This is a genomic window from Streptomyces sp. NPDC030991 (assembly GCF_055571235.1).
This window is the reverse complement of sequence record NZ_JBVIFR010000005.1, coordinates 57,160-287,845: the sequence shown is the minus strand read 5'-3', so window position 1 is coordinate 287,845 and position 230,686 is coordinate 57,160. Positions and strand designations below refer to the sequence as shown.

The window sequence follows — 230,686 nt, the reverse complement described above, 5'->3', positions numbered from 1 at the left end:
GCCGACGTCGCGAAGATCGCGCCCCGCCCCCTGCTCATGATCGCCGGCACCGAGGCCGTCACCCGCGGCTTCTCCGAGAAGGCGGTCGCCGACAGCCCCGGCAACGCCGAGTTGTTCCTCGTCGAGGGCGCCACCCACGTCGACCTGTACGACCGCGACGAGTACGTCACGCCCGCCGCCGCCAAGCTCGTCGAGTTCTTCACGAAGCACCTCTCCTGACACCGGTGCGGGGCGCGGGCCGCGCGCCTTGTCCGCGTGGCGTCTCCCTGGGTGGGGCGTCATCCGCTGAGCGTTTGTCAGATCTCCCCGGGCCACGAGAGTTGACCGCAGGGCCTCGGGCCGGCGAGACCCGGGCTCTCCCCGAAGCGGCGCATTACGTACCGCCAGGCGGCTCCTCCAGTGGCGGGGCGAGAGAAGCGTGCATACAACGGGATGACGCTCATGTGCGGGCCGAGGACACCCGCTGAAATGGAGAAGTGAAGATGACGGCTGAGTCATTCTCTGCCGAGCCCGAGACTTCCGCGGCCGGCGAGCCCAGGGTCTCGGCGCCTGCCCACTGGGGCACCGCGCAGCTCGACGTCCCACCCCCGCCTTCTGTCCGGCCTGCGGCATGGCCGCAGGCGGCGGACGCCGGCACGGTCGATGCCCCAACGGGCCAGGCGCCGCACCACACCCCCGACATCGACTCCGGCGTCGCCCAGGAGCGGACGGCCTCCGCCCCTGCGACGGAGCCCGTCCTCGCCCCTCCGACGGAGCCCCCCTTCGCCTCTCAGGCCCCTCCGGTGGAGCCCCCATCCGCGCCTCCCGTGGAGGCGGCTTCCGACGCCGACGGCGAGGCGGTGGAGGAGCTCATTCGCATCGCCGTGGTGGCCCGCCCCGTGGACGACATCGCCGAGTTGGTGACCCGTCTGGAGCAGACACCTGACGGGGCGTCGACCGCCGCGTGCGTCCTGCGCCTGGCCTCCGTCGCCCGTTCCGTGGACGACGTCGGCCGGCTGGTGGAGCTGCTCGGCCCGCCCGAGCACCCCACGGGCTACATGGACGAGGCGATCCAGCACGCCGCGAAGGAGCGGCCGGTCCCGGAGGTCACCCGCCTGGTCCAGCTGCTCTCCGTCTCCTCGGGCGACCCGCACAGCGGCGCCGAAGCGGTGCACGCCGCCGCCACGAACAGGTCCGTCGAGGACCTGATGCAGCTCATTGTGGGCCTGGCCGGGAACAGGCGCGGCGACGCTCCCCTGGTGAGGTCCGCACAGGTCGCGCCGCCCGCGACGACCGGACCGGGGTCGTCGCCGGCCGGGCAGCCGGAGTACGCGTCCCCCGGGTTCGCGCCTCACCCGGCGGCGGACGCCCCGCGTCCGTCGAAGGAGCGGAACGCCGCCACGCCGCAGGTGTGGATGCGGCGCGCCGCAGGGGTGCTGATGCTGCTCTGCGCGGTCGCCCATCTCCCGATGGACTGGTCGCAGGGGTCCGCGCTCGGTCTCGCCGCGGCGGTCGGCGTCTGCGCCCTCTGCGCCGTGGTGGGCTTCGCTCTCTGTCTGACCCGCTCGCTGGCCGCGGCTGTGGCGAGCATCCTGGTCGCCGGGGCGCTGGCCGTCGGACATCTCGTCGACGACCGGATCGACTCCGACCTGCTCGCTCAGGTGCTGCGGCCCGAGGGCATTCCCGCGGCGCTTCCCGCGCTCGCGGCGGTGCTCGCCGCGCTGGCCGCCCTGCTGACCGTGGCACTCACGGTGGCCGGCCCGCGCACCCCGGCCGCCGATCGCGACCCGGAGCCGGACCCGGGCGTCTGATCGCCCACTGAAGCTGCCCCGACCACGGACGACGGTGTCACCACACCGTCTTCGTGGCGGGGCAGCGGCGTGTCCCGGCCCGCACGGTCGCGTCATCCGTACGGCGCGTGCGGGCCGCGTCGACCAGGTCCTCGATACGGGCGATGTCCCCGGAGGCACTTCGGCCGCTTCACCCGGCCCGGCCCTTCCGGCGAGGGGAGCAACTGTCGCGGAAGCCGGTGGCGCGACGCCTGTCACGTCATGACGACGGCGACCGCGTCCTTCACCAGGAACGCCGCGATGGCGGCGAAGGTGACTCCGGCGACCATGTTCACCGTCACGGCGGTACGGCGCCCCCGTACCAGCCCCTGGCCGAGCCGGCCGGCGAAGAGGCCGATCGTGCTGTCCCAGACGAGCCCCATGACGAGGAAGATCAGCCCGAGGACCAGCAACTGGAGCCAGAGCGGCCCCTGCTCCGGGTTGGTGAAGCGCGGCAGGAACGCGGCGAAGAACAGCACGGTCTTGGGGTTGAGCAGGTTGGTGAGGACGGCACGGCGCAGGACCTGGCGTTCGGGCGGCGTCTCGGGGGCCTCGGCCGGCGCCTTCCTGGCGGTGCGGATCGTGGTCACCGCCAGCCAGCCCAGATAGAGGCCACCGACCAGCTCCACCAGCATCAGGGCCATGGGGGTGGAGCGCAGCAGGACGGCGAGACCGAGCGCGGCGGCCGTGACGTGCACGACCATGCCCAGGGCCATGCCCGTGGCGGAGACCAGACCGGCCCGCGGACCGCGTTCCAGGGCCACGGCCACGATGTACGCGGCGTCGGGCCCGGGAGCGACGGTGATGATCGCGACCGCCGCCAGATAGGCAGGCAGAAGAGTGGGGTCCAACATGCCAACCTCCCGTAACGCGTATGTTCCACTCATCACGTTACCGGGTCAGTGCGGTCGCTGCAACGCGAGAATGCGCCTCAACGCGTTACACTGGGAGGTATGGCAGTCACTCTCACGGAGATCCCGCTCCAGGCACTGACGGATCTGGTCAACGGCTGGGGCACGCTGCCGCGCCAGGATGACGGCCGGGGTGACGATCCGCTCCGGCCCGTCGCCGATATCGCGGAGCGGCTCGGCCTGCCCGCGCGTGTGAGCACCGCGCTGACCCCGGAGGCGCTCGCCGACGCCGCGGACCGCCTCCACGTGGTCTTCGCCGCTCCGGACGGCGCGGCGTGCGCGCCGGCCCTGACGCGCCTGTTGCGCGACAGCGGCGTCCGTCCCGTCCTGGACACGAGGGCCGATGGCGCGCCGCGCGCCGCGTGGAGCGTCGAGGACACCGAGGAAGCCCTGCTCGCGGCGGCGGCGATCACCCTGCGTCAGTACCTCGCCGACCACGGGTTCGCGCGTATCGGCATCTGCACCGGAGGTCACTGCGCGGACGTCTACGTCGACCAGTCACCGGGCGGGCGGCGCCGCTTCTGCTCGGTGACCTGCCAGAACCGGACGCGCGTGGCGGCGTTCCGCAGCCGCAGGGCGGCCGCCGCCGGATGAGCGCCCGGCCCTGACGGGCGCGTCAGGGCCGGGCGGGGGATCAGTCGCCGCTCAGCTCCTCGACGTGGGCCAAGGTGTCGCTGCCGAGCAACTGGCCGGCCGTGACCTCCACGCCGTGTTCGCGGGAGAGCCGGAGCCGGAGCTTGCCGGCCATCAGCGAGTCGAGGCCGTAGTCGCGCAACGGTCGCCGGTCGTCCAGCTCGGCCGGTTCCATCCCCAGGGCCGCGCCCGCGAGGTCGCGGATCGGACGGCTGTGCCGGGCGGTCGCCGGCTCGGCGCGGGCGGACTCCGCGACGGCCGGCGCCGGGCTCGGGCGGGGCGCCGACGTGGGGGGCGCCGGTGTGTGGGCGGGCGGCCGCTGGGCGATCCGGTCGGCGACGCGGGCCGCCGCGGCCCGGAGCCGCGAACGGCGCACACCCGTGGCGGCGCGCGCGGACGGGGCCGGCACCTTGCGCAGCCGGATCCCGGCGAAGGAGGCGAGTACGCGGCCGTCCGGCGCGATGACGGTCACCTCCGCGACCGGGTCCGCCCCGGTGATACGGCACGTGCTCCAGAACTCGTCCGGCAGATCCTCGAAGAGCTGTACCGAGCCGAACGCCTCGGGCACATAGGAGACGGCGGTCCGTGAGGCGGGCGCCGCGGCCAGCAGCGGTTGCAGGGCGACCTCCCAGGCGGCGGGCGCCGGGGCCTTGGGGTGGCGCATGCGGGCGACGGCCTCCCCGTCCCGGCGCCACAACTGCTGTACGGAGCGCAGCGCCTCCCCGACGTGCAGCCCTCGGCCTTTCGCGACCTCGTAGAAGGCGTCGGCGGTGACGTACCCGTGGCAGCGGCCCAGAGCGGCGTCCAGCGCCTGTGTGGCGTCGGCGCACTCCACCCCCTCGACCGGGCGGGCCAGCGCCGTCGCACACAGGGTCGAGGAGCCGGAGTCGCCGCTGACCGCGTCCACCGTGGCGTGGCGCGAGCCGTCGGACGACGGCACGCCGACCGTGGTCCGCAGCGAGATCCGGCGGTCGGGCGTCATCTCGACCGGCTCGGTGCCCAGTTCGACATGGTCCAGGGCGAAGAGCTGTCCAGGCGCCGCGTCGCGGGCGGCCTCCAGCGCGGTGGCCACGAACACGGCCGGGGGCACCGGCGTCATGCCGTGGAACGACACGCCTTCGTCCGGTCCCGGCAGTCCGAGATCGTCCAGCTCGTCCTGGCGTACGTGCGGCGCGGCGGGCTGCGGGGCGGCGGGCTGCCGGAACTGCGTCAGATCCCACGAGTAGTGGGGGAGCGGAACGGGCCGGGAAGGCCGCGGGTACCAGCGGCTCCAGTCCACATCGGCGCCACACGCGTACAACTGTCCGACGGCGCACAGGAGGTGTCGCCGCTCGTCCTGGTCCCGGCGCAGTGAAGGAACGGCGGAGCTCTCGGAGTCGGCGAGGATCTCGTCGAGGGCGCCCTTCAGTACCGGATGCGGACTGATCTCGACGAATACGCTGCCCTGCGCCCGGGCCAGGCCCTCGACGCTCCCGGCGAACCGGACGCGGCTGCGCAGGTTGTCCGCCCAGTAGCCGGCCGCGAGTTCGGGGCCGCGCAGGGTCCCACCGGTGACCGTCGAGATCAGCGGGGTCATGGTGGGGGCCGGCGTGAGATGGCCGAGCTCGGTGAGCAGATCGTCGTGCAGCGCGTCCATCAGGGGTGAGTGGGAGGCCACGTCGACCTTGACCGGATGGCACGGCACACCGCGCTCGTCCAGGGACCGGCACAGTTCGGCCAGGGCCTCCCGTTCTCCGGCGAGCACGCTGGCCGTGGGCGCGTTCTCCGCCGCCACGCAGACGGCTCCTTCGTAGGGGGCCACGGCCGACGCCGCGTCCGCGGCGCTCAGTTCGACACAGACCATCGCGCCCCGGCCTGCGGTGCGCTGCATGAGGCGGCTGCGGCGGCAGATGACCGAGGCCGCGTCCTGCAAGGACAGCGCTCCCGCCACGTGCGCCGCGGCCACTTCGCCCATGCTGTGCCCCACGCACGCGTCGGGGGTGACACCGAGGGCGCGCCAGGCGGCGGTCAGCGCCACTTCGACGGCCCACAGCACCGGCTGGACGCGCTCGACCTCGGTGGGCAGCTCGTCCGCGTGCAGAGCCTCGACCACGGACCAGCCGAGTTCCCGGCCCACAGCCGCGTCGCAGGCCAGCATCTGTGTGCGGAAGGAGAGTGAGGACGCGTACAGCTCGCGCCCCATGCCCAGCCACTGGGAGCCCTGGCCAGGGAAGACGAACACGGTCCTGCGCGCCGCCCCGAACCCCGCCTCGCCGAGGCCCCCTTGGGCGGTCCGCTCGCCCGCGGCGAGCGCCCGCAGCTGCCCGGCCATGTCCGCGTGCGTCGCGGCGACCGCCCAGAGCCGGTGGGGGAGCGGGTCGCGGCGGGTGGCGGCGGTCGCGCAGATCTCCCGCAGCGACTGCCCGTGTCCCGCGCCGCCGCGCTCCAGGTGCGCCGCGTGCGCGTCGGCCAGGCGCAGGAGCGCGGCGCGGGACTTGGCCGTGAGCACCAGCAGTTGGGGGTGCGGGATGCCGGTGTCCGAGACGGAGGTGCCGATGTCGGCGATCGGAGTGGTGGCGTCCGCGGCCGCGTCCATGACCGGAGTGTCGGCGCCTCCGGTCGGTGCTTGCATGTCTGTGCTCGTCGGCGTCGCGTGCTGCCCGGCCGGGGGAGCGGCGGCAGAGGGCGCGGTCCGCGGGCCGGGGGCGTAGGCACCGACCACCACATGCGCGTTGGTGCCGGAGAGTCCGAAGGAGCTGACGCCGAGAAGCGCGGTGGGCCCGGCCGGTCGTACGGGAATCGTCTCGCGCACGACCTCCACCGGCAGCCGGCCGTCGGCCAGGAGGGGGTGCGGGTCGCCGCAGTGCAGGGATGCCGGGATCTCGCCGTGCCGTGCGATGAGCACCGACTTGATGAGGCCCGCGATCCCCGCCGCGGCCTCGGCGTGCCCGATGTTGGACTTCACGGACCCGGTCAGCAGCGGCCGCCCGCCGGATCCCTCGGGGGCGAACGCGGCGGCCAGCGCCCGCAGTTCGACCGAGTCGCCGACCGAGGTGCCCGTGCCGTGCGCCTCGACGTAGTCGAGCTGGTGGGCGGAGACGCCCGCGCTGCGGCAGGCCTCCTCGATCATGTGGACCTGCCCGTCCACCGAGGGCTGGAGCAACAGGCCGCTGGCCCGGCCGTCGTTGGTGACGGCGGAGCCCAGCAGCAGGGCGAGCACCGGGTCGCCGTCGCGCTCGGCGTCACGGAGCCGCTTGAGCACCACGGTGCCGACACCGTCGCTGCGCACGAATCCGTCACCGCCCGCCGCCCCGAACCGGCAGCGGCCGCCCGGCGAGAGCATGCCGCCCTGGGAGTAGGCGATGGCGTCGTCGGGGGCGAGGACGAGGTTCACGCCGGCGGCGATGGCGAGGTCGCACTCCCCGGTGAGCAGGCTCTGCCGCGCCGCGTGCACGGCGACGAGCGACGACGAACAGGCGGTGTCCATGACGAGGCTGGGACCGCGCAGGTCCAGGGCGTAGGAGACGCGCCCCGACGTGACGGCCCGCAGGCGGTTGCCGACCACTCCGTGCACGTCGCGCCGCAGGGGAGGGGCGCCGGTGTCCCCGTACTCGGCCGTGGCCTGTCCGACGAAGACCCCGCCGTGGGTGCCGGCCAGGCTCGACGGCCGGATGCCGGCGGATTCCAGGGACTCCCACGTGACCTGGAGCAGTAATCGTTGCTGCGGGTCCATGCCGGTCGCCTCCGCCGGTGAGATCCCGAAGAAGGCGGCGTCGAAGCCGAAGGCGTCGGTCAGGAATCCGCCGTGGCGGGAGACCGTGCGGCCCGGATCGCCGGTGTGCTCGCTCACGTACGGGGTGACGTCGAACCGTTCGCGGGGGACCGGTGACACGGCGTCCACACCGGCCAGCAGGTTCGCCCAGAAGGCGTTCACGTCGTCGGCGCCGGGAAAGCGGCAGGCCATGCCCACCACTGCTATCGGCGATCGGTCGTCGGCCGGGGCGTGCTCCATCTCCAGGTCCGCCTTCTGTGTGAGGGCTGTGCCCGGCGGTCGACGCGGGACACGAGGACTAGCTGAGACTTGCGCGGTGCAAAAATATACTAAGGGTCAACTTTGGCCCGGAGTCAATGGTGCGTGACGGTGGTGGTTCTGGTGTCGCTCCGGGGGTTGCCGCACCGCGTGGTGCAGGGACTTCCGACTCCCCAGCCCAGGGGGAGCCAAACCGGCGTACGGAGATGAAGATGGATCGTGCCTGCTCGTGGCGGTGCGATCAGTCCCTGGCGGGGGACGTCGACTCGTGGCCGCCGGGTGAGACCCAGCCGCGCCGCGCGTAGGAGAGCGAGCCGGCGAGGATGATGCGCACGATCTCGCGCAGCTCCATGCGGAGCGGGGCGTGCGCCTCAGGGGCCTGGGACCAGCGGTAGAGGTGGCCCAGATAGGCGTCGCGCAGGAGATTGCCCACGCGCGCGGGGTCCACGTCGGGAGCGATGTCCCCCCGCTTGCGGCCGGTCTCGATGATGTCGGCGAAGAACTGGGCGGTGTACGGCTCCTCGAAGATGGGCCGGCCCGACTTGACCCATGCGGTGAGCATGGCGGGGACCACGTCCCGCTCCGACTCGTTGAACTCCGCCAGGACCGACATGCAGCGCTCGAGGTGGACCGCGACGTCGTCGTGGGGGCCCTGCGGTGTCTGGTCCATGGTGGCGACCAGGTGCTGCCTGCGCTTGTCCGCCCAGGCCAGGACGATGTCTTCCTTGCGCTGGAAGTAGTTGAAGAAGGTGCCCCTGGCCACGTCCGCGCGCTCGGCGATCTGGTCGATGGTCGTGCGCTCGTACCCCTGCTCGGCGAAGAGCCCGAGCGCGGACGCGTACAAGCCGTCACGGACGCGCTGCTTGCTGCGCTCCCGGCGCCCCATGGGGGCCGGCCCTGCGGCTGTCATGAGGGTTGCCCCTTTCGTCCCGATCCGCATTCGTGAACCATAGTACAACATTGCGTGCGGACGTGTGTCGAGCCGTCTGCACGCCGTTGGAAGAATCGTCCTGTACGCATCGAGGTTGCGCCACAATTTCGGCCACCGAGTGGGCAGTTGACTCCGGCATAAAAATAGATGCGAGTCCAAATATCCTCTGAAACTCCGCTCTCAACTGCGGAGTTGACGCTCCGTGGCGATCAACCAGGCGTGGAACATGCCGACTTGTCCGTAATCCCGGTGTTGAGATGGGCTTGAGTGATCTTGGGATGGCGTCTATAAATGGACTTCAGTTCATTGAAATGGACTCACCAGGGGAGCGGCTCCGATGCACGCGTTACTTCGTACGGAACGAACGACCATCGGCCGGGACGACGCCTGGCGCTGTGTGGTCTCCACCGTGGAGCAGGCCGAAGCGGGAGCGACCGCCGTGCTGCTCGTGCAGGGAGGGCCCGGTATCGGTAAGTCGCTGCTCCTGCGCGACGCCGCCGCATGGGCCGGCGCGCGGGGGCTTCCGGTCGCGACACATACGGCGGACTTCGGCCACCGCGGCGCAAGTTCCGTCGGCGAAGGCTCCGTCGGGCCGCCCCGCTTCGTCGCCGTCGACGACGTCCAGTCGCTCTCGGCCTCCGCGGAGCGGGCACTGCGCAGGGCGATCCGCCGCGGCGACGACGCGCCCGTGGTCTGGATACTGGCGGCTCGTCCCGGACGCACCGCCGAGCGGTTGCTGCGCGAGTGCCCGGGCACCGTGACACGCACCGTGCTGCGGCCGCTGCCCGCACCGCAAGCGACCGCGCTGGCCGCCAAGTTGATGGGCTTTCGGGCACTGCCCGGTCAGGTCGCGCGACAGGTGGCCGAGGCGAACGGGGATCCGCAGCTCATCACCGATCTCGTACAGGGGCTGACCGAGGAGATACCCGGCCCCGAGGCCGAGGTGCCCGACGGCCGGGAGGCCCGCTACCCACTGCCCACCCGCGTGCACATCGCGGTCGAACAGCGCCTGGCGCGACTCTCGCCGCGCACCCGGCAGGCGGTGTGCAGGGCCGCCGTGGGCACCCCCGCACCGGGGCCCGGCGCGCAGGCCACCGGCACGTCCCTGGAGCGCCACGAGTCCACCGCGCTGGCGCCCTTCCTGGACGAGGCGGTCGCGGCCGGACTCCTGCGGACCTACGACGACGGACGCGTGGCCTTCGCCAGCCCGTTGCTCCGCAGCGAAGTGGCGCGCTCCGAGCGCCTCTCGCCCTCCACGGCGCCCGCCGTCCGCCCGGGACCCGCGCAGGACGTGGCCGCCCACCCGGCCCCCGAGCCGTACGCGGCCCAGGAGCGGACACCGGAACCGGCCGCCCGCGTGGAGGAACTGTGGCGGGCGGGCGACGCCGTCGCCTCGCTGCGCCTCGGACGCCGTGTCGTCTCCGAGGACATCGGGGCGCACGGGACGTCGGCCGCCGCGGCGACGGTCTCCGAGAAGCTCGCCGCGATGGGCCGCGCCGGCGAGGCGTGGCAGCTGCTCGACCGGGCGCCCGACGAGCCGCTCACCGAGAGCGGCCGGTCCTGCGAGACGACGCTGGCACGCGCCCGCCTGCTGCTGCGGGCGGGCAGGATCGAGGAGGCCCGCCGCGCGGCGCACCGTGTCACGCGGTTCGACGACACGGCGGGCGCGGCGGCCTACCGTCCCATGGGCCAGGCGGTGGCGGCGATGGTCGCGCTGCGGTGCGGGGACCTCTCCGAGGCCGTCGACCACATGGACCACTGCCTCGTCTCGTTGCAGGACAGCGACGAACCCCTCGACTCCCCTATGTACGGGTGGGTGCGGGCGCAGCTGGTCGCCGCTCGGCACGGCGCGCGCCCCGCGATCCGGCTCCTGTCCGCGACGGACGGCGAACCCGGCGCGCACCTGTGGCGTGAACCGTCCCTGTATCTGGAGGAGCCCGGCGCCGCCGCCTGGCTGGTGCGGCTGGCGCTGAGCGTCGGCGACACGGAACTCGCCGAGGACGTCGTGGAGAGGACGGCGGAACTCGCCGAACTCAACGGTGGGCTCCCGGAGATCGTCGCCGTCCACGACCACGCGCGCGGCCTCGTGCGCGGCGACCTGGACGCCTTGCGGGCCGCCGCCGCCGGGCACTGCGGCGCATGGGCGCGCGGCTGCGCCCGGGAGGACCTGGCCGTCGTCTCGCTGCGCACCAGGGCGCTGGGCCGGCCCGAGTGGGCGCACACCCTGGAGTCCGCGCTGGAGGATTTCCGGGCCTGCGGTGCGAGCCGTGACGCGGCGCGCGTGGGGCAGCGGCTGCGGACGGTCGGCCGGCACACCGCCCCCCAGCGGTTCCGGCGCGAGAGCGGGACCGGCTGGGAGACGCTGAGCGAGGTCGAGCGCACCATCGCGCATCTCGCTGGCTCCGGACTGACGAACCGTCAGATCGCCCAGCGGGTCTATCTCTCGCCGCACACGGTCAACTACCACCTGCGGAAGATCTACCCGCGCCTCGGCGTCGGTTCGCGGGTCGAACTCAGCGGCGCGATGCAGCTGTCACGGGCGTAGAGCTCCGCCCGGCACGGCGGCCCCCCACAGTCCACCACCCCCAGCACACGTGCCTCCCACTCGTCGAGCGGGAGGCACCAGGAGTGACACAACATGACCCGGAACCCACGCGTACCCCGCGTCGCGGTCGTCGGCGCCGGTGCCGCCGGCGCGCTGACCACCGTCCAGCTGCTGAACCGCGCGGCGGAGCACGGTGTCGCGCTCGACCTGACCCTGATCGATCCGTCCGAGCGGTCCGGTCCAGGACTCGCCTACGGCACCGGCGAGCGCCGCCATCTGCTCAACGTGCCGGCGAGCAGGATGAGCGCGCTGCCCGACGACGCCGGACACTTCGTGCGCTGGCTCGGCGCCCACCGTCCCGCAGCCGCACCGGACGACTTCGTCGCCCGCCAGGACTACGGCCAGTACCTCGCCGACGTACTGGAGCACGCTGTCCGGACGAGCGGCTCCGGACGGCCGCGCCGCCTGCACACACGGGTCGTCGGCGTGCACCGGCAGGACCGCTCCATGACCCTGGCCCACGCCGACGGCGCCCGGCTGACGGCGGACGCCGCCGTACTGGCCCTGGGGAACTTCGCCCCCGCCGCCGAGTGGGCCGGGGACGCGCTGCGGGCCGACCCCCGCTTCGTGGCCGACCCATGGGCGCCGGGCGCCCTGGACGCCGTCGACGGCACGGGCGACGTCCTGCTCGTGGGCACCGGACTGACCATGGCCGACGTGGCGATCACACTCGCCGGGCCCGGCCGGGTGCTGCACGCCGTCTCCCGGCACGGACTCGTCCCGCACACCCACCTCGCCTCCCCGGCCCCGCCCGCCGCGCCGTGCCCGCTGGACGGCGCCCGCGGCCTGGACGCGCTGCGCCGTGACATCCGTCGCCACCTGGCTGCGTGCCGCCGCGAACGCGGCGACTGGCGGCCGGGCATGGACGGACTGCGCCCGTTGACCGCGGGCCTGTGGCAGCAGCTCACCGCCGCGGACCGCTCGCGGTTCCTCCAGGAGGACCTGCGCAGTTGGGAGGTGCACCGGCACCGTCTCGCGCCCCCGACGGCGGCCCGGCTGCGCGTGCTGCGCGGGCGGGGACGGCTGCGGGTGTCGGCCGCCGAGATCGTCGGGGCCACCGCGGAGCGCGACGCCGTGCGTGTACGGCTCGGCGACGGCAGGGAGTTGCGGGTGGCCGCGGTGATCAACTGCACCGGCGCGCGCACCGACCTGCACCGCGCGGGGGACCCGCTGGTGGACGGCCTCCTGCGGGACGGGACCGCCCGGCCGGGCCCCGCGGGCCAGGGGCTCGACACGGCGGGCGACGGCCGGCTGGTCCCCGCCGCCGGTCCTGCCGCGCCGCTGTGGACGATCGGGGCGCCCCGCCGAGGCAATCTCCTGGAGACGACGGCGATGCCCGAGATCCGCGGCCAGGCCGCGCAGGTGGCCGACAGCGTCCTGCGAGCCGTCGCCCCCTCGGCCGTGCCCGTAGCGCCGGAGTACCGGGGCGAGCCCGTCGCTACGCCCACCTGAACACCGGGGACCGACGCCACGGCCCCTGATACGCCAGGGCAACCCGGTCAGGACAACCGGGTACTTGAACGCCGGGGGCCGACGCCACGGCCCCCCGCGACATGCCAGGGCCACCCGGTCAGGACGGCCGGGTGGCCCTTGGCGTGCCGGTGTGCGGCCTATCGCGGCGCGACGAGTCGCAGCGCCCGCGTCAGGACGGCTTCGGCGGTGATGCCGTTACGCTCCAGCAGGTGTTCGTGGCCACCGCTGCCCGCCGCGAAGGCATCGGGCACCCCCACCCGCAGCACCGGCGCGCAGGGCCGGGCCGCGGACGTGACCTCGGCGACGGCCGACCCCAGACCGCCCTGGACCCAGTGCTCCTCCACGGTGACGATGCCGGCCGTCGTGCGCGCGGCGTCCAGCAGAGCCGCCTCGTCCAGGGGCTTGACGGTGTGCATGTTGAGCACCCGCGCCGAGACGCCCCGCGCGGCCAGGAGATCGGCGGCCTCCAGCGCCCTGAGGACCGGGTACGGGCCGGTGGCGACGAGGGTGACGTCCGAGCCGCGGCGCAGCGTCTGCGCCTTTCCCAGCCTGACCGGCTCCGCGTCCGCCGGCAGCGCCGGGGTCGCGCCGCGGCCCAGACGCAGATAGACGGGCCCGGGGAGCGCGGCCGCGGCCCGCACCATGGTCCCCGCCTGCTCCGCGTCGGCGGGCACGAGGACGGTCATGTGCGGCAGCAGCCGCATGACGGCGAGGTCTTCGAGGCAGTGGTGCGTGGCTCCCAGATGGCCGGCGGCCAGGCCGCTGTGCGTGGCGGCGATCCGGACCGGGACATCGTTGCGCGCGATGTCGAGCTTCACGGACTCCAGGGCCCGGGTGGTCGCGAACGTGGCCATGGTGTTGACGAAGGGCCGGAACCCCACGGCGGCGAGGCCCGCCGCCGTGCTCAGCAGATTCTGCTCAGCTATCCCCAGATTGACGTAATGGGCGGACAGGTCGCCCCAGTCGACCGGGTTGAAAAGGCCCGTGTCGCTGTCGAGGCACACCACGCGCGCGTCGGACCGCATGAGCTCCACGAGCTGGTCGCGGTAGACCTCACGGTTGGGCCGCGGCGGATCCGGGGCGATGGCGGGTGCGTCGAGCAAGGTCGTCTGCGTCACGATCGGCTCCCCCTCGGGTCACGGGCGGTCAGCGCGGCCTGGGCCCGCCGCCGCTGTCGGTCGGTCAACTTGGCGTAATGGCTGCGCACTTGCCCTTCCACCTGCGGCATGCCCTTGCCCTTGACGGTCCGGGCGATGACGACACGCGGCTTGCCCGTGGGGACCTCGGGCGGGCGCAGGGCCTCGGCGAGGCGGTCCGGATCATGGCCGTCGATGTCGTGGACGTCCCAGCCGAAGGCGGCCCAGCGGTCCGCCAGCGGTTCCAGCGCCGCGTTCTCCTCGGTGGAGCCGGTGATCTGCAGACGGTTGCGGTCGACCACCGCCACCAGGCGGTCCAGGCCGTGGGTGCTCGCCGCCATGGCCGCCTCCCACACCGATCCCTCCTGCAACTCGCCGTCACCCATCACCACGTAGCACCACCGGTCGGCCTCCGCGAGCCGGAAGCCGAGCGCGTGCCCGACGCCCACGGACAGGCCGTGCCCCAGCGCTCCGGTGGGCCACTCCACCCCGGGGATCTCGGCGTGCGGATGAGCGGTCAGCGGCCCGTCGGGCCGGCCGTAGCGTTCGATGTGGTCCTCGGGGACGAACCCGTACTCGGCGAGCGCCGCGTACAGGCCGATCGCGCCGTGCCCCTTGCTCAGGATCAGGACGTCGCGGTCGGGGGCTTCGGGGTGCTCCGGGTCGATCCGGAGCACCGAGGAGTAGAGGGTCACGAGGATCTCCGTCAGGGACAGGGATCCGCCCAGGTGGCCGCCTTCGGGGTTGGCACACATGTCGACGACACGTTGGCGTACGCGGCGGGCGCGTTCGGCCGTACTGGTCTCGTTCATGGGGAGTCGGGCCCGGTCGGGCCGCTGCTCCTTTCCGCGGTCAGCAGGGACAGGGCGGGGCGGACGGCCGGATCGGCGCCGAGCGCGTCCAGGGTCCGGACGAGGACGTCGATGCCGCGCAGGTAGTCCTCGATGAGGATGTGCTCGTTGTCGGCGTGGTCCAGGGCGCTGTCACCGGGGCCGTACGTGGCCATGGGGACGTCCCACACCTCGGCCAGCGTGTTCATGTCGGAGGTGCCGCTCTTGACCTTCCAGGTGGGCCGGCGGTGCTGGGCGCGGATGGCCCCCGACAGGGCGCGCACCACCGGGTCGGAGCGGTCGGTGCGACAGGCGGCGACCGAGTTGATCAGCTCCAGGCGCCCCTTGGGGACCTTCGCGGCGAGCTGGTCCACGAGGCGTCCCACGTCGTACAGGGGTGGCGTGCGGACGCTGAACTCCGCCTCGGCCACCGCCATGTCACCGCTGAGCGACACCAGGGTCGGGCCCGGGGTCGCGAAGCTGTGGTTCCCGATGTCGGGACCCAGGACGTCGAGCAGCGTGGCCCAGGCACGGCAGACCAGCTCGGTCGCCTTGGGCTCCGGGTTGGAGGGATGCGTCGGGTCGCAGCGCACCTGGTAGGACAGGTCCGTCTTGCCCTTGTAGCCGACGACGACGGTGTCCCAGCCGCTCGGTTCGCCCACGATCAGGGCGTCGGGCCGGTCGTGGTGCGCGCGGATGTGCATGGCCCCGCGCGAGGAAGGTGTCTCCTCCTCCACGGCGCCGACCACGGTCACCGAGCCGGGGAAGCCGCGCGCGGCGGCCGTGGCGGCGGCGCAGATCATGGCGGCGAGCGGCCCTTTCGCGTCCACCGAACCACGCCCGTACAGCCGGTCGCCCTCCACCCGGACCGGTATGTGACCGGGGATCGTGTCCATGTGCCCCAGCAGCATCACCGAGGGGCCGTCGCCGCGGCCGATGGTGCCGACGGCGTTCCCGGCCGCGTCGATCTCGGCCGTGAACCCCAGGTCGCGCATCAACGACACGATGTGGGCCGCCACTTCGCCCTCGTCGCAGGAGGGCGAGTCCACCTGCAGCATGCCGTGCAGCACTCCCACGGCGTACGGCTGCGACGAGGAACCGATGTCGTGCACAGTGTGTGTGGTCATCCCGCCATCTCCCATGCGTCGGAACCGGCTTTCGAGCGGGCCACCGCCACGTCCGTGCCCCGGCCGGCGAGCGCCGCCTCGACCGGCGATGAGGCGCGGCCGTCGGCGATCACCACCCGCTCGCAGCCCTGTTGCAGCGCCTCACGGGCCGCGATCAGCTTGAGCCCCATGCCGCCGCCCCGGTACGGGGGCGGCCCGCTCGCCGGGACCTCGCACACGTCGAGCGTCGAGGAGTCGTCGGCGGGGTCGGCCAGGACGCCGGGGGCCCCGGTGAGCAGTACCAGCGCACTGGCCCCGAGCGCGCCGGCGACGGCGGCCGCGGCCCGGTCGGCGTCCGTGTTCACCGGGCGTCCGTCCTCGGCGACGGCGGGCGGCGAGATCACCGGCAGGCAGCCCGCGTCGAGCAGGCCCTCCACCAGCTCCGTGTCGACGGAGGTGATCTTCCCGGTGTGGTTGTCGCGCACGATGGTCGGGCGGCCCGCCACGATGGCGCGCAGCGCCGACTTGCGCCGGGCCCGCAACAGCCCGCCGTCGAGCCCGGTCAGCCCCACCGCGCGGGTGCCCCGCAGGTTCAGCAGGGAGACAAGGCGGGGCTTGGCCAGCCCCGCGAGGGCGAGTTGTACGACCTCCAGCATGTCGCTGTCGGTGTGGCGCGTGCTGATGCCGTCGGGCGCGGTGAGCCTGCGGGACTCCACGCCGAGACGGGAGGCCAGCTGCTCGATGTCGGCGGAGCCGCCGTGCACCAGCACCAGGCGTCGCCCCCGCCTCGCGAGGCGGGCGACATCGGTGCAGACGGCCTCGGCATTCACGGCGGCATTGCCGCCGCACTTGACCACGATGGTCTCGGTCATACGGCGATTCCCCTCGAACGGATTTCGGATGGTCGGAATCGGGAGTCCGGCGAACGCGTACGGGACCTGGCCACGGCCCGGCCCGGGCTCAGTTGGGGTGCAACCCCGGGAATTCGAGTCCGCTGCGCTCGGCACAGCCGAAGCGGATGTTCATGCACTGCACCGCGTTTCCGGCGCCGCCCTTGACCAGGTTGTCCAGCGCGCCGACCGCCACCGCGTGCGTACCGTCGCGGGAGAGGGCGAATCCGACGTCGCAGTAGTTGGAACCGGAAAGGATCTTCGGCTCCGGCAGGCGGTGGTCCCCGCGCTTGCGGGCGACGACCCGCACGAACGGCTCCGCCGCGTACGCCTTGGTGTAGGCACGGCGCAGTTGCGCCTCGTCGACACCTTCGTGCAGCGACAGACGGCAGACCACCTGCACCCCGCGCACGGCTTCCACGCCGGTCGCGTTCATCCGGACCGGCAGGCCGGTCGCCTGGGCGATCTCCGCCTCGTGCCGGTGCTCGGTGGGTGCGAACAGCCGCATGGCGCCGCTGCGTTCGGCGTGCAGGTTGGACGGCCCGGCGGTGACACCCGAGCCGCTCGACCCGGTGCGCGCGTCGACCAGTACCTGGCCGCCGGCCAGCCCCGCCTCGACGGCGGGCACGGTCGCCAGCATCCCCGCGGTCGCCATGCAACCGGGTACGGAGATGAGGTCGGCGTCGCGCAGCCGCTCCCGGTGGTACTCCGGCAGCCCGGTCACGAAGTGCGGGAGCAGGTCGCTCGCCTCGTGCCGCACCCCGTAGTAGCGCTGGTACACCTCCGTCGAGCCGAGCCGGAAGTCACCGGAGAGGTCGATGACCGTACCGGCCACCCGCTGGTAGTCACGCATGCGCGCCATGGTCTTCGTGTGCGGCATGGCCAGGAACAGCACGTCGAGCGGGGCGGCGCTGTCGAGGGCGTCGTGCGGGGCGAACACGAGGTCGGTGCGGCCCCGCAGATTGGGATGCGCCCCGTCCACCCGTTTCCCGGCGAGCGAGTCCGACGTGGCCAGCACCACGTCCGCCTCGGGGTGCCCCAGAAGGATGCGGAGCAGTTCTCCGCCGATGTAGCCGGACGCACCGGCCACGGCCACGGTCAGCACGGCAGCCTCGCCTCCAGATGGTCGATCATCAGATCCGCGAGGGAGAGGTCGCTGCCGTGTGCCCGCTGGAACCCGGAGAACTCGACCCCGTGGTTCACCTCCAGGACGCACAGCTCCCCGTCGGGGCCTTCCAGGAGGTCCACGCCGGCGACGTCGGCGCCCGTGCTCTGCGCGGCCGACACCGCCAGCTTGGCCACCTCGTCGGTCAGTTCGCAGCGGTGGCTGACCGCGCCGCGCGCCACGTTGGTGCGCCAGTCCTCGCCGCTGCGGTAGATGGCGCCGACCGCCTCGTCGCCGATGACGACGACGCGGATGTCGCGCTCGGGCTTGAAGACGTACTCCTGGACGTAGGTGATGTGCGCGTTCGTCCCGGGCAGCGCGGCCACGTAGTCGAGCACCGTACGGGCGGTGTCCGCGTCCGGCAGGTAACTGACCAGCCGGCCCCAGGAGCCGACCAGCGGCTTGATCACCGCGGGATAGCCGAGGGCGTCCAGGGCCGGCAGCGCGGCTTCCGGTGTGAGGGCGAGGGCGGTGCGCGGGGTCGGTATCCCCGCGTCGTGCAGGGCCACCGAGGTGCGGTACTTGTCGCCACAGACCTCGGTGGCCCGCGCGGAGTTGAGGACCACGCAGCCGGCGGCCTCCAGCGCGCGGGCGCCGTACAGCGCCCGCGCGTACCCGATCTCCCGGTTGAGGACCACAGGTGCCGGCCCGGCGTCGCCGTCCAGGGACTGCCACATCGTGCGCGAGTCCAGGAACGCGTAGGGGAGTTTGCGGCGGTCGAGCGCCTCCAGGATGCGCTTCTCATCCGTGCGCACCCGGGAGGCGAGCACCGCGCACACCGCTTCGGCGGACGTGTGCGGAGTGATAGTCACTCTCCCCAGTCCTCCTCGACCTCGGGCGCGAGACCGACCTGCACGGGGTCCACGGTGAGTACTTCGAGCTCCACCGCGCAACTGTCGCACTCGACGATCTCGTTGGTCTTCGGCTGGTCGGCCAGCGACAGGTCCGACTCGCATTCGGGGCAGGCAAGCATGGGATTCCTCCTGAGTCGTGCTGCTTTCCCTTTACGTCTTCTTACGTCTTCGAGTACAGCCCATTCGGGGGCGATCCGGTATCGATCGTGGAATGAACCGGGTGTACGTTCCGCGTGGAATTCCGGCGGCTCCTGTCATCACGGTGATGACCTCACGGGCGGGCTGTGTGAGGCGGAAAAGAAGGGGAATGCGGAAGGCCCTTTCCAGCGGATCGCCGGAAAGGGCCTGGGTACGGCTCCGTGTTCTCTAGGTGGCCAGAGGCCGGGGGACCGGGGCGAGCCGCTCCACCAGACCCGTGCGGTAGGCGTAGGCGACGAGTTGGGCACGGTCCTTGAGACTGAGCTTGTGCCGGATCCGGTAGATGTGGGTGCGCACGGTGGTCAGTCCGATGAACAGCGACCGGGCGATGTCCTCCGGTGAACTGCCCCCGCCGATGAGCACGAGGATCTCCCGCTCGCGCTGCGTCAGCGCGTCGGTCGCCGCGCTCGTCTCCTCGGCGGCGATGGTCCCCTTGCGCAGGAACCAGGTGCGCAGCCGGTCGACGATCTCCGGGCTGAACGCCGTCTGGCCGCGCACGACACGGTGGATGGCGTCGATCACCTCGCAGCGGGTGGCGTCACGCCGGATCAGCCCGCGCACGTCCGCCGCGATGAACTGGGCCATGTCCTGGCCGCTGCACTCGTTGTAGAGCACGACGAACGAGGGCGGGGTGCGGTCCTTGCGGCGTGCCGCGCCGAGCACCCGGTGCACCAGGTCGACCGACTCGGCCGGCTCGGGCAGACCGACGAGGACGACGTCGGGTCCGGTGCGGTCCACCGCGTCGAGCGTCGCGCCGCGGTCGTCGGCGGTGCCGGTGACGGCGATGTCCGAGGTCGCGGAGAGCATGGTGCGCAAGCCGTCCCGCATGAGGGGGAGCTGGTCGCAGATGAGGACACGGAACGTCTGCGGACGCCGCGCGCCGGGGGCCGTCGTCTCGGCGGAGTCGTACGTGGGCCCGGCCTCGGTCCACGCGGCCGCCTCGCCCGCCGTCACGTCCGGTTCCGCGACGGCTCGGCGGTGGCCATCCGGACCCGCGTGCCCTCCGGCGCGGGCGCCGGTGGCGCGGCGCGCCGCGTGCGCAGTCCGACGAGGGTCCACACCACGGCCCCGCCGGCTCCCACGAGAACGGCCACGGTGAGGAGGATGGCCTGGATCCCGACGACGGCCGCGATCAGGCCGGACGCCGCCGGAGCCACCAGCGAGCCGGTCGCCTGCATCGCCCGCCACAGCGCCATGGCCCGGCCGTGGTGCTCGGAGGCGACACCGCGCAGCAGGGCAACGCGGCACGCCGGACCGAAGAGACCGACCGCGACGCCCCACACGAAGACTCCGGCGAAGGCGACGGACACCTGGTCGGTGCCGATGTAGACCGCTTCGCCGCAGGCGATCAGCACCACCGAGACCGGCAGGAAGTAGGCGTGGTCCAGCAGATGTTTCCAGCGCAGCATGAAGACCGTCGCCCCGAGCAGCCCGATCCCGAAGATCACCTCGATGGTGGCGAAGGTGCTCGCGGGACGGTCCAGGACCTCGCGCACGTACAGGGGCTCCAGGGGACGGAACGCCCCGTTCGCGAGCGACGTGACCAGCGTCAGCACCAGGGCGGCCGCGACGGCGAAGGACGTCATGAGGGCGCGCATCCCGATCCTGCTCCCCGTGCCCTCGGACGCGGGGCGGACGGTGGCGCCCAGGGTGACGAAGACGAGGCCGCCGAGGAGGGAGATCCCCGCGATCACGCCGAACGCGCTGACGGTGCCCCACAAAGCGATGCACACCGCTGCCGTCGTGGGCCCCGCGATGAACGGCAGGCTCGTCGCGAACCCCATCCAGATGCTGGAGGTGACGTGCTCGACGCGCCCGGGCAGCCAGCTCGGCATGGCGTCGGCGGCCGGCTGGGCGAACGCGCGGGCCACACCGGAGGCGAGCGTGACCGCCCACAGCAGCGGCGCCGTGTCCGTCACGATCATGGCAAGCGTGGTCAGGACGGCCGCGCCGCTCGCGACGACCCCGACCGTGCGGGGCCCGACGGCGTCGATGATCCGGCCGACCGGATGGCTCAGCAGGACCGAGGGGCCGCCCCACGCCACCGCGATCGCCGCCATGTACGCGGCGTCCTCGCGCAGCGTGAAGGTCGCCTTGGACTCGATGACGATGAGCAGCGCCCAGTAGGCGATGCCGATGAGGCTCTGCCCGAAGACCAGTTTGTGCAGCGGGGTCAGCCGCCGCGTGCCGGAGTCGCTCATCGCACGGACCGCCCGTCGGTCGCGGGCCGGTACAGGCCCTCCTGTTCGAGGCGGCGGATCGTCGCGTAGTCGCGTTCGACCGCGGCCGGGTCGGCGTCCAGCAGGGCGAGGTGGTCGGGCGAGGAGAACAGGTCGACCGTCTTGCGCACCGGGGTCCCCGCGTGCAGCCCGCGCACCGAGCCGACCAGCGTCGGCAGCGAGGCCACCTCGTCGAGGGCCGGTCCTGCCGCCAGTTCGCCGTCGTACGGGGCGATCAGCGACACCACGCGCAGTCGCCGGTCGAAGCGGTAGACCTGCCCGGGCAGCCGGTCGAAGGAGTCCGGGTCGACGCAGGCCCGCACCGTGAGATCGACCTGGCTCGTCCCGGTCGCCGTACGGTGCAGCTCGGGGTCGTCGGCGCCCTGGATACGGGCGCCGCACTCGATGAGGACCGGGCCGCGCGCGGTGAACATGACCTCGCTGTGCGCGGGGCCGTTGCGGATGCCGAGGGCGTCGAGAACCTGTGTCAAGTACTCCCGCAGCGCCTGCTGTTCGGGGCCCTCGCCGGGGACGAGCTCCTCCCAGTCGTAGACCAGGGCGCCGTCGACGTGGGTGCGCACGTCCTTCCAGATCTCGTTGATGTAGTGCCGGCCCGCCCGGCTGACACTGTTCACGAAGTACTGCTGGCCGGTGAGGAGTTCCTGCGCGAGGACCACCTCGTTGCGCAGGCCCAGGTGGTTGACCGCCCCGTGGATGCGGGTGAACGCGGCGCGGGCCTCGGCGGCGTCGGCGCAGAAGGTCACGCTGTCGGAACCGACGCTGTCGACCGGCTTGACGACCAGCGGCCAGTGGCCGCCCCGCTCGGCCCAGGCCACCAGTTCGCCGGCGTCGGCGGTGACGAGGCTCGCCGCGTGGTCGAGCCCGGCCCGGCGGATCCGCTCGACCATCGCGTACTTGTCGCGGCGCGCGGGCGACGTGGCGACCCCGTTCCCCGACAGGCCGAGCCGCTCCGCGAGCGCGTCCGTGAGCTCCACCCCGGGCTCGGCGCCGGCGACGACGAACCGGGGCCCGTACGAGGCCACTTGACGTGTCGTCTCGGCCACGTCGCCGTGGTGCACGACGACTTCCGTGAAGTCCTCGGGGCGGAAGTTCTTGGCGTACACCGGGGGGAGGGGATCGCTGCTGTGGACCGCTACGGTCCGCCAGCCCTGCGCATGGAAGACGGGGGCGAGATGAGCGCCGGTCGAGACGGGGTCGACGATGACGACAGTCGTGGGGACGGGTGCGCCCCCGCGGGACGGCGCGGGGGCGGCACGGTCGGGGGTGTGCTTCTCGTCGAGCGACAGTGAGCTGCTTATCGGCTGTGTTTCGATGGCATCATCCATACGTCCACGCTAGATTCGGCCACCGACCGGATCGACTACTCGTTCGAGTAGCCACGTGCGAGGCGTAGGACGTCGTCCAGGTTGTTCCACACCTTCTCGAAACCGTCGGCGTACGCGTCGAGCGCCGCGCCCGCGCCGGGGTTCAGATGGCGCTTCTGCAAGGTCAGCGAGTCGTCGATCACCTGCCGCGTGACCGGGGCCGGCACCGCTCGCGCCGGGCCGTCGTCGCCCGCCGCGGCCCACGGCTGGCCGCGGCCGAAGCCCACGCGGTCGGCGAAGACCTTCTGATCGCTGAGCGGCATCAGCTGGTACCGGGACATGGGCACGCCCTCCGCGCGCAGCAGCCGGTGCAGCGCGGCCCGCAGCGCCCCGGCGGTGATGCCGTCCAGGCCCGCCGCGGCGGGGTCGAGGCGGAAGCGCAGGATGTGCCAGGCGTGCGTGCTGCCCTCGGCCACCGTCGGCACCGTGAGCCCGGGCAGTCCGGCCAGCCGCCCCAGGAAGCGCGTCACCTGCTCCTCGCGGGACGCCTCGTAAGCGTCGAACCGGTCGAGCTGGGAGAGGGTGAACGCGGCCTGCACCGAGCTGAGTTTGCTGTTCCAGCCCAGCCGGTAGGAGACGTAGTCACGCTCCTTCCCCGCGTCGATCACCTCGCCGAACTGCCGGATCAGCCGCGCCTTGCGGGCCAGTTCGGCGTCGCCGGTGACCAGCAGACCGCCCTCGCCGCACGTCGGCAGGTTCTTGGTGACCTGGAGACTGAAGGCTCCCGCGTCGCCCAGGGAGCCCACGGGGCGCCCCCGGTACAGCGCGCCGTGCGCCTGGGCGGCGTCCTCGACGACCGCGAGCCGGTGCCGGCGGGCCAGCGCCATCAGGTCGTCCATGGGCGCGGGGTGTCCGTGCAGGTGGACCGGGAGGATCGCCGCCGTCCGCGGGCCGATCAGGGAGCGCACCGACTCCGGGTCGAGCGTGAAGGTGACGGGGTCGATGTCGGCGAAGACCGGGACCGCCATCTGGTGCAGGGGGGCCAGTCCGCTGGCGATGAAGCTCAGCGCGGGGACGATGACCTCGTCGCCCGGCCCGATGTCGAGGGCGGCGAGGGCGGTGGTCAGTGCGGTGGTCCCGTTCGACGTGCCCACGCAGTGGTCGACGCCGCAGCGCGCGGCCCAGCTCTGCTCCAGGCGGCTCACCGGGCTCTCGCCGTTCACGTTCGACACCAACGGCCCGCCGTCCAGGGTGGACAGCACCGCCTGACGGTCGGCGTCGGTGATGACGGGCCACTCGAGAGAGCGCAACCGCCGGGGCACGGCCGGGGCACCGCCGAACACCGCGAGGGCGTCCCGGGACCGCTTCGTAGGGGCGACGTTCACTGTCACAGCGTCTCCTTCGCCTGCGTGAGGGCCTCGACCGCCGTCGTGTACGCGGCTTCGAGGGCGTGGGCGTGGCCGCCCAGATCGGCGGCGACCGCCGGGGCGTCGTACGGGGCATGGGCGGTGGCGTGGGCGGCGGTGACGCGGACGCCGGACCAGGCGTGGGCGACGGCCTCCATCCGGCGGCCCGCCTCCGCCAGGGCGGGCCGCCCGGTGGCGCGGTCCCAGGTGCGCAGCAGCTCTCCGTGCAGGCCGGCCTGCGCCTGCATGCCCCAACCGAACGGGTACGCGTGCTGGAGCGCCCCGGCGCGTCCGGTACGGGCACGCTCGACCAGGTCGCCGAGGAAGTGGCGCAGCCCGCGCAGACCGACGTGATCGCCGTGCGCGTCGGGCGACGGCGCCCGGAACAGGTCGAGGCTGTGGTCGATGGCCGACCTCAGGAGTTCCGGGCCCAGTTCGGGGAAGGGCGCGCCGACCTCGACGGTGAGGTAGCGCCGCTCGATGCGGGTGGAGCTGAAGAACGCGTCCTGCTCGTCGCTAGGGTTGCCGGACGTCCAGGCGTTTAGGAACGCGGTCAGCGGGATCGCCCCGTGGAACTCCGGCGGCATGGCGTCCGCGACGGTCACCGTGCCGTTCTCCCGGTCGATACCGGACACGACCAGCAGATGCGCGGCGTGCACATCCTGATAGGCGGGCCGGAACGGCAGGTGGAAGTTGTCGACGGCGGCGATCACCGTACGGTCCTGGGACAGCTCCGCGAGCAGCTCCTCCACCCCGTCCCCCGCGTCGGACGCCCGGTGCCACCGCGAGCGGACCGGATGGTGCGGCATCAGGGCCGTGGCCAGATCGGCGCCGGGCGGGCACGGGAAGGAGAACTCCTCGCTCGTGACCCGCTCCGGCTGGTACCGGAACTCCCAGTGCAGCCCCAGCGCCTGGAGCGGATCGTGGCCGGCGCGCAGGAGCGCCGTCGCGAACGTGCCTTGCAGGCAGCTGATGGTGTCCCGGTACCAGAGACGGATGTCGCCGCTCAGCCGCGCCGCCGCGGTCACCGTGGTCATGAGGTGCTCCTCCTCGTCAGGTCGTCCGGGGTGTGCTGCAACGTCAGCGCGAACACGTGGACGCCCACGTGCCGCGGCAGCCGCAGGGCGTGCACGGGTGCCTGGCGGGAGACCGGCACACGGGTGCTGAAGACCCCGGCGTGCACCCGCTCCTGCACGTGGTGGGGGTAGTGCATGACAGGCGTGCGGTACGCGACGCTCTCGCCGAACCGGGGCGGAGCGTGCCAGAAGTCGGAGACCCGCAGCGCCTCGAAGTCGATCTGGCCGTCGGCGAAGTGGACGGCGATCTCGGTCTCCGCCCGCCGCTCGCCGGTGACCAGCAGCCGGATCCAGTCGTACCGGCCTTCGGGAACCGTCACGAGCTGTCCCGCGCAGCGCACGTTGTCGTACGCGGATTCCGCTGCCGTTCGGTAGGGAATTCCGTCGACCTCCACCTGTGATCCGGCTTCGGGAAAATGCTGCGACGGAATGGTGTTGCGCCAGACGTTGAGCCTTCCGTCCCCCTTCTGGGATTCCGTGGTGACGGCCCTGTTGTTCAGATGCTCGGTGAGGTCCACCGCCCGGAAACGCGGTGAGCCGAGAGCGCCGGTGTCCGCTTCTCGCTGCTTCGCTGCATGCTTCATCTCCCTGACGTTAGGCGCCGTGACCGCCTCGCGTACATCGGCACAGGACGGATATCGGGCATCGCGTTCACGTTGATTCGAGGCGCGTCCATCGCACTGAGGATGACGGCGGCAAACCGCGTGTAATCACCTTGATGAGATGGCCGGCCGCTCATTTTCCGGCCCTCGACAATGGGTATCTTTCAAGGCGTTGACCCGTTTTCCGATTCCAGTGAATGGAGATCCCGTGTCATCTACTCCGCACATTCTGGCTCTGTGGAGCGCACCGCGTTCGAGGTCGACCGCGTTCCTGAAAATGATGTCGCAGCGCGGCGACCACACGATCCTGCACGAGCCCTTCTCGCACGTGATGAACTTCGGCGAGACGTCGGTGGACGGCCGCACCGTGCGCAGCGAGACGGAGCTGATCGAAGCCATCCGCGAACGCGCCGAGAAGGGCCCGGTGTTCTTCAAGGACACCACCGACTTCGCCTACCCGGGCCTGCTCGCGGACACCGCCTTCCTGAAGGAGGCGACCCACACCTTCATCATTCGCCACCCCAGCGAGGCCATCGCGTCGCACTGCGCGATCAACCCGGAGGTGACGCGGGAGGAGATCGGCTTCTCCCGGCTCGCCGAGATCTACGACGCGGTGCGGCAGGCGACGGGCGGGCGCCCGGTCGTCGTCGACTCCGACGATCTCGTGGCCGACCCGGAGGCGACCGTGCGCGCCTACTGCGACCGCGCCGGCATCCCCTTCGTCGAATCCGCGCTCACCTGGCGCCCGGAGATGCGCAGCGAGTGGGTCGGCACGAAGGTGTGGCACGAGTCGACGAGCCGCTCCCAGGGCTTCGCCGACACGGGCTCCGCCTACACCCGCGGCCCCGACAACGACCCGCGGCTCGCGGAGTTCCTCGCCTTCCACCTTCCCTACTACGAGGAACTGCGGGCGCACCGGCTGAACGTACCCACCCGGGCCGCCTGACCGGCCGGGAACAGTGACCGTCCTGCCCCAGCGAGACAAGGAGCCGACTCCCATGCCCATGAGCCCGGCACGACCGAGGACCAGGGTGAACAGAGCGGGCGGCGCCACGGTGTGGCTCACCGGGCTGCCGAGCGCAGGCAAGACGACGATCGCGCGCGCCCTCGCCCGGCGACTGCGCGAGGACCACCACGCGGTGGAGGTCCTGGACGGCGACGAGATCCGCGCCTTCCTCTCGGCGGGCCTCGGCTTCAGCCGCGAGGACCGGCACACGAACGTGCAGCGCATCGGATACGTGGCCGAACTCCTCGCCCGCAACGGCGTGCTGGCGCTGGTACCGGCGATCGCCCCGTACGCGGAGAGCCGCGCGGCGGTGCGCGACCGCCACGAGGCCGAGGGAACACCGTTCCTGGAGGTACATGTCGCGACACCGGTCGACGTCTGTTCCGTACGGGACGTGAAGGGCCTGTACGCCCGGCAGTCGGCGGGGGAGATATCCGGCCTCACGGGCGTCGACGCCCCGTACGAGGTGCCCGACGCGCCCGACCTGCGCATCGAAGCGAACACACAGACCGTCCACGAGTCCGTCTCCGCGGTGCACCGCATGCTGCGGGACCAGGGCCTGGCGCGGCGGTCGACGACGGAAGGAGAGGCGGCATGACAGCGGTCGCTCTGCACAGCGGGACCACCGAGAGTCCCTATGCCCTGAGCCATCTGGACGCGCTGGAGTCGGAGGCGGTGCACATCTTCCGCGAGGTGGCGGGCGAGTTCGAGCGGCCGGTGATCCTCTTCTCCGGCGGCAAGGACTCGATCGTGATGCTGCACCTGGCGCGGAAGGCGTTCGCCCCGGCCGCGATCCCCTTCTCGCTGCTGCACGTCGACACCGGGCACAACTTCCCCGAGGTCCTGGAGTACCGCGACCGCGTCGTGGCCGAGCACGGCCTGCGGCTGCATGTCGCGTCCGTGCAGGAGTACATCGACCGCGGGGTGCTGCGCGAACGCCCCGACGGCACCCGCAACCCGCTCCAGACAGTGCCGCTCACGGAGAAGATCCAGAGCGAGAAATTTGACGCGGTGTTCGGCGGCGGGCGCCGCGACGAGGAGAAGGCCCGCGCCAAGGAGCGGGTGTTCTCGCTGCGCGACGAGTTCTCCCAGTGGGACCCGCGGCGTCAGCGCCCCGAGCTGTGGCAGCTCTACAACGGCCGCCACGCACCCGGCGAACACGTCCGGGTCTTCCCGCTCTCCAACTGGACCGAGCTGGACGTGTGGCAGTACATCGCCCGCGAGAACATCGACCTGCCGCAGATCTACTACGCCCACGAGCGACCGGTGTTCAGCCGCAACGGCATGTGGCTGACGGCCGGCGAGTGGGGCGGCCCCACGGAGAGCGAGGCGGTCGAGACGCGCCTGATCCGCTACCGCACGGTCGGTGACATGTCCTGCACCGGCGCCGTCGACTCGGACGCGACGACCATCGAGAAGGTCATCACCGAGATCGCCGCGTCCCGCCTCACCGAGCGCGGGGCGACCCGCGCCGACGACAAGATGTCCGAGGCCGCGATGGAAGACCGCAAACGCGAAGGGTACTTCTAACCATGACAACCTTTGCCGACCAGAGCGTGCACACCCCGACCACGACCCTGCTGCGGTTCGCCACGGCCGGCTCGGTCGACGACGGCAAGTCCACCCTCGTGGGCCGCCTCCTGCACGACTCCAAGTCCGTCCTCTCCGACCAGCTGGAGTCGATCTCCCGCACCGGCACCCCGGACCTGGCCCTCCTCACCGACGGCCTGCGCGCCGAGCGCGAGCAGGGCATCACCATCGACGTCGCCTACCGCTACTTCGCCACGCACCGGCGCCGCTTCATCCTCGCGGACACCCCGGGCCACGTGCAGTACACCCGCAACATGGTCACCGGCGCCTCCACCGCCGAACTCACCGTCATCCTCGTCGACGCCCGCAACGGTGTCGTCGAGCAGACCCGCAGGCATGCCGCCATCGCCGCGCTCCTGCGCGTCCCGCACGTCGTCCTCGCGGTCAACAAGATGGACCTCGTCGACTACGAGGAAGAGGTGTTCGCACGCATCGCCAAGGAGTTCACCGCCTACGCGGGCGAGTTGGGCCTTTCGGAGATCACGGCGATCCCCATTTCCGCACTCGCCGGCGACAACGTCGTGGAACCCTCCGCCCACATGGACTGGTACGCCGGGCCCACCGTCCTGGAACACCTGGAGACGGTGCCGACCGCCCCGGACCCGGAGGGCGACGTGGCCCGGCTCCCGGTCCAGTACGTCATCCGGCCGCAGACCGGCGCGCACCGCGACCACCGGGCGTACGCGGGCAAGATCGCCTCCGGCGTCCTGCGGGTCGGCGATCCGGTGACCGTGCTGCCGGCCGGACGCACCAGCACCGTCGCGGGCATCGACCTGCTGGGCACACCGGTCGACGCGGCGTGGGCACCGCAGTCGGTGTCGGTGAGTCTGGCCGACGACGTGGACGTGGCGCGCGGGGACGTCATCGCGCCGAGCGACGATGTGCCGTCCCTGGTAAGGGAGTTCGAGGCGACGGTCTGCCATGTGGCGGACCGGCCGCTGCGGGCGGGCGACCGGGTCCTGATCAGGCACACGACCCGCACGGTGCGCGCCGTGGTCCGCGAGATCCGCTCCCGCCTGACGCTGCACGATCTGGCGCAGCACCGGGTCGAGGACGAACTGGTCGCGAACGACATCGGCTCCCTGGTGGTCCGCACGGCGGAGCCGCTGCCCCTCGACGGCTACGCCGACTGCCCCGGGACGGGCTCCTTCCTGCTGATCGACCCCGCCGACGGCAACACGCTCGCCGCCGGCATCGCGGGAGGTATCGGCGCCTGACCGAAAACCTTGGGACTCCGCCGGGTATGCCCCGCGGTCCGCCCCGACTCGGCCCGTGACACCGGCCGTTCGGGTGGGGCCCGCGGGGCTTTCCCGTGGGGGAGCGGCCGGGACCGAGCAGCTGGATGGCCGAGGATGTCCCGGTCGGGGCCCGGCCGGAGAATGGACTTGAGTCTCCAGTGACTGGAGACAGCAGAGTGGGGGACATGGACGTGACGACCCTCTACTCGATCGGGGAGCTCTCCCGGCGGACCGGCTTGTCCGTGAGGAACATCCGGTTCTACTCCGATGCGGGGGTGGTAGCGCCGACCACCCGTAGTCCCGCCGGCTACCGGCTCTACGACCTCGACGCACTGCTTCGTCTGGAACTCCTGCGCACACTGCGGGAGTTGGGCATGGATCTGCCCACGATCCAGCGGGTACTGGACCGTGAGCTCTCGGTGGCGGAAGTCGCCGCCAAGCACGCCGATGCCCTGGACGTCCAGATCCGGACGCTGCTGCTGCGCCGGAGCGTTCTGCGAGTCGTGGCCAGCCGCGGGTCCAGTTCCGAGGAGACCACACTCATGCACAGGCTCACGCAGTTGTCCGGCGAGGAACGTCGACGTCTGATCGACGAGTTCGTGGAGGGCACCTTCGGCACAGTGGACGCCGACCCGGCCGCAGTGGCCATGGTTCGCGCTGCCACCCCCGACCTCCCCGATGCCCCGACCGGCGAGCAGGTCGCCGCCTGGGTGGAGCTCGCCGAGCTGGTCGGCGACGAGGAATTCCGCGCCCGGATGCGCCGGGCGGCCGTACGCCAGGCCGCCGGGCGCCCGCTCGACATCGAGCGCGACGCCGGCGAGGAGCTGATGGAGTTCACCCGCCAGAAAGTGGCCGAGGCCAGGCAGTCGGGCATCGACCCGCACAGCGACAGGGCCGCACCCGTCATCGACGACCTCGTGCACCGCTTCGCCGAGGTGTTCGCGCGCACCCCTGACACAGAATTCCGGGAGTGGATGGCGCGGCAGTTCGAGGAGGCGCACGACCCCGGGGTGGACCGGTACTGGCGGCTGGTGTGGATCGTCAACGGCTGGCAGCCGGTACCGAACCTGATCCCGGTCTACCCCTGGCTCATCCAGGCCCTGCGAAATGACCGCGCCGCCCAGTGTCCTGACTCAGGACACTAGGCACCGCAGTGGGCACCGCCCCGGAACCCCGGCCGGACGCGACTGTGCGTCCGCCCGGCCGGGCTGCGTACCTGTGCTTACAGGTAGGGGCGGGTGATGAGTTCGATGGCGTGACCGGCGGGGTCCTTGAAGTAGACGCCGCGGCCGCCGTGTTCGGTGTTCGTCTCGCCGGGCCGCTTCATCTGCGGATCCGCCCAGTGGTCGACGCCGCCCTCGACGAGCCGTTGGTAGGCGCGTTCGAACAGGTCGTCGTCGAGCAGCAACGCGTAGTGCTGCATCTGGATGTGGTCCACGGGGGGTTCGGCGAACTGCAGCAGGGTGCCGTCATGGAGCTGGATGTTGGTGAACGGCCCCCAGGAGGGCGCTGCGTCCAGTTCCAGCAGGTCGCGGAAGAACCGGGCGGAGACCTCGCGGTCCCTGGCGGCGATGATGGTGTGATTGAACGAAACGGGCATGTGGTTGACCTCGCGGTGGCTCGACACTCGGTGGGAATGCACGGGGTGCGAGGGCGAGGGGAGGGCCGCGCGCCGGAGGGACGGGGTGCCGGAGCCCCCGGGGGGCCGTCAGCCCACCACCGGATAGCCGTTCCGTGTGTGGCTTCGCGCCGGTCCGGTGATCACGTCGACGACCCTACGCGAACGAGCGGGCGGCCGGAAGAGGTCGCTCACCGGCAGCGGTAGTGCCGCCGCGGGCGGAACCGCTCATCAGGGGCGGGCGTGGACGCCGGTGCCCCCGGCGACGGTGAGGTCGTCGCCGGTGATGTAGCCGGCGGCGTCCGAGGCGAGGAAGGCCACGGCTTCGGCGACGTCGGTGGGGGTGCCGACTCGGCCGAGCGGGACGTCCCGGGCCCAGGAGTCGAGCATGTCCCGGGAGACACCCAGCTTGCTGTAGGCCGGTGTGTCGATCAGCCCTGGGCTGACGGCATTGACGCGGATGCGGCGGGGGGCGAGTTCGAGGGCGAGGGAGCGCATGAGGGGCAACAGGGCGCCCTTGGCGGCTGTCATGGCGGCTCCGACCCCTTCGGCGGCACCCACGGTGATCACGACCGAGGCGCCGTCGCCGAGGAGAGGAAGCGCCTTTTGCAGGGTGAAGAAGGTGCCCTTCACGTTGATGTCGAACAAGGCGTCGAAGCCGGCTTCGTCGGTCGACTCGATCGGGCCGGGACGGGAGACGCCCGCATTGAGGAAGAGCAGGTCGAGGGAGCCGAGGTGTCCGCGTGCCTGGTCGATCATGTGGTCGAGGTCGGGCAGGGACCGTGCGTCGGCCCGGATGGCCATGACGTCCTCGGGCAGCCCGGCATCGGCGGCGTTCTCCAGGCCGGTGACCATCACGCGATAGCCACGGGAGTGGAGCAGCACGGCGGTCGCCTTCCCGATGCCGCTGGTGCCGCCGGTGATCAGAGCTGTGGGTACGGACACGGTGTCCTCCTTGATGTGTGCCTGGGTGAGGCACGGGATGGCAGCGTATGCCTACTTGGCAGTGACTGCCAAGGTGCGTGTAACTGTCGACCTGACATCGCCGGGCTACCCTGAGGGCATGAAGCAGGGAAACAGGGCAGCGGAAGGCGCACCGGCCACGCTGTGGGACCGGACGCGGCGGCTGGCCTCCCGGGAGATCCTCGATACGGCCCTGCGTCTGTTCACCGAGCAGGGTTACGACGAGACGACCATCGCCCAGATCGCCCGGGAGTCCGGCGTCTCCCAGCGCACCCTCTTCCGCTATTTCGGCACCAAGGAAGAGCTTCTCGGGGGCGACCAGGCCCAGTTCGGGCACGTCCTGAGGGAGACGGTCGGGGGACAGCCCGCCGAGGCCGGTGTCTGGGAGGCCCTGCGCGCGGGAGTCGCCGCCGTACTGGCCCTGCACGACAGCCAGGAGCAGGCCCTGGCGCGGTTCCGGCTCCTGCACAACACCGCCTCGCTGCGTGCCGGTTGGCTCGAAAAGCGGCTGCGGTTCCAGGAGGACCTGCTGCCGCTCATCACGGCGCGTATGGAGGATGCGTCTGCTGACGGAGCTCCGGACCCGAGGGCCCGCGCGGTGGTCGCGACGGCGCTCGCCTGCCTGGATGCCGCATCGATGACATGGGTCGACAACGACGGCAAGGGCGACATCCTGGACTTGTACGACGCGTGCCTGGCTGCAGTGCGCGGCTGATCACCCGTACCGGCCGCCTTCAGTGCGGGCAACCGTGGTGACGACACACCACCGGCCCCAGCGACGGGAATTGGCCATCCTCACCGACCGCGGGGTCGGCATCGGTTCCGCCGGGTTCACAGGTCGACGGCTCGGCCGCGCACGGGCACCCCCGGAGGCCGACCAATAACACGTCCGACCCGTCGCCGCTCGAACCACATGGGTCCCTCGAACCCCACCAGCCCCGCCAGTCGGGTCGAAAACCGTCCCGCACCCGAGGGTGACCGCGGACGCCGCCCGCCGCGCCCGCTCCACCGCGCTCCACCGCACTTTTCGGCCAGGCGCACTGCCACCTTGTAGCCCGCTCGGCGCTCTGGCTACGATCCCGCTCGTTTCACGTTCTACACAGGTCTTCACAGCTACTTCATCTATGTGAGGAAAGTGCGTGGAGTCATTTACGCAGGCGGAGACGCCGGACCACGGCGGTGAGTTATCGCGGCCCCGGCTGTTCCGGGGCCGTCGCATTCATTCCGGTTCGACTTCCTCCGGGGGCGTTCCCACCCCTCCGGGGCAGGTGTCGACCCGCGATTTCCGCCTCTTCTGGTGGGCCAACGCCGCTGACGCGCTCGGGACCCAGGCATCCGGAGCCGTCCTCCCGCTGCTGCTCCTCGGTCTCGGTCACTCCCCGCAGACCGCCGGGCTCGTCGCGGGGGTCTCGCTCGCCGCCGGTCTGCTGCTCGGTACGGTCGCCGCGGTCCCCGCCGACCGTGGCGCCCGCAAGACGATCATGTTCTGGTCCGCGGTCGTCGCGGCGCTCGCCACGGGATCCATCGTCCTGGCGCTCGTCCTCGGGCGGCTCACGCTCCCGCATCTCCTCGGTGCCGTCCTGGTCGAGCGGTTCGCCACCGCCTGCCACGACGCCGCGTCGCGGGGCACGGTCGCCCTGGTCTGCCCGCCCGTCGAACAGCCCCGCGCCATCGGCCGGCTCGCCGCCGCCGACCAGGGCGCGCTCATCCTGGGCCCCGCGCTCGGCGGCGCCGCCTACCAGCTCAGCCGCGCACTGCCGTTCGCGGCCGACGCCCTCTCCTATGCCGTCTCCGCCCTCTGCGTACGGGCGATGCGCACCGACCTGAAGGCGTCCGCGGCCTCTCCCGGCGACGGGCTGCTGCGCGAGGCCGCGGCCGGGCTGCGACTGGTACGACGGGTGCCACTGCTGCGCCTGGTACTGGTGTGGATCGCGCTGGTCAACGGCGTGGCCGTGGCGCTCTACTACGCCGTCCTGTTCGCGCTGGAACGTTCCGGCACCGGAGCGCTGCCGCTCGGCCTCGTCCTCGCCGTCTGCGGCGCCGCGGGGCTGACCGGGTCGCTCGCCGCGCCCAAGATCGCGGCCCGGCTCGGCGCCGCCCGGATCCTCGTCACGGTGACCTGGCTGCTGGTCCCGCTCACCGCCGCTCTCGCCACCGCCGACGGACCGTGGACGTATGGCGCACTGCTCGGCCTGATCAGCCTCCTTGTGCCCCTGCCCGCGGTCGTCCTTCAGGCCCGCGTCCTGCTCGTGACGGAACCGGCGTTGCAGGCCCGGGTCGGCGCGGTCCTCGCCGCGGCCTCGGGCGGCGCCGCCGCACTCGCCCCGGTCCTGGCCGGCCTCTCCGCGGAGCGGCTGAACGCCGCCGCACCCGCCCTGGGCTGCGCCGCCCTGCTCGCTCTGCTCGCCGTGCACACCGCCCGGCGCGCCACCGCCCTCACGGCGGCCGCCGCGTGAGCCGCTTCCAGGTCTACCGCGCCGCACTCCCCGACGTGTGCGCCACCGATCCGCGCCGGATGGTCTTCACCGCCGACGCCGACGGCCGCTGCGAGGTCTTCACCTGGGACGCCGCCACCCGCTCCGCCCGCCGGGTCACCGACCGGCCCAGCGGCACCCTGCACGGCGCGATCGACGCGGACGCGCAGGTGTGGTGGTTCGCCGAGGACGCCCGGGGTGTGGGGCACTGGCGCTTCCAGTCCTTCACCGGCGGTCCCGACCGGCCCGGCCTGACCGGCGTGCCCGACGGGACCGCCCGCGGCCTCGCCGTCACCACCACCGCCACCGCGGCCCTCGGCATCGGACGCGGTGACCACACCACGTTCCGCATCGGTCCGCGCGGCGGCCCCGGCCGCGAGGTGACGCGCGTGGCCGGCCCCGCGTCCCTCGCCGGGCTCAGCCCCTCCGGCGACCTGCTGGCCCTCGCCCGTACCGCGGACGCCGCTGACGCCGTCACCCTCCTCACCCCCGACGGCACCCACATCGCGACCCTGCCCGGCGACGGACCGCACGGCAGGCTGTGGGCCCTCGGTTTCAGCCCCGCCGCACCACACGCCACCCTGCTGCTCGCCCGCCGGCGCGAGGACCGCTACCTGCTTGCCACCTGGAGCGCGGCCGACGGCACCGTCACCCACGGCTGGTCCGCCCTGGACACCCAGTTCACCGCCCGCTGGTACCCCGACGGCCGCTCCGCACTGATCCGCCAGGACCGCCACGGCCGCTCCCTGCTCCACCGGGCCGACTTCGCCCGCCGCACCCTCGAACACGTACCCACCCCGCCCGGCGCCCTGCTCGACGCGGCGCCCCGCCCGGACGGCGACCTGCACACCCTCTGGACCGACACCACCCACCCGCCGCGCATGACCTCCACGGCCGGCACACCGCTGCCCCCGCTCGGCACCGTCGACGACAAGGTCCCCGGCACCCTGCACGACATCCACACACCCGGCCCCGACGGCCCGATCCACACGTTGCTCAGCCTCCCCGACGGCGGACGTGGCCCCCACCCCGCGGTGTTCCTGGTGCACGGCGGCCCCGCCGACCACGACCGGGACGCCTACGACGGCACGGTGCACTCCCTGGTCGCCTCCGGCTTCGCCGTGGCCCGCGTCAACTACCGCGGCTCCACCGGCTACGGCCCCCACTGGCAGGACGCCTACCGGGACGGCGTCGGCCACACCCAGGTCGGCGACCTGGCCGCCGTGCACGCCGACCTCACCGGGCGACGCCTGATCCGCCCGGACGCCACCGGCCTGTGGGGCACCTCCTGGGGCGGTTACCTCGTCCTGCTCGCCCTCGGCACCCGGCCAGGGCTCTGGCGGGCCGGAGTCGCCGTGAAACCCGTCGCCGACTACGCCGCCGCGCACACCTCCACGACGCCCGCCCTGCGCGCCCTGGACGAGCGACTGTTCGGCGGCACCCCCGACCAGGTCCCCGCGGCCTACGCGCACAGCTCCCCGATCCGGTACGCCGACCGCGTACGCGACCCGCTCCTGGTGGTCGCCGCCGCGCACGACGCCAAATGCCCCCCGGCACAGGTCCGTTCCTACCTCGCCGCCCTGCACGAGGCCGGCGCCCGGCACGAGTCCCTGTGGCTCGACTCCGGGCACGACGGCTACGACGGCGGCGACCACGTGACCGTACTGCGCCGCGCGGTGCTCTTCCTCGCAAGAGAGCTCCGCGGCACCGCCCGCACCACCCCACACAGACCCCCCTCACCGACCGGAGAGGGGCCGGCGCACGACACCGTCACACGGTGAAACCGAGAGAGGAACGCCCATGCAGAAGGACGTCATACACAACGACCCGCTGGCGGAGGACGAGACGAACCGGAAGCCGAGCGTCGGCATCACCGTCACCGTCCCGTTCCGTAACGCCGAGGACGGCGACGACACCGTCGAGGACTGATCCCACCCGGCCGGCCTCGGGGCGCCCCGGGGCCGGCCGGCCCTCCCCACCACCGTCAGGAGAGAGCGCCCATGCGCGTACTGCTGGTCAACATGCCCTGGTCGCCCATCGACCTGCCGTCCCTTGCCCTCGGCATCCTCAAACGGAGCGTGGACGAGCACGTCCCCGGAGCCACCGCCGAAGTGCTGCACGCCAACCTCATGTTCACCGACTGGATCACCGAGCGCACCGAGTTCACCGGTGACGACTACGAGTACTACGCCCTGTCCTCGTACTTCATGGGCTGCGGCGACTGGGTCTTCTCCTCCGCCCTGTACGACGATCCGGCCTGGCGCGACGAGGAGTTCACCCGCACGATGAGCGGCAAGCTCAAGTCCGCGCGCATGAAGATGACACGCGAACTGCACCGCGTCGTACCCGAGTTCGTCGAGGAGATCGCCCAGCAGATCGTGGCGAGCGCCCCCGACGTCGTCGGCTTCACCTCCACCTTCCAGCAGAACACCGCCGCGCTCGCCGCGGCCCGCCGTGTGAAGGAACTCGCCCCGCACGTCGTGACCGTCCTGGGCGGTGCCAACTGCGACGGCGAACAAGGCGTCACTGTGCACCGCAACTTCGCCTTCGTCGATCACGTCGTCCGCGGTGAGGGCGAGGCCGCGTTCCCCGCCCTGCTCACCGCGCTCACGGAGAGGACCCCGCTGGACGACGTCCCCGGTCTCTGCCACCGCGACGCCGCCGGAAAGAGCATCGCCAACGCCATGGCCACCCGGCCACTGCCGCCCGCCGCGATCCTTCCCCCCGACTACAGCGGCTACTTCGAGCGCCTCGCCGCCTCGGTGGCCCGCAACTGGGTGGAGCCGAAACTGGTGGTCGAGGGCGCGCGCGGCTGCTGGTGGGGCGAGAAGCACCACTGCACGTTCTGCGGGCTCAACGGCTCGTTCATGGAGTTCCGTTCGAAGAGCCCGGACACCTTCTACGAAGAGATCATGGAACTGGCCCGCCGCCACCGGGTCCTCGACATGTATGTCGTCGACAACATCCTCGACATGCGCTACCTCACCACAGTGCTGCCCCGCATCATCGAAAGCGGCTACGACCTGCGCCTGCACATCGAGATCAAGGCCAACATGAAGCGCAGCCAGCTGCGGACCCTCGCCGAAGCCGGACTGATCTACGTCCAGCCCGGCATAGAGAGCCTCAACAGCCGGGTCCTGGACCTGATGGACAAGGGCGTCAGCGGCTGCCAGAACGTACGGATGCTGCGTGACGGCGCCGAGACCGGCCTCTCCGTCGCCTGGAACTACCTGCACGGCTTCCCCGGCGAGAGCGCCGAGGACTACGACCCGGTCATCGCCCAGATCCCCGCCCTGGAACACCTCGACCCGCCGGTCGACCTGTCCGCCCGCATCGCCATCGAACGCTTCAGCCCCTACTTCGAGCGCCCCGAACTCGGCTTCACCGGCCTGCGGCCCGAGACCCACTACCGCTTCACCTACGACCTGCCCGAGGAAGAGCTGTACGGCATGGCGTACGTCTTCGAGGCGCCCGCCCGCGGCATCGGCGAACCGACCGTCGGCGCCCTCAACGCGGCCCTCGCCGACTGGAAGAAGCACCACACCGACGCCCGCCTCACCCACGACGACCACGGTGACCGCATCGTCCTGGTCAGCCGCCGCCGCGCCTTCGCCTGGCGCGCCATGGTGCTGACCGACCCCTTCGAGCTGACCGTCTTCCGCCTCCTGGACCAGCCCCACAGCGTCCAGGCACTCACCCGCAAGGCCGCCGCCGACGACTCCGCCGCCGCCCGCGACGAAGACGCGGTCCAACAACTCCTCGACTCCTGGCTCGCTCTGGGCATCGTCTTCGCCGACGCGGGCCAGTACGTCCACATCGCCCCGGCAGCGGTCAACGAAGACCTGCTGCGCCTGGACTTCATGCGCCACATCCACGCCGCGGACACCGACGCCGCGACCGTCCCGCAGGACGTCGCCGCCGTACCCGAGCCAGCCTGACCCCGAACGTCCCGCCGCCCCGCATGCTCGACCCGGAGGAGCCCCCTCGATGACCGCCACTCTCGCCGCGCCGACGCTCCTCGCCTGGCGCGACTACGATCCCGCCGCGTGCGAACTCCCCGGCATGTCGCTGGGCGAGGTACCGCTGCCCGGACCGGCCCGCGGCCAGGCCGCGCGCCTGTGGGAGCTGGGCGTGCGCCGGGTACGCCTGCCCGCCCCCGTCGACCTCACCGTCGCCGCGGACCCGGCCGCCGCCCTGCACGGCCTCTCCCTCGTACGGGACCTGACCGCGCGGGCGATCATGGTGGAGTGGGAGCTACGGCTGGCCCCGGACGCGGAGGAGACCCGGCGCATGCTCAGCCACCTCCAGCCGCCCACCGCGCTCTTCGGCCCCGCCGACGCGGAGACGGCGCTGCGCACCTGGCAGCGCGGCCACTACCTGTGCAAGTGCCTGTGGCGCAAAGGCCCCGGTTTCATCCAGATCCGCGACCGGCGCTGGGGAGAACTGCGCCGCTTCACCGCCGACGAACCCGAGTACGCCACGGCGATCGACCTCCTGGATTACGGGACCCCCTCCACCACGGTCCCGCAAGCGATCCTCGACGACTTCCGCACCGAACAACTCGTCCTGGAAGTGGGCTCGTACGCGTGGTGGCTGCCGTATCGCGTCAGCCGGTGGCTTCAGCAGTCGATCGCGATCTAGCTACCGGATGAGCCGGTGGGCTGATGAGCCGTCAGCAGATGGTCGCATGAACTCCCGCAACTGCGCGTTCATATGTATCTCCACCTCCAGTCAGGTGCACCAGGTGTGCCGGACGCCCGCGCGGGGCGTGATCACGTGCTCCCGCCCCGCGACGACCGGCGGTAGGAGGCGGGGATGCCGCGCTCGGACATCGCCCCCTGACGCGGCCTGGGCGCGACCCGGCGGATCGGGTCCAGGGTTGCATTCCGGCCACTCACCGTTCAGCATGGTTACGTGAATCATGCCTTTCCCTGTGGGACGCTCCCTCTCGACTTCGTGGGCACGCTGCGTGCGCGGCGCAACGAGCTGCCGACGGAGAAGCTCGCCACCCCCGAGCTGCTCGACGACTGGTTCGTCGAATCCGGCGTGCTCGACCTGGCGCCCGGCGCGAGCGAGGTGGACCTCGCCATCGCCGTGGACCTGCGGGAAGCCGTCTACACCCTCGTCGCGGCACGCCTGGACGGCGATCGGCTGCCCACGGAAGCGGTCGCCGAGCTGAACCTGCACGCGTCCGGCATGCCCGTGACGCTGCGGCTCGGACCCGACGGCACGACCCGCACCGGCTCGGTCGCGCAAGGACTCGCCGCCCTCGCCCGTGAGGCGGTCGAGATCCTCGGCGGCGAGGACGGGGACCTGCTGCGCGAGTGCGCCCGCCCCGAATGCACCCAGACCTACCTCGACCGCTCGCGCGGCCACCGCCGTGAGTGGTGCGCCATGAGGACCTGCGGCAACCGGGTCAAGGCCGCCACCTACCGGGCCCGCCAGCACAGCGGCCAGAGCTGATCCCGGTCCTGACGGCCGGTTTCCGGGGCGGCGACAGCGGCCGCAGGGGCGAACTGGCTGACGGTAGACGATCCGTCGCAGTAGATCCGGCATCGATTCCGGCCTGGGTCATACCCCCGGGTCCTCCGTCACGGGCAGGCACTCGGCGAGCAGGTCGACGACGTCGCGCCAGGCGCGCTGCGCGTGCTGTGGGTGGTAGCCGACACCAGGAACCGTGGGGTGGTCGACCGGTGGGTGATGGAAGGCGTGCAGGGCGCCGCCGTAGACCGTGAGGCGCCAGTCGATGCCCGCGGCCTGCATCTCAGCGGTGAACGCGTTCCGTTGCGCGGGCGCCATGATCGGGTCTTCCGATCCGACCCCGGCCCACACCGGGCAACGGATGTGCGCCGCCTCACCCGGTCGGCCCGTGGTAGTCGCGTTGACTGTCCCGATCGCGCGCAGGTCGACGCCATCGCGCCCGAGTTCCAGCGCGATGGCGCCCCCGGTGCCGTAGCCGATGGCGGCGATCCGGTCGGGGTCGGTCCGTGGCTCGGTACGCAACACGTCGAGCGCCGCGTGGCCGATACCGCGCATCCGGTCGGGGTCGGCGAGCAGCGGCAGGCAACGGGCCAGCATCTCCTCGGGGTCGCCCACATAGCGCCCGCCGTGAAGGTCGAAGGCCAGCGCTACGTAACCCAGTTCGGCGAGCGCATCGGCCCTGCGGCGCTCGACGTCGCTGAGCCCCATGCCCTCCGGTCCGAGCAGCACCGCGGGTCGGCGGGCCACACCGGCCGGGAGAGCGAGGTGCCCGCTCATCGTCAGACCATCGGCCGGATACTCGACCGTACGCGTCGTGATCGTCGCAATCGTTGTCATGAGTCTGGACCGTAGTGACCGTCGAGCCCGGCCCGGCCGCTGTTCTGCTGCTGGCAGAGCAGCGCGGGGCCCCTATGGACAGCGAGGCTCACAAGAACCGTCACAAACCCCGGTCCCCGCGCCCACCGTCACCCTGCACTCTCGCGCACGCGCGAATCACCGCCTTGACAGGTTACGTATGAATGGGAAGACTGAAAGCGGTCCGGGCGGCGGACGGACGCGATCCACGAAGTGGAGGACGGACATGAACCAGGAAGTCACCATCGACCCCGCGGCGGCAGCACGGCACGAGCGCTTCGGGAAGCTCCCCGAGCGCATCCGTGTCGAGGACACCACCCAGGGCGTGGACAGCCGGCAGGATGCCGAGGTCAACGCCGCGTACACCCCTGAGGGGCAGTGGCAGTACTACTCCTGCCTGGCCCTCGATCTGGGCCTGTAGCGCCGGCCGGCACACCCCAGTGGGCCCACGATCGCGCCCCGCCCTGCTTCACTTCACCAGGGTGTACATGACGGAACGCTGCTGCTTGTGCCGCTGGACACGTCCCTTGGCGACGAGCGACTCAAGGGTGTTCCGCACCACCTGCGGTGTGGGACTGCGGTCGGGGTGCTTCTTCAACAGCTCGTCCCGCAGCTCCTTCGCCAGCCGCGGCTCGTCGTGCTTGCCCAGCAGCTTCATGAGCAGGTCGCCGAGTAGGGCCTGACGCGGCTTCCCACCCGCGCCGGCCTTCGCCGGAGCAGCTGCGGATGTGTGCTTCTTGGGTGCCGCACGTCGCGAAGCGGCCCCGGCCGCGGTCCGCTTCGACTTCGCGGCGACGGGCTCGTCCTGTGACTGCTCGGGCAGGCGGGACGCGTCGGTCAAACCCTCGTACCGCTCGGCGAGGCTGATGATGTCGTTCAGGAGGGCCTCCTCCTGCTTCAACATCGAGATCCTCTCCGTCAGCTCCTGCTGCAGGCGGCGGTTCTCCTCCAAGTCCGATGCGGCTTGCTCTACGTACCGCGACCGGAGCGCGGCGGCTGACTGACTGGGCACAACCGTTCACCTCCTTGTATGGATGACGTTGCGCATCGTACCCACGTCAGAGGCCCGGCGCAGATAAGTGTCGACGCCGGGCGGCGCGTCCGGCATGTGTGCCCTGCACCATAAATGACAACGTCATTGCTCAAGGAGCTCGTAGCAGGTGGCACAGCATGCCGGGGGAGCGCGTGTGACCACGACACATCAAGGAAGGTGCGCGGCCGGGCCTTCACCCTGACCCGTCACCTGGCCGTCGGCCACGTGAACGTCAGGACCGGCTGCGGCCGGGGCGGCCAGCACTGCCGCGAGGCCCTCTTGTAGATCCCTGACGAAGTACTCGGGAACCTCCAGCGACGGGAAGTGGCCGCCGGTCTCGGGCGACCTCCATCGGACGATCCGGCGGTACCGCTCCTGCGCCCAGGCACGTGGATACTTCTCGATGTCGCGGGGATACATGGTGATCGCCGACGGAACGTCGACCCGGAGCTCGGGGTCGAGCGCGGCGTGGCTCTCGTAGTAGATACGGGCCGACGAGGCGCCGGTCCGTGTCAGCCAGTACAGGGTGATGTTGTCGAGAATCCTGTCCCTGGAGATCGTCTCGAACGGGCTGTCCTCGGTATCCGTCCACTCGGCGAACTTGTCGAGGATCCAGGCGAGAAGCCCGACCGGTGAGTCGACGAGCGAGTAACCGATGGTCTGCGGTCGGGTCGCCTGCTGCTTCGCGTATCCCGCGCGGCGGAGCCAGAAATCGCGGGTCTCCTCGGTCCACGCGCGCTCGGTCGCCGTCAGCCCGTCCGTCGACAACCCGGGCGGTGCCTGCGCGAACGTTGTGTGGATGCCGAGCACGTGCTCGGGGAACCTGCCGCCGAGGATCGTGGTGATCACACCTCCCCAGTCACCGCCGTGGGCCACGAACTTGTCGTAGCCGAGCCGCACCATCAGCTTCACCCAGGCGGCCGCGATCTTCTCGATCCCCCACCCGGTGGTGGCCGGCTTGTCGCTGTAGCCGAAACCTGGCAGGGAGGGGACCACGACGTGGAACGCCGGCGCGTCCGCGTTCGTCGGCTCCGCCAGTTCGTCGACCACATCGATGAACTCGGCAATGCTGCCGGGCCAGCCGTGCGTCAGGACCAGAGGAGTGGCATCCGCGCGCGAGGACCGGCGGTGCAGGAAGTGGATCCCCAGACCGTCAATGGTCGTGCGGAACTGGCCGATCTGGTGGAGGCGCGCTTCGAACGACCGCCAGTCGTAGCCGGTGCGCCAGTAGTTCACGATATCGACGAGGTCGGCGAGGGGAACGCCCTGATCCCATCGGCGCGGGTCGGGCGCGGCGCACTGGACCGTCTCGGCCTCCGGCAGCCTTGCCGCGGCCAGCCGCGCGCGCAGGTCGTCGAGGTCGGCGTCGGTCGCGTGTGCTTCGAATGCTTGTACGTCGCTGGTGTGCCGGTTCACGCGATGCCCCCGCCGGGTCGAGCTGACGTCGTGACAGCGCCACGATCGACGGCGGCCGCAGTGTCGTTGACGCGCCGATGTGTGGACATGAGACCTCCTGGTCGTCGAGGCGACCGGCCCGGGGTCTGTCGGAACCGGCTAAGACGGTTCTAGCAGACTCGATGTCGGCGTACAACCGGCTAAGCTGGTTCCATGCGCGCTCAGTTCCCTGATTTCCGCCTCGGCAAGGTGCTGGCGACCAGCTTCACGGCGACCCTGACGGAGCGCTGCGGCGACCCCGTGGAACGTATTCCGACGCCGCACCGCCTCGTCGACTGGCTGGCGGTGAGTGACCTTGCCGTGGAGTCCTGCACCGCCGCCCAGCTCGAACGTGCCCGGGAACTGAGGGAGGCGATTCACGCCGCCGCGACCGCGGCCGCCCGCCGAGACCCCCTCCCCGCGTCTGCCGTCCAGGTCATCAATGACCGCAGCATCCAAGGAAGGGGCGCGGCTGTCCTCACACCCGAGGGCAATCGGCAATGGCGACTTGGCTCGGCTTCCTCCGTGGAGGACGCCCTGGGCGTCATCGCCGCCGACGCGATCAGCATCGTCGCGGGTGAGCGCGACGGAAAGTTGGCCCTGTGCGCTTCGCCGACCTGCCAGGCGGCCTTCTTCGACACCAGCCAGAGTCGCACTCGAAAGTGGTGCGACATGAATACGTGCGGGAATCGTCAGAAGAAGGCCCGCTTCAACGCCCACAAGCGCGAAAGTCCCGGCTCAGCCCAGTAGATGGTGGGGGAGCACGCGCCCGTTCCGTGTATTCGCCAGGCGCGCGCGCCTGGCGACCCGCGCCCCGCCGCCCGCCCGCCCGCCGGGCGCGGGTCCCAGGCCCGCGTTTAGCCCCATGCCGGTGGCTCACACGGCCGGGGCCCCCGTCTCCTTGAGCGTTCCGTCGGCCAGTCGCAGCCATCGGTTCACACCGATCTCGGCGAGGAACCGCTCGTCGTGGCTGACCACCATGAAGGCGCCCTGGTAGGAGTTGAGCGCGCTCTCCAGCTGGGCCGCGCTGACCAGGTCGAGGTTGTTCGTGGGCTCGTCGAGCAGCAGCAGGTGCGGGGCGGGTTCGGCGCACAGTACGCAGGCCAGGGTGGCGCGCAGCCGCTCGCCGCCGGAGAGCACGGCGACCGGCAGATGCGCTCGCGGGCCCCGGAAGAGGAAGCGGGCGAGCAGGTTCATCCGCTCCGACTCGGGCCGTTCGGGGGCGAACGCGGCGAAGTTCTCCGCGACGGTGCGGTCCAGGTCCAAGAGGTCCAGCCGCTGCGAGAGATAGGCGATGCGGCCGTCGTTGCGCTTGATCTTGCCGCCGTCCGGGGCGAGTTCACCAGTGATCAGACGCATGAGGGTGGTCTTGCCGGCGCCGTTCGGCCCGACCAGTGCGATGCGCTCGGGGCCGCGGACGGTCAGGCCGATGCCGCCCGCGGCGAACACATCCTTGCCTCCGAGTCGGACCTGCATGCCCTCGCCGAGGAAGAGGTTGCGTCCGGCGGGCACCTGGGTGTCCGGCAGCTCCAGGGTCAGCCGCAGGTCGTCGCGGAGGGCACGTTCTGCCTCGTCGAGACGGGCCTTGGCCTCGTTGACCCGGGAGGTGTGCATCGTGCCGGACCTGCCGGCGGCCTCCTGGGCGCCGCGCTTCATGGTGCCGGCGAAGATCTTGGGCAGGCCGGCGTTCTTGAGGTTCTTGGCGGCGTTGCTCGCGCGGCGCTCGGCGCGTTCGCGGGCCTGTTGCAGCTCCCGCTTCTCGCGTTTGAAGTCCTGCTCGGCGTTGCGGATGTTCTTCTCGGCGACCTCCTGCTCGGCGCGCACGACCTCTTCGTACTCGGTGAAGTTGCCGCCGTACAGGCGCAGTTGGTCACTGCTGAGCTCGGCGATGCGGTCCATCCGGTCGAGCAGCGCGCGGTCGTGGCTGACCAGCAGCAGGCAGCCGGAGAAGTCGGAGAGCACGTCGTGGAGCCGGTGCCGGGCTTCGAGGTCGAGATTGTTGGTGGGCTCGTCGAGCAGCAGGACGTCGGGGCGCCTGAGGAGCTGGGCGGCGAGGCCGAGGGAGACGACCTGGCCGCCGCTGAGCGTGCCGAGGCCGCGGTCCAGGGTGAGGTCGGCCAGGCCCAGGCGGTCGAGTTGGGCGCGGGTGCGTTCCTCGATGTCCCAGTCGTCGCCGATGGTGGTGAAGTGCTCCTCGGCGACGTCGCCGGACTCCACGGCGTCGATGGCGCGGATCACCGCGTCGACGCCGAGCACCTCGGCGACCGTGAGGTTTCCGGTGAGCGGAAGGCTCTGCGGGAGGTAACCGAGGGTGCCGCTGACGGAGACCGAGCCGGTAGTCGGCTCGACCTCGCCGGCGATCAGCCTGAGCAGGGTGGTCTTGCCGGCGCCGTTCGGCGCGACGAGCCCCGTGCGGCCCGGGGCCACGTTGAAGGACAGCTCGTGGAAGACCGGGGTGTCGTCCGGCCAGCTGAAGGAGACGTTCGAGCAGACGACGGAGGCGTGGGACATGGAATGACCTCGAGCGATGCGAGGGCAGGGGAGCAGACCTCTGCCCTGGGAAGACATGGGGAAAGGGGCACGACGAGACGGACCACGTCAGCGGCGCTTCTGTACGCCGACCGGTGGTCGTCACTACCGGATCTCATCCGGAGATGTCGTCTTCACCCGCCATGTCAGCGACTCCTCGATAGACGGTCGATGTCCTTCCGAGCGTAACAGCCACGAAGGACGCGCCTCAATCTGTTTTGTCGGTCAGGACCAAGGTCCCATACGTGATCTATCGTCACCTGGTTGAGCGGTGACAAGGTGTGAGCTGGCTCTCCGCGTGACGTGCGGCGTGCATATGTGTTGCCGGTGTCGGCGCCCACCTGCCTCTTGGCGGAGAGCAATGAAAAGGCCCTGACGGTACTCGCGGCCGGCCGCACCGAGCGCGGCGCAGGAACTCCTCCACCGCACCGGGCAGCAGTCCGTGCAGCCCGGCGAGCGCCGCGCGGTGCTCCGGCGAGGCCACCTGGAGCGCCAGAGCAGCCCAGCGACGGAAGTCCAGGTGGTGTTCCTCGGGGATACCGAGGAGTTCGGCGATCCGTGGCCGGCAGCCAGGCGGCGCAGCCGGGTGCGCACCCTCGTACGCTCCGTGCAGGCATATGTTTGTCTCCGTCGCTGCCGTCTTCTTCATCCGCGAGCGGTGACGCCGGGAGAGCTGCCCCGGTACTTCCCTCCAGCGTTTAAGGAACACCACCTTGCACAAGCGAAAGAGGCCCGGCCGCGTAGGCGTCGCGCTCGCGGTGGGCGCACTCACCGCGGGATGCCTGGCCGCCATGCCGATCGCGGCGCTGGCCGACACGGCGAACGACGCACCGGTATCGCGGGAACAGACGATCCAGGCCGCCGCCGACGAGTACCGCGTCCCGGCGAATGTGCTGCTCGCGGTCGCCTACGAGGAGTCGGCCTGGAACACCCACGGCACGCAGGCCAGCACCGGCGGCGGCTACGGAGTCATGCACCTCACGGACGTGACACCCGACCTGCTCGCGACCGGTGCGGCGGGCGCCGCGGGCCGCACCGACCTCAAGTCCCTCGCCGGCGATCCCGCCCTGCACACCCTCCAGGCGGCGGCGAAACTGACCGGCCTGTCCACGCGGGAACTGCGCGGGGACGAGACCGCGAACATCCGCGGTGGCGCGGCGCTCCTTGCCTCCTACGAGAAGGAGCTGGTCGGTGGCACCCCCGCCGACGCCTCCCGGTGGTACGGAGCCGTGGCCCGCTACAGCCAGTCGAAGCAGCGGCAGGGCGCGGTGCGTTTCGCCGACCGTGTCTACGACAGGATCCGCGGTGGCAAGACCGCCGTGACGCGGGACGGCCAGAAGATCCGGCTGTCCTCCGATCCCTCGGTGGAACCCGCGACGTCACAGGTCGCGGCCCTGCGTCTGAAGCCGTCGGCGACCACCGCCACCGAGTGCCCGCCGACGGTGCGCTGCACGTTCGTCGCCGGCTCGCCCGTCGGCGGCCAGGTGTCCGACCGGCCCGCCAACGGCATCAAGATCGACACCATCGTGCTGCACGACCTGGAGTCCACCTACGAGTCCGGCGTCGCGGGTCTGGCCAACCCCACGAACCCGTCCTCGGCCCACTACGTCATGTCCTCGGACGGTTCCGTCACGCAGATGGTGCCCACGAAGAACATCGCCTTCCACGCCGGTAACTACTCCACCAACCTGCACTCGATCGGCATCGAGCACGAGGGCTTCGCCGCGCACGGCGCCGACTGGTACACCGAGGCGCAGTACGAGGCCACGGCGGACCTGGTGAAGTATCTGGCCGCACGGCTCGACATCCCCCTCGACCGGCAGCACGTCATCGGCCACGACAACGTCGCCGGACCGAAGTCCTCGCTGGTCTCCGGCATGCACTGGGACATGGGACCCGACCTCGACCTCGCACATCTGATGGAGCTGGTGGGTGCGCCGGCGACCGGCCCGCGCGGTGTTCCGCAGGCCGGGGAGGTCGTGACGATCGACCTGCCCTTCGCCCAGAACGAGCAGACCGTACGGATCTGCCCGGAGGACGACCCCACCGGCCGGACGACGGTCTGCACCGAGGACCGGCGCCCGGTGAACTTCGTCCACCTGCGTACGGCCCCGAGCAGCACCGCGCCGCTCTTCGGCGACCAGGCGATCCATGGCACCGCCGCCGGCACCGACCGGATCAACGACTGGGGCAGCACGGCACAGTCCGGGCAGCAGTTCGTCGTGGCGGGTTCGCAGAGCGGCTGGACCGCGATCTGGTTCAGCGGTGCCAAGGTGTGGTTCGACAACCCCCAGGGAAACAACACGAGGATCAGCCACGGCGTGCAGGTGATCCGCCCCGCGGGGGCCACCGCCGTGCCGGTCCACGGGACCAACTACCCGGACCCGTCCGAGTATCCGACGGGCCTGAGCCCTTCCACGCAGGCGCCGCTCAGCATGTACTCCGTCCCCGCGGGTCAGGCATACGTGGCCACCACGGCGCCCATCGCCACCGACGACTTCTTCGCCTCCAGCGGCAAGGTCGTCACCGGCGGCAAGAAGATGTACACCATCCAGTACAACCACCGCGTCGCCCTGGTCTACGCCGACGCCGTGACCGCGACCCAGGCGGTCGTCCGCTGAGGAACGGGCCGTCGTCCGGTGGTGAACGGCCGGATCCGACCAGGACAGAGACCTCCGGTGCGGCGCGTACTCCTACGGGAGACGTGGCGCACGGAGGTCTCTGCGCCTCCTCCACAAACCACTCACGGACCCGGACGACCGGGTTCTGATGGAACTGCAACGTCCGTACACGTTTGCCTGGTTGGCGAGTAATCCGCGCGACGCAGTGTCATATGGGCCGCACCGATCGTGAGTTGTGCGCAAATAATGCAGATGTGGTCGAGATTTTTCACGTCAGGCTTTGAAATGGTCACAGGAAGGTCACTAAGGTCGGAGCTCGAACCTCCGCTCGGGTGATCACTTGCAACAGGTGGGTGACGGTGGAGGGGCACCGCCCTGCGTGCTCTGTGGGCGGCAGGAAGAAGGAGCCCGTCTTCGTGGCGTCCCACCGTCGGCCCAAACAATCGAACCGCACACGCGTGACCGTCTTCACCACGACGGCCGTCGCTGCCGTGGCGCTTACTTCGCAGGCCGCCAACGCGGCCCCCAAGCCCACGAAGAGCGAGGTCAAGGCAGAGGTCGACAAGCTCTACGAAGAGGCGGAACGGGCCACCAACCACTACGACGCGGCCAAGGAGAAGCAGCAGAAACTGGAGACGGAGATCAGCCGGCTCCAGGACAAGGTCGCCCGCGAGCAGGGTGAGCTCAATGAACTGCGTACGGGCATCGGTGTGATGGCCAGCCAGCAGTACCGCTCCGGCGGCATTGATCCCTCCGTCCAGCTCTTCCTCTCCGCCGACCCGGACAACTACCTCGACAAGGCGTCCACGCTCGACTCACTCTCCGCGCAGCAACTGGAGTCGCTCAAGACAGTCCAGACGAAGCAGCGCGAGCTGGCCCAGGAGCGCGCGCAGGCCACAGAGAAGCTCAAGGACCTCACCGAGACCCGCACCGAACTCGGCAAGAAGAAGAAAGAGATCCAGGACAAGCTCAGCAAGGCGCAGAAACTGCTGAACACCCTGACCACCGCCGAACGACAGCAGCTGACCGAGGACGACGCCCGCGCCAGCCGCTCCTCCGCCGGCCGCGTCGACCTCGGCAGCGAGGTGGCCGCCTCCAAGTTCGGTGCCGCCGCCCTGAGCGCGGCCGCCACCCAGATAGGCAAGCCGTACGTCCGCGGCACCACCGGGCCCAACTCCTACGACTGCTCGGGCCTCACGCAGTGGGCGTACGCGCAGGCCGACATCCACATATCCCGCGTCACGTACACGCAGGTCAACGACGGAGCCCGGGTGGGCATGAGCGCTCTCAAACCCGGTGACCTGGTCTTCTTCAACAACACCGAACATGTCGGCCTGTACGCGGGCAACGGCCAGGTGCTGCACGCGCCGCACCCGGGAGCCTCGGTGCGCTACGAGTCGATGAGTACGATCGGCAGCTTCCAGTTCGGCGTCCGCGTCGGAGGCTGATCGCGCCCCCATTCGGTCCGTGTACCAACTCCGTGTACCAACGGCGCCCGGAACAGCGCCGCTCGGGCACAGACCGAGGGACCCGGGGCGGACCCGATGGCTGCCCAGATGCCCCTTGGCGGCTAGGAAGGCCCCGGAACATCTCTCGGCTCGGCCGTCAGCGGAACGTACGCGCGCGCCATGCCCCGGCTGTCGATCAGCCGGCCCATGCGTTTGGGCGCGCAGACGGGCCAGCCCGCCAGGTACTGGTTGAGGCCGCAGCGGAAGTACAGCTCGCCGTTGCCCGTCATCCGGTGCAGCCGACGACGCACGGTCGTCTCGCTCAGCCCGCTGGAACGGGCCAGCTCGGCGTGGGTGCGGCGGGCGTCGATGCCCAAGGCCGCCAGCAGCGGTGACGCCGTCTACCGCGTCTGCCAACCGAAGGACGATCGACCTGCGAAGGGTCACCTTCCGGCCGTGCTGACACCGGGTGCGCCCCGCGCGAGCCTGGGGGCGCTGGCGGACGTGCTGTTCAGTTGCTCGTGCGCCTCAGGTTTCCTCAGGTGAACTTGTACCCGGCGAAGTCGGCGACGTGGACGTACCCGATGCGCTGGTAGAGGGCATTGCTCGTGGGGTTGTCCGGATCCGTGAAGAGGACGACGTCGGTCGCGCCCGCGGTCAGCGCCGCCCGGCTCACCTCGGTCGTCACGGCGCCCGCGTAGCCGTGGCCCCGTAGGCGGGCCGGGGTGTAGACGGGGTCCACCCGGACCATGCCGCCGACGACCGAGGTCACGGCTGCCATGGAGACGGGGGTGCCGTCCAAGGTCTCCCAGAACGTGAAGTGCCGGTCGCCGAAGCGCGAGTCGTCCCAGGAGCCCGCGTCGATCAGGTCGATGGAGCGCTGCTCTTTGACATCGACGCAGAACTCACGGCACCAGCCCACGACTTGCTCGCGGTCCTGTTCGCCTGCGAGACGGCCCCGACCATCCGCGCGCGCCACCGGTGGGGTGAGCGTGCCGAGACGGTAGAGGTGTGTCCGCCAGAAAGGTACCGGTACAGCGCTCGTGTGCCGCTGCCATGACTCGGCGAAAGCGCCGGCGGTGTCGTGGTCGGCGATGACGGTGGAGGGCGAGTGGTCGAGGCCGGCCAGGTGAGCGGCGAGGGCGTCCGTCTGCTCGGCAGAAAGGGGAGTGAGGCCGAGACGGCCGCGCGGAGTGAGGTAGAAGATCGCGCGAACTTCGCCGCCTGTCTCCAGTCGCCCGAAGACGGGGGCTTCGGCGTCGTGCGCGCCCACCCCAGGTATCCGCAGCTTCTCGATGTCCGTGAGCGGCGTGTTGTGCAGGGCGGGATGCGAGCGCAGGAAGTCCCCGGCTCGGGCGAGGAAATCGTCGACGTCTTGGGTGAGGTGCCAGTCATCCGGGATCATGCTTCATGATCCCGGATGACCTCGTCGAGCGGCTACCTGCTCAGGTCTTGCTCAACTCGCTCGCCCAGCGACGGGTTTGCGACGATGATCAAGCCAAGTCCGGTCACGCGCGGCGCAGTGCCGCCACGGTACTCGGGGAACGCAAGGAGGAGTGCTGTGGCAAAAGCGGTACAAGCGTCGCTGGGCGAGATGTGGATCACCTGTCAGGTGTGTAAGAGCGATCGCTTCCGCGAACGCGGGGTGAAGCTCAACAGCACGGGCGGGGAGTTCTTCAACCTGGCCTGGGCGGACGAGACCGCCACCGGCTTGATCTGCTGGCGATGCGGATTCGTGCACCTCTTCGTCAACCGGGAGCTCCAACTGCACCGCGTCAAGGACTGAACCCGGTCGCCGCCACCGCGACGGCGACCCGGGGGCATCAGCGACGCCTACGCGGACGGGCAGGAGAGCCCGCACCGTAGGTCTTCATCGGCGCACCCTTCCGTTCGTGGCCGGCCCCGTCAGGTGCGGGACCAGCGTTGGTTGCTGCCGTTCGAGCAGGAGTAGAGCTGGATCAGGGTGCCATTGGTGGTGGCGGCCGCGACGGCGTCGAGGCAGAGGCCGGACTGGACGCCGACGATGGAACCGTCGGAGGCGAGACGCCACTTCTGGTTGTCGCCGCCCCAGCAGCTGTAGATCTGGACCTTGGTGCCGTTGCCGGTGCCTGCGGCGTCCAGGCACTTGTTGCCGTAGACCCTGAGTTCGCCGGCGGCGGTGTACGTCCACTGCTGGTTGGCGTTGTTGCCGCAGTCCCACAGCTGGAGCTGGGTGCCGTCAGCCGTGCTGCTGCTGGGCACGTCAAGGCAGCGACCCGACCCGACGCCCTTGATGATCTGCCCGGAACCCGAAGGGGGCGTGGTGGAGCCGCCGTTGAGAGCGTTGAGGACAGCGGTGTAGGCGGGCTTCTTGCTACCGTCGCCGTTGAACAGCAGGGGCGTGTCCTGCGAGCGCCAGGAGTCGCTGTCGCGCACACCCCAGACGGTGATGCCGAGGCAGCGGGAGACGGCCAGGCAGTCGTTGGTCACGTTGGCGTAGGTCGTGGCCGGGGCGCCCTGGATGTCGAGTTCGGTGATGGCCACGTCGACACCGAGCGCGGCGAAGTTCTGCAGCGTGGTGCGGAAGTTGCTGTTGTAGGGGCTGCCGCTGTTGAAGTGCGACTGGAAGCCGACGCAGTCGATCGGCACGCCGCGCTGCTTGAAGTCCTTGACCATGGCGTACATGGCCTGGGTCTTGGCCCAGGTCCAGTCCTCGACGTTGTAGTCGTTGTAGCAGAGCTTGGCGGCCGGGTCGGCGGCGCGCGCGGTGCGGAAAGCGACCTCGATCCAGTCGTTGCCGGTGCGCTGCAGGTTGGAGTCGCGCCGGGCTCCCGTGCTGCCGTCGGCGAAGGCCTCGTTCACGACGTCCCACTGGGCGATCTTGCCTTTGTAGTGGCCCATCACGCCGTTGATGTGGTCGATCATCGCCTGGCGCAGCGTGGACCCGCTGAGGCTCTGCATCCAGCCGGGTTGCTGGGAGTGCCAGGCCAGTGTGTGGCCGCGCACCTGCTTGCCGTTCTGTACCGCCCAGTTGTAGACGCGGTCACCGGCGGTGAAGTTGAACTGGCCCCGCTGCGGTTCGGTGGCGTCGATCTTCATCTCGTTCTCGGCCGTCACCGAGTTGAACTCACGGCCCGCGATCGCCGTGTACGCCGAGTCGCCCAGCTTGCCGGAGGCGACGGCGGTGCCGAAGTAGCGGCCGCTCTGCGCCGCCGCCGCGCCGAGCGTGCTCTCCGCGGCGTGGGCGGTCGGCGAAGCGGCCAGCGTGGCGACCGCGCCGAGGACGCAGACGACCAGCGCCAGCAGCAGACTGCGGATCTTGCGGCGGACAACGGGTCCGGGGAGGGCATACAAGCCCATGACGGTGCCTCCAAGGTAGAAATCACGGAAGGACTGAAGCGCAGCGGAATGCGTCGAGACAGGCATGGGCGTGCTCCCTCGCGGCTCGGCCGGGGACAGCGCCGCGCGGCGTCGCGTACCTCTTCGAGTTCGGGGGTGCTCTGGTGCGCGGATCTGTCATGCGGCTGCGCGTGCATCGGTCGTGCCGTACAGATGGCCCGGGGCCGGATCGGTGTGGTTCGGAGTATCGGACTATGGCCGGTGTCTCAGACAGGGATGATCGAGGTGTTGACGAGGGGTCGTCAAGACGCGCCGCAGAATAAGTTTCCGTTTCTTTCTCGAAACTTTCCGTAACACCAGTGAGTCGGTTGGTCGACCTGCGAGGACGTCATCGGCGGATGCCGCAGGGCCGGTCCAAGACGGTGCGCCTAGCACCGATTACCTGACTTCACTCCGGGGAGGCGCTGTTTGTGGACAGTTCGGCGACAAGCCTTGACCGGACGGCCCCCTATTCCTAGCTTGTGGCGTCATAGATTCCGGATGTTGTGCCGACTGTCGTTCCGAAAACTTTCGAAAGGTTTCCTTCTCTCGACCGGCCGCACCGCTCCGCGATCCATCGGCGTACCCCCACCCCGAAGGAGCCCCTCTGATGTGGATTCGCCACTTGTCCCCGGTCCGTCTCAGACGCCTGCTCGCCGTCCTAGCCCCCTTGTTGCTCGTGGCTACTTTCCTCGGAGCCCAGCCCGCCGGGGCGGCGGCGGCCGTAGACCCCGACGCCTCGTACGTGCTGGTCAACCGCAACAGCGGCAAGGCTCTGGACGTCTACAACATGGCGACCGACGACGGCGCCCGCATCACCCAGTGGACCAGGAACGATCAGAGCCAGCAGCAGTGGCAGTTCGTCGATTCCGGGGGCGGCTACTACCGCATCAAGTCCCGCCTCTCGGGCAAGGTCCTGGACGTCCACAACTGGTCCACCGCCAACGGCGGCCCGATCGTCCAATGGGCCGACCTGAACAGCGCCAACCAGCAGTGGCGGCTGGCCGACAGTGCGGACGGCTACGTACGGCTCATCTCACGCCACAGCAACAAGGCACTTGAGGCACAGGGCGCCTCCACCGCCGACAACGCCGCCATCGTCCAGTACGACGACTGGGGCGGCACCAATCAGCAGTGGCAGCTCGTCAAGGTCGGCGGCGACACCCCCGGACCGTGCGACCTTCCGTCGACATACCGCTGGACATCGACGGGCGCGCTGGCGCAGCCCAAGCCGGGGTGGGTCTCGCTCAAGGACTTCACCGTCGTCCCCTACAACGGCAGGCAACTCGTCTACGCGACGACGCACGACACCGGGACGAGTTGGGGGTCGATGAACTTCGGCCTCTTCACCAACTGGTCGGAGATGGCCTCGGCCGGCCAGAACACGATGTCGACGTCCACCGTCGCGCCCACACTCTTCTACTTCGCGCCGAAGAACATCTGGGTGCTCGCCTACCAGTGGGGCGGGAGCGCCTTCTCCTACCGGACGTCGAGCGATCCCACCGACCCCAACGGCTGGTCGTCCCAGCAGACGCTCTTCTCCGGAAGCATCTCCGGCTCCGGAACGGGACCCATCGACCAGACGCTCATCGGTGACGGGACGAACATGTACCTGTTCTTCGCCGGCGACAACGGCAAGATCTACCGGGCCAGTATGCCGATCGGGAACTTCCCGGGCAGCTTCGGCACGACCTCGACCGTGGTCATGAGCGACACGACGAACAACCTGTTCGAAGCCCCGCAGGTCTACAAGCTGCAGGGCCAGAACCGCTACCTCATGATCGTCGAGGCGATCGGTTCGCAGGGCCGCTACTTCCGCTCGTTCACGGCCACCAGCCTCAACGGCTCCTGGACACCGCAGGCCGCGACCGAGAGCAACCCCTTCGCCGGCAAGGCCAACAGCGGCGCCACCTGGACCAACGACATCAGCCACGGCGAACTGATTCGTACCACCGCTGATCAGACGATGACCGTCGATCCCTGCAATCTGCGATTGCTCTACCAGGGGCGCAGCCCCAGCTCCGGCGGCGACTACGGCCTGCTGCCCTACCGCCCGGGCCTGCTGACAATGCAGCGCTGACGGCATGACACGCGCCCGGCTCCGGATATGTGCGAGGGGAGGCGGCTTCGGGCCGGGCGCGTGACTGTCACCGGCCGGTCATCCGGTCCGCAGGCCGAAGGGCGGGTAGCTGTCGGTGAGCAGGCCGACGTAGGCCTGCACGCGCAGGTTGTAGCGGTAGACGCCCACGACGAAGTCACGGATCCCCAGCGGGTATGCGCCGGTGACGAGCACGGCGAAGAAGCCCACGAACACCGCGACCGGCGCCGCGATGCCCAGCACGAACAGCACCACGTAGTGCGGGATCGCGAGCAGCCACTTGATCAGGGGCTGCCAACGGGACATCCGCTCGGGGTAGATGAACGTGACGACGGTGTGCGGGTCCAGGCCGTCGTCGCCGGCGGCGGACTGGAAGCCGAAGGGCGGGTAGTCCTCGCGCAGGAAGAGCGCGTAACTCGCGACGCGCCACTCGTAGCGGAAGGTCATGGCGATCGCGTCGAAGAGCGGGCGCGGGATGCGGCGGGTGAACAGCACGGTGAAGAAGGCGATGAAGGTCAGCACCTCACGCAACAGGCCGAGCGCATAGGCGATCAGCAGCTGCGGGACCGCGAGGAACCACTGCACGAGCGGCCGCCAGCGGGCTATCTGACGTGTGCCCTTGAGTTCGAGCTGGGTGGGGTAAGGGGTGGCCAGGGTCATGGTGCCCTCCTCGGACGGCACTGCATGGATGAGCGCGGCGACCGCGCGCCGCCGCATGCGTGACCCGTTGGCGACCTGCTGCCCGGGACGGGCCCTCCGGTCTGCGCTGCTCGGACACCAAGATCGGCGCCTTACAACGTAAGCTTACTTTGTAGGTAAGTCGTACGCTGGCGCCGTAGGTGTGTCAAGGCCGAGGACCGGAGCACGCGGATGACCCACCCTGAGCCCGCATCCCGCCCTCCGCTGAGCAGGGAGCGGGTGCTGCGGACGGCCATCGCCCTCGCGGACGCGAGCGGGATCGATGCGCTCACCATGCGCAAACTCGGCGTGGAACTGGGCGTCGAGGCCATGTCGTTGTACCGCCATGTGGCGAACAAGGACGACCTGCTCGGCGGCATGATCGACACCGTTTTCACCGAGATCGACCTTACGGCCGACGAGGCGGACTGGCGGGCGGCCATGCGCCGCCGGGCGATCTCGGCCCGTACGGTCATGTCGCGCCACCCCTGGGCGACCGGCCTCATGGAGTCGCGGGCCACCCCCGGGCCCGCCACCCTGCGCCACCACGACAGCGTGATCGCCACGCTCCGAAGGGCGGAATTCTCCACCGAGTTGACCGCCCACGTGGTGTCCGTCCTGGACAGCTACATCTACGGGTTCTCGCTCCAGGAGGCGACCGCCGAGCACCTCCTGCGACCGGAGTACGACCGCGGAGACGAGTTCCTGTTCGGACTCGACCTGATCCTCGACGGCCTCGAGCGGGCCCGCCACGGGGCCGGCCCCGGTTGATCCCTCCGCTCCCGGCACGGCCGAGCGCGGGGCGAGACCGCCTACATCTTGGTCGCCCGGTCGTAGGCGGCCACGGCCCGCTCCAGGAACGCCGCCACCGTGGCCTGCTCCTGGGCCGTCATGGACCCGGTGATCTCGCCGATGCCCGTGATGAGGGGCTCGACGTGCTCGAAGGCGGCCTGCTCCCAGTGCTCCGCCGGTGTGACGAGCACCTTGCGCCGGTCGCTGGGATGCGGTTGACGGCTCACATGCCCACCGTCCACCAGGCGGTCGATCACCAGCGTCATCGCCGCCGTCGACGTGCTGAGTTCGCGGGCCAGTTCGCTCGGCGTCGCCGGCCCGGCGTTGACGAGGTGATCCATCACCGCCAGCCCGGCGGGATCGACGTGCATCTGCCGGCCCAGGTACCGCTCGAACCGCTGCTGGCGGCGGGTCAGATTCCGCAGACGATCGCGGATGGGACCCTCCGCCGGGGCCGCGGACTGGGGCTCGGTGGGCTGGTTGGCGCTCGGCATGGTGTGGAAGCTGCTCCCCGGGTCGCTGAAGACGTTGGCAACCAATGATGCGTGAGGCCTACGGACTGGAGGAGGGCAGGGCAAAGGTGTCGGCGGGTGGGACGGAGAAACGGCTCGGTCTCCCGGCGAGGCGGGACCGGCTGCCGGCCCGCAGGACCAGGCGGAGGGTACGGATTCCCGCCGGGCGTGCGGTACGGCGACGCGTGGCACGCCGGACGGCAGGCCCTGAGCCCTGCTGGGGCGGCAGCAGCTCCTGGACCCGCTCGGCGTAGGCGCGAAGACCCCCTCGTGACGGGTGAATACCTGCGCTCCCCGGTCTGGGACCGCTGTACGGGCGACCCCGGGCCGGGGTTCACACAGCGACGTCCCGCTCCGCGCAGGAATCGGCAGCACCGCGGTCGGCGGGGTCGCCGGCAGGGGCAGTGATGCCGTGCTGCTCCTCCTCGGGCCGGGCCTTGTTCGGCAGCAGGAAGGTGATGGCCAGGAACGCGGCCAGCAGACACGCCTGGACGATCAGCGCGTGGTGGAAGCCCGCGGTGAAGTCACCCGTTTTGGCCTGGGCGAAGAACACCGAGCCGAAGATCGCCACGCCGATGGAGCCACCGATGGCCTGCACCGCGGACAGCACGCCGGAGGCGGAGCCGATCTCGTCGTCGTCGACCGCGGCGAGGATGAAACTGAACAGGGCGGCGATCACCATGCCCGCGCCGATACCGGCCACCGCCACGCCCGGGGCGATGTCCCAGATCGAGAACGAACCGGCGCTCAGGCCGTCGAGCTCGAACCAGAGCAACGCCGCACCGGCGAGCTGGATCAGCGGCCCGACCTGAAGGACCTTGCGGCCGATCTTGTCGGCGAGGAGCGCGCCGCTGACCGCGCCGCCGATCGCCGTACCCACCGCGAGCGGCAGGTTGCCGAGTCCCGCGTCCCCGGCACTGAAATGCTGGCCGAGCTGCAGGAACAGTGTGAGCACGAGCTGCGTACCGATCAACCCGCCGAAGAACAGGGCGATTCCGCCGAGCCCGACGGTGAAGGCGGGCTTGCTCAGCAGGCCCGGGGTGACCAGCGGTTCCCGGCCCGCCGCGGCGGTGCGGCGCTGCTCCAGCGCGAACAGGCCGAATCCGATGACCGAAGCGGCCATGCACAGCCAGGTCCACAGTGGCCAGCCGTCCTCCTGCCCCTGGTTCAGCGGCAGGACGAGGAGCGCGCAGGCCGCCACGACCAGCGCCGCGCCGGCCATGTCGACCCGCACGGTGCGGTCACCGCCCTTCCTGGGTACGAACTTCGCCGCGATGGCCAAGGCGGCGAGCCCGATGGGCAGGTTGACCAGGAACACCGAGCGCCACCCGAGGCCGAGGAGGTCGGCCTCGATGAGGAAGCCGCCCAGGACCGGGCCGACGATGCCGCCCAGGCCGAGCACGGGACCGAAGATCGCGAAGACCTTGGTCAGCTCGGGACCGGAGAAGTTCTCGCGCAGCAGTCCCAGGCCCTGGGGGAGCAGCATCGCGCCCGCCGCGCCCTGGACCAGCCGGAAGGCGATCAGCAGTCCGATGTTCGGCGACAGCGCGCACAGCAAGGAGCTCAGCGTGAACGCCGCCAGGCCGATCAGGAACATGCGGCGCCGCCCGTACCGGTCGCCGAGCCGGCCGCCCAGGACGAGACCGGCCCCCAGCGTCAGCGCGTAGCCGCCGATCACCCACTGCAGACCGACCGAACTGGCGCCGAGGGACTCCTCCAGCGCGGGGCCCGCGACGTTGACGATCGACGCGTCCAGGAGATCCATGACCTCCGCGACGATCATCACCACCAGGATCAGCCATCGCCACCGGTACGGCTCGGGGATCGGGTCGGTGCTCATCGTGCCTCAGTTCATTGGTTATCAATATTCTTAGCAATATCGAGGGTAGTCAGTGCTTCGAAGATGTCAACCGGATGCCGGAGGCGTGCAGGAGTACGCCGTTTGCCGCCGTCCCCTGCGGTTACTTGACTTCCCCCAGTTCTGGATCGGCGGGACCGAGTACGGAGAGGGCAGTCGGAGCGGGTGGTGGAGCAGCTTCACAACGCATGGGCCTGGGGGCGGCGGGCATGGGCTTCGTCCGGGCATGAACGGCACACACTTCTTCTGACCGGCAAATGGGTGCTGGCGGCGACCCTGAGCTGGTGGGTCGCCCATGATCTGCTGAAGGCGACGTCGCCGGCGTTCGCACCGTTCTCGGCGGTGCTGACGATGAACGTGACGATCTCGAAGTCGGTGTGGCAGACGCTGCGTTGCGTCGCGGCGGTCGTCGTCGGAGTGGCGGTACAGGCGGCGATAGGGTTCACGGCCGGCCCTGATCTGTTCGCGTTCGTGGTGGTGGCCGTCATCGCGTTGAGTCTGGGGCAGTGGCCGGCGCTGGGGGAGCAGCGCTCGCAGGTCGCCACGGCCGCCTTCTTCGCGTTCTCCACCTACAGTGCGTCCACCACCAACGCGGACCGGGCGGCCCAGCTCGGGCAGATCGTTCTGCTGGTGCTCCTGGGCTGCGGCATCGGTCTGGTCGTGAACCTGTGCGTCGTGCCGCCGCTGCGGTACCGCAGCGCGGAGCGGGGCCTGCGTGTCCTGGCCAGGGAGATGGAGTCACTGCTGGACGACATGGCCGACGGCTTGGGCAGCGGGGACGTCAAGGCGGAGCGGGCCGAGCGGTGGGTCGCGGTCGGTGAACGCGTCCAGGACGCGGTCGGGCAGGCCCGCGCGGGGCTGGAGATGGCGGAGAGCAGTCTGCCCTTCAACCCGAGGCGGCTGCTGCCCGCCCACCGCGGCCATCCCGCCCTCAGCCGTTACCGGCAGTCGCTGACCGCGATGGAGCGCGCTGTGTATCAGTTGGGCTCGCTCACCCGCAGCCTGAACCGCTGGCGGGAGAGCGAGGACACCTACACCTATGGCCCGGCGCTCAAGGCCTACGCCGACTTCGCCGCCAGCCTGCGCGACATCGCGCGCGTCATCGCCGAACTCGACAGTGACACCCTCGCCGACCAGGCCCAGCGGATGCGCGAGCTCGCCGGCACGGCACAGGAGGCGTCGCAGAAGGTCCTCACGGCCGCTGACGAGTACGAGCTGCCGCTGGCCGACGCCACTCGCCCCTACGGTGTCCTCATCGTCGAGGCAACCCGCCTGATGGAGGAGTTCCAGAACACCTGCGACGTTCTGGAGGACACCACCGACCACTGAGCCGGGACACCGGACGGGGACTGGGCAGGGGCAACGGCCAGGGCAGCCGGCTGGATCACGCCACGCCCCGCGCAACCTGCGCCGACCGCCCCAAGTGAACCGACGCCGGGGAGCTTTGCGCGCCGCTGCCCCCCCCCGACGCGGAACGGTCAGCGTTCGAGCAGCTTCATCTGAGTTTCGGAGTGCGTGGCGCCGGCCGCGGGCGGGAGACTCGTCAGACGGTCCAGTTGGGCCGCGGTGAGCCGGATGGTGTCGGCGGCGGCGTTCTCCTCCAGGCGGCTCACGCGCTTGGTGCCCGGGATAGGGGCGATGTCGTCGCCCTGGGCGAGCAGCCACGCGATGGCGACCTGGGCGGCAGTGGCGTCCGCCTCGGCGGCGACCGCCTGGACCTCGTCTGCGAGACGCAGGTTGTGCTCGAAGTTCTCGCCGGTGAAGCGCGGGTTGTCCCGGCGGAAGTCGTCCTTGTCGAAGCCCGCCGTGGACCGGATCGTCCCGGTGAGGAAGCCGCGCCCCAGCGGTGAGAACGGGACGAAGCCGATGCCGAGTTCGCGGAGCGCCGGCAGGACACGCGCCTCCGGGTCGCGGGTGAAGAGGGAGTACTCGGACTGGACGGCGGTCACCGGGGTGACGGCGTTCGCGCGGCGGATCGTGTCAGGGCCGGCTTCGGACAGGCCGAAGGCGCGTACCTTGCCCTCGGCGATCAGCTCACCCACGGCGCCCGCCGTCTCCTCGATGGGCACGTCGGGGTCGACCCGGTGCTGGTAGTACAGGTCGATGTGGTCGGTGCCCAGCCGAGCGAGCGACCCTTCGACAGCGGCACGCACGTTGGCCGGGCTGGAGTCGACGTTCCCCGGCCCGCCGCCGTCATGGGAGACCAGGCCGAACTTCGTCGCGAGCACCACGTCGTCGCGGCGCCCCTTCAGCGCACGGCCGAGCAACTCCTCGTTCGTGTACGGGCCGTAGATCTCGGCGGTGTCGATGAAGTCGACGCCCAGTTCGAGGGCGCGGTGCACGGTGCGGATGGATTCCGCCTCGTTGGTTCCCGCTCCGGTGTACGCCTGGGACATGCCCATCGCGCCGAGACCGATCCGGGAAACGTTCAGGTCACGCAGGTGAATGTGGCGCATCAATATTCTCCGCTCCATCGTCTTCGACCGGTCCGGTCCGTTCCGATGCGGGATCGCCGGCCGGCGCCCGTCGCAGTGCGGACCGCGGGAGCCGTGGCCCGTCCCCGTGCTGTTGGCACGGGCCGCCGTGGGCGGGCCACGACGCTACGGCCCCGTGAAAGCCTACGGCCCGGCCGGTTCCTGCTCACGTCCTCGACCTCTTCCTGAGGGGCCGACCTGTTCGGGGGAACGACAGGGCCCGGCACTCCACGCCCCGTTCGCCGCCAACGCCATCTGTGACGTCGTGGCTTTCACACCTCTGCCCATCGCCCTGGTCGCCGCAGGCCGGACCCAGCGTCGCGCCCGTGATGCGTGACATCAACCTGTGACTCCGGCGACGGGGCCCGCGTCGACGTCGTGGGCCGGCAGGCGTTCGCAACCCCGTTCCGCCGCCTACGGTGATGAGAACGGCCCACCGCCGGTACCCAGCCCGGCACTTGCCGCGTCGAGCGCGCTGATCGCCGCTCGGACTCGTAGCGCGTCCGGTCCTGTCGTGACGTCCAGCTCCGTGAGCTGCGCCGCGCGGCGCAGCCGGTAGTCGACCGTGTTGGGGTGCACGCACAGCTCCTGAGCGGTACGGCGGCGGCTGAGCCCGCAGCGCAGATACGCGCGCACCGTGCCCAACAGCTCGGGGCGAGCGGTCAACGGCCGCACCAGCCGTGCCAGTTCGTCGCGGGCCGGCCCCGGCCGCGTCAGCTGGTATTCGAGCAGCACGTCCGGGAGCCGGTAGAGCCCCGGAGGCCGCTCCGACGCGGCCGCGACCCGGCGCACCTCCTGCGCCAGCGCCACCGCGGCGGGGATGCCCTCGGGTGCGGCGGAGGCCGCACCCGCCATGACGTCGACTCCGGCGACCCGCCGCATGTGCGCGACCGCACCGGCGAGCCGCGTCCAGTCCTGGTCCGTGACCCGGTCAGGGGCCGTCCGGCAGGGGACCAGCGCCAGACCGCCGTCGGCGGACAGCGCGGACAGGACGGTGCCGTCGACGTGCCGGTCGAGTTCGACCCGTAGCCGGCGCAGTTTGCGTTTGGCCGCGATGACCGGGCTCACTCCGGCGAGCGCCTCGTCGGGGTGCGCGCCGATGGCGAGGTCCAGGACGAGGTAGCAGGGAGGCATGTCCAGACCCCAGTGAGCCGCGGCGCCCACCGCGTCCGCGCCCTCGACAAGCGCTGTCAACAGGGCCTGGCGTGCGGACTGTTCCTCGCCCAGAACCGCCTGCCGCTCCGCGAAGAACCCGGCGACCACGGTGACGGTCATGCGCTCCAGGAACTGCAGCACCAGCATGGTGGCGGCCTGTACGTGCTCCAGGTCGTCCGCCGTGGCGTGGGAGAGCATCTGCCGCAAGCACTCCTGTGCGCCGACGTGGTACGCACGGACCACCGCCTCGACGGGGACTCCCTCCTCGGCGCGTTTGGCGGCCGACTGACGCAGCGCCAGGAGGCGGCTCTCGTGGGGAGGCTGCCCGGTGCGCAGCATGGCGGCGAAGGAGTCGATGCCCTGTTCGACGACTCTCTGGATCTCACCGCGGAGTTGTTCGCCGGGCATCGTGTCGTAGACCGGTACGTGGTCGACGAGGCGGTCCAGAACGCGGCCGGCCAGCATGGGGAGTGCGTCGGTCAGGCGCTGGTGGAGGACGACACCGTTGAAGGCCAAGAGCGGCGGGGTCGCGCCGTCGTACTCCATGCCGCCTCCTCCGCCCGAGATCATCTACGCGTGGCGGTAGCCAAAGTCGCTGGTCGCGAGCGAGGCGTCAAGAGCGTGGCCGCCGGTGTGAGCGACCTCTCCGCCGCTTCGAACACAGTCCCGTTCTTGTGACGGCTCACAAAAGGCGCCCGGCATGTCTGGATGTCAGTCGGGGTCCGAGGGGCGGTTGTTACCCCAAGCTTCCTCTGGGAGCGCTTCTTCGCACCGCGGTGACCCGCGCTCGCCGATCCGCCCGTCGCCCCGCGCATCAGGAGACACGTATGCCGATGACCCAGCCGTCCCCGCGCAAGCTCCGCACGGGCCTGTCCGCCGCGGCCGTCTGTGCCGCGACAGCCCTGGCCCTCTCGGCAGCGGCCCCGGCCCGGGCCGACGAGACGCCCAGGCTCCGCGAAGGAGGTGTGCCGGAAGCCCTGTGGAACTACGTGAGCTCGCCGGGAGCCGTGCCCGGCGCCAACGACTGGTCGTGCAAGCCGAGCGCCGCGCACCCGGAACCCGTTGTCATGCTGCCGGGCACCTTCTTCAACCTCGGCGCGAACTTCGTGAAGACGGCGCCGCGCCTGAAGAACGCGGGTTACTGCGTCTACGCCTTGAACTACGGCTTCACCCCGCTCTCTCTCGGACGCGTCGGCGGGCTCGGCCCCAACCGCGAGTCGGCGGCGCAGCTCGACGCGTTCGTGGACAAGGTCCTCGCGTCCACGGGCTCCACGAAGGTGAACATCATCGGGCACTCGCTCGGTGGAAGCGTCCCCATGTGGTGGATGAAGAAGATGGACGGTGCCCGGAAGGTCGACACGTACGTGGGCTGGGCCCCGAGCTCGCACGGTACGAACGTCAACGGCATCGTCGACCTCGGTGCCAAGCTGAACCTCATGGGTTTCGTGACACACCTTTCGAACGTGGCACGCTTCCCGGGAGTCGTCGAGCAGGCGAACACCTCGGACTACACCCGTGAGATGTGGGCGGACGGCGACACCGTCCCCGAAGGGCCGCACTACACGGTCGTGATGTCGAAGTACGACACCGTCGTCACGCCGTACGCGACCCAGGCACTCAAGGGCGAGAACGTCGACAATGTGGTTCTCCAGGACGTCTGTCCGTCCGATCGGGCCGGACACATGGGCCTCTTCAACGACGGCCCGACGCTTCAGATCACCATGAACGCCCTGGCCGGCGGAGCGGAAGGCTTCAAGCCGGTGTGCCGCGACTACGGCCTTCAGCTCCTGTGAGTTCTGAGGTGGTGTGACCGACGATGGCCACCACGACCGGGCCGCACCGCGGCCGTGAGTCGACGATCCTGGAGTCATCAAGGCATCGCTCACCGTTCGAGCAGGCTCACCGGGTACATGTACTGCCGGATGCGCACACCCACCTCGCCCGGGATCGGGGAGGGCTCGCCGGGGCCCGTGATGTCGTGACAAGCGGTCAGTTCGTGCGCCGCGGCGAGCACGGTCTCCGGGGCGACGCCCTCGATCGTGATGTGCACCAGGCCGGGCTGGGTGAGGTAGGCAGGCTGGTCAGTCATGTCGGGGGCGACGCCAACTGACGTCTCCGCGGTTCGCCCACCCACGAGTGATCACCCATTCGAGGCGCGGACCGCGGCGGTGCTCGCCCCCGGCGGGCGCACCATGAAGACGTCGATCGGGTCCTCGGCCTCCACGACGAATCCGTGGCGCTCGTAGAGCCGGCGGGCAGCACTGCCCCGCAAGACGTTCAACGCCACGGTCATGCCGTGCGCATCGGCCCGCTCCAACACCGTCCGCAACACGGCGGATCCGAGCCCTCGGCCCTGATAGTGCGGAGCAAGGTAGAAGTGTTCGAGCCACTGCCTTCCTTCGGCGGGCCGGACCGTGACGCACCCTGCGACTTCCCGGTCGACCATGATGATCGACGTGTGCCGCGGAGAAAAGGAATCCCTCAGCCGCTGCCGCACCCGGTGCTCGTCGTAGCGCCCGAGGCGTTCCAGATCCGCACGCATCACCGCGGCCCGCAACTCCGCGATCACCTCGATGTCCGCCGCCCCCGCACACCGCAGCACCCACTCCGCGGCCTGCGCCGACGTGCCCACCGCAGACGCCGCCACGGTTGACCGCGCGCCACCCCCCGCCACCCCAGCATCCATGGCCGGAGTATCGCAGTCCGCCTGCCCTGATCGATCGCGCGGAGGGAGCCTTCGGTGCGATCGATCAACGGGTGCTGCGCAAGGCGCCCGCATCACACACCCCGCAGAACCCGATCAAGTGCCGCCCGACCCACAGGCCCCCAATGCGGCTTGCCACCAGGGAGGCCACGATCGCCGTTCTGCCCCATGAGTAGCAGGAAGAGGCTCTTCATGGCAGCCAGACCGCGGGCGCGCCGGATCGCCGCCTCGTCCGCATACGCGTACGCGTCGAAGAACCGAGAGGCCGCGCCCGCGGGTAGCAACACCCATGCGGCGGCGAGGTCCCACGCCGGATCGCCGGCGAACAGGTCACCGAAGTCGACGATGCCCGAGAGCGTTCCGGCCGAGACGACGACGTTCGCGGGATGGAGGTCGCCGTGCACCCACACCGGCGGCCCCTCCCACCCTGGGGCGGCGACGGCGTCGTCCCAGACGGCCCGGGTTCCGGCAGCGATGTCGTCGGGGGCAACGGCCTGGAAGAAGTAGTCGAAGCCGTCCGTGCAGTCCCTGGGATGGGCGCCGCGGCCCGCAACGATCGGCGCCTCGGCGGGCGCCCTCACATGGAGCGCCCGGAGGAAACCCGCCAGCGTGTCCGCCGCGTGCTCGCCGCGGCTGATCGAGCCGTGGTCCAGCGGCTCACCGGGAACCCATGTCATCACGGTCCAGTGCTTGGGGAAACGCTCGGACGGTTCGCCGAACCGCACCGGAGTCGGCACCGGCAGCGGCAGGCGCGGAGCCAGCACGGGTAGCCAGCGCCGCTCCTTGAGCTGGAACTCCGGGGTGGGGTCCATACGCTGCACGCGCACGGCCAACTCGTCCCCGAGACGCCACATTTGGTTGCCCCAACCGCCCGCCACCTCGCGGATGGCCAGCCCCGCGAGGTCTGGATGCTGCTCCTGCAAGAGGCCGCGGATCAGGTCTGCGGTGATCTCGATCCCGGTGTCGGTGTCGGTCATGCGAAGTCACAGTACTGAGGCGGCAGGCGAGGCAGCTTTCGCGCTCCGGAACTGGCCGAGATCCCTCTGGATTCCCCGAACGCCTCGACCGGAGTTCCGGACTTCCGGACTTCCTGAGTACGGGGCGGACGTACGGGACGGACGGATGGACGGGACACATGACGCCGGCGCGTAAGCGCTCAGGACCAGGCCCGCAAGCTCACGGCGGCGCTACGCCCCCGATGGCCTGCGGCCGGGCACGGCGCAAGCCGCTGTCCCTCCCGGCATGCGATGGCGGTTGTTCGCGATCAGCCGGTAGACGGCGTGGGCGGCCCAACGCATCGGCGGCAGCGTCAGCACGGCACCGAGCACGGGCCAGCCCCGGCCCGCGCTCAGAAGTGCCTTGGCCACGGCCTGCGAACCTCCGTGGACCGTGCCGGCCGGGGTCACCCAGAGGACCTCGTACTCGGCTCGTTCCTGGGTGACGCCGAGCGCTTCCAGGTCCGCGAACTGCCATGGGACGATCTCGCAACGCGGCCGGACGTACCGCTCGGCGAACTTCACCGACGTGGTGCAGAAACCACAGTCCCCATCGAAAACAAGAACGGGCTGAATAGTCATGTGTCCAGCATGACGCGTCGCCCCGGCTTGCCGACGACGAGGGCAGGGCTCCCGGGCTGAGCCGCGGTCCGACGGCGAGCCCCCGGCGCGGGTCGCTGAGCAAGCAAGGTCGGCGACGTACGTCACGTGCTGCGCCACCCGGTGAAAAACGACACTGCTTCGTTGTCGCCGGGACCGCGATCCCCGTCGACCCGGCCGAACCGGTTCACCTCGCGCGGGATTCCGCCGACGTGAACTGGAGGCGTGGTGCCTGCGGCAGCGGTGTAGGTGCTCCGGTTGCTCCCGTTGCTCCCGTTGCTCCCGTCTGCGGGACGGCGCGGAACGCCTCGATCACGTAGGCGGCGAAGCGGCGGGAGGCCGCGACGCGGGCGGCAGGCGGCGTGTCGTGGAGGCCCCGGTGAGCCATGAGCATGAGGACCAGGTCGTCGACGACGAAGCCGGGGCGCAGTGCGCCGGCCTCCTGGGCGCGGCGAGCCAGTTCGCCGACCGCGCGCAGCGTCCGATCCCGGTCCGCGGCGAAGTCCATGGCTTCGGGGAAGGCCGTCATGAAGGCGTCGGCGAATCCCCGGCTGTGCGCGTGGAGCTCGCAGATCTGCTCGACCAGGCGTCGGAAGCCGTGCCATGGATCGTCGTCCGCGAGGGCGTCGCGGACGGCGGCGTGGCAGGCCCGCCGCTGCTCGGCGAAGGTCTCCTCGATCAGTGCCTGCTTGGTCGGGAAGTGCCGGTACAGCGTGGCGGGGCCGACGCTCGCATGCCGGGCGATCTCGCGCATGGGCGCACTCAGGCCCTCCTCCCCGAAGACCGCGCCGGCGGCGGTGAGGATGCGGGCCCGCTTGTCGCGGGCGTCGGAGCGCACGGTCTGAGGCAAATGGCTGGTCATCGTTTCTCACTTTAGCCAAACGGACGGAGGCGTCCGTTACGTTCCGATGGCGGTGCCGCCCCCGGTGCCGCCACGCCGCTCCCGGCCCCGCGGCCCCGGCACGTCGCCGTTGCTGTCCGGCCGGTCGGCCGGGCAGGGCGACCCGACGCCCGCGGCCGCAGCAGCGGCGATCCGTTTTTCACCGACCCGAGGAGCAGAGATGAAAGCCGTCGTGATCAGGACGTTCGGTGACCCCGGTGGCCTTGAGGTCGTCGAGGTGCCCGCGCCCGTTCCCGGTGCGGGGCAGGTGCGGATCGTCACGGAAGCGATCGGGGTAGGCGGTGTCGACGCCGTGATCCGCCGGGGGACACTGGCCGCCTACGGCTTCCGGGAGGGCCATCTCCTGGGCAGCGAGGTCGCGGGAAGAGTCGCCGCGGTCGGAGAGGGCGTGGACGCCTCGTGGATCGGGCGGCGGGTGTGGGCGTTCACCGGCCTGTCCGGCGGGTATGCCGAGGAGGCCGTCGCCGCGGTCGAGGACGTCCTCGCGCTGCCCGACGGTCTGACCGGCGCCGACGCGGTGACCCTCGGCGGCTCGGGCGTGGTCGCCCACTTCGCCCTGGACCGGGCCCGTCCCACACCCGGAGAGACGGTTCTCGTGCGCGGTGCGGCGGGCAGTATCGGGATCACGGCCGTCCAGCTCGCGGCCCGGCTCGGCGCGGGCGCGGTGGCGGTCACCACCTCGTCGGTGGAGCGTGGTGCCCGCCTGCGTGAACTGGGCGCGACCCATGTGCTTGACCGCTCCGGCGAGGGCGGCCCCGACGCAGCGGGGGGCTTCGATGTGGTGATCGATGTCGTGGGAGGTCCCGAACTCCCCCTCTTCCTCGACAAGTTGAACTCCAACGGGCGCTATGTGGCCGTCGGCGTGGTCGGTGGGCAGCCGCCGGTGGACTTCGGCATGCGGCTGATGGACGCCTTCCGCAGATCGGTGTCGTTCGCCACGTTCAGCTCCGACACCGTGCCCGGCCCCGACCGGCAGGCCGTGCGGTCGTCCCAGTTCACCGATGCCGCACAAGGGAACCTGCGCACGGTCGTGCACGAGATGTTGCCGCTGGACCAAGCAGGGCTGGCCCACCGCCGGATGGACGCGGGGGAGGTGTTCGGCAGGGTTGTACTGGTGCCGTGAGCTGGTCCGAGTGCACCCGCGCCAGGTCCTGACCTCATGCACCCGCACCAGGTCCTGATCTCATGCACCCGCGCCAGGTCTTGGGCGGCGGTGGTGGAAGCCGGCTCCTGCCGTGATGGTCACGGGTACCCGCCGACATGGCGTAAGGTCGGACGTACCGACGCGGGGTGGAGCAGCTCGGTAGCTCGCTGGGCTCATAACCCAGAGGTCGCAGGTTCAAATCCTGTCCCCGCTACTGCGTGATGAGGGCCCGGATCCACTGGATCCGGGCCCTCACGCGTCGGCGTGCGCGGACATCGCGGGAAGTTCCACAGTGATGCGGATCCCACCGGCGGCGCGCGGTACGAGGGTGAGGGTTCCGTCGTGGGCCTGGGCGATGGTGTCGACGATGGCCAGCCCCAGACCGACGCCCGCGTTTTCGGTGTGGACGCGCTCGGTGCCGCGCCGGAAGGGTTCGGTGAGGGTCGCGACCAGCTGCGGGGCGAGCTGCTCCCCGGTGTTCTCGACAGTGAGGACCACGGTGCGGGAGTGGACGCCGGTGTGGACCCACACGTGTCCTCGGCCGGGCAGGTTGTGGACGATGGCGTTCTGTAGGAGGTTCGTGGTCAGCTGGAGCAGGAGCGCCGGTGAACCGGGCGTGGGGGCGATGTCGCCGCTGATGTCGAGGGTGATGCCGTGCTCCTCCGCGAGGGGGAGCAGCACCTCGCCGGCTTCTTCCGCCATCAGGGACAGGTCGACGCGTTCTCGGGCGAAGGACCGCTGTTCGGCGCGGCTGAGCACGAGCAGTGCCTCGGTGAGGTCGATGGCCCGGGTGTTGACGGCGTGGAGGCGGTCGACGAGTGCGACCGTGTCGTGGTGCGGGTCGGCGCGCGCCACATCGAGAAGCGACTTCGACACGGCCAGCGGGGTGCGCAGTTCGTGAGAGGCGTTGGCGGCGAATCGCTGCTGCTCGGAGACGTGTGCTTCGAGCCGTGCGAGCATCGTGTCGAAGGCGTCGGCGAGTTCGCGGAACTCGTCCTTGCGCCCCGGCAGCCGGATGCGGTGGGAGAGCGATCCGTCGGCGGCCGTGCGGGTGGCGTGCGTGATCTGGTTCAGGGGGGCGAGCACGCGGCCGGCGAGGAACCATCCTCCTCCGAGACCGAACACCAGCAGGAACAGCATCGTGAGGGCGGCCATCGGTGCGAAGTCGCGCGCGACGGACAGGCTGTAGCCGGGCAGGAAGACGAGCCCGACGTGCGGCACCCGCGTCAGGAACAACCATCCGGCGACGAGCATCAGGGCCCCGGCCAGCATCAGGAATCCGGTGTAGCTCAGGGCCAGTTTGAGGCGCACGCTCGGCCCCGGCCGTCTATCCACGGTTCTTTCCCTCGCTCGGGGTGTTGGGCGCGGTGTCGATGCGGTAACCGACGCCCGGCACGGTGGCGATGAGCAGCGGTTCGCCGAGGCGTTTGCGCAGGGCCGAGACGGTGATGCGTACGGCGTTGGTGAACGGGTCGGCGTTCTCGTCCCACGCGCGCTCCAGGAGTTCCTCGGCGCTGACGACACCGCCTTCGGCGGCGACGAGGACCTCGAGCACGGCGAACTGCTTCCGGGTCAGTGCGACGTAACGGCCGTCCCGGTGGACCTCCCTGCGGAACGGATCCAGCCGCAGACCCGCGATCTCTCGTACGGGGGGCCTGCTGTGGGCGCGTCTACGGTCCAGGGCCCGGAGCCGGAGCACGAGTTCCTGGAGCGCGAAGGGCTTCGTGAGGTAGTCGTCGGCACCGAGTTCGAACCCGGAGGCCTTGTCGTCGAGACGGTCGGCGGCGGTGAGCATGAGAATCGGCATACCGCTGCCGGAGGCGATGATGCGCCGGGCGATCTCGTCACCGGACGGCCCGGGGATGTCGCGGTCGAGTACGGCGATGTCGTACGTGTTGATGCCCAGCAGCTCCAAGGCGGTGCCGCCGTCACCGGCGATGTCGGCCGCGATCGCTTCCAGACGCAGACCATCGCGAATGGCTTCCGCCATGTAGGGCTCGTCCTCGACGATCAAGACACGCATGGTCTCCAGGCTACGAGTCGGCACGTATCGCCGACGTATCGAAAACCGCATACGGTCCGGCAACACCGCCTTGCTTTCAGTGGCTGCATGACTCGAACTCCAGCGTCGGCACGAGCGAGGCCCCGCCGCGCTCGGCGGCTGACGGTTGTTGTCCTGATGACGGGCCTGGCAACGCTCGCCTGCCAGGCGCCGCGCTCCTCGGCCCCGTCGTCCTCCGCCGAGCCCACCTCGACCCGCTCGCCCTCCGCGCCCTCGAACGTGCCCGGGATCGAGCGTCGTGACGGGCCGAGCGAGGCCGACGGTGTCGTCCCCGACGGCGTGACGGTCTTCGACAGCTCCACCGCGGCCGTGACCCACCTCGACCCCGGCCTGCTCGGAGCACTCCGCCGGGCCGCGACCGCCGGCGCCGCCGACGCGGGCGCGTTCTACGTCAACAGCGGCTGGCGTTCCCCGGAGTACCAGGACCTGCTTCTCCGCCGGGCGGTCGCCACGTACGGGTCGAAGGACGAGGCCGCCCGGTGGGTGGCCACCGCGTCCACGTCTCCGCACGTGTCCGGGGACGCCGTCGACCTCGGACGCTCCCGGGTCACGGAGTGGCTGGCCGAGCACGGCGCCACGTACGGGCTGTGCCAGATCTACGAGAATGAACCCTGGCACTACGAACAGCGCACCGACGCGATCGAGCACGGCTGCCCGCGGATGTACGTCGACCCCACCCAGGACCCGAGGATGCAACGGTGACCGGCAACGAACAAGGACGGACGAGGAGACAGGTGGACACGGCGGAGACCGGTCAGGTCAGCTTCGGGTCCGGCGCTGAGCCGGGTGCCGGCGCCGGTACCCCGGCGGCCGTGGCCGGCAGGACACGGGGTGTGCGTGCGCGTACGCGTCGGGCGATCCACGGCCTGACCGGGCCGGGACCGTGGAAGCGTGGCTCGGTGCTCGCGGTCCTGGCTCTGCTTCTGGGCCTGTTGCTGCTGTTCCACGCGCAGATCCCGGACGGGCCGGGCAACCTCGGCAGCCTGGTGGAGACCTTCCTGCCCTGGTTCGGACTGCTCGTCCCGGTGCTGCTCGCCGCCGCCCTCTGGCGCCGCTCCGCCTCCGCGGTGATCGCGCTGCTGCTCCCGGCGCTGGTCTGGGTGACCCTCTTCGGCGGGCTGTTCGACGACAAGTCGCAGTCGGGCGGTGACCTCACCGTGGCCAGCCACAACGTCGGCGCCGAGAATCCCGACCCGGCCGGGACCGCCCGCCATTTGGCCGCCTCCGGGGTGGAGGTGCTGGCACTTGAGGAGCTGACGGAGGAGGCCCGGGGAACGTACGAGAAGGGGCTGGCGAAGGCGTACCGCTACCACACGGTGCAGGGCACGGTCGGGCTGTGGAGCAAGCTGCCGCTGTCCGACACCCGGCCGGTCGAGATCCGGACGGACGTCGGCCCGCTGGGGGACGCCAAGCCGGCCGCGGCCAAGATGGCCGACAACCGGGCGCTGCGCACCACTGTCACCACGGAATCGGGGCCGCTGGCGGTGTACGTGGCCCACCTGGGGTCGGTCCGGGTGAACCCCAGGGTGGGGTTCTGGACGGAGACACGGGACAGGAACGCGCAGGCGCTCGGCGAGGCCGTCGCCGCCGAACGGAGCGAGCGGGTCGTGCTGCTCGGCGACCTGAACGGCACCCTCGACGACCGGGCGTTCGCCGGCCTCACCGCCCAGCTTCGCTCGGCCCAGGACGTGGCCGGCGACGGCTTCGGCTTCAGCTGGCCGACATCCTTCCCGGTGGCGCGCATCGACCAGATCCTCTTCCGTGGCGTGGAACCGAAGCGAGCGTGGCTGTTGCCGGAGACCGGCAGCGACCACCTCCCCGTTGCCGCCGGGATCAGCTGGTGAACTCCGGAGCGGCATACCCGAGCCCTACGCGCCCGCGCGGATCACTCCGCCGGGATCCAGCTCGCCGACGCGACACTCGGCCCCGAGAGCCTGCGCGGCGACACCGCGTCGACGGCGACCGACCCGCGCACCACTGGCGTCTCCTTCAGCTCAAGACCGCGCACCATCCGCCGGCGAAAGGCTGGCTGAAGACGTCACACCGCAGGCTGGATGCCTTCTGTGCCTCGTACTTGCTCGGCTCGTCGGCGTCGTCGCCTTGCGCCGGTCAGCCGGTCAGCCCGTCAGCCCGTCAGTCGGTCGGCCGGTCGGCCGGTCAGCTGGTCGCGGGCGGCATTGCTCCGAGTCGCTGACTCACGAGGTGGACCGTCTCGCCCCGCCGGTCGGACAGGTCCAGCGAGGTGAGGACCGAGGGCAGCACCACGCTCGGCAGCAGATGGCGCAGGAGCATGGAAACCCGGCTCTGCAGGTCTTGGTAGTCGCAGATGACCTGCGACATGGCCTGCACGCCGGCGAAGGCACCCACCATGACCTCGGCGGCGTTGTCCGGTACGACGTGCGGCAGCAACTCGCCCTGGGTCTGCGCCTTCCCCATCAGGTCGACCGCGATGTCGCCCCACCGCCGGAACGGTCGACTCCGGTCGAGGTTGATGGCTCGCTGGTCGAGCGCCAGGCGTACGCCTGCCCGGGCCACGGGGTCGGTCTGTAGTTGGTGGGCGTGCAGCATCGCCGTGTCGACGAGCTCCTGCGTCTTGCACGCCCGCACCGGGACGTTCAGCTGAGGATCCTGGCCGCTGAGTACGCCCTCCGCGAGCGCCTCTTTGGAGCTGAAGTGGAAGTAGAGAGCGCCCTTGGTCACTTGGGCGGACGAGATGATCTCGTTGATCGTCGCCGCCTTGTACCCGTACTCCTCGAAAACACGGACCGCGCGATCCTGCTTGGGTGCTGGCACGTCAGTCTCTTTCCGCCATGGTCCAGTTACCCGCGACCTCCAAAAAAACCGTCCGGTTCGTATATTAAGTGATCTTGATCGTAGAAGCCACGGAGATCGGCCGGCGGCCGCACGCCGACCGCGATCGGCAGCCCCTGCGTCGGCCCTCGCCCGGTGCGGGGTCCGGTCTCAATGCATCGCCCCCGCCACCGTCACGGTCGCGTGGAAAACGGACTGCTCGTTCTGGCGGCACGTCACCAGCAGGGACACCTGCTCACCCGGGGTCGTGGGCCCAGACGGCTCGATCTCGATGAAGCAGGGCGCGTCGAGTTCGGCGTAATTGTCGAACTCGCTGGTGATGCCGACCAGTTGGCAGGGCCGGCCCAGGTGTGCGGAAGCGGCCTGCCGGGTGGCTTCCAGCAGGGCCATGCCCGGCACGTGGTCGGCGGGGTGCTCGAAGAGCACCGGGTGTCGGGTGTCCACCCGCAGTTGCCAGGCGTCCGGTCGCTCGATGGGGGAGAGGACGACGTCCATGGGGGAGGTGCGGCCGACCGTCTGCGGAGCCGTCGGGGCGGTGAGGGGGATGACCTGTGCGCTGTGGCTCCGGTCGCCGCGCAGCCGCTGGTAGACGGCTGGGGCCATGGCGGAGAAGGAGCTGCTTCCGGTGGCGGCGATCTGTCCGTCGCGCCGGATGACGATGTCGCACCGGAATCCGGTCACGGCGTTCCGGCGCCGCTTGATGTCGGTGCAGGTGGCCTCGATCGCGATGGAGGCCGGTGCGGCGCCGACCAGCAGGTGTGCCGGATCGACGGTGAGCGCGAGATCCCACATCACGAAGCTGTGGCCGAGCGGGATGTCGAACTCGGCGTGGGCGAGGAGCATGCCGGCCTGGCGGAGTGTGTCGGCCGCGATGAGCGGGTCGTGGCGTCCGTCCACGGGCGTGAAAAAGGAGTGGATGCGGGGCCATTGGCCCGTGACCAGGAAGCGGTCGTCCGCACCGTCCTGGCGGCTCCAGTCCGTGAGGAACACTTCGGCGACGCTGGCCCGGTGGACGAACTCCTTGGGGACGATGGTCGTCAGAGGGGCGTTCACGAGCACGCTGATCTCCGGTGCCGTCGCGGCACTTGTGGCGCGCGGCGTCGTGTGAGCGATGTGTGCTCCGCTGACCGTCTGCACAGACATGGTTCCCCCTGGGCTGTAAGCGAGATGACGGGTGAGGTGCGGGTCCGGATGGCTCAAAGATACCTACCAAGCGGTTTTTTTTCTACGGGAAGGCAAGCTTGGTCCGGACCAGAAGCGGAGGATGAAACTCCGTAGGCCCTTTGGTTGCCGTGGGCCTCGGCTCCAACCGGTCCGGGAGGTCGAGCGCCGTCGACGACTCGACGACTCGGCAGTTCGACGGAGAGGCCGGGAGCTGTGCTGCGACATTCGCCGTCGTGGAGTGGCCTACCGGTCGAGCACGTGGTGCGGAGGAGCGTGCGGCCCCCCAGAGACAGGCCCGTCGGGAGCCCCCGGCCTGCGGCCCGTCGATGTCCGTGCGCCCGGCCGGTGCGCCCGCGCGCCTCCGCACGCTCCCTCAGCGGGGCTGGCGACGTCCGGGAACCGCCCCCACGATGAGGTGCTGGCGTCGCGCCGGATTCCGTACAGGTCAGGCCGGTCCGACTTCGCCGAGAACAGGCACCCGGGGGAAACGCATGCAACGACGCTGGCTCATCACAGGCTGTTCCTCCGGCCTCGGCCGTGCCCTGGCGGGAGCGGCAGCCGCCGCCGGCGACCACCTCGTGGTCACCGCCCGCAACACCGCCGACCTGGAAGATCTGACGGCCGCATGGCCCGGCCGCATCACCCCCGCCGCTCTGGAACTGCGGGACGCTGCTTCCTGCGCGGACACCGTCCGCCTCGCAGCGGAGCGCCTCGGCGGCATCGACGTTCTGGTCAACAACGCGGGCTGCGGGCTCTTCGGCGCGGTCGAGGAGACCTCCGATGCCGAACTGCGCGACCTGTTGGAGGTGCTGCTCGTCGGTCCTTGGCGTCTGACCCGGCTGGTACTGCCTCTGATGCGGGCGCAGGGCGGCGGACACATTCTCAACGTGTCGACCGTGGCGGGGTACATCGCCCTTCCGGGGGTAGCCGCCTACGCTGCCGGGAAGCAAGGGCTGAAGGCGATGAGCCAGGCCCTCGACGTCGAGGCCGCGCCTCACGGCATCAAGGTGACGGTCCTGGAGCCCGGCATGTTCGCCACCCGTTATGGCGCCGCCATGACCGAGACCCGCGACCACATCCCGGCCTACGACGGCGTCAACGGCCCCATGCTCGCCGCGATGAGGGCCCTCGCGGACGCTCCGGAAAGCGGGGACCCTGAAAATTTCGCCGCCCAGGTGCTCGCCGTCGTCGCCGCCGAGAGCCCGGTTCCTTTGACGGTCCCGGTCGGCGAGGACGCGTTCGGCTACCGGGAGGCCGCCGCTGAGGCGGTCTCGCTGGACCTTGTCGCGGCCCGGCAACTCCTCGACCGCACTGGCGCCGTGCCGACTGCCCTGCCGTACTCCAATCCGTAGTCGCAGAGGCTCAGTTGAGCCTGTGGCAGGTTGAACTCCGCGTGATCTCGCGCTCCGAAGTGCCGGGTCCGGCGTCCTCGGCGAGGATTCGGAGGCCCGCAATCCGGTCTGGAATCAGTTCCGTCGGGCGATGGCGACGCGGTGCGAGCGCAGCTGCCCCCCGCCCCTGGCACACCAGGACCGCCGTGCGACTTGACCCACGCTCGATGTCCCTCATGAGTGCTACTCAATGCCATCCCCGTGCGGTGCACAGGCGGTGATTGGCGGCCATTTGAGCCGGTGCTGGTCTGGGGTCCTGACCTATATGCGGGCGGGATGCCGAACAGCTCTGGGACCGGCGTCCGTGCCGTCGCCCCGAGTGTGGGTGAAGGGCGCAGACGTGACGGCGTAATCGTCGGCCGCGCGAACGGAGCGAGCCCCCCGGAACGCTCCGGGGGACTCGCTCCGGGCTCACTTCCGAACCCAGGTGCGGCTTTCCTCCCATGACGTTCTGAAACTCCCTTCATGCAATCGATCAGGGCGCCGTGAGCCCGCCGTCACGAGGATTGCGGCGCGGACCCCTGGGGGTGCTCTTGACGAGGCGCCGCGATGCGAGGTGTGCGGGGCACGGCTTGAGGTTGCCCGGCCCACCGGCCGTCCGGCCCGTTATTGCGGCGCGACCTGCCGCCGGCGAGCACATCGCCACCGCCTCAGATCGGCGACGGTTCCCTCATTCGTCGCCGACGGGTGAGCGAGGTGCCGCGAGTTCGGGCGCATCCGACCACCACATGCGGAGCTCCGCCCGGGCACACCGGCACACCGCCACACCGGAACGTGCCCGTGGGCCGCAACGGGGACGGCAGGACCATCGTGCATCACCCCCGTAACAAAGTGATCCGCTTCCTTGTGCGAGCTGCGTCCACGCCCGTGAAGTGGGCTGATGCACTTTCCGACAGCAGGCGGCCCGTTCTTCCGCCACCTGCGCCTATGGCATGCCGTGCCGGCTTCCCTCGTAGTGGCGGCGCTGGTGGCGTTCCTCCTTCTCCTCCCGTCCGGCGGCACGCGCCCGGTGCCCGACAGCCCCTGCCGACCGGCCGAAGCGGCGCGCGCGGACAGGCCCGTGACCCCCGACCTCGACGCGGACGGCTTCGCCGATCTGGTGCACGATATGTCCGACACGGAGAACTTCGACGTGACCGTCGTACCCGGCTCGGAGCACGGTCCGGACCAGGACCGCACGACCGTCCTCACCCACGACGACCTCGGCGTGCCGGACGACATCCAGACGGGTGACGACCCGTGGCAGCCCACGATTGCCGACCTGGACGAGGACGGCCACGCCGACCTCGTCGTCAGCGGCGCCGCCCAAGTTCTGTGGGGAGGCCCCAAGGGCCCGCAGGCCGGCGGAGCGCACGGGCGCGTCCCTCTGCCGGGCAGCGGATACACGACCGCACCGATCGCCGGCGACTTCGACGGGGACGGCCACACCGACCTCGCGGCCTTCAGGGACTCGAACGCGGATCGGGAAGTGGTCGTCCTCAAGGGACCGTTCACACGCTCCGGCGCCCCCGCCCGGACCAGCGCGATCCCCAGCCCGGTCCACGAGGGCGCGTCACCCGTGCTGGTCGCCGGGGACGCCAACGACGACCGGGCCACCGATCTCGCGCTCTACGACTCCCCGTGGGACCCGCCCCTGCTGTTCACCGGCGGTGCCCGTACCGCCAGTGGCCTGAGCAAGGAGCCCGAGCGGCTGCCGCAGGGCGAGAACGTCGTCTTCGGCGACTTCGACGGCGACGCGCGGCAGGACATCGCCGTCGGCCGGAGCTTCGTCGACAGCTACGACGAGGTCGACACACCCCACCGGCGCGGCCAGGTCAGCGTCCGCTACGGGAAGGAACCGGGGAGGTGGGTCACCATGGATGGCGGCGACTTCGAGGAGGGCTTCGGCGCCGGTCTCGCCGTCGGGGACGTCAACGGCGACGGCTGCGACGACCTGGCCGTACAGCTCACCAAGAAGAAGGAGGCGGGGGACGCGCGGATCGAGGTCCTGCGGGGAGGCTCCGAGCACGGGCTCGGGTCGAAACCCTGGCGCACCACCAGGCGCTCCGTGCCGGGTGACGACGGCCCCGCCGACGGCATGCTCTTCGCCGCCCGCGACTGGGACGGTGACGGCCGCGCGGAACTGGCCCTTTTCGGCGGGGACACATGGTGGTTCACCGACGGCACGGACCGAGACGAGGCATCCTTCGCCGCCACCCCCGGCAAGGACCAGGATCGGTAGGCGCATGCTCGTTGGCGCGGGGCTCTGCCGGACCTGGACGGCGTTTTCACCCTGCGGATCAGAGCGTGGAGGAGATGGGGGAGCGATGGCACGACGACGGAACAGGCGCTTACGCAAGCAAACACGGCAGCAGGTGTGGTCGGGGGGCGCGGTGGCCGCGGGGGTCGCCGTGGTGTGGGCAGCTGCGAACTGGTCGGCGGTGTGGCCCGTCCTTGCGGCGGTACTGGGGGCGACCGTGCTGGGCGGGGCCGGCTGGGGCGTGTGGCGGGCGCATCGCCGTGCGGTCGGTGAGGACCGGCGGTGGCGGTCGCAGGAGGAGGCCCGGGCACGGGAGTTGTCGATGACGCAGGTCGATGCCCTGACATGGCAGGACTTCGAGCGCTACATCGCCGAGCTGTGCCGACGGGACGGCTGTACGCAGGTCCAGGTCAGCGGCAGGAGCGGCGATCTGGGTGCGGACGTCGTCGGCTACCTGGCCGACGGCCGCAAGCTGGTCGTGCAGTGCAAGAAGTACGCGCCGCAGCGCAGCGTCTCCTCGCAGGACATGCAGAAGTTCCTCGGCACCGCCCGCCTCGAACACGGCGCCGACGTCGCCCTGTTCGTCACCACCTGTCGCGGCTTCACCAAGGCCGCTCAGGGCCTGGCGCTGCGCCAGGACATCGTGGCCCTCCACCGCGACCTGCTCGGGGCCTGGGTCAAGGGCGCGCACCTGGAGACGTTGATCCAGCTGAACGGGCGGGGCACCGGCGCGGGTCCCCGCGCTCCCGGACCTACGGACAGACGTACACCAAAGGCACCTTGACCTGGTACAACCGATCTGTGGTGCTCAAGGGCGAGCAGAAGTCGGTCAGCACCTCCAGTTGCCGGCTCACCTACGCGGCCGCCTACCGGCCCGACGGAGGACCCGCTGCGCTGCGAGACCTTCGACAGGCCGTAAACTCGCTGGTCGCGAAACCGGGACCGGCCGGTGCGGGCGGGCGGAGGCCGCCGCACCCGTGAGGAGCGGGCGCGCTCCGTGTGTCCCCCTGGAACGGAAAGTTCTCACGTGACCGAAACCGCCGTCGTAGCCGAACAGATCAAGGGGCGCCTCGCCGCGTACGAGCGCCGTTTCAGCGCCCGGTTCGAGGCGTACTTCCGGGACCTGCGCCACACCCTGGACGCGCCGGGGCTCAGTCGCTTCACCCCTGAATGCCTGGATCTCCTGAGAGACCTGTCCCTGAGAGGGGGCAAACGCCTGCGGGTGGCCTTCATCCATGAGGCGGCCCGGCTGGTGACGGCCGAGCCGGTCGCCGGTCTGGAGGACGCCGCGCTGAGCGTCGAACTGCTGCAGACGCACCTGCTCGCCCACGACGACATCATCGACGACAGCCCCACCCGCCGGGGCGGCCCCTCCACCTATTACGCCTACCGCGCCAAGTTCCCCGACGATCCGCACACCGCACTGGGACTCGCCCTGCTCGCCGGTGACTTGGCGCTTGCCCTGTCCTTGCAGGTCCTGCTCGACTCCGAGGCTCCTCTTCCGGTGCGCCACGCCATGATCGAGACACAGACCAGGGCCGCGTCCGCCACGTTCCTCGGCCAGATCGTCGACCTGGAGAGGGACTTCACCGACGTTCCCTCCGAGGACGTTCTGCACTGCGTGTCCGACTACAAAAGCGCGCGCTACTCGATACTCGCGCCCATGCAGCTGGGGCTCCTGGCCGCGGGTGAGCAACCGGCCCGCTTCGACGCCGAACTGCGCCGGTACGCTCTGCTGCTCGGGATCTGCGGACAGCTGCGCGACGACTACCTGGACCTCTTCGGGGACGCGGACGCCATGGGCAAGCCCACCGGCACGGACATCCGGGACGGCAAGCGCAGCTACACCGTCAGCGCACTCCTGGCGGTCGTCGACGGACCCGAGCGCACGGTGGTGGAATCCGCGCTCGGTGACGCTTCCTGTCCTGCGGAGACCATCGAGGCCGTACGGGAGATCGGCGAGCGCCGCGGCGTCGAGCGGAAGCTGCGGGCGGACATGAGGCGCTACGCGGAACTGGCCTCGGCCGAAGCCGCACGCTGGCGACCGCGCTGGCGCGAGGAGGCGGTCACCTTCTTCGAACTGCTGCCGCTGTGGAGCGTCGAACGAGTGCGTTGAGCAGCCCGCGAGGACAGCGGTCCACCCCGGCTGAACGGCGGATCTCGGCGTACGTGGTGACGTCGGCGCCGCGGGCAGGGCGGGACGCGGACGGTGAGTCGGTCAGCGGACCAGGAGGCCGACGGCGACCTTGAGCCGGTCCAGGTAGAACTCCCGTGACGTGGTCTGATGCTTGAGGCCGATCGACGCGCTGATCAGCGTTCGTGCGACGGGGGAGGCCGCCTCTGGCCCTGAGGCGACGGCGATCGCGTCCGTGATCAGTTCCTCGAAGCGGCGCGGCATGACCTCGACGACGTCCCCGAGAAGGCCGGGATTCTCCTCGATGACCGCTGTGACATCGCGCGCCAGCGGGCCGACGTACCGGCCTGCCCAATGATCGAAAGCCTCGACGAGTCGTTCCGGGAGGGGCCGCGCGGTGTCGGCCAGGGCGTGTCCGGCCGCGGCGACGTCCCGCTGCAAGGCTTGGGTGACCGCGGCACGGAACAGTGCCTCCTTCGACGAGAAGAGGAAGTAGAGCCCGGGCCGGGAGATGTGCGCCGTGCGCGCCACCTCCTCCATGGAGGTCTTCCTGTAACCGAAGCGCGCGAACGTGGCCATGGCGGAGTCCAGAACCGTGCTCCGGCGGTCGGGATCGGTACCTGTCGACGGCGAGTGGCCGGCATCGGGGCTGCTCATGGGTCGAGTCTACGAACGAGAGGGGAACTATACAAATATCGTCTAGCGCGTATAGTCCGTGCTTCATGAGCCCCTCCCCTCTTATTTCCACGCCTTTCACTGCCTCCAGCACCGCGGACGAGGTGCTGCGGGGTGTCGACCTCACGGGTCTCCGCGCCATCGTGACGGGCGCCTCTTCCGGACTCGGGATCGAGACGGCTCGTGTGTTGAGCGCGGCCGGGGCGGAAGTGACACTCGCCGTCCGGAACGCGGCCGTGGGCGACGCCGTAGCCGAGACGATCGAGAGAACGACCGGCGGGATCCGGCCCCGAGTCGTCCGGCTCGACCTCGCCGACATGGCCACCGTCACACGGTTCGTCGACGCGTGGGACGGGCCGCTGCACCTTCTGGTCAACAATGGGGGCGTGGTCACCAGTGGCCTCGAACGGACGCCGGAGGGTTGGGAGTTGCAGTTCGCGACGAACCATCTCGGACACTTCGTCCTGGCCGCCGGCCTGCACGACGCCCTGGCCAGGGGAGCGTCCGACCGTGACGGAGCGCGGATCGTCGCGGTGAGTTCGACGGCGCACATGCGCTCCGGTATCGACTTCGACGACCTCCACTTCGAGCGTCGCGGCTATGACCCGCAGATCGCCTACGCCCAGTCGAAGACGGCGAATTCCCTCTTCGCCGTCGAGGCGACCCGCCGCTGGGAGTCCGACGGCATCGTCGCCAACGCGGTGAACCCCGGCGGCATCGCGACGGGGCTGCAGCGGAACTTCACACCGCAGCAGAAGGCGTCGCTCGACGCGGCCGAGGCCGCCGGAGTCTTCACGTACAAAACGGTCGAGCAGGGGGCCGCCACCACCGTCGTCGCGGCCGTCGCCCCCGAGTTCGCCCACTCCGGAGGCCACTATCTCGACGACGGACAAGAGGCCCGTACGGTGCCGAACGACGCCGATCTCGCCCAGCACCCGCACGGTGTCAAGGAATGGGCGCTCGACCCCGCCATCGCCGAGCGCCTGTGGACCGTCTCGACCGATCTGCTCGGTGACAGGCCTGTGACAGAAATCAGGGCAACGGGTGCCAGGGGTCGAGGGTCATATGGGGTGAGCACCGACCTACATGGGGGAACACCACGATGAACGCACACCTGCGCAAGGGAACGATGGCGCTGGCCGCGATGGCGGCCGTGGCGGGCGCCGCCGCAGCGACGACTCCGGCGGCGGCCGCCGCCGCCGACCCACGGTTCCTCGCACCGTCCGAACTGCCGCCCCACCCGCATTCCGCGTGGATGGCGGGCCCGGTCACCGCCGGGCAGCCGGACCCGCTGCCGATGTGCGTGGGTGACGCTCTGCCGTCGACGTCCGCGCACCGCGTCTTCCGCACCGACTACGACACGGGGGCGCTGCAGGTGACCGTGGTCGAGCGCAGCGTCGAGCGCGCGCAGAACTTCGCGGCGCTGCTGCGCGAGCACCTGTCCGCCTGCCCGCACGAGCTGGTCACTCAGGACCCTGACGTGACGGCCACCGAGAGGTTCTACGGGAAGCTGGACGTCGGGGACGGCGCCGAGGTCTTCGGGATCAACACCACGACCACATGGGGGGCCACCGACATCAACCTGTTCTCCATCGGTCGTGAGGGCACCGTCGTCACCGTCGTGCAGTGGGGAGAGATGGGCGACTTCACGAACGCGCCGGTCGACGCCTTCAAGAAGACGACGGTCACAGCGGTGAACAAGCTGAGCTGACGGTCCGCAGCCAGGGTCAGAGCCCTGGCCCTGCGCTGGGGCCACCCGCACGGCAGGGCAGCAGGGCTCCTACACCTCACATCCGGGCTTTGAGCACGTCGATCTCACAGCCCGGCGCCGACGGGTCGAAGCCGTGCTCGACCAGCCAGCGGACGCCCATCAGGCTCCGCAGCGACCACCACGCGCGGATCACGTCGAGGTCGACGTCGGTGCCGTAGCCGGCCGTGACATCGCCGAGGTGCTCCTCGTGTCCGAGGGTGAGCGTGGCGAGGTCGTACAGGGGGTCTCCCTGGCCCGCCTCGGACCAGTCGATGATGCCCGTGATCTCGTCCCCGTCCACGAATACGTGTGCGATCTGCAGGTCGCCGTGTGTGAAGGCCGCTGGCCACGGCCGGAGCGCTGCCTCAGCGATCCGGCGGTTGCGGGTCACCAGGTCGGCGGGGAGGAAACCGTCCGCCACGAGCAGCTCGCACTCGCCGTCGAGATCCGCCGCCAACTCGCCGAGGCCCCGGCCGGCCCGCCCCGGTCGAGGCGGCAACGGCGCGTCGTGCAGCGTCCGGAGGGCGGCGCCTGCCGCGGCCCATGCCGCCGGGGACGCGGCCGACGGCTCGCCGAGGCGGCCGAGCGCCGTCCCCGGGAGCGCGGAGATCGCGAGCACGGGCGGCTTGCGCCACAGGACCTCCGGGGTCGGGACCGGTGCCAGGGCCATCGCCTCGACCTCGGCGTCGACCCGTGCCTGATCGGCGTCCACCTTCAGGAACACGTCACCGACGCGCAGGGTGGCGCGCTCGGAATGGGCGACGACGACTTGGACCTCATCCATGGCGATCAGTATCCCGGGACGACCGTCGATGCCGCTGGGTTTATCGCGTGCGATGGCGCGGCCGACCAGGTACTCGCCGGCCTGCGGCCCGACATCGACGCGGCATTCCCGCGGCTGGGCCCTGTGTGTGCAGGAGGAGCCCTATGGTGGACAGCGTGCGTGTGCACCAAGAGGCGCACGCCGACGGGGGTGGGCTGTGGAACCGGGCGCAGTGGGGCTGCGGGTCGCGTCCGCGGTGGTGGTGCCGTTACTGAAGCGGCTCGTGCTGCCGCCGGCCAAGGCACCGGGGGCGGAGTTCGGCGAACGGCCCGTCCGGATACGGCACATGTTGTCCTTCGTGGGGGACCATCCCACGGTCAGCCGGGACGATCTGCACCGGCTCTCCCGCGAGTTGGTGCGGCGCGCGGTCCGCGCGGCCGGTCCGCACGAGCGGCCCATCGAGGACGACGAGCACGACGCCGTCGGCCAGGCCCTGACGCGGACCCTGTTCGCCTTCGGCGACCTGGACATGGACGACGTACAGATCTTCCTGCTCGGGCCCGAGAGGCTCGCCGCCGCGCTCTCCCGTCAGGCCGGCCCCGACACCCGGCGGCTGCTGACCCGGGACGCCGCCCTCTTTCACGACCGCCTCCTGGAGACCGCCTGCGTCCACCTGGTGCGCTTCTTCACCCAGCGACCCGGCTTCGAGGCGCGGGCACGGTTGGAGGGCTCCCGCGAACTGCGCGACGTGCACGCCACGTTGGACGTCGTGCTGCGTCGCGTGTCGGGCGACGACTGGGCGGCCGTCGACGGCCGCTTCGAGGAGAACTATGCGCGCTACGTCGTCCGACGCCATGGAAAGCTCACCATCTACGGCGTCGACCTGCGCGACCCCGGAGGCCAGGAATGGCCCCTGGAGTCCGCCTACTTGAGCCTGCGCGCCGTCGCCTCACCGACCCCCGAGGACGACACCTCCGAATCACCCCACGACGAGCGCGAGTCGGGACTGGAGGAGAGCGTCGAGGCGGCCCTCGCCACCCGGGGGCGCGTCCTGCTGCACGGCCTCGCGGGGACCGGCAAGACGACGTTCGTGCAGTGGCTCGCGCTCACCGCCGCGCAGCAGGACAGCGTGCCGGGCCATCTGCCGCAGCTGCTGGGCCGCGTCCCCTTCGTGCTCCCGCTGCGCACCCTCGCCCGCGAAGGCGCCCGGCTGCCGCTGCCCGAGGACTTCCTGCGGTGGATGGACTGCCCGCTGGTCGGCACCGAACCCGACGGCTGGGCCACCCGCGTCCTGCAGAACGGCCGCGGCCTGCTCCTCGTCGACGGCCTCGACGAGATCCCCAAGGCCGACCGCACCCGTACCCGCACCTGGCTGCGCGAGCTCCTCGGCGTCTTCCCCGGCAACCTGTGGCTCGCCACCACCCGCCCCTCCGCGCTCGCCCCCGGCTGGCTGAGCGGTGAAGGGTTCCACGAGTACACCCTCGACGCGCTGCGCCCCGGCGACCTCCAGCACTTCATCCGGCGCTGGCACACGGCGGCCGGCGCCCGCCCAGGACTCGACGAGGAGCTGATCCGGTCCCTGCGCGCCAACCCCGGCCTGAGCAGGCTCGCCACCAACCCGCTGATGTGCAGTCTGATCTGCGCCCTGCACCGCGAGCGCCGTGGCTTCCTGCCGCGCGGCCGCGCCGCCCTCTACAAGGCGGCCCTGTCCATGCTGCTCGAACGGCGCGACATGGAGCGGGAGGTGTACGGCCGCGGCGGGGCGCCCGAGCTGGACGAGGAAGCCGCCACCGAACCGCTCAAGCGCCTCGCGTACTGGCTGATCCGCAACGAACGCACGCAGATCGAGCGCGACGACGCGGTGGACGTGGTGCGCCGCCTCCAGCCCCAAGTACCCAGCCTGGACCACCTCGGAGAGCCCGAGGACGCTCTGCAGTACCTGCTCGAACGCTCCGGTCTGCTGCGCGAACCCGCGGCAGGCGCCGTCTGCTTCGTGCATCGTACGTTTCAGGACTACCTCGGGGCGAAGGCTGTGTTGGAGGAACGGGACTTCGGCATGCTGGTGAAGAACGCGCATGTCGACCAGTGGGAGGACGTGGTCCAGATGGCCGTCGCACAGGCCGATCACAACGGCCGCGCCGATCTGCTGATGCGGCTGAGCGACCGCGGCAACCGGGAGAAGGACGGCACCGTCCAGGCCCGCCTGCGTCTGCTCGCCCTCGCCTCACTGGAACAGGCGACCCGGCTGGAACCCGCCGTACGGCAGACCATCGAGACCGAGGCGGCCAGCATGCTGCCGCCCCGCAGCCTGCGCCAGGCCCGGGTGCTCGCCCGCACGGGACCACTCCTGCTCGGCCTGCTGCCGGGCGCCGCTGAACTCGACGGCGACGAGGAACTCGCCACGGTCCACGCGATCTGCCAGATCGGCGGGGACGCCGCCATCACCCGGCTGCGCGAATTCCTCGGCACCCGCCAACCCGCCGTCCGCGCCCAACTCCTCGGCCACTGGGACCGGTTCGACACCGACACCTACGCCGACGAGATCATCCGGCCGCTGCTCGCCACCTCCCCTGAGGAGCCCGTCACCGTACGCTCCACTGCCGAGCTGACCGCTCTCGCCACCATGCCCGGATGTGAACGCGTCGGCATCCACGGCGACTTCGACCCCGCGGCGATCAGGGCCGCCCTCGACCCGGGGCGCCTGCGCGAGCTGCGGCTGCGCGGCGCCCTGCGCCTGGAGGACCTGGCGCTTCTCGACGACTTCGGCGCCCTCGAAGAGCTGACCCTGCAGAGCTGTCGCAATCTCACGGACCCGGCGCCGCTGACCAGGCTGCCCCGCCTGCGCAGCCTGGCCCTCGCCGACCTCCCGCAGTTCGAACCGCTGTCGGACCTGGCGGGCTGCGCGCAACTCGTCGCCCTGCACGTAGGGGCCGACGTGCCCTGGCGCGGCCTCACCGAACTGCCCTACCTCGACCGGCTGCGGATCCTCGCGCTCCCCCCGGGCACCGTCGAACTCGGTGACATCGCCCGCGGCGTACGGCTGGAGGAGTTACGTCTGCACGAGGCCGGGGACAAGCTGCTCCCCGACGACTGGGGCAAGGCCCTGGCCGAGGTCGAGACGCTACGCACCCTGACCCTGTCACCGGAGCAGCTGAGCGTGCTGCTCTTCGGCCAGCGAGCGGAGATCTCCGCGGTCACCCACCTCTACGTGTACGCGAAACCCGGTGCCCCCGTCTCGCTGCGGCGCATCGCCCGCTGGCTCCCCGGCCTGGTGGAGCTGCACCTCACCCAGGGGACCGACATCGACCTGTCGTCCCTGAAGGCCATGAGCGCGTTGCGCCGGGTACGGCTCGCCTACTCGCGCAACGTGCGGGCGGCCGAGCAACTGCCCGCCGGAGTCCATCTGGAGATCTATCCGCACCCCTGAGGGCCCCGACGTGCCGCGACGGTGACGGTGTGCCTGGAAACAGATGGTCCCCGTCGGTAAGTTCGGCCACGAGGACGGGGGTTGGGGACATCGAGAGCGCGCCCGGAGGGCGCCCGGAGCACGCCGAGGGGAACCGGGACACTTCTGATGAACAGGTCGTCAGTGCCATTCCTGTACGCACGCGACCCCGTGGTGCGCACCCTCGTCCCCTCGCTGACCGGCCTCGCCTACGACGAACGGGCGCGCAGGAAAAGGGAGTTCGGTGACGATGTGCCGGTCGTCCTGCTCACGGGCCAGCACGGCACGGGCCGCAGCGCCGTCCTCGAAGGACTGGCCCGGCACTACCACCGGAGACTGCCGCTCGCCCATGTGCGGGTGGTCCCAGCCGGCAGCCATGTCGAGCCGGACGCCGTACGGCCCGTCCCGGCAGGCGGACCCGGGGCTGTCCGCGCCGCGGATCTGGCGGAGATCATGGAGCAGCTGGTGTGCGCGTTCGCACCGGCCCTCACCCGGTTCCCGACGCTGGTGCCCGGCTTGTTCGCCGTGTCCGGCTGGCACGCGGGTGACGCCGAGGAGCGGGACGCCGTCTGTGCCCGCCACGCCCGCACCCTCATCGCCTGCGGCCTGCGCAGCGGCGACGAACGGGAGGTGGCCCGCGCGTGGGCCGCGCAGGTCGAGGCGTCCATCGTCGCGCGCGCCGGGACCGAGGCCGAGGAGGCGGAGGAGGCCGACTCACTCCCGGTCACCCGGGCCATCCTGCGGGAACTGGAGACGCTGCGTCCGCTGGGCCCCGCCCGCCAGTGGTACGAAGGCCGGCGGCCACGGGCCGAGGACGCCGGGGACGGCCGGGACCCGCTGGTCGAAGTCGGCCGCCGCTTCCATCGCGGCGGCGACTACCGGCGCGCCGTCGAGCACGACCTCATGGCGGCCTTCCTCCAGGAGGTCGCCTCGGCCTACGGCGGCCTACGCCGCTGGAACCGTGAAGCGTGGCCGCTGATCCTCCTCGACGAAGCACACACCGCCGCGGGACAGCGCTTCCTCGACCTGCTGCTCGACCACCGGGCCGCGCCGCGGCGGCCCGTCCGTGACCGGATCACCGTCGTCGCCACCCGCCTCGGCGACGTACCCGAGGACGAGGCCCCGTACGCCGTGCGCCGTGAACTCGACGACCTGCTGCCTCCGGCGGGCGGCCGGCAGCGCGACCACATCGCACACGTCTGGCAGCGCACCGGACACGACCCCTCCGCCGGGCTGCTCGTCGTACCTCTCACCCCGCTCGGCCGCGACGACGTCCTGGCCATGCTCGACCGCACCTCGTCCCGGCTGCTCCACCCCCACCTGGCCTCCGCGCTGCACGCCCTGACCGGTGGGCACCCGCTGGCCGGGAAACTGCTCTGCGACGCCGTGGTGCACGCGGCCGGACAGAACCGCACGGTCACCCCCAAGGACCTGCTGAACCTGGAGACCGAGAGCGGCCGGCCCGTCACCCAGGTGCTCCTGGAGGAGCTGCTCCCCGACCGGCGCCAGCGCGAGCGGCTCGTCGTACTCTGCCTCGCCCGGGACCACGAGGCCGCCGAGGCACTCGCCGAGGACCTGGGCCTGGACGGCCCCGAGCAACTGCCCGTGAACGCGGCGGCCCGCTACCTCGTGGAGCGGCAGTGGCAGTCGCCCGTACCGTCCCGACTGCCGCTGGTGACCAACCCGCTGCTGCAGACACTCCTCGTCCACGAGGCCCGCCGCACCCTGCCGCCGCACGACGAACCGTACAGCTGGCACGAGATCCACCGCTTCCTGCACCTGCACCACGTCCGGCGCGCCGACACCGAGGAGGCCGACGCGCTGCGGCACAGCCTGGCCGCCGGGAACGCGGTGCAGGTGGTGGACATGCTGGCCGACGAGTTCAGCGCCGAGGAGGCCGAACAGAGCGTCGAGCACTGGCTGCTGTGTCTGCGGCGCTGCGCCTCCGCCCCGACACCACCGACCGGCAGCGCCCCCGACGGCGCTGCCCCCTGGACCGACCAGCGCGTGGAGATCGCGCTCGGCGAGCACGCCTCCCGCTACACCCACCTCGACGAGGCCGGCCGGGGCATCAACCGGCTCCTGCACGCCCTGTGGTACCTGTCCGAGCCGTACGCCGACGCGGCCATCGACCCCGACGCGGAGACGCTGTGCCAGGCCGTCGGCGACGAACTCGGCTTCCTCTCCCGGCGCCACTCCACGTGGTACGCGGCGCTCGGCAGGGGCGCCCGCGACTGGCCGACCGCCGCCCGCAGACGACAGCCCCTGCCCATCCCCGCCAGCGAAGGATCATGATGTTCAGTGGCCGACCCAAGGAGTGGGGCCCGCTGGACTGGGGCGTCGCCCTCATCGTCGTACTCGCCCTGGCAGGCGGCCTCTTCTTCTGGCAGCAGTCCCGGCCCGGACCCTGCGGTGACGGCATGGACAAGCGCGGGGACGACTGCGTCGGCGTCACCGAGCGGGCCTTCGAGACGGGGGACGCCACCATCGACCGTCTCCTGCGCGCCGTCGCGGACGAGAACGCCGACGTGCGGCGCCAGTGGGACGATCCGCAGGGCGACATGGCCCGCATCCCGTACGTGCGGATCGCGCTGATGATGCCCTTCACCTCGGACTCCACCAGCGCCATGACCCGCGAGATGATCCAGCGCTCCCTGGCCGGCGCCCTCGCGGCGCAACAGCAGGCGAACCGGGCCGGCGGCCCCCACTACCAGCTGCTGCTCGCCCCCGACGGCCGCGACCTCGACCAGTGGAAGGGCGTCGTCGACCGCCTCGACGAACTGACCCGGGACAGGAAGGCACCCCTGGTCGGGGTGACCGGCATCCCCAGCAGCACGACCGACACACGCGATGCGGTCACGGAACTGTCCGACCGCTCCATCCCCACCGTGGGCCCCGTGATCACCGCCGCCTCGATGAACTCCCGCTACTTCTTCAAGACCTCCCCCAACAACGAGCAGTTCTCCCAGGCCCTCGCCGGCTACCTGAAGCAGCATCCGGAGAAGGGGCGCGGCTTCCTCGTCTGGGACAGCCGCGAGGGCGACGTCTACTCGCAGGATCTGCGGGCGGTGTTCGAGAAGCGTTTCGACGCCCGCTACGACCTGGAGGAGAACAACTCCCACTTCATCGGTTCGTCCGGGGACGACCAGGGAATCCCGCAACGGTTCGCCGACGCGGCTGAGAAGATCTGCCGCAAGAAGGTGGACACCGTCTTCTTCGCCGGCCGCGACCAGGACCTGCCCGCCTTCGTCAACCGCCTCGCGGAGACCGGGAGTTGCGACCGGAGCCAGAAGCTGCGGATCCTGAAGATAGGCATCGGCCTCGAACCCACCCTGAGCACCGAAACCATCGAGCGCGCCCTGAAGTCCATCAACGCGACCATCGTCGACGCCTCCGCCTACGACCCCGCCTGGGCGGACGGCGAAGGGGCCCCGCCCCGCGGCTCCGCCGCCTTCCTGGCCCGCTTCCAGGAACTCGAAAAGGCCTACGAGTTGGGCCCTTCGGCGCTCTCGGACGGCTACGCGGCGATGTACTTCGACGGTTTCGCCCTCCTCGCCGGCGCGGTGGACCGCACCTACAGCGAGGTCAACGAGGGTGGAGCACAGACCCCGGAGCCCGCCCGGCTGCCGACGGCCAAGGACGTGTACAGCACGCTGACCACGTCGACCATCGACGGTTCGGTCTGCAGCGGCTGCCTGGTGGGCGCGAGCGGCACCTACGGCTTCGCCGGCCCCGGGGAGAACGACCAGTGGGCGGTCTGCAAGCCCGTCCCGATCGTCGAGTACCCGCCCGCCTCGGACGCCCCCGCCCCGAAACAGCGACCGCCGTACCGCACCTACCGCGGCGACCGAGCGGACGCCTGCCCCGCCTGAGACGCGGCGCCGGCTCCACCTGATGCTCAACCTGATGTAGGGAGACGCTCAGTGCAGCATGCGAAAATCGGTCATCCAAGAAACCGCGGGTCACATGCGTGCGTCTTCTGGCTCGGGACGGATGCCTGATGGCACAGGAACCGGCTGACAGCAGTGAGCGCGTATCGAAGAACCTGGATGAGGCGCTGGCCACTCTCATGAGTGAACTCGTGCGAGCGGATGCCAAGGCCAACACCATTCTCGCGTTGACCAGCTTGGGTCTGGCCTTCCTCGCTACGCGTCGAGGTCATGGCACCCAGCCGCTCGCCGTGATGGCAGTGGGCGGTACCGGCGCTGCCTGTCTCGTGATCGCAGCCGTGCTCCTGGTGATCACGGTCCGTCCTGTCCAGGTGGGCAACCCTGATCTGGAGGACTGGACGCGCTGGGCCACGCTGGACCCCACCACGCTCGAACAACACATGCGGGCTGATCTGCGGGCCAAGAGAGTGTCCGTGCTGGCCCGATTGCTGCGGGACAAGTTCCGGCGACTGCAACATGCGGTCAACTTCATCCTGGCCGGCCTCGTGCTGCTGATCGCGGCCGCGATCCTCTCCCTGCTCCTGTAACTCTGGTCGTCTCCACCGGCTGCGCGGCCGACAGTAGTCACCGTGGCCACCTGCGCCGACCTCGACCAGCACCCCGAGGGCCTCACCGGAGTTCGGGGAACGGAAACGGTGACCGTTCCCCGAACGGAACCGCGGGTGCTCCTACGCGGTCCAGGTCAGCATGTGCGGCCGGTGTACCAGGCGCCGTCGACACCGGAAGCAGTGCCGATCCAGGTCACGCCCGGTCCCACACACTGCTCGCTGTTCGGTCCCCAGTCGTCGATCTCGATGACGATGCGTGAACCGTCCGAGGTGCAGTGGTTGTAGTAGGCGTCGGATTGGGTTTCGTAGAAGCCGCAGGGGTTGGCCGCGGCCGGGCCGGCGCTCACGGTGACCGCGCCGACGGTGGCGAGGAGGAGAGCGACGGGACCGAGAACACCGGTCGCGATACGAGGAAGACGCAAGGAGAACTCCAGACAGTAGAGGACGAGAGCCCGAACCGCAGGTTCCTGCCGATCCGTTGACGACGAACCGAGATTCGCAGACCGGACCAGGCGTTTCGGCCTCATGGGCGCCCTTCACCCGACGAATCGATTCGCTTCAGGGCCGATCGGTTGGTGTTCGCCCGTTCCTCGTACACGGGCCGTATGGAGGTGCCCCGGACCCCGCGGGTGTCGACATCAAGGACGCCGACCACACCTCGAACCCCATCGAGCGCGGCCCCGCCCAGCCGCGACAGCCTCGGCGGGACGCCCACGGCCCTCGACACCGGTTCGGCCGTTGCGGTCGCCGGAAAAGTGTCGGGCGCGGATCGATGAGTTCCTTCATGTGCATCAGTCATAGACCGTGATTGATGCGCCGCAGCAGAAGGGGCGGTGGGAGCGTCCACCGATCCGATCCGCCGAGAATCAGACACGAGATACCGAGGACCCGTACATGCGTACTCTGATCAGCACTGCCTTCATCTCGCTCGACGGCGTCGTGGAGGCCCCGGGCGGCGAGCCCGGCTACCGGAACTCCGGCTGGACCTTCAAGGACGTCGAGTTCCTGCCCGAGGCGTTCGAGATCAAGGGCCGCGAGCAGCAGGAAGCCGCGGCGATGCTGATGGGCCGGACCAGCTACGAGGCGTTCAGCCCGGTGTGGCCGGACATGGCGGAATTCGCCGACTACAAGACGATGCCGAAGTACGTCGTCTCCACCACCCTCACCGAGGACGACCTGGTGACGAACTGGGGCGAGACGACGATCCTGCGCTCGCTCGGCGACGTCGCCGCCCTGAAGGAGACCGAGGGCGGCCCGATCATCGTCCACGGCAGTGCCGCTCTGAACCAGGACCTCTCGGACGCCGGCCTGATCGACCGCTACCACCTGCTCGTCTTCCCGCTCCTGCTCGGCGCGGGCAAGCGGCTGTTCAGCGCCACGGACAAGGACACCCAGAAGCTGAAGCTGGTTGAGCACGAGGCGTTCGCCAACGGCCTGCAGAAGAACGTGTTCGACGTCGTCCGCTGACACGACCCTCGCGCACGGCCCGCCCCGCCGCGCGGCTCTCCGTCACTCCCGGACTCGCGGACACCGGCCCTCCACCTGATCATGGGAGTGGCCTACGGCGCAGGCCGGCCGCTGCCGGGGTACAGCTCCTGAGGCTGGGCACGCGGCCGCGGGCCTCACCAGGACCCCCACGACGGGGCCGGACCGCTGGTGGAAGGACGTCCCGATGAAGGCAGTGGTCTATGACGGCCCGCGCACCGTATCCGTGCGCGACGTCCCCGATCCGGAGATCGAGCAACCCACGGACGTCGTCGTGCGCATCACCTCCAGCGCGCTGTGCGGCACCGATCTGCACATGTACGACGGCCGTATCGGCGCGGAACCCGGCCTGGTGCTGGGCCATGAGCCCCTGGGCACGGTCGAGCGAACGGGCTCGGCAGTCACCGCCGTTGCCGAGGGCGACCGGGTCGTCCTGCCCACCCACCTGTACTGCGGTACGTGCCCCCAGTGCGCTCAGGGGCTGACCGCGGCATGCAGTCGTATCCGCCCCGGTTCCTTCGGCGCGGCCTATGGATACGCAGGCATGGGACCGTACCGGGGCGCCCAGGCCGAACTCCTGCGCGTGCCCTTCGCCGACGCCAACTGTGTGCCGCTGCCCGGCACTCCGGGCGACTGCCACGAGGACGCCTTCGTCCTGCTCGCGGACGCTTTCGTCACAGGCTGGCACGCCACCGAACTCGCCCGGGTGCGGCCCGGGCGGAGCGTCGCGGTGTTCGGGGCCGGCACCGTCGGCCTCCTCGCCGCCCACGCCGCGATGATCCGCGGCGCCGGCCAGGTCTACGTCGTGGATCACATCCCCGAACGGCTCTCGATCGCAGCCGGGTTCGGTGCCGTGCCCGTCGATTTCACTGTGAGCGACCCGGTCGAACAGATCCGCGCCCACCGGGCAGCTCAAGGGCTGCCTCCGGGCGAGAAGCACATGGACGGTGTGGACTGCGGCATCGACGCGGTGGGGTTCCAGGCCCTGGACCGTATGTCCACGCAGCACAGCGACCCGTCCGAGAACCCCGGCCAGGTCATCGCCGACCTGGCCCGCCTCGTGAATCCGGCAGGCGCACTGGGCATCGCCGGAGTCTTCGCGGCCAAGGACCTGGATCCCGCCCCGAACGGTCACGCGGACGGGACCCTGCGGGTCCCCTGGGCCACGCTCTTCGACAAGGGCATCCACGTCGGCTTCGGCCGCACCCACGACCGCCGCTACACCCGCCTCCTGCGCGACCTGATCCTCGACGGCCGGGCCCACCCGGAAAAAGTCATCACCCATCACGGGGCCCTTGAGGACGCCCCCCACCTCTACAACGCGTTCGACCAGCGGTCCGAAGGCGTCGTCAAGGCGATCATGCGTCCCTGACGTCAGGAGGGCGTGGCGCGGGTGAGGGACGGCGCGCCCTGCCTACGCCTTCAGGCCCTCCTGCGGTCGGTCACCAGGTCCTACATCGACAGGGAGCGACGCCTACGACGACGGCGCCGCGCGGCTCGTTCCCCCGCCGCGGCCGCATCCTGTTCCGTGGCGCCCTGGGCGACAGCCTTCTCGTAGGCTTTCGCGCGTGACTCGTCCATCTTCCGTGCGGTCCGCTCGTGCATGCGGGAGAAGAGACCCATGGCGCTTCCTTCGTAGCTGGGGCGGATTGGTCGTTGCCCCCATCATCGGCTGAACGCGACCCATCGGGCATCAACCGATCGGCTCGGATCGTGTCGTCCGCCTGCCGGCCGCGGGTGATGGGGCTGCCGCGACGTTCGCCGATGGGCGTCTCGCGCTTTCAGGTCCCGCGTACTCCGGACGGTTCTCTCCAGTGTGCGACGGCGAAGCGGGCCGGGTGGAATAGGGGGCAGTCGAGCGCATGCCTTTGCCTCGGTGCGGTGGCCGGCCTTCGCGCGGCATTACCCGGGCGCACCGGGAGCAACGTCGACACGGGCGTCGACACGGACAAGGCGGAGTCATATGGGCACGGCACGGCAAGTGGTCGCGTTCCTCGGCGTGGGCGCGATGGGCGAGGCGCTCCTGACTGGAGCGCTGACCGGAGGTCTCGATCCGGACGACGTGTGGATCGCCGCGCGGAGCCAGGAGCACGTCGACGCCCTGACAGCCTCGTACGCGGTGCACGGGACGACCGACAACGCGACGGCCGCCTCGAACGCCCGGCTCGTCGTCCTGGCCGTACCACCCGCGGGTCTGACGGATGTGCTGGCCGAGATCGCCGGGCAGTTGCAGGACGGGGCCGTGGTCGTCTCACTCGCCGACGGCATCACCCTCGCCGATCTGGAGGGTCTGCTGCCCGGCGGAGTGGCCGCCGCCCGGGCCATGCCGAGCCTGACCGCGCGGGCCGGGCACGGTCTGACGCTGCTCACCCCCGGTGCGTCCTGCTCGGCGGACCAGGCCGACGCGGTCGCGGGCTTCTTCGAGCGGTCCGGAAACGTTCTGCGGATCGCCGAGGAGCAGCACGATGTGCTGAGCCCTCTCAGCAGCGGCGGCCCCGCCTATGTCTTCTACCTTGCGGACGCGATGATCGAAGCGGGCGCCGTCCGGGGCGTTCCCCGCGAGCTGGCTCGTGAGATCGTCACTCACGTGATCACCGGCAGTGCCGCCTGGCTCCGGGCAGACACCGACGAGGTGGCCACCCTCCGCGAGAAGGTCTGCGCCCCGGGAGGAACGGGCGTCCGTCGTATCGCCACCCTCGACCGCCACGCCGTACGCGCCGCCATCGTCTCCGCTCTCACCCAGGACCCGGACGGGCCCTGAGCCGGGTCGGAGCAACGCGTCCTTCATAGTCCGTTGAATGGACTATGGTTCCGGTTATGGCTGATGCTGATCGCAAGAAATCCTTGCAGGAACCGACCCTGCTCATCCTCACCGCTCTGGCGGACGCGCCCCGTCACGGTTACGCGTTGGGCCAGGAGGTCATGGAGATCTCCGGGGGCCGGGTGAAGCTGCGCACCGGCACGCTGTACGGCGCTTTGGAGCGCCTGCAGTACGAAGGGCTCGTCGAGGTCTTCGCCGAGGAGCGGGTCGACGGCCGACTGCGCCGCACCTACACGTTGACCGCGATGGGCCGTCGGACGCTGGCCGTCGAGGCGCGGCGCCTGGCCGCCACCGCTCGTGAGGCCACCCGCCGCCTCAAGAAGGGCGCCGTCAACGATGCCGCGGGGGCCCTCGCATGACGGACATGGCAGATATGACGAACCCGGCGGACTCGAAGGGCTCTCGGCCCGCCCCGCGCGTCCTCTGGTTGTATCCGCGCCGCTATCGCGCCACGCACGGCGTCGAGATCACGCAGATGTACCGCGATGCCACCGACGGCGCGGACGCAGGGGTCCGGCGCCGCGAGGAGTGGGACATCGCCGCCCACGCCCTGCGCGTGCGCACCGCCCTCACCTCCCACCAGTTGCTGGGCCGCTTCACCCTGGCCGCCGCCCCGTACGCGCTGGCGGCAGCCGTCTCGCTCGCCGGTGCCCGACTGACCTGGGCGGCAGTCGACGTGATCAGGGACGGCAACACGGCCGCACTCCCTTCCGCCGGCGCGCTGGTGGTGCTCCTGGCCACGCTGGCGGCCGGAGCACTGGCCTGTGCGGGCCGCTGGCCGCTCGCCCGGGTGCTCAGCGCGCTGCCCGTGGTGTTGCTCGTCGCCCAGGTGCACGCTTCCGCGTGGCTGTTGCCGTTGCTGGCGGTGGTGGTGCTGATGCCCGGGGCCGCCGCTCCGGCCAGGACCGACCGGCACTTGGCCCCGGCTCTCGCCATGCTCACGTGGCTGCCCGCCTTCCCGGTGGCACTGGCCGGGGTGAGTACGCTCGGCGCCGGCATGATCGGTCAACTCGGTCCCGTCATGCTGGTGTTGGCACTGCGCACCGCCGCACGGGGCTGCCGCCTCCGCCATGTCCTGGCTGTCCTTCTCGCGGGCCTGCCCTGGACCGTGATGCCGACTGGTTCGCCGATCGGCCTGGCCATCGTGGTGGCGGCGTTGACCCTGGCGTGGGGGGTGGGACGCGCGGCGGGCGCCCGTCACCGGGTCACCGCCCGACCGGGACACGATCACCCCCGGGCATGAATCTGTCCACTTGACGAGGCGGTTTCGATCAGGTTCGCCGTACGAATGCTTGCGGATTTCCGGTGGCCAGGACCGTTACCAAGCCCACTGGCGCGGCCGTCGGGTCCCTGGACCCCAGGGGGTGCGAGCCCGTACCTGCGATGCGGGCTCTGTCGGTCAGTTGGTGGCGGGGCCGGGATTCGCTCGTCGCCGTCGATCGCGGCGAGGGCGTAGACATCGGCGGTGCGGCTGCGGCCGATCATCTTCAACTCCACAGCACGGCCTTCAGTAGTTCGCCCGTGCGGTTCTGATCGGTCGGGCGCAGCTCACTGGCCTGCGGGGGCGTAGCTGGTCAACGCCGTGCTCGGGGTGCTGGGCCGATCAGTATCGTCGACGGGACGCGACGACGACCGCGGCGGCAGCCATGATCAAGATCAGCCACCCCCACAGCGGCATGCCTGTGTAGGCCAAGCCGGCCAACGCGGCGAATGACATGTGACCTCCTGTTTCCCCCGCCCAAGTGCCCGCCTGCGAGCTTGTCATGCCCCCTACGGTGAACCGACCCGCCCCAGAGGAACGGATCAGCACCGCGCGGTGCGACACCGGTGGCGAGCTGCTGAAGCTCCCAGCCGTCCGACCCGGTTCCGGGCCCGGTTCCGGAACCGGGTCTACGTCCGACGGGTGTGCGGCGGGGGCGCGGGATGAGGTGGCCTGTCGCTAGAGGGGGAGGAGCGCGGACACCGTTTTTCCTCCGTGGGGGCGGCGGGTGACCGTGGTGGTACGGGCGAGGCGGTTGACCATGTCCCAGCCGAAGCCCCCGGTGCCGTGGCTGAGGTCCGGAGTGCGATGGCGCGGCGGTTGCGGGCTGGGGTCGTCGACGGCCACCTCGATGACGTCGGGGTGGGCGGTCAGACGAAGGGTGTAGCTGCCGCCGCCGTGGCGCAGGGCGTTGGTGACGAGTTCGGAGACGATCAGCACGATGGTGTCGGCCGCGTCCGCGCTGACCGGCGGCTGCCGCAGGGCGCCGAGGAAGGCTCGCGTGGCCTCACGCGCGTCGGCGACGGTGTTGGCGTCGGTGTCGAGGGTGCTCGTGGCGCCGGGGCATGTCAGTTCCATGAGGTTCACCCTGGTATCTGTCGGCCTGTGTACGGCGGGTCCGGTGTACCCGCCGGTTCTGCCCCGTCCAGCACCTCCCCAACCCACGAGCTGACGAATATCTTCGCATTCTGTACCCGTAAATCTATGTTCGCCGAAGTAGACATTGGACTGTGCTGTGGTTATGGTTTCTGCCGTAGCCGAGCTGGGAGAAGGCCCGGCAGGCGGGCGGACGGACGGACAAGGAAGGCCGGTGCGCCGTCCGGGTCGGCCGTTGGTGCAGCAGCTCTTTCAGGGGCCCTGGGGCCGTGTGGCGCCAGGGCCCCTCTCCACGCGCGCAACAAGAGAGGGAAGAGGCGGGGCCGCCGTCTGGCATCCGAGGCCGGCCCGCCGACGGCACCCGCCGCGCGCACATGGCGTCTTCATGCAGAACTGGGACCTATGGAAAGGGAACGGAAAATGGTTCGGGCCGACTCGGCGAGTGGGCGGGTCCTGACCGCTGCGCAGGTCACGCAGCGGAACAACGTCACCGTCACCGGCAACCCGGAGGGCCGCACCGTCGTGCTGGCCCACGGGTTCGGCTGTGACCAGAACATGTGGCGCCTCACCGTGCCCGCACTGGCCGACGAGTACCGGGTCGTGCTCTTCGACTACGTGGGCTCGGGCCGCTCGGACCTGACCGCGTTCACCGCGGAACGCTACGCCTCCCTGGACGGCTACGCCCAGGACGTCGTGGAGATGTGCGAAGCGCTCGATCTGCGCGACGCCGTCTTCGTGGGGCACTCGGTCAGCGCCATGATCGGCGTACTGGCGGCCGGGAGGGCCGCGGACCGTATCGGGGCCCTGGTCATGGTGGCCCCGTCCCCGCGGTACATCGACGACGATGGCTACCGGGGCGGCTTCAGCGCGTCCGACATCGAGGAACTGCTGGAGTCGCTGGAGTCGAACTACCTGGGCTGGTCGTCCGTCATGGCGCCGGTGATCATGGGCAACGAGGACCGGCCCGAACTCGGCGAAGAGCTCAAGAACAGTTTCTGCGCCACCGATCCGTCCATGGCGCGCGTCTTCGCCCAGACCACGTTCCTCTCGGACTCCCGCGACGACCTCAAGAGTGTTCGCGTGCCGACGCTGGTGCTGGAGTGCACCCAGGACGCGATCGCGCCGCGGGAAGTGGGCGCCTTCGTCCACCGGGCGATCCCCGGTTCGCGACTCGTCACACTCGACGCGACCGGGCACTGCCCGCATCTGTCCGCACCTGCCACCACCAACAAGGCGATCGTCGACTTCCTGACGAGCCTGCGCTGAAAGCCCGCTCCGGAGCGGGAGGCGCCGCGACGAGACAGCCCTCTTCCGCTCACCCTCACCGCAACTCAGCCACACACCGGCCGCTGCTGCCTCGCGACGCCGACGGGTCTTAAGGGACCCGGTCCAGCCGACCGAACGTCGCCACGGCCATGGGTGGAGCCCTGCTGGGCAAGACCCCTGCCGAGTGCACCGCGACGATCGAGACGAACGCCGGCAAGAGCACCCGTCACGGGTCCCGCATGACAGATGTCATGCGGGACTCGCGACGCCGGACACTGCCACCCGGCCCCGCCGACCGGCGACGATGGGCGGCATGAACACAGACGCAGCGGTCACCTTCGCCGCCGTGACGAAGTCCTACGGCGCCGTCAAGGCCGTCGACGGCCTCAGCCTCACCCTGCACCCGGGGGAGACCGTCGCTCTGCTCGGCCCCAACGGCGCGGGCAAGTCCACCGCCCTCGACCTGCTGCTCGGCCTGCGCCCCGCGGACAGTGGCGACGTCCGGGTCTTCGGCGTCGCCCCGCGCGACGCGATCGTCCAGGGCCGGGTCGGTGCCATGCTGCAGAGTGGCGGGCTGATGGACGAGGTGACCGTGCGGGAGCTGGTCCGGCTGGCCTGCGCCCTGCACCCCAAGCCGTACCGGGCCGATGACGTGCTGGCCAGGGCCGGCGTCACCCAGATCGCCGACCGGAGGGTCAACAAGCTCTCCGGCGGCCAGGAGCAGCGCGTCCGCTTCGCCCTTGCCACGGCGGGCGACAGCGACCTCATCGTCCTCGACGAGCCGACGACCGGTATGGACGTCTCGGCCCGCCAGGCGTTCTGGGCGACCATGCGGGAGCAGGCCGACCAGGGCCGCACCGTGCTGTTCGCCACGCACTACCTGGAGGAGGCCGACGCGATCGCCGACCGCGTCCTCGTGCTGCACCGCGGCCGCCTCCTCGCCGACGGGACGGCTGCGGAGATCAAGGCGAAGGCGGGTGCCCGCAAGGTCTCCTTCGACCTGGAGGGCGAGATCGACGCCGCCGCCATCAAGGCGCTGCCGTTCCTCACCGCCGTGGACATCTCGGGCCAGACCGTCCGCATCCAGTCCACCGACGCCGACGCGACCGTGCACGCGCTCTACGGGCTCGGTGTCTACCCGCGCAACCTCGAGGTCGCCGGACTCGGTCTCGAGCAGGCCTTCGTGGCCATCACCACAGCGGAAGAAGCCGCCGAGGAGGCGAACGCAGCGTGAACAGCCTCATCAAGCTGGAGATCACCCGCGCCCTGCGCAACAAGAAGTTCCTGTTCTTCTCAGTGATCTACCCGTCGGTCCTGTTCCTGCTGATCGCGGGCAGCGCCGACAGCACCACGATCGTCGACGGCACGGGCCTGAACCTACCCGCGTTCATGATGGTCTCCATGGCCTCCTTCGGCGCCCTCACAGCCGTGCTCATGGGCAACAGCGAGCGCATCGCGAAGGAGCGGGAGAGCGGCTGGGTACGGCAGTTGAGGCTGACGACGCTGCCGGGCCGTGGCTACGTACTGGCGAAGACGGCGAGTGCCGCGGTCGTCTCCCTGCCCTCAATCGTGATCGTCTTCGTCGTGGCCGCCACCTTCAAGGACGTACGTCTCGACGCCTGGCAGTGGCTCGCGCTCACTGGCGCGATCTGGGCGGGCAGCCTCTGCTTCGCCGCGCTCGGGGTCGCCATCGGTTACCTCGCGTCCGGCGACGCCGTCCGCCCGATCACGATGATCGTCTACTTCGGTCTCTCCATCCTGGGCGGCCTGTGGATGCCGACCACGACGTTCCCGCAGTGGCTGCAGAACATCGCCGCATGGCTGCCCACGCACGCCTACGCCGCTCTGGGCCGGGCCATCGAGCTGGGGAACGCGCCGCACGGCAAGGACGTCATGCTGATCGTCGTGTACTTCCTGCTCTTCGCGGGCGGCGCGGCCTGGCTGTACCGGAAGGACACGTTGAAGGCGTGAGCACGCAGATGGACGGTCCGCCCGAGGTCCCGGGGATCGGCAGACCGCCGGAGACCCGCCGTGAGTCCTACGTGAAACTGGTGTGGATCGCGATGTGGCTCGCCTTCCTCGGCAGCCCGGTCGCCGACCTGCTGCGGGACGACCACGCCCCGGTGGGCACGGTCCTCGGCTGGCTGGGGCTCGTGGCGTTCGCCGGCTGCTACGTGGGCCTCGTCCTGCGGCAGACCGGCAGGCCGACGGAGCCGGTCGTGGTCCGCGGCTGCCTGACCGTGCTGGCAGTCTTCGCCATCGCCCTGCCCCTCACGCTGGGGGACGAGTGGCTGGTCCTGTTCGTGTACGTCTCCGTGGCCTGCGGCGCCGTACTCCCGCTGAAGTGGACCCGTACGGCGATCCTGGCGACGACGGCCGCGCTGATCGCCACCGGGCTGCTGCTCGGTGCCGACCCGCAGTACTGGCTCCTCATCCCCACGCTGCTGGGCGGCTTCTCCATGATCGGGGTGCGCGAACTGGTCCGTACGACCCGCGAGTTGCGCGAAGCCCGCGCTCAGGTAGCCCAGCTCGCCGCGAACGAGGAGCGGCTGCGGCTCGCCCGCGACCTGCACGACCTCCTCGGCCACTCCCTCTCGCTCATCACCCTCAAGAGTGAACTCGCGGGCCGCATGCTGCCCGACCACCCCGGCAAGGCGGCCGACCAGGTCGCCGACATCGAGAAGGTGAGCCGCCAGGCACTCGTCGACGTGCGCGAGGCCGTCACCGGGTACCGCAGACCCCGGCTGGCCGCCGAACTCGCCGGCGCACAGGCGGTGTTGACGGCAGCGGGCATCGCGGCGGAGGTGCCCGCCGACGTTCCCAACCTGCCCGGGACGGCCGAGGCGACCCTCGCCTGGACGCTGCGCGAGGCCGTCACCAACGTCGTACGGCACAGCGGGGCGCGCCGCTGCACGGTCACCGTCACCCGGCGCGAGACCCTCGGCGGGCCGGTCGTCGAGCTGAGCGTCGAGGACGACGGCGCGGGCCCGTCCGGTGCGCCGCCCGGCAACGGCCTGAACGGCCTCGCCGAACGCCTGGCCGCGGTCGGCGGCACCCTGGAGACAGGGACCGCGCCCGCGCGCGGCTTCCGCCTGGTGGCCCGGGTCCCGGCCGCCTCCGTAGGATCCGCCGCATGAGCACGGAGAACGGCAAGGGCGACGGGATCAGGGTGCTGCTCGCCGAGGACCAGTCGATGGTCCGTGAGGCGCTCGCCGCGCTGCTCGGCCTCGAGCCGGACATCGAGGTCGTCGCGCAGGTGGCACGCGGCGACGAGGTGCTGGCCGCCGCCCTCGCGCACCGGCCGGACGTGGCCCTGCTCGACATCGAGATGCCGGGCTGCACGGGCATCGAGGCGGCGGCCCGACTCCGCGCGGAACTGCCGGAGTTGAAGGTGGTCGTCCTCACCACGTTCGGCCGCCCCGGTTATCTGCGCAGCGCCATGGAGGCGGGCGCCAGGGCGTTCCTGGTGAAGGACGCCCCCGCGGCCCAACTCGCCGAAGCCGTCCGCAGAGTCCTCGCGGGCGACCGCGTCATCGACCCCACGCTCGCCGCGGCGGCCCTCGCGGAGGGCGCCAATCCGCTGTCGGATCGCGAGCGCGAGGTGCTCCGCGCGGCGGCGGACGGCCGCACCAACGCCGAACTGGCCGCAGCCCTGCATCTGTCACAGGGCACGGTCCGCAACTACCTGTCCGTGGCGATCCAGAAACTGGCGGTCCGCAATCGTGCGGAGGCGGTACGGACCGCGCGGGACAAGGGCTGGCTGTAACCGTTCGGTTCAGCTTCGACCGGGCCGGACGGCCGGGCAGGCCCACCGCCACGAGGACACAACAGCCACGAGTACTCCACACAGACTTCGGTATATGTCCTGGTCATCGGCGTGGGCGTGGAGATCACCGGCCCGGAACGTGTGATTGTATGGGAGTTGTAAAGAACAAAACAGCCCGTGCGACGCGCTTCGGGGCGTGCGGGGCTGTGTATCGGAAAGCAGCACGAATGAAGAGCACTTGGCGTGTCTGGCCCATAGGCACCGCCGGCATAGCCGTCCTGACCGCAGGGGCGGTGCTTGTCTCCACCCCCAACGTCGCCACGGCAGTGGGGAAGCCGAACGCCGCGGAGAAGGAGATCGACTCCGTCGCCACACAGTTGGAGCGGACGCTCGCGGCCCTCGATGCTCATCCCATCACGGAGGCCGAGACGGTGGAGGCGGCGCTGGAGGCCGCCAAGACGCAGGGGCGCCGGGTGGAGGTCCTGCAGATGCGGACCGAGACGGACACGGTGTACGCGAACCCCGACGGCACGTTGACGACCGAGGTGGCCGCCGGCCCCGTTCGCATGGTGCGCGACGGGAAATGGGTCGACGTCGATGTCGACCTCAAGCGCTCGGCCGGCGGTGGCGTCGAGGCCGTGGCCCACCCTGAGAACCTGAAGCTGGCCGGCAAAGAGGGCACGCCGGCCAAGTCGCTGGCAGCCGTGGCGGAAGCAGCCCCGGCACAGGCGAATGACCTGGTGTCCATCGGACAGGGGCAGGGCAAGATCGCCCTTCAGTGGAAGGGCGGGCTGCCGGCCCCCCGACTGGACGGAAACCGGGCCACCTACAAGGACGCCGTTCCCGAAGGTGACCTGATCGTCGAGGCCACCCGTACGGGCTTCGAGCAGTTCCTGCGCCTCAACGAGGTGCCGAAGGACGGCGCACCGATGGTCGTTCCGATGACCGTCCCCGACGGCACCAAGGCCCGGCAGAACCCTGACGGGTCGGTCACCTTCAGCGACTCCTCCGGTGAGAGGACCGCGGTGATGCCCGCTCCGACCATGTGGGACAGCCGGCGCGATTCCCGGTCGTTCGAGCGGACCAACAGCCGTCGCGTCGACACGGAGATGAGCCAGGACGGCAATACCGTCACGCTCACCCTGACCCCGGACGCCGATTGGCTCAACGATCCCAAGACGCAGTACCCGGTGACGATCGACCCCGCGGCCGACGCGCTGGACGTACTGTTCGACACCTTCGTCCAAGGCGGCGACACCACCGACCAGTCGGCGAACACCGACCTCAAGCTCGGCTGGCCCGGTGACTACGAGGGCAGCACCAAGCGCATCGCCCGGTCCTTCGTCACCTTCAGGACCTCGCCCTTCGCGGACTCCCTGGTGTCGAAGGCGAATCTGAAGCTGTGGAACTACCACTCGTGGTCTGCCGAGGCACGTGGCTGGGAGGTCTGGGCGGCCGATCCCGCGGACCGGAACACCCGTTGGACCAAGCAGCCGGCCATGACGGAGAAGATCGCCACCTCCACCGAGACCAAGCCCGCCACCAGCCCCGGCTGGGTCAACGCGGACGTCACGAAGCTCGCCCAGACCTGGGCATCCGCGAAGGCCGACACCGGCTCGGTGGCCCTCAAGGCGGTCGATGAAGCCGACACCTACGGGTGGAAGCGCTTCTACTCGGCCAACGCCACCGACCAGGACAAGATCCCCACCCTCGAAGTCACCCACAACTACCGGCCCGGCGCGGGGAGCAACCTCCAGGCCGGCACACCGTTCATCTCCAGCGGCGGCATCTTCAAGGTGGACTCCACCACCCCCACGCTGCGCGCTTCGATGACCGACAGCAACGCCGACGACAGTGTTCAGGGCACCTTCCAGATCACCGACGACGCCACCGGCAAGGTGGTCGCCACCGTCAACTCGGAAGAGGTGCCGTCCAACACCACCGCCTCCATCAAGGTGCCCGCCGGCAAGCTCACCTCCGGTAGGACGTACAGCTTCCGCACCACTGCGTTCGACGGCACCCACTACGCCACCGGCTGGTCTCCGTCGGTGAAGTTCTACGTCGACACCGCGTGGAAGCCGACGGACGCCGAGAACACGCTGGGCCTGGCCAACCTGTACTCGGAGGCGGCGGACGTCACCGCGGCCACGTCCTCCGACGACACCTACGCCTCCATCGCCGCCACGGAGGAGAACACCGTCCGCGTGCCGTGGGACGGCCAGAACAAGCCCGTGGACGTCCAGAACGAACAGATGCCCACCAAGCTCACCATCCCCGGGGCGACATCCAAGGGAACCCAGGTGGGCGGCAACGTGGTGTACACATCCAGCGGTGCGGTCGACACCGTGGTCCAGCCGACCGTCGACGGCGGATCGCGCACCCTGACCATCATCAAGAACGCCTCCGCGCCGCACGACTACGAGACCGGCTACACCATCCCGGCCGGCATGAAGGCTGTCGTCCACGAAGAGGACGGGTCTGTCTCGCTCTACTCCGAAGGCGACGAGGACACCTCAAAGGCACCCACCAAGGAGCCTGCCGGCTTCTTCGAAGCCCCCTGGGCCAAGGACGCCAACGGCAACGATGTACCCACCAGCTACAAGGTCGTGGGTAACAAACTGGTGCAGCACGTCGAGTTCGACAGCAACAGTGCCTTCCCCATCGTCATCGACCCCTCCTGGTGGTCCACCACCAAGAAGATCTTCAACTGCGCCGTGCGGGGTATCGCCCCGATCGCCCTCACCTTCACCCCGTCGGGATCGACATACCGTGTGATCACCGCGATCCGCCTGGCCAAGAAGATCGGTTTCAAGAAGGTCGCCAAGCTGATCTACAACTACTCCAAGCGTCGCAAGATGAAGCTCTCCTTCCGCAAGATGGTCGGGACGCTCATCGGTATCGACGGCATCAAGAAGTACTGCAAGTTCTGACCACCGGAGATCCACGTTGCTCAACGTCATCGCAACAGCCGTCCTGCTGGCGGAGCTGGGCGTCCTGATCCGGTACCGCTTGGTGCGCCGCCGCCAGGAGCGCCCCTCCAACTGGCCTGAGCTGACCGACTATCGGTACGGCCACGTGGCCGCGGCCCTGGCGGCGGCTGTCGTCGGATGGGCGCTCGCCGGGCAGGACATGAGCTGGGGCCCCATCGTCGGCACCCTGTTCGTCGGAGTGATCGTTCCAGCGGTGGCCGCCCTCGCCGCCACCGTGCTGTGGAACGCACCGACCGCTTGGGCGATCTGCCTCGTGGGCGGCTTCACCAGCGGTCTGGCCCTGTCATGAGCTGACGACAGCGGCAGGCACTGATCGCCCGTTGCGGCATACGCGAAAGCGGCTGCCGCAACGGGCGATCACGCGTGGGGGGCCGGGCGCAGACCGGCAGCGGCGGGGTGCCTGTGTCGGCCGGCGCACGACCGTGTCCGGTGTACGGGGTGGGCGCGCCTGGGGTCAGCCGCGGACGCCGAAGTCGAGGCGGTCGGTAAGCCCGGCGGTGGCGAAGGCGGCGACGAGCTCGTCGCCGCCCTCGGTGAAGTGGGCCCAGCTGTCGTAGTGGACGGGGACCACGCGGGCGGCGTCGAGGATCTTCGCGGCCTGGGCGGCCTGGGCGCTGTCCAGGACGATCAGCCCGCCGCCGAAGAGATCGGGGAAGCGGGGCGCTCCGGCGAAGAGGAGGGCGGTGTCCACCGGGGCGAAGCGCTCGGCGATCTCCTTGACCGCGCCGAGGGAGGCGTTGTCGCCGCTGACGTAGACGGTGGGCAGTCCCTCGCCGGACAGGACGAACCCCACGACCTGGCCGCAGACCGGCTCGACCTCCTCGCGCTTCCCGGGTCCGTGGATGGCGGGCACACCGGTCACGGTGACCGTGCCGGGCCCGCCGTCCCGGCGCTCGAGCTCGACCGACTGCCAGTCGGCGAGGCCGGTGGCCGCCTCTCCGAGACGTTCGCCGCCGCCGGGGGTGGTGAGCGTCAGAGGGACGTCGGTGAGCAGGGCCCGGCCGGAGGTGTCGAGGTTGTCGGCGTGCTCGTCGTGCGAGAGGAGGACCACGTCGACGCGGCCGAGATCGGCCGGGCTGCCGTCAGGCCCTGCCGTCTTGGTCAGCACGACGGCCGGCGCCGGGTGGTCGCCGGGGCCGTCGAAGGTCGGATCGGTGAGAAAACGCAGGCCGGCGTAGTCGAAGAGGGCGGTGGGGCCGCCGAAGACCCGAACGGGGAACGGGGAGGTCTGCACGGACGGGGAAGTCACGGAAGAAGTTCCTCACGGATAGATGGCTCGTCAAACGTGAGTCGACTGTAGGCGCGCCTCACGGATGAACGCAACCCGTACCATGAGAAGCATGGAAGAGCTCGTGATGGAACAAGCCGCCCTCCCGTCGGCGCCGGGGGAGACGGAGCACCCAGCCCTGGCCCTGGCCAACAGCGCCGTCGCGCTGCCCGGCGGGCACACGGCCGACCTCCTGGGCACCCCGGCGCGGGCCGAGCAGTGGCTGGCACGGCATGAACTCGCCCCGGCCGACGCCGGCTTGGCGGAGGCGTGCGCGACACAGCTGCGCTCACTGCGCGAACAGGTCAGGTCCCTCCTGGCCTCCCGCGTCACCGAGCAACCCGCCCTGCCCGCCGCCGTCACAGCGATCAACGACGCGATGACTCGCGTCCCGACCGCGTCGCTGTTGCGGTGGGACGAGAAGACCGGCCCCTACCGCGCCGCACCCCACCCCACCACCGCGATCGTCGAGCACGCCCTGGCAGCCATCGCGGCCGACGCCGCCGACCTGCTCACCTCACCCGACGCCGCCCGCCTGACCGCCTGCGCCTCCCCGCCCTGCACCCGCTTCCTGCTCAAGCACGGCCGCCGCCAGTGGTGCTCCACCCGCTGCGGCGACCGCGCCCGCGCCGCCCGCGCCTACGCCCGCCGCACCGCGACGCGGGGATGACGCCGCAGCCCCGACCCTGCCGGCCGCCGTGCGGAACGTCTCAGCACACGATCCTGGGGGGACCATGAAGACCCGCGCCGCTCTGGCCGTCATCGCCACACTCACCGCAGCCCTCACCGCATGCGGGAACGCCGTCCTCGACAAACAGGCCGAATGCCAGAAGGCCCTCAGCTCCAACGCAAGCCATTTCGAAGCCACCGAGACCAACAGACCCAGCGGCTGCGAAGACCTCAGTCGAGAGGACTACGAGGCTCTCCTCAGAGCCTGGGTCCTCAAAAACGGCGTCACCGACAGGGAAGGCGACACCGACCCGAAGGCGATGTTGTAGGGCCCCCGGTTCTCGGCGTACTCGCGTAGCACCTGGCGTCGGTCTGCTCGCCGAGCGCGCCCCCGGCCCGTACAGACAAAAGGTGTGGCCTCGGTTGCTCGTTGCTCGGTACGGTCGCGTCCATGGCAACCGTGGGGGCTCCGGGATGGATGGTGCGACGTGCGGGCGCGGGCGACGCGGCTGGGCTCGCGCGGGGCCCGCGACGGACGGCGACCGTCGCCGATGAACCGGCCGAGCGACTCAGCAGGTGAAGAGCGGATCCGTGACCGCCGACCCGACGGCCCGCACGAGCGGACGAGCCTGGGCCCTGCTGCTCGTCCTGTGCGGAACGATCTTCCTTGAGGGCAGCGACGTCGCCATGCTGGCCGTTGCCGTGCCCACCATCCGCGCCGATCTCGGTCTGAGTACCGGCACCGCGGCGTGGGTGATGAGTGGCTACGTGCTCGGCTACGCCGGTTTCACCCTGCTCGGCGGCCGCGTCGCCGATCTGCTGGGCAGGCGACGGATGTTCCTCACCTGGCTCGGCGTCTTCCTGGTCTTCTCCATGCTGGGCGGCTTCGCGACCGACGGCTGGATGCTGGTCGTGGCCCGGTTCGTCACCGGCGTGGCGGCGGCCTTCATGACCCCCGCCGCCATGTCGATCATCACGACCTCGTATCCGGAGGGGCCACAGCGCGACAAGGCCCTGCTGGTCTTCGCCGGTGTCGGCGCCGGAGGCTTCTCCCTGGGCCTGGTCATCGGCGGGCTGCTGACCGAACTCGGCTGGCGCTGGGTCTTCTTCGCCCCGGTGTTCCTGGCCGGCGCCCTCCTGCTCGCGGCGCTCAGACTGCTGCCGGCCGAGGCCCGCCCCGAGCCCGCACAACACGGCTACGACCTGGTCGGCGCCGCCACCGCTGCCGCCGCGATGCTGCTGCTCGCCTACGGCATCGTCCGGCTCGAGCACCGCGGCGACGGGCTCGGACCGACCCTCGGCACGCTCGCCGCCGGGCTGGCGCTGGTGGGGGCGTTCATCGTGATCGAACAGCGCGCCAAAGCGCCGCTCGTCCGGCTGGGGATCTTCCGCAAAGCCGCGATGGTGCGGGCCGATGTCGGCGCCCTGCTCTTCCTGGGCGCGTTCTTCGGCTTCCAGTTCATCGTCACGCTCTACTTGCAGGAGCTGCGCGGCTGGTCCTCCCTGCAAACCGCGTTCGCACTGATCGCCATGGGCTGCGACGCCGTACTGGCGCCCACCCTCACCCCGCGCCTGGTGAACCGCTACGGCAACAGCCGGGTGATCTTCGGAGGCTTCCTGCTGGCGATCGTGGCCTACGGGCTCTTCCTGCTGGTCGAGAGGGACTGGTCATACGCGGCGATGTTCCCGAGCCTGATCATCGCGGGCGCCGCCTTCGCCCTCGCCTACGGTCCGCTCACCATCGCGGCGACCGACAGCGTGGCCCAGGAGGAGCAGGGCCTGGCCGGTGGACTGCTGTACACGTTCACCCAGTTCGGCTCAGCGGTCGGGATCTCCGCGGTGACCGCGGTGTACGGGATCGCCGTGTCCGGCACCGATGGCTCACCTGAAGCGGTGCTGGACGCCTACCGCACTGCCCTCGTGGTCCCGGTGGTCATGGTGCTGCTGGGAACGGCGGTCTCCGTCCTCGGCCTCCGCGGCACCAGGACCACCGGCCGGCGCAAGGGCGCTGTGCCCGCGACCCGCGATGAGGTCAACGACGGCGTTTCACGGTAAGGCCGACGACACACCTTCCAGCAAGCCGGCCGTCGGAGGTCTGGACGACGAGGACGGATGGGCAGGGTCGCGGTGGACTAGGCCCGGCGCTCGTTGCCGACTATGGGAACCACTTGCCCTTGCACTCCTGCCCGCTGGGGCAGTCGAGATGGCCGTCGGCCGTGGTGACGTAGGCGCCCTTGTCCTGGAGGCCACCCAAGCCGCCGGGGTCCGGAAAGCGTTCTCGACCTGCGCCTTCCGGCTCAGTACCGTGGCCGGATCCGGCTGCTTGTGCGCCGAGTCGTCGGAGGGGTCGCCGTGCCCGCAGTCGCAGGAGGGGTCCGGCGAGTTGCGTGGGTCCGTACAACCTTCATCCACTCCGCGAAGTCTCCTGTGCGTCACCTGTTCACCCGTGCAACACCTGTTCGTGTGCGCGGGTGTCCACAGTTCGCCAGAACCTCCGGAGACTTCACGTGCATCAACACATCCGTACCGCCCTCGCCACGAGCGCCGTCGTCGCCCTGACCGGGGGGCTGCTCGTCGGCGCCGCCGGGGCGGGGTCGGCCGCCACCGCGAAGGTGGAGAGCGACTTCAACGGCGACGGCTTCCGCGACGTCGTGGTCTCCGCACCCGGCGCCAGGGTTGCGAACCTCCCCCGGCCCGGCACCGTCTCCGTGCTGTACGGGTCGGCGAACGGCGCCAGTGCCGCCCGGCACCAGACCCTCGACCAGAACACCCCGGGCATCCCGGGCGTGGCCGAGGCCGGGGACTACTTCGGCACCGCGACCGCCGCGGGCGACTTCAACTCCGACGGCTACGCCGACCTCGCGATCGGCGTCACGAAGGAGGACGTCGACAGCGACATCGACAACGGCCTCGTCCAGATCGTGTGGGGCTCGGCGTCCGGGCTGACCGGCGGCGCCGACGTCGTCGACCCTGCGCCCACGCAGCACGACCGCTACGGCCAGTCCCTCGCGGCCGGCGACTTCGACGGCGACGGCCGCACGGACCTGGCCGTCGGCACGTCCTCCGGCACTCTGCACGTCTTCTCCAAGGGCATCTCCCGGAGCGGCAAGCCCGGTGCCCGGGCCGCCCTCGCCCTGCCCCTGTACTCGAACACCCACGCCGGCATCCTCAACCTCGTGGCCGGCAGCGTGAACAAGGACGGCCGCACCGACCTCCTCGTCACCGGCCAGAGCCGCAACGTCTCCGGCGGCAAGCACCACGAGGTCAACTACTACCTGCCCGGCGCGAGCGGCGGCCCCAAGGCGTCCTCCGCCAAGCTGATGCCGAGCGGCTCCAACAGCGCGATCGGCGACATCGACGGCGACGGCTACGGCGACATCGCCACCGGCACCTGGTGGGCCACGGCCGGCCCGGACAAGCTCCCCGGCGGCAAGGTCGTCGTCACGTACGGCGGGAAGAACGGCCCCTCCTCGCGTACCCAGACCATCACCCAGGCGTCCGGGGCGATCCCCGGTGACCCGGAGGCGTGGGAGCGGTTCGGCGGGGACGTCGCGCTCGGTGACGTCAACGGCGACGGCAAGATGGAGCTGGCCGTCGGCACCCCCAGGGAGAACCTGCGGGTGGCCCCCGGCGGCAGCGGTGTGATCTACAGCGCCGGCACGGTGACTGTGCTGCGCGGCTCGGCGTCCGGCGCGGACACCACCAACTCCGTGCAGTGGCTGTGGCAGGGCACTGCCGGCGTCCCCGACAGCGGCTGGCGCTCGGGGGAGTTCGGCGGCGAGGTCCACCTGGCCGACCTGAACAAGGACGGAAAGGCCGACCTGCTCTCCGGCGCCCGCGCCGACAACAACATGGACGGCTCGCTCACCACGCTGCCCTCCGACGGCACGGCGATCGGCACGGCCGGCGCCCAGTACATCGGCCCGAAGGACCTCGACATGGACTGGGTCGGCATCCCCCAGCTCGGAGCGGCCGTGAACGGCTCCCGCCCGGTGGACACCGTCTACTGACCACATGCCCGCTCCACCCGCGAGCCGAGTTCCGGCGCCGTGACCCGGTGAAACCGAGTGCGGCGCCGGGACGGCAGCGGCCCGGTCGATGGAGCCCGCCAGGTCTTCGGCGCGCGAGACCGGACCGGTGAGCCGTCCGCGGCGGAGGCTCGCGCGGTCCATGAGCCGGCAGGCAGCGGTGCGCAAGTCGTCGTAATGAACGGGCGGTTCGGGCGGGCGCCGGGCGTCGCGTACGCGAGGGCGCCGGAGGGTTCGGACGGTGCGGATGTGGCGGCGGCGTAGGAGAAGTACGTCGTGCCGGTTCGGGTTCCGTGGCTTGCGCGGAGGAGGGTGGGTCCACGGGCTGAACCGGCCGTCTTCTTGCTCCCCGGCGGCCGGCGCGGTCCGACCGCGGGCACCGGGCTTGGACTGAGCCGGTGCCCGCAGGGGCGCTCGGGCGCCGGCGTGGGGGTGACGCGCTCCCCGCGTACGGCCCCCGGCCCCACTCCGGTAGAGCGCTTCGAGGACACACCCACCTGGCCGGGCAGGCCTGATGCGCCGCGGCCGTCGCGCCCGGCCGATGTGTCTGTGCCACCCCTTGACGCGCCTGGTCCATACCTTTACTTTCGCCGCATGGACGGGTTCAGAAATGAACTCGCCGTTCATGTATGAGAACCTCCGTCCTCGTCTCGGCACCTGGAGGAACCCCCCACCATGACCAGAACCAAGGCTCTTTCCACCGCCACCGTCGTCGGACTCGTCGGCGCCCTCACCTTGTTGACCGGCCCGAGCGCCGGCGCGGCCGATCCCGGGAAGGCACCCGGCGGCAACTTCGATCTGTCCGTGTGGCAGCTCCAGGAACCCGTCGGCTCGCCCGGCTCGCCGACCACCATCCCCTCATCGCGGCTCCAGGGCGCCAACGGCTTCCAGGACGCGTACTTCTACACCGACACCCGCGACGGCGCGATGACGTTCTGGGCGCCGGAGAAGGGCGTCACCACACCCAACTCGAACTACGCCCGCTCCGAGCTGCGCGAGATGAACCGGAGCGGGAGCGCGGCCAACTGGTCCCTGAGCGGCAGTCACCAGCTGAACGCGACCTTGCGCGTCGTCTCCGTCACGTCCAACGTCTGCGTGGGCCAGATCCACCTCGGCACCGGTGGCAGCTCCACCAAACCGTTGGTGGAGCTGTACTACCGGGCCAGTGGCGACATCGTCGTGGGCACGGAGAATTCCCCCTCGGGCGGCCAGACGTCGCACACCGTCGGCCACGTGCCGGTGGGCAAGACGTGGAGCTACAGCATCGCGGTCTCCGGCGGGAACACGCTCGACATCACCGTGAACGGCAGCACGACGCACTACGCCATACCGTCGTCGTTCTTCCCGTACAAGCAGTACTTCAAGGCCGGTTCGTACAACCAGTCGTCGTCCGACAGCACGACCAAGGGCGCGCGCGTCGCCTTCTACGGGCTCAACGTGTCCCACAGCTGACCCGGCCCACCCGGCCATCGGTCCCGCACGACAGCACAGCGGTGGGCAGGGCCAGACCGTCTGGCCCTGCCCGCACGCGTGCCGCGCCCGTCGATCCCGCCTTTCGATCCCCGCGCGCTCCCGTGTTCGCACCCGCGGCCGTCCGTTTCCCGACGGCGGGCGCGAGGCGGCCTCTCGGCCAAGCAGCAGACTTCAGTGGCTAGAGTCACCTTCTGACGAAATGCCCCGTATCTGCATGACTTGTATCCACCCGGAAAGGCCGATGGCGCCATGTCACGGAAGTCCTTCCTCGAAAGACGCCATGCCCGGCGGGAGCGCCAGGAACGCCGACAGAGGGACGAGTCCACGGCGCTCGACCGGCTCTACGGCACCGAGTTCGAGAGCTTCCCCTTTCCCGTTCCGGAGCAGGTGGACGACGAGACCGCCATCGCCTGCCTGCGCTTCGCCCTCCGCCACGCCCGGGAACTCTTCCTCGCCGGCGCGGAGACACAGGCCATCGACGCGGCCGTCATCGCGATCACGGCACGCTGGCGGATGGACAACATCAGCGTCGACATCACCTCCCGGACGATCCAGGCCCAGTACGCCCCACAAGGTGTCCCTCCGTTGCTGTTGATGGCGGTGACAGGCTCGGAGGACAGCCGGGACCTCGACCAGCTCGACCAGTTGCACGCCCTCACCCGGCACATCCTGCGCGAGGACACGTCGCCCGCGGCCGCCGACCGCGCCCTGAACCGGATCATCTCCCGCAAGGGCATCTGGCCCTGGTGGACCGCGGTGCTGGGCGGCGCCACGCTCGCCGCGATGCTCTGCGTCCTCGCCTCGGGCACCCTCAAGGCCGCGCTCGTCTCCCCGCTGGTCTTCGTCATCAGCAACCGCGTCAGTTGGGCCCTCGGAAAGAGTGGCCTCCAGTCCTTCTACGTCACGTCGCTGCAGACCGCATGCGCGATCGGATCCGCCCTGCTGCTCGCCGACGCCGGAGTGCTGACCGGCGGCGAGGCCGCAAGCGTCGCCGCCGCCAACGTGGTGATCCTGCTGCCCATCCTGTCCCTGGTCAGCATGGTGGAGGACGCGATCTCCGGGTTCCGCTCCATGGCGAGCGGCCGGATCATCAGCGTGGGGCTCTTCTTCGCGGCCATCGTCGGCGGCGTCTCCCTTGTCGGCTTCCTGCTGCGTCACACCGATGTGCAGGCCCAGGACACCGCCTTCCGTACCCTTCCGCTCGCCGCCGCCCTGCTGACCTCGGCCATCGGCTCCCTCGGCAACGCCGTCTTCATGGGCGGGCCGCCCCGCCTGCTGCCCTGGGCGGTCGCCGGTGGGGTGTTCGCCGGTCTCATCAACAACGGAACCCAGCGGTTCCTGGACCAGCCGACGCCGGTCGCCACTCTCACGGGGGCAGTGGCCCTCGGTGCGGCGGCCGGCGCGGTGGCCCCCAGGCTGCGCCTTCCGGCCCGCTCCCTGGTGGTGCCCGGTATCGCCGGGGCCCTGTTGCCGGGCCCGGACGTATACCGCAGCCTCCTCCAAGCCGCGCTGCACGTCTCGGGGGCGGGTGCGTACGCTCTGCTTGCCTTCGTCGCCACCGCCGCCATCGGGGTCGGCAGCGTCCTCGGCAGCTCCCTCGGCAATACCGCCCAGCGTGAATGGCGCCCCCTTGCCCGTACGGTCGGCAGCGGCGCCACCCCGTCCGCGTAGACAGTCCGGCGGGTGCGTGCGGTACGTGTCGTCGGAGGCATGTCAGGCGTGTTAGGGAAAGCGCTTGTCAACCGCATTTCGGCAGTGACTGATGTTCGACGCCATTCCTGCCAACGCCACAAGGGCCTCAGATCACCGCGGCGTCCGGGCGCACGCTGACCTTCGACAACGACGGCAAGCAGATCACCAAGGTCACGGACAACACCGGCCGCTTCGCCTCGTACACGTGGTCGGGGAACGACCTGAAGACGTTCACCGACACCGACGGCAAGGTCACGCTCTTCGACTACGACACCTCGCACCGCATGACGAAGGTGACCACGCCGGAGGGGTACGAGACCCGGTTCACCTGGAACACCAACCTCCTGGCGTCGATCACCCGGGTCGTCGACAAGAGCGCGGGCACCGGCGCCACCACCGCGTTCCGCTACATCCTCCCGCAGCCGGGCACCGAGGCCGAGGGCGTGGCCCGCATCACCGACCCGCGCGGAAAGAACACCGAGAAGACGGTCGACGCCCGCTGGCGCGTGAAGAAGACCCTCGACCCGCTCGACCGCGAACGCACCAAGACGTGGGGGCCGGACAACAACGTCACCAGCGCGGTCGACGGCATGGGCGTCGGGTCGACCCCGGGCAACACGGTCAAGTTCGACTACGACGACTCGTTCAACCCCAAAACCGCCACGCAGCCCACGGGTGCGCAGTCCACGGCGGCCTGGACCCAGAAGTCCGGTGGTCACTACCCCGAGACGCTCACCTCCGCGAGCGGCGACAAGGTCACCAACGGCTACGACACCTCGGGCAACATGATGTCGCAGACCGACACCACCTCCGGTTCCGACGGCGCCAAGTGGAGTTACGACTACAACCCGAAGTCCGGCACGATGGACTGCGGCGGCCTGCCCGGCCAGCGCTGCTCGGCCACCGACCCCGAGGACAACAAGACGTCCTTCACGTACGACCCCAAGGGCAACCTGACCAAGGTCGACCGCCCCTCCGCGCAGGAGGACATCACCTACACCTACGACGCCCTGGGCCGCACCGACACGGTCACCGACGGCCGCGGCGTCAAGACGGTCTACACCTACGACAAGCGCGACCGGCTGAAGACGCAGACCAGTGACGGCAAGCTCACGACCCTGGGCTACGACACCAACGGCAACATCAGGTCCCGCACCTCACCGGCAGGCACCAGCAGTTACACCTACGACGAGCAGAACCGCGAACGCACCCGCACCCTGCCGGCGGGCGGGGCGAGTTCGGTGACGTACGACGAGGCGGGCAACGTCAAGACCGCCACCGACGCGGGCGGCACCCTCACCTACGACTACAACGACGCCAACCAGCTCACCACCCTGACCCAGCCGGGCGGCGCCAAGACCACCTACGACTACGACAAGAACGGCGACCGCACCACGACCACCTACCCTGGCGGCACGGTGCAGAAGACGGACTACGACAAGTCCAGCCGCGCTCAGAAGATCGAGGTCAAGAACGGCACCACCGTCTTGTCCACGATCACCTACGACTACAACAAGTCCGGTAAGGACAGCGACAAGATCTACAAGCGGACCACCGACGGCGCCGCCACCGCCTACACCTACGACTCCAAGGGCCGCCTGACCAAGGCCGTGGAGACCAAGGACAGCGCCACGACCGCGGGTTGGGCCTACTGCTACGACGAGGCCGGCAACATGACCGGCCGCTCCACCGGCACCAGCCTGCCCGCCTGCGCCGACACCCAGTCGATCCGCGAGTACAACAACGCCAACGAACTGACCTCGCTCGGCGGCAACACCGGCTTCTCCTACGACGGTGACGGCAACGAGACCTCCGCCGCCTCACCCACCGGCACCCGCTCGGGCGGCCAGTGGACGCCCTACGCCCAGCTGTCCGCGCTGACGGCCTCCGGTACCGCGTCGACCTACACCTACGCGGGGCTTGACAACAACGACCGCCTCACGCGCGGCAGTTCCACCTTCACCAACGCCGCGACCGGCATGACCCGCGAGAACTCCACCGGTTTCGTCCGCGAGGCCTCGGGCAATCTGACAGCCATGACGACCGGCGGGGCGAGCCAGTACTACCTCACTGACGTCCAGGGCAGCGTCATCGGCCTGGTCGACGCCTCCGGCAAGCGCACGGCCACCTACAGCTACGGCCCGTACGGCGAGGCGCGCACCACCAGCGGCACCAACCAGCCGTACCGCTACACCGGCACCTACCTCGACCCGTCGGGCCTGTACAAGATGGGCGCCCGCTACTACGACCCAGGGCTCGGCCGCTTCACCCAGCCCGACCCGTCGGGCAAGGAGAGCAACCTCTACGCCTACGCGGCGGGCGACCCCGTCAACCGCAGCGACGCCTCGGGACTGTCATCGCAAGGGGTAAATCTGGAGGTCTGTGCCTTCGGCGGCTGCATCGGGGGCGGGGTAAGCGTCAACGACGATGGCGGCATTCACCCCAGCCTCTCTTTGGGAGCAGGAACCCCGGGAGTCAGCGGCGGGTACGAAGCGAGCGCGAGCGACGCTTCAGCGGGTTGGACCGGAGAGGCTGAGTGCTCCGCCGGCTTCTACCGGGCTTCGGCCAGCACGCAGGGCGAGACGTCGGCCGGGGTAAGCACGGACTACAGCGCCAAGCCGGGGTGTTCGGCAAAGATCAAGAAGACATGGTGACGAAGGAAGGCAACGATGATTGAGTTTGCAGCTCCGGGCGGGGGCCCTGATGGGCCGCCCTGGCTGGGAATAGTTTTCGGCATCATCGTCGCGGTGCTAGCCGTGATTTTCCTCGTCCACCTAGTGAAACGCCGTAAGTAACCGCAGTGGCTGGAGCCCAGGCCTGCTTGTGGGCCCGGGCTCCCACCACTGCACAGCGATAAACCGTTATTGCGCGTCGGGACCGACAGTTGCTACGAGTCCGGTCTCCTCTGCTAGGCCCCGGACAGGCTGACTGACATAACGAGCGGCGGAGCAAGCCAGTACCACGTCACCGACGTCCAAGGCAGTGTCATCGGCCTGGTCGACGCGAGCGGCAAGTGCACCGCGACCTACATATACGGCCCCTATGGCGAAGCCCGCACCACCAGCGGCACCGACCAGCCCTACCGCTACACCGGCATCTACCTCGACCCGTCCGGCCTGTACAAGATGGGCGCCCGCTACTACGACCCAGGGCTCGGCCGCTTCACCCAGCCCGACCCCTCCGGCAAGGAGAGCAACCTCTACGCCTACACCCGCGTACGTGGATCGACCGCTGGGCCCTTCCGCCGCTCATGCCCGGCTTGCCTCGTCGGAAAGTGACCTTCGGGGCGGACGAGGCCACGTTCACGGTCGACACGGACACCACCCTCACCGCGACCGCGCCCGCTCACGCCGCCGGCACCGTCGACATCGTCGCCTACGGCGCCATCGGCGCTTGGGGGAACAGCCCTGTCACCCCCGCCGACCAGTACACCTACACCGCACCGCCGGCCGGCGCCGACCTGGCCACTACGGTCTCCGACTCCGCCGATCCGGTCGCACTCGGCGACGGGTTCACCGACACCGTCACCGTGACCGACAACGGCCCGCAGGCCGCGACCTCCGTGACCACTGTGGTCGCCTTCACCGGATCCGCCCAGGTCATCGGCACGATCACGCCCAGCCAGGGCTCCTGCACCACCGCCGCTTCGACCGTGACCTGCGCCCTGGGGACCCTGGCCGATGGTGCCTCGGCCACTGTGGCCATCGGCCTGGAACCGCAGGCGACCGGCACCACCACCGCGACCGCGACGACCACCGCCACCCAGAGCGACCCGGTCGCGAACAACACCGACGCGAGTGAGAACACCACCGTGGGCAACGGCCACGGCTGCACCCAGATCGGGACCGCCGCCGCGAACGTCATCAATGGCACCAACGGCAACGACACCCTTTACGGGGACACCGGGAACGACGTGATCAACGGCGGGAACGGCAACGACACCATCAATGGTGGCGCCGGAACCGACGTCGCCAACGGGGGCAATGGGTCCGACACCTGCACCAACTCCGAAGTCGCCAACAGCTGTTAGCCGCCCCCGCACACCGCCGCCTCCTCACACCGCGGCCCCCACCAGTCACACCCGGCGGGGGCAGCACCACGTCACGAGCGGGCGACCCGGCGCCACGCCGAGCGGCCAGGTCGGGAGGCAGCCCGTGGAACTCACTTCACGACGACGTTGTCCCCGGCCGAAGTCGACGGCCCGGTGGTGGTGTTGCCGTAGTACACCCAGCGCCATGTACCCGTCTTGGACGCCTTCACGGTTGTCCTGAGATTGCCCGAGCTGTTCGCGTGGACTTTTTTCACCGTGGTGTAGGAGGTGGCTCCGGTGGGCTTGAACTGCAGGGTCACCAGGCGGTCCGCGTAGGAGGCGTACTTCTTCGTCTCCCAGTTCGCCCGCGTGACCTTTCCGCTGACGGTGATGGTCTTTCCCTTGGACACCGGCTCGGGCGAGGCGTTCACGGTCAGGCGGGAGCAGCGCTTGACGTAGGCCGTGAGGCCCGCATCGTCGGTGTCACCGCCACCGCCCTGGAAGGACACCTCGGCCGCGACCTTCCAGGCTCCGGCCTCGCTGTTGTGCATGTCCCACACACTCGGGTCGAAGTACATCCTCTCGTTGAAGTCGCAGACGCCCGGGCTCACCTTGACGCAGTCGCTCGTCTCGATGGCGTGCCACAGCCGGTCACCCGTACTGCCGCGGTACAGGAACACTGCCGGAAACTTCCACTTGTGGGTGGTCGCCATCCGGAAGGAGGTGGGCACCGCGACCTCCTTCGACACCCCGATCACGATCGGCTTGCCGCCGTTCACCTTCATACGGGTGAACGCGACCCCGCCCTCGGCCGCCCCGGCCGGCACCGCGGCGACACCCGTGAACACCGCCGCCGCGCCACCGGCCACGACAGCTCTCCAGATCTTTTTCCCCACCTGATCCCCGATCTCTGTACCGAAAAGCGCCGGAGATTCGTCCTCCGGCGCTTCTCAGACAGCCGGTATCCACACGGGGTTGCACCCCCGTGGATCACGATCGGGCATCAGGTGATCTCCGCCTCGGACAAGGCAATGCGCCCGGCATCGGGGGGCAATCGAGCTCCTCCCCATTGCGTCGCCGCACCCGTCGTTCGTCGGCGGCGGCCTCAGCACTTCTTCTTCAGTACCTCGTAGAAGTCGTCAGCGAACTCGTCCCGCGACTCGGCCGACGTGTACCGAGGGATCTTGACGGGGTGCTGCGGATCGTCCGCGCGGTACGCCGCGCAATACTCCTGACGCTCGGGCTTCGTGCTCGCGTACCAGGCGCCTTCCCCCGCTGAGCGGTTGGGGCGCAGCTCAGGCTCCTGTTGCGCGCATGCTGTGAGCAGGGCAGCGAACAAGATGACCGAGGCGAGTACGGGCGCACGTCTCATGGATCCTCCGAATGAAGTCGAACTCGGGTCGGCAGTCTGTGAGGCCGACCAACAGCACGAGGCTCGAAAGTTCCTGGCCGAGCCAGCTGCGAAAGCGTGCGTGAGAGGGCCCACGGTGGCGAGCAGCGTCGGCCGGACGGCGAGCGGCGCGTCGAAGAACCGTGTGATCACCAGCGGATCGTACGCAACCCAGGAAGTGGTGTCAGCCGCCTCCATGAGCATGGCCGACCCTCTATGACGTGAGTCACTGGAACCGGTCTCCGTCGTACGGACAGATGGAAGGTGTGGATACGACTCTGCGGAAACGCATCAGCACGGGGGACCCAGGTGCTTTCGGTGAGCTCTTCGACGCATACGCACGTGCCGTCTACAACCACGCGTTCCGGCTTACGGGTAACTGGGCGCAGGCCGAAGATGTCGTGTCGCTGACGTTCCTGGACGCATGGCGCTTACGCGAGAGGGTCAATGAGGAAGGTGGCTCGCTGCGGCCCTGGCTGCTCGGGATCGGCACCAACGTCACGCGCAACACGCGCCGGGCGGCGCGCAGACACGCGGCAGCCGTCGCGCGCCTACCGCGTGAGGTGAGCGAGCGCGACTTCGCCGACGAGGTCGCCGCTCGCCTCGACGACTCGGCGCAACTAGCCCTTGTGCGGACGGCGTTGTCCGAGCTTCGCCGGGCGGATCGGGAGGTACTGGCCCTCTGTGTCTGGGCGGGGCTCGACTACACGGCGGCGGCCCAGGCGCTCGGGGTGCCTGTCGGAACCGTACGATCTCGGCTCTCCCGAGCAAGAACAAAACTCGCGAAACACATGGAACCGCCTTCCGGGCGCGGACAGATGAGAGATGACCGCACTCCTGCGGTCGGGCCCATCAAGGAGGGGAACCGATGACTGAGCTTCCCGAGAAGAGCCTTCCGCCGGGCCGTCATGAACTCCTCAAGGAGCATCTGATGACCGAGATCCGGCAGACCGGGACGCCCGCCCAGGCTTCCGTAGGCAAGAAGTGGTTGCGGCCCGCGTTCGCCGCGGCGGCCGTCGCCACCGCAGCGGCCGTCACCCTGGTGCTCCTCCCGTCGTCCGGCGGAGGCGCGAACGCGCAACCGCCGACCAGGGAGGCCGTGGCGTTGCTGGAGGACATCGCAGTGGTGGCCGCACACGAGAGAGTTCCCGGTGGCATTCGCGACGATCAATTCGTGTACGTCGAGAGCAAGGTGGGCTACACCAGGCACCAGGAAGGCAAGAAGGCGAAGCTGGAGCCCATCCACAGGCGGGAGGTCTGGCTCTCGGTGGACGGCACGCACACCGGGCTGCTTCGCGAGCTGGATCACGAGGGCGCAGATGAGATGGCCCTGGACCCCGATTCTCCGCACGACAAGACTGCCACCAACTACCGGAACCTGCTCCGCCTGCCGACCGACCCCGACAAGATGCTGAAGTGGCTGCGCCAGGTCAGTGAAGGGGGCATGAGTGACGACCAGAACACTTTCGTACAGGTCGGTGACCTGTCGTACGAGAGCCTGATGCCGCCCGCCCAGAGCGCGGCCCTCTACCGGGCCGCAGCCAAGATCCCAGGGGTAGTCGTCGTTCCGGACGCGGTCGACGCGGCGGGGCGCCACGGTGTGGCCGTCGCGCGTGTCAGCGACGGCGAGCGCCAAGAGCTGATCTTCGACAAGAAGACGAAGCGATTCCTCGGAGAACGTATCGTCGCCGTCGAAGACCTACCGGACGGCCAGAAGAAGGGCGAAATCACCGGCTCCAGCGCGATCATCGAGCGAGCCGTCGTCGACAAGCCGGGCCAGCGGCCTTAGCGGCTCGACGCAAGCAGCATGATCAAGGGGGCAGGGATGAACGACTACGTGGCCGAACTCCGTGCCCTGCTGGGGAACCGGCCGGTCATCTTCCCAGGCTCGTCGGTGGTCATCACCGACGGGCAAGGGCGAGTACTGCTGCTCGGGCGTGCCGACACAGGCGGATGGGGTCTGCCCGGCGGGCTGATGGATCCCGGCGAGTCCTTCGAGGACACCGCTCGCCGGGAAGTCATGGAGGAAACGGGAGTCGCCGTCGGTGAGTTGCGCCTCCTTGGCGTGTTCTCCGGACCGGAGTTCTTCTACCGCTACCCGAACGGCGACGAGGTCCACAACGTCACAGCCGCCTACGTGGCCTCGTTGCCTCCCAGGGCCACAGTGGTGCTCGACCTGGTGGAGAACACCAAGGCGCAGTTCTTCGACGTGACCGACTTGCCCGTCGACGTCATTTCGCCGGAACGCCCCATCCTCGACCTCTACCGAAGCACCTTGGAGAGGCCCGGCGAGGCACCGGCACGAATGGAGGACGACGGGTGACCGGCTGCCTTGACCGACTCGACGGAGCCGTGGACGCGGCGGACGCGATACACGCGCGCGCGGAGTGGGCGGAGTGGTAGGCGGCTACCGCCCGCCGAGACCGCGGTAGCAGAGCCGGAGCTCGTCAGTTCCGATCGTCCTGCTTCTGGTTCTTCCATGTCTCCACGGTCGAGTCGGCTTTCGCCTCGCAGGTCACGTCCTTCGCCCGGAGCTTGCCGGTGAGCAGGTAGTTGTTGACCGTGTTGTCCGTGCACGCGTTGCCGCTCGGGTAGACGCCGTGGCCTTCGCCGCCGAGGACAGTGATCATTGCCGATCGCTTCAGGTCGGCGTGCAGGGCCTGGCCGCTGGGCAGCGGGGTCTGCGGGTCCCACTCGTTCTGGACTATCAGGGCGCCGGCCTCGTTGTTCACCTTGGTCGCCGGTTCCACGGACTTGTCCCAGAACGCGCAAGGTTTGACGCTGGACGCGAAGTCACCGTAGAGCGGATACCGGCTCTTGTCCTTCATCGCGTCCTGCCGGTAGCTCTCAGGATCGCGGGGCCACACGGCCGAGTCGTCGCCGCACATCACGGCGAAGAGGCTCGCCATCGCGTTGTCGGACGGCACCTCGACGGCGTCAGCGACCTGGCCTTCCGCCCCAGCCTCCTTGGATCCTACGAAGGCCGCTGTGTTGCCTTCCGCACCGGCATCCTTGGCTCCTGCGAACGCCGTGAGCTTCTTCGATGAGGCCGGCTTGCCGACCGCGGCCTTGCGCAGTTCCACGACCGCCTCCGTGGCGTCCTTGGGAGTGTGGACCGCCCCGCGCATGCCGCTCCGGATGTCATCACCGGTGGTCGGCTGCCCGTCCACCTCGATGGGTTTCTCGTCGCCTCGCGCCACCAGGTCCCAGAAAGTCCGGTCGACCTCCTTGGGGGTGTCACCGAGGCCGTACTTCTCCGAACGCTTGGCGGCCCACTCGGTCCACCGGTCGAACGCGGGCTCGGCGGCTTGCGCCCACCACTGGATCATCCCTCGCCAGGCTCGCGCCGGATCGACCGCGCTGTCCAGTACGAACCGGTCGGTCCGGCCCGGGAAGAGCTGGGTGTAGACGGCCCCCAGGTAGGTGCCGTACGAGGTACCTACGTACGAGATCTTCTTCTCGCCGAGGATCGCCCGGAGCAGGTCCATGTCGCGTGCGGTGTTGCGCGTGGTGATGTAGGGGAGCGTGTCGCCCGCCTTCTCCTTACACTTGTTCGCGACATCGCGGGCCCAGGCGACGTCCCTGCCGAACGTCTCCTCCTTGTACGGCCGCAGCCAGTTCTCGTCCTCGGGCCCCAGACCGCACGAGACCGGGCTGCTCTGGCCCACACCGCGCGGGTCGAAGCCGATGAGGTCGTACTTCTGCCGCGCGGACTTCGGGAGCCTGTCCTGCATGTTCATCGGCATGTAGAGCCCTTCCATCCCCGGGCCGCCCGGGTTGGAGAACAGGACACCGTGACGCTTGCCGCCCGCGGTGCTCCTGATCCGGGAAATGGCCATGTCGATGCGCTTGCCCCCGGGAACCCGGTAGTCCAGCGGGACTTCGATCGTGGCGCACTCGAACTCCGCCGGAGTGTCGGCGTCGCACCGCTTCCACTGCGGCCTCTGGCTCACGTATCGGCCGAGCGCGCCCTCGGCGGCGGGCAGAGAAGCGACCGAGGGGGTGTCGGCCGGGGCGGCGGCCGCCGGGACGGCGAGTGCTGGAGCCAGCATTGCCGTGACACTGACAGCCAACAGGGGCCCGAGACATCGTCTACGCACGTATTCGTTCCTTCAGGTCGTGATCGGACAGGAACGATCTTTCAGGTGGCGTGCGCCAACAACATCAGCCGAGCGGCCCTGACTTCCGTCCGACTTGAGAGTGAGATGACGGCCTTGCGTGATCCTTCGGTCGTAGGGGCTGGTGCGCCGCCGATGCCCGTCTCGGCCGCCGGCGGGGAACCGACGGAGACGTCGGCGTCCCGTAGGCCACGTCACAGCACCGGGCACCAGCGGCCGGTGGCGTCGACGGTTCCGAGTTGCTGGTCGGCGAAGTGCACGCCGAAGCCGAGGACGCCGTCCTGGCCCAGGAACTCCACGAGCCGACGGCGTGACGTTTCGGCCTGGCCCCGGTCGTGATCGAGGACGACTTCCCAGTCCGGGTGCTGGATCTGAACGGGGGAGTGCATCGCATCACCGAAGGCGACGACGCGGCGGCCGTCACCGGTGTCGAGGATCCAGGCCGTGTGTCCGGGGGTGTGCCCGGGCAGCGCCCAGGCGCGTACGCCCTCGGCGATCTCTGTTCCGTCGGTGACGGCTGTGGTCCGTTCGCTCTGTCCGGCGAGCCGTGGGCCGTCGGCGGGGTCCGGACCCCGCAGTTCCCCTGCCCCGACGATCCAGCGCGCGTGGGGGAACAGGCTGCGCCCGCCGGCGACGGCGTCCGGCCGGGCCCAGCCGGTGTGGTCGTCGTGCAGGTGGGTGAAGGCGACCGTCTCCAGCGTGGCCGGGTCGATGCCCAGGCGTTCCAGATGCTCGGGAAGAGACTTCACGTGGTCGAAGCGGTGTTGGAAGTGTTCCGGGTCCTCGCCAGAGATGCGGCCATGGCCGGCGTCGAGGAGCAGGCGCGTTCCGCCACGCTCGACGAGCAGGGCACCGCATCCCATGGCCAGGTGGCCGGCGTCCGTCATATGGGGACGGTGCTCCGACCAGTCGCCTTCGGCGGAGGAGGGGTAGACCCGGGTGGGAATCATGTGGACGCCTGCGTCGGGGACGTAGGTGAGGGTGAGTTCGCCCAGGGTCCGCGTCCACAGGTGTGGCATACGGCCGCCCGAACCGTCAGCGGGGTCGTGGTGGGGGTGGGCGGCGTGGGTCTGCTCGCTGGTGGTCATGGCGGGGCGTCTTCCTTGTTCGTGTGTCGCGGTGGTGGTGTCCGGTCGGCTCACGGCGTGAGTACGTGGCCCGGATCGCCTGCGGCGTAGGCGCGGATGTCGTCGAGTGCGTCGATGCTCCGGCGTGCAGCGTGGCCAGCAACGCCGCCTCGTCGACGACAGGCGCCCGCGAGGTGTTGATCAGCAGGCGAAGGTTCGGCAGCCTGCCGAGCACCTCGGCGGGGAAGGGGCTGCGTTCGCGCATCGCTACGACCACGTCGAATGGACGCAGTGCGGCGACCACTTCGTCAGGAACACTCAAGTGGTGGTGGAAGTAGGCGAGTTGGGACCCTTCAGGCGCGGAGCCCCAGTCGACGCGTAATGGTGTGCTGCGTGCTGGTGGTCGTCGAGGATCGCCACGCGGCGGATCTCAGGCACGGGCGGTCTCCTCGACGCGGGTGTGGGCGTGGTCGGCGCCAGGGGTGGAGGCGGGGACCGCGGGGGTGTTTTCGTCCGCCGACGGGTCGGCGAGCGGTTCCGCGGGGCTGGGGCGGAGCAGTTCCAGGGACCAGATCGCGACGCCGATCAGTGCGATCACCGCGCCGAGCACGGATACCCCCGCCCAGCCCACGAGCGGATACAGCGCGGCCGTCAGGGCGGACGAGACGGTACTGCCGGCGAAGGCGGAGACCATGAGCGCTGTGGTGACGCGGCTGCGGGCGTGCGGGATACGGCGGTAGAGGACGCTCTGGTGGCTGATCAACAACGCCTGCTGGGCCATGTTGAGCGCCACGATGCCGACCATCAGCGCACCGAGACCGAACGCGCCGCCCCGGCCCGCGAAAGCGAGTACGCCCCAGCTGCCCGTCAGCACGATCAGCCCGCCGGTGGTCACCTGACGGCCACGACCGCGGTCCGCCAAGCTGCCGGCCACCGTCGCCGCGGCGGCCCCTACGACTCCGACCAGGCCGAACAGCCCGATCACCGCAGGCCCGTACGTGTAGACGGGGCCGGCCAGCAGGAAGGACGAGGCGGTCCACAGGACAGTGAAGCCGCCCATGCCGACCGCGGCCAGGCCCATGCGCCTGCGCAGCAGGGACTCGGTGCGCACCAGCGTCACCACCGACCGCAGCAGCCGGGGGTAGGGCGTCGTCGCGGTCGGCGGTACGGGAGGCAGCACCAGGCGCAAGGTGATCGCCAAGGCCACCATGGCGAACGCCGCGAAGACGAACACCAGCCGCCAGTTCCCGAATTCGGCCAGCGCCCCGGCAACGGTCCGCGCGAGCATGATGCCGATGAGCAGGCCGCTCATGACGGTGCCGACCACCGCGCCGCGTTCATGATCGGCAGCCAACGAGGCGGCCATCGGCACCACGATCTGCGCCACGGCCGAGGTCGCCCCGACCAGTGCCACCGCGGCGTACAGCGCGCCCAGCGAGGGCGAGGCCGCCGCACCGAGGAGGGCCACGGCGCTCAGAGCGAGCAGTCCGCTGACCAGTCGGCGGCGTTCGAGCACGTCCCCCAGGGGCACCAGCAGCGCCAGCGAGAGGGCGTAGCCGATCTGTGACGCGGTGACGATCAGCCCTCCAGCCCCTTCGGAGACCCCCAGGGCCTGGGAGATGACGGGCAGCAGCGGTTGGGCGTAGTAGATGTTCGCGACGGCCGCGCCGCAGGTCACGGCCAGCAACAGCAGCATCGCGCGGCTCAGTGGAGAGCGGGCGGCAGCGCCGCCCCTTCCGTATTCTGGATCGATCATGCCGGAATACTCGTCCCAGCCGTATGTTTCGGTCAAGGGGTTTCGGATCAGTCGATCCAGAAGTGAGGAGCGTCACTCGCGGCCTGTCCGGGCTGTCGGCGTCCCGGGTGTGCGGCCGCTTGGCACTTTGTGGAGCAGTTGGTCCAATATGGAGGGAAGGGAAGCACTCCCTCGGTAGGGGTGCTCGTTCTGTGATGCAGGAGGTTCATGTGCCGTCCGCAGGCCGCCCTCGCGCCTTCGACATGGAAGTCGTACTGGAGGCCGCGATGCGGCTGTTCTGGGAGCAGGGTTACGAAGCGACCTCGATGGCACAGCTGCGAGCCGGTACCGGGCTGTCCTCGGCGAGCTTGTACGGCGCCTTCGGCTCGAAGGAGGGACTGTTCAAGCAAGTCGTCGAGCACTACATGAAGGGGCCGGGCGGTGCCGTCGACATCATCGAGGACATCACGATCAGCCCCCGGGAGGCCGTGGCCGGTCTGCTGCACGGCTCGATCGACATGCAGGCGGACGAGTCCCACCCCACCGGCTGTCTGATCGCCCTGTCCGGCACCACGCGGGTGCCGGGTGAGGAGCACGCCGGAATGCGCGAGACCGTCGCGGCGCGGCGAGAAGCGGACCGGGTGCGTATCAGAGCCTGCGTGGAGCGGGGCGTCGCCGCAGGTGAACTCGGTGCGGACACCGACGTCGACGCGGTGACCGCCATGGTCCATTCCTTTCTCCTCGGCCTCTCCACACAGCTGCGCGACGGGATGGCAGCGGCGACGCTGCACGCGGCGGCCGACGTGCTGCTCAGCACCTGGCGTCGTAGTTGACAGAGTCGAAGCAGGGAGGGGGACTGTTCAATCAGCGGTGTGACTGCGGGTGGTGACGTGAGCTTCCGGGCGCAGGCATTCGATGAGGTAATCGCCGGTGTCGGCGTCGAGGGTCACTCCGTGGGTCTCGCTGCCGAAGCCGGGGAAGTTCCGGTCGAAGGACTCCAGAGCGGTCAGGTAGCGCAGCAGCGGGCCGTCCGGCCGGCCCAGGCTCTCTCCTGGCATCAGGACGGGGATGCCGGGTGGGGTGACGGTCACCATGGCGGCCGCCACTCGGTCCGCCGCGTCCGCCAGGCGTACCCGCTCGGTGCCACCGCGGATCAGCCGCTCGTAGCAGAACTGCGGGGCGACCACGGGGCGGGGCAGCTGCTGGAAGGCGGTGTCGAGCAGTTCCACCAGGCGGGCCTCGCGCAGGTGGTCGTGCATGTCCTGGCACAACCGGCGCAGGCTCTGCCCGGCGTAGCGGCCGGGATGCGCCGCAAGCGGCTCGGGCAGTACCCGGTGGAGCGGGACATCCTGGTCGTAGAGCCTCTTGAAGTCCATCAGGGCGTCGACGAGCGTGCCCCACTTGCCCTTGGTGATGCCCATCGAGAACAGCACCAGAGCCGTGTAGGCGTCGGTCTTCTCCACCACGATGTCGCGGGTGGCGAGGTAGGCGGTGAGCACGCGGGCCGGGATGCCCGCCTCGGCCATGACACCGGTGGCGTTGATGCCGGGGCACGTCAGGGTGACCTTGACCGGGTCCAGCATGCAGTGCCCCGCGGTCAGTTCGGGGAAACCGTGCCAGTCGGCCCCGGGTTCGAGGTGCCAGCAGGACGGCTCGGTGCGCAACAGGTCGGCCGGCGCTTCGTCGAAGGGCCACTGCGTGCCGTCCGCCGGATCGGTCACCGTGTCGGGCTGCCAGACGCCGAAGAACCACGCGGGCCGGTCACCCGCGGCCTCGATACGGCGCCCCAGCCGCACCATTTCCTGCCGGAAGCGGATGGCCTCGGCCAGCGCCTCGTCGACCAGCCACCGCCCCTGCGGGCCGTCCATCATCGCGGTGGCCACGTCCAGTGAGGCGATCATCGGGTAGAACGGCGAGGTCGTACCGTGCATCATCAACGCCTCGTTGAAGCGGTCGTGCTCGACCGGCGCCCGGTCCGAGGGGCGTACGTGCACCATGGCGCTCTGGGAGAGCGCGGCCAGCAGTTTGTGGGTGGACTGCGTGGCGAACACGGTGGGTCGGCCGGGCTCCGGGAACGTCTCCTCGGTCACGGACATGCCGTAGCGCCCGGCATAGAGGGGGTGGAAGTGCGCGTGGCCGAACCAGGCCTCGTCGAAGTGGAGGCGGGGCGTGCTCGCCGCGAACAGGCGGGCCACCGCGACGGCGTCGTAACACAGGCCGTCGTAGGTGGAGTTGGTGAAGGCGGCGTACTGGGCGTCGGGCGAGACCGCGCCGCGGGTCAGGGGGTTGGCGGCGATGCGGGACGCCACCGTGTCGGGGTGGATCTCGGACGGCGGGAGCGGTCCTGCGAGCCCGTAACCGTTGCGGGTCGGGACGAGGTAGACCGGCCGGGCGCCCGAGACGACCAGGGCCTGCAGCATCGACTTGTGGCAGTTGCGGTCCACCAGCGCGATCTCGTCGCGCGTGACGCTGAAGTGCCCGACCAGACGATTGCACGTGGAGTTCCCGTGCAGGACGAAGTACGTGGCGTCCGAGCCGAAGACCCGCGCGGCGTTGCGCTCGGCCTCGCCGATCGGGCCGGTGTGCTGGAACAGCGAACCGAGCCCCTCCACGGAGACCGAGAGGTCGCTGCGCAACAGCCGCTCACCGAAGTAGTCGTGGAAGACCCGTCCCACCGCGGACTTCAGGAAGGCGACGCCCCCGGCGTGCGCGGGGGTGTGCCAGGAGTACTCGTGCCCCCGGTCGAAGCGTCGCAGAGCCTTGAGGAACGGTGGCAGCAGCGCCTCCTGGTAGACGGCCGCCGCCGAGGTGATCCGGCCCGCGATGAAGTCCGGCGTGTCCTCCAGCGGCCAGATGTATCCCGTCACCGCCTCTGCCACCCACAGCGGCAACCCCTGTAGTCCTTCCTCGGCCATGACCAGGAAGACCGGCAGGTTCTGGAAGCGTCGGCCGGCCTGTTCGAGGACCGCACCACCACCCCCCTCCGCGTCGTCCGCGCCCGGCAGGTCCCAGGCCACCAATGCCGCGGCCAGTCCGGCCTCGGTGCGCAGCACCGCCTGGGCGTCGGTGACGCTGTCGGCGCGGCGGATCCTGAAGCCCTGCGCCGCGAGCGCCTCGCTGATCTTGTGCAGCTGCTCGGCGGCGACGCTCCCGTACCGCGACAAGGACCATGCCCTCGTTCATTCCGCCTCCCCCCGGCGGCGTCTGCCGCTCCCGTCCAGTGTCCGGGCGGCTCTGCGTGGCACGGCGGATCGAACCGGCAAACCACACCATTGACGGAATCATCAGCCTTTGTATGACCCCATGATGTGTGACCGTAGGGGGCGGCGACCCGTGCGCTGGTGGCCCGGGCGGTCGCGCGAGCGTCGCCGCGTCAGGCGCGGTCCGCCTTCACCGGCGGCGGGCTCCCGTGCCGGGCGGCGTCGGCCGTCCGGTCGAACTGGGCGGCCTGGATCTCGTACAGGCCGCGGAAGTGCCCGTCCGGGAGGTCCAACAGCTCGGCGGGGCTGCCGGATTCGACGAGGCGGCCGCGGTCGAGCACGTGCACGAGGTCCGCGTGGCGTACGGACGCCATGCGGTGCGTGATGAGGATGACGGTCTGCCCGCCCTCGGCCAGCTCGCGGATCTGGTCGAACACCCGCTGTTCCTCGCGGGCGTCGAGCGCGGCGGTGGGCTCGTCGACGATGAGGACCGGAGCGTCCCGGTAGTGGGCCCGAGCGATACCCAGACGCTGCCACTGTCCGCCGCTGAGCTGGTGGCCGTCCTGATACCCGCGGGCCAGCAGGGTGTCCCACCCACGGGGCAGGTCACGCACCACCGGGGAGGCGCCCGCCCGGTCGGCGGCGGCCTCCAGCCGGGCGTCGTCGTCGGGTACGCCGGAGTCACCGATGACGACGTTGACGCGGGCGGTGAAGGGCCAGCGCTTGAAGTCCTGGGCCACCATGGCGATCCGGCCGAACACCTGCTGCCGGTCGGCCCGGCTGGTGGGAACGTCGTCCCACAGGACGCTGCCACTGCTCGGGAGGTAGAGCCCGGCGAGCAGCTTGACCAGGGTGGACTTGCCCGAGCCGTTCTCCCCGACCAGAGCGGTGATCCGGCCCGTCGGGATGGTGAGCGAGACGTCGTCGAGCGCCGGAGGTACTGCCGGATCGGTCCCGGGATAGCCGAAGGAGACCTGGTCGAACGTGATACGGCGGGTGTGCCGCGGCACCGGCAGACCACCGGACGGGATCGCCCAGTCCGCGGCCTGGACGCGCAGACGGTCGAGGTCCGCGACGAACAGGCTCTCGTCATAGAGGTTGTTGACCGCCTGCACCATGCCGCCGAGGCTGGCCGTCCCGGTGCGCAGGGCGAGCACCGCGGTCCCTGCGACGGACATCGCCATGGCGCCGCTCCAGGCGAGCGCGCCCAGGGTGAGGTAGGTGGCGGCGGCGGCGAGTCCGGCCCACCCCGCGACCCACAGGCCGGTACGCGCGTCCAGGGTGGCCAGCCGGGTCTGTTCGGCCTCGGAGTTGGCGGACATGCCGCGGAAGTGCTTGAGCAGGAAGGGGCCGACCTGGTGGACGCGGATCTCCGGCGCGGCCTCGACAGCGGTGAGCTCGGTGCTCAGGACCCGGCCGGCCCGCGTGTGCTGCACCCAGGTGCGGAAACTCTCGTAACGGCGGCGGGTGGTGACCAGCGTCCCCCACATGCGGGGGACGACCATCAGCGTCAGCAGCGGCAGCAGTACCGGGTGCAGCACGGTCAGCACACTGGCGGCGGCGAACAGCGAGAAGAGTGCGGCGATCACACGTGTGCAGTGGTCGACCATCCGGCGGGCGGCCGGCGCACCGTACTGGGCGGTGTCCAGCAGCCGCCGGAAACGGTCGTCCTCCAGCGCGGCCAGCTCCACCCGGGCGGCACACGCCAGGTACTGCTCGGTCGCGGCCCGCTCCACCTTGGGTTCGAGCCGCCCCGCACCGTAGGTGGAGACGGCGGCGAACACGGCGCCCAGTACCGCGGTGACGGCGACCAGGACGAGCGACGGCAACGCCTGGCGCAGCCGGCCGGCCGGATCACCGTCGGCCAGCACGGCCGCGAGCGCGGCGTTGACCGCGACCAGGCCGACCGCCTGGGCGACACCGCGCCCGGTCTCGGCGCCGGCGACCAGCCGTACCCCGGCCGGGTCGGCGGCACGGGCGAGCCGGACGGTGGTGCGCACGAGCGGAGGCAGGGTCCGCACCACCGACCACAGGCCGAGCCGGGCGAAGGCCCCGTCGTGGGTGCTCGAACCGTTGGCGTAGAGCAGAGGACCGCCGAAAAGGAACTGCTCCGAGGAGGAGGTGACGGGCAGCGGGTTCGTCTTCACGGGGGACCTCATGACGTCGGGCGGGGAGAAGGGGCGGCGCCCCAGGGGGTGGGTCAGGAGTTGCGCACCATGATGTCGACGAAGGTCTGCATGAGACGCAGCTGCGGCACCCACTCCTGGACGAACAACCATTGGCCGTTCGGGTTGACCTCAAGGAAGATGTGCTCGTCCTCGGGCGTCACGATGAAGTCGAAGGCTCCGAAGCGCAGCCCGAACTCGTCCAGCATCGCGAGACATGCCTTCGCCACGGAGTCGGGGAGGTCACCGGCGGTCGCCTGGGGGAGCGAGTCCTGCCGACGCCAGTCGTAGCGGGTGAGGTCGTTCTTCTGGGACTCGATCCGGCAGGTGAAGATCTGGTCCTCGAAGACGGTGACGCGCAACTCGTGCTTCTTCTCGACGAGTTCCTGGAACATGCAGGCGCTCTGCCGCACGCTGTCGACCTGCTTCATGTCCTCGTCGGTGAACGGCCGGACGAGCGGCAGGCCGGGGACGAAGGTCTCGGGCGTGTACTCGTCCTCCACCTCTCCAGGCAGCAGGAAGGGGCCCGTCATCGATTTGAAGACCATCCTCTGGGAGGTCTCCTCGTAGAACCGGCGCACGTCCTCGGGGTCATTGGTGATGAGGGTCTTCGGCGAAGTGAGGCCGTGCGCCGTGCCCTTGGCCATCTGGATCATCTTGTTGCCGGCCCGGCGGATGTTGTGCGGGTTGCTCATCCAGTAGACGTCGGGCTTGGCGAGGAGCAGCTCCCACAGCCCCTTCACGGCGTATTCGCTCTCTCGCCTGGCATAGGGGAACTGCACGCGGGAGAGTGACTTCGAGGGGCGGGAGACGTAGGGCTTGCGCCACCAGACGGCCTTGATGTCGTCGAGGTCGATCAACCCGTCCTCGGTATGCAGCTTGTTGGACCACTTCCCCTGCCGGAAGACCGACTCGATCTGCGCGCGCTGCGGAATGTCCTCGGGATAGAAGAACGCCGACTCCCGGCCGTTCCTGCGCAGGATCTCAGCCGCCGCGTAGGCGGTCGTGTCCCACCTGGCCGTGACAATCAGAATCGTCGCGTTGCCCATGACGCCACCCTCATCTCTTGGATCGGAAAGACTGCACTGCCCAGCGGGCGGACCGGGGCGGGCCGCCGGACGACGGAGACCCGCCCCGGTCCGGTGGGCCCCGGGATCTACGCACGCGATGCGGTCACCGGGTGCACGAGGCCCAACGGGTTGGTTCCGGGACGCTCAGGTCACTCGTCGTCCCACTGCCACTCGCTGTCACTGTCCGCGTCAGGAACGGTGTTGGTGCTCGAGGGGCCCGTGTCCGTGCCGGTGTTGGTCTGGGTGGACATGCCGACCGTCACGAAGGACTCATTCGGCTCGGGTTCCGTGAGGTAGTCGACGAGCCGGTTGAGCTGCTGCAGCGCGTCCTTGTCCGCCATGACGTCCAAGGTGCCGTTGATCGGCTCCACCTCGCTCAGCAGATGACCTGCCATGACCTGCGGTGCGGTTTCCATTCAAGCCTCTTTCTGTACGTCGGACTCTTGTGTCCGGTACGTCTTGGACTCGTGTGTGCAGTTCTTTCCCTGGTTCGCTGTTGGTTCGTCAGGCACTCCCTTCGACGTGTGCTTCAGCCACCGGCAACGGCGGCCAGGATCAACACTGTGCTTCCGGGCGCGACGGCGGATTCCACGGGATCCAGACCGCGGACGTCCTCGTCGCCGACGTAGACACGGACGAAAGGCAGCGGCTGGAAACGGTCGTTGACCACGCGCCCGGTGAGGAGCGGGAACGCGTCATGCATGTTTTCCAGGACCTGACGCACCGTCCCCCCTTGCACAGAGAAACGTTGGACGCCTCCGGTGAACTGCGCCAAAGACGACGGGAGAGCAATATGGACGTCACCCACAGGATCACCTCGGACAGAGACGGGACTCGGACAGAGACGGCACTCGGACAGAGACAGGCTCTTAGGCCGGGGTCATGGAAGGCACGGCTCTCGGAATGCTGTTGCCGCCCTTGCTGGGGTAGTCGAGACCGGGGCAGACCACCCTGACCACCGAGAGGACGTCGGGCCGGGTGGACAGGTCGGCCACGACCGGTGCCAGCCCCGTGAGCCCCTCGACCCGGTCGGCGACCTCCCTCAGCTCCGCGCCGAGGTCGTCGTGGTCGGAGCCGTACCCCTGCGTCACATCGGCGAGCGGCTGCCCGGGGGCCGTGGACAACAAGGGGTCGGACACATGAGGCGGCCGGTAGTCGGACGGCAGGTTGTCGCGCGTCGTGCAGATCCGGGTGAGACGGGTCTGGACCGCCTCGGTTATCGCACGGCTCATGGCGACGGAGACGTCCATGTGGGCGCCGGAACCCGCCGCGACCAGAGGGTAGAGCGGGGACCAGATGAACGCCACGAACACGGGGATCGACAGCTCGTTGCGGACCATCGCCACCTCGCACTGGGTACCCGCGTCGGCCAGCATGCCGAGCAGCGACACGAGATGCTCGTCCTCGACCGTGGCCAGGTCGACCTGCACGCGGGAGTCCGGGCGCGTCGAACTGAGACCTGCCAGGGCGTGGCGCTCGATCACCTCGTAGATGCCGTGCAGGCAGGCTTCCTGGAAGGTGTTGCCCGAGGCGAGGCCGTTGGACGTGGTGCGGAACACACGGGGCTCCCAGACACTGCTGCCGACGGACGACAGGCGCAGCAACTGGACCGGGAGCGGCACCGGGTCACCGCCGGCCACCGTGCGGCCGTGCGTCCAGGCGAGCCGGACGCGGTCGAGCGGTTGCTTGAGGCGTGGGACGTTCAACGCCCGGAGCGGATAGGGCAGTTCGAGCTCGGCCGCGGTCGCCTCGAACCGCGGGCAGTCGAAGTTCTCCGCGTGCCACATCTCGATCGACTCCATCGCCGCGGATATCCGGGCCAGGAGTGGGGTGGCGCCCTTGCCCTGGGAGGTGCCGTACGTCTCCGACAGGGGGCGGACCGCGACCATCACGGGGATGCCGATGTGGTCCAGGTGTGTCACGTCCGCGACACGGGTGATGCCGAAGTCCGGCAGGAGCGGCTCGATGCGCGACCATGTCGCTTCGGCCGACGCGGCGCGATGGGTTCCCCTGAGTACGATCTTCCTCGTCATGCCGATCCCACGGGTAGGTATTTCTGCTCCTTGATGGCTCCCACGATGAACGGCTGAAGGATTTTGACCGCCGTCTTGATGTTGGGAATGCCCCGGCTGCGGTATTCGCGCGACAGTTCCTCGGACGGGATCTGCCAGATGGTGCAGAGCAGAATCCTGCTGGCGTCCTGGGGAAGCACGGTCTCGTGGTCCGCGGACAACGGGCCCGTGTTCCGGCTGCTGAATTCCCGCATGTGCCGCAGGTACCGGGAGACGTTCTCCACGTCCGCCGGCTCCTCCGCGCTCAGCAGGAGGTCCACCTCGAACGGATCGTTCAGATCGGGCACCGGGCAGATGAAGTCGTGCAGCCAGTCCTGCTCCGCGGTGGAGGGCGGGAACCCGCTCACGCCGATGCGTTCGGACAAGGAGCCCCGCAGACCGGGCGCCGGCCCGCCGGTTCCTCCGCTGTGGTCACGGCGGAAGGTCTCCTCCAGATAGCGCTCCCAGACGCGCGGGTAATCGGGGTTGAAGATCTGCTGGTACGCGAGACGCCGGCCCAGCGGAGGGTCGCCTGCCATCCCGGCGAAGTGATTGCCCCAGGTGCGAAGGAACATGGTCTTCCAGTCGGCGCCCTCGGCCCCCGTCACCCGCCCGACGGCGCCGGTGGCCACGAGGTGGTGGGCCGCGTCCACGGCGGCGAGGCAGTCCCTGCGTTTCTGGTCGAAGACGTGCGGGTCGTCGGCCAGTTGCCGCTCGTACCAGTCCGCGAACTCGGGCCGACCGGATCGACGCAGGAGCCCGCGGACGCGGTCCGGCGTCCGCGCGGGGTAGTACTCGGCACGGAGCACGGAGATAACGTTGTCAACCTCGCCCTCCCGCAGAACTCCCGCCGCTCGCGCCGCCTCTGCCGCCACGTGGAGGTTCACGAGGGGAACACTGAGGGCCGTGTACGGCGCTTCGGCTTCGTGGGCCACCGCGACGGCGTCGTCGCCGTCGAACACTCCGGCACGGTAGAGCCCGTACACGGCTCCGACGCCCCGCATGCCGAAGGGGCTCAGTTCCAGGGCCCGCAGGGCGCCGATGCTCGCCGCGCCGATCACGGTCACGCCGCGGTCGAGCGCGTACAGGTATTCCTTGTGCCGCAGGCCGAGTCTGTGGTGGTAGGCGCCGTCGACGACGACCGCCACGTCCCCGGAACCGATGTCCGAGGAGAAGAAGTCCCCGTGCGAGGCGGGTGGATGGATCACCACGCCCGGGAAACGCTGGAGTATCTCTTCCGCCGGACACGTGGGGCCGACGTAGACGTGAATCCTTCCCGCTGACATCAATCATCACTCTTTCCGGGTCACATCACTTTTCCGAGTCACCTCGGATTACCGGCCCGTCACCATTCGCGATCAGTTGAATGCCGAGAAGGGACTCTAAGGGAGATCAATTAGGAGCTGCTGATCAAGATTGCGCACTCCGTGTCGGATGTTGCGGACGGCGCCGACACCGTGCCGGTCTCAGGGGGCGTCTGCCGATGCCTGTTGTCGCAGCAGGTCGACCCGCGCGGCCAACTGGTCCAGCCGCGGGCACTCGTAGAAGGCCCCCAGCGGGACGTGGACACCGAAGGCGGCCAGGACGGCCTCGCGCACCCGGGGCACCGTGAGGGAATCGCCGCCGAGCGCGAAGAAGTCCGCCTCCTGGTCCTGCGGGTGCACGGACAGGACCCGTGACCAGATGCGGGCCAACTCCTCCTCGGTCGCGCTGCCGAGGACGGCGTCGGCTCCGCCGGAACCCGTATCGCCTTCGGCCGTCACGGCGGGCAGCCGCCTGCGATCGATCTTTCCGAACGTCGTCAGCGGCATCTCGTCGAGGACGACGAAACGCGCCGGCACCATGTTCCGGGGCAGCCGTTGCGAGAGCGCCGCCCTCAGCCGGTCCGGCGACAGCTCGCTCCCGGCGCTGAGCTGGACGTAGGCCACCAGCTGGGCCCGTCCCTCGTCGAGGTCCCGCGTCACGACCCCGGCGTGCACGACGCCCGCCACGTCCAGCAGGGCGGCCTCGATCTCGCCCAGCTCCACCCGCACGCCGTGCACCTTGATCTGGTGGTCCACCCGGCGGTGGAAGACCAGTTCGCCGTCGGGCCGCCTGCCGGCCAGATCGCCGGTCCGGTAGACCTGGAATCCGGGCTCGCCCTGCGGATCGGGGAAGAAGGCCGCGTCGGTCGCCACGGGATCGTTGAGGTAACCGGGTGCCAGGAACCGGCTGCGCACCCACACCTCGCCGGGCTCGCCCTCGGCCACCTCCGTACCCTCGGCGGTGCGCAACACCACCTCGCGTCCCGGCAGCGCACGCCCGATCGGCACCACCGGGGCGCCCTCGTCGTCCGCGGTGACCAGGTGGCAGGTGGCCAGGATGTTCTCGGTCTGGCCGTACATGTTGTAGATGTCGGCCCGCGGGAAGACGGCACGCATCTTGGTGACCAGCGCCGGCCGCAGCTCCTCGCCGGAGACGGTGAGGACGCGGACCCCGTCGAGCGCGGCCCCTCCGGTGCTGTCCACGGCGTCCATGAGCGCGCGATAGAGGCTGGGCGCGGTCACCAGGTGCGTCACCTCCTGCCGCCGGATCCACTCCACCACCGCGTGCACGTCCGATTTCACCTCCGGCGGCGGCATCACCAGCGTCGCGCCGCTGCGGACCGCGGAGAAGATCTCCACGCAGGCCGCGTCGTAGGTGAACTGCGCCCACTGGAACTGCCGCGCGCCCGGCGCCAGGCCGACCCGGTCGGCGTACCACTCGGTGAGCTGATCGATGTTGCTCCGCGTCAGGACGATCCCCTTGGGCGTACCGGTGGACCCGGAGGTGTAGACGACTGTCGCGGTGTCCGTCGGCAGCGTCGTCTCCCCGCGGTCGCGGCTGACGCGCTCGATGAAGGCCGTCGAGGAGTCGCCGATCCGCAACAGGCCCAGGTTCAGCCCGGCCAGTTCGGAGACCAGCCGCTTGCCCCCCTCATTGCTGTCGGTCAGCAGATACCTGGCACCGCAGTCGCGGACCACGTTCTGGTTCCGCGCGGCCGGCTGGCCGCTGTCGAGCCACACGAAGGCCGCGCCGACCTCCAGCGTGGCGAAGATCGCGGCGACCGCGTCGGGCCCGTACTCGACGCTGATCGCCACGGCGTCGTCCGGGCGCAGGCCGACGCAGGCCAGCACCTCCGCGTACTGGGAGACGCGGCCGCGCAGCTCCCCGTAGGTGCACACGCCGTCGGCCGCGATGATGGCCGGGCGTGCGTCGTCCTCGCGGATACCACGCAGGTGGGTCAGTACTTGGGTGGTGTTCGGGTGCACGCTATCGCCCTCCAGTCCGACGGGCCGGACGGGTGTCCGGGCGCCGCGCGATGTCCGATCGAAGGAGTTCGGTGATGGTGTCGCTCAGGCCGGCCGGATACGCGGAGGCGATCAGGTGCGGCGCCGGCAGTTCGTCCAGGGTGAAGACCGCGTCGGTGTACCGCTGCCACTGCGCCATCTCCGCCGTGCCGATCTCGCCGTCCCGGGCGCCCGCCACCGCGTGCACCGGGCACCCGAGCGCCGGCCGCTCGTGCTCCGGGTACTGACGCAACAGTTCGATGTCGGCCCAGACGGCGTCGAGGACGATGTCGCGGAGGTCGTCGCTGGCGAGGATGTCCCGGGCGCTCTCATCGGTCCGTAGCAGCAGATCGGGCAGCTCCTCACGGGAGAGCGCGGGCAGCGGCAGGAGCAGCCGCGGCGGGCAGGCGGACAGCAGGATCAGGGCCAGGGCCGGCCGGTCGGGTTCGAGCCGTCTCGCGACCTCGACCGCGAGCAGAGCGCCGAAGCTCTGGCCCAGCAACGCGACGGGTACGTCCGGCCCGGCGGCCGAGCGGATCGCCTCCGCTATCCGGTCGACCAGCTCCGGCAGGTGCGTCGTCGCCGGCTCGCGGTAGCGGGCGAACCGACCGGGCAGCTGGACCGCCCACAGCTCCGCGTCCGGCGGGAGCGCGGCGCTCAGGGCGGAGAAGGACGCCGCCGAACCGCCTGCGTGTGCGAAGCACACGAGCCGGTACCGCGGCGCCTGCCTCGGACGAGGTATCCAGAACCACGGACTGCTCGCGTCGGAGTGCATGAACAGGCACATCTCCCGGAATTGGCCGGCCACCGTCCGGCGGACCCGGTGGCAACGAGGAAGTGGCCCCACCATCACGGCCGACTGCCGCGCCGGTCAAGGGAGTTGGCGGATGGTGCCGTCGCCGGTTGTCCTTTCGTTCATCGGCGCGGAGACGAAAGGTGGGAGCCCGCCCGACCTTGGTGGCATTTCATTGACGGGCCGCGGACCACGTTCATAGCGTGGCCCCACTTGGTTGTCTGCCGAGTGAGGAGAAGTTCCCGGGTATGAACGACATTGATGAATCCGAACTGAATTCGGGAACGCTGGTCGAGATCCTGAGAAGGCGTTCCGCCGATTCCCCGGACGACCTGTTCTGCGCGTTCCTGTCCGGCAGCGTCGAGGTCGCGGAGCAGGCGACCTGCGCGGATCTGGACCGTGCGGCCCGTGCCCGCGCGGCGCTGCTCCAGCAACGAGACCTTGCCGGAAGCAATGTCGTGCTCGCCCACCCGTACGGCCTTGAATTCGTCAACGCCTTCGCCGGCTGTCTGTACGCGGGTGTCGCCGTCGCCCCCGTGAAATTGCCGCGTGGCCGGCACGAACTCGACCGGCTCCGCCGCATCGCCGACGCGGCCGGCACACGGACCGTCCTGACCACCGGACAGGCGATCCAGGAACTACGCGGCCGTTTTCCGGACGCGGAAGAATTACGGGGACTGACGCTGATCGCGACGGACGACATCGCAGCCGGGCGGGCCGACGAATGGATTCGTCCGGACATCGACGAGCGGCAGACCGCCATACTCCAGTTCACATCCGGTTCGACCGGACGGCCGAAAGGCGTGATGGTCTCCCATCGCAACTTCGTCGCGGAGGCCGAACTCATCGACCGGACCTGGCCCATGGGCGACGACGGGGTGGTGGCCTCCTGGGTCCCGTTCCACCATGATCTCGGCCTGGTGTACAGCGTCATCGTCCCGTGGGTCCTCGGCGTCCCGTCGTATCTGCTCCCCCCTGAGCTGTTCGTGCGGCGTCCCCGGCGGCTGCTCGAAGCCGTGTCGCGGTACCGGGCCACGCACACGTGCGGCCCCAACTTCAGCTTCGAACTGTGCCTGCGCGACACGGCGACGGACCTGGACAGCCTCGACCTGTCCGCCCTGCGCGTGGCACTCAACGGCGCCGAAGTGGTGCGTGAGCACACCGTGCGGCGTTTCGCCGACAGGTTCGAGGCCGCCGGGTTCGACCCCAGGGCGATGTGCGCGGCCTACGGAATGGCCGAGTCGACCCTGGTGGTCTGCGGCTCGCGGGGCGACGAACAGCCCAAGGCCCGGTGGCTGTCCGCACCGGCGCTGCACAAAGGCGACGTCGTCCCCGTCGGGCAGGACGATCCCGACGCCGTCCCGATCATGAGCTGCGGGGCCCCGCTCCCGGGCGTCGACATCCGGGTCGTCGATCCGCAGACCCTGTGCGAGCTGGCCGACGACGAGATCGGCGAGCTGTGGGTGCGGGGCACGTGTGTCGCGCTGGGCTACTGGAACCGGCCCGACGCCACCCGGGAGACCTTCCAGGGACGCATCGCCGGCCAGGAGAGCGACGGCGCGTTCCTGCGCACCGGTGACCTGGCGTTCCGTAGCGACGGGGAGCTGTACGTCGCCGGCCGGCTGAAAGACCTGATCATCGTGGACGGGCAGAACTACCACCCCGAGGACGTCGAGTCCGTCGTCGAGGAGTGCGATCCCTCGCTCGCCACCGTGTCGTGCGCCGCCTTCGCCATCGACCGGGAGGGCGCGGAGCAGGCGGCGGTGGTCGTGGAGATCACCGCGCGCACCCTGGCGGACACCACGGCCGACGCGTTCGCCGCACGCGTCAGAGAAGTGGTCTGGGACCGGTGCCAACTGCCGGTCGCCGAGGTGGCGGTGGTCCGCAGGGGAGCACTGGCCAAGACGTCCAGCGGCAAGATCCAGCGCTCCGAGAACCGGCGCCTGCTGGAGACCGGTGCCTTCGACGGACAGCTTTTGGCCCATCTGCGCGGCGAGCGGCGGGAACCGGAGCGGAGCACCCCCGACGCGCGGCCGGCCCCTCCCGCGGGCCTGGTCCGGCCGATGCTGCGACTGACGCTGTCGCGGGTCGTCGGCGTCCCCGCGGAGCAGATCGCCGACAGCGAGCCGTTCGCCCACTACGGACTGACCTCGCGCGGCGCGCAACAACTCGCCGCCGCCGTCGAGACGGTCATCGGGCGGCCGGTCGACGTCACCGTGGTGCTCAACCACCCCACCGTCGAGGGGCTCACCCAGGCGCTGGCCCGTACGGAAGAGGCGGTGTAGACGATGAACCCGATGGCAGCCACCCGCGCCGACCGTGACATCGCGATCATCGGCATGGCCTGTCGTTTCCCCGGCAAGGTACGGAGCGCCGACGACCTCCTGCGGCTCTCGCTCGACGGGGTCGACGCGATCACCGAGATGCCGGACTCCCGACGGCTCGGCGCCCTCTACTCACCCGACCCGACCGAGCCGGGCCGGATCAGCACCCGATGGGTCGGCGCCCTCGACGGGATCGACCGGTTCGACGCGGAGTTCTTCGGCATCACGGCCCGCGAGGCCGAACAGATGGACCCCCAGCAGAGAATCCTCCTGGAGACGGCGTACGAGGCCCTGGAGGCGGCCGGAGTGGCGCCCACCGGCCGCCAGTTGTCGGGCGGCGGGGTGTACGTCGGAGTCAGCGGCAGCGACTACGGTCGACTGCTCGGCCGGCAACTGACCGAGCTCGGCGGGCACTTCATCACCGGACACGCCGCCTCCATCGTGGCCAACCGGGTGTCGTACCTGCTGGACATGGGCGGCCCCAGCATGGCCGTGGACACCGCCTGCTCCTCCTCCCTGGTGGCCGTGCACCTGGCGGTGCGTGCGCTGCGCGAGGGCGACTGCCCGGTGGCCCTGGCCGCCGGCGTCAACCTGGTGCTCTCGGCCGACAACTGGGTGTCCGCCTCGAAGGCCGGCATGATGTCGCCGACCGGCCGGTGCCACGCGTTCGGCGCGGAGGCCGACGGATTCGTCCGCGCGGACGGCTGCGGCGTACTGGTCCTCAAGACCGTGGCCCGGGCCCAGCAGGACGGCGACACGATCCACGCGGTGATCCGGGGCAGCGCCATCAACCAGGACGGGGCCAGCAACGGGCTGACCGCGCCCAACGGCCCCGCGCAGGAAGCCGTCGTGCGTGCCGCGTTGGCCGACGCCGGGGTCCGCCCCGAACAGGTCGGCTACGTGGAGGCGCACGGGTCCGGCACCCCTCTCGGAGACCCGATCGAGTTCGGCGCGCTCGCCGCCACGTACGGGAAGGCACCCGCGGGCAGCCCTCCGTGCCTCGTCGGCTCGGTGAAGTCGAACATCGGGCACACCGAGTCGGCGGCGGGAATGGCCGGCATCATCCGGCTGGTGGCCTCCCTGCGAGCGGGGACCGTCCCGGGCTCCCTGCACACCGAGGAACTCAACCCCCGCCTGGACGCGTACCGGACGCGGGTCGCCGTCGCCCGGCAGAACACGAGCTGGCCCGAGTCGTCCCGGCGGGTGGGCGGCGTCAGCTCGTTCGGATTCGGCGGCACGAACGCGCACGTCATCGTCGAGCAGGTGGAACCCGCGCCCCGACCCCCGCAGGCGCCCGCGCCGTCGACACTGGTCCTGCCGCTGTCGGCCAAGGGCGAGAAGCCGTTGCGGGAGCTGGCGGCCCGGTACCTGTCCCGACTCTCCGAGGACGACGGCGCGACAGCCGCGGACCTGTGCTACAGCGCCTCCGCGCGCCGCGCCCACCACCCGGTGCGCACGGCGTTCAGCGGACGCGACGGCACCGAGCTGCGGCAGGCGGTGGAAGCGTTCCTGGCCGGCGGAGACATCCCCGACACAAGGGAGACACCGGTCTGGCGCGACACCGTCCTCGTCTTCCCGGGCCTGGGGCCACGGACGAGCGGGATCAGCGCGACGATCCGCTCGGAACCCACCCTGGTCGCGCACGTGCGTCGCTGCTCCGACGCGTTCGCCCCGCTCCTCGGAGTCTCCCTGTTCGACCTGCTGAGCCAGGGCGGCCCGGAACTCGACGAGGTGGCGCTGACCCGGACGGACATCGCACAGGCCCTGCACTTCACCGTACAGAGCGGGCTGGTCGAACTGTGGGCGTCGTTCGGCCTGCGGCCGGCGGCAGTGATCGGGCACAGCGCCGGCGAGCCGACCGCCGCGTACGTCTGCGGGATGCTCGACTTCGACGCGGCGGTGGCGTTGGTCGCAGCCCGCGGGTCGGCCATGCAGCAGGCCGCCGCCGACCGCCGCATGGTGGCGGTGGCCGCCGCACCGCAGGAGATCAGCGACCTGCTCGGGCGCTGCCCCGAGGGCGTCGTCCTGGCAGTGGACAACGGACCGCGCAACGTCACGCTCTCCGGCCCGACCGAGCCGGTCGAGGAGTTCGCCGCCCAGTTGGAGGCCGAGGGTCTCCGGGCTCGCCTGCTGTCGATCCGGTTCGGCTCCCACCATCCCGATCTCGCACCCGTGGGCGAGGACCTCGCGCGCCGCGGGGCGGGCGCCGCGACCGGCCCCGGGTCCCTCCCGCTGTTCTCCTCGATCACCGGCGCCCTGCTCGACCCCGCGGAGATGGACGCCCCGCACTGGGGCCGGGGAGTGGTCGGCCCCGTACAGTTCCGGTCCGCCGTGCAGCAGGCCACCGCGATGGGCTTCACCAACTTCCTCGAGATCAGCCCCCAGCAGGTGCTGCTCGGCCCGGTGCACACCAGCGCGGCCGCCGCCGGCGTACGGGCGAGCGTGCTGCACGCGCTCGGCGAGGACGGCGACGGCATCGCGTCCGCGCGGGCCGTCCTGCCCGAGCTGTACGTCCGCCGCGCCGACCTCGACTGGCAGGGGGTGTACCCGGCCGGGCGCTTCCTGCCGAGCACGCCGTCCTACCCCTGGCAGAGCGTCCGGCACTGGGCAGTGGACGGCCAGGGCCCCACCGGCATCGCCCCGCCCCAGGAACCAGTCAGGAGTAGCGAGTTGCCCGCATCACAGGAACAGGCCGTGACGACGGTGGCCGACGAGGTCGCCGCGGTCCTCAAGCATCCCCGCGAATCGATCACGCCGCAGTCGTCCTTCCTCGAACTGGGCGCCGACAGCATCCTGTTGGTGCAACTGGTCAACTCGCTGAACAAGGGGCACGGCACGTCCTTCAAGGCGACCGACCTGTTCGAGAAGTACCAGTCGGTCGGTGATCTCGCGGCCGCGCTCGCGGAGTCCGGCACCTTCCCCGAGGACGGCGCCGGCGAGCCCGGGACCGTGACCGTGTCGGCGCAGCCGAGCGCCGCGCCGGTCGCGCCCGCCGCCAGTGACGTGGTGGGGGAGCAGAGCGCCGCACCGGCCCGCGCCGGCCTCGACGCGGTCGTGCACGACCAACTGGCGCTCATGCGACAGCAATTGGCCTTGCTCGGCGGCGCGCCCGCCCCGCAGCCCCAGACCCAGACCCAGCTTCAGGCGCAGCCCCAGCCTCAGGCGCAGGCCCAGAACGGCGGACCCCGGGTGGAGCCCGCACCGCAACCCACCGCACCCGCTGCTCCCGCGGCCCCGAGGTCCACCACGCCCGCGCCGGCCGCCGCCTCCGGCACGCGACTGACAAGCCGTCAGCAGTCTTACGTGGACTCTCTGGTGCGGCGCATGGAGGAGCGCAGCCCGCAGTCGAAGAAGCTCGTCGGCCTGCACCGCGGCCGCATGGTGGAGAGCCGCCCCTGGGGGAACTTCCGGCCCGAGCTGAAGGAGCTCAACTTCCCCATCGTCATCGACCGGGGCAGGGGCGCGCGCTTCCAGGACCCCGACGGCAGCGAGTACATCGACTACTGCGTCGGCTTCGGTGTGCACTTCCTCGGCCACAACCCGCCGTTCGTCCAGGACGCGGTCGCCGAGCAGTTGTCGCGCTCGTTCACCCTGGGACCGCAGGTGGAACTCACCTACCGGGTCGCCGAGACGTTCTGCCGGATCACCGGGCACGACCGGGTCTCCTTCTGCAACACCGGATCGGAGGCGGTCATGGGCGCGGTGCGCCTCGCCCGGCTCGCGACCGGGCGCCGCAAGGTGGCCTACTTCGAGAAGTCCTACCACGGCATCACGGACGGGATGCTCGGACGGCGGGGCGAGGAATTCGGCAGCGCGGTCCCGATGGTGGACGGGGTGTCGCCCGGGGCCCTGCACGACGTGGTCATCCTGCCCTACAACGACCAGGCGTCCCTCGACTACCTGGCCGCGCACAGCCACGAGATCGCCGCGGTCGTCAGTGAACCGATACAGGCGCGCAACCCCGTCGCCCAGCCGGCCGAGTTCCTGCGCAAGCTGCGCCGGCTGACCGAGGAGACCGGCACGGTGCTGATCTTCGACGAGATGATCACCGGGTTCCGTATGCACATCCGCGGCGCGCAGGGCCTCTTCGGGATCATGCCGGATCTGGCGACCTACGGGAAAGTGCTCGGCGGGGGCCTGCCGGTGGCGGCGATCGCCGGCAAGCAGGCCCTGATGGACGGCCTCGACGGCGGCAGCTGGAACTACGGCGACCAGAGCGCGCCGACCGCGGAGACCACGTTCTTCGGGGGCACGTTCCAGAAACACCCGCTGGCGATGGCGGCGGCCAACGCCACCCTGGAGTACCTGGAGGAGCACCAGGACACCGTCTACCCCGAGGTGAACGACAGGACGGCGCGGGTGGTCGGCGCGCTGTCCGATCTGTTCGCCCAGCACGAGGTGCCGTACTCGCTGGCCTCCATCGGCTCGCTGTGGCGGTTCCAGTACCGCGGCATGTCCAATCTGTACCACCCGCTGCCGTTGGAGATGCTCTACCACAGCCTGCTGGCCGACGGCATCTACATGTGGGAGGGCCGGACGTTCTTCATGTCCGCCGCGCACACCGACAGCGACGCCGAGCAGCTGATCGACGCGGTGGACCGCGGTCTGCACGCCTTGCGGGAGGCGGAGTTCCTCGACGGGGCCGCCACATCGCCCCCGGTCCGGTCGGCGAACCGCTGGCCCGTCTCCGCCCAGCAGCACGAGGTGTGGCAGATCGACCAGCGGCTCGCTCCGAACTCGGTCGTCCACAACGAGACGGCGGTACTGGAGCTGACCGGCGAGCTGGACCTGCCGGCGCTGGACGCCGCGTTGGCCGCGCTGCGGGAACGGCACCCGGCACTGCGCGCGGTCTGCTCCGCCGACGGACAGGAACTGGTGCTCGCGGACGGCGTCGAAGGCCCGACACCCGTGCACGACGTACCGACATCGCGTGACCTACAGGCCGTGATCGACACACACGCCAACACACCCTTCGACCTCACCGCCGGACCGCTGTTCCGGCCCACCGTCCTGCGGCACGCGGACACCCGCCACCACCTGCTGGTCTCGGCCCACCACATCGTGTTCGACGGCACTTCCATGGTCGCCGTGCTCGACGACCTCGCCGAGGGCTACACCCGCGCCACCCGGGGGCTGGCCCCGGTGACCATGCGGGGCGCCAGGTCGCGGCCGGAGCCCCCGCGCATCGCGGCCGGTGAGCGGCAGGCGGCGCTCGACCACTGGCAACAGCGCCTGGACGCACTCCCCGAGGCGGCGTGGGACGCTCCGGACCGTCCGGCGAGCGCCCCGGGGACGCGGCGGGCACTGGAGTTCGGATCGGAGCTGTGGGCGGCGTTGACCGACCGGTGCGCGCGACTGCGCTGCACCCCGTTCATGGCGGCGTTCAGCGCGTTCACCGCGGCGCTGCACGAGGTGACGGGCCACGACGACCTGGTGGTCAGCACCCCGGTCGACCAGTGCCGCAGCGAGACGGAACAGGGGCTGGTGGGCCACTACGTCAGCTATGTCCCGGTGCGCAGCCGGCTCACCGACAGCGACTTCCCGGCGCACTTGAAGCGCTTCAGCCGACTGCTCAACGAGGACCTGGCCCACGGAAGCCTGCCGCTGGAGGACGTCCTCGGCGAACTCGCGGACCGGGGGAAAGTCGACGACCCCTGGCTCGCCCGGCAGCGGCTCACCTCCGTGGTGTTCAACCTGAACCGCCCGATGCCCGCACCGGCCATGGGCGACCTCGACGTCCAGGTGCACCTGCCGTCCACCGTGGAGGCGATGTTCGACCTGCTCTTCGACGTCGTCCCGATGAAGGACAAGGTGTACGTGGAGATCGTGCACCGCGACGGAATACCCGCGGACGCCGTCGAGCGGCTCTGGAAGCGCTGGCTGGAGCTGGTGCAGGAGACCGCACACGCCGACGGAGCGGTCTGATGGCCCGGCGGGGCGAGGAGTCCGTCGCCGAACTGCTGCGGTCGGTGGCGGAGCGCAACCCCGACGCGGTGGCCGTCCGCTCGCTGGACCGGGAGCTGACCTACCGTCAACTGCTGGCCAGGGCAGGTGCGATCGCCGGGGAACTGGACTCCCTCGGGGTTCCGGCGGACGAACCCGTCGGTCTGCTGATGCGGCGCACACCGGAACTGATCGCCGCTCTGCTCGGCGTGCTGCTCTCCGGCCGGACCTACCTTCCGCTGGACGCCGCCCACCCCGTGGACCGGACCGCCTTCCTGCTGGCGGACTCGGGTGCGCGCCGGGTCCTGGTCGACCGGGACTGCGCCGCATCCGTGCCACCGGGACCGTGGACGCCGATCGACACCGACGCGTGTACGGCGGAGCACGAGGACGCGCTGCCTTTCCGCGCGACGGATCCGGCCTCGACGGCGCTGGTCATCTACACGTCGGGCACCACCGGCCTGCCGAAGGGCTGCTGGATCACCCACCGGAGCCTGGACAACTTCGTCCGGTGGACCGTCGGCGACTGTCCGCGGGAGACCTTCGAGTGCAGCGTCGCGGCCACCTCGCTCTGCTTCGACTTCCACGTCGCCGAGATCCTCCCGGCGCTGCTCGTCGGCGGTTCGGTGCTGGTCCTCGACCACCATGTGGAGGTGCTGGACCTGCCGGAGCACCTGCGGCCGACCCAGGTCAACGGGGTGCCCAGTGTGCTGAGTGACGTGATACGTGAGCGTCCGCTGCCGAGCAGCGTCGCTCTGGTCACCCTCGGCGGCGAAGCCGTCCCGCCCAGCCTGGTCGCCCGGCTGCTCGACAGCGGCGTACCCCTGGTGCGCAATGTGTACGGGCCGACCGAGACCACCGTGGTCGCCACCTCGACCTACCTGACCCGCGCCGACACCGCTCGGACGGTCTCGCTCGGGGAGCCGGTGTCCGGGGTGGAGATCCATCTGGTCGACGACGCCTTCCGGCGGGTCCCCGACGGGACCGTCGGAGAAGTGGTGATCGGCGGCATCGGCGTCAGCAACGGATATCCCCGACTGGTCGGTCTGACCGCCACCCGCTTCGTCGCCGACCCCTTCTCCGCGGTACCGGGCGCTCGCGCGTACCGGACCGGGGACCATGCGCGGCGCACCGAGGACGGCAGGCTGGAGTTCGTCGGCAGGCGGGACCACCAGGTCAAGATCCGTGGCGTACGGATCGAACTGAGCGAGATCGAACAGGTGTTGATGAGCCACCGGTCGGTGTCGGCCGCCGCGGTGACGGTGGTCGGCGCCGAACCGGCGCAGTTCCTGCTGGCCCACATCTGGCCCGCCGAGCACGAGCGTCCGCCGACGGCCGCCCAGCTGAGCACGCACGTCGAGGCCACTCTGCCGAGCGCGATGCGGCCGGCCCGGTACGCGTTGCTCGACGAACTGCCGCTCACCAGCAACGGAAAGATCGACCGCTCGCGGCTGCCCCGTGAACCGCGTTTGCTTCTGGACGACGACCACGGCATGTCGGCGGCCTCGAACGAGGAAGCCGCATCGCTGGAGCGGCGCCTGGCCGAGATCTGGGCGAGCACGTTGAACGTCCCGGCGGTGCACCGCGACGACAACTTCTACGCCCTGGGCGGCAGTTCCCTGGCCCTGATCCGCATCAGGAGGTCGATCACCGCCGAGATGGGGATGGCCGTACCGATGCCGGTGCTCCTCGGCTGCCCGACCGTGGCCGAGCTCGCCGCCGAACTGCTCGACGAGTTCCGACTGACCCGGACATGAACGCGGGAGGGTGTGTGCGCATGAACTGTTTCGACGACCCGGACGGCGAGTTCCTGGTGCTGGTGAACGACGAGGGGCAGCACTCGCTGTGGCCCGGCCTCCTCGACGTACCGGCCGGCTGGCGGCGCGTCGAGGGCCCGGCCGCACGGGACGACTGCCTGGCCCACATCGAGGAGAACTGGACGGATCTGCGGCCCAGGAGTCTCGTCGAGTCGACATCGCGGAGGGGTGAGTGATGACCGAGGAGGACCGGTCGGCCGTGCTCGCGGGGCTCGGCACCTGCCTGCCGCGGCAGGAGGTCGACAACGCGGCACTGGTCACGCGGCTGGACACCAGCGATTCCTGGATACGCGAGCGGACGGGCATCGCCGCACGGCGGATCGCGGGCCCCGACGTGTCGGTGTGCGACATGGGCCACGAGGCGGGCAGGAACGCCCTCAAATCGGCCGGCCTCGCCGAGGTCGACGCGGTGGTGGTGGCGACATCCACCCCCGACCGTCCGCTGCCCGCCGTAGGACCGCGCATCGCGAGCACGCTCGGGCTCGGCGCCGTACCGGCCTTCGACGTGTCGGCCGCATGCTGCGGGTTCCTCTACGCGTTGACGGTCTCGTCCGGCCTGATCGCGACCGGCGCGGCCCGCGACGTGCTCGTGGTCGCCACGGAGAAGTACTCGGACATCGTCGACCCGACGGACCGCGCCACCGCCGTGCTCTTCGGCGACGGCGCCGGAGCGGCGGTACTGAGGAGCGGCCGCCGGGCCGACCCCGGCGCACTGCTCGGCGTCGACTGGGGGAGCGACGGCACCGGCCGCGACCTGATCTGCGTGCCCGAGGGGAACGACGGCTACCTCTCGATGACCGGCAAGCGGGTCTACCTGAAAGCGGTGGAGCACATGTCGCGTTCGACGCTACGGGTGCTCGACCGGTGCGGCTGGACGACCGGCGACGTCGACACCTTCGTCCCGCACCAGGCCAACAAGCGGATCATCCAGGCCGTGGCGCAGCGCCTGGCCCTGCCCGAGGAGAAGGCGGTGTGCGCGTTGGAGCGGACCGGGAACACCGCGGCCGCGTCCATCCCGCTCGCCCTGGCGCACGGACAGGCGGACGGAACGCTCGGAGCCGGTGACCGCGTGGTGCTCACCGCCTTCGGGGCCGGGCTCACCTGGGCATCGGCGGGAGTGGTGTGGCCGCGGATCACCGCGGTCGAATCGGAACTGTAGAGGGAGAACACCGACATGTATGACTACGTACGCGTCCTGCTGCAGGAGACGTTCCAGGTCAACGGCGAGATAACGCCGGAGAAGAGCTTCTCCGACCTCGACCTGGACTCGCTGCTCACCGCCGAGATCTGCGCCAGCCTGGAGGACAGCCTTCAGGTGACCATCGACGACGAAGAGGTGACCCAGGAGACCACGCTCGGTGAACTGGCCGAGCTGCTGCGCCGCAAGGGCGCCGTCGTCACCGTCTGACCCCGTGGGGAACACCGACCATCCGGACGACCGGGGCCGACGGGGCCGGCCCGGTCTCCACGGGCCCGGAGGGAAGGCGGTGGCATGACCGCACCCATGGAGGCCACGGTCGACACCTGTTCGGTGTCGAGTCGCAGCTTCACGCGTTTCTGGTTCGGGCAGACACTCTCCCAGTTCGGCACACGTGTCGGCGCCCTGGGCATGCCGGTCATCGCCGTGGACACCCTGCACGCCGACAACACCCAGGTCGGCATCCTGGGCGCCGCGTCCACCGTGAGCTATCTGCTGGTCGGTCTGCCCGCCGGCGCCTGGGTCGACCGGTGGCTGAAGCGGCCGACGATGATGGTCGCGGCCCTGGCCCGCGCCCTGGCCGTCCTCGCGATCCCCTGCCTGTGGTTCACCGGTGGGCTCGGGATCCGGCACCTCTATCTGATCGCCGCGCTCGTCGGCCTGGCGACGGTCTTCTTCGACGTGGCGTACCAGTCGTACGTGCCCGTTCTGGTGCACGAGGACGACATCGGGAGGGCCAACGCCCGGCTGGAAGCCACCGCACAGCTGGCGACCACCGGGGGACCGGCGCTGAGCGGGCTGTTGATGCGGGCGGTGAGCGTTCCCGTCCTCATGCTCGCGGACGCGCTCTCCTACGTCGTCAGCCTCTGCTGCCTGGCAGGTGTCAAGGACGCGGAAGCCCGGCAGCGTCGGACGGCGGGCCCTCGGCGGCCCCTGCTGACGGACATCGGCGAAGGACTCCGCTTCGTGCGTGACCAGCCGGTCATCAGACGGCTCGTCCTCGCGATGGGGCTCTCGAACCTCTTCATGGGGATGGTCACGACGCTGCTGCCCATTCTGGTGCTGCGCACCATGGGCCTCGACGCGTTCATGCTCGGGGCGGTGATGACCTGCGGATCGATCGGCGGCGCGCTGGGGGCGGGCATCGCTCCGCTGCTGCGGCGCCGCCTGTCCGACGGGACCGTCATCGCGGGCGGCCTTTTCGCGGCGGCGACGTTCGTCCTGGCCAGTCCGGTCGCCGGACTGGTCTCGGGTGAGCACAGGGACGTCGGCACCGCGCTGCTGATGGCCGCCGAGTTCTGTATGACGGCGGCAGCGCTGGTCTTCAACGTCACCCAGGTCAGCCTCCGCCAGAGCCTGTGCCCCCGCCGGCTCCTCGGCCGGATGAACGCCTCCATCCGATGCGTCCTGTGGGGCAGCATCCCCCTCTCCGCTCTGGCGGCAGGCTGGCTCTCCTCCCTGCTGGGGGTGGTGCCCGCGCTCTGGATCGGCGGCGTCGGATCCCTGCTCACCGCACTGCCCGTGCTGGGCATCGGCCGCCTCATCACGGCGGGCTCACGGTGAGGGGACCCTACGTCGAGCGCGGCCGAACGGGGGCCCACCCGGGTTGGCGGAGCCGTTCCTCGACGATGCGCAGGACGGACGCGGCATGGGCGTTGAGGTAGAAATGACCGCCCTCGAAGACGTGCAGATCGAGACGGCCGCGCGTGTGCTCCTTCCACCGCAGGCACTCCTCGTGGGGCGCCTGCGGATCGTCGTCGCCGAGCAGGGCCACCACCGGACAGGTGACGGCGGCGTGCGGCGGTCGGCAGCGGTACGTCTCCACCGCCTTGTAGTCGCCGCGGAGGACGGGGAGGAGCAGGTCGAGGAACGACGGGTCCTCCAGCAACCCCGCGTCGGTGGCGCCGAGCCGGCGCATCTCGGCGACGAGCGCCTGGTCGCCGGAGCGGTGCAGGGAGCCGCCGAGGACCGTCGAGGGGGCCGGCCGGCTGGAGACGAAGAGGATCTCGGGCTCGATGCCCCTCTCCTCCAGCCGCCTCGCGGTCTCGAAGGCGACCGCACCTCCCATGCTGTGTCCGAACAGGGCGAGGGGCCGGTCCGCGAGCGGCAGCAGTTCGGGGACGAGCCGGTCGGCGAGTGTCCCGATGTCCTCGACGCACGGCTCGCGTCGGCGGTCCTGGCGGCCGGGGTACTGGACCGCCAGAACATCGATGTCCGACGGCAGTTGCCGGGAGACGGGCACGAAGTACGAGGCCGAACCGCCCGCGTGCGGGAAACAGACGAGACGCGCACGGGGAGCCGGGGCAGCACGGTAGCGCCGCAGCCACGTGCCGGTGTCCGGTCCGCCGACCGTGCCGGCGCCCGCACGGGTGCCGGTGGTCGTCGCGTGCGTAGGGGGCGATTGATCGTTCACGGGGTGATCCCTTCTTCGCTCGTCCTGGTCGTGCGCTGCTGGGGGAGGTACGGCCACCGTGCGGGGCAGGGGTACATCAGCGGCCGGTGACGGTCCGTTCGGTCAGTCGCCCCGTTCGGTTGTCAGGGACGCGGGTCAGCCGTCCCCGGAATCCAGGTGCGCATCGTCGAGCACGATGAGCGGATCCCGCACCACCGCACGGATGATCGCTTGGAACTCGTCGATCAACCCGCGCATGGTGTCCTCGGCGAACACGTCCGGCGCGTACACCAGCACCCCCTCGAGCCGCCCCGGCCCGGTGACGGCGATCTTCATCTCCAGGTCGTACCTGACCGTCATGTCAGGGATCAGGTAGCCGGAGGTGCGCAACCCGGGAAGGACCGGCAGGCCCTCGTCGGTGACGCCGAGGAACGCCCCCATGTGGGAGTCGGTGTTCTGGAGCTCGAAGAGGATCCCGATGGCCGGTGGGCGCCCCTGCGGGTGCCGCGTCCGCAGCCGGCCGAGCGCGTCGCTCAGGGTCGCGTCCTGGTGGGCGAAGGCGCCCAGCACGGCGGTGCGGACCTCGGCCAGCAGGTCGACGAACCGGGCTCCTCCCGGCAGTCGGGTGCGCAGGGCGAGCATGTTCATCAGGTTGACGATCAAGCGTTCCCGTTCGGCCGAGACACGCCCCGACACGGGGACACCCACCGTGATGTCCTCGCGGCCGGTACGGCGGCGGAGCAGGGCGTGGAAGACCGCGACGACCGTCATGAAACCGGTGGCCCCGTGGGCGCGTCCGACCTCCGTCAGCCGCGCCCCCAGCGGCTCCGGCACGGAGAAGAACAGCGGGGTGCCCGAACCGGTGGGGACGGCCGGCCGCGGCCGGTCGAGGGGCAGTTCGCACGGCAGCGCGCCGGCGAGCCGGTCCGTCCAGTAGCTGATCTGCCGCTCCATGCGCCCGTCCGCGATGGCTGCCTGTTCCTCGGCGGCGAGTTCGGCGTAGCCGTGGTCGAGCGGCGGGAGCAGCCGGGCGGGGTCGCTCCCGTGGCGGGCGGCCGCGTAGCCGACCTCCAGCTCCCGGAAGAACAGGGCCACCGCCCAGTCGTCGAAGACGACGTGATGGCCGACGACGAGCAGTACGTGATCGTCCCGCGCCACCTTGACCAGTGCGATCCGCAGGACCTCGCGGGAGAGATCGAACCGTCGCCGTGAGAACGCGACCGCGAACTCCGCCAGTCGGTCCGCCGCCGCGTCGACGCCGGTCAGGTCGGCGCGCTCGACGGTGAACGCGTCCGGCTCCTGGACCGCACAGGACAACTGCCCGGCGTCGTCCAGCCGCAACAGACAACGGAGTGACGCGTGACGGGAGACCGTTCCGCGGATCGCTGCGAGCAGGGCCCGCTCATCGAGTTCGCCCTGGATGCGCAGCCCGGCCGGAACGTGGTAGACGCTCTCGGCAGCCATTTCCTCCGCGATCCAGAGGCGCTGCTGGCCCTGGGTGGGGGTCGTCCACGGTGGCGACACAGAGCTACTCCTAGGCGATTTCTCGACGCGGCCGGCCGGGTGCTCGACGCGGCCGGGCTCCGGGGTCGACGGAGCGGACGGGACCGGCAAGACCGAGACGGAACGCGACCAGCGCCACTTCCACCCGGTTGCGCACCCCGAGTTTGCCGATGATCTTCGATGCGCAGGCCTTCACGGTGCTCTCCGAGACATCGAGCCGGTGCGCGATCTCCCGGTTGAACAGGCCCCTGGCGATCCCCTTGAAGACCTGGAGCTCGCGGTCGTTGAGCCGGCTCAGCTCGTGGGGCACGTGGCCGGGGTCGTAACCGGGAAGCAGGGTGAACCTGGTGAACACCCGGCTGGTGACCCGCTCGGCGAGGAAGGCGTCGCCGGAGGCCACCGATCGCAGCGCCGTGCACCACGACCACACCGGAGAGTCCTTGAGGATGTAGCCGCGGGCCCCCGCGCCCACGGCTTGCAGCAGCAACTCGTCGCTGTGCGTATCGGTCGTGACGACGACACCGGCCAGCGAGGCCGGTGGCCGTGCGAGCAACGCGCGGCAGAGGTCAAGGCCGCCGAGGGGTGGCAGCGCGGAGTCCACCAGCACCACATGGGGCTGCCGGCTGCCGATGACAGCGAGCGCGTCCGGACCGTTGTCGGCCTCACCGACAACGGTCACTTCTTTTTCCCGGGCGAGCATTGCCCTGATTCCGGCGCGGGCGAACTCCTGATGGTCGACGACGACCACTCTGATGTCGTGCTGTTCGCTCACGTCTAACTGATCGACCGACGCCGGGCCGACGCGGCCGAGCGCCTTCTCGCGCATATGAGCATGTGTGAAGTCACTTCGACTACCTCTCAAGGTCCTCACACTCTTTCTCTGTGGAGAATGACCTCACGTGGGGGGCAATGCCGTTGCCACGTACACTAGTTGCCGTTCTGCGGCGAAAAGTTGACCGTGATTGCCCGGTCGGCGTCCGATATTGCTGAGATGGTCTCGCGCGAGAGATGCGGTGTCGTCCGGGACGGGACGGGACGGGCCGGGACCGGCCGGGACCGGCCGGGCATCAAGAGCTGAAGCGGCGTCAGCCGACCGGGACGACAGCGGCGTCGGCGGTCGCCGCCGACAGCGCTGGGCCGGAGCGCATCCGGGCCGGCGGAGATTCCGTCCCCGCGCGGCCCGCACCGTGTGTCGCCTTCCGTCGGTACTGCGACGGTGAACACCCCATGTGCTTACGGAAGACCCGGGCGAAATTCTCCGGACTGGGAAAGCCGCAGCCTCTGCCGACCTGCGAAATGGGCTCGGTACCCGCCGCGAGACGCTGTCGGGCGGCGTCGATGCGCAATTCGGTGAGGTACTGCAAAGGGGTCTTCCCCGTGGAGGCGGCGAACCGGCGAATGAAGTGATAGCGGCTGAGCACGGCTTCCTTGGCCAGTTGGTCGAGAGTGATCCCGGAGGCCAGATGCTCGTGCATGTACGCGGTCACCGCGCGCAGCTGTTTCGGGCTCAAGGACCCACTGCGGGAGGGTGTGGCGCGCTGTGGGAGGAGCAGGTACGCAGCCAGGTACTGGGCCGCGCTGGTCGCGTAGTGATCGTCCGAGCTGGTGTCCTGAGCCCCCAGTAAGGCGGAGGCCATCGATGCGATGTGAGGGTCGAACGAGCGTAACGAGTGCAGTGTGGACAGGTTTTGAACAGCCGTACCATATTTGGTGTCCATCTCGGACCGGAGGAACTCCGCGGGCAACCGGATGCAGGCGACTTCGAAGGGGCGCTGTGACGGCGGCGTCGGACAAAGGCGTATCAGATTGTTCGGCGCGACCCTGCAGATATCACCGGGCGCGAACGCGGCGCTGCGCTTCCCGTCGGAATCCTGTCCCTCGATGCGGCATGTTCCCCGTAGGAGCGTGAGAATGGTGAACCAGTCGTCTGGTGGCTGATACAGCAGGGTGTCGTGGCTGACTTGCTTTTCCACCGTCAGTCCTTGCTGTATCAGATCCTGATTCTGGACGGTCATGGAATTCTCCCTGGCCGGGCTCTGCGGGGCATGGATGCGCACAGCGGTACGACGCTCTGACGGGCGGCGTGCGGACATGGAGCATCGTCCTGCTCGACGAAGGCACGAGAGAAGGAGAGACGGTGCTGTCGCCAGGCAGAAGTCAGCCTTCGTCGTCGCTGCGTACGGAAGCGCGACGTGCCGAAAGACGCCTATCTGCGATGGCAGTGCGAAGTGGGCATCCGGGGAATTCGCCCTGAGGCAGTGCGGATTGTGTGGGGGTACGCGAGTGCCGGGGGGTGTGTCGATCCAGTGGCTGCTCTCCACCGGAATCTGGAACGGCCCGCGGTGACATCAGGATGAAGGGCCGGGTCGACGCTGTCGAAGGTGACGGGGGTATGGCCGCCCCGCATACCGCTTGTGAGCACTTGCTGAAGCATTCACGCTCCCCGACGAGCCGCCCGATCTTCGTATCGCGGATTCCCGAATTATAGCGGCGTACGCGGTTCCGGTTGCTGGCCACCGCTGATCGGGCAAGCGGGCAAAGCCGGGCTGGGCCACCTGGTTCTCCGGGCTCCGGCGCGTCGATCCTTCGCGTCGAGGACGTGGCGAAAGGGGGCTGACCACCAGGTCGCGACGGCGTCCTCGCATCGCTGCCGCCGTGACGCGAACACGGCCGCCGCGCTGCAGAACGAGCCTGCGGTGGGCGGGCGTTGGTGTGTCAAGCCGCTGCTCAGGGCGGTCATCCGCTGGTGCGGAAGAGGCCCGGGTGGCCTCGTGGACGAGGCCGCGGCTCCGCTGGTGTCGGTTGGCGAGGAGCCATCGGTTCTGCACGGGAGCAGCCCCCGGCGGCGTCCCTCATGGCCACGGATTCCCGGTGTCCCGAGGGGCGTTCGCGGAGAGAAGCGGCCCCCTCGGGTCGTGCGGCCGAGGGCCGGAAGACGGGCACGTTCGGGCACGTATCGACGGCAACGCCCGGAAATCGGGCGCCCCGGCGCGGCCCGATCCGGCCCCCTCATACGTATCTCCACGTGTGAACTCGCCATCGAGCCGCGTCTCACCGGCCGGCCGGCCGCTGCTCGGCCAGTGCGGGAAGCGCGGCCGGGCCGGACAGGACGACGTCCCCGTCCGCGAGTTCCGCGCGGTCGATCGTGTCCGCCCCGGGCGCAGGAGAGCCGCTCACCCCCGGGCGAGCCGCGCTCATGCCCGTCGGGCTTGGGCGGAGGGGCGCCGGGGGATGATCGCGGGTGGTTCGTCGGTCCGGGTGAGGCTTGTGAGGATCGAGTGGTCGGGGGAGAGGGAGCAGGCCGGGTCGGTGCGGGTGGCGTCTCCGGTGAGGGCGTGGGCCTGGCAGCGGCAGCCGCCGAAGTCTTCGGTGCGGCGGTCGCAGGTGCGGCACGGGGAGGGCATCCAGTCCGTCCCGCGATAGGCGTTGAAGGCCGGTGACTCCTCCCATATCCAGCGCAGCGAGTGGTCGGCGATGTTGGGGGCGTCCAGGCCGGGGAGGGATGCGGCCGCCGGGCAGGGCAGGGCTGTTCCGTCAGGGGCGATGGTGAGGGAGACGGCGCCCCAGCCTCCCATGCACGGTTTGGGTGTGCCGGAGAAGTAGTCGGGGACGACCCAGGTGATGTCGAGCACGCCCTCCAGTCGTTTGCGCCGGCGCTCCACCGTTTCCGAGGCGGCGGCAAGCTGTTCGCGGGTGGGCATGAGGGCAGCGCGGTTGAGCAGGCCCCAGCCGTAGAACTGGGTGTTCGCCAGTTCGATGCGGTCCGCCTGCCAGCTGACGGCCAGCTTCACCAGGTCGTCCACGGCGTCGAGGTTGTGGCGGTGCAGCACTACGTTGAGACCCAACGTCAGACCGCGTTCCCTCACCAGACGGGCGGCCGTGCGTTTGGCGTCGAAGGAGCGGCGGCCGCCGATCGCATCAGAGCTGCCCGGGTCGGCGTGCTGGACCGACAACTGCACGCTGTGCAGGCCGGCAGCGACGAGCGTGTCCAGCCGCCCGGCCGACAGACCTACGCCGCTGGTCACCAACTGCGTGTACAGGCCCGCGTTTACGGCGGCCCGGGTGATGTCCTCCAGGTCCTGGCGGAGCAGGGGCTCGCCGCCGGACAGGTGGGTATGGAGCACGCCGAGCCGAGCCGCCTGGCCGAAGACGGCGGCCCACTGCGCGGTGGTGAGTTCGCGGGAACGTCGGGTCAGTTCCAGGGGGTTGGAGCAGTAGCCGCAGTGCAGGGGGCAGGAGTGGGTGAGTTCGGACAGCAGCGCCCACGGCGGGGCCGGGGTGGTCATCGCAGGCAGCCTTCCGTGCGGAGCCGTTCCAGGAACGAGGTGATCTCGCGCTGCGCCTGTTCCGCGCCGACACCGCCGGTGAGCGTCTCGGCGATCTCGCTCACGGTGTGCCGTCCGTCGCAGCACTCCAGCACGGCGCGGCCCGTACCGTGCAGCACGATGACCCGCTCGGGCAGCAGCAGGACGTCGATCTTGCGAGTGGGGTCGTGGCGCAGCACCGCGCCGGGGTGCACCCGTGGACGCCAGGGCCGGGCGCCGTTCATCGAGCGTCCTCGGGCCGGCCCGCGGCCCCCTGCACGCTGTCGAGCAGGGACCACAGCACATCGCACTTGAAGGAGACGGCGGCCAGCGCTCGTTCCTGTTGGTCGCGTGTGGTCGCCCACCGCGTGACCCAGGACAGCGCCTCACTGCCGTCCCGCCGGCCCTGGGGGACGCGACGTCGGAAGTAGGCCAGACCGTCCGCTGCGATCCACGGGTAATGAACGGGGAAGGCGTCGAGCCGGGTCAGCATGATGGAGGGCGCGCAGAGTTCCGTGAGGGACGAGGCGACCGCTTCGAGGACGGTGCTGTTGCGGCAGAAGTTGACGTATCCGTCCACGGCCAGGCGCACGCCGGGCAACAGATGGTGGTGTGCGGTGAGTTCGGCGCGGGTGAGTCCGACGGCGTCGCCGAGGCGGAGCCAGCGTTCGAGTCCGCCCTCGGCGTCGGTGGTCCCGTCGTGGTCCTGGATGCGCCGGATCCAGGAGCGCCGGTGGGCGGGGGAGGGGAGTTTGCTGAGGATCAGCGCGTCCTTGACGGGGATGTTGCACTGGTAGTAGAAGCGGTTGGCCACCCAGGTACGCAGTTCGGCGGGGTCCAGCTCGCCGCGGTGCATGCGCAGGTTGAAGGGGTGCCGGTCGTGGTAGCGCGCCGCTGCGAGGTCGCGCAGCCGGACCTCCAGCCCTGCCGCGTCCCACGGCTCCGTGTCCGGTTCGCGGCGGCCGGGCGATGCGGGAGCGGGCGTGCGGGGAGCGGTCGTGGTCACAGCGTCACCACCATCTTTTCCTCGGCCACACGCAGGCCGAGGCCCGCGAGCCGATCGTGTTCGCCGGCGCTCGGATCTCCCAGCGCATTGGTGTTGTTGAGGTGGGTGTAGAAGATCTGTGCGCCGCTGTGGCGAAGACGGATCGCGGTGCCTTCGGGGCCCTCGATGGGCAGGTGACCCATGCCCGAAGCCGTGCGCTGTGAGATGCCGGTGGTACGGGGCTCGTCTTCGTCGACGAAGGTGCCGTCGAGCATGACGCAGTCGGAGTCGGCGATCTCGTCCTCGATCCGGTCGCTCCAGGCGGCGAGCGCCGGAGCGTACAGAGCGCTCGTGCCCGTCACGGGGTCACGGACCTTCAGCGCGGAACTCCAAGCGGGGTGGGAGGGCTCGTCCGCGGCGTAGCGCGGTCGCTTGTCCGACAGGGGCAGAGCACTCACCTCCAATCCCGCGATCCGGGCCGGGCGGCCGCTGCCGGAGAGAGGAAGGTCGTGCCAGGCGAGGGTGGTGTAGGGGGAGAGGATGTCGGTGAGGGGCAGTCGTGTGTTCAGGGCCTTGCGCACAGGTTCGGTGCACCAGATCTCGATGCGGACGGCCTCGCGCATCCGCAACAGGCCCAGTGTGTGGTCGAGTTCGGCGTCGGTGAGCACGACCCGGACGACGGGGGTGCGGCCGTTCCCGGCGGCCGGCCGGAGGCTGGGGTGGCTCTCCAACTGTTCGGCGATGTCGGGGGAGGCATTGGCGAGAAACCACGTGTCGGGCCGGGGGCCGTGGAAGGCGAGGGAGTCGTGCAGACGTCGGCGCGAGGGGTGTGTGCGTGCCCCGGCGCAGCCGGGGCACGCACAGTTCCACTGGGGGAGGCCGCCGCCTGCCGCAGTTCCAAGGACGCGCAGCAGCACGGCGGGCACCTACTTCTTGCTCAGGGCGTAGGCGGTGATCTCCATCGCCGTGTCGACGACGGTGAAGTCAGGTGTCTGCCAGCCGGTGCGCTCAGCGGGCTGTGCCTGGGTCTCGGTGTGGGGGAGTGCCTGGGTCTGTTCCTGCACGGTGAGTGCCTTTCTCTGGAGTGGGTGCCACCTGTCCCGGCCGGGGCCGGGTGGTTCTCCGGCGTTCGCCGTCTGCGACGCCGGGGTCTACTTGCAGAAGGGCGCCTTGCCCATGGCCGATTCGATGCCGCCCAGGAGGAGCTTCTGGAACTCGGCGGCGCCGGGGAAGGAGCCGTCGGTGGTGAAGTCCTTGGCGTCGTGGCCGAGGGTGGTGAGCCAGGAGCGGCCGCCGTCGTAGTACTGGCACCAGGCGACGGGGTGGTTCCCGCCGTGCCCGGGGTGGTTGTAGTTGCCTGTGACACCCTTGGCGAGGCTGGACTCGTCGACCTCGGCCAGTACCCGGACCTTGGTGGGGGCGGGCACGAGGTTGTACCACTCGTCCGAGAACGCCCACTTGGACGGCAGTTTCTTGGTGGAGACGTCTTTGCGGTCGACTGTCTCCACGGTGCCGGGCTGTGCCGCGCCGTGGTCATAGAAGTTCGCGTTGCCCAGCAGACCTTCGTACCAGGACCAGTTGTATTCGGTGCCGAACGCGTTGTGGACGCCGACGAACCCGCCGCCGCCGCGGACGTACTGGCGCAGGGAGGTCTGGGCGGCGTCGTCGAGGGCGTCGCGGCTGGTGGAGTAGAAGATGACCGCGTTGTACTTGAACAGGGTGGCGGGGGAGGAGAGCTGGGAGACGTCTTCGGTGTAGTCGACCTGGAAACCGTTGTCCGCGCCCAGCTTCTGCACGCCCTTCTGTACGACGTTGCTGTCGGTCAGCGGGGGGTTCATGCCCGGGGCGAGGGCGGGGCCGAGGTTGGCGTGGCGGGGGCCGGCGGTGCGGGTGTAGAGGAGCACCTTGTAGCCCTTGGAGGCGTCGAAGTTGCCCCAGTGGTGGTAGCAGCGGGCGTCGGTGCCGCGGCAGACCCCGTAGTCGGGATCGCCGAGTTCCTGCGCGCCCTGACCGATGCGGCCCTGGGCGACGCCGAGGGTGCCGGTGGCGACCAGCGCGATGGTGATGCCGAGCGTGCCGGCGACGCCGGTCAGGGCGGCGGTCAAAGGCCGGATGCGGCGTCTTGGTCCGGTAGTTGTCGTCATGCGGCTGTCCTCGCGATGTCTCGTGGCAGTGTGAGGTGTGAGGTGTGAGGTGTGGCCGGAGATCGGGCGCGCCGGCCACAGGTCAGGGCTGCGGGACGGCCGTTACTTGACGACGATCTTCCCTGTGCTCTGGGGAGCGATCGGGTCGTTGAAGAAGTACTCGCCCGGGGTGTCAAACGTGTGAGTGAAGGACTGGCCCGGCATGAGCAGGCCGGTGTCGAACTCGGCCTCGAAGAACGAGACGGCGCCGTGCGCGGACCTGTTGTCGGCCGGGTTGGTGAAGGTGACCGTCGTGCCCTTGGCGATGGCCAGGTGCTGGGGCGCCATCGCGTTCTGGGACACGAGGCTTTCGGTGGTGCCCGGCGCGTTCTTGGTGCTGTCCCAGGTCCGGCCCAGCGTGATGGTGTCGTGGGCGGTGTCGCCGCTGACGGCGGCGGCGCGGATCTGGTTGCGCTTGGAGGGCGGGGTCGGTGCCGCGGCCGGTCTGACCTTCCCGCCGAGCTTGAAGGCCCACAGGTGGTCGCCCTTGGGGATGTCGGGGTAGGGCAGGCCGTTGCCGCCGGCGAGGACGGCGACGTACTGTTCGCCGTCGATCTCGTAGGTGAGCGGGCTGGTGTTGACGCCCGCGCCGCACTGCCAGCTCCACAGTTCGCTGCCGTCGCGGTCGTCGAGCGCGGTGAGTACGCCGTCCGGGCGGCCCTGGAAGAGGACGCCGCCGGCGGTGCTGAGGACGCCGTTGCCGTGGGCGAGCGACCAGTCGCCCTCCTGGCGCCAGGCGACGGTGTTGGTGCGCGGGTCGACCGCGGCCAGACCCCCGGCGAAGTACTCGCCCAGCGGGCGTGCGGTGTTGACCCGGCCGCCGTGGGTGTTGGAGTACGCCGAGTTGATGAGTCCGTAGCCGACGTAGACCAGGCCGGTGCGGTGGCTGAAGGAGGGGGAGGACCAGTCGGCGCCGCCGCCCGCGCCGGGGAAGATGATGGTGGCGCGGTCCCAATGGGCTTCGAAGAGGCCGCCGGTCGGATAGAAGGGGACGGGCCGGGTCGCCTTGTCCAGGCGCGGCTCGGTCTCGACGAACGGCTCGCCACCCGGGAAGGGCTGGGTCGGTGAGGTCTTCTGCGCCGCGTGCTGGGGGACCGGGCGCTCCTCCATGCCGTGGATCGGCCTGCCGCTCGCGCGGTCGAGGATGTAGTACATGCCGGTCTTGCTGCCGTAGACGACGACCTGCTTCTTCTTGCCCTTGATCAGCAGGTCGGCGAGGACCGGGGACATGACGCCGTCGTAGTCCCAGATGTCGTGGTGGACGGATTGGAAGTGCCAGCGCCGCTTGCCGGTCTTGGCGTCGATGGCGACCAGGCAGTTGGCGAAGAGGTTGTCGCCGCCCCGGGTGGAGCCGTCGGTACGGGGATAGGGGTTGCCGAACGTCCAGTAGACGAGGCCCTGTTCGGGGTCGACGGCGGGGTGGATCCAGCAGACGGCGCCACCGGTCTTCCAGGTGTCGCCCTCCCAGGTGTCATGGCCGAACTGGCCCGGGCCGGGGGTGCCCCAGAACGTCCAGGCGACCTCGCCGGTGTCCGCCTTGAGGGCGTAGGCGCGGCCGCGGGCGCCGGCGGTGCTGCCCTGGGTGCCGATGTAGACCAGGCCGTCCCAGTAGACGGCGGCGCCGGCGAGGCCGCCCTTGCTGCCACCGCACTGGCCACTGGCCGGGTCGCAGTCCGGGTCGCCCTGGTCGTCGACGAGCAGTTCCCGGGTCCACCGGATCTCGCCGCTCTTCTGGTCGAGGGCGACGACGGTGTTGTCACCGGTGATGGTGAAGACCAGCCCCTGGCCGAGGGCGAGACCGCGCATGTTGGTGGTGTCGCTGCTGACCTTGGTCTTCCACGTGACCGCGCCGGTGCGGCCGTCGACGGCGAAGACGTTCTGCTGGGTGGTGGCCAGGTAGAGGACACCGTCCTGGGCGATGACCGCGCACTGCTGGTGGCTGGAGGTGGAGCCGTTCTCCAGGTTGATGTGCCAGGCACCGCCCAGTTTGCGGACGTTGTCGGCGTCGATCCGCTTGAGCGCGGAGTAGTTCTGGTTGCCCAGGTTGCCGCCCGCCTTGGGGAAGTCCTTGCCGGTGGCGGCGTGGGCCTGTCCTGGCACCGGGCGTGCCAGCGTGTCGGAAGCGGCCTGGGCGGGCGTCGCGTTGAGGAGGGCGACGGTGCCGGCGGTGGAGGCGGCCGTGGTGGTGAGGAAGCTGCGTCTGTCCATGGTCCCTCTTTCGAGACGGGTGCCTGACGGACTCGTCATGGGCGGGGCGGAGGAGTCTCAGGTGGGGGGAGGGAGAAGCGCGGTACAGATCATGGTCCGCTGTACGGTTCGCATGGTCCGCAAGGTGGTTGCCGATTGGCGGAAAGAAACGTTAGGGATGCGGTGCGGCCGTGACAAGAGGCGTGACGGGGTTTGTTCACGCGTCAGGCGGCTGAGGCAGCCGGGCGGGCAGCACAGTGCGGGGGAGAGGCCCCTTGTTGCGGCGCCCCTGCCCGGTCTCCTCCCAGGCGTGGGCCAGGATGCCCACGGAGCGGCTGAGCACGAACAGGCCACGCGCCAGAGGGGCGGCAAAGCCCAGTTCGGCGTAGATGACAGCGGTGGCGCCGTCGATGTTCATCGGTACCGGCCGGGCGCCCGCGCGCCGGTGTTCCAGGGCGGCTTCTACGGCCAGCGCGGCCTTGAGGTGGTCGCCGCCCACGGTGCCGTCGGCCACGGCGTGTTCGACCAGCGCGAGGAGCGGGTCCCGGCGCGGGTCGCGGGGGTGGAAGCGGTGCCCGAAACCTGGCAGGTAACGCGAACGGCTCTGCCAGTCGGCCATGGTGAGCCGGGCGGCGTCGTCCCATTCGGCACCCTCATGAGCGGCTTTGACGATGTCGGTGAGCATCTCCACACACTGCTGGCCGGCGCCGCCGTGCGCGTCGCCGAGCATGTTCACTCCGGTGGCCATGGCGCTGTTCAGGCCGATGCCGCAGGTGGCGGCCATCCGGGCGGCGGCGATCGAAGGTGCTTGCGGCCCGTGGTCGACGCCCGCCACCAGGGCTGCCTCGAGAAGGGCCGCCTGCGCCTGGGAGGGCGTTGTACCGCGTAGCAGTAGCCAGATGACGTCCACGAACCCGGCGGTTCCGATGAGTTGCTGGACGGGGCGCTCACGCAGTTCGATGCTGCCGGGCTCGATGTGACTGACCGCGGTGGCCCACCACTGGGCCGCCTCGTCATGGGATGTGGTCATGAGGCGGCGGCCTCCTCGGCGGACGCGATGTCTTCCGCCGCCTCGCCGCGCCAGCGTTGCGCAAGAGCCGTGCGCTCGGGGTTGTGCTGGCCCAGCAACGGCGGTGGAGAAGGCGGAGCGAAGGCCTCCCCGTCGAAAAGTACGCCGTTGCCGACCACGCGCAGGGGCTGCCCGGCGCGTGCCGGGTGGCTCAGCTCGGTGACGAAGCCGCGGTGGGCCAGCTGTGGCTGCTCCAAGGCTTCCGGCACGGTCAGGACTCGGGCGGCGGGCACGCCGGCGGCGTTGAGCTCGCGTTCCCAGTCGGCGGCCGGGCGGGCCGAGAGGGCACGATCCAGAGCCGCGTTGAGCTCGGCCCGATGGGCCTTGCGCTGCTCACGCTCGCTGAAGCGGGGATCCGCGATCAGTTCGGGGACGTTCGCCAGCCGGCAGAGTGTCTCGAACTGGCGCTGCTGGTTCGCGGCGATGTTCAGCGGGCCGTCCGCGGCGTGGAACGTTCCGGACGGGGCCGCGGTGGGGTTCTGGTCCCCCAGGGGCTGCGGCGGGATGCCGCTGACGAGGTAGTTGGAGACGGCCCAGCCCATGGTGGAGAGGGATGCCTCCAGCATGGAGACGTCGAGTCTGGCGCCGGCTCCGGTGCGCTCCCGGTGCAGCAGCGCGGCACTGATCGCGAACGCGGCCATCAGCCCGCCTGTGGTGTCGCAGACCGGGAAGCCGATGCGCTGCGGTGCGGTGTCCTGCGTGCCGGTCACGCTCATCATGCCGGTCAGGCCCTGCACGATCTGGTCGTAGGCGGGTGCGTCGCTCATCGGGCCGGTCTGTCCGAAGCCGGAGATGGAGCAGTAGACGAGGCGTTCGTTGAGCTGCTCCAGACGCTCGTGGCCGTAGCCCATCCGCTCCAGAACGCCCGCCCGGAAGTTCTCCAGCAACACGTCGGCGCCGACGAGGAGGTCCTCGAACAGGGCACGGTCGGCAGTGTCCTTCAAATCGAGTTCCAGTGATTTCTTGCCCGCGTTCTGGGCCAGGAACGATGCCCCGGCTCCGTCCCGGTTGAGCAGAGGGTCGGGGCCGAGGTTGCGGGCGAGATCGCCTTGCCCGGGGCGCTCGATCTTCACCACCTCGGCGCCCATCAGCATCAGTTGATAACTGCAGTAGGGCCCGGCGAGCACGTTCGTGAGGTCCAGAACGCGTATTCCATCGAGTGGGCGGACGTGCATACGGCGTCTCCTTCCAGTGGCGCCCCGCGTGAGGCGCCCCTGTGGGCGTACGGGTCAAGTGCGCGGCGGCCCTAGGGGGTGCTGGAAGCCCTGTTGGGCGATGCGGGTGGCCGTCTCCTTCAGGTCGGCCGCGAACTCCTCGGTGGCCGCCTGCGGAATGCGGACGCTCGGGCCGCTGAGCGAGAGGGATGCGACAGCCACACCTGAGGGGATGCGGATGGGTACGGCGACGGCGGTGAGGCCGACATCGCGTTCACCGTGGCTGACCGCGTATCCGCGAGTGGCCGCTTCCTCCGCCCACAGGCGCAACTGTTCGGCATGGGCCACGCCGTGCGGCGAGCCGCCGGCCACCCGCTGCAGGAGGCCGTCGGTGGCGCCGATGAGCAGCACCTTGGAGGAGGCGCCCGCCCACAGCGGCAGTTCGTCGCCGACCTTCACCACGTGCCGCAGTGGCTGTGGACTTTCCTGCTGGGCGACGCAGACGCGGTGGATGTCGCGCCGGATCATGAGATTCGCTGTCTCACCACGCCGGTCCACCAGCTCGCGCAGCAACTTCTGCGTGTCCGGGGGCAGTTCCCAGCTGGTGTGTGCCAGATGGGCCCACCGCCACAGCCCTGGACCGGCCGTGTAACCGCCTGGGGTCGCCCAGAGCAGTCCGTACTGCTCCAAGGTCTGCACCAGACGCACCACGGTGGTCTTGGGCAGACCGCTGGCGTCGACCATGTCCCTCAGCGGGACAGTGGGCTGATCTTCGGTCAGCAGCGACAGGATGTCCAGGGCGCGGCGCACACTGCGCACCCCACCACCGCCCTGCTCTTGCTCCGCGTCCACGTTCTCTCCTTCGGTGAGTGGGGTGATCGCCGCAGCCCGGAACGGTTGCCGGGGCCGGGGCGGCTTCTTCCGGCCGGGGAAACCGTGGATTTCAACTTCTTCGCGCCGCCCTATTGCCACGGCCTCATGGCGCCCGTACGTTACACGCCAGCCCACAGAGCAGTCCACGGAAACCACTAGATGGTTTCTCTTCTGGAGATGTGATGCTGCAAGACCTTCTCAAGGCTGCTGACGAGAACGACACCGTCGAAGCCCCTCCTTTTCTCTCCGGATCCTGGGGCGGCGAAGGTCCGCCCCAGGAACGCACCGGCCCCTACCTCAAACGCACGGTCAGTCGTGCCGCCACCGCGACGGCAGCGGAGATCGACACCGCCGTCACCCGGGCCGCCCAGTACGCGAAACAGATGACCGACCTGGCACCGTCGGCCCGGGCCGACATCCTGGAGTCCGCCGCACGCAACGCCGCCGTCCACCGGGACCGGCTCGCCCGCCTGCTCGCCCTCGAACTCGGCAAACCGCTCAAGGACAGCCGTACCGAGATCGACCGGGTCGCCTCCACCTTCGCCGTCTGCGCCGCCGAGGCCCGCCGCATCGACGGCGAGAACCTCCCCGTCGCCGGCTGGGACACCGGCATCGGCAACACGGCACTGACCTACCGCGCCCCGGCCGGCGTGGCCCTGGCCATCACGCCGTTCAACGCGCCCGCCAACCTGCTCGCCCACAAGCTGGGCGCCTCCTTCGCCGCGGGCAACACCACCCTGGTCAAGGCCCCGCCCCAGGCCCCGGCCATCTCCGCAGCCGTCGTCGCGCTCCTCCTGGACAGCGGCATGCCGCACCAGGCGGTCCAACTCCTGCACGGCGGCGGGGAGGTGGGCGCCGCCCTGTGCGCGGCCGACCAGGTGAGCGTCATCAGCTTCACCGGCAGCGCCGAGACCGGGGCCGCGGTGGCTCGCGCGGCAGGTGCCAAACGGCTCGCCCTCGAACTGGGCGGCAACGCCGCGACCGTCGTCTGCCAGGACGCCGACGCCGGCGCCGCCGCGCAGATCTGCGCACGCACCGGTTACAGCAACTCCGGCCAGAGCTGCATCTCCGTACAGCGTGTCTACGTACACCGCAGCCGCTACGACGAGTTCCTCGATGCCTTCACCGCCGCCGTCGACGCCCTCGTGGTCGGCGACCCACTGCTGGAGACCACCGACATCGGGTCCATGGTCGACGAGAGCGCGGCCGAACGCGTGGTGGCCTGGTCCAAGGAAGCCCAGAACCTGGGTGGCAGCGTCATCCGGGGCGGCACCCGTGACGGAGCCACCGCCGCTCCCACGATCGTCGCCGATCCGCCTTCCCACGCCTCCGTCGTCGTCCACGAGGTGTTCGGCGCGCTGGTGGCCGTCCTGCCCTACGACGACTTCGACACCGTCCTCGAACAGTGCAACACCAGCCGCTACGGGCTCCAGGCCGGGCTGTTCACCCATGACCTCACTCGCGTCATCACCGCCTGGCGGCGCCTGGAGGTCGGCGCTCTGATCGTCAACGGCTCCTCCAACTTCCGCCTCGACCACATCCCGTTCGGCGGTGTGAAGGACTCGGGCTTCGGCCGCGAGGCCCCCCGCTGGCTCATCGACGACTACAGCGTCGTCAAGACCCTCGTGCTGCGCGGCCTGTCCGTCTGGGGCGACAGCCGCGAGCTGCCCAAGGAGAACTCGTGACCACTGTGAATGCCGCCGAGGCCCTCGTCGCCCAGCTCGAGTCCTACGGCGTCGAGTACGTCTTCGGTACGTGTGGCCACACCAACATCGCGCTCCTGGACGCCCTCGGCCCCAGCTCCATCGAGTTCGTCATCGCCCGTCACGAACAGGCCGCCGCGCACGCCGCCGACGGCTACGCCCGCGCCTCCGGCCGTCCCGGCGTCCTGCTCACCCATGTCGGCCCCGGCATGATGAACGCCGTCACCGGAGTCGCCACCGCCGCCCTCGACTCCGTACCCCTGGTCGTCATCACCGGGGACATCCCCTCCTACTACTACGGCCGCCACCCCCACCAGGAGGTCAACCTCCACGCGGACGCCGACCAGACGGCCATCTACAAGCCCTTCTGCAAGCGCACCTGGGAAGTACAGCGCGCCCAGGACCTGCCGCGCGTCACCGAACGGGCCTTCTTCACCGCCACCAGCGGCCGCCCCGGCGCCGTCCTGATCAACGTGCCCATGGACCTGTTCAACCGCCCTGTCGCCCCCTACGCCGACGACCACCCGCTCCCCGGCCACGTCGGCCGCCCCGGACTGGACGGAGCCACCGCCGACCGCATCGCCGAAGCCCTCCTCCAGGCGGAACGCCCACTGATCTACTTCGGCGGCGGTCTGCGCGGCACCGGCGCCCGCGCCGCACTGCTCGACCTCGCCGAACACCTCGACATCCCCCTCGCGCACTCCCTGATGGGCAAGGGCGCCCTCGCGGACCGCCACCCCCTGCTCCTGGGCATGCCGGGATTCTGGGGTCTGGACACCACGCACGAACACACCAAGGGCGCCGATGTCGTCCTCGCCCTCGCCACCCGCTTCGCCGAGACCGACGCCAGCAGCTGGGACGCCACCTACACCTGGAACTTCCCGCCCAGCAAGCTCATCCAGATCGACATCGACCCCGCCGAGATCGGCCGCAACTACCCGGTCCACATCGGCGCCGTCGCCGACGTCGAACTCGCCCTGAACGCCATCGGCGCGGCCATCAGGGCCCGGCGGACCACGGCACTGACCCGCCCTGGACTGCGCGAGCGGATCGCCGCCGCCCGTAGCGCGGTCTTCGACGCGGCCACCGACGCCGGCCGCAGCGACAACTTCCCGCTGCGCCCCCAGCGCATCCTCACCGACCTGCGCGAAGCCCTGCCCGACGACGCCGTACTCGTCACCGATGTCGGCTGGAACAAGAACGGCGTCGCCCAGTGCTACGAACTGCCCGAGCAGGGCCGCTTCATCACCCCGGGCGGCGCCTCGACGATGGGCTTCGGACCGGCCGCGGCGGTGGGCGTGCAGATAGCGCAGCCCGGCCGTGTCGTCGTCGCCCTGATCGGTGACGGCGGCATGAGCGCCCAGCTGCCCGCCGTGCCGATGGCCGTCGAGCAGGGGGCGCCGGTCATCTTCGTCGTGATGAACAACCGGGCGCACGGCACCATCGCCGATCTTCAGGCATCGGCCTTCGGCCGCTCCTACGGATGCGAGTTCACCGACGCCGACGGCCGTGCCTACAGCCCCGATTTCGCCCAGTACGGCCGGGCCTGCGGCGCCGACGGCTACGCCGTGAGCTCACCGGCGGACCTGCGCAAGGCGCTCCAGGACGCCGTCGAGCGCCGCCGCCCCGCGGTCCTCGACGTTCCCATGGTCAACGAACCGGTGCCCACACCCGGCCACTGGAACATCAAGGACATCTACGCCGGTCGTTTCCCGGCCGACACGGTCTGACCAGCACCCTCCGCGCCCGTGTCATCTCCGCCGGCCGCCCCCGTGGCCGGCGGGCCGAGTCCCGTCGCCCCCGCCCGCATCACCCGTGTCCTCCACCCAACTATGAGGTGACCGAATGAATCGCACCGGCCGTCCGTCCGCGACGTACCCGCTGCTGATCGTGGCCATTGCCCTGGTGACCGCTGTGACCGCTTGCAGCGCTCCGGGAGAGAAGTCCGAAGACGCAGGGTCCGGCTCGGGGCCCATCAAGATCGCCGTTGTCGACGCCCGGAGCGGTCAGCTCTCGTCGCTGGGGGAGTGGGAGTACAAGGGCGCCAAGCTCGCCATCGACGAGTGGAACAAGAAGGGCGGCATCAACGGCCGCACGATCCAGATGAAGTCCTTCGACTCCCAGGGCGACCCCACGACCGGCACCAACCTGGCGCGCAAGATAGCCAGCGGGAACTACATCGCCATGATCGGCACCGCGGAGAGCGCCGTCACCGTCGCCATGGCGCCGGTGCTCAAGCAGTCCGAGATCCCCAACATCACCTCCGGCCAGGCGGATGCCCTCGTCGCGCAGAAGAGCCCCTTCCTGTTCCTCAACGGGCCCACCAGCACCACGTACGACAGCACACTCGCGAAGTTCCTGATCCAGGACAAGGGCTTCAAGAAGATCGCGATGATCTCCAACAACGGCTCCTTCGGCAAGGGCGAGCACGACGCCTTCACCAAGGCCGTCAAGGACCTCGGTGTCACCCCGGTCTCCGACCAGGTCGTCACCACCGACCAGAAGGACTTCAGCGCCGCACTGACCAAGATCCGCTCGGCGAAGCCGCAGGTCGTCTTCGTCGGATCGGAAGAGGTCGAGGCCGGACTCATCGTGAAGCAGGCCCGCGACCTCGGCATCGACGCCCCCTTCGCCGGCGCCGCCCCGCAAGGCACCCCCGTCTTCATCGACACCGCCGGCAAGAAGGCCGCCGAGGGCACCTTCGTCAGCTCCCCCTACCTCAGCAACGACATCAGCCCCGCCGCCACCAAGTTCGCCGCCGCCTACAAGGCCGCCTACGGCGAGGAGGCCGAACTCCACGGCGCCAAGGCCTACGACGGCACCAACATCGTCCTCACGGCCCTGAAGAACAGCGACGTCGCCACCGGCAAGAAGCTCGCCGACGCGATCCGCGACACCACCTACGACGGCCTGCTGGGCACCTTCCGGTTCGGTGAGAACGGCGTCGGCATCACCAGGACCACCATCGGCGTCATCCGTGACGGCAAGCTCGTCGAACACAAGTGAGGCCGTCGTGCAGGACACTTTCCAGACACTCGTCAGCGGGCTGAGCCTAGGTGCTGTCTACGCCCTCGTGGCCATGGGCTTCTCGCTCGTCTACCGCACCATGGGCCTGGTCAACTTCGCCCACGCCGACATAGCGATGATCGGCGCGTACGCCGCCTCCACCTTCTACCTCACCTCCAAGCTCCCCTTCGCCGTCGCGATGCTCGTCGCGATCGTCGTCACCGGCGCCATCGGCCTGGTCATCGAGCGGGTCCTGCGACCGCTGGAGAACAAGGACTTCGACCTGATGCTGATCGGCACGATCGGCTTCGGCATCGTCCTCCAGGCCGTCGCCATCCTCATCTGGGGCACCACAGGGCGCGCCGTCCCCTCACCCCTGGACTCCGCACCCCTGGACGTCCTCGGCATCCGGATCCGCACCTACGACCTGCTCGTCATGGCGGTGGCCGCACTCGCCGTCGTCGCCCTCAGCTTCTTCCTGTCCCGCACCAAGCGCGGCGTCGCGATGCAGGCCGTCGCCATGGACCATGAGGCTGCTACCGCCATCGGCATCAACGTCGGGCGCAGCAACGCTCTCGCCTTCTCCATCGGTGCGGGCCTCGCCGCCCTGGCCGGCGGGCTCGTCGGCCCCATGCTCTACGTGGACGCCTCGCTGGGCGGTGCGCTCGGCATCAAGGGGTTCGCCGCCGCCATGCTCGGCGGCTTCGGCTCCATCAACGGCGCGGTGACCGGCGGCATCATCATCGGCGTCCTCGACTCCTACGCCGCCGGCCACTTCCAGGGCTACTCGGTCCTCGTGACGTTCCTGGTGTTCACCGTGGCGATCATGATCCGGCCCACCGGCATCTTCGGCGAAAGGACGGTCAGCCGCGCATGAAAACACGTATCCCCGCCATCGGCGCGGTGGCCATTGCGGCCTGGGCCCTGCCCTACGGTCTGGGCACCTACACCATCCACGTCGTCAACATCGCCCTCATCTACGCCCTGTTGGCGATCGGCATGGGACTCGCGATGGGCATCTCCGGCCAGATCAATCTGGCCCAGGTCGCCTTCTTCGGCGTCGGCGCCTACGGCCTCGCCATCCTCACCACGCACTTCGGTCACGGATTCTGGCTTGCCGCCGTGCTGGCCTTGCTGGCCGCGATCGCCACCGGGCTCTTCGTCGGGATCCCCGCCCTGCGCATGCAGTCCCACTACCTCGGAATCGTCACCCTCGGACTCGCCCTCGGCTTCATCAACTGGATCACCAACGCCGACATCTCGGGCGGCGCCGACGGCATCTCCGGCATCCCCGTGCCCACCCTGCCCGGCATCGACCTGTCCAGCGAATACCTCTACTACTACCTCGAGGCCCTGGTCTTCGCCGTCGGCCTCGTCTTCGGACTCTTCGTCGTCCACACCTCGCTCGGCCGCCGGCTGCGCGCCATGCGCGACGACTCCCTGGCCGCGGGCGCGATGGGCGCCGAGATCCCGCTCCTGCGCATGACCGCCTTCCTCCTCGCCAGCCTCTACGGCGGACTCGCCGGAGTCCTCTACGGCGGCCTCATCCGCTACGTGGCGCCCGAGACGTTCTCCATCAGCAACATGTTCATCCTCCTCGCCATGGTCATCATCGGCGGCCGCCGCTCCCTCGTCGGCTGCGTCATCGGCGCCATCGGCCTCACCCTCGTCCGCGAATGGCTCTCCGACTTCTCCACCTACGCCCAACTCGGCTACGGAGTCGTCGTCGTCCTCATGGTCGTCTTCGCCCCCACCGGAGTGGCCGGCATCCCCGCCCGCGTCCGCTCCCTCTACCACCACCGGCGCGGCCACCGGACCGCGCGCGCCGAACTACGTGCCTTCACCCCGTACGAACCGGTGCGGGCCCCGGCACCTGCCGCGCTGTTGCGCATCGACTCGGTCAGCAAACAATTCCGCGGCCTGCGCGCCCTTGACTCCGTCTCGCTCACCGTCGACAGCGGGGAGATCCGCGGCATCGTCGGCCCGAACGGTTCCGGCAAGACCACCCTGTTCAACGTCATCAGCGGCTTCTACCGGGCCACCTCCGGCCGCGTCCACTTCGCCGACGCCGACACCACCACCGCCCGCCCCTACGCCCTGTCCCTGGCAGGCATGGCCCGCACCTTCCAGAACCTGCGCCTGTTCGGCCAGTTGACCGTCCGGGAGAACGTCCTCGTCGCTCTCGACCGCACCCGCACCCACGCCATCTGGCGCTACGCACTGTGGCAGCCCGGAGTCATCCAGCAGGAGCGGCGCCTGCGCACCCAGGCGGACGACATCCTCGAACGTTTCGGCCTGGTCGACTTCGCCGACGCTGACCCGACATCACTTCCCTACGGCATCCAGCGCCGCATCGAGATCGCCCGCGCCATGGCGAGCGGCCCACGGCTGCTGCTGCTCGACGAACCGGCCGCCGGACTCAACGGCGAGGAGGTGCAGCAACTCGTCCGCATCGTCCGCTCGATCCGCGACAGCGGCACCACCGTCGTCCTCATCGAGCACAACATGGGCCTGGTCATGTCGTTGTGCGAAAAGGTCACCGTCCTGTCCAGCGGAAAGATCATCGCGGAGGGAACACCTCAGGACGTCGTCGCCACCCCCGAGGTGATCGAGGCCTACCTGGGCGACACCGAACTCAGCGACCTCCAGCCCGAGCGACCCGCGCAGAGCGCACGGCCGCACCACGCCGAGGAGGCGACATCGTGAACTCCACCCCCCTGGGGCCGGCGCCCCGGCTCACCGTGGACGACCTCAGCGTGCACTACGGAGGCGTCTGCGCCGTCAGCAACATCGGCTTCACCGTGGAACCCGGCCAGTCCGTGGGGATCATCGGCGCCAACGGTGCCGGCAAGACCTCCACACTCAAAGCCCTCATGGGACTCGTCCCGCGCAGCAGCGGCCGCATCACACTGGGCGAGACAGACCTTTCCAAGGCCAAGGCCCGCGACATGGTCCGCCACGGCATCGGCTACGTCCCCGAGGGCCGGCACGTCTTCGCCGGCCTGCCCGTGGAGAAGAACCTCCTCCTGGGCGCGTACGCCCGCGCCTGGAACAAGGAGGTGCACCAGCAGCTCGACGAGATCTACGACCTCTTCCCCGTCCTCGGGGAGATGAGGCACCGACTCGCGGGCGCACTCTCCGGCGGTCAGCAGCAGATGCTCGCGATGGGCCGGGCTCTCATGAGCAGACCGCGCCTGCTCATCCTGGACGAACCCTCCATGGGGCTGTCGCCCAAACTGGTCGGCAGCATCCTCGACGTGCTGCTCAAGCTGCGGGACGAGGGCTTGAGCCTGCTGTTGGTGGAGCAGAACGCGAAACTGACCTTCGGAGCGACCAGCCATTGCGTCGTCATGGAGAACGGCGAGGCAGCCATGACCGGCAGCTCGGCCGCACTCAGCCACGACCCCCGCGTGCGTGAGGTCTACCTGGGCCTGTGACCCGCTGAGACACCTGAGCACGACGGCTTCACGTGAAAGGATCGTCACCGCATGACGGACCGTTGGGACCACGAGACAGATCTGCTTGTCCTCGGCTCCGGCGCGGGTGGCCTCGGCGCGGCGGCCGTCGGTGCCCAGGAGGGCCTCGGCGTCCTTGTGCTGGAGAAGACCGAGTGGCTCGGCGGTACCACGGCCTACTCAGCCGGAACCGCCTGGATTCCGGGCCACCGTCGCCAACAGGATCCGGCGGCCGACACCGAAGCGGCCCGCAGCTACCTCGACACCCTGATCGGAGACCGTGCCCCCCGATCCCTGCGCGAAAGCTACCTCGCTCACGGACCCGAGACGCTCGATTACCTGGAGAAGCAGCTCGGCATGGGGTTCTGGCACTCCGAGGCCGCGGTCGACTATCACCCCGACATACCCGGCTACGGCGTCGGCCGCGCCCTGGAACCCCATACCTTCGACGGCCGCGCACTGGGCCGGGCCGGATTCGCCCGCATCCGGCTCCCCGTCCCGGAGTTCGCCCTTCTCCGCGGCACCCTCATGGTCCGCCGCTCCGAGGTCGACCAGCTGCTCAGAATCTACGACGGAGCACCGCGCGGCGTCCTCCTGGCCCTGCGCCTCGGCCTGCGCTGGGCGCGGGACCGGGCGGCCGGCTGGCCCCGCGGAACCCGCCTGACCATGGGTAACGCCCTCGTCGCACGGCTCTACCACGAACTCTTGCGCCGCCGCGGCGACATCTGGTTCACCGCCCGTGCCACTGAGCTCATCACCGACGCCTCGCACGCTGTGATCGGCGCGGTCGTCTCGTACCAGGGCCGCACCATCCACGTACGCGCCCGCAGAGGTGTCGTCCTGGCCACCGGCGGCTTCCCCGCCGCGGCCGAGCTGCGCACCGCTCATCTTCCCGCGCCCGCACCGCGGTTCACGCGGGCAGCCGAGAGCGCTACCGGCGACTCCTTCGCTCTCGCCCGCGCGGTAGGTGGCACGCTCGGCGCACCCGATGCCGACAACGCCCTCTGGTTCCCCAGCTCCACAGGCCGTCGCCGGGACGGTTCCACCGCTGTCTTCCCGCACATCTGGGACCGCGCCAAGCCCGGCATCATCGCCGTCGACGCGGCCGGCCGCCGCTTCACCGACGAGTCCGCCTCGTACCACCACTTCGTGCGGGCCATGTACAGCGGACATGCGTCCGTGCCCACGATCCCCGCGTGGCTGGTGACCGATGCCCGGGCACTGAAGAAGTACGGCCTCGGCATGGTCCGCCCGCACATCGGCCGACGCTCCCTCGAGCGACACATATCCTCGGGTTACCTGCGTACAGGGCACACACTGCGAGACCTCGCCGCGGCCGCCGGCATCGACGCCCAGGGTCTCCAGCACACGGTCGCCGAGAGCAACCGCGCCGCACGGACGGGCGTTGACGAGCTGTTCGGCAGAGGGGCGAGCCCCTACGGGCGTCAGTTCGGCGACCCCCACCATGCCCCGAACGTCAACCTCGGCCCGATCGAGAGGGGCCCCTTCTACGCGCTCGCGGTCGTCCCCACCCCGCTGGCCACCTCGCTGGGCCTGCGTACGAACGCGGAGGCGCAGGTCCTCGATGACGTCGACGCACCGATCTCGGGTCTCTACGCCTGCGGCAATGATGCCCATTCCATGGCGGCTTCGGAGTACCCCGGGGCAGGTTGCCAGATAGGTTCCGGTCTGGTCTTCGGCTACCTTGCCGCACGGCACGCGGCTCGCTCGCCCTCGACCTCGCCGGCGAAGCCGCAGTAGACACCGAGGTGGGTCACGTCCCCCGGCTTCGCTTCTGGTGATCGGGTGGGACGCCGACCGGGGTAGAGAGTCGGAATGACGACATACGCGTTTCGGCCCGAGGTCGGCCATCAGCTGGAAATTCCCTTGTCGAGCGAGCCGGTGAAGGCCGCGGCTCAGCTCAAGGGGCGTCTGGAAGAGCTGAAGCTGACGTATGACCATTTCCAGGTGAGTGTCGAGGGGGCCACGGTGACCGTGGCCGGTGACGCGGCCGTCCAGGAACAGAAGGAGAAGATTCTCCTGGCGCTGGGCAATGTCTTCGGAGTGGCCGAGGTCGAGGACCGGGTGAACTCCGGGCAGGAAGGGATCACTCCGCGTTTCGTCACTGTCCAGGAAGGCGAGACCCTCGACGACGTGGCCGAGCGTGTCTACCGGCACCCCGACGGCAGCCGCCTCCTGGCCGCCAACCGACCTCTCCTGACAGACGCACAGGCCGTGTACCCCGGCCTGGCCCTGCGGGCGCCCGCCTGAACAGCGGCTGCGGCCCGGCGGGACGACTCCACGTCTACGGGTACGTTCCTGCCATGTCCCTGCATCAAGTACGCCGCACCGCCCGTACACAGGATGACTCAATTGTTGAACAATCCAACTGCACAGCCGAAAGAAAACCTTGTGTGTGTGCGGCTATCACTGTTACATTCCCTGAACTTGTTCGACAAAGACTGTGACTTCCGCGAGGGGCTGGCGTGACCTGCCGATACCGCCATGAGCGGACGCATCCGTGGGCGGGATGAGTACGCCGGAGACCGGTGGGTCCGACTCCCCGGATTCCGTGGCGTCGAGCAGGTTCACGCAGGCATACCAGGACCTGCGCAACCTGATCGTCTCAGGTCACTTCCCGCCCAACGCCCGCCTCACGGAAGCGGAGTTGACGAGCCGGCTCGACGTCTCGCGGGGCACCGTACGGTCGGTCCTGGTACGGCTCGCGCAGGAGGGCTACGTCACCAGCGAGCCCAACCGAGGTGTGCGAACACGGGTGTTCACGATCGAGGAGGCGGCCGCCGTCCTCGAAGCGCGCGAGGTACTCGAATCGGCGCTGGCCGCGAAGGCCGCCATCCACGCGACCGAGTCGGAACTCGCCGAACTCACCGACATCTGCGGGCAGATGGGCGCCGCCGAGGACGCGCACGACGAAGCCGAGTACTCCCGTCTCAACAGACGTTTTCACCTGCACGTGCGGACCATGGCCCGCCAGCCCATCCTGTCCGGGTTCGTCGACGTCCTCGTCTACCCCTTGGTCATGCGACAGTTTCGCGACCTCACCCGCAGCCACCCGCGGGCGAGCTCGCTGAATGAGCACCGCGCCATCCTGGCGGCGCTGCTGACCCGCAACCCCGATGCCGCCGCGGCCACGATGCGGCACCATGTGGCCTCCGCCCGACGTGCGTTGCTGCTCAACACCCGGCCCGGCGACGAGGACGACGCCCCGGCCCGTGCGGCCGGTTGACCCTCGACCTCACGCACAGCGGAACCGCGCTCGGCATCGTCACCGGTGCCCGCTAGGGCTCGGCCTCACGAACGTGTCCGACAATCCCGCGCGGCAGAAGCTGATCGGCGAACTCGTCGAGCCGGACCGGCTCACCAACGCGATCGCGATCAACTCCACCTGCATCAACACGGCTGCGCACCGCGGAGATGTTCCCGGCCGAGCGTGAGGGGCGCGGGCAGAGGCTGCTCGGCCGCGCCTCCCGGTGGCGGCCCCAGCCGCGCGGAACCGGCCACTGATGTTCGGTACCCGGACACGTCTTCCAGGTCTCAACTGGCCTTTGTCCGACAGTCCTTGCTGGTCGTGGGCCCCCGTTCCTGTGAATAGCAGCTTCTTCCTGCACACTTCTTGTGCCGCCCTGGGGGTGGTGTTACGTTCCACTCGAAGGTTGTCGGACAATCTCAACGGCGTGAGCACTCGCCGGAGATTGCACCAGCAGAAGAAACCAGCCGCCTTCGATGCCCCTTCGCGTGCATCGGACGTACCACTGTCACTGCACCGCCACCCACGAACGCCGCCACAGTTGCGAGCGCACGGCCCCGCTTCAGCTTCCCGCTGGGAGGAGGCCGAGGAGACAGATATGTCGACCACACAGCGCGACTCCCACCCGGAGGCACTCCGTCTCGACGACGTCACCCTGCAGTTCCCCGGCACGCACCGGCCGGCGATCGAGGACGTGTCGTTCAAGGTCGATCGAGGCAGAGTCGTCGCCGTGATCGGGCCCAGCGGTTGCGGGAAGAGCACCATCCTCAACCTCGCCGCAGGACTGCTCACCCCCACCCAGGGACAGGTTCACTACGCCGGTGAACCGGTCACGACCGTCAACTCGGATGCGGCATACGTGACCCAGCAGTCACACCTGCTGCCCTGGTTGAGCGTCCGGGCCAACATCGGCCTCGCGCTCAAGTTCCGCAGGGTCGCCAAGGAGGAGCGCGAGGAGCGCATCGCCGACTGGGTGAAGCTCGTCGGCCTGACCGGCTTCGAGAACCACTTCCCCCGGGAGCTGTCGGGCGGCATGCAGAAGCGCTGCGCAATCGCACGGGCGCTGATCTACAACCCGTCCATCGTGCTGATGGACGAGCCGTTCGGGCCGCTCGACGCCATCACCCGGCTAGAACTGCAGCAGGAACTGCTCAACATCTGGCACGAGCAGAACGGGACCCTGATCTTCGTCACGCACGACCTCAACGAGGCCATCTACCTGGCCGACGAGGTCATCGTGATGTCCAAGGGGCCCGGCACGATCCGCCGCGTCATCCAGGTCCCCTTCGAGCGCCCGCGCCAGATCGGCTCGCTCGTCGAGTCGCCCGAGTTCGCGGAGCTCTACAACGACCTCTGGAGCCTGTTCGCCGCCGAGCGGAAGACCGCCGCGTAGCGCGGCCGAGGCCCCTCCCGGGCCGGCCCCCGTCACCGGAGCCCGCCGCCGTGGCTCCGTCACCACGTTGTCCCGCAGGTCGGGGCGTCATGCCCGCTGCTCCGGCATGTCCTCCCGTTCCGGCATGCCCTTCTCCGCCATGACGCGCACACCTGCCGCGAGTGAGGTTCACCGCTTTGATATCGATCACGGAAGAGATCTCCGTACCGAGTCCGCCCGACCGGGTCTGGGAGGTCGTCTCCGACCCCGCGGCCGTCGTCTCCTGCATCGGCGGCGCCGCGCTCGGGCCGTCGCACGACGACGGATCCTTCGACGGGACGCTGGCCATCAGATTCGGCGGCCTGCGCGTCACGTTCGCCGCCCGCGTCTCCCTCGACCTGGACGAACCCGCCCACGAGGGCCGCCTCAACGCCCGCGGCGCGGACGGCCAGGGCGCCACCAGGTTCAGTGCCGGCGCCACGTTCCGGGTCGTCGAGGGGGAGACTCCCGGCACCTCGCGTGTCTTCTGCGACGGAGAGATCAAGCTCAACGGCAAGCTCGCCAAACTGATCGAGTCGGGCGCCGGGATGGTGGTCTCCCGGATGACCAAGGAGTTCACCGGCCAGCTGGTCGAGAAGTGTGCTCCGCGACCGGCCGAACCGGTGACCGCGGTCTCCGCCGCACCGGACACGTCGACCTCCGGCGACACACAGACGGTTCGGCCCCGCCCGACCGGTCTCTTCGCCCGACTGCGCGCGTGGTGGACGGCTCGGCGCCCCGCCCGACAGGAGCAGTCGGCGCAAGTGACGCGGCCGGCGCCGCCCGCGAAGAACAGCTCCGACGAACCACTCGACCAGGGGGGCCGTCGATGACAACGTCCAGGTTCAACAAGGTGATCGACGCGCTGGCCGCGGGGGAGCACGTCCTCGCGACCTTCTCCGCCGCGGAACCGACCGCCGCGATCGAGCTGAGCACCTCGGACTACGACGCCGTCGTGTTCGAGATGGAGCACAAGCCCTGGGACATCAACGCGCTGAAGGACAGCTTCCAGTACCTGCTGAACAGGCGCCGCGTCTTCGAGGCCCAGAGCCTTGCCCCGGACGTCACCCCGCTCGTGCGGATCCCCGCCAACGGCGCGGAGAAGGCGCAATGGCACGCCAAACAAGCCCTCGACCTCGGGGCGTTCGGCATCATCTGGCCGCACATCTCCACGGTGGACGAGGCCCGCAACGCCGTCGCCGCCTGCCGCTACCCCCGGCTGCCCGACGCCCCGCTCCACGAGCCCGCCGGGCTGCGCGGCGACGGACCGCACGCGGCGACGCGCTACTGGGGTGTCTCCAACACCGAGTACTACACGAGGGCCGACGTGTGGCCGCTCGCCCCGGACGGAGAGATCCTCGTCGGTCTCATGATCGAGGACCAGCTCGGCATCCAGAACCTCCCCGACATCCTCGACCAGGTCCCGGGCATCGGACTGGTCCTGATCGGAGAGGGCGACATGAGCCAGGAACTCGGCTTTCCCCGCCAGTACGAGCACCCCCGTGTCCTGGAGTGCAAGCGGCGGATCCTCGGCATCTGCGCCGAACGCGGTGTCGCCGTGGGCCACCCGCACGTCACCGCCGACAACGTCAAGCAGGTCCTCGACGACGGCTACCGGTTCCTCATGTCGTCCCCGGTGCGCACCTACCCCGGCCTGCGCAAGGCCCGGGAGTTGACCGGCCGCGCGTGACGGGCCCCGCGCCCGCACCACGCGACCGCACCGCACCGCATCACATGTCTCGGAGCAACTCATGATCATCGACAGTCATGGCCACTTCACCACGGCGCCGCCCGCACTCGGCGCCTGGCGGGAGAGGCAGATCCGCGCCTACGAAGAGTCCGGCGCCCGGGTCTCACCCGACGAACTGCGCATCGGCGACGACGAGATCCGTACCGCCATCGAGAACGGTCAGCTGAAGCTGCAGACCGAGCGCGGCACCGACGTCACGCTCTTCTCGCCGGGCGCGGGGAAGATGGCCCACCACTACGGCGACGAACGCACCAGCCTCGACTGGTCGCGCGTCAGCAACGACTTGATCGCCCGCGTCTGCGCCCTCTTCCCCGAGAGGTTCGTCGGCGTGTGCCAGCTCCCGCAGTCCCCGGGCGACGCGCTGCCCGCCTCCGTGCGCAACTCGGTCGACGAACTGGAGCGCTGCGTCGCGGAGTCGGGCTTCGTCGGATGCCTGCTCAACCCGGACCCGTCCGACGGCTACTACCAGGCGCCGCCGCTCACCGACCGCGTCTATTACCCGCTCTACGAGAAGATGGTCGAGCTCGACGTCCCCGCGATGGTCCACGTCGCGATGTCGAGGAACCCGGCGCTCCAGGGCACCTGCGCCCACTACCTCGCAGGCGACACCGCCGCGTTCATGCAGCTGTGCGAGTCGGACCTGTTCACGGACTTCCCGACGCTGCGGCTGATCCTGCCGCACGGCGGCGGAGCCGTCCCGTACCACTGGGGCCGCTACCGCGGCATGATGCAGGACCGCGGTCGGCCGCCGCTGGAGGAGTCGATCCTGCGCAACGTCAGCTTCGACACCTGCGTGTACCACAAGCGCGGCATGGAACTGCTGCTGGACATCATCCCCGCGGCCAACGTGCTGTTCGCCTCGGAGATGATCGGCGCCGTCCGCAGCGTGGACCCGGAGACCGGGCGGCGGTTCGACGACACCAAATACACCCTCGACTCCATCGAGAGCCTGAGCGATGCCGACCGGCAGGCGATCTACGGAGGCAACGCCCTGCGGGTCTTCCGACGGCTCGAAGGCGTCCTGAAGTCGCGGGCGACAACCGCGGCGAACGTGAAGGAGCTCCAGAAGTGAAGGTCTACGAAGCACTCGCCGAGGCATTCGTCCGGGAGGGCACCAGCGACGTCTTCGGCATGATGGGCGACGCCAACATGCACTGGATGGCAGCGCTCGCCGATCGCGGGGTGCGCCTCTACGAGGTGCGCCACGAGGGTTCGGGACTCGGTATGGCCGACGGCTGGGCCCGCGGCGCCGGGCAGCCGGGTGTGGTCACCACCACCAGCGGCCCCGGCGTCTCGCAGCTGGCCACCTCGATGATCGTCGCGAGCCGCGCGGGCACCCCGCTGGTCGCGTTCTGCGGGGAGACCGCGCTGGGCGACGAGAGCGCGACCCAGTACCTCGACCAACGCCGCTTCGCCGCCGCCATCGAGTGCGACTTCCTCCACGTGACCCGGCCGGAGAACGCCCAGGAGGCCGTGCGTCAGGCCTTCTACCTGGCACGGACCGAGTCCAAGCCCGTCATGATCAGTGCCCCGTTCGACGTCCAGGTCGCCGAACTCGACGACTACGACGAGGACTACACACCCTCCACCGCCCTGATCGAGAAGTCCCGGCTGCTGCCGGACCCGGCCAAGGTCCAGGCCGCCTGCGATGTGATCCAGGACGCCAAGCGGGTGGTGATCATCGCCGGCCGCGGCGCCCGCAAGTCGGACTCCGGTGAGCAGATCCTCACTCTTCAGGAGCGCACCGGCGCCCTGCTGGCCACCACGCTCCAGGCGAAGAACTGGCTGTGCGACCGCACCGACTTCCACGTCGGTCTCTCCGGCCTGTTCGGCGACAAGGTCTCGATGGAGCTGCTCCAGGAGGCCGACTGCGTGGTCGCGGTGGGCGCCAGCCTGAACCACTACACCATCGAGAGCGGCTACCTCTATCCGGAAGCCAAGTACATCCAGATCGACACGGCCCCGCACCTGGTGATGGGCAACGGCAGGGGCGCGGACTGCTACCTCCAGGCCGATGCGGTCACCGCGCTCACCGAGCTGGCCCAGGAGCTGGAGAGGCGCTCCGTGCGCATCGAGGGTTTCCACACCGACCAGGTCAGGCAGCACCTGACCGGCCGCGTCCAGCAGCCCGCGTACGTGCACGAACCCGGACGGCTCGACCCGCGCGAGGCGATCTGGATCCTCGACCACGAACTCCCCGGCGAGATGGGCCTGGTCCTGGGCAGCGGCCACCAGACCGACTTCGGCACCATGCTCTTCCAGCGCTCCCGCGAGGTGCTCTCCAACTACGGCATGTTCGGCGCGATCGGCCAAGCCCCGCTGATCGCCATGGGCCAGATGGTCGCGCAGGGCAACAAGCCCGGGTTCGTGGTCGAGGGCGACGCCAGCTTCCTCATGCACCTCTCCGAGTTCGAGACGGCGTGCCGCTACGACATCCCGCTCCTCGTCGTCGTCATGAACGACCAGGGTCTCGGCGCCGAGTACCACAAGGCGAGGGCCAAGGGCCTCGACCCGGACCTCGCCACCATCTCCACCCCCGAACTGGGCACGGTCGCCCAGGCGTTGGGCGGCGGCGGAGCCACGGTCCGCACCGTGCAGGAGCTGCGGAACGCGCTGGCCGAGTACGTCCGCAGCCCCCGGCCCACCGTCATCGACGTCCGCATCACACGTGAGGTGCTGAGCACTCCGTACCGGCGCATCCAGTACGGCGAGGACGTGTGAGCGACATGAGCGCGACACACCTACCGACACCGCTGACCGTGCTGCTGGGCAACCACGCGCACACCCGGCCGCTGAAGGACGGCACTGTCCCCGTGGACGGGGTGGACTGCCGCTTCCTGGAGTCCGCCCCGCTGCCGCCGGCCTTCGCGCGGATGGTCCGTCACCTGGCCTACGACATCTGCGAGCTGCCGATGGCCACGTATCTCCAGGCCCGGGAGGCAGGTGTCCCGGTGACGCTGCTGCCCGTGGTGCTGGTGGGCGGTACCCACCACCGCTCGCTGACCCGGCTGCCCGAAGGTCCGGAGGTCAGCCCCGCCGACCTCGTCGGCCGGCGCGTGGGCGTGCGCTCGTACGGCCAGACCACCGGCCTGTGGGTGCGCGGCTGGCTGCGGGAGGAGTACCGGGTCGAAGCGTCGGACGTCACCTGGGTGACCACCGAGGACGCCCATGTCGCCGAGTACGTCGACCCGCTCAACGTGGAGCGCTCGCGGGCCGGGCGGGTCGTGGACCTGTTGCGTTCCCGCGACGTCACCGCCGCGGTGCTCGGCCCGAAGGCGATCGGCGGGCAGGGCGCGGGCCTCGTCCCGCTCGTGGCCGACGCCGAGAAAGCCGGTCTCGCGTGGACCGAGCGGCACGGCACGATCCCGGCCAACCATCTGCTGGTGGTGCGCGACGACGTGCTGCGCGCGAACCCGGACGCCGTGCGCGCCTTCCACCAGGCGCTCAAGCAGTCGATCGCGGCGACCGCGGGGGAGCGCGACGGCTCGCCCGCCGGGCGTGCGGTCGCGGCCGGGTGGAGCACGGCGCTGACCGCCTGCCTGGAGATCGCCGGACGGTACGCCGGAGAGCAGGGCCTCATCGCGGGGCCGGTGGATGTCGCCGCGATCGAGCGGCGGACGGCCTTCCTCGACGGATGAACAAGCGGACAACCGGGTGCGCCGCAGGCCGGTCGCGCCCGTGACGGGACATCGAGAGGAGGAGCAGCGATGAGAGAGCCGGTAGGGCTGCGCAAGCGGGGCAACCCGCCCACCCGCAAGCCGGAGACCTGGACGCCGGACCTGCTCGAGAAGGTCGCCTGGCGTGTGCAGGCGGCGAACGAGCCGTTCCGCGGAGTGACCACGCCGGAGGGTGTGCGCCCGGGACTGTTCCCGCTGCGCTCGACCGGCGCGGACGTCCGCCCGGTGTACAGGGCGGCGGAGGAGTACCTGGCCGGGCTCACGGAGAAGCAGCTGGCCGAGGGCCGCTTCCCGATGGACGACGTGAGCTGGCGGCACTGGAACAACGGCGCCCGGTACTTCCTGCGCCACGGCATCTGCCTGGAGGAGTTCGACGACGCGGGGCGGCAGCGGGCCCTGGCCGTCATCGCGGCGAGCCTGAGCGCCGACGGCTACCGGCAGATGGTCGACCTGATGCGGCTCAACCTCACCATCGGCGAGCTGAGCGACAACACGTACGGACTCAACGAATGGCTGTACTGGTTCTCCCTGTACGGGGAGCCGGAGAGCGGCGGCCCGTGGGGCTGGCAGCTCGACGGCCACCACGTCAACATCAACTGCGTCTACGTCGGCGACCAGATGGTCCTCACCCCCACCTTCCTCGGTGCCGAACCGGTGATCGCCGGGTCCGGCACGTACGCGGGGACGGTCGCCTTCCGGGGCGAGGAGGCGCTCGGGCACGAGCTGTTCACTCAGCTCGACGGCGGGCAGCGGGAGCGGGCCGTCATCGCGGAGACACTGCCGGCGGAGCTGTTCGCCGGCGCCTTCCGGGACAACCTCGAACTCGACCACCAAGGGCTGCGACTGAGCGACCTGGCCCCCGGACAGCGCTCCACCGCGCTGCGACTCCTCGGCCTGTACGTGAACCGGGCCGGGGACCCCCACGCCCGGGCGCGCATGGACGAGGTGCTGGCCCATGAGGGCGACACGCGCTTCGGGTGGGCCGGCGACCCCGACGGCACCTTCTACTACCGCTTCCACAGCCCGGTCATTCTCGTCGAGTTCGAGCACATGGCCGGCGTGCTCTTCGACAACGACTATCCCTCGCGCCGGCACATCCACACCGTCGTTCGCACGCCCAACGGCAACGACTTCGGGATCGACCTGCTGCGGCAGCACCACGAACGGCACCACAAGCAAGGAGAAACGCGATGAGGTTGGTTCTCGGCCGCGACGATCTCGCGGCGGCCGCGCTGTCGGCGGCCCGCGAGGCGGGAGCGGAGCCGGAGCGGGTCGGCGTCACCCCGGTGCACAAGGCCTCCAGCGGCTTCGTGAACCGCTTCGACGCCGACCTGTGCGAACTGGCGATCGTGACGGTGCTGCAGGCCGTCGCCCACGGCAGACCGGTCCTCCTGCTGCCGGTCACCACGCTCGGCCGCCACCAGCACCAGACCCTGGTCACCCTCGGCGAGCTGTCGGTCGCCGACGTGGAGGGGCACAGCGTCGGAGTCCGCGCCTGGAGCCAGACCACCGGCGTGTGGGTACGCGGGTTCCTCACCGAGCAGTACGGGATCGATCTGCGCAAGGCCGACTGGACGACCTACGAGGGACATCACGTCGAGGGCGCCGAGGACCCGTCCTGGGTCACGCGCGCGCCGCAGGGGAGCAGACTGCCCGCGGACTTCCTCGACGGCCGGGTCGACTTCGGGATCATGGGCAACGAACTGCCCGCCGACGACCGCATCCGCACCGCCGTCGTCGGCGCCCGCGAGGCCGCCGAACAGTGGTCGAGGGACCAGGGGTTCATCCCGGTCAACCACGTGGTCGGCCTCTCCGAGGCGGCCGCCGCCGAGCACCCCGCCGCCGTCCTCGCCGCGTACGACGCGATGCGCGCGGTGCTCGCCGCGAAGGAGGAGGGCGGCCCGGTCGCCCTGCATCCGGTCGGTTTCGAGGCACTGCGCGGTGCGTTCACCAAGGCCGCCGCCTACGCGCTGGAACAGGACGTGATCCCACGCGCCGTGGACTACGACGAGCTGGTCGAGCGGACCTGCGCCGCGCTGGGCGTCACAGCGGAGCGCCTCGGCGGCTGAGACCGCATCACGGACCGCCACACCGGATACAGAGAAAAGCGAAGGACAGGCATGGACAAGCTCACTGTGGTCGTCGGAGAGTTCCCGCACGCGCGCCCGCTGCTGGACGGCGACGTCGGCATGGACGGCTACGCCGTCGATCCGGTGGAGGTCAAGCCGGTCATCGGCGCCTACCGGCGGATGATCCGGGACCTGGAGTTCGACGTCTGCGAACTGGCGCCGGTCTCCTACCTGATGGCGCGCCAGGCGGGGATACCTCTCACCGCCGTACCGGTCTTCCTCAACCGCCGTTTCCACCACGGCGACGTGCAGTGCGCCGCGGACTCCGGCATCCGCGTCCCGCGCGACCTGGAGGGACGCCGCGTCGGCGTGCGCGCCTACTCGGTGAGCACCGGTGTCTGGGTGCGGGGCGTGCTCCGTGACGAGTACGGCGTGGACATCGACAAGATCACCTGGGTCGTGGACGACGAAGACCACATCGAGGGCCGCGCCCCGGCCAACGTCGAGCGGGTCACCGACGGCCGCTCCCTCGGTGAGCTGCTGCGCGCCGGCGAGATCGACGCCGCGCTCACCGGCAACGCCGGAACCGGCCGGGCGGGCGCGCCCCAGGCCGGCTGGACAGCGGCGGCCGACCCGGAGCCGGCCGGCGACGCGGGCCCCTACCCGCTCTTCCCCGAGGCCGGCACGCTCGCCGTGGACCACCACCTGCGGACCGGCGTCTACCCGCTGCACTCGCTGATCTCGGTCCGCTCCGAGCTCGTCGAAGGCGACCCGGCCCTGCCCGGCAAGCTGTACGCGGCCTTCGCCAGGAGCAAGCGCCGCCACCTCGCCGACCGGCCCGACTGGGCGGCGGTGCCCCGCCTGGCCCGCCAGGGGCGCGCCATCGGCGCCGACCCCGTCCCGTACGGCATCGCGGCCAACGAGCCGAGCCTGCGCGCGATGGTGCGGTTCGCCCGGCACCAGGGGCTGCTGGACACGGACTTCCCCGACGACCCGCACGCGCTGTTCGCCGCGGGCGACTACCCGGACGCCTGAACCCCGGCCGGCCGCACCGCACACACCGAAGAACCAGGGAGCACACACCGTGGACGTCGTCGACGCACACTGCCACATCATCTCCGAAGACCCGACCGCCTACCCCAAGGCCCCGATCGGGGGCAAGCAGTCGGCCTGGGCCGCAACCCGGCCCGTGACCGCCGAAGGCATGGTCGCCCGCATGGACGAGACCGGCATCGACCAGGCCGTCCTCGTCCAGGCCACCACGAACTACGGCTACGACAACTCCTACGTCCTCGACAGCGGACGGCGGTGGCCGCAGCGGTTCGTCGCCGTCGGCACCGTCGACCCGCTGCGTCCGGACGCCGCCGCGAACCTCAAGGTCGCGGCCGGCGAGGGCGGCCTCGCCGGCGTGCGGCTGTTCACCAGCGGCAGCACGGTGCCCACGCAGGGCGAATGGTTCGTCGCCCCGGAGACGTTCCCCTTCTGGGAGCAGGCCGGGGAGCTGGGCCTGCCGGTCTGCCTCCAGATGCGGCTGGGCCCGGCCACCAGGCAACTGGTCGAACTCCTGGAGCGGTTCCCAGGCGTCACCGTCCTCCTCGACCACATCGGCTACCCCGACATCGCCGCCTCGCCCGCCGCAGCCGGAACCGAGGTCGCGGCGCTCGCCGCCCACCCGGGCCTGCACCTCAAGCTCACCCACCGCAACCTCGAACGGCTCCAGGACGCCGGGGAGCGGGCCGGTGACTTCCTCGGACCGGTCGTCGAGGCGTTCGGCGCTCAGCGGATCGCGTGGGGCTCGAACTGTCCGGCCGCCGAACAATCCCTGCCCGACCTGCTCGCCCTCGCTCAGGAAGTCCTCGCGGGGCTGCCCGAACACGACCGGGAGGCGATCTTCGCGGGCACCGCCCGGCGCCTGTACCCCTCCCTGGGGCACAGGAGCTGACCTGCCATGCCGTCAGTTACTGTTCCCGCCTCGATTTCCCTCAGCACGGACGACGAAGGCGGTCAAGGTGGACAGCGACAGTATCGGTGCCGCACACGGGACGAAGGCGACGGGCACCCGCTACAGCCATGCCTACGAAGGGCTGCGCTCCCTGCTGCTGTCCGGGAGCATCGCGCCCGGCACACGACTGACCGAAGCGGACCTCACGCGCATGTTCGACGTGTCGCGGAGCACCATGCGCACCGCGCTGGCGCGGCTGACCCAGGAGGGCTACGTCACCAGCGAGGTCAATCGCGGGGTGCGCACCCGGAGCTTCACCGCCGAGGAGGCGGCGGACATCCTGGAGGCCCGGGAGATCCTGGAGGCAGCGCTCGCGGGCAAGGCGGCGGAACGCGCCACGGCCGCGGAGATCGAGGAGCTGCGCGTCACCGTCCACGAGATGGAGGAAGCGCAGTCACGCGGCGACCAGGACGCCTACTCGCGGTGCAACCGGCGCTACCACCAGCAGATCAAGCTGGCCGCGCACCAGCAGACGCTGGCCCGCGCCTACGACACCCTGCTCTACCCGCTGGTGATGCGGCAGTACCGCAACCTGTCCGCACAGCACCCGAGGACCGGCTCGCTGGAGGAGCACCAGGCCATCTTCCTCGCCGTCGTCACCCGCAACCCCGACGCGGCCAACGCCGCGATGCGCCATCACGTCGGCTCCGCCCGCCGGGCGCTGCTGCTCGACAAGTCCCCACTGCCGCCCGTCAGCTGACGGGCGGCCGGGGCGGAGAGGACCGAATGGGCCGCCCCACAGCGGACACCGAAGCAGGACCCGTCGAAGGCGTCGCCTGCCGGGACCGCGCCGTCACCGTCTTCCGCGGCATCCCCTACGCCGCACCGCCCGTCGGCGACCTGCGCTGGCGGGCACCGCGGCCGCCGGCGCGCTGGGAGGGGGTCCGGCAGGCCGACCGGTTCGGGCCCATGTGCCCGCAGACACCGACCGAGGCCGCCGCCACCGGCGTCGACGTGCCGATGAGCGAGGACTGCCTCAACCTGAACGTCTGGACGGGCTCGGACCACCGCGGGGAGCGGCGCCCGGTCCTCGTCTGGATCTACGGCGGCGGCTTCCGCGAAGGCACGGGGGCACACCCCCGGTACGACGGCGAGCACCTGGCCCGCCGCGGCCTGACCGTGGTCACCTTCAACTACCGCCTCGGCGCCCTCGGCTTCCTCGCCACACCGGAGCTGAGCGGAGAGTCGGGGGAGGACTCCAGCGGCAACTACGGGCTGCTCGACTGCGTGGCCGCACTGCGCTGGGTGCGCGACAACATCGCGCACTTCGGCGGCGACCCGGACCGCGTCACCATCGCGGGCCAGTCGGCGGGCGCCGGCACGGTCAACTTCCTCGCCATGTCCCCGCTCGCCAATGGCCTCTTCCACCGGGCGATCGCGCAGAGCCACGCCCGCTACGCACGCGACCCGGAGTTGCGCTACCTGTCGACGTCCTACCGCTTGCCGGCCGACGCCGAGAGCGCGGGGAACCGTTACATGCGGGAGCACGGCGCCCGCAACATCCGGGAACTGCGGGCGCTGCACTGGCACAAGCTGATCGACGGCCACCAGCCGGTCGACTCCGGTGTCGAGACCGGCGGCCCGGCGGGTCCCCCGCTGTTTCGCCCCGTCGTCGACGGACGGGTGATCCCCGCGGGCTACGACACCACGTACACCAAGGGTCTGCAGAACGACGTCGACTACCTCACCGGGGGCAACCTCGACGAGAGCGGCGCGATCCCCGAGATCCTCGTCGCCGCAGTGCGCGGCGGGGGCCGCACCGTCCGGCCGGGCTCACCCCCGGTCCATGTCACGCTCGACCAGCACCGCACCGCGGCACGGCGCAAGTTCGGGCCGCTGGCCGAGGAGTACCTGCGGCTCTACCCGGCGGCCACGGACGACGAGGCGGCCCGGGCGAGCAGCGCCGCGGCACGCGACAACTCCCGGCTCTCCACGTACCTGTGGGGCGTCGACTGGAGCCGCCACACCACCCGCGGCGTGCACACGTACTTCTGGACCCACCGCCCCACCGCGCGGGAGTCCGCGCCGCGCGGCGCCTGCCACGGATCCGAGATCGACTACATCTTCGGCAATCCCGTGGGCGGCACCGGTTCCTGGAGCGACAAGGACCACGAGGTCGCCCGCACGCTCGGCTGCTACTGGACCAACTTCGCCGCCACCGGCGACCCCAACGGCCCCGGCCTGCCCCACTGGCCCGCGTTCGCACCGGACGAGGGCTCCGTCATGGAGCTCGGTGCGCGCTTCGGCCCCCTGCATGTCGCGGACCCGGTCCGCACCGACTTCTGGCTCCGCTTCTTCCGTACGCAACAGGCCTGGTGAACAAAGGAGTTCCCATGCGACACCGCACCACTGCACGAACCCTCGCCCTGACGTCGGCCGCACTGCTCGGCGCCACCCTGCTCGCCGCCTGCGGCGGCCAGGGGGAGGCCGAGGTCGGCGCCGACGGCAAGACCACCGTCTCGGTGGGCGTCAGCGGCAACGTCTTCGACCTGTCGATCCGCGTGGCGGAGGAGAACGGCTACTTCGACCGGCACGACATCAAGATCAAGTACGTGACGCTGAACGCCTCGACGGGCACATCGGCCCTGCAGTCGGGTTCGGTGCAGGTGCTCAACTCCAGCCCGACCAGCTTCCTGGCCGCCCTCTCCAAAGGGCTTCCGGAGATATCGATCGGCACGAACGGAGGCGGCAATCCGCTCGGCGTCGTCGTCAGCGACGAGTTCGCCGAGAAGCACCATCTGACCTCCGACACCCCGGCGGCCGAGGTGGCCCGGGCGCTGGCCGGTTCGACGGCCGGCGCCAGCTCCGCCAACACCAAGGCCGAGGCGGGCATCTTCCTCAAGGCCCACGGCGTCGACCCTGCCGAGTTGAAGTGGGTGTCGCTGCCCAACCCGGCCGCCGACAAGGCCGCCCTGGCCAAGGGCGAGGTCGACTGGTTCATCACCTCCGAGCCGATCCCGCTGCAGGTGCAGCACGAGGGGGACGGCGTGGTGGTCGCCGATCCGCTGAAGGTGCCGCAGTGGTCCTCCGCGGACGCCGGATACGGCCAGGCCGTCGTGGTGCAGAAGAGCTTCGCCAAGGCCAACACCGCCACGGTGAAGGGGTTCGCCGCCGCCGTCCAGCAGGGGACTGCCTACCTGGCCACGCACAAGTCCGACGACAAGGCGGTTCTCGCGGCGGCCCGCAAGACACTGCCGGGCGTGCCCGACTCGGTGCTGAGCGCCGCCGTCGCCCAGGTCGACTGGCCCAGGAGCGCCGCGCAGTCCGCCGCCGGCTGGAAGAGGACGACCGCGTTCGTCAAGGAGATCGGCGCGGTCGAGGACCCGGCCGTCACTGCCGCCGACTGGACCAACACCTACCTGCCGTGACCCGGCCGACCCCGATCGCAAGGAGCAGACCATGGCAACCGTCACCGGCAAGGCCGTGACCGAAACGGACACCGCGACACCACCCGCGAGGAGGACCGGCACCCGCCGGACCGGCACCGGCACCGTCATCGCGCTACGCCTCCTGGTCATCGCGGTCGCCCTCGTCCTGTGGCAGGTGATGAGCGGCACCGTCGTGCCCGAGTACGCGGTCAGCAAGCCCACCGACGTGTTCGACGCGCTCACCGGGATGCTCGGATCCGAGACCGGCTGGACCAACATCAAGGTGACCACGGTCGAGGTACTGGCCGGCTTCGGCCTCGGCGTCGCCGCGGGCACCGTGATGGGCCTGGTCCTCGGCTCGTTCCCGCTCCTGGGCCGGGTCCTCGAACCGTTGGTGGCCGCCCTGAACGGCATCCCGAAGATCGCACTCGCCCCACTCTTCCTCCTGTTCTTCGGCATCGGCCAGTGGTCGAAGATCACCATCGCGATGACCGGTGTCGCCTTCGTGGTCTTCTACAACATCTATCTCGGTCTGCGGCTGCGGGAACGCGAACTCGTCGAGGTCGTCCAGGTGATGGGCGGCCGCAAGCACCACGTCCTGGGCTATGTGACGATCCCGACGCTCGCCGCGCCGTTCTTCGCCGCACTGAAGACGGGCGGCCCGCTGGCCATCCTGGGTGTCATCGGCGGCGAGTTCATCGCTTCCTCGGAGGGGGTCGGCCACGAACTGTTCACCGCCGCCCAGAACCTCGACGCGGCCGGCGAGTTCGCCGGACTGATCGTCCTCGTCGCGCTCACTCTCACCCTCAACGGCGTCCTGACAGCGCTCGACACCTACGCCCTCAAACGGCTCGGTCTGGCGGCCCGCCGCCGGCCGTGATCCGCCGCGCACCACGTCTCGCACCGACGAAGGGGCGCCCTCCCGGTCATCCGGTCAGGGCGCCCCCTCGTCGGTGCCGGGCACTCAGCGCGTGAGCACGTCCTGCGTCAGGTAGAGCGGCATCGAGTCCTCCCACTGACTGTCGGTCAGCATCCGCTTGTCGGAGCCGTCCGCCTTCATGCTGAAGATCTGCCCGTAGGGCTGGAACGTGTCGTCGTACAGCGCCGCCTCCTCACGGAAGCCGTACATGCCGCTGCTGTACAGAATGCGGCCGTCGGGGTTCCAGACCGCGTGTCCGTCGTTGGCGCCGCTGCTGGTGAGGACCTTGAGCCCGGTCCCGTCCGGCCTGATGGTGCAGACGTCGAAGTTGGTGGCGCTCGTCCTGCGGGTGAAGAGGATGAGCTTGCCGTCCTTCGACCAGTCGGGCAGGTTGTCCGGCTCGGTGGTCAGCACCGTGGTGGCACCGGTCCTGAGGTCGAGGACGCGCAGCCCCGACTCCTGCCCCCACACGCGGTAGACCAGGCGGTTGCCGTCCTGCGAGTAGCTGGGGAAGCCGGCGTTGACGGTGCCGTCCGTCAGCACCTGGTGCGAGCTCCCGTCACTGGGCACCCGCACCAGCACGGCATTGCTCGTCGCACGCTCCTGGAACCAGCCGCCCAAACCGAACGCGAGCCACTTGCCGTCCGGCGACCAGGCCGGCCGGAACGCTCCGGCCAGCCCCTTCGCGACCAGGACCGGGTCGAGCCCCGACGTGGCACTGTCGAAGACGACCTTCTGGTCCGAACCGTCGGGCCGCATGGTGACGATCGAGGAGTTCCCGAGCTGCTTGCTGGTGAGGGCGAGGCGCCCGGTGCTCGCCAGCACGGGGAACACGTCGCAGAAGCGGTACTCCCAGTCCGGGTCCCAGCTGTAGAGCGGCGCGTCGAGGGCGCGCGTGGTGTGGTCGAGCTTCTCGTAGATGACCGACGTCCCGTCGGGCGACCAGACCGGGGAGCGCAGGGCGCGCTTCACCGAGGGCAGCGTGCCCGACACATAGGCGAGGCCCTCATCGGTACCGCCCTTGACGAGGTAGCCGATCTCCGTGTCGTTCACATACTGCGGTGCGACCTTCAGATGCGCTCCCGACGTGTGCTCGATACGTGTGCCGCTCGCGACGTCCACCGAGACGATCTGGGACTCCACTGTCCCGATGGCCTCGGGTCGGTGCGCCCCCCAGGTACCCTCCACCGTGATCTCGTAGAAGACGATCCGGGAGCCGTCCGGGGACCACTTCGGTGAGCCGAGGCAGTACCCGTCCCGTGCGGCGACCTGACGGAATCCGGAGCCGTCGGGCCGGATGACGTAGATGGCCAGTTCTTGCGTGTGTTCCCAGCCCAGGCCGTTGTTGTGCCCCCGCCAGGACGTGTTGCGGTCGCTGGAGAAGGCGATCCACCGGCCGTCCGGTGACCAGGCCGGGCGGAAGTGGCCGTCGGGGCCGGCAGGGTCTCCGGCGAGGGCCGCGGAGCCGGTCAGGTTGGTGAGCTTCTTCGTGTGCGTGTCCAGCAGCCATATGTGGGTCCGGTGGTCCCCGCTCGTGGAAACGAAGGCCACTTTCGTGCCGTCGGGCGAGGGGACGGCCCAGTCGTTCATGGCGGAGCTGACGACCAGGGGCTTCACCCCTGATCCGTCGATGCCCGCGAGGTAGAGGCAGGAGTTGCCGTCGCCCCTCCGTTCGGAGGTGAAGTACACGCCGGTGCCGTCGGCGGAGAACCCGGCGTGGTATTCGAAAGCGGCGTCCTTGAGCAGCTTGCGCTCGTTCTTGCCGTCGGCGTCGCTGATGTACAGGGTCGAGGAGGAGGGCCCGATCCGGTTCATCAACAGCACGCCCTTCTTGCCCGAGGCGGCCGCGGCCACGGTGAACGGCGTGGGCAGCAGAGCCGCGCCGGCGGCGGCCGCGGAGGCGAGGAATGCTCGGCGCTTCATGTCAGGGGACATGGCGGGTGGAGTCCTTTCGAGGGGCCAGGGGTTCAAGGAGCCGGGGAGCCGGGGGCCAGGAGGCCGGGGAGAGGTGACCGCACATGAGGTGCGGCGGTTCTTCTGGCAGAGGTGTCAGGAGCGAGGCCGCGCGGGGACGGCCGTGCCGTGCCTGGAGCGGACGCGGACGCCGATGCAGTCGGGGGAGGGGACGGCGACGGAGGCGCCGGTGTCCGTGAGACGGCCTGACCGGGGATCGATTCGGAAGAGGTTGACGGTGTTGCTGGCCTCGTTGGCGACGAACATCCAGGGCCCGTCGGGGTGCAGGGTGAGGCTCCACGGGGTGGTGCCCGCGCAGGGCAGTCGCTGCACCTCGGTGAGCAGGCCGGTCGCCGGGTCGGCGGCGAAGACGACGAGGGCGTTGTCCCCGCGGTTGGACGTGTAGACGTAGCGGCCGTCGTGGCTCAGCGCCAGTTCGGCGGCGCTCGTCGTGCCGGTGTGGCCGGGCGCGTTCGTCGTCAGCAGCTGACGGGACGTCAAGGTGCCGGACCGTGACTCCCACCGCAGGGTCTGGATGTCCGCGGTCAGTTCGTCGAGCAGGTAGGTGGTCCGGCCGTCCGGGTGGAACGCCAGGCGTCGCGGGCCCGAACCGGCCGCCGTCGCGAACGACGTCCTGGGGGCGCCGGCGGCTATCCGGTGCTTCTTCCGGTCGTAGTCGTGGACGAAGACCCGGTCGGCGCCGAAGTCCGCGATCAGCGCGAACCTGCCGTCCGGGGCGACCACGATGTGGTGCGGGTGCGGCCCCGCCTGCCGCGGGCTGGGGCCGGACCCGGTGTCGTAGACCCGGGAGGCGACCGTCCCGAGCCCGCCACGGGTGTCGACCGGAACGGTCAGGGCGGACCCGGTGGAGAAGTCGGCGGCCAGCAGGGTGTCCGCGTCCTCGGTCAGTCCGATGTACGACAGCCCGCCGGCGGCACCCGGAGTCTCCTGCGTCGTGATCTCGCCGGTCTGCCGGAGCGCCCCGGAGGCGTCGTCGATACGGAACGTACGGATGGCGCCGCCCAGTTCACCGGCCGCGACATAGAGGACGGGGCGGGTCGGATGGACGGCGACCCAGTTCGAACTTGCCTCGGCCACGGGCCCCAGCGGCGTCATGACCCCACGGACGGGGTCGAACCGTACGGCGTGCACCTGGCCCAGGCCCCAGGTGCCAATGTAGAGCAGGTCGCTGGGCCGGGCGGGCGCCGCGAACGCGGATATGGCGGTGTACGCGGGCGTCACGGCGGCGGCCGACACCGTGCCGGCCGCGAGCACCGCTCTACGGGTCGGCGCCGGCTGCCTGGCGGGCGGCTGCTTGACACCGGGGGGTGCGTGCGGGGTTTCGGGCATGGAAGGCACGGTCCTCTTCTCCTGACAGGGGATGGCTGGCAGCGCAAGGCGCCTGTCAGGAGGCCGAGTTGCGGTGCGCCGGACACGGATTGTTAGACAAGAACCGCAGGGAACGTAACTCTTGCGATGTGCCCCGGCAAGGTTCGTAGAGGAAAAACCTTGCGGTGAAGCTGCGTTGGCAGCGCTCGGCGCATTTATTGTTGGACAAAGCTGCACGTGGCGGCCGTGTCGACGGGGGCGCGTTTCGCGGAGGGGGCGCCGCGTTCTGCGGGCAGACGCATCCGCCGGCAGATCGGCGGACTGTTACGACGAGCGTGCTCATGCGTGCCCGAGCAGACCGCACCGGGCCGAAGGCGCCCGCCCCGCGAGAGCGACCCTGGGAACGGAACATGTGCCGGCCCCAAGTGGGCGGACAAAGACGTTCACGGATCCGCGGCTCTGCGCAGTCATCGCGACCGGAGTGTGTCGCAGGTCACACGTCAGCGTACTGGGGCCGAAATGCCGGTAAGTCTGCAAGATGTGCGCTTTGAGCATGAGAGATGATCTTGTCGGCTCTATCCGCATTGCCGTGGAGTCATTCTCCCGCTTTCATAACCGCCACCCATGTCAACGGCCAAGCGCATGCAATGAGTTGGTCAAGGCGATGAGTTTCCGTGCATCAACTAACCCGCCAGGGGGACTTGTCGAGGCTGTCCGGTGCGGTCTGGCGGATTCATTGATCTGTTGACGTCCGAAAGCTCTCCGTGTTCGTCTGTGGTTACCGAGTGAGTCTCGTTCGGAGGTAATCGATCGCAGGGGGACTTGTGAGCAATAATGCAAGGTTGTTGCGTTTTTTTAATCGTCCCGGCCGGGTCACCTCGCTATTCGTGCATCCCTCCGGGGGTAGCGTTGCGTGCTACAAGGCTCTCGTGGCACGGCTCTCCCGTCGCGGGCCGGTAGCCACGATCCGAGCCGACGGAATGGAATTCGGTGAGCGCCCGGACCGCAGTGTCAGTCAGATGGCCGACAAGTATCTGCAATTGCTGGATCGCGAAGATGTGCGTCCCGACGTGATGATCGGTTGGTCGCTGGGGGGTGTGGTCGCCTGGGAGATGGCGGCACGGTGGGAAAAAGCTCGTGCGAAGGCGGTGCCCGTCGTTCTTCTCGACAGTTTCGCGCGCCCCTGGGCCGAGGTGAGAGACGCGGCGCGGCGGGACACGCTGCGAAGAAAGATCACTTCCCAGATTGCCCGCCCTCACGGGTCTGTCCACCCCGATCTTGCGAACGGCCTGACCAGAGCGCACCTGGCAGCATCTGAATCGCACCAGGTTTGTCAGGCGCGTACGGGGCCCACGCTCCTGCTCTGTTGCGCGGGGGACCGGGCATCGGTGCGACCGCAGATCGAGCAGTGGTCTGCCTTGTGTCCTCGACTGGTCGCGAAAACCTTGCCGTGTGACCACTTCGGCTTGTTCGACCAGCCCGCCCTTTCGTCAGTGATCCAGCACACTGAGGATTTTTTGCAAGCCTGCTCGACGAGTGCATTCCGGAGGCAGCCGGCATGATTGAAGTCCCGATGACCGGGAAAATTCCCGATACCGAATTGTACGACTGCATACAGGTCAATCTGGCGCTCGCTGCAGCGAAAATCAAGGTGGACTCTTGCGCCGGGATTTCGATGGGGCGTGAGGTGACATTCGATCCGCGTCCGACGGCCGGAGGGCTGCCGACGGTGGAACGCCCGCCGCGTGAGCAGATCACCCGCGAATGTGCGCGGCTGGGACTCGCTGAGGCCGAGCCGGACACGAATCCTGGCGACGGTGTCGTGCTCTATTGCGTAGCCGACGCATTCTCCCTCCCGTGGGTTCCTTATTACGGCAAGCAGCACATGCCGCACAGTTACGTGCTGTCCACCGCTGACGGTATAGCGGGAGTCCTGGTCGAAGACGCCTACGACAATCAGACGGAATGGGGGGCGGCACGTCCAGGCGCCTGGAGGCTGTCGGCCGAGGAAACCGCTCTGCTCCCGCGCCCGGAGGTAAGGGTGTCCCTGACGAGCGGCGCGGCGCAGCTGACCGCGTCACGTACGGGGGGCTTCGCCTCAGCCGAAGACATCGACAGGTATGTCGACGCATACCGCGGCCATGGGGATCGTCTCGCCGCCATGCGGCAACTGTCGCTGGAGACATGGCTGCTGATGCGCCAACGAGCCTTGCACGTCAAGTACTTGGCTGACTCCCCGGCAGCCCGTCCTGCTCACGCCGACCGTGTCGAGGAATGGCGGAGTCTGGTGGAGCACGTCTACATCGGACTGCGGCGGGTGCAGCGCGGCCGGGGCGAGTCCGCGAGTTTGTTCGACCGTATGTCGGAGCTGCTGCACAGCGACCAAGAGGCCCTGGCCCCCGCTGAAGCGCCCACGCCGGGGCGCGGCCGGGGGCTGACGAGGGAACAGGTCGCCGATCTGGCCGCCGAGGTGCTGCACGTACCGGCGGCCTCGCTCCTGGCCGGTGGCGCGCTGCGGGACGCGCCGTCCTTCTCCTCCTTTCGCATCGTGGAGTTGGTGGAACGCCTCGAAGACGCTCTCGGCGTCGAGTTCCTCGCCGAGGACCTGGATCCTCGGCGCCTGGTCGGACTCTCCGACCTGCTGGCAGCGGCCGAACGGGCCGAGCCGTCGCGCTCGGCCGCCTGACACCACCGGACGTCTCTACCGTGGGAGGAACCATGGGCCAACCGTCCTTGCTGCACCACCTGTGGGATGACGAGCCATCGGCGGCAGCTCAAAGGGCCGCACTGACCTGCGCGGGGCGAACATTCTCGTTCGCGCAGCTCAGGACTCTGTCGCTGCGGGTCGCGCATCTGCTGCGCGAAGAATTCGGTGTGCGGCCCGGTGACCGAGTGGTCATCCGGAGCCCGAACCAAGCCGCCGTCCCCGTCCTCGTGTTCGCGGTGGCCCGCCTGGGAGGTGTGTTCTGTGTCGTGCATGAGCAGGTCCGCGGGCCCCAGTTGACGCACATCCTCGCCGACAGCGAGCCAGTGCTGCTCGTCCGGTCCTCGTCCGGCGATGACGACGCCGTGCCGACGGCGGAAGTGGATGTCGACACCCTGCTGGAGCGGGCCGAGACCTACGACGAGCTGCCCGACACCCCGCGCGTCCTTGCCTCCGATCCGGTGTGCATGATCTACACCTCGGGCAGCACCGCACTGCCGAAAGCGGTGGTCAGCACCCACCAACAGATGCTGTTCGCCGTCCACGCCATCCAGGAAGTGCTGGCCTACTCGGCGCAGGACACCGTGTTCTGCGCTCTGCCGCTCTCCTTCGACTACGGCCTCTACCAGGTCTTCCTGGCGGCCGTCAGTGGCGCCCATCTGTGGCTCGGCGACTCACGGCAAGCCGGCCCGGCGCTTCTGCGGCACCTCGTGGACGCGAGAGCCACGGTTCTGCCCGCAGTGCCGTCCATGGCGGACAACCTCGCCCGGCTCCTGCGACGAGGGGGACGGCGCCCCGAGCGTCTGCGGCTGCTGACCAACACAGGCGCCGCGATGGCCAGCGCCACCCTGGGCGTCCTTCGCGAGCATCTGCCGCACCTCGGCGTGCAGTTGATGTTCGGGCTGACCGAGTGCAAGCGGGCGACCATCATGCCCCTGGACGGCGACCTGTCGCGTCCCGGTTCGAGCGGACGTGCTCTTCCCGGCACGGACGTCCGCGTCGTCGACGCGGACGGAACGCCTCTTCCCGCGGGCGAGGTCGGAGAGATCGTGGTGCGGGGCCCGCACGTCATGGCCGGCTACTGGCGACGCCCGGATCTGACCGCGCAACGGTTCCCCCGTGTGGAGGGACTGTTCCCGCAGTTGAACACCGGAGACTACGGCTATCTCGACTCCGAGGGCTACCTGTACTTCGTCGGCCGCCGGGACGACCTGTACAAGTCCGGCGGGTTCCGGGTCAGCGCGACCGAGGTCGAGGCCGCCGCGCGGGGCGTGCGCGGTGTGGATCAGGCAGCCGTGCTGCCGCCGACCCCCGAGCGCGGAGCGGTCCTGTGCGTCACCGGCACCGCGACGCCGAGAGAGGTCCTGCAAGGGCTGCGCGGGCTGCTCGAAGAGTTCAAGGTCCCCGCCTTCTGCCGCGTGCTGCCGGCGCTCCCGCTGAACGGGAACGGCAAGGTGGACCGCAACGCGCTGGCCCGAGACCACCATCGGGAGGCCGCCCATGTCTGACGAGCTGGCCCTGGCCGCACACAGCGTACGGGAGTGCGGCCTCACCTCCGCTTACGTGTACGACCTCGCCACGGTGCGGGACAACCACCGGCGCCTGCGCGCGGCGCTGCCGGAAGCGTGCGGGCTGTACTACTCACTCAAGGCCAACCCCCACCCCGCCGTCCTGGCGCAGCTGCGCGATCTGGGCTGCCGGGCCGAGGTGTGCTCGGCGGGCGAACTCGACGCCGCGCTCCGGGCCGGATGGACACCCGAGGAGATCCTGTACACAGGCCCCGGCAAGCGGGACGCCGAGATCCGCGAAGCGCTGGCCCAAGGGGTGCACACCTTCTCCGTCGACTCCCCGTACGGGCTGGACCAGTTGGACCGGCTGGCCGCGGAAGCCGGCCGGACGGCACACTGCGTGCTGCGGGTCAACGACGACCAACCGGTTCCCGGACAGGGACTGACCATGACAGGGGTCGCCTCGCAGTTCGGGGCGGACACCCGGTGGATTCGGCAAGAACCTCAGCGGTTTACCGGCCGCGCGCACGCGCGGATCACCGGCCTTCACCTGTACATGGGCACCAATCTCGACGCCGTCGATCAGCTGGCCGGGCAGTTCCGCCGCTCCCTGGCCACCGCGCTCGAACTGGTCGCCCTGCTGCGCGAGCACGGTGCGACGATCGAGGTGATAGACCTCGGCGGAGGTTTCGGCGCCCCGTTCGCGAAGGACGGGGCCGTGCCGGACCTCTCGGCTCTGCGACCACTGCTGGAAGAACTCTTCGACGGCGAAGTCGACGGCTGGCGCGAACGACGACCCCACATCGTCTTCGAGTCCGGCCGGTACCTGGTGGGCACCAGCGGGCACCTGGTCACCACCGTCCTCGACGTGAAGCTGTCCCAGGGCAAGCACATCGCCGTGCTGGAATCCGGTATCAACCACCTCGGAGGCATGGCGGGACTGCGGCGGCTGCCTCCCCTCAACCCTCGCGTCGCAGCGCTCTCGGACGCCACCGCACCGGACGCCGGGGACTTGCGCCCCACCATCGTCAACGGTCCGCTGTGCACACCTCTGGACACCTGGTCGCGAGCGGCACCACTGCCACCCCTGACCCCGGGCGACCTGGTCGCCGTCCCCAACGTAGGGGCCTACGGCCTGTACGCGAGCCTCGTCGCGTTCCTGGGCCATCCGCTGCCGGCCGAGGTCGTCGTCGACGGATCCGACCCCGCCCGCACGCCGCACACGAGCCGACTGCACCTGACCCGCACCCCGTGAAGGAGACGTCATATGGACCCCCGCTTCGTCGACTGCCTGCTGCCCTTCCTCAAGTTCCACGACGGCGAACCCCTCACCGCATCATCCGACCTGCGCACGCTGGGCCTCGATTCGATGCAGGCGATCGAAGTCCTCTTCGCCGTGGAGGACACCTTCGGCATCACGCTCCCTGAAGAGGCGATGAACGACGACACCTTCGCCACCGCGGGCGCCCTGTGGCAGGAGGTCGACAAGGCACTGACGGATCAGGCCCCCGAGAGCCGGGGTGAGGCGAGCGCCGCATGACTCTCACCACCGACCCGAATCCCGCCGGGCCCCGGCTCCTGGACGACGACACCCCCGCCGACATCGCCACGCTGACCGAACACGTGGTCACCGCGGCCGAGAGCGAGGTCGCACGCAACGACGCCGAGCACCGCTTTCCACGAGCCGCCATGGACGCGCTGCGCCGGACCGGACTGCTGGGACTGCTGGTGCCCGCCGGTCACGGCGGACTCGACGGCACAGTCGCCGACATGGTGCGCGTCAGTGAACGCCTGGGCCGCGTGGACATGTCCCTCGCCATGGTCTTCGCCATGCACTGCCAACAGGTGCACACGCTGTGCCTGCACGCGCAGGACGATCTCAAGCAGCGCTTGCTGCCACAGATCGCCCAGGGCCGGCGCTACCTCGCGTCCGTCACCACCGACGCCGGTTCGGGCGGCAAACTGTCCTCCACCTCCGACGCCCTGGTGACCCATGAAGGCCGGCTGCGCATCGACCGCTTCGCCCCGATCGTGACCGGTGGACGGCATGCCGACGGGTTCCTCATCACCATGGGGTCGGCCCCGGACGAGTCCTCCGGACACAGCGACTTCGTCTACGCCGACCGCGAGCAGCTCACCGTGTCACCGCGCGGGAACTGGCAGGCCCTGGGCATGCGGGCCAGTGACAGCGCTCCGCTGCACCTGAGCGGAGACGTACCCGCCGCGCACCGGCTGGTGAGTGAACACGGCACACAGGGCATCATCACGCGGACGTTCGCTCCGATGGCCCACCTGGGATGGTCGGCCGCATGGCTGGGCACCGCGGCCGGGGCCCTCCAACGCGTCGTCAGCCTGCTGCGTCAGCCCGACGAGCGCCGCAAACGGGACCTTCATTCCGAACTGCTCCTGAGCCGCCTCTCCCGCGCCCGGGAACGGCTGGAACAGGTACACGCCCTGCTCGAGTCAGCCCTGCACACCGTCCAGAGCGGCGAAGACCTCAGCCGTCCCCGTGCGCAACTACAGCTGAACACTCTGAAGATCAGCGCATCCGAAGAGTGCTACGCCTGCGTGAACGACCTCGTCGACCTCGTCGGCATGCGGCACGGCTACCTCCCCACCTCACCCACCCGCCTGGAACAGTGCCTGCGCGATCTGCGATCCGCGGCCCTCAACTACAGCAATGACCGCCTGCGCCAGGCCAACGGGCGCCTGGCCCTCATGGACAGCGAGGTGCGCTTTGCCTGAGCCCCCGCTGACACTGGCTCCCCACGCCCACCCGACGGACGGCCCCCGCCAAGACCCCTCGTCCCACTGGCAGCGGATCACGGCGGAACACGACATCGCGGCCTTGTACACCGACGCGGGCATCCTCGACCTGCAGGCGCTCCAGCGGCTGCTGGTCACGATCGACGCCGCAGCGGACAACGGACGCACCCTGCTGGCCCTGGTCCAGCTGGCCAGCACCCTTCCCTTGCTGCGCACCGCGCCGGGCCCCCTGGCGCACACCCTGTTCACCTCCGCGGCCCGCGGGCACGCGCAGATAGCTCTGGCCGCGACCGACAGCGGAGCTCCCGGGTCCGACCTGACCGCCCTGACCACACACGCCACCCTGACGGACGAAGCCGTGGTCCTCACCGGCGACAAGCAGTGGATCACCGGCATGATGAGCTGCACCGACCTGCTGGTCCTGGCCCGTTACCGCGAGGGACGGCACTTCACCAACTTCGTGTGGATCCACGTTCCCGCCGATGCCGTCGGCCTCACCCGGCTTCCCGCCGACAGCACCCTGCTGTCCTCGGCGGACATCGGTCACGCCCGTCTCGACGAGGTACGACTGCCCGCCGAACACGTCATCGGCAACCGTGGCCGCGCCCTTGCCCAGTTCGCGCGCGCCATGGCGACCGAACGAGTGGCCGGCGGCATGTGGGCCACAGCGCTGGCCCAGCGCGTGATGCGCGACACGCACACCCATCTCACGCAGCGGATCGTGCGCGACGAAGCGCTGTGGAACAACCCGGCGGTACGGCAGACGTTCGCCGCCTGCCTCACCGACCTCGCCCAGCTCCAAGCCCTGGTCACCACCCACACCGCGCCCCCGGGGCAGCGCCAGGACCCGAGCTCCGCCGCGCTGATCAAGGCCGCCGTGGGAAGGGTTCTCGACCCTCTTCTCTCCCGGTGCGCTCAACTGCAAGGAGCCTCCGGCTTCACGCGCGGCGCGGCCCAGCACACCAGAGCGGAAGCAGCGGTCTGCGGACTGGGCGGCGGCAGCACCGAGGTGATGCTCGACCAACTCGCCGACGACGTCCACCGCCTCCTCCCCGCGCCCTGATGAACACCGCCGACTCGGCGAGCAGCGGGGGACCGATGGGCGACGGGGAGACCTTCGTTCGGGCCGTCGCCCCGGATGTCTGGGTGCTGTGGAGCCGATACGAACACCGCCACCCCGGAGCCACCGCGCGCAGGGCAGCGGAACGCGCGGCAGGAGTCACAGCCGTCGAGCGGCTGTGGCGGTACCTGCACCCGGGCCGACAGACCTGCGGCGAGATCGCACACGACACGGCCGGCCGCCCGACCCTGCCACACGCCCCGGACTGGCACATCAGCATCTCGCACGACCAAGGGCATGTCGCCGTCGCCCTGTCCCGGCACCGAGCAGTCGGCGTCGACGTACAAACACCCGCACCTCGTGCCAGCCCCGCCCTGGTACGCCGCTGCCTGCACCCCGAACGCCAGCCCGCCGACCTGCTTCGCACCCGCGATCCAGCGGTGGAGGTCGCCTGGATCTGGAGTGTGCAGGAGTCCCTCGCCAAGGCCGAAGGTACAGGGCTGCGCTCCCGTCCCTGGACCATCCACATCCCTGTCGGAGCCCGCAGCGGCACCCACGCCGGCTACCGCTGGACCAGCCTGCGCGGCATCAGCACCATCCCCCTCAGCTGCGCCTACCGCCGACGCCCACCGCTCTGACACACCCTGGAGAAAGGAAACATGTCGATGACCAGAACCCTCTTCGAACGGTTCGCGCACAGCGCCCGACACCATCCCGCCCGCACCGCGCTCCAGATCGAGGGCCAGACCTACACCTACGACGAGCTGTCACAGCTCAGTCTGCGCATCGCCCGTCACCTCGAGCCCCTGGCCCTCTCCGTCGACGCCACCTCGGTGGGGCTGCCCGCCCACCGAACGGCCCACACCTATGCGACCTACCTGGCGTTGCAGCGACTCGGCCTGACCGTCGTCCCGCTCGCGGCCGGCACCCCCACCGAACGCACCCACAGCATCTGCCGTGCCGCCTCACTGCGCCTCGTCGCCGAGGACGGGGTACAGGCATCGCGCATCCCGGGCACACGGCACCTGAACATCGCCGAACTCCCCGCGCCCGACACCGCCCGGACGGCACAGAATCCGACGGCGTCGGCCGCCTACATCCTGTTCACCAGCGGCTCCACAGGCACCCCCAAGGGCGTGCCCATCACCACGGAGAACGTGGACGCCTATCTGAACCACGTCGTTCCCTCTTACGACATCACCAGCGAAAGCCGGCTCTCCCAGACCTTCGACCTCACCTTCGACCTCTCCGTCTTCGACCTGTTCGCCGCCTGGAGCGTCGGAGCAGCCCTGATCGTCCCCAGCCGCGACGAACTCCTCACACCCGTCCGCTGGGCCCACGAACAGCGGCTCACCCACTGGTTCTCGGTGCCCTCCCTGATCACCTACGCACAGCGCATGCGCACCCTGCGCGCCGGAAGCCTTCCTCATCTGCGCTGGTCCCTCTTCTGCGGTGAACCCCTGACCTACCGTCAGGCCCACGACTGGTCCACGGCCGCGCCCGACAGCCGGATCGCCAACCTCTACGGCCCTACCGAACTGACCATCAGCTGCTCCGCCTACACCCTGCCGAGCGAGGTGGCGGACTGGCCGCACACCAGCAACGCAACGGTCCCCATCGGCGTCTTCCACCCCGGCATGGAGCACCGGCTCACCGGTGACGAACGCTCCGGCGCGGAAGGCGAGCTGGTGGTCCGCGGCCCGCAGCGATTCGCCGGATACGTCGATCCGCTCGACAACCGCACCCGTTTCGTGGACGAACGGGGCCGCGAACCGGACGTGTCAGGGACGGTCGGCGCGGAGCACTGGTACCGCACCGGCGACCGCGTGCGCGTCGAGGCGGGACACCTCGTGCACCTGGGACGGCTCGACCAGCAGGTGAAGATCCACGGCTACCGCGTGGAGCTCGCCGAGGTGGAGGCGGCGATCCGGCGCTGCGACGGAGTGGAGCAGACCATCGTCGTCGCGCGCGCCGGAGCGGGAGACGCACTCGAACTGGAAGCCGTGTGCACAGGCTCGGCCACTCCGGACGCCCTTCTGGAGGACCTCCGTGCCCGGCTGCCCCTGTACATGGTTCCCGCCAGGATCACGTCCTGGCCGGAGCTGCCGCTGAACGCCAACGGCAAACTCGACCGCAAACAGGTGTCGGCACTCCTTGCCGAGGAAGGGGGATCCGTATGACCTCCTCCATCACACTCGATCCGGCCCGCGACGAGGGCGCCATCGGCGCCGCCGCGTTCCGGGACGCGGTGTCCGGACTGCCCACCGGCATCACCGTCATCACCGCGGCCACCGACGAGGCGGACATCGTAGGATGCACGGCCAACGCCGTCATGTCCCTGTCCGTGCAACCTCCTTCCCTGCTGATCTCACTCGATGCCCGCAGCAGCACCCTGAGCGCGGTGACGCGCGCACGACGCTTCGCGGTCAACATCCTGGGCCACGACATGGCACATCTCGCCCACCGCTGCGCACGCGGGCGCCCCTCCGAACGCTTCGCGGACGTGGACACCGGACGCGTGCAGGATGTCCCCGTGCTCACCGGCGCGGCCGGCGTGTTCGTCTGCTCGGTGGCGCAAGAACAACAGATGCTCGACCACGTCCTGGTAGCCGGAACCGTCACCGAGATACGCGACGCAGGCCATCTCCCGGCCGTGCTGTGGCGGCACGAACTGACCGCTCCGCAGCCACCAGGACCCTCACCGCGGCCTTCGAGTTGACCGCCCGCCCGACGCGAGTCGGCGCCCGGCGTGTTCCGGACAAGCCCCGAGCCGGCCTGCTGCCAGTGTGGAAGATCCATCGCGAGTGAACGTCAGGACCTCCCGTGCACGACTTTCCCCCCTCCCATGCTCTCGCCCGCTATCTCTGCGTCGCCCTCCCGGTGCGCCTGGCGGATGAAGGCGCGCGCGTGGCGCTCGTGCTCCTGGCCGTCGACCGCGCGCACAGCGCGGCTGTCGGCGGGCTGCTCGTCGCCGCGCTGATGGTGCCGCACGTGGTGGCCGCCCCCGTGGTCGGCGCGCTGGCCGACACCGCCCGGCGCCGCACCCCGCTCTACGGAGCGGCCCTGCTGGTCTACGGCTTCTGTCTGGCGGGACCGGCGCTGACACTGGGGCGGTTACCGGTGTGGTGCGCGGTCGTGCTGATGGTGGTGGCCGGGAGCTGTGCACCGCTGCTCACCGGCGGGCTGACCGGCCTGCTCAGTGAAATCCTGCAACCCAACCGGCTGGCGCGTGGCTTCAGCGTCGACTCCACCAGTTACAACCTGGCCGGGATCTGCGGCCCGGCGCTGGCCGCCGTGCTGGCCTCCACGCTCGGCTCGCAGGGCGCGGTGCTGGGACTGGGACTGGCCGCCTGCCTGGCCGCCGCCTTCGTTCCCGCGCTGCGTCTGCCCCGACGGGCCCCGGCCGACAGCGGGGACGCGCCCGGGGCCCGTACCCCTTCCGGCGGCAGGACATTGTTGCTGTCGGGGACACGGGCGTTGACGGCGATTCCGCGGCTGCGGTCGGTCACATGGTCGAGCAGCATCGCCCAGATCGGCGTGGGAGCCCTCCCGCTGATCTGTGCGCTGATCGCCTCCCGCGAGAACAGCGGCTGGGCGGCCGGCGGGCTGATGACCGTTTTCGCACTGGGCGCCCTGACCGGCTCCCTGACCTACGCCGTTCACCCCTGGACAGCCGCCTCACCGCACCGGGTGGTGCTGGCCTGCGTCGCGGGCGGAGCACCCTTCCTGCTCGCCGCGGCCCTCCAGACCGCACTGCTGCCGCTCGCCCTGTGCTTCGCCGCCGCCGGATGGACCACAGGCCCCCTGTTCAGCGCCCTGCTGGCCGCCCGCGAACAGAACGCGCCTCCCGAGGTCCGCACACAGGTCTTCACTCTCGGCGCCGGACTGAAATCCACCGCGGCCGCGGCCGGTTCGGCCGCGGCCGGAGCCGCCAGCCACCTCGGCATCGGCCTGTTGCTGACCTCGGCCGCCGCCCTGCACGCCGCCGCAGCGGTGATCGGCGTCCTCCTGCTGTACCAGCGACACCCGAGCGCCGCTGCCCCCCCACGACCGTGAAGAGGAAGTCACCCGTGAAGATACTTTTTGAGCCCATCGGCGGAGCCCTCGGCATCGGTGCCATCACCCGCTGCCTGGCCATGGCACAGGCAGCGGCCATGCGCGGCCACCAGATCGCGGTACTGGCTCCGCGGGGATACCCGCTGCTCGACCGGATCTCCTTCGCCGCCCGCTTCGACGCCCCCTTCCCCGAGCGCACGCCGGAGGACGTGGGGACCGGCGAAGCGGACGGATTCACCGAGGCCATGCTCGTGCGCGGCATGGGCAAACCCCGCTACGCGGCCGCGGCTCTCGAAGCGGAGACAGTCGCCTACGACGCGTTCCGTCCCGACATCGTGGTCACCGAGATGCAGCCCACGGTCCCGATAGCCGCCCACCTTGCCGGCATCCCGTTCGCCTGTACCGTCCAGAGCCCCAACCTGACCCCCTTCGCCGGACCGACACGGCGTGAAGAAGAATGCCGCCAGGTGACCCGCACCTACGCCGAGCTGTGCGCGGACAACTCGATCCCCGTCCCCGAGCGGCTGGAGGACCTCCTGCACCAGCGCGCCGCGGTCAACATCGCCCCCACGGCCGAAGTGCTCGAACCCGCGCTGGCCCACCTGCCCAACAACCGCTACGTGGGCCCCGTCCTGCTGCCCAGTCTCGAACTGGCACCGGGCGCCGCGTACGCCCCGGACGCCCGCCGCACCATCCTCGTCTACCTCAGCTTCGGCGCCGTCACCCTCGACGCCTTCCTTCCACAGCTCGCCAAAGCGTTCCCCGCCCCCCACAACAGCATCATCGTCGCCGCCCGCGAGAGCGACATCGCCGGACGTCCCGTGCCCTTCGTCCAGGACCACATCTCGGTCTGCGCGACCCCCGGCATCACCAACGTCCTTCAGCACACCGACCTCATGATCACCCGAGGTGGCCAGAACGCACTGATGGCCGCCCTCCTCGCGGGCGTCCCTGTCATCGGCACACCCGGTCGAAGCCCGGAACCCCTGTTCAACCTGGCCTCTCTACAGGCCCACGGAGCAGCCGTCACACTGCACGACGACCCCACCCCGTCCCAACTCGCCGACGCCGCCCGCCACCTCGAAGAACGCCACGGCAAACAACACGCCGCTACCCTCGGAAGGGCACTGCGCCGCCACGGCGGCGCGACCGAAGCCGTGCGCGCTCTCGAAGACGCCGTGGCCCATCCGGCGAAGGAGTACGCCACCGCATGAGCGCAGCCCCCGTCACCGCCGCCCTGTTCGACCTGGACGGCACCCTGATCGACTCCGAACCGCGCAGCCAAGAGCTGTGGCGCCGCCTCCTGGAGGCCCACCACGCACCTGCCTCCGACGCCCGCCTGGCCGCCTTCGCCGGACGCCGCAGCAACGACGTACTGGCCGAGTTGGTCGCCGGACTGCCCGGTACCAGCGCGGACTCCCTGCACGCCCGACTCACCGACCTCGCCGAAAGCCCCGACCTTCCCGCGGTCGCCCTCATGCCCGGCGCGCGCGCCTACCTCCAGCAGGCCCGTCGCCACGGCCTGCGACTGGCCCTGGTGACCTCGGCCACAGCCGACTACGCCGAGACGCACCTGGCCGACCACGGAGTGCGCGAACTCTTCGACACCCTCATCACTGCCGAGGACATCACCCAGGGAAAACCCTCCCCCGAAGGTTTCCTTCTCGCCTGCGAACGACTGGGATGCGATCCGTCTCGAACTGTCGTTTTCGAGGACTCCGCCGCCGGTCTCCAAGCCGCCCGGGCCGCTGGCGTATCCCGCGTCATCACCATCGGCGCACGTACGCCCCCCGGCGCGACCGAGCACGTGCCTGACTTCACTGCCGCCCCGCGCGTCTGGCCGCACTGACGCGCGCGGCGATACCGAACAGCGGCCTCAAGTCCTCGGGGGCGCCGAGGACTTGGCGGACCGTGGCGGGGTCAGGCCAGCAGTTCCCGTAGCCACGAGCGTTCCGCGCGGCTGGTGGCGCGGGCGATGGTGAGCATGCCGCGGCGGTAGGGGTCGTCGGTGTCCTCGGCGCCCACGGGGCGGTCGCCATCGTGGAAGAAGCTTGCGGGCTGTTCCAGGAAGTCCAGTCGCCGGCGAAGTACCGCGTGCTGGTCGGCGAGGTCGGGGAGCTGGGAGAGAAAGGTCAGGACCGTGAAGTACCGGGTGCTGTCGCTGATCTCCAGGCCGTCGGCGTCCCGCAGCCGACGCAGCAGCTCGGTGCGGCCGGTGGCGGTCAGGCTCAGCGTGTGCCGCTGGACGGCCGAGGCGCCCGGCTCGGCTCTGCGGTCGAGCAGCCCGGCTTTGACCAGGCGGTTGATCGCCGGATAGAGGCTGCCGTCGCTGACCGGACGGGTGTGGCCCGACAAGTGGGCTATCCGGCGCCGTAGTTGGTAGCCGTGCAGTGGCCCCTCGGCCAGGAATCCCAGGATCGCGAGTTCCAACATGCTGCTACTCTCGCACATCGAAACGAGGTACCTCGAATCGATGTAGGGGGTAGGGATGGCGTACACCGAGGAATGGGTGGCCGCACGAGCGCGTGACGCCTATGAGCACGGCCGGGCATCGTTCGACATACGGCCCGAGCGCACGGCCTTGCTGGTCATCGACATGCAGGACGAATTCGTCCGCCCGGCGTGGAGCCCCTACTGGGTGCCCGCGGCGACCCGGATGGCTCCCCGGCTGCGGCAACTGGTCGAGGACTGCCGAGCCGCCTCGGTCCCGGTGATCTGGACCATCTTCGACGACACACATCTCGGACTGGACCGGCCGCGAACCTTGTCCTTCCTCCCGCACAGCGACACCGACTGGCGGCGCCCCGGCCCCGCCGAGGTGTGGGCTCCGATGGGCCACCGCCCCGACGAGGCCCTGATCCGCAAGCCCTCCTACGGCGCGTTCTACGACACCCCGCTCGACACAATGCTGCGCAACCTCGGCCGCGACACGGTCATCGTCACAGGCACCCTCACCAACTACTGCTGCGGCACCACGGCCCGGCAGGCATACGAACGCGGCTACAAGGTCGTCTTCGGATCCGACACCACGGCCACCGACGACGAGTCCCGCCAGGAACCAGAACTCGCCGTCCTGCGAAAAGGCTTCGCACTCGTGCTGACCGCCGAGGAGATCACGAACCGACTGATCGCGACCACGCCGGCACCGGAGGACGGGGACAGGGCGAACGTTGCCTGATGCGTTTCCGGTCGCTGGGCAGCGCCGGTGAGCGTTACTTCACCATGGAACGCGACATGATCCTGCGGCTGCAACCGGCGAACGCCCTGATGTTTCCTAGCCCGGGTCCGCGGCGCCCCCGCCTGCCGGTGAGATCAGGCCCGTCTCGTACGCGAGGACGACGGCCTGGACGCGGTCGCGCAGATCCAGCTTGGACAGGATGTGGCCGATGTGCGTCTTGACCGTGGTAGGGCTGAGGAAGAGGCGCTCCGCGAGTTCGGTGTTGCTCAGGCCCGTCGCGAGCAGGCGGAGCACCTCGGTCTCGCGCGGTGTCAGGCCGGACAGATCACGGTGCAGGGTGGCGGTCTCCGCCGCGGCGTGCTGGGCGAAGCGCTCGATCAGGCGGCGGGTGATCGTCGGTGCCAGCAGCGCGTCGCCGGACCGCACCAGGCGTACGGCCGCCACCAAGTGCTCGGGGGTGACGTCCTTGAGCAGGAAACCGCTGGCGCCTGCGGTGAGCGCGGCGTAGACGTAGTGGTCGAGATCGTAGGTGGTCAGGATGATGACCCGGGTGCCGTCGGGAGCGCCGTCCGCGCCCCTTGAGTCGGCGAGGATCTGCCGGGTCGCCTCGATGCCGTCCATCCGCGGCATCCGGATGTCCATGAGCACGACGTCCGGCCGCGTCCTGCGGGCCGCGGCCACCGCCTCGGCGCCGTCGGCCACCTCGGCCGTCACCTCGATCCCGTCGGCGGCGAGGATCATCCCGAAGCCGGTGCGTACGAGGGCCTGGTCGTCGGCGATGACGGCGCGCAGGGGCGGTCTGCTCATGCGGTCCGCCAGGGGGCCTTGGCCGTGACCCGGTAACCGCCGGTGAGGGTCGGTCCGGCGGTCAGTTCGCCCTGGCACGAGGCGAGACGCTCGCGCAGTCCGATGAGACCGCGGCCGCTGCCGTCCGCGGGCCGGGCCTCGCGGGCGCCGCCCGTGTCGGTGACCTCGATCTCCAGGAAGTCCTCGGTACAGCTGATCAGGACGGAGGCGTCGGCGCCGGGCGCGTGCTTGATCGTGTTGGTCAGCGCTTCCTGGACGACGCGGTACGCCGTGAGGTCGACCCCGGGCGGCAGCGGGTCGGGCGGCAGTGACACCGAGAGGCGCACCGGTGTCCCGGCGGCCCGCACCCGCTCGACCAGTGCCGGCAACAGGCCGAGTCCCGGCTGGGGTTCGAGGCCGTCGGGGCGCTCGTGGTCGGGGGCGGCGAGCAGGCCCATCACCTGGCGCAGATCGGCCATGGCGGCGCGGCCCGAGGCCTCGACCGCGAGCAGTGCCCCCTTGGACCGCTCGGGCGCCGCGTCCATCACCTTGCGTGCCGCGCCCGCCTGAATGACCATCACGCTCACATTGTGGGTGACGATGTCGTGCAGTTCGGCGGCGATCCGCGACCGTTCCTCGTCGACGGCCCGGCGAGTGGTCTCGCCCTGCTCCTGCTGAAGTTTCGCGTATCTGTCCCGGCTCACCGCGAGCTGACGCCGCCAGATCCGGACCAGTCCGGCCAGGACACCGGCGATGAGGAGCACGACCGCCGGGCTCGACCAGCCCGGAAGGATGGGCTCCGTCTCCCGGAACGCGAGCCCCGCGAGGACGGCGGCGACGACCATGGCGGCCATTGCCCAGGTCCGGTGACGGCTGTGGGTGACGGCGCTGTAGGCGCCGATGACGCAGGTCGCCACGTTCATCCAGGTGGCGTCGTCGACCATGGCCAGCGTCGCGCACATCACGACCGTGAAAGCGGCCAGCGGGAGCCTGCGCCGCACCGCCAGCGGCAGCGCCGACAGCACGATCAGCGGCCAGAGCCGACCCACAGATTCTGCCTCCGACTCCGTCACCGTGACGACCGGCGGCGGCCTCGGGGGCACGATCCCGCGCGGGGCCACGACATCGCTGCCGGCCTGGAACGGTCCGCTGTCGGGATAGCGCGCTGCCACGATCAGCGCGACGACGGTCAGTACGACCGCCAGCAGCACATCGATGAGCACCGCGCGGCGCGACAGGGGTGCGGGCCGCGGCTCCGGGCGTATCGCGCCGCGCAGCTGCTGTCGCCATCCCGGCCGGTCGTCGGTGTCCACCGGCTCATTGTGCGGTCCGCTCGTCCGGTCCCGCATCCGTCTGCGCGGCAAGGGAGGTGCCCGTGAGGAGTACGTCGCAGGGATGACCCCGCGGCGGAATCCTCCGGGGGGAGGGCCGGATGTCGGTGCCGTGGCCGACGCGTCCGGTGGGCGTCCGCCCCTACCGTCGCCGGAGTCGGCAACCGGTCAACCTGCCGATCTGCCGACCGGCAGGGCCCTTTCGCCCGCTCGACTCCCGCGAGGAACGGACACCCCGATGACCCACGTGATCCAGCTGGAAGCCGTGGCGAAGCGCTACGGGACCGCGGGCGCGCCCGCGCTCGGACCGCTCACGCTCACGGTCGAGCAGGGTGAGGCGCTCGCTGTGACCGGCCCCTCGGGCAGCGGCAAGTCCACGCTGCTCAACCTCGTCGCCGGTCTCGACAAGCCGACCGAAGGCACCGTGACGGTCGGCGAGCAGCGCATCGACCAGCTCGGCGAGCACGCGCTGGCCCGGTTCCGGCGCGAACGGATCGGCATGGTCTTCCAGTTCTTCAACCTGCTCGACGACCTCACCGTCGCCGACAACATCCAGCTCCCCGCGCAGCTGACCGGGACCGCGCGGCGCAAGGCGGCGGCCCGCGCCGGGGAGCTCATGGACATCCTCGGCATCGCCCGGCACGCCCACGCCTACCCGGGCCGCCTGTCCGGCGGTGAACGCCAACGGGTAGCGGTGGCACGGGCGTTGGTCAACCGGCCCGCGCTGCTCCTCGCCGACGAACCGACCGGCGCGCTCGACACCGCCTCGGGCCACGACGTACGGGAACTGCTCGTGGACCTGCACCGCGGCGGCCAGACCATCGTCCTGGTCACGCACGACATGGCGCTGGCCCAGGCGTGCGCGAGCCGCACCATCCAGCTGGTCGACGGCCGTCTCGCCCTCGACACCCATGCGGGGGCCCTTCGATGAGCCGCTTCGGTACGGGCGCGCTCGCCCGCGTCGTGCGCTCCGGAGTGGCCCGGCGCCGGGTGCAGACGATCGTGATCGCCGTGGCCACCATGATGGCCGTCGCCGCGGCCGTGGTCGCCGGATCCCTCATCGTCGCCTCGGACGCCCCCTTCGACCACGCCTTCGCGCAACAGCGAGGACCGCACCTCACCGCGGAGTTCGACCCGGCCGAGGTGGCCGCGGCGCGGCTGGAGGAGACCGGGCACCTGGACGGCGTCACCGCCGCCGCGGGGCCGTACCCGGTCATGAGCATCCGACCGGTGGAGGAGCGCGGCGGGCATCTCCCGGCGCTGACCCTGGTCGGGCGGTCGCATCCGGGCGGCGACGTGGACGCCCTGGACCTGAGGTCCGGCCGGTGGGCGAAGAAGCCGGGCGAGATCGTGCTCTCCGCGTCGTTCAGCGGACCCGGCCTCGGGCTCGGCTCCGTGCTGAAGGCCTCGGAAGCCGGGGACAGCGCGACCCTGACCGTCGTCGGCTTCGCCATGTCGGCGGGCCGGACCGCCGACGCCTGGGCGACCCCCGCGCAGGTCACGTCGCTGGCCGCGAAGGACAGCCCGGTCACGAGCCAGATGCTCTACCGCTTCGACTCCGCGGCGACGAAGGGACAGATCGTCGCCGACCGCGAACGGCTGACGGCCGCGGTGCCGGCCGGGTCCCTGATGGGCACCCAGTCCTATCTGGACACCAAGCTCGCCGCCGACCGGGGTACAGCGCCGATCATCCCGTTCCTGGTGGCGTTCGGCGTCCTCGGCATCATCATGTCGGTGATCATCGTCAGCAGCGTGATCAGCGGCACGGTCGGTACCAGCCTGCGCAGGATCGGCATCCTCAAGGCCATCGGCTTCACCCCGCGCGAGGTCGTACGGGCCTATCTGGCCCAGGCGTTGATACCGGCCGGCGCCGGGATCGGGCTGGGGGTGGTCCTCGGCAACCTGCTGGCGGTCCCGCTGCTCGCGGACACCGAGCAGGTGTACGGCAGCGCCTCGCTGACCGTGGCCTGGTGGGTGGATGTCGTCGTGCCGGTCCTCGCGCTGCTGATCGTCGGTGTCGCGGCGCTGGTCCCCGCGCTGCGGGCCGGGCGACTGCGGACGGTCGAGGCCATCGCGGTGGGCCGGGCGCCACGCACGGGACGCGGGCAGTGGGCGCACCGGGCGGCGGGGCGACTACCGCTGCCGCGAGCGGTGACGTACGGCCTCGCCGCCCCCTTCGCCCACCCGGTCCGTGCGGCGGCGATGCTGCTCGCGGTGGCCTTCGGCACGGTCGCGGCGACCTTCGCGTTCGGCCTGACGTCGTCCCTGAACGCGGTCGGCGCCGCGCAGGACCCAGAGGACCGGGCCGCGGTCACCGCCATCAGCGGCGTACGCGGCGTCGAGCGCCCCGGGGACGGTGGGCCCGCTCCCGCGTCCGCCGACCCGGCGAAGGTCAGTGCCGCCATCGAGGCGCAGTCCGGCACCGCCTCCTACTACGGGCAGACCGAGACGGACGCCACCGTGGCCGGGCTCTCCGGCACGGTCAGGGCCACCCTCTACCAGGGCGACGTACGGGCCGGCCACTACGAGATGATCTCCGGACACTGGATCACCGGCGCGGGCCAGCTCGTCGTACCCACCCAGTTCCTGGACCGCACCGGAACCAGGATCGGCGACTCGGTCCGGGTGACCCTCGCCGGGGACACCGCGACCCTGCGGATCGTCGGCGAGGCCTTCGACACCAGCAACGACGGCCTGTCGCTCCGCGCGGACCTCGACAGCTTCGCGGGGGCGCGGCCCGAGGTCTTCCAGATCGACGTGAAGCCGGGCGTCTCGCCCGCCGCGTACGCCGAGAAACTCGCCGCCGCGGTGCGGCCACTGGGCGGCGAAGCCCTCGCCAACTCCCCGTCGGAGGGGGAGAACATGATCCTCGTGCTGGACGCGATGGCGGTGCTGCTCACCCTCATGCTGGTGTCGGTGGCGGGCCTCGGCGTTCTCAACTCCGTCGTCCTCGACACCCGCGAACGCGTCCACGACCTCGGCGTCTGCAAGGCGCTCGGCATGTCCCCGCGGCAGACCGTGGGTCTCGTACTCGCCTCGGTGGCCGGGATCGGTGTGCTCGGCGGGCTGATCGGGCTGCCCACCGGGTACGCCCTGCACGGGTTCGTGCTGCCCGTGATGGGACACGCGGCGGGCACGAACCTCCCGCCGTCGGTCCTCGACGTGTACAACGCCCCCGAGCTGATGCTCCTCGGGTTCGCCGGCCTCGTCATCGCCGTGCTCGGCGCCCTGCTCCCGGCCGGCTGGGCGGCCCGGGCCCGTACGGCCACGGCACTGCGCACGGAGTAGCATCGCCCGGTCTCAGGGCCCCTCGGCCGCGGCCTCACCAGGTCGCGGCCGTGCCCTCACCCGAGCCGCTGAAGGCTGAAGCGGCCACGCGGTGCCTTCACGGTCGCAGCGCCCCAGCAGATGCCCGCGGCCTTGCTGGGGCGGGACCCCCCATGGAAGTGCTCGGTGTCATCACGCCGGTCAGGACTCGGTGGGAGCGTGCAGGGTGGTGACGGCGTCGTCGACAGTAGGCCGGAAGGTGAAGATCTGGTCGAGCCCGACGATCTGCAGGACGTGCATCAGATCGTCGTTCAGCCCGGCGAGGATCAACGGCGTCTCGGTGGACCCGGCCCGGTTGTAGGCGGTGATGAGCACGGTGATGCCGGTGGAATCGCAGTAGGTGAGGCCGGACAGGTCGATGATCACGGGGGTGTCGGAGACGAAGGGGGTCTCTTGCAGGGTCCGGGTGAACTCCGGGGCCGTGTGGTGATCGAGCTCGCCGGTCACGGTCAGTACGACGGCTCCGGAGGGGTGCGGGCTCCGGGTGGCGGTCAGGATGCGGTCGGTCACCTTGTCTCCTGTGGGGGACGCTGAGGCTGGCGGATGGGACGGACAGGGCGAGCAGCGCGGTGTCGTCGCTGACGCCGGTGCCCAGGTCGGTGAAGAGTTTGCGCGCTATGGCCGGCAACCCTTCGGCGCCCTGGAAGGGATGCGCCGACTGGTGGCGGGCCGGCCCGTCCTCGCCGAGCACGCTGCCGTCGGCGGTGCGGGCTTCGGTGAGGCCGTCGGTGTACAGCAGCAGTGCTTCGCCGAGGGCGAGGCGGGTGGTGGCCTGGATGAACTGCGGGCTGCGGAGACACGTACGTCGAGTTCGTCCATGACGAGGGCCGCAAGGTCCTGCGATGCCTGGAGCTGGTCTCGCCCAGGGGTACGAGGGCGGGTGTCGAGGACGTTCACGGTGCCCAGGCGGTGCCCGTCGGCGGTGGTGATCGGCGCGGCGGCGTAGAAGCGCACACCCGAAAGGATCTTGTCGGAAGCGCCGTCCAAGGCGCTGTCCACCAGGCGGTAGTGGCGTACTGCGGCAACCCGCCGCTGCTCGACCGTCTCCTGAGAACCCGCATCGCGCCGGGCGGAGCGCTGGGTCGCCGTCATGATGCCTTCCGCCCGGTACCGACTGATGTGACTGCCGTCCTCAGGCACGGCTCCCTTATTCTACGGAACGCGTCAAAGAGGCCCCCTGGGCGGGCGCAAGAACCGATGATGCGTCTGCATGCAGACCGCTTTGACGGCACAATAGGGCGGTCCCCAGGCACGTCTCGCCCGGGCCTGGGGTGAACGAAGGGGTGTCCAGTGACGCATGCGAACGACGGCGAGCTCACCGTGCCGTCGCGGGCCGGGGGCGACATTTTCACCACCGCGGAGGAGAGGGTCGGCAAGGACCTGTCCCGCGTGGACTGGTCGGCGACCCCGCTCGGGGAGCCGGAGAGCTGGCCGCAGAGTCTGAAGACAGCGGTGAGCATTCTGCTCTCGTCGAAGTTCGCCATGTGGATGGCCTGGGGCCCTGAGCTGACGTTCTTCTGCAACGACGCCTACCGCCGCGACACCCTGGGCCAGAAGTACCCGTGGGCGCTGGGCCGGCCCTCCAGCGAGGTGTGGGCGGAGATCTGGGACGACATCGGGCCCCGGATCGACACCGTTCTGACCGCCGGCGAGTCGACGTGGGACGAAGCGCTGCTGCTCTTCCTGGAGCGCTCGGGCTACGCCGAGGAGAGCTACCACACCTTCTCCTACAGCCCGCTGCGCGACGACGCCGGGCAGGTGGTCGGCATGCTGTGTGTGGTCAGCGAGGACACCGAACGCGTCATCGGCGAGCGCCGTATGGCGACGTTGCGGGATCTCGGTTCCGATCCGAGCGTGGTGCGCACCGAGCAGGAGATGCTCGACTTCGCCGGCGAGCAGCTCGGCCACAACCTGCACGATCTGCCCTTCACCCTGACCTACCTGTTCAAGGACGACGACAGCGCCGTCCTCGCCGCGACGAGCGGGATCCAGGCCGGCCACCCCGCCGCGCTCGACCTGCTCCCGGCAGGCTCCGAGACGCCGTGGCCGACCGCCGCCGCGGCTCGGGGCGAGAGCACCACGGCGGTGTTGGACGGGGCGCTGTTCGACGGCTTGCCGTCCGGGGCGTGGGAGGAGCCGCCCGGCCAGGCGTTGGTGGCACCGTTGCTGCAGCAGGGTGGCGTGCCTTACGGATTCATGGTGGCCGGCCTGAACCGCTACCGGATGCTCGACGAGGGCTACCAGGGCTTCGTGGAACTGGTCGCCGGGCATGTGGCCAACGGGGTCGCCAGTGCCCGCAGCTACCAGGCCCAGCAGCGCCGAGCCGAAGAACTCGCGGAGCTGGACCGGGCGAAGACGGCGTTCTTCTCCAACATCAGCCATGAATTCCGCACCCCTCTCACCCTGATCATGGGGCCCGTCCAAGGGCTGCAGGACGAACTCGACGACGCGGCCCCGCACGTGCGCGAGGAGCTCGAGGTCATCCACCGCAACGGGCTGCGACTGGGCAAACTGGTCAACACCCTGCTGGACTTCTCCCGCATCGAGGCGGGCCGGATGCAGGCGAGCTACGAGCCGACCGACCTGGCCGCGGTCACCGGCGAGCTGGCCAGCGTATTCCGTTCCGCCATCGACAAGGCCGGCCTGGACTTCCACGTCGACTGCTCAGCACTGCCCGAGCCCGTCTACATCGACCGGAGCATGTGGGAGAAGGTCGTCCTCAACCTCCTCAGCAACGCTCTGAAGTTCACCTTCACGGGCTCGATCGGCGTCACCGTGTACGCCGAGGGCCCGGAAGCCGTCGTGGACGTTCACGACACGGGCATCGGCGTGGCCGCCGAGGAGATGCCCCGGCTGTTCGAGCGGTTCCACCGCATCGAGAACGCCCGGTCCCGCTCCAACGAGGGCAGCGGCATCGGCCTGGCCCTGGTCAAGGAACTCGTCAACCTGCACGGCGGAACCATCACCGCCGAGAGCACCGCGGGCAGCGGAACCAGCTTCACCATCCGCCTGCCCTTCGGCTCCGCGCACCTGCCCGACGACGCCGTCCGCCCGCACGAGAGCACGGACCCCGCCTTCCACAGCACCGACCCGTTCGTACAGGAAGCCCTGCGCTGGCTTCCGAACAAGCAGGCCGACACGGCGCCTTCCGAAGACCTGGGCGAGCAGACCGCACGGTCGGCCGTCGGCCCGCAGACCGCCGTCCCCGCCCGGGTACTGGTCGCCGACGACAACGCCGACATGCGCGAGTACCTCGGCCGACTGCTGCGCAGCGCCGGCTACGAGGTCCGCACCGTCAACGACGGCCGCGAGGCCCTCGCCACCATCCGGGACGACGCGCCCGACCTGGTGGTCAGTGACGTGATGATGCCCCACCTGGACGGGCTGACCCTGGTCGGACTCCTGCGCAACGATCCGCGGACCGCGTCCGTGCCGGTGCTGCTGCTGTCCGCCCGCGCCGGCCAGGAGGCATCCATCGAGGGGCTGCAGGCCGGTGCGGACGACTACCTCGTCAAACCGTTCGCCGCCGCCGAACTCCTCGCCCGCGTCCGCGCCAACGTCGAGCTGGCGCGGATGCGCAACCACCATGCCCGCTGGCGCACCGCGCTGGTCGACTCCCTCCAGGAAGCCTTCTTCGTCTGCGACGAGGACGGCGCCGTCATCGAGATCAACACCGCCTTCACCACCATCCTCGGCTACGACACCGACAACCTTCCCTACGAACCGGTCCACCCCTGGTGGCCGGATGCCACCACCGACCCCGAGGCCCATCAGCAGGTCGCCGGCGCCTTCACGACACTGCTTGGCCAGAGCCAAGGCAGCTACACCATCCCTGTCACCCACCGCGACGGCCACCGTCTGTGGGTCACAGCCACCTTCAACCAGGTCCAGGACCCCGACACCGGACGCTCCGTGATCGTCGGTACCTTCCGCGACGTGAGCGCCGAGCACTACGCCATCCAGCGCGAGAGCGCCCTGGCCGCCCTGGGCACCTGCCTGTCCCGGGCCACCAGCCTCTCCGAGGCACTGAGCGGCGCCCTGCGCGAACTGAAACTGCTGTGGCGGGCCGAGTGCGTCACGGCCGCCGTCTTCGACCACGGTGACGAACCCACGCTCACCGCCACCGACCCCTCCCTCACCTGGCCGCAGCTGTCCGCCGAACGCCGCCGCACACTCACCGACCTGCGCACGCAAGCACCCCTCACCACCACTCTCGACCAGGGCGGGGCCGGCATCCTGCTGGAATACCCCGACGGCCCGCTCGCGTTGTGGATCGACCTCGGCGAGAACCGCCCCTTCACCAGCGAGGACCAGCTCCTGCTCTCCCTGCTGGCCGGCCACCTAGCCCAAGGTCTGGCCCGCGCCCACCAGATCGACCAGCAGCGTGAAACCGCCATCGCTCTGCAACGCGCCATCCTCGGCCCCTCCCACCTGCCCGACGGGTTCGCCGTCCGCTACGAACCCGCCACCCGGCCCCTGGAAGTGGGCGGCGACTGGTACGACACCGTCACCCTCCCCGACCAGCGCATCGGCATCGTCGTCGGCGACTGCGTGGGACGCGGCCTGGAGGCAGCGAGCGTCATGGGACAGCTCCGCAGCGCCTGTCGCGCTCTGCTGCTGCAGGACGCGAGCCCCGCCCAGACCCTCATGGCTCTGGACCAGTTCGCCGCCGGCGTGCCCGGAGCCATGTGCACCACCGTCTTCTGCGGCGTCCTCAACGCCGAAACCGGCCAGCTGACGTACTCCAGCGCAGGCCACCCCCCGGGCATCCTCGTCCAACCCGACGGCGTGACCCGGCTCCTCGAGGACGGCCGCTATCTGCCCCTGGCCGTCCGGCCCGGCAAGCCGCGGCCCGAAGCCACCTGCACCATCCCGGCGCGCTCCACCCTGCTGCTGTACACCGACGGCCTCGTCGAACGCCGCCGCCGCCCGCTCAGCGCGGGCATCAGCCAGGCCGGCGAAGCACTCCAGGACGGCCGCAACACAGCGGTCGACGACCTCGCCACCCACGTCATGAATCGCCTGGCCCCGGCCGACGGTTACGACGATGACGTCGCTCTTCTGCTGTACCGGCACCCGGCACCGCTGGAAATGACCTTCCCGGCGGAATCAGCTCAGCTCGCGCCCGTCCGCAAGGCCCTGCGCGGCTGGCTCGAACAGTGTGAACTGCCCCCGAAAACCGCGCAGAACGTTCTGGTGGCCGCGGGAGAAGCCTGCGCCAACGCCATCGAGCACGGACACCGCGACACCCCCGGTGACGTCGTCTACTTCCGTGCCGAAGCGTGTGTCGACAACCTGCACCTGACGATCGCCGACACCGGGCAGTGGAAAACTCCCCAGCCCGAGCTCAACACCCACCGCGGGCGCGGTATGGGGCTGATGCGTGCCCTGATGCAACAGGTCACCGTCACTCCGGGACCGGCCGGGACCACCGTCGACATGCACACGAGGATTGCCTGATGACTACCCCTCTGACGCTCACTTCCGCCCGACGGCCGGACGGTACCGCGGTGTTGACCGCGGTAGGCGAGATCGACATGAGCAACGCCGCCGAACTGGCTGCCGCCCTGGAGGGCACATCCGGCGCTCTCGTCCTCGATCTCAGCGGCGTCGAGTACCTCGACAGCGCGGGTCTCAGCGTGCTCTTCCCGCACGCCGAACGGATCGAACTCATCGCCAACCCGCTCCTTGCCCCGGTCCTGACGATCTCCGGCCTGACCGACCTCACCACCGCTGCCGGCCCCCCTGCGGGCTGAACCCGCGCCGCGCTACCGGTAGTTGGTCGATTCCCGCGAGCCACGGCCACCGTCACCCAGGACGCCCCGGTAGCGGGCGACACCGGCGCCACGGAGAACACCGTCGTGGGTGACGGGCACCCGGCTCGGGACCGCGGCGGCGAACGTCACCGACGGCGACGACGTCATCTGCGCCGGCGAGTTCAAGAAGTGCTCGACACCCGCGCGTACGGAGTCAGCCACGCAACGCGATGAAGAGCTGATACCCGCTGAACCCGAGTCCGCCGCAGGTCATACCGAGGCCCACGAGTGCCATCAGCGCCATCATGACCTGAACATAGAGAGACTGGCGTGCGGATGCGCGGCTGGGGTTGCGCGGGTCGTAGCTGAGCTCCAGCTGCTGCCCCCCGGTCGGCTCCCGGTAGAAATGCGGCCCGCCGTCCTGGTCCACGTACCGATACACCTTGGTTCTGTTGGTGTAGTGGTCGAGTTCGGCCAGCACCGTGATGCCGTGCTTGGGGAGACGCAGCGCGTCGTACAAGCCTCGCCCCAACGTCAGTGCCATGAATGCGCCCGTGCACGCGAAGAGTTGGAAGAACGGCAGTGCGGCCGCCCACTTCGGCTCGCGGAGCACCCCCACCGTCACATCGATCACAGCGAAGACCGCTATCACGGCGAGAACGAGGAGAACGCGTCTCGACGGCCTCCGGGGGTGTCCGGCAGAGACTTCGGTGATCAGATCTTCGCCGTCGAGGCGCGATCCTTCGGCCGCCCTTTCGGGCAGGCGGGCCTGCAGGGCGGCGCAGAACATGGCCACGGCCGCGGCGCTGGCATCGTGAACCGCGTACACGGCGGCAGGGCGGTCGGCCTCCGCGGCCGTCAGCATGACCTCGAAGGAGCGGTCGAGGCTGCGGACCGCTTCGATGGCCTCCAGCGGAATCCGTGTCACGCGCCCGTCCTGTTCCCACTGCACGTAGTCAAATCCGTCCCCGAAGCGGGCGGTGGCGCTGCTGCCGCGCAGCACGAGGGAAGGGAGGCCAGGCGTCGTCGTCATGCGCATGTGACAGCTGAGATCAACGAACGGTTGCCCACCGCCGTGGCAGGCGCACGCCACGGCCCCCGGGCAGGGGCAGGACCGATGCGGTGCCGGCGCGAATCCGGGAGGCATCCTCGCACCACGCTCCTGCCCTGCCCTGGGCAGTCAGTCGGCCAGAGGCAAGGCGGCGGCTATCACGTTCCGCTCCTTGCGGCCGACCAGCGGGAAGATGATTTTCAGGCCTTGCTCGCTGTCCGTCGAGGAGATGATGAAGGATGAGTTGAGCACCCGCTCCTTGATCTCCGAGCGGACGAGACCGGCGCGCGGGATCGTCATCAGGTGTTCTTCCGGCCGGGCGAACGTCGGGTTCGCTCGGAAGATGAAGATGCGGCGGTCGGTCATCCCCAGGTACATGGGGGTCGGCGTCGGGATCACGGCCATTCCACCGCCGCTCAGGATGGCCGAGGCTGCCGCGAACGCTGCCGTCCGGCGCACGGTGACGGAACTCAGGTTCACGACGGTCGTCACCTCGACCTGCTCCCCGGGCTCGAGCATGGGGTCGATGGCGGCCAAAAGAAGTCGGCGGCGCTTGCCATTCACGTGCGTACTCCTGAAAGGTCGGGCGTGAACCGTACGGGACCGTCCCGTACGGCTTGCGGCTGTCCGGCTCCCCTGGCGCCGCAGGGTCCCGGTGCCCGGAAAACAGCCGGGCCGGAGTCCCGCGCGGAGCCCGGCCGGAGTGAGTCGTCGGCATACCTTGCCATACGTGGCCAGGGACTCATGGAGATACCCCGGACACATCTTGCCCTCTCGGCACCGCCCAGCAAAGGTGATGAACCAGAGGCAGAGTCCGCTCCGGGTGCGGAGCCGGCCTGTCACCTCTGACCAGGGTCTTCCACCAGTCGACGGTGAAGTTCTGTCGTCATCGAGTGGATCGCCCGGGTCAGCTCTGTGTTCGTCTTGAGTTCCAGTTCCTGCTCGATGAAGTCATGGTCGGCCTTCGCCTGTTGGAATTCCGACTGACGGTTCTGGCCGATCATGACGAAGGTCGACAGGAAGATCGCTTCGAGCGATACGACCAGGGTCAGCGTGGGCCACGGGTTGGACTCCACGAACAGCATCCAGAGCAGGAAGCCGATCGCGTGGAGGTAGACGAAGGGCATCGAGCCGGCGAATTTGGTGATCGCGTCAGCGATGCGCAACTGGGCGTCGGTCGCTCGCCGGTACCGGTGCGCGGCCACGACGGGATGGTGCGGGTGCGGGGCCGCTTCGTCGTCGGTCATCTGGATGCGCCTTCCTCGGTGGTCCGACGCTGTGCGCTGGAGGCTGCATGGTGTCACTCCCGAGACCCCGGAGGCGAGGCGCGGGGCACGCGTCGGAGCGCGCGGTCCGCATCAGTGTCCGCCACCTCGCCCTGCGGCCGCACCTTCGACGACAAGATCAGCGGCTCCGCGACCTTCCACAGCCCGTTCGGAACAACCAACTCACGTATCCCGACCCATGACGAGCTCGACGTGCCGGCCCCACCTGAGGCGGTTTTAGGGCCGGTTGGCCCCCCGAGCGGTCCTTCGGCCCGGAGCAGAGCACCGGCTGAGACGGGACAGTGAAGAGGTCACCGCAATTGCAGTGGCGGTACACGAGGGACGGGATCGCTATGGAGGTTCATGGTCATGCGAGAGGACGAACCGGGCGGGGGTTCCCTTCGCCCGGCAGGACCCGGTCCTCGGCTGCGGAGGCAGGGGCCGCGGGACGGGGCGCGGATTCACTGACCGGGTTCGCGGTGGTGTTCACGGGAGCAAGGATTCTCGCCGGCTCCATCTTCCTCCGGGCCTTTCTCGACAAAGCCTTCGGGTGGAGTTACGTGACCCGCCCAGGCCACGAGGATCGCGCACGAAGTCACCGGGGAGGCGCGAGTGCGATGAAGAGGCCCCCGAGCAGGGTGAGGTGGCGGAGCCGTGCGTCGCAGGCGGCGCGAGCCGGAGGATTCTTCATGCCTGAGGGGAGCGGTCCATGTCTGCCGTGAGTACGCTCCTCAGCGGTCTCGGGGCGGAGCATCGTGACCGGTTGGCGGACCTCGGCCACGAAAAGGCGTTTCCGGCTCAGACCCGTCTGTTCAACGAAGGGCAGCACGCCGACCGGTTCTGGATCATCCGAGAGGGTGCGGTCGCCCTCGACCTGCATGTGCCCGGACGGCATCCGGCCGTCATCGAGACCCTGGGGCCGGGCCGCCTCGTCGGAGTGTCCTGGCTGATCGCGCCGTATGTGTGGCAATTGGGTGCGACCGCCCTGCGGCCGGTGTCAGCGGCGGAGTTCGACGCCGTGGCGGTACGCGACAGATGCCTCGGCGACCCGGATCTTGGAGCGGCCGTGGCACTGTGGGCCGCACAGGTGCTGCACCGCCGTCTGCACGCTTCCAGAATGCGTCTGCTGGATCTGTACGGCCCGGCCGGCAGCGGGCCGCTCCGCTGACCAGCCGGGTCCGGCAAGCTGATGGACCGTGCTCGATCCCGCGTCCACCGGGCGGCTGATGAGCCGGCTTCGGGGACCTGCCGAGCAGTTGACGCGGCGAGGCATCGGGTGGCGGTGCTTCGTCCGCGCCGCGTTGCCGCGATCCGGCGCCACCACGTCGGCCGTGTGCTGGTTCACGGAGAGAAGACCACTATCAGCAGGAACGCGATGATCATCGCCCAGGCGCCGAGTCCCAGCAGCCAGATCGAGCCCGTCCAGGCGCCTACCGCGAACAGTGCGGCCGCGAGGGTGAGAAGTGCTGCGATGAGCAGCCTCAGGTGTGGTGTCGGCGCCGGCAGCGGCTTCATCTCGGCACCGTGACATGGCGTTCGCCGGGACCGCGGCCCCAAGGAGTGCGCGCGGAGACTGGGGCGGCTCGCTGGGCAGAGACCATGCGCGCATCGTATCGAGACCGTGCGGGTGCGGGTGGAATCCGGGGACGGTCGCACGCCGGCAGTGCCCCGTCCAGCTGTCCGGGTCTCTCGTCGGTCACGGTTGCCTTCGCTCCAGCGCCTTCCCTTCCTGGCCGCCGGCAGGGGCGCGGACGTCGGTCAGAGCTGGTGCTCCGCGTCGTGGCAGGTGAAACAGGTGAGGCGGCGGGCTGATTGTGCGGGGGTGGACAGACCCATGCCCTCCTGACGGTGGATGTTCTGGGCGCTGACCTTGATGTGATCCGGGCAGAGCGCGGCGCCGCAGTTGCGGCAGGAGGCGGTGGCGGGGGTGGTCGTCCCCAGTTGGTGGCAGTCGTAGCAGTTCATGCTTCCCTCCGTTTTCAGGTGGTTGACGGACACGGCGAGCCGCGGAAGCCGATGCCGCTGCCGCTTCGCTGGGCGGAAACTCGCTGTCGGCGCCTGTCGCGAGAGGCGTCTGGCGGCGTAGGGGTGCAGCCCCCGGCCCCGTACCGACTCCTTCGCGATCAGTCGGCTTGAGCACCAGGTCTTCCCACCAGGAGAGCCCCATCATCGCGCCGAGCAGGGCCAGCGGGAGTACTGCCGGCAGGAGCAGTACGTACATGAGAGCCGCCAGAGTGTGGTTGGCGTGCCAAGAGGGCGCGGGGCAAGCTGACTTGCCCCCGCAGGACGCATCGGGTCGCCGCGGGGCACCGTGTGCGGAGAGCGAGCTGCGGGCCCTGTGACGGGTGTGCGGAATGCTCCGGTGCGACGTCGCGGTGAGAGCGGATGCGGCCGGGGGCCCGGGCTGCACCGTCCACGGTATCTCCAGGCCGTTGCCTTGCACAGCGGTGTCGGTCCGCCAATCGAGGCCGGTCGAGTCCAGGGCCGTCCGGCACCTGTACGCGGCCGCGGAAACACTCAGGCTGCGACAAGAGGCTCTGCCCCTCCGCGGCCGGGCCCATCACCCCGTTTCGAGCGGCTACATCGTGCAGGGCGCCTTGGACCGAGGAAACTACGGCCGAGCCATGCATGCCCCGGCCGAGGTATCAGCGGCGGGTTTCGACCTTCAGGTCGCCGTGGGTCACCGCGCGCATCCTGTCACTGGCGAGCATGTCGTGCGGGAAGCCGAGTCCGATCGCGCTGGCCTCGTCGAGGCGGGCCAGTTGGGAGGCCGTGAAGTCGACCTCCAGGGCGCCCAGATTGTCCTCCAGCTGCGCGAGAGTGCGCGCGCCGATGAGCGATGCCGTCACATCCGGGTTCCGCAGGGTCCAGGCCAGCCCGACCTGGGCGGTCGTGCGGCCCAGCTCGGTGGCGACCTCCTTCACGACATCCGCGATGACCAGACTGCGTTCGGTGAGCCCGCCGTTGGTGAGGGTGAAATTCTTACGGGTGCCGTCGTCGACCGCGGGTTTCGTCGCGGTCAGATCGTCGCGGCTGTACTTACCGGTGAGCACCCCGCCGGCCAGCGGCGAGTACGGCACCACACCCAACCCCATCTCGCGTGCCATCGGGATCAGGTCGCGTTCCCCGGTACGCTCGATCAGGTTGTACTCGATCTGCAGGGCGACCAGCGGCGACCAGCCGCGCAGGTCGGCGATCGCCTGCATGCGCGACACCTGCCAGGCCGGGACGTTGGAGATCGCCACGTACAGGACCTTGCCCTGCCGGACCAGATCGTCCATGCCGCGCAGGATCTCCTCGACCGGTGTCGTGAAATCCCACACGTGCAAGTAGAGCAGATCGATGTAGTCCGTATGCAGCTGTCGCAGACTGGCTTCCACCGACGCGAACAGGCTCTTGCGGTGAGGGCCACCGGAATTGGGGTCGCCGGGCCGACGCAGCGTGGTGTATTTCGTTGCCAGCACCAGGCTTTCACGGTTGTCGCGGGTGAATTCGCCCAGCAGACGCTCGGAGCTGCCATTGGTGTAGGTGTTGGCGGTGTCGATGAAGTTGCCGCCGCGCTCGACGTAAAGGTCGAACAGCTTACGCGCCTCGTCCTGCTCGGCGCCCCAGCCCCACTCGGTGCCGAAGGTCGCCGCGCCCAGCGCCA

The 230,686-nt window shown here is 70.2% G+C and carries 201 protein-coding genes, 1 tRNA gene and 2 pseudogenes (2 of these 204 running past the window's edge); 115 read left to right on the top strand and 89 right to left on the bottom strand.

Annotation, left to right across the window (positions count from 1 at the left end):
* On the top strand, positions 1-219 hold the 3' portion of the coding sequence (locus ACZ45E_RS12560) for an alpha/beta hydrolase (protein ID WP_468219756.1). 669 nt of this gene lie to the left of the window's left edge; the window shows 219 of its 888 coding nt (coding positions 670-888); the start codon falls outside the window, past its left edge; the stop codon is at positions 217-219.
* Between the two features lie 587 nt (positions 220-806).
* Entirely contained in the window at positions 807-1,790 is a 984-nt protein-coding gene (locus ACZ45E_RS12555; protein ID WP_468219755.1) for a hypothetical protein, read from the top strand.
* Positions 1,791-2,023: 233 nt separating this feature from the next.
* Here the strand turns inward: ACZ45E_RS12555 and ACZ45E_RS12550 are convergent, their stop codons facing one another.
* Positions 2,024-2,662 carry a LysE family translocator gene (locus ACZ45E_RS12550; RefSeq protein WP_468219753.1) on the bottom strand — a complete coding sequence of 213 codons (639 nt, stop codon included), beginning with the start codon at positions 2,660-2,662 and terminating at the stop codon, positions 2,024-2,026.
* 99 nt (positions 2,663-2,761) lie between these two features.
* Between ACZ45E_RS12550 and ACZ45E_RS12545 the strand changes: the two genes are divergently transcribed.
* Positions 2,762-3,313: a CGNR zinc finger domain-containing protein gene (locus ACZ45E_RS12545; RefSeq protein ID WP_468219752.1), complete on the top strand. Its 552-nt coding sequence runs from the start codon at positions 2,762-2,764 to the stop codon at positions 3,311-3,313.
* Positions 3,314-3,353: 40 nt separating this feature from the next.
* Here ACZ45E_RS12545 and ACZ45E_RS12540 read toward each other — a convergent pair whose 3' ends face one another.
* Positions 3,354-7,343, bottom strand: coding sequence for a type I polyketide synthase (locus ACZ45E_RS12540; protein ID WP_468219749.1), 3,990 nt, complete (start codon positions 7,341-7,343; stop codon positions 3,354-3,356).
* 259 nt (positions 7,344-7,602) lie between these two features.
* A complete protein-coding gene (locus tag ACZ45E_RS12535) occupies positions 7,603-8,271 on the bottom strand; it encodes a TetR/AcrR family transcriptional regulator (protein WP_468219747.1) in 669 nt (222 codons plus the stop codon).
* 358 nt (positions 8,272-8,629) lie between these two features.
* Between ACZ45E_RS12535 and ACZ45E_RS12530 the strand changes: the two genes are divergently transcribed.
* Both ACZ45E_RS12530 and ACZ45E_RS12525 read left to right on the top strand, forming a co-directional pair.
* Entirely contained in the window at positions 8,630-10,837 is a 2,208-nt protein-coding gene (locus ACZ45E_RS12530) for a helix-turn-helix transcriptional regulator (protein ID WP_468219745.1), read from the top strand.
* Between the two features lie 93 nt (positions 10,838-10,930).
* Positions 10,931-12,349, top strand: coding sequence for an FAD/NAD(P)-binding protein (locus tag ACZ45E_RS12525; protein WP_468219742.1), 1,419 nt, complete (start codon positions 10,931-10,933; stop codon positions 12,347-12,349).
* Positions 12,350-12,507: 158 nt separating this feature from the next.
* On the opposite strand, the gene ACZ45E_RS12520 is transcribed toward ACZ45E_RS12525, so the two are convergent.
* From ACZ45E_RS12520 to ACZ45E_RS12460, 13 genes are all read right to left on the bottom strand, one after another.
* Positions 12,508-13,488, bottom strand: coding sequence for a transketolase family protein (locus ACZ45E_RS12520; protein ID WP_468219741.1), 981 nt, complete (start codon positions 13,486-13,488; stop codon positions 12,508-12,510).
* Positions 13,485-14,318 (bottom strand): transketolase, encoded by an 834-nt coding sequence (locus ACZ45E_RS12515; RefSeq protein WP_468219738.1) that lies wholly within the window; start codon positions 14,316-14,318, stop codon positions 13,485-13,487. The genes ACZ45E_RS12520 and ACZ45E_RS12515 overlap by 4 nt, the downstream gene beginning before the upstream one ends.
* Positions 14,315-15,463 carry a M20/M25/M40 family metallo-hydrolase gene (locus tag ACZ45E_RS12510; RefSeq protein ID WP_468219736.1) on the bottom strand — a complete coding sequence of 383 codons (1,149 nt, stop codon included), beginning with the start codon at positions 15,461-15,463 and terminating at the stop codon, positions 14,315-14,317. The genes ACZ45E_RS12515 and ACZ45E_RS12510 overlap by 4 nt, the downstream gene beginning before the upstream one ends.
* Complete coding sequence (locus ACZ45E_RS12505) at positions 15,460-16,314, bottom strand: [LysW]-aminoadipate kinase (protein ID WP_468219733.1); 855 nt, start codon at positions 16,312-16,314, stop codon at positions 15,460-15,462. The genes ACZ45E_RS12510 and ACZ45E_RS12505 overlap by 4 nt, the downstream gene beginning before the upstream one ends.
* 88 nt (positions 16,315-16,402) lie before the next feature.
* Positions 16,403-17,437 carry an N-acetyl-gamma-glutamyl-phosphate reductase gene (gene argC, locus ACZ45E_RS12500; protein ID WP_468219732.1) on the bottom strand — a complete coding sequence of 345 codons (1,035 nt, stop codon included), beginning with the start codon at positions 17,435-17,437 and terminating at the stop codon, positions 16,403-16,405.
* The gene (locus tag ACZ45E_RS12495; protein ID WP_468219731.1) at positions 17,431-18,309 is read right to left on the bottom strand and encodes a RimK family alpha-L-glutamate ligase; all 879 of its coding nucleotides are present in this window, start codon (positions 18,307-18,309) and stop codon (positions 17,431-17,433) included. Before ACZ45E_RS12495 ends, argC begins: the two co-directional genes overlap by 7 nt.
* Positions 18,306-18,470, bottom strand: coding sequence for a lysine biosynthesis protein LysW (gene lysW, locus ACZ45E_RS12490; protein ID WP_468219728.1), 165 nt, complete (start codon positions 18,468-18,470; stop codon positions 18,306-18,308). The genes ACZ45E_RS12495 and lysW overlap by 4 nt, the downstream gene beginning before the upstream one ends.
* 247 nt (positions 18,471-18,717) lie before the next feature.
* Complete coding sequence (locus ACZ45E_RS12485) at positions 18,718-19,503, bottom strand: response regulator transcription factor (RefSeq protein ID WP_468219727.1); 786 nt, start codon at positions 19,501-19,503, stop codon at positions 18,718-18,720.
* The gene (locus ACZ45E_RS12480; RefSeq protein WP_468219724.1) at positions 19,500-20,750 is read right to left on the bottom strand and encodes an MFS transporter; all 1,251 of its coding nucleotides are present in this window, start codon (positions 20,748-20,750) and stop codon (positions 19,500-19,502) included. Before ACZ45E_RS12480 ends, ACZ45E_RS12485 begins: the two co-directional genes overlap by 4 nt.
* Positions 20,747-22,114, bottom strand: coding sequence for an ATP-grasp domain-containing protein (locus tag ACZ45E_RS12475; protein ID WP_468219723.1), 1,368 nt, complete (start codon positions 22,112-22,114; stop codon positions 20,747-20,749). The genes ACZ45E_RS12480 and ACZ45E_RS12475 overlap by 4 nt, the downstream gene beginning before the upstream one ends.
* Positions 22,115-22,149: 35 nt before the next feature.
* Positions 22,150-23,484: a DegT/DnrJ/EryC1/StrS family aminotransferase gene (locus ACZ45E_RS12470; RefSeq protein ID WP_468219720.1), complete on the bottom strand. Its 1,335-nt coding sequence runs from the start codon at positions 23,482-23,484 to the stop codon at positions 22,150-22,152.
* On the bottom strand, positions 23,481-24,536 hold the full coding sequence (locus ACZ45E_RS12465) for a BtrH N-terminal domain-containing protein (RefSeq protein WP_468219718.1): 1,056 nt from the start codon (positions 24,534-24,536) through the stop codon (positions 23,481-23,483). Before ACZ45E_RS12465 ends, ACZ45E_RS12470 begins: the two co-directional genes overlap by 4 nt.
* A complete protein-coding gene (locus tag ACZ45E_RS12460; RefSeq protein WP_468219716.1) occupies positions 24,533-25,159 on the bottom strand; it encodes a hypothetical protein in 627 nt (208 codons plus the stop codon). Before ACZ45E_RS12460 ends, ACZ45E_RS12465 begins: the two co-directional genes overlap by 4 nt.
* A gap of 226 nt (positions 25,160-25,385) precedes the next feature.
* On the opposite strand from ACZ45E_RS12460, the gene ACZ45E_RS12455 reads away from it, so the two are divergent.
* The 5 genes from ACZ45E_RS12455 (at position 25,386) to ACZ45E_RS12435 (ending at position 30,156) form a co-directional block, all read left to right on the top strand.
* Positions 25,386-26,123 (top strand): sulfotransferase-like domain-containing protein, encoded by a 738-nt coding sequence (locus ACZ45E_RS12455; RefSeq protein ID WP_468219713.1) that lies wholly within the window; start codon positions 25,386-25,388, stop codon positions 26,121-26,123.
* Positions 26,124-26,175: 52 nt separating this feature from the next.
* Entirely contained in the window at positions 26,176-26,781 is a 606-nt protein-coding gene (cysC, locus tag ACZ45E_RS12450) for an adenylyl-sulfate kinase (protein ID WP_468219712.1), read from the top strand.
* The gene (gene cysD / locus ACZ45E_RS12445; protein ID WP_468219709.1) at positions 26,778-27,713 is read left to right on the top strand and encodes a sulfate adenylyltransferase subunit CysD; all 936 of its coding nucleotides are present in this window, start codon (positions 26,778-26,780) and stop codon (positions 27,711-27,713) included. Before cysC ends, cysD begins: the two co-directional genes overlap by 4 nt.
* 2 nt (positions 27,714-27,715) lie before the next feature.
* Positions 27,716-28,990 (top strand): sulfate adenylyltransferase subunit 1, encoded by a 1,275-nt coding sequence (locus ACZ45E_RS12440; RefSeq protein ID WP_468219707.1) that lies wholly within the window; start codon positions 27,716-27,718, stop codon positions 28,988-28,990.
* A gap of 206 nt (positions 28,991-29,196) precedes the next feature.
* Positions 29,197-30,156: a helix-turn-helix domain-containing protein gene (locus ACZ45E_RS12435; protein ID WP_468219705.1), complete on the top strand. Its 960-nt coding sequence runs from the start codon at positions 29,197-29,199 to the stop codon at positions 30,154-30,156.
* Positions 30,157-30,233: 77 nt separating this feature from the next.
* On the opposite strand, the gene ACZ45E_RS12430 is transcribed toward ACZ45E_RS12435, so the two are convergent.
* Entirely contained in the window at positions 30,234-30,611 is a 378-nt protein-coding gene (locus ACZ45E_RS12430; protein WP_468219703.1) for a VOC family protein, read from the bottom strand.
* Positions 30,612-30,860: 249 nt separating this feature from the next.
* Complete coding sequence (locus tag ACZ45E_RS12425) at positions 30,861-31,574, bottom strand: SDR family oxidoreductase (RefSeq protein ID WP_468219700.1); 714 nt, start codon at positions 31,572-31,574, stop codon at positions 30,861-30,863.
* Between the two features lie 118 nt (positions 31,575-31,692).
* Between ACZ45E_RS12425 and ACZ45E_RS12420 the strand changes: the two genes are divergently transcribed.
* The 7 genes from ACZ45E_RS12420 (at position 31,693) to ACZ45E_RS12390 (ending at position 39,529) form a co-directional block, all read left to right on the top strand.
* Positions 31,693-32,307 carry a TetR/AcrR family transcriptional regulator gene (locus ACZ45E_RS12420; RefSeq protein WP_468219697.1) on the top strand — a complete coding sequence of 205 codons (615 nt, stop codon included), beginning with the start codon at positions 31,693-31,695 and terminating at the stop codon, positions 32,305-32,307.
* Positions 32,308-32,860: 553 nt separating this feature from the next.
* Entirely contained in the window at positions 32,861-34,048 is a 1,188-nt protein-coding gene (locus tag ACZ45E_RS12415) for an MFS transporter (RefSeq protein WP_468219696.1), read from the top strand.
* 59 nt (positions 34,049-34,107) lie between these two features.
* The gene (locus ACZ45E_RS12410; RefSeq protein ID WP_468220061.1) at positions 34,108-35,847 is read left to right on the top strand and encodes a S9 family peptidase; all 1,740 of its coding nucleotides are present in this window, start codon (positions 34,108-34,110) and stop codon (positions 35,845-35,847) included.
* Positions 35,848-35,866: 19 nt separating this feature from the next.
* Positions 35,867-35,995 (top strand): hypothetical protein, encoded by a 129-nt coding sequence (locus ACZ45E_RS12405; protein ID WP_256359348.1) that lies wholly within the window; start codon positions 35,867-35,869, stop codon positions 35,993-35,995.
* A 71-nt stretch (positions 35,996-36,066) separates the two neighbouring features.
* Positions 36,067-38,004 (top strand): RiPP maturation radical SAM C-methyltransferase, encoded by a 1,938-nt coding sequence (locus ACZ45E_RS12400; RefSeq protein WP_468219692.1) that lies wholly within the window; start codon positions 36,067-36,069, stop codon positions 38,002-38,004.
* Positions 38,005-38,053: 49 nt separating this feature from the next.
* On the top strand, positions 38,054-38,707 hold the full coding sequence (locus ACZ45E_RS12395; RefSeq protein ID WP_468219689.1) for a DUF5825 family protein: 654 nt from the start codon (positions 38,054-38,056) through the stop codon (positions 38,705-38,707).
* Positions 38,708-38,980: 273 nt separating this feature from the next.
* Positions 38,981-39,529 carry a CGNR zinc finger domain-containing protein gene (locus tag ACZ45E_RS12390; protein WP_468219687.1) on the top strand — a complete coding sequence of 183 codons (549 nt, stop codon included), beginning with the start codon at positions 38,981-38,983 and terminating at the stop codon, positions 39,527-39,529.
* Between the two features lie 108 nt (positions 39,530-39,637).
* Here ACZ45E_RS12390 and ACZ45E_RS12385 read toward each other — a convergent pair whose 3' ends face one another.
* Positions 39,638-40,375 (bottom strand): dienelactone hydrolase family protein, encoded by a 738-nt coding sequence (locus ACZ45E_RS12385; RefSeq protein WP_468220058.1) that lies wholly within the window; start codon positions 40,373-40,375, stop codon positions 39,638-39,640.
* 253 nt (positions 40,376-40,628) lie between these two features.
* Here ACZ45E_RS12385 and ACZ45E_RS12380 point away from each other — a divergent pair, with 253 nt between their 5' ends.
* A complete protein-coding gene (locus ACZ45E_RS12380) occupies positions 40,629-40,823 on the top strand; it encodes a hypothetical protein (protein ID WP_468219684.1) in 195 nt (64 codons plus the stop codon).
* 48 nt (positions 40,824-40,871) lie between these two features.
* On the opposite strand, the gene ACZ45E_RS12375 is transcribed toward ACZ45E_RS12380, so the two are convergent.
* Positions 40,872-41,414: a hypothetical protein gene (locus tag ACZ45E_RS12375; RefSeq protein ID WP_468219681.1), complete on the bottom strand. Its 543-nt coding sequence runs from the start codon at positions 41,412-41,414 to the stop codon at positions 40,872-40,874.
* 273 nt (positions 41,415-41,687) lie between these two features.
* Positions 41,688-42,851 (bottom strand): annotated as a pseudogene (locus ACZ45E_RS12370) (epoxide hydrolase family protein); the annotation flags it as partial.
* 192 nt (positions 42,852-43,043) lie between these two features.
* On the opposite strand from ACZ45E_RS12370, the gene ACZ45E_RS12365 reads away from it, so the two are divergent.
* A complete protein-coding gene (locus ACZ45E_RS12365) occupies positions 43,044-43,619 on the top strand; it encodes a CGNR zinc finger domain-containing protein (RefSeq protein ID WP_468219679.1) in 576 nt (191 codons plus the stop codon).
* A 126-nt stretch (positions 43,620-43,745) separates the two neighbouring features.
* On the opposite strand, the gene abc-f is transcribed toward ACZ45E_RS12365, so the two are convergent.
* The gene (abc-f, locus tag ACZ45E_RS12360) at positions 43,746-45,380 is read right to left on the bottom strand and encodes a ribosomal protection-like ABC-F family protein (RefSeq protein ID WP_468219675.1); all 1,635 of its coding nucleotides are present in this window, start codon (positions 45,378-45,380) and stop codon (positions 43,746-43,748) included.
* 731 nt (positions 45,381-46,111) lie between these two features.
* On the opposite strand from abc-f, the gene ACZ45E_RS12355 reads away from it, so the two are divergent.
* Complete coding sequence (locus ACZ45E_RS12355; RefSeq protein WP_468219672.1) at positions 46,112-48,019, top strand: N-acetylmuramoyl-L-alanine amidase; 1,908 nt, start codon at positions 46,112-46,114, stop codon at positions 48,017-48,019.
* 416 nt (positions 48,020-48,435) lie between these two features.
* A complete protein-coding gene (locus ACZ45E_RS12350; protein ID WP_468219670.1) occupies positions 48,436-49,467 on the top strand; it encodes a C40 family peptidase in 1,032 nt (343 codons plus the stop codon).
* A 122-nt stretch (positions 49,468-49,589) separates the two neighbouring features.
* Here ACZ45E_RS12350 and ACZ45E_RS12345 read toward each other — a convergent pair whose 3' ends face one another.
* Entirely contained in the window at positions 49,590-49,844 is a 255-nt protein-coding gene (locus ACZ45E_RS12345; protein WP_468219668.1) for an AsnC family transcriptional regulator, read from the bottom strand.
* A gap of 161 nt (positions 49,845-50,005) precedes the next feature.
* A complete protein-coding gene (locus tag ACZ45E_RS12340) occupies positions 50,006-50,872 on the bottom strand; it encodes a GNAT family N-acetyltransferase (protein WP_468219667.1) in 867 nt (288 codons plus the stop codon).
* A gap of 156 nt (positions 50,873-51,028) precedes the next feature.
* Here ACZ45E_RS12340 and ACZ45E_RS12335 point away from each other — a divergent pair, with 156 nt between their 5' ends.
* On the top strand, positions 51,029-51,253 hold the full coding sequence (locus tag ACZ45E_RS12335; protein ID WP_468219664.1) for a hypothetical protein: 225 nt from the start codon (positions 51,029-51,031) through the stop codon (positions 51,251-51,253).
* A 119-nt stretch (positions 51,254-51,372) separates the two neighbouring features.
* Here the strand turns inward: ACZ45E_RS12335 and ACZ45E_RS12330 are convergent, their stop codons facing one another.
* Entirely contained in the window at positions 51,373-52,806 is a 1,434-nt protein-coding gene (locus ACZ45E_RS12330; protein WP_468219662.1) for an endo-1,4-beta-xylanase, read from the bottom strand.
* A gap of 628 nt (positions 52,807-53,434) precedes the next feature.
* On the opposite strand from ACZ45E_RS12330, the gene ACZ45E_RS12325 reads away from it, so the two are divergent.
* Positions 53,435-54,904 carry a non-reducing end alpha-L-arabinofuranosidase family hydrolase gene (locus ACZ45E_RS12325; RefSeq protein WP_468219660.1) on the top strand — a complete coding sequence of 490 codons (1,470 nt, stop codon included), beginning with the start codon at positions 53,435-53,437 and terminating at the stop codon, positions 54,902-54,904.
* 78 nt (positions 54,905-54,982) lie between these two features.
* On the opposite strand, the gene ACZ45E_RS12320 is transcribed toward ACZ45E_RS12325, so the two are convergent.
* Positions 54,983-55,582, bottom strand: a complete 600-nt coding sequence (locus ACZ45E_RS12320; protein WP_468219657.1) for a DUF4389 domain-containing protein — start codon at positions 55,580-55,582, stop codon at positions 54,983-54,985.
* A gap of 210 nt (positions 55,583-55,792) precedes the next feature.
* Here ACZ45E_RS12320 and ACZ45E_RS12315 point away from each other — a divergent pair, with 210 nt between their 5' ends.
* On the top strand, positions 55,793-56,371 hold the full coding sequence (locus ACZ45E_RS12315; protein WP_468219656.1) for a TetR/AcrR family transcriptional regulator C-terminal domain-containing protein: 579 nt from the start codon (positions 55,793-55,795) through the stop codon (positions 56,369-56,371).
* 41 nt (positions 56,372-56,412) lie between these two features.
* On the opposite strand, the gene ACZ45E_RS12310 is transcribed toward ACZ45E_RS12315, so the two are convergent.
* Both ACZ45E_RS12310 and ACZ45E_RS12305 read right to left on the bottom strand, forming a co-directional pair.
* A complete protein-coding gene (locus ACZ45E_RS12310; RefSeq protein ID WP_468219654.1) occupies positions 56,413-56,886 on the bottom strand; it encodes a MarR family winged helix-turn-helix transcriptional regulator in 474 nt (157 codons plus the stop codon).
* Between the two features lie 352 nt (positions 56,887-57,238).
* Positions 57,239-58,744, bottom strand: coding sequence for an MFS transporter (locus ACZ45E_RS12305; RefSeq protein ID WP_468219652.1), 1,506 nt, complete (start codon positions 58,742-58,744; stop codon positions 57,239-57,241).
* Between the two features lie 279 nt (positions 58,745-59,023).
* Between ACZ45E_RS12305 and ACZ45E_RS12300 the strand changes: the two genes are divergently transcribed.
* Positions 59,024-60,091, top strand: coding sequence for an FUSC family protein (locus ACZ45E_RS12300; protein WP_468219649.1), 1,068 nt, complete (start codon positions 59,024-59,026; stop codon positions 60,089-60,091).
* Positions 60,092-60,240: 149 nt separating this feature from the next.
* On the opposite strand, the gene ACZ45E_RS12295 is transcribed toward ACZ45E_RS12300, so the two are convergent.
* Both ACZ45E_RS12295 and ACZ45E_RS12290 read right to left on the bottom strand, forming a co-directional pair.
* Complete coding sequence (locus ACZ45E_RS12295; protein ID WP_468219647.1) at positions 60,241-61,218, bottom strand: aldo/keto reductase; 978 nt, start codon at positions 61,216-61,218, stop codon at positions 60,241-60,243.
* 432 nt (positions 61,219-61,650) lie between these two features.
* Entirely contained in the window at positions 61,651-62,937 is a 1,287-nt protein-coding gene (locus ACZ45E_RS12290) for a PucR family transcriptional regulator (protein WP_468219645.1), read from the bottom strand.
* A gap of 281 nt (positions 62,938-63,218) precedes the next feature.
* On the opposite strand from ACZ45E_RS12290, the gene ACZ45E_RS12285 reads away from it, so the two are divergent.
* Complete coding sequence (locus ACZ45E_RS12285) at positions 63,219-64,184, top strand: esterase/lipase family protein (protein ID WP_468219643.1); 966 nt, start codon at positions 63,219-63,221, stop codon at positions 64,182-64,184.
* Positions 64,185-64,273: 89 nt separating this feature from the next.
* On the opposite strand, the gene ACZ45E_RS12280 is transcribed toward ACZ45E_RS12285, so the two are convergent.
* From ACZ45E_RS12280 to ACZ45E_RS12260, 5 genes are all read right to left on the bottom strand, one after another.
* Positions 64,274-64,480: a DUF6207 family protein gene (locus ACZ45E_RS12280; protein ID WP_468219640.1), complete on the bottom strand. Its 207-nt coding sequence runs from the start codon at positions 64,478-64,480 to the stop codon at positions 64,274-64,276.
* A 51-nt stretch (positions 64,481-64,531) separates the two neighbouring features.
* A complete protein-coding gene (locus ACZ45E_RS12275) occupies positions 64,532-65,077 on the bottom strand; it encodes a GNAT family N-acetyltransferase (protein WP_468219639.1) in 546 nt (181 codons plus the stop codon).
* A 92-nt stretch (positions 65,078-65,169) separates the two neighbouring features.
* A complete protein-coding gene (locus tag ACZ45E_RS12270) occupies positions 65,170-66,072 on the bottom strand; it encodes an aminoglycoside phosphotransferase family protein (protein WP_468219636.1) in 903 nt (300 codons plus the stop codon).
* 210 nt (positions 66,073-66,282) lie between these two features.
* A complete protein-coding gene (locus ACZ45E_RS12265) occupies positions 66,283-66,672 on the bottom strand; it encodes a thiol-disulfide oxidoreductase DCC family protein (RefSeq protein ID WP_468219634.1) in 390 nt (129 codons plus the stop codon).
* A gap of 205 nt (positions 66,673-66,877) precedes the next feature.
* Complete coding sequence (locus ACZ45E_RS12260) at positions 66,878-67,552, bottom strand: TetR/AcrR family transcriptional regulator (RefSeq protein WP_468219631.1); 675 nt, start codon at positions 67,550-67,552, stop codon at positions 66,878-66,880.
* A 199-nt stretch (positions 67,553-67,751) separates the two neighbouring features.
* On the opposite strand from ACZ45E_RS12260, the gene ACZ45E_RS12255 reads away from it, so the two are divergent.
* A complete protein-coding gene (locus ACZ45E_RS12255; RefSeq protein ID WP_468219630.1) occupies positions 67,752-68,714 on the top strand; it encodes a zinc-binding dehydrogenase in 963 nt (320 codons plus the stop codon).
* Between the two features lie 161 nt (positions 68,715-68,875).
* Positions 68,876-68,949, top strand: a tRNA-Met gene (locus tag ACZ45E_RS12250).
* A 38-nt stretch (positions 68,950-68,987) separates the two neighbouring features.
* Here the strand turns inward: ACZ45E_RS12250 and ACZ45E_RS12245 are convergent.
* Complete coding sequence (locus ACZ45E_RS12245) at positions 68,988-70,070, bottom strand: sensor histidine kinase (RefSeq protein ID WP_468219627.1); 1,083 nt, start codon at positions 70,068-70,070, stop codon at positions 68,988-68,990.
* Positions 70,063-70,758: a response regulator transcription factor gene (locus ACZ45E_RS12240; protein ID WP_468219625.1), complete on the bottom strand. Its 696-nt coding sequence runs from the start codon at positions 70,756-70,758 to the stop codon at positions 70,063-70,065. The genes ACZ45E_RS12245 and ACZ45E_RS12240 overlap by 8 nt, the downstream gene beginning before the upstream one ends.
* 156 nt (positions 70,759-70,914) lie before the next feature.
* Here ACZ45E_RS12240 and ACZ45E_RS12235 point away from each other — a divergent pair, with 156 nt between their 5' ends.
* On the top strand, positions 70,915-71,499 hold the full coding sequence (locus ACZ45E_RS12235) for a D-alanyl-D-alanine carboxypeptidase family protein (protein ID WP_468219622.1): 585 nt from the start codon (positions 70,915-70,917) through the stop codon (positions 71,497-71,499).
* Positions 71,500-71,654: 155 nt separating this feature from the next.
* A complete protein-coding gene (locus ACZ45E_RS12230) occupies positions 71,655-72,641 on the top strand; it encodes an endonuclease/exonuclease/phosphatase family protein (RefSeq protein WP_468220056.1) in 987 nt (328 codons plus the stop codon).
* A gap of 313 nt (positions 72,642-72,954) precedes the next feature.
* On the opposite strand, the gene ACZ45E_RS12225 is transcribed toward ACZ45E_RS12230, so the two are convergent.
* Complete coding sequence (locus ACZ45E_RS12225; protein ID WP_468219620.1) at positions 72,955-73,590, bottom strand: ScbR family autoregulator-binding transcription factor; 636 nt, start codon at positions 73,588-73,590, stop codon at positions 72,955-72,957.
* A 168-nt stretch (positions 73,591-73,758) separates the two neighbouring features.
* Positions 73,759-74,751: a ScbA/BarX family gamma-butyrolactone biosynthesis protein gene (locus tag ACZ45E_RS12220; protein ID WP_468219617.1), complete on the bottom strand. Its 993-nt coding sequence runs from the start codon at positions 74,749-74,751 to the stop codon at positions 73,759-73,761.
* Positions 74,752-75,263: 512 nt separating this feature from the next.
* Here ACZ45E_RS12220 and ACZ45E_RS12215 point away from each other — a divergent pair.
* From ACZ45E_RS12215 to ACZ45E_RS12200, 4 genes are all read left to right on the top strand, one after another.
* On the top strand, positions 75,264-76,124 hold the full coding sequence (locus ACZ45E_RS12215; protein WP_468219615.1) for an SDR family NAD(P)-dependent oxidoreductase: 861 nt from the start codon (positions 75,264-75,266) through the stop codon (positions 76,122-76,124).
* Positions 76,125-77,043: 919 nt separating this feature from the next.
* On the top strand, positions 77,044-78,384 hold the full coding sequence (locus tag ACZ45E_RS12210; RefSeq protein ID WP_468219613.1) for an FG-GAP and VCBS repeat-containing protein: 1,341 nt from the start codon (positions 77,044-77,046) through the stop codon (positions 78,382-78,384).
* Positions 78,385-78,556: 172 nt separating this feature from the next.
* Positions 78,557-79,186 (top strand): restriction endonuclease, encoded by a 630-nt coding sequence (locus ACZ45E_RS12205; protein ID WP_468220053.1) that lies wholly within the window; start codon positions 78,557-78,559, stop codon positions 79,184-79,186.
* 243 nt (positions 79,187-79,429) lie between these two features.
* Positions 79,430-80,518: a polyprenyl synthetase family protein gene (locus ACZ45E_RS12200; protein WP_468219610.1), complete on the top strand. Its 1,089-nt coding sequence runs from the start codon at positions 79,430-79,432 to the stop codon at positions 80,516-80,518.
* 102 nt (positions 80,519-80,620) lie between these two features.
* Here ACZ45E_RS12200 and ACZ45E_RS12195 read toward each other — a convergent pair whose 3' ends face one another.
* Complete coding sequence (locus ACZ45E_RS12195; RefSeq protein WP_468219609.1) at positions 80,621-81,193, bottom strand: TetR/AcrR family transcriptional regulator; 573 nt, start codon at positions 81,191-81,193, stop codon at positions 80,621-80,623.
* Positions 81,194-81,258: 65 nt separating this feature from the next.
* Here ACZ45E_RS12195 and ACZ45E_RS12190 point away from each other — a divergent pair, with 65 nt between their 5' ends.
* Both ACZ45E_RS12190 and ACZ45E_RS12185 read left to right on the top strand, forming a co-directional pair.
* The gene (locus ACZ45E_RS12190; protein ID WP_468219607.1) at positions 81,259-82,317 is read left to right on the top strand and encodes an SDR family NAD(P)-dependent oxidoreductase; all 1,059 of its coding nucleotides are present in this window, start codon (positions 81,259-81,261) and stop codon (positions 82,315-82,317) included.
* Positions 82,314-82,922: a hypothetical protein gene (locus tag ACZ45E_RS12185; RefSeq protein ID WP_468219605.1), complete on the top strand. Its 609-nt coding sequence runs from the start codon at positions 82,314-82,316 to the stop codon at positions 82,920-82,922. The genes ACZ45E_RS12190 and ACZ45E_RS12185 overlap by 4 nt, the downstream gene beginning before the upstream one ends.
* A gap of 76 nt (positions 82,923-82,998) precedes the next feature.
* Here the strand turns inward: ACZ45E_RS12185 and ACZ45E_RS12180 are convergent, their stop codons facing one another.
* Positions 82,999-83,745: a phosphotransferase family protein gene (locus ACZ45E_RS12180; RefSeq protein WP_468219603.1), complete on the bottom strand. Its 747-nt coding sequence runs from the start codon at positions 83,743-83,745 to the stop codon at positions 82,999-83,001.
* 196 nt (positions 83,746-83,941) lie between these two features.
* Between ACZ45E_RS12180 and ACZ45E_RS12175 the strand changes: the two genes are divergently transcribed.
* From ACZ45E_RS12175 to ACZ45E_RS12160, 4 genes are all read left to right on the top strand, one after another.
* Entirely contained in the window at positions 83,942-87,151 is a 3,210-nt protein-coding gene (locus ACZ45E_RS12175; protein ID WP_468219602.1) for an NACHT domain-containing protein, read from the top strand.
* A gap of 147 nt (positions 87,152-87,298) precedes the next feature.
* Entirely contained in the window at positions 87,299-89,464 is a 2,166-nt protein-coding gene (locus ACZ45E_RS12170; RefSeq protein WP_468219600.1) for an ATP-binding protein, read from the top strand.
* Positions 89,464-91,041, top strand: a complete 1,578-nt coding sequence (locus ACZ45E_RS12165; protein WP_468219598.1) for an ABC transporter substrate-binding protein — start codon at positions 89,464-89,466, stop codon at positions 91,039-91,041. Before ACZ45E_RS12170 ends, ACZ45E_RS12165 begins: the two co-directional genes overlap by 1 nt.
* Positions 91,042-91,169: 128 nt before the next feature.
* Positions 91,170-91,646 carry a Pycsar system effector family protein gene (locus ACZ45E_RS12160; RefSeq protein ID WP_468219595.1) on the top strand — a complete coding sequence of 159 codons (477 nt, stop codon included), beginning with the start codon at positions 91,170-91,172 and terminating at the stop codon, positions 91,644-91,646.
* 155 nt (positions 91,647-91,801) lie between these two features.
* Here the strand turns inward: ACZ45E_RS12160 and ACZ45E_RS12155 are convergent, their stop codons facing one another.
* Positions 91,802-92,089, bottom strand: a complete 288-nt coding sequence (locus ACZ45E_RS12155; protein ID WP_468219592.1) for a DUF6355 family natural product biosynthesis protein — start codon at positions 92,087-92,089, stop codon at positions 91,802-91,804.
* Positions 92,090-92,561: 472 nt separating this feature from the next.
* On the opposite strand from ACZ45E_RS12155, the gene ACZ45E_RS12150 reads away from it, so the two are divergent.
* Both ACZ45E_RS12150 and ACZ45E_RS12145 read left to right on the top strand, forming a co-directional pair.
* Entirely contained in the window at positions 92,562-93,134 is a 573-nt protein-coding gene (locus ACZ45E_RS12150) for a dihydrofolate reductase family protein (protein WP_468219590.1), read from the top strand.
* A 205-nt stretch (positions 93,135-93,339) separates the two neighbouring features.
* Entirely contained in the window at positions 93,340-94,524 is a 1,185-nt protein-coding gene (locus tag ACZ45E_RS12145; RefSeq protein ID WP_468219587.1) for a glutathione-independent formaldehyde dehydrogenase, read from the top strand.
* 80 nt (positions 94,525-94,604) lie between these two features.
* On the opposite strand, the gene ACZ45E_RS12140 is transcribed toward ACZ45E_RS12145, so the two are convergent.
* The gene (locus ACZ45E_RS12140) at positions 94,605-94,775 is read right to left on the bottom strand and encodes a hypothetical protein (protein WP_468219586.1); all 171 of its coding nucleotides are present in this window, start codon (positions 94,773-94,775) and stop codon (positions 94,605-94,607) included.
* Positions 94,776-95,115: 340 nt separating this feature from the next.
* On the opposite strand from ACZ45E_RS12140, the gene ACZ45E_RS12135 reads away from it, so the two are divergent.
* From ACZ45E_RS12135 to ACZ45E_RS12125, 3 genes are read left to right on the top strand one after another with little or no spacing between them, the layout of a single operon-like run.
* Positions 95,116-95,913, top strand: coding sequence for a pyrroline-5-carboxylate reductase family protein (locus ACZ45E_RS12135; protein WP_468219583.1), 798 nt, complete (start codon positions 95,116-95,118; stop codon positions 95,911-95,913).
* 56 nt (positions 95,914-95,969) lie between these two features.
* Positions 95,970-96,332 (top strand): PadR family transcriptional regulator, encoded by a 363-nt coding sequence (locus tag ACZ45E_RS12130; RefSeq protein ID WP_468219581.1) that lies wholly within the window; start codon positions 95,970-95,972, stop codon positions 96,330-96,332.
* A gap of 5 nt (positions 96,333-96,337) precedes the next feature.
* Positions 96,338-97,216 carry a hypothetical protein gene (locus ACZ45E_RS12125; RefSeq protein ID WP_468219578.1) on the top strand — a complete coding sequence of 293 codons (879 nt, stop codon included), beginning with the start codon at positions 96,338-96,340 and terminating at the stop codon, positions 97,214-97,216.
* A 696-nt stretch (positions 97,217-97,912) separates the two neighbouring features.
* Here the strand turns inward: ACZ45E_RS12125 and ACZ45E_RS12120 are convergent.
* The gene (locus ACZ45E_RS12120) at positions 97,913-98,311 is read right to left on the bottom strand and encodes an ATP-binding protein (RefSeq protein ID WP_468219576.1); all 399 of its coding nucleotides are present in this window, start codon (positions 98,309-98,311) and stop codon (positions 97,913-97,915) included.
* Positions 98,312-98,749: 438 nt separating this feature from the next.
* Here ACZ45E_RS12120 and ACZ45E_RS12115 point away from each other — a divergent pair, with 438 nt between their 5' ends.
* The 7 genes from ACZ45E_RS12115 (at position 98,750) to ACZ45E_RS12085 (ending at position 106,640) form a co-directional block, all read left to right on the top strand.
* Positions 98,750-99,595, top strand: coding sequence for an alpha/beta fold hydrolase (locus tag ACZ45E_RS12115; protein WP_468219575.1), 846 nt, complete (start codon positions 98,750-98,752; stop codon positions 99,593-99,595).
* Positions 99,596-99,908: 313 nt separating this feature from the next.
* The gene (locus tag ACZ45E_RS12110; protein ID WP_468219573.1) at positions 99,909-100,829 is read left to right on the top strand and encodes an ABC transporter ATP-binding protein; all 921 of its coding nucleotides are present in this window, start codon (positions 99,909-99,911) and stop codon (positions 100,827-100,829) included.
* The gene (locus ACZ45E_RS12105; protein WP_468219570.1) at positions 100,826-101,566 is read left to right on the top strand and encodes an ABC transporter permease; all 741 of its coding nucleotides are present in this window, start codon (positions 100,826-100,828) and stop codon (positions 101,564-101,566) included. Before ACZ45E_RS12110 ends, ACZ45E_RS12105 begins: the two co-directional genes overlap by 4 nt.
* Positions 101,567-101,574: 8 nt before the next feature.
* Positions 101,575-102,732, top strand: coding sequence for a sensor histidine kinase (locus tag ACZ45E_RS12100; protein WP_468220051.1), 1,158 nt, complete (start codon positions 101,575-101,577; stop codon positions 102,730-102,732).
* The gene (locus ACZ45E_RS12095) at positions 102,729-103,361 is read left to right on the top strand and encodes a response regulator (RefSeq protein WP_468219568.1); all 633 of its coding nucleotides are present in this window, start codon (positions 102,729-102,731) and stop codon (positions 103,359-103,361) included. Before ACZ45E_RS12100 ends, ACZ45E_RS12095 begins: the two co-directional genes overlap by 4 nt.
* Before the next feature lie 227 nt (positions 103,362-103,588).
* Positions 103,589-106,291 (top strand): DNRLRE domain-containing protein, encoded by a 2,703-nt coding sequence (locus tag ACZ45E_RS12090; RefSeq protein WP_468219564.1) that lies wholly within the window; start codon positions 103,589-103,591, stop codon positions 106,289-106,291.
* Positions 106,292-106,307: 16 nt separating this feature from the next.
* Positions 106,308-106,640: a hypothetical protein gene (locus ACZ45E_RS12085; RefSeq protein ID WP_468219563.1), complete on the top strand. Its 333-nt coding sequence runs from the start codon at positions 106,308-106,310 to the stop codon at positions 106,638-106,640.
* A 165-nt stretch (positions 106,641-106,805) separates the two neighbouring features.
* Here ACZ45E_RS12085 and ACZ45E_RS12080 read toward each other — a convergent pair whose 3' ends face one another.
* Positions 106,806-107,600 (bottom strand): MBL fold metallo-hydrolase, encoded by a 795-nt coding sequence (locus tag ACZ45E_RS12080; RefSeq protein ID WP_468219561.1) that lies wholly within the window; start codon positions 107,598-107,600, stop codon positions 106,806-106,808.
* A gap of 91 nt (positions 107,601-107,691) precedes the next feature.
* Here ACZ45E_RS12080 and ACZ45E_RS12075 point away from each other — a divergent pair, with 91 nt between their 5' ends.
* The 6 genes from ACZ45E_RS12075 (at position 107,692) to ACZ45E_RS12050 (ending at position 115,459) form a co-directional block, all read left to right on the top strand.
* Positions 107,692-108,288: a CGNR zinc finger domain-containing protein gene (locus ACZ45E_RS12075; RefSeq protein WP_468219558.1), complete on the top strand. Its 597-nt coding sequence runs from the start codon at positions 107,692-107,694 to the stop codon at positions 108,286-108,288.
* Positions 108,289-108,352: 64 nt separating this feature from the next.
* Complete coding sequence (locus ACZ45E_RS12070; RefSeq protein ID WP_468219556.1) at positions 108,353-108,616, top strand: hypothetical protein; 264 nt, start codon at positions 108,353-108,355, stop codon at positions 108,614-108,616.
* 262 nt (positions 108,617-108,878) lie between these two features.
* Positions 108,879-110,342, top strand: coding sequence for an MFS transporter (locus ACZ45E_RS12065; protein WP_468219554.1), 1,464 nt, complete (start codon positions 108,879-108,881; stop codon positions 110,340-110,342).
* A 452-nt stretch (positions 110,343-110,794) separates the two neighbouring features.
* The gene (locus tag ACZ45E_RS12060; protein WP_468219551.1) at positions 110,795-112,297 is read left to right on the top strand and encodes an FG-GAP-like repeat-containing protein; all 1,503 of its coding nucleotides are present in this window, start codon (positions 110,795-110,797) and stop codon (positions 112,295-112,297) included.
* Positions 112,298-112,990: 693 nt separating this feature from the next.
* Complete coding sequence (locus ACZ45E_RS12055) at positions 112,991-113,767, top strand: polysaccharide lyase family 7 protein (protein ID WP_468219549.1); 777 nt, start codon at positions 112,991-112,993, stop codon at positions 113,765-113,767.
* 270 nt (positions 113,768-114,037) lie between these two features.
* Positions 114,038-115,459: a threonine/serine exporter family protein gene (locus ACZ45E_RS12050; RefSeq protein ID WP_468219548.1), complete on the top strand. Its 1,422-nt coding sequence runs from the start codon at positions 114,038-114,040 to the stop codon at positions 115,457-115,459.
* Between the two features lie 127 nt (positions 115,460-115,586).
* On the opposite strand, the gene ACZ45E_RS12045 is transcribed toward ACZ45E_RS12050, so the two are convergent.
* Positions 115,587-115,736 carry a hypothetical protein gene (locus ACZ45E_RS12045; RefSeq protein ID WP_468219545.1) on the bottom strand — a complete coding sequence of 50 codons (150 nt, stop codon included), beginning with the start codon at positions 115,734-115,736 and terminating at the stop codon, positions 115,587-115,589.
* A gap of 28 nt (positions 115,737-115,764) precedes the next feature.
* Here ACZ45E_RS12045 and ACZ45E_RS12040 point away from each other — a divergent pair, with 28 nt between their 5' ends.
* From ACZ45E_RS12040 to ACZ45E_RS12030, 3 genes are all read left to right on the top strand, one after another.
* Entirely contained in the window at positions 115,765-118,134 is a 2,370-nt protein-coding gene (locus tag ACZ45E_RS12040; RefSeq protein WP_468219543.1) for an RHS repeat-associated core domain-containing protein, read from the top strand.
* 270 nt (positions 118,135-118,404) lie between these two features.
* Positions 118,405-118,758 carry an RHS repeat-associated core domain-containing protein gene (locus ACZ45E_RS12035; protein ID WP_468220049.1) on the top strand — a complete coding sequence of 118 codons (354 nt, stop codon included), beginning with the start codon at positions 118,405-118,407 and terminating at the stop codon, positions 118,756-118,758.
* The gene (locus tag ACZ45E_RS12030) at positions 118,755-119,510 is read left to right on the top strand and encodes a calcium-binding protein (protein WP_468219540.1); all 756 of its coding nucleotides are present in this window, start codon (positions 118,755-118,757) and stop codon (positions 119,508-119,510) included. The genes ACZ45E_RS12035 and ACZ45E_RS12030 overlap by 4 nt, the downstream gene beginning before the upstream one ends.
* A 131-nt stretch (positions 119,511-119,641) precedes the next feature.
* Here ACZ45E_RS12030 and ACZ45E_RS12025 read toward each other — a convergent pair whose 3' ends face one another.
* Both ACZ45E_RS12025 and ACZ45E_RS12020 read right to left on the bottom strand, forming a co-directional pair.
* Entirely contained in the window at positions 119,642-120,406 is a 765-nt protein-coding gene (locus ACZ45E_RS12025) for a hypothetical protein (RefSeq protein WP_468219538.1), read from the bottom strand.
* Positions 120,407-120,615: 209 nt separating this feature from the next.
* On the bottom strand, positions 120,616-120,882 hold the full coding sequence (locus ACZ45E_RS12020) for a hypothetical protein (protein WP_468219536.1): 267 nt from the start codon (positions 120,880-120,882) through the stop codon (positions 120,616-120,618).
* Between the two features lie 275 nt (positions 120,883-121,157).
* Here ACZ45E_RS12020 and ACZ45E_RS12015 point away from each other — a divergent pair, with 275 nt between their 5' ends.
* The 3 genes from ACZ45E_RS12015 to ACZ45E_RS12005 are packed head-to-tail and all read left to right on the top strand — an operon-like array spanning position 121,158 to position 123,223.
* A complete protein-coding gene (locus ACZ45E_RS12015; protein WP_468220046.1) occupies positions 121,158-121,772 on the top strand; it encodes an RNA polymerase sigma factor in 615 nt (204 codons plus the stop codon).
* The gene (locus tag ACZ45E_RS12010) at positions 121,769-122,689 is read left to right on the top strand and encodes a CU044_5270 family protein (protein WP_468219534.1); all 921 of its coding nucleotides are present in this window, start codon (positions 121,769-121,771) and stop codon (positions 122,687-122,689) included. The genes ACZ45E_RS12015 and ACZ45E_RS12010 overlap by 4 nt, the downstream gene beginning before the upstream one ends.
* Before the next feature lie 36 nt (positions 122,690-122,725).
* Positions 122,726-123,223, top strand: coding sequence for an NUDIX hydrolase (locus ACZ45E_RS12005; protein ID WP_468219532.1), 498 nt, complete (start codon positions 122,726-122,728; stop codon positions 123,221-123,223).
* 124 nt (positions 123,224-123,347) lie between these two features.
* Here ACZ45E_RS12005 and ACZ45E_RS12000 read toward each other — a convergent pair whose 3' ends face one another.
* The 3 genes from ACZ45E_RS12000 to ACZ45E_RS11990 form a co-directional block, all read right to left on the bottom strand.
* Positions 123,348-124,952 (bottom strand): alpha/beta hydrolase, encoded by a 1,605-nt coding sequence (locus ACZ45E_RS12000; RefSeq protein ID WP_468219530.1) that lies wholly within the window; start codon positions 124,950-124,952, stop codon positions 123,348-123,350.
* A gap of 260 nt (positions 124,953-125,212) precedes the next feature.
* Positions 125,213-126,106, bottom strand: coding sequence for an MBL fold metallo-hydrolase (locus ACZ45E_RS11995; RefSeq protein ID WP_468219528.1), 894 nt, complete (start codon positions 126,104-126,106; stop codon positions 125,213-125,215).
* A 409-nt stretch (positions 126,107-126,515) separates the two neighbouring features.
* A complete protein-coding gene (locus ACZ45E_RS11990; protein ID WP_468219525.1) occupies positions 126,516-127,841 on the bottom strand; it encodes an MFS transporter in 1,326 nt (441 codons plus the stop codon).
* 209 nt (positions 127,842-128,050) lie between these two features.
* Between ACZ45E_RS11990 and ACZ45E_RS11985 the strand changes: the two genes are divergently transcribed.
* On the top strand, positions 128,051-128,653 hold the full coding sequence (locus ACZ45E_RS11985; protein WP_468219523.1) for a TetR/AcrR family transcriptional regulator: 603 nt from the start codon (positions 128,051-128,053) through the stop codon (positions 128,651-128,653).
* Between the two features lie 27 nt (positions 128,654-128,680).
* Here the strand turns inward: ACZ45E_RS11985 and ACZ45E_RS11980 are convergent, their stop codons facing one another.
* The 9 genes from ACZ45E_RS11980 to ACZ45E_RS11940 form a co-directional block, all read right to left on the bottom strand.
* Positions 128,681-130,984 carry an Orn/Lys/Arg family decarboxylase gene (locus ACZ45E_RS11980; RefSeq protein ID WP_468219521.1) on the bottom strand — a complete coding sequence of 768 codons (2,304 nt, stop codon included), beginning with the start codon at positions 130,982-130,984 and terminating at the stop codon, positions 128,681-128,683.
* 209 nt (positions 130,985-131,193) lie between these two features.
* Complete coding sequence (locus tag ACZ45E_RS11975) at positions 131,194-133,179, bottom strand: ABC transporter ATP-binding protein (protein WP_468219518.1); 1,986 nt, start codon at positions 133,177-133,179, stop codon at positions 131,194-131,196.
* Between the two features lie 41 nt (positions 133,180-133,220).
* On the bottom strand, positions 133,221-134,234 hold the full coding sequence (locus tag ACZ45E_RS11970) for an MvdC/MvdD family ATP grasp protein (RefSeq protein ID WP_468219516.1): 1,014 nt from the start codon (positions 134,232-134,234) through the stop codon (positions 133,221-133,223).
* A 170-nt stretch (positions 134,235-134,404) separates the two neighbouring features.
* Positions 134,405-134,671: a hypothetical protein gene (locus ACZ45E_RS11965; protein ID WP_468219514.1), complete on the bottom strand. Its 267-nt coding sequence runs from the start codon at positions 134,669-134,671 to the stop codon at positions 134,405-134,407.
* A gap of 113 nt (positions 134,672-134,784) precedes the next feature.
* Positions 134,785-135,063 carry a MoaD/ThiS family protein gene (locus tag ACZ45E_RS11960; protein ID WP_468219512.1) on the bottom strand — a complete coding sequence of 93 codons (279 nt, stop codon included), beginning with the start codon at positions 135,061-135,063 and terminating at the stop codon, positions 134,785-134,787.
* A gap of 61 nt (positions 135,064-135,124) precedes the next feature.
* A complete protein-coding gene (locus ACZ45E_RS11955; RefSeq protein ID WP_468219509.1) occupies positions 135,125-136,288 on the bottom strand; it encodes a YcaO-like family protein in 1,164 nt (387 codons plus the stop codon).
* Positions 136,285-137,517 (bottom strand): TfuA-like protein, encoded by a 1,233-nt coding sequence (locus ACZ45E_RS11950; RefSeq protein ID WP_468219507.1) that lies wholly within the window; start codon positions 137,515-137,517, stop codon positions 136,285-136,287. The genes ACZ45E_RS11955 and ACZ45E_RS11950 overlap by 4 nt, the downstream gene beginning before the upstream one ends.
* 255 nt (positions 137,518-137,772) lie before the next feature.
* Positions 137,773-139,596, bottom strand: coding sequence for a non-ribosomal peptide synthetase (locus ACZ45E_RS11945; protein WP_468219504.1), 1,824 nt, complete (start codon positions 139,594-139,596; stop codon positions 137,773-137,775).
* Between the two features lies 1 nt (position 139,597).
* Entirely contained in the window at positions 139,598-140,320 is a 723-nt protein-coding gene (locus ACZ45E_RS11940) for a thioesterase II family protein (protein WP_468219503.1), read from the bottom strand.
* A gap of 335 nt (positions 140,321-140,655) precedes the next feature.
* Here ACZ45E_RS11940 and ACZ45E_RS11935 point away from each other — a divergent pair, with 335 nt between their 5' ends.
* The 7 genes from ACZ45E_RS11935 (at position 140,656) to ACZ45E_RS11905 (ending at position 153,252) form a co-directional block, all read left to right on the top strand.
* Positions 140,656-142,692, top strand: coding sequence for an AMP-binding protein (locus ACZ45E_RS11935; protein WP_468219500.1), 2,037 nt, complete (start codon positions 140,656-140,658; stop codon positions 142,690-142,692).
* A gap of 12 nt (positions 142,693-142,704) precedes the next feature.
* On the top strand, positions 142,705-148,656 hold the full coding sequence (locus ACZ45E_RS11930) for an aminotransferase class III-fold pyridoxal phosphate-dependent enzyme (RefSeq protein ID WP_468219498.1): 5,952 nt from the start codon (positions 142,705-142,707) through the stop codon (positions 148,654-148,656).
* Complete coding sequence (locus ACZ45E_RS11925; RefSeq protein ID WP_468219497.1) at positions 148,656-150,431, top strand: non-ribosomal peptide synthetase; 1,776 nt, start codon at positions 148,656-148,658, stop codon at positions 150,429-150,431. The genes ACZ45E_RS11930 and ACZ45E_RS11925 overlap by 1 nt, the downstream gene beginning before the upstream one ends.
* 20 nt (positions 150,432-150,451) lie before the next feature.
* Entirely contained in the window at positions 150,452-150,667 is a 216-nt protein-coding gene (locus ACZ45E_RS11920) for an MbtH family protein (RefSeq protein ID WP_468219494.1), read from the top strand.
* Entirely contained in the window at positions 150,667-151,650 is a 984-nt protein-coding gene (locus ACZ45E_RS11915; protein WP_468219492.1) for a beta-ketoacyl-ACP synthase III, read from the top strand. The genes ACZ45E_RS11920 and ACZ45E_RS11915 overlap by 1 nt, the downstream gene beginning before the upstream one ends.
* A 15-nt stretch (positions 151,651-151,665) precedes the next feature.
* Entirely contained in the window at positions 151,666-151,899 is a 234-nt protein-coding gene (locus ACZ45E_RS11910; protein ID WP_468219490.1) for an acyl carrier protein, read from the top strand.
* 84 nt (positions 151,900-151,983) lie between these two features.
* Positions 151,984-153,252 (top strand): MFS transporter, encoded by a 1,269-nt coding sequence (locus tag ACZ45E_RS11905; protein ID WP_468219487.1) that lies wholly within the window; start codon positions 151,984-151,986, stop codon positions 153,250-153,252.
* A 7-nt stretch (positions 153,253-153,259) separates the two neighbouring features.
* On the opposite strand, the gene ACZ45E_RS11900 is transcribed toward ACZ45E_RS11905, so the two are convergent.
* The 15 genes from ACZ45E_RS11900 to ACZ45E_RS11830 form a co-directional block, all read right to left on the bottom strand.
* Complete coding sequence (locus ACZ45E_RS11900; RefSeq protein ID WP_468219485.1) at positions 153,260-154,102, bottom strand: thioesterase II family protein; 843 nt, start codon at positions 154,100-154,102, stop codon at positions 153,260-153,262.
* A 135-nt stretch (positions 154,103-154,237) separates the two neighbouring features.
* A complete protein-coding gene (locus tag ACZ45E_RS11895; RefSeq protein WP_468219483.1) occupies positions 154,238-155,605 on the bottom strand; it encodes a condensation domain-containing protein in 1,368 nt (455 codons plus the stop codon).
* Between the two features lie 10 nt (positions 155,606-155,615).
* On the bottom strand, positions 155,616-156,410 hold the full coding sequence (locus ACZ45E_RS11890) for a response regulator transcription factor (RefSeq protein ID WP_468219480.1): 795 nt from the start codon (positions 156,408-156,410) through the stop codon (positions 155,616-155,618).
* Between the two features lie 259 nt (positions 156,411-156,669).
* On the bottom strand, positions 156,670-157,599 hold the full coding sequence (locus tag ACZ45E_RS11885) for a helix-turn-helix domain-containing protein (RefSeq protein ID WP_468219478.1): 930 nt from the start codon (positions 157,597-157,599) through the stop codon (positions 156,670-156,672).
* Between the two features lie 1,036 nt (positions 157,600-158,635).
* The gene (locus ACZ45E_RS11880; protein ID WP_468219475.1) at positions 158,636-158,782 is read right to left on the bottom strand and encodes a hypothetical protein; all 147 of its coding nucleotides are present in this window, start codon (positions 158,780-158,782) and stop codon (positions 158,636-158,638) included.
* Positions 158,779-159,870, bottom strand: a complete 1,092-nt coding sequence (pqqE, locus tag ACZ45E_RS11875; RefSeq protein ID WP_468219474.1) for a pyrroloquinoline quinone biosynthesis protein PqqE — start codon at positions 159,868-159,870, stop codon at positions 158,779-158,781. The genes ACZ45E_RS11880 and pqqE overlap by 4 nt, the downstream gene beginning before the upstream one ends.
* A complete protein-coding gene (gene pqqD / locus ACZ45E_RS11870) occupies positions 159,867-160,133 on the bottom strand; it encodes a pyrroloquinoline quinone biosynthesis peptide chaperone PqqD (RefSeq protein WP_468219472.1) in 267 nt (88 codons plus the stop codon). The genes pqqE and pqqD overlap by 4 nt, the downstream gene beginning before the upstream one ends.
* Positions 160,130-160,810 carry a pyrroloquinoline-quinone synthase PqqC gene (gene pqqC, locus ACZ45E_RS11865; protein ID WP_468220044.1) on the bottom strand — a complete coding sequence of 227 codons (681 nt, stop codon included), beginning with the start codon at positions 160,808-160,810 and terminating at the stop codon, positions 160,130-160,132. The genes pqqD and pqqC overlap by 4 nt, the downstream gene beginning before the upstream one ends.
* Before the next feature lie 80 nt (positions 160,811-160,890).
* Positions 160,891-161,799 carry a pyrroloquinoline quinone biosynthesis protein PqqB gene (gene pqqB / locus ACZ45E_RS11860; RefSeq protein WP_468219470.1) on the bottom strand — a complete coding sequence of 303 codons (909 nt, stop codon included), beginning with the start codon at positions 161,797-161,799 and terminating at the stop codon, positions 160,891-160,893.
* Entirely contained in the window at positions 161,800-161,937 is a 138-nt protein-coding gene (gene pqqA, locus ACZ45E_RS11855) for a pyrroloquinoline quinone precursor peptide PqqA (protein ID WP_468219468.1), read from the bottom strand.
* Positions 161,938-162,024: 87 nt separating this feature from the next.
* Positions 162,025-163,017, bottom strand: a complete 993-nt coding sequence (locus ACZ45E_RS11850; protein ID WP_468219465.1) for a ThuA domain-containing protein — start codon at positions 163,015-163,017, stop codon at positions 162,025-162,027.
* Between the two features lie 102 nt (positions 163,018-163,119).
* On the bottom strand, positions 163,120-165,264 hold the full coding sequence (locus ACZ45E_RS11845) for an outer membrane protein assembly factor BamB family protein (protein WP_468219464.1): 2,145 nt from the start codon (positions 165,262-165,264) through the stop codon (positions 163,120-163,122).
* A gap of 196 nt (positions 165,265-165,460) precedes the next feature.
* Positions 165,461-166,273 (bottom strand): citryl-CoA lyase, encoded by an 813-nt coding sequence (locus ACZ45E_RS11840; RefSeq protein ID WP_468219462.1) that lies wholly within the window; start codon positions 166,271-166,273, stop codon positions 165,461-165,463.
* Complete coding sequence (locus tag ACZ45E_RS11835; protein ID WP_468219459.1) at positions 166,270-167,487, bottom strand: CaiB/BaiF CoA transferase family protein; 1,218 nt, start codon at positions 167,485-167,487, stop codon at positions 166,270-166,272. The genes ACZ45E_RS11840 and ACZ45E_RS11835 overlap by 4 nt, the downstream gene beginning before the upstream one ends.
* Positions 167,488-167,541: 54 nt before the next feature.
* Entirely contained in the window at positions 167,542-168,318 is a 777-nt protein-coding gene (locus ACZ45E_RS11830; RefSeq protein ID WP_468219458.1) for an IclR family transcriptional regulator, read from the bottom strand.
* Between the two features lie 203 nt (positions 168,319-168,521).
* Between ACZ45E_RS11830 and ACZ45E_RS11825 the strand changes: the two genes are divergently transcribed.
* From ACZ45E_RS11825 to ACZ45E_RS11710, 24 genes are all read left to right on the top strand, one after another.
* Positions 168,522-170,024, top strand: coding sequence for an aldehyde dehydrogenase family protein (locus ACZ45E_RS11825; RefSeq protein ID WP_468219456.1), 1,503 nt, complete (start codon positions 168,522-168,524; stop codon positions 170,022-170,024).
* On the top strand, positions 170,021-171,772 hold the full coding sequence (locus tag ACZ45E_RS11820) for a thiamine pyrophosphate-binding protein (protein WP_468219453.1): 1,752 nt from the start codon (positions 170,021-170,023) through the stop codon (positions 171,770-171,772). The genes ACZ45E_RS11825 and ACZ45E_RS11820 overlap by 4 nt, the downstream gene beginning before the upstream one ends.
* 115 nt (positions 171,773-171,887) lie before the next feature.
* Positions 171,888-173,048 carry an ABC transporter substrate-binding protein gene (locus ACZ45E_RS11815; RefSeq protein WP_468219451.1) on the top strand — a complete coding sequence of 387 codons (1,161 nt, stop codon included), beginning with the start codon at positions 171,888-171,890 and terminating at the stop codon, positions 173,046-173,048.
* 7 nt (positions 173,049-173,055) lie between these two features.
* Positions 173,056-173,925 (top strand): branched-chain amino acid ABC transporter permease, encoded by an 870-nt coding sequence (locus tag ACZ45E_RS11810; RefSeq protein ID WP_468219449.1) that lies wholly within the window; start codon positions 173,056-173,058, stop codon positions 173,923-173,925.
* A complete protein-coding gene (locus tag ACZ45E_RS11805; RefSeq protein WP_468219446.1) occupies positions 173,922-175,754 on the top strand; it encodes a branched-chain amino acid ABC transporter ATP-binding protein/permease in 1,833 nt (610 codons plus the stop codon). Before ACZ45E_RS11810 ends, ACZ45E_RS11805 begins: the two co-directional genes overlap by 4 nt.
* A complete protein-coding gene (locus ACZ45E_RS11800) occupies positions 175,751-176,485 on the top strand; it encodes an ABC transporter ATP-binding protein (RefSeq protein WP_468219444.1) in 735 nt (244 codons plus the stop codon). Before ACZ45E_RS11805 ends, ACZ45E_RS11800 begins: the two co-directional genes overlap by 4 nt.
* A 51-nt stretch (positions 176,486-176,536) precedes the next feature.
* Positions 176,537-178,264: an FAD-binding protein gene (locus tag ACZ45E_RS11795; RefSeq protein ID WP_468219443.1), complete on the top strand. Its 1,728-nt coding sequence runs from the start codon at positions 176,537-176,539 to the stop codon at positions 178,262-178,264.
* Between the two features lie 75 nt (positions 178,265-178,339).
* Positions 178,340-178,774 (top strand): BON domain-containing protein, encoded by a 435-nt coding sequence (locus ACZ45E_RS11790; RefSeq protein ID WP_468219440.1) that lies wholly within the window; start codon positions 178,340-178,342, stop codon positions 178,772-178,774.
* A 259-nt stretch (positions 178,775-179,033) separates the two neighbouring features.
* On the top strand, positions 179,034-179,750 hold the full coding sequence (locus ACZ45E_RS11785; RefSeq protein ID WP_468219438.1) for a GntR family transcriptional regulator: 717 nt from the start codon (positions 179,034-179,036) through the stop codon (positions 179,748-179,750).
* 73 nt (positions 179,751-179,823) lie between these two features.
* Entirely contained in the window at positions 179,824-179,958 is a 135-nt protein-coding gene (locus ACZ45E_RS11780) for a hypothetical protein (protein ID WP_468219435.1), read from the top strand.
* Positions 179,959-180,369: 411 nt separating this feature from the next.
* The gene (locus ACZ45E_RS11775; RefSeq protein WP_468219432.1) at positions 180,370-181,164 is read left to right on the top strand and encodes an ABC transporter ATP-binding protein; all 795 of its coding nucleotides are present in this window, start codon (positions 180,370-180,372) and stop codon (positions 181,162-181,164) included.
* 176 nt (positions 181,165-181,340) lie between these two features.
* A complete protein-coding gene (locus ACZ45E_RS11770; protein WP_468219429.1) occupies positions 181,341-182,015 on the top strand; it encodes an SRPBCC domain-containing protein in 675 nt (224 codons plus the stop codon).
* Entirely contained in the window at positions 182,012-182,872 is an 861-nt protein-coding gene (locus ACZ45E_RS11765; protein WP_468219427.1) for an HpcH/HpaI aldolase family protein, read from the top strand. Before ACZ45E_RS11770 ends, ACZ45E_RS11765 begins: the two co-directional genes overlap by 4 nt.
* A gap of 61 nt (positions 182,873-182,933) precedes the next feature.
* Positions 182,934-184,004 (top strand): amidohydrolase family protein, encoded by a 1,071-nt coding sequence (locus ACZ45E_RS11760; RefSeq protein ID WP_468219425.1) that lies wholly within the window; start codon positions 182,934-182,936, stop codon positions 184,002-184,004.
* Complete coding sequence (locus ACZ45E_RS11755) at positions 184,001-185,653, top strand: thiamine pyrophosphate-binding protein (protein ID WP_468219422.1); 1,653 nt, start codon at positions 184,001-184,003, stop codon at positions 185,651-185,653. Before ACZ45E_RS11760 ends, ACZ45E_RS11755 begins: the two co-directional genes overlap by 4 nt.
* Positions 185,654-185,658: 5 nt before the next feature.
* Complete coding sequence (locus ACZ45E_RS11750; RefSeq protein ID WP_468219421.1) at positions 185,659-186,570, top strand: substrate-binding domain-containing protein; 912 nt, start codon at positions 185,659-185,661, stop codon at positions 186,568-186,570.
* Positions 186,571-186,639: 69 nt separating this feature from the next.
* Positions 186,640-187,803, top strand: coding sequence for a DUF3500 domain-containing protein (locus ACZ45E_RS11745; protein WP_468219418.1), 1,164 nt, complete (start codon positions 186,640-186,642; stop codon positions 187,801-187,803).
* Positions 187,800-188,678, top strand: a complete 879-nt coding sequence (locus tag ACZ45E_RS11740; protein ID WP_468219416.1) for a hypothetical protein — start codon at positions 187,800-187,802, stop codon at positions 188,676-188,678. The genes ACZ45E_RS11745 and ACZ45E_RS11740 overlap by 4 nt, the downstream gene beginning before the upstream one ends.
* A 51-nt stretch (positions 188,679-188,729) precedes the next feature.
* On the top strand, positions 188,730-189,713 hold the full coding sequence (locus ACZ45E_RS11735; protein ID WP_468219414.1) for an ABC transporter substrate-binding protein: 984 nt from the start codon (positions 188,730-188,732) through the stop codon (positions 189,711-189,713).
* Positions 189,714-189,762: 49 nt separating this feature from the next.
* Positions 189,763-190,620 carry an amidohydrolase family protein gene (locus ACZ45E_RS11730; protein ID WP_468219413.1) on the top strand — a complete coding sequence of 286 codons (858 nt, stop codon included), beginning with the start codon at positions 189,763-189,765 and terminating at the stop codon, positions 190,618-190,620.
* Between the two features lie 67 nt (positions 190,621-190,687).
* Positions 190,688-191,380: a GntR family transcriptional regulator gene (locus ACZ45E_RS11725; protein ID WP_468219410.1), complete on the top strand. Its 693-nt coding sequence runs from the start codon at positions 190,688-190,690 to the stop codon at positions 191,378-191,380.
* Positions 191,381-191,406: 26 nt separating this feature from the next.
* On the top strand, positions 191,407-192,999 hold the full coding sequence (locus ACZ45E_RS11720; protein WP_468219408.1) for a carboxylesterase/lipase family protein: 1,593 nt from the start codon (positions 191,407-191,409) through the stop codon (positions 192,997-192,999).
* 14 nt (positions 193,000-193,013) lie between these two features.
* The gene (locus tag ACZ45E_RS11715; RefSeq protein ID WP_468219405.1) at positions 193,014-194,048 is read left to right on the top strand and encodes an ABC transporter substrate-binding protein; all 1,035 of its coding nucleotides are present in this window, start codon (positions 193,014-193,016) and stop codon (positions 194,046-194,048) included.
* A gap of 31 nt (positions 194,049-194,079) precedes the next feature.
* Positions 194,080-194,928, top strand: a complete 849-nt coding sequence (locus ACZ45E_RS11710; RefSeq protein WP_468219403.1) for an ABC transporter permease — start codon at positions 194,080-194,082, stop codon at positions 194,926-194,928.
* A gap of 84 nt (positions 194,929-195,012) precedes the next feature.
* On the opposite strand, the gene ACZ45E_RS11705 is transcribed toward ACZ45E_RS11710, so the two are convergent.
* Both ACZ45E_RS11705 and ACZ45E_RS11700 read right to left on the bottom strand, forming a co-directional pair.
* A complete protein-coding gene (locus ACZ45E_RS11705) occupies positions 195,013-196,902 on the bottom strand; it encodes a TolB family protein (protein WP_468219401.1) in 1,890 nt (629 codons plus the stop codon).
* A gap of 114 nt (positions 196,903-197,016) precedes the next feature.
* Positions 197,017-198,270: a lactonase family protein gene (locus ACZ45E_RS11700; RefSeq protein ID WP_468219399.1), complete on the bottom strand. Its 1,254-nt coding sequence runs from the start codon at positions 198,268-198,270 to the stop codon at positions 197,017-197,019.
* Positions 198,271-199,073: 803 nt separating this feature from the next.
* On the opposite strand from ACZ45E_RS11700, the gene ACZ45E_RS11695 reads away from it, so the two are divergent.
* The 13 genes from ACZ45E_RS11695 (at position 199,074) to ACZ45E_RS11635 (ending at position 212,192) form a co-directional block, all read left to right on the top strand.
* On the top strand, positions 199,074-199,811 hold the full coding sequence (locus ACZ45E_RS11695) for an alpha/beta fold hydrolase (protein WP_468219398.1): 738 nt from the start codon (positions 199,074-199,076) through the stop codon (positions 199,809-199,811).
* Positions 199,808-200,935 (top strand): acyl carrier protein, encoded by a 1,128-nt coding sequence (locus ACZ45E_RS11690; RefSeq protein ID WP_468219396.1) that lies wholly within the window; start codon positions 199,808-199,810, stop codon positions 200,933-200,935. The genes ACZ45E_RS11695 and ACZ45E_RS11690 overlap by 4 nt, the downstream gene beginning before the upstream one ends.
* Before the next feature lie 32 nt (positions 200,936-200,967).
* Positions 200,968-202,461, top strand: coding sequence for a class I adenylate-forming enzyme family protein (locus ACZ45E_RS11685; protein WP_468219394.1), 1,494 nt, complete (start codon positions 200,968-200,970; stop codon positions 202,459-202,461).
* The gene (locus ACZ45E_RS11680; protein ID WP_468219392.1) at positions 202,454-203,716 is read left to right on the top strand and encodes an alanine racemase; all 1,263 of its coding nucleotides are present in this window, start codon (positions 202,454-202,456) and stop codon (positions 203,714-203,716) included. The genes ACZ45E_RS11685 and ACZ45E_RS11680 overlap by 8 nt, the downstream gene beginning before the upstream one ends.
* Before the next feature lie 12 nt (positions 203,717-203,728).
* A complete protein-coding gene (locus ACZ45E_RS11675) occupies positions 203,729-204,001 on the top strand; it encodes an acyl carrier protein (protein ID WP_468219390.1) in 273 nt (90 codons plus the stop codon).
* Entirely contained in the window at positions 203,998-205,206 is a 1,209-nt protein-coding gene (locus tag ACZ45E_RS11670) for an acyl-CoA dehydrogenase family protein (RefSeq protein ID WP_468219387.1), read from the top strand. Before ACZ45E_RS11675 ends, ACZ45E_RS11670 begins: the two co-directional genes overlap by 4 nt.
* Complete coding sequence (locus ACZ45E_RS11665) at positions 205,199-206,290, top strand: acyl-CoA dehydrogenase family protein (RefSeq protein ID WP_468219385.1); 1,092 nt, start codon at positions 205,199-205,201, stop codon at positions 206,288-206,290. The genes ACZ45E_RS11670 and ACZ45E_RS11665 overlap by 8 nt, the downstream gene beginning before the upstream one ends.
* Complete coding sequence (locus tag ACZ45E_RS11660) at positions 206,290-206,925, top strand: 4'-phosphopantetheinyl transferase family protein (protein WP_468219384.1); 636 nt, start codon at positions 206,290-206,292, stop codon at positions 206,923-206,925. Before ACZ45E_RS11665 ends, ACZ45E_RS11660 begins: the two co-directional genes overlap by 1 nt.
* Positions 206,926-206,952: 27 nt before the next feature.
* Positions 206,953-208,467: an AMP-binding protein gene (locus ACZ45E_RS11655; protein WP_468219381.1), complete on the top strand. Its 1,515-nt coding sequence runs from the start codon at positions 206,953-206,955 to the stop codon at positions 208,465-208,467.
* Positions 208,464-209,006 (top strand): flavin reductase family protein, encoded by a 543-nt coding sequence (locus ACZ45E_RS11650; protein WP_468219379.1) that lies wholly within the window; start codon positions 208,464-208,466, stop codon positions 209,004-209,006. Before ACZ45E_RS11655 ends, ACZ45E_RS11650 begins: the two co-directional genes overlap by 4 nt.
* 104 nt (positions 209,007-209,110) lie before the next feature.
* A complete protein-coding gene (locus ACZ45E_RS11645; RefSeq protein ID WP_468219378.1) occupies positions 209,111-210,343 on the top strand; it encodes an MFS transporter in 1,233 nt (410 codons plus the stop codon).
* 14 nt (positions 210,344-210,357) lie between these two features.
* Positions 210,358-211,557 carry a glycosyltransferase gene (locus ACZ45E_RS11640; protein WP_468219375.1) on the top strand — a complete coding sequence of 400 codons (1,200 nt, stop codon included), beginning with the start codon at positions 210,358-210,360 and terminating at the stop codon, positions 211,555-211,557.
* On the top strand, positions 211,554-212,192 hold the full coding sequence (locus ACZ45E_RS11635; protein WP_468219373.1) for an HAD family hydrolase: 639 nt from the start codon (positions 211,554-211,556) through the stop codon (positions 212,190-212,192). Before ACZ45E_RS11640 ends, ACZ45E_RS11635 begins: the two co-directional genes overlap by 4 nt.
* Before the next feature lie 71 nt (positions 212,193-212,263).
* Here the strand turns inward: ACZ45E_RS11635 and ACZ45E_RS11630 are convergent, their stop codons facing one another.
* On the bottom strand, positions 212,264-212,776 hold the full coding sequence (locus ACZ45E_RS11630; protein ID WP_468219371.1) for a PadR family transcriptional regulator: 513 nt from the start codon (positions 212,774-212,776) through the stop codon (positions 212,264-212,266).
* 55 nt (positions 212,777-212,831) lie between these two features.
* Here ACZ45E_RS11630 and ACZ45E_RS11625 point away from each other — a divergent pair, with 55 nt between their 5' ends.
* The gene (locus ACZ45E_RS11625; protein ID WP_468219368.1) at positions 212,832-213,521 is read left to right on the top strand and encodes a cysteine hydrolase family protein; all 690 of its coding nucleotides are present in this window, start codon (positions 212,832-212,834) and stop codon (positions 213,519-213,521) included.
* Between the two features lie 96 nt (positions 213,522-213,617).
* Here ACZ45E_RS11625 and ACZ45E_RS11620 read toward each other — a convergent pair whose 3' ends face one another.
* Both ACZ45E_RS11620 and ACZ45E_RS11615 read right to left on the bottom strand, forming a co-directional pair.
* The gene (locus tag ACZ45E_RS11620) at positions 213,618-214,328 is read right to left on the bottom strand and encodes a response regulator (RefSeq protein WP_468219366.1); all 711 of its coding nucleotides are present in this window, start codon (positions 214,326-214,328) and stop codon (positions 213,618-213,620) included.
* Positions 214,325-215,620 (bottom strand): sensor histidine kinase, encoded by a 1,296-nt coding sequence (locus ACZ45E_RS11615; RefSeq protein WP_468219364.1) that lies wholly within the window; start codon positions 215,618-215,620, stop codon positions 214,325-214,327. Before ACZ45E_RS11615 ends, ACZ45E_RS11620 begins: the two co-directional genes overlap by 4 nt.
* A 256-nt stretch (positions 215,621-215,876) precedes the next feature.
* On the opposite strand from ACZ45E_RS11615, the gene ACZ45E_RS11610 reads away from it, so the two are divergent.
* Both ACZ45E_RS11610 and ACZ45E_RS11605 read left to right on the top strand, forming a co-directional pair.
* Positions 215,877-216,569 (top strand): ABC transporter ATP-binding protein, encoded by a 693-nt coding sequence (locus ACZ45E_RS11610; protein WP_468219362.1) that lies wholly within the window; start codon positions 215,877-215,879, stop codon positions 216,567-216,569.
* Positions 216,566-218,926, top strand: a complete 2,361-nt coding sequence (locus tag ACZ45E_RS11605; protein WP_468219360.1) for an ABC transporter permease — start codon at positions 216,566-216,568, stop codon at positions 218,924-218,926. The genes ACZ45E_RS11610 and ACZ45E_RS11605 overlap by 4 nt, the downstream gene beginning before the upstream one ends.
* 180 nt (positions 218,927-219,106) lie before the next feature.
* Here ACZ45E_RS11605 and ACZ45E_RS11600 read toward each other — a convergent pair whose 3' ends face one another.
* Together ACZ45E_RS11600 and ACZ45E_RS11595 are read right to left on the bottom strand one after the other, a co-directional pair.
* Positions 219,107-219,475 carry an STAS domain-containing protein gene (locus ACZ45E_RS11600; protein ID WP_468219359.1) on the bottom strand — a complete coding sequence of 123 codons (369 nt, stop codon included), beginning with the start codon at positions 219,473-219,475 and terminating at the stop codon, positions 219,107-219,109.
* Positions 219,476-219,572: 97 nt separating this feature from the next.
* A pseudogene (locus ACZ45E_RS11595) lies at positions 219,573-219,701 on the bottom strand (hypothetical protein); the annotation flags it as partial.
* Positions 219,702-220,255: 554 nt separating this feature from the next.
* Here ACZ45E_RS11595 and ACZ45E_RS11590 point away from each other — a divergent pair.
* On the top strand, positions 220,256-224,425 hold the full coding sequence (locus ACZ45E_RS11590; RefSeq protein ID WP_468219357.1) for a SpoIIE family protein phosphatase: 4,170 nt from the start codon (positions 220,256-220,258) through the stop codon (positions 224,423-224,425).
* Positions 224,425-224,721 (top strand): STAS domain-containing protein, encoded by a 297-nt coding sequence (locus tag ACZ45E_RS11585; RefSeq protein ID WP_468219355.1) that lies wholly within the window; start codon positions 224,425-224,427, stop codon positions 224,719-224,721. The genes ACZ45E_RS11590 and ACZ45E_RS11585 overlap by 1 nt, the downstream gene beginning before the upstream one ends.
* A 12-nt stretch (positions 224,722-224,733) precedes the next feature.
* Here the strand turns inward: ACZ45E_RS11585 and ACZ45E_RS11580 are convergent, their stop codons facing one another.
* The 4 genes from ACZ45E_RS11580 to ACZ45E_RS11565 form a co-directional block, all read right to left on the bottom strand.
* Positions 224,734-224,943 (bottom strand): hypothetical protein, encoded by a 210-nt coding sequence (locus ACZ45E_RS11580; protein ID WP_468219353.1) that lies wholly within the window; start codon positions 224,941-224,943, stop codon positions 224,734-224,736.
* Positions 224,936-225,754, bottom strand: coding sequence for a DUF3592 domain-containing protein (locus ACZ45E_RS11575; protein ID WP_468219352.1), 819 nt, complete (start codon positions 225,752-225,754; stop codon positions 224,936-224,938). Before ACZ45E_RS11575 ends, ACZ45E_RS11580 begins: the two co-directional genes overlap by 8 nt.
* A gap of 147 nt (positions 225,755-225,901) precedes the next feature.
* Positions 225,902-226,336 (bottom strand): hypothetical protein, encoded by a 435-nt coding sequence (locus tag ACZ45E_RS11570; RefSeq protein ID WP_468219351.1) that lies wholly within the window; start codon positions 226,334-226,336, stop codon positions 225,902-225,904.
* Between the two features lie 275 nt (positions 226,337-226,611).
* On the bottom strand, positions 226,612-227,019 hold the full coding sequence (locus ACZ45E_RS11565; RefSeq protein WP_468219348.1) for a DUF1003 domain-containing protein: 408 nt from the start codon (positions 227,017-227,019) through the stop codon (positions 226,612-226,614).
* A gap of 727 nt (positions 227,020-227,746) precedes the next feature.
* Here ACZ45E_RS11565 and ACZ45E_RS11560 point away from each other — a divergent pair.
* Positions 227,747-228,205: a Crp/Fnr family transcriptional regulator gene (locus ACZ45E_RS11560; protein WP_468219346.1), complete on the top strand. Its 459-nt coding sequence runs from the start codon at positions 227,747-227,749 to the stop codon at positions 228,203-228,205.
* Between the two features lie 173 nt (positions 228,206-228,378).
* On the opposite strand, the gene ACZ45E_RS11555 is transcribed toward ACZ45E_RS11560, so the two are convergent.
* From ACZ45E_RS11555 to ACZ45E_RS11545, 3 genes are all read right to left on the bottom strand, one after another.
* A complete protein-coding gene (locus ACZ45E_RS11555) occupies positions 228,379-228,552 on the bottom strand; it encodes a hypothetical protein (RefSeq protein WP_468219344.1) in 174 nt (57 codons plus the stop codon).
* A gap of 243 nt (positions 228,553-228,795) precedes the next feature.
* A complete protein-coding gene (locus ACZ45E_RS11550) occupies positions 228,796-229,002 on the bottom strand; it encodes a DUF2180 family protein (RefSeq protein WP_468219343.1) in 207 nt (68 codons plus the stop codon).
* A gap of 680 nt (positions 229,003-229,682) precedes the next feature.
* Positions 229,683-230,686, bottom strand: the 3' portion of a protein-coding gene (locus ACZ45E_RS11545) for an aldo/keto reductase (RefSeq protein WP_468219340.1). Its footprint extends 61 nt past the window's final position; 1,004 of the gene's 1,065 nt are visible here — the last part of the coding sequence; its start codon lies off the right edge, out of view — the gene reads right to left on this strand; it ends in the stop codon at positions 229,683-229,685.

What these genes read in the sequence shown, in the direction of transcription:
- ACZ45E_RS12290 (WP_468219645.1), bottom strand. Translation starts at nt 62,937, where the DNA reads ATGGAGTACGACGGCGCGACCCCGCCGCTCTTGGCCTTCAACGGTGTC.
- ACZ45E_RS12180 (WP_468219603.1), bottom strand. Translation starts at nt 83,745, where the DNA reads ATGGATGAGGTCCAAGTCGTCGTCGCCCATTCCGAGCGCGCCACCCTG.
- ACZ45E_RS11585 (WP_468219355.1), top strand. Translation starts at nt 224,425, where the DNA reads ATGACTACCCCTCTGACGCTCACTTCCGCCCGACGGCCGGACGGTACC.
- ACZ45E_RS11745 (WP_468219418.1), top strand. Translation starts at nt 186,640, where the DNA reads ATGAGAGAGCCGGTAGGGCTGCGCAAGCGGGGCAACCCGCCCACCCGC.
- ACZ45E_RS11995 (WP_468219528.1), bottom strand. Translation starts at nt 126,106, where the DNA reads ATGACCACCAGCGAGCAGACCCACGCCGCCCACCCCCACCACGACCCC.
- ACZ45E_RS12325 (WP_468219660.1), top strand. Translation starts at nt 53,435, where the DNA reads ATGTGGATTCGCCACTTGTCCCCGGTCCGTCTCAGACGCCTGCTCGCC.
- ACZ45E_RS11795 (WP_468219443.1), top strand. Translation starts at nt 176,537, where the DNA reads ATGACGGACCGTTGGGACCACGAGACAGATCTGCTTGTCCTCGGCTCC.
- ACZ45E_RS12530 (WP_468219745.1), top strand. Translation starts at nt 8,630, where the DNA reads ATGCACGCGTTACTTCGTACGGAACGAACGACCATCGGCCGGGACGAC.
- ACZ45E_RS12050 (WP_468219548.1), top strand. Translation starts at nt 114,038, where the DNA reads ATGTCACGGAAGTCCTTCCTCGAAAGACGCCATGCCCGGCGGGAGCGC.
- ACZ45E_RS11620 (WP_468219366.1), bottom strand. Translation starts at nt 214,328, where the DNA reads ATGAGCAGACCGCCCCTGCGCGCCGTCATCGCCGACGACCAGGCCCTC.
- ACZ45E_RS11760 (WP_468219425.1), top strand. Translation starts at nt 182,934, where the DNA reads ATGATCATCGACAGTCATGGCCACTTCACCACGGCGCCGCCCGCACTC.
- abc-f (WP_468219675.1), bottom strand. Translation starts at nt 45,380, where the DNA reads ATGTCCCACGCCTCCGTCGTCTGCTCGAACGTCTCCTTCAGCTGGCCG.
- ACZ45E_RS11905 (WP_468219487.1), top strand. Translation starts at nt 151,984, where the DNA reads ATGACCGCACCCATGGAGGCCACGGTCGACACCTGTTCGGTGTCGAGT.
- ACZ45E_RS12435 (WP_468219705.1), top strand. Translation starts at nt 29,197, where the DNA reads ATGGACGTGACGACCCTCTACTCGATCGGGGAGCTCTCCCGGCGGACC.
- ACZ45E_RS11635 (WP_468219373.1), top strand. Translation starts at nt 211,554, where the DNA reads ATGAGCGCAGCCCCCGTCACCGCCGCCCTGTTCGACCTGGACGGCACC.
- ACZ45E_RS11660 (WP_468219384.1), top strand. Translation starts at nt 206,290, where the DNA reads ATGAACACCGCCGACTCGGCGAGCAGCGGGGGACCGATGGGCGACGGG.
- ACZ45E_RS12090 (WP_468219564.1), top strand. Translation starts at nt 103,589, where the DNA reads ATGAAGAGCACTTGGCGTGTCTGGCCCATAGGCACCGCCGGCATAGCC.
- ACZ45E_RS12505 (WP_468219733.1), bottom strand. Translation starts at nt 16,314, where the DNA reads ATGACCGAGACCATCGTGGTCAAGTGCGGCGGCAATGCCGCCGTGAAT.
- ACZ45E_RS12195 (WP_468219609.1), bottom strand. Translation starts at nt 81,193, where the DNA reads ATGAGCAGCCCCGATGCCGGCCACTCGCCGTCGACAGGTACCGATCCC.
- ACZ45E_RS11765 (WP_468219427.1), top strand. Translation starts at nt 182,012, where the DNA reads ATGACAACGTCCAGGTTCAACAAGGTGATCGACGCGCTGGCCGCGGGG.
- ACZ45E_RS12510 (WP_468219736.1), bottom strand. Translation starts at nt 15,463, where the DNA reads ATGACCACACACACTGTGCACGACATCGGTTCCTCGTCGCAGCCGTAC.
- ACZ45E_RS11650 (WP_468219379.1), top strand. Translation starts at nt 208,464, where the DNA reads ATGACCTCCTCCATCACACTCGATCCGGCCCGCGACGAGGGCGCCATC.
- ACZ45E_RS12515 (WP_468219738.1), bottom strand. Translation starts at nt 14,318, where the DNA reads ATGAACGAGACCAGTACGGCCGAACGCGCCCGCCGCGTACGCCAACGT.
- ACZ45E_RS11955 (WP_468219509.1), bottom strand. Translation starts at nt 136,288, where the DNA reads ATGACGAGGAAGATCGTACTCAGGGGAACCCATCGCGCCGCGTCGGCC.
- ACZ45E_RS11715 (WP_468219405.1), top strand. Translation starts at nt 193,014, where the DNA reads ATGCGACACCGCACCACTGCACGAACCCTCGCCCTGACGTCGGCCGCA.
- ACZ45E_RS12005 (WP_468219532.1), top strand. Translation starts at nt 122,726, where the DNA reads ATGAACGACTACGTGGCCGAACTCCGTGCCCTGCTGGGGAACCGGCCG.
- ACZ45E_RS12320 (WP_468219657.1), bottom strand. Translation starts at nt 55,582, where the DNA reads ATGACCCTGGCCACCCCTTACCCCACCCAGCTCGAACTCAAGGGCACA.
- ACZ45E_RS12265 (WP_468219634.1), bottom strand. Translation starts at nt 66,672, where the DNA reads ATGACTATTCAGCCCGTTCTTGTTTTCGATGGGGACTGTGGTTTCTGC.
- ACZ45E_RS12260 (WP_468219631.1), bottom strand. Translation starts at nt 67,552, where the DNA reads ATGACCAGCCATTTGCCTCAGACCGTGCGCTCCGACGCCCGCGACAAG.
- ACZ45E_RS11880 (WP_468219475.1), bottom strand. Translation starts at nt 158,782, where the DNA reads ATGAGCGCGGCTCGCCCGGGGGTGAGCGGCTCTCCTGCGCCCGGGGCG.
- ACZ45E_RS11775 (WP_468219432.1), top strand. Translation starts at nt 180,370, where the DNA reads ATGTCGACCACACAGCGCGACTCCCACCCGGAGGCACTCCGTCTCGAC.
- ACZ45E_RS12185 (WP_468219605.1), top strand. Translation starts at nt 82,314, where the DNA reads ATGAACGCACACCTGCGCAAGGGAACGATGGCGCTGGCCGCGATGGCG.
- ACZ45E_RS12110 (WP_468219573.1), top strand. Translation starts at nt 99,909, where the DNA reads ATGAACACAGACGCAGCGGTCACCTTCGCCGCCGTGACGAAGTCCTAC.
- ACZ45E_RS12275 (WP_468219639.1), bottom strand. Translation starts at nt 65,077, where the DNA reads ATGGATGCTGGGGTGGCGGGGGGTGGCGCGCGGTCAACCGTGGCGGCG.
- ACZ45E_RS12410 (WP_468220061.1), top strand. Translation starts at nt 34,108, where the DNA reads ATGGTCTTCACCGCCGACGCCGACGGCCGCTGCGAGGTCTTCACCTGG.
- ACZ45E_RS12280 (WP_468219640.1), bottom strand. Translation starts at nt 64,480, where the DNA reads ATGACTGACCAGCCTGCCTACCTCACCCAGCCCGGCCTGGTGCACATC.
- ACZ45E_RS12075 (WP_468219558.1), top strand. Translation starts at nt 107,692, where the DNA reads ATGGAAGAGCTCGTGATGGAACAAGCCGCCCTCCCGTCGGCGCCGGGG.
- ACZ45E_RS11605 (WP_468219360.1), top strand. Translation starts at nt 216,566, where the DNA reads ATGAGCCGCTTCGGTACGGGCGCGCTCGCCCGCGTCGTGCGCTCCGGA.
- ACZ45E_RS11575 (WP_468219352.1), bottom strand. Translation starts at nt 225,754, where the DNA reads ATGACGACGACGCCTGGCCTCCCTTCCCTCGTGCTGCGCGGCAGCAGC.
- ACZ45E_RS11925 (WP_468219497.1), top strand. Translation starts at nt 148,656, where the DNA reads ATGGCCCGGCGGGGCGAGGAGTCCGTCGCCGAACTGCTGCGGTCGGTG.
- ACZ45E_RS11565 (WP_468219348.1), bottom strand. Translation starts at nt 227,019, where the DNA reads ATGACCGACGACGAAGCGGCCCCGCACCCGCACCATCCCGTCGTGGCC.
- ACZ45E_RS12115 (WP_468219575.1), top strand. Translation starts at nt 98,750, where the DNA reads ATGGTTCGGGCCGACTCGGCGAGTGGGCGGGTCCTGACCGCTGCGCAG.
- ACZ45E_RS12545 (WP_468219752.1), top strand. Translation starts at nt 2,762, where the DNA reads ATGGCAGTCACTCTCACGGAGATCCCGCTCCAGGCACTGACGGATCTG.
- ACZ45E_RS12315 (WP_468219656.1), top strand. Translation starts at nt 55,793, where the DNA reads ATGACCCACCCTGAGCCCGCATCCCGCCCTCCGCTGAGCAGGGAGCGG.
- ACZ45E_RS11610 (WP_468219362.1), top strand. Translation starts at nt 215,877, where the DNA reads ATGACCCACGTGATCCAGCTGGAAGCCGTGGCGAAGCGCTACGGGACC.
- ACZ45E_RS12040 (WP_468219543.1), top strand. Translation starts at nt 115,765, where the DNA reads ATGACGAAGGTGACCACGCCGGAGGGGTACGAGACCCGGTTCACCTGG.
- ACZ45E_RS11845 (WP_468219464.1), bottom strand. Translation starts at nt 165,264, where the DNA reads ATGGACAGACGCAGCTTCCTCACCACCACGGCCGCCTCCACCGCCGGC.
- ACZ45E_RS11705 (WP_468219401.1), bottom strand. Translation starts at nt 196,902, where the DNA reads ATGTCCCCTGACATGAAGCGCCGAGCATTCCTCGCCTCCGCGGCCGCC.
- ACZ45E_RS12340 (WP_468219667.1), bottom strand. Translation starts at nt 50,872, where the DNA reads ATGATCCCGGATGACTGGCACCTCACCCAAGACGTCGACGATTTCCTC.
- ACZ45E_RS11815 (WP_468219451.1), top strand. Translation starts at nt 171,888, where the DNA reads ATGAATCGCACCGGCCGTCCGTCCGCGACGTACCCGCTGCTGATCGTG.
- ACZ45E_RS12270 (WP_468219636.1), bottom strand. Translation starts at nt 66,072, where the DNA reads ATGACCGACACCGACACCGGGATCGAGATCACCGCAGACCTGATCCGC.
- ACZ45E_RS12130 (WP_468219581.1), top strand. Translation starts at nt 95,970, where the DNA reads ATGGCTGATGCTGATCGCAAGAAATCCTTGCAGGAACCGACCCTGCTC.
- ACZ45E_RS11675 (WP_468219390.1), top strand. Translation starts at nt 203,729, where the DNA reads ATGGACCCCCGCTTCGTCGACTGCCTGCTGCCCTTCCTCAAGTTCCAC.
- ACZ45E_RS12480 (WP_468219724.1), bottom strand. Translation starts at nt 20,750, where the DNA reads ATGAGCGACTCCGGCACGCGGCGGCTGACCCCGCTGCACAAACTGGTC.
- ACZ45E_RS11735 (WP_468219414.1), top strand. Translation starts at nt 188,730, where the DNA reads ATGGACAAGCTCACTGTGGTCGTCGGAGAGTTCCCGCACGCGCGCCCG.
- ACZ45E_RS11835 (WP_468219459.1), bottom strand. Translation starts at nt 167,487, where the DNA reads ATGCACGTCCGCCCACTCGATGGAATACGCGTTCTGGACCTCACGAAC.
- ACZ45E_RS12170 (WP_468219600.1), top strand. Translation starts at nt 87,299, where the DNA reads ATGAACAGGTCGTCAGTGCCATTCCTGTACGCACGCGACCCCGTGGTG.
- cysD (WP_468219709.1), top strand. Translation starts at nt 26,778, where the DNA reads ATGACAGCGGTCGCTCTGCACAGCGGGACCACCGAGAGTCCCTATGCC.
- ACZ45E_RS12380 (WP_468219684.1), top strand. Translation starts at nt 40,629, where the DNA reads ATGAACCAGGAAGTCACCATCGACCCCGCGGCGGCAGCACGGCACGAG.
- ACZ45E_RS12400 (WP_468219692.1), top strand. Translation starts at nt 36,067, where the DNA reads ATGCGCGTACTGCTGGTCAACATGCCCTGGTCGCCCATCGACCTGCCG.
- ACZ45E_RS12365 (WP_468219679.1), top strand. Translation starts at nt 43,044, where the DNA reads ATGCGCGCTCAGTTCCCTGATTTCCGCCTCGGCAAGGTGCTGGCGACC.
- pqqD (WP_468219472.1), bottom strand. Translation starts at nt 160,133, where the DNA reads ATGAACGGCGCCCGGCCCTGGCGTCCACGGGTGCACCCCGGCGCGGTG.
- ACZ45E_RS12215 (WP_468219615.1), top strand. Translation starts at nt 75,264, where the DNA reads ATGCAACGACGCTGGCTCATCACAGGCTGTTCCTCCGGCCTCGGCCGT.
- ACZ45E_RS11805 (WP_468219446.1), top strand. Translation starts at nt 173,922, where the DNA reads ATGAAAACACGTATCCCCGCCATCGGCGCGGTGGCCATTGCGGCCTGG.
- ACZ45E_RS12235 (WP_468219622.1), top strand. Translation starts at nt 70,915, where the DNA reads ATGACGGGCCTGGCAACGCTCGCCTGCCAGGCGCCGCGCTCCTCGGCC.
- ACZ45E_RS12330 (WP_468219662.1), bottom strand. Translation starts at nt 52,806, where the DNA reads ATGGGCTTGTATGCCCTCCCCGGACCCGTTGTCCGCCGCAAGATCCGC.
- ACZ45E_RS11975 (WP_468219518.1), bottom strand. Translation starts at nt 133,179, where the DNA reads ATGAGGTCCCCCGTGAAGACGAACCCGCTGCCCGTCACCTCCTCCTCG.
- ACZ45E_RS12120 (WP_468219576.1), bottom strand. Translation starts at nt 98,311, where the DNA reads ATGGAACTGACATGCCCCGGCGCCACGAGCACCCTCGACACCGACGCC.
- ACZ45E_RS11990 (WP_468219525.1), bottom strand. Translation starts at nt 127,841, where the DNA reads ATGATCGATCCAGAATACGGAAGGGGCGGCGCTGCCGCCCGCTCTCCA.
- cysC (WP_468219712.1), top strand. Translation starts at nt 26,176, where the DNA reads ATGCCCATGAGCCCGGCACGACCGAGGACCAGGGTGAACAGAGCGGGC.
- ACZ45E_RS12305 (WP_468219652.1), bottom strand. Translation starts at nt 58,744, where the DNA reads ATGAGCACCGACCCGATCCCCGAGCCGTACCGGTGGCGATGGCTGATC.
- ACZ45E_RS12140 (WP_468219586.1), bottom strand. Translation starts at nt 94,775, where the DNA reads ATGGGTCTCTTCTCCCGCATGCACGAGCGGACCGCACGGAAGATGGAC.
- ACZ45E_RS11655 (WP_468219381.1), top strand. Translation starts at nt 206,953, where the DNA reads ATGACCAGAACCCTCTTCGAACGGTTCGCGCACAGCGCCCGACACCAT.
- ACZ45E_RS11825 (WP_468219456.1), top strand. Translation starts at nt 168,522, where the DNA reads ATGCTGCAAGACCTTCTCAAGGCTGCTGACGAGAACGACACCGTCGAA.
- ACZ45E_RS12475 (WP_468219723.1), bottom strand. Translation starts at nt 22,114, where the DNA reads ATGGATGATGCCATCGAAACACAGCCGATAAGCAGCTCACTGTCGCTC.
- ACZ45E_RS11670 (WP_468219387.1), top strand. Translation starts at nt 203,998, where the DNA reads ATGACTCTCACCACCGACCCGAATCCCGCCGGGCCCCGGCTCCTGGAC.
- ACZ45E_RS11970 (WP_468219516.1), bottom strand. Translation starts at nt 134,234, where the DNA reads ATGGGCAACGCGACGATTCTGATTGTCACGGCCAGGTGGGACACGACC.
- ACZ45E_RS11850 (WP_468219465.1), bottom strand. Translation starts at nt 163,017, where the DNA reads ATGACGACAACTACCGGACCAAGACGCCGCATCCGGCCTTTGACCGCC.
- ACZ45E_RS12395 (WP_468219689.1), top strand. Translation starts at nt 38,054, where the DNA reads ATGACCGCCACTCTCGCCGCGCCGACGCTCCTCGCCTGGCGCGACTAC.
- ACZ45E_RS11915 (WP_468219492.1), top strand. Translation starts at nt 150,667, where the DNA reads ATGACCGAGGAGGACCGGTCGGCCGTGCTCGCGGGGCTCGGCACCTGC.
- ACZ45E_RS11630 (WP_468219371.1), bottom strand. Translation starts at nt 212,776, where the DNA reads ATGTTGGAACTCGCGATCCTGGGATTCCTGGCCGAGGGGCCACTGCAC.
- ACZ45E_RS12165 (WP_468219598.1), top strand. Translation starts at nt 89,464, where the DNA reads ATGTTCAGTGGCCGACCCAAGGAGTGGGGCCCGCTGGACTGGGGCGTC.
- ACZ45E_RS12135 (WP_468219583.1), top strand. Translation starts at nt 95,116, where the DNA reads ATGGGCACGGCACGGCAAGTGGTCGCGTTCCTCGGCGTGGGCGCGATG.
- ACZ45E_RS12070 (WP_468219556.1), top strand. Translation starts at nt 108,353, where the DNA reads ATGAAGACCCGCGCCGCTCTGGCCGTCATCGCCACACTCACCGCAGCC.
- ACZ45E_RS12190 (WP_468219607.1), top strand. Translation starts at nt 81,259, where the DNA reads ATGAGCCCCTCCCCTCTTATTTCCACGCCTTTCACTGCCTCCAGCACC.
- ACZ45E_RS12420 (WP_468219697.1), top strand. Translation starts at nt 31,693, where the DNA reads ATGAAGCAGGGAAACAGGGCAGCGGAAGGCGCACCGGCCACGCTGTGG.
- ACZ45E_RS11885 (WP_468219478.1), bottom strand. Translation starts at nt 157,599, where the DNA reads ATGACCGTCCAGAATCAGGATCTGATACAGCAAGGACTGACGGTGGAA.
- ACZ45E_RS11560 (WP_468219346.1), top strand. Translation starts at nt 227,747, where the DNA reads ATGTCTGCCGTGAGTACGCTCCTCAGCGGTCTCGGGGCGGAGCATCGT.
- ACZ45E_RS12095 (WP_468219568.1), top strand. Translation starts at nt 102,729, where the DNA reads ATGAGCACGGAGAACGGCAAGGGCGACGGGATCAGGGTGCTGCTCGCC.
- ACZ45E_RS11910 (WP_468219490.1), top strand. Translation starts at nt 151,666, where the DNA reads ATGTATGACTACGTACGCGTCCTGCTGCAGGAGACGTTCCAGGTCAAC.
- ACZ45E_RS11550 (WP_468219343.1), bottom strand. Translation starts at nt 229,002, where the DNA reads ATGAACTGCTACGACTGCCACCAACTGGGGACGACCACCCCCGCCACC.
- ACZ45E_RS11720 (WP_468219408.1), top strand. Translation starts at nt 191,407, where the DNA reads ATGGGCCGCCCCACAGCGGACACCGAAGCAGGACCCGTCGAAGGCGTC.
- pqqE (WP_468219474.1), bottom strand. Translation starts at nt 159,870, where the DNA reads ATGACCACCCCGGCCCCGCCGTGGGCGCTGCTGTCCGAACTCACCCAC.
- ACZ45E_RS11740 (WP_468219416.1), top strand. Translation starts at nt 187,800, where the DNA reads ATGAGGTTGGTTCTCGGCCGCGACGATCTCGCGGCGGCCGCGCTGTCG.
- ACZ45E_RS12220 (WP_468219617.1), bottom strand. Translation starts at nt 74,751, where the DNA reads ATGTCTGTGCAGACGGTCAGCGGAGCACACATCGCTCACACGACGCCG.
- ACZ45E_RS12125 (WP_468219578.1), top strand. Translation starts at nt 96,338, where the DNA reads ATGGCAGATATGACGAACCCGGCGGACTCGAAGGGCTCTCGGCCCGCC.
- ACZ45E_RS11930 (WP_468219498.1), top strand. Translation starts at nt 142,705, where the DNA reads ATGGCAGCCACCCGCGCCGACCGTGACATCGCGATCATCGGCATGGCC.
- ACZ45E_RS12255 (WP_468219630.1), top strand. Translation starts at nt 67,752, where the DNA reads ATGAAAGCCGTCGTGATCAGGACGTTCGGTGACCCCGGTGGCCTTGAG.
- ACZ45E_RS11840 (WP_468219462.1), bottom strand. Translation starts at nt 166,273, where the DNA reads ATGACCACATCCCATGACGAGGCGGCCCAGTGGTGGGCCACCGCGGTC.
- ACZ45E_RS11690 (WP_468219396.1), top strand. Translation starts at nt 199,808, where the DNA reads ATGATTGAAGTCCCGATGACCGGGAAAATTCCCGATACCGAATTGTAC.
- ACZ45E_RS12295 (WP_468219647.1), bottom strand. Translation starts at nt 61,218, where the DNA reads ATGCGCCACATTCACCTGCGTGACCTGAACGTTTCCCGGATCGGTCTC.
- ACZ45E_RS12010 (WP_468219534.1), top strand. Translation starts at nt 121,769, where the DNA reads ATGACTGAGCTTCCCGAGAAGAGCCTTCCGCCGGGCCGTCATGAACTC.
- ACZ45E_RS12440 (WP_468219707.1), top strand. Translation starts at nt 27,716, where the DNA reads ATGACAACCTTTGCCGACCAGAGCGTGCACACCCCGACCACGACCCTG.
- ACZ45E_RS12285 (WP_468219643.1), top strand. Translation starts at nt 63,219, where the DNA reads ATGCCGATGACCCAGCCGTCCCCGCGCAAGCTCCGCACGGGCCTGTCC.
- ACZ45E_RS12160 (WP_468219595.1), top strand. Translation starts at nt 91,170, where the DNA reads ATGGCACAGGAACCGGCTGACAGCAGTGAGCGCGTATCGAAGAACCTG.
- ACZ45E_RS11710 (WP_468219403.1), top strand. Translation starts at nt 194,080, where the DNA reads ATGGCAACCGTCACCGGCAAGGCCGTGACCGAAACGGACACCGCGACA.
- ACZ45E_RS12055 (WP_468219549.1), top strand. Translation starts at nt 112,991, where the DNA reads ATGACCAGAACCAAGGCTCTTTCCACCGCCACCGTCGTCGGACTCGTC.
- ACZ45E_RS11890 (WP_468219480.1), bottom strand. Translation starts at nt 156,410, where the DNA reads ATGCGCGAGAAGGCGCTCGGCCGCGTCGGCCCGGCGTCGGTCGATCAG.
- ACZ45E_RS12240 (WP_468219625.1), bottom strand. Translation starts at nt 70,758, where the DNA reads ATGCGTGTCTTGATCGTCGAGGACGAGCCCTACATGGCGGAAGCCATT.
- ACZ45E_RS12145 (WP_468219587.1), top strand. Translation starts at nt 93,340, where the DNA reads ATGAAGGCAGTGGTCTATGACGGCCCGCGCACCGTATCCGTGCGCGAC.
- ACZ45E_RS12430 (WP_468219703.1), bottom strand. Translation starts at nt 30,611, where the DNA reads ATGCCCGTTTCGTTCAATCACACCATCATCGCCGCCAGGGACCGCGAG.
- ACZ45E_RS12465 (WP_468219718.1), bottom strand. Translation starts at nt 24,536, where the DNA reads ATGACCACGGTGACCGCGGCGGCGCGGCTGAGCGGCGACATCCGTCTC.
- ACZ45E_RS12405 (WP_256359348.1), top strand. Translation starts at nt 35,867, where the DNA reads ATGCAGAAGGACGTCATACACAACGACCCGCTGGCGGAGGACGAGACG.
- ACZ45E_RS11935 (WP_468219500.1), top strand. Translation starts at nt 140,656, where the DNA reads ATGAACGACATTGATGAATCCGAACTGAATTCGGGAACGCTGGTCGAG.
- ACZ45E_RS12015 (WP_468220046.1), top strand. Translation starts at nt 121,158, where the DNA reads ATGGAAGGTGTGGATACGACTCTGCGGAAACGCATCAGCACGGGGGAC.
- ACZ45E_RS12210 (WP_468219613.1), top strand. Translation starts at nt 77,044, where the DNA reads ATGCACTTTCCGACAGCAGGCGGCCCGTTCTTCCGCCACCTGCGCCTA.
- ACZ45E_RS11790 (WP_468219440.1), top strand. Translation starts at nt 178,340, where the DNA reads ATGACGACATACGCGTTTCGGCCCGAGGTCGGCCATCAGCTGGAAATT.
- ACZ45E_RS11625 (WP_468219368.1), top strand. Translation starts at nt 212,832, where the DNA reads ATGGCGTACACCGAGGAATGGGTGGCCGCACGAGCGCGTGACGCCTAT.
- ACZ45E_RS12460 (WP_468219716.1), bottom strand. Translation starts at nt 25,159, where the DNA reads ATGAAGCATGCAGCGAAGCAGCGAGAAGCGGACACCGGCGCTCTCGGC.
- ACZ45E_RS12020 (WP_468219536.1), bottom strand. Translation starts at nt 120,882, where the DNA reads ATGAGACGTGCGCCCGTACTCGCCTCGGTCATCTTGTTCGCTGCCCTG.
- ACZ45E_RS11750 (WP_468219421.1), top strand. Translation starts at nt 185,659, where the DNA reads ATGAGCGCGACACACCTACCGACACCGCTGACCGTGCTGCTGGGCAAC.
- ACZ45E_RS11700 (WP_468219399.1), bottom strand. Translation starts at nt 198,270, where the DNA reads ATGCCCGAAACCCCGCACGCACCCCCCGGTGTCAAGCAGCCGCCCGCC.
- ACZ45E_RS11965 (WP_468219514.1), bottom strand. Translation starts at nt 134,671, where the DNA reads ATGGAAACCGCACCGCAGGTCATGGCAGGTCATCTGCTGAGCGAGGTG.
- ACZ45E_RS11785 (WP_468219438.1), top strand. Translation starts at nt 179,034, where the DNA reads ATGAGTACGCCGGAGACCGGTGGGTCCGACTCCCCGGATTCCGTGGCG.
- ACZ45E_RS11680 (WP_468219392.1), top strand. Translation starts at nt 202,454, where the DNA reads ATGTCTGACGAGCTGGCCCTGGCCGCACACAGCGTACGGGAGTGCGGC.
- ACZ45E_RS12000 (WP_468219530.1), bottom strand. Translation starts at nt 124,952, where the DNA reads ATGCTGGCTCCAGCACTCGCCGTCCCGGCGGCCGCCGCCCCGGCCGAC.
- lysW (WP_468219728.1), bottom strand. Translation starts at nt 18,470, where the DNA reads ATGCTTGCCTGCCCCGAATGCGAGTCGGACCTGTCGCTGGCCGACCAG.
- ACZ45E_RS12550 (WP_468219753.1), bottom strand. Translation starts at nt 2,662, where the DNA reads ATGTTGGACCCCACTCTTCTGCCTGCCTATCTGGCGGCGGTCGCGATC.
- ACZ45E_RS11920 (WP_468219494.1), top strand. Translation starts at nt 150,452, where the DNA reads ATGAACTGTTTCGACGACCCGGACGGCGAGTTCCTGGTGCTGGTGAAC.
- ACZ45E_RS12535 (WP_468219747.1), bottom strand. Translation starts at nt 8,271, where the DNA reads ATGACAGCCGCAGGGCCGGCCCCCATGGGGCGCCGGGAGCGCAGCAAG.
- ACZ45E_RS12525 (WP_468219742.1), top strand. Translation starts at nt 10,931, where the DNA reads ATGACCCGGAACCCACGCGTACCCCGCGTCGCGGTCGTCGGCGCCGGT.
- ACZ45E_RS12310 (WP_468219654.1), bottom strand. Translation starts at nt 56,886, where the DNA reads ATGCCGAGCGCCAACCAGCCCACCGAGCCCCAGTCCGCGGCCCCGGCG.
- ACZ45E_RS11685 (WP_468219394.1), top strand. Translation starts at nt 200,968, where the DNA reads ATGGGCCAACCGTCCTTGCTGCACCACCTGTGGGATGACGAGCCATCG.
- ACZ45E_RS12150 (WP_468219590.1), top strand. Translation starts at nt 92,562, where the DNA reads ATGCGTACTCTGATCAGCACTGCCTTCATCTCGCTCGACGGCGTCGTG.
- ACZ45E_RS11555 (WP_468219344.1), bottom strand. Translation starts at nt 228,552, where the DNA reads ATGAAGCCGCTGCCGGCGCCGACACCACACCTGAGGCTGCTCATCGCA.
- ACZ45E_RS12100 (WP_468220051.1), top strand. Translation starts at nt 101,575, where the DNA reads ATGGACGGTCCGCCCGAGGTCCCGGGGATCGGCAGACCGCCGGAGACC.
- ACZ45E_RS12540 (WP_468219749.1), bottom strand. Translation starts at nt 7,343, where the DNA reads ATGGAGCACGCCCCGGCCGACGACCGATCGCCGATAGCAGTGGTGGGC.